Annotated in this window: 203 protein-coding genes and 4 pseudogenes (2 of these 207 only partly in view); 114 read left to right on the plus strand and 93 right to left on the minus strand. The window is 63.5% G+C overall.

Annotated features, from left to right (window positions below; genetic code table 11):
* Nucleotides 1-165, plus strand: the 3' end of a protein-coding gene (locus ACOZJV_RS03845) for a multidrug efflux RND transporter permease subunit (RefSeq protein WP_421546880.1). It extends 2,934 nt beyond the left edge of the window; 165 of the gene's 3,099 nt are visible here — the last part of the coding sequence; its start codon lies beyond the left edge, outside the window; it ends in the stop codon at nt 163-165.
* 97 nt (nt 166-262) lie between these two features.
* On the opposite strand, the gene ACOZJV_RS03850 is transcribed toward ACOZJV_RS03845, so the two are convergent.
* The 10 genes from ACOZJV_RS03850 to ACOZJV_RS03895 all read right to left on the minus strand — a co-directional run bounded on the left by ACOZJV_RS03850 (nt 263) and on the right by ACOZJV_RS03895 (nt 13,761).
* Nucleotides 263-1,966 carry an AMP-binding protein gene (locus tag ACOZJV_RS03850; RefSeq protein WP_421546881.1) on the minus strand — a complete coding sequence of 568 codons (1,704 nt, stop codon included), beginning with the start codon at nt 1,964-1,966 and terminating at the stop codon, nt 263-265.
* Between the two features lie 16 nt (nt 1,967-1,982).
* Entirely contained in the window at nt 1,983-3,281 is a 1,299-nt protein-coding gene (locus ACOZJV_RS03855) for an acetyl-CoA C-acetyltransferase (protein ID WP_201130882.1), read from the minus strand.
* Nucleotides 3,278-4,171 carry a MaoC family dehydratase gene (locus ACOZJV_RS03860; RefSeq protein ID WP_078472254.1) on the minus strand — a complete coding sequence of 298 codons (894 nt, stop codon included), beginning with the start codon at nt 4,169-4,171 and terminating at the stop codon, nt 3,278-3,280. Before ACOZJV_RS03860 ends, ACOZJV_RS03855 begins: the two co-directional genes overlap by 4 nt.
* 3 nt (nt 4,172-4,174) lie before the next feature.
* Nucleotides 4,175-5,527, minus strand: coding sequence for a 3-oxoacyl-ACP reductase (locus tag ACOZJV_RS03865; RefSeq protein ID WP_078472253.1), 1,353 nt, complete (start codon nt 5,525-5,527; stop codon nt 4,175-4,177).
* 30 nt (nt 5,528-5,557) lie between these two features.
* Nucleotides 5,558-8,107 (minus strand): acyl-CoA dehydrogenase, encoded by a 2,550-nt coding sequence (locus tag ACOZJV_RS03870; RefSeq protein WP_421546882.1) that lies wholly within the window; start codon nt 8,105-8,107, stop codon nt 5,558-5,560.
* 278 nt (nt 8,108-8,385) lie between these two features.
* Entirely contained in the window at nt 8,386-9,810 is a 1,425-nt protein-coding gene (locus tag ACOZJV_RS03875; protein WP_078472251.1) for an outer membrane protein transport protein, read from the minus strand.
* Nucleotides 9,811-9,904: 94 nt separating this feature from the next.
* Nucleotides 9,905-10,432, minus strand: a complete 528-nt coding sequence (gene praB, locus ACOZJV_RS03880; protein ID WP_020298029.1) for an alkane oxidation protein activator PraB — start codon at nt 10,430-10,432, stop codon at nt 9,905-9,907.
* Between the two features lie 129 nt (nt 10,433-10,561).
* A complete protein-coding gene (gene praA / locus ACOZJV_RS03885; RefSeq protein WP_078472250.1) occupies nt 10,562-11,053 on the minus strand; it encodes an alkane oxidation protein activator PraA in 492 nt (163 codons plus the stop codon).
* Between the two features lie 144 nt (nt 11,054-11,197).
* On the minus strand, nt 11,198-12,475 hold the full coding sequence (locus ACOZJV_RS03890) for an alkane 1-monooxygenase (RefSeq protein WP_421546883.1): 1,278 nt from the start codon (nt 12,473-12,475) through the stop codon (nt 11,198-11,200).
* A gap of 290 nt (nt 12,476-12,765) precedes the next feature.
* A complete protein-coding gene (locus tag ACOZJV_RS03895; RefSeq protein ID WP_421546884.1) occupies nt 12,766-13,761 on the minus strand; it encodes an alpha/beta fold hydrolase in 996 nt (331 codons plus the stop codon).
* 274 nt (nt 13,762-14,035) lie between these two features.
* On the opposite strand from ACOZJV_RS03895, the gene ACOZJV_RS03900 reads away from it, so the two are divergent.
* The 3 genes from ACOZJV_RS03900 to ACOZJV_RS03910 are packed head-to-tail and all read left to right on the plus strand — an operon-like array spanning nt 14,036 to nt 17,363.
* Nucleotides 14,036-15,604 (plus strand): flavin-containing monooxygenase, encoded by a 1,569-nt coding sequence (locus ACOZJV_RS03900; RefSeq protein ID WP_421546885.1) that lies wholly within the window; start codon nt 14,036-14,038, stop codon nt 15,602-15,604.
* Nucleotides 15,591-16,484, plus strand: a complete 894-nt coding sequence (locus ACOZJV_RS03905) for an SDR family NAD(P)-dependent oxidoreductase (protein WP_078472246.1) — start codon at nt 15,591-15,593, stop codon at nt 16,482-16,484. Before ACOZJV_RS03900 ends, ACOZJV_RS03905 begins: the two co-directional genes overlap by 14 nt.
* A 36-nt stretch (nt 16,485-16,520) precedes the next feature.
* Nucleotides 16,521-17,363: a metal-dependent hydrolase gene (locus ACOZJV_RS03910; RefSeq protein WP_078472245.1), complete on the plus strand. Its 843-nt coding sequence runs from the start codon at nt 16,521-16,523 to the stop codon at nt 17,361-17,363.
* A gap of 24 nt (nt 17,364-17,387) precedes the next feature.
* On the opposite strand, the gene ACOZJV_RS03915 is transcribed toward ACOZJV_RS03910, so the two are convergent.
* The 3 genes from ACOZJV_RS03915 to ACOZJV_RS03925 form a co-directional block, all read right to left on the minus strand.
* Nucleotides 17,388-18,572, minus strand: a complete 1,185-nt coding sequence (locus ACOZJV_RS03915) for an MFS transporter (protein WP_421546886.1) — start codon at nt 18,570-18,572, stop codon at nt 17,388-17,390.
* Nucleotides 18,573-18,733: 161 nt separating this feature from the next.
* The gene (locus ACOZJV_RS03920) at nt 18,734-19,315 is read right to left on the minus strand and encodes a TetR/AcrR family transcriptional regulator (protein WP_421546887.1); all 582 of its coding nucleotides are present in this window, start codon (nt 19,313-19,315) and stop codon (nt 18,734-18,736) included.
* 129 nt (nt 19,316-19,444) lie between these two features.
* Nucleotides 19,445-20,515: a sigma-54 interaction domain-containing protein gene (locus tag ACOZJV_RS03925; RefSeq protein ID WP_078472243.1), complete on the minus strand. Its 1,071-nt coding sequence runs from the start codon at nt 20,513-20,515 to the stop codon at nt 19,445-19,447.
* Between the two features lie 346 nt (nt 20,516-20,861).
* Here ACOZJV_RS03925 and ACOZJV_RS03930 point away from each other — a divergent pair, with 346 nt between their 5' ends.
* The 6 genes from ACOZJV_RS03930 (at nt 20,862) to ACOZJV_RS03955 (ending at nt 29,799) form a co-directional block, all read left to right on the plus strand.
* Nucleotides 20,862-21,941, plus strand: a complete 1,080-nt coding sequence (locus ACOZJV_RS03930) for an ABC transporter substrate-binding protein (protein ID WP_201130873.1) — start codon at nt 20,862-20,864, stop codon at nt 21,939-21,941.
* 13 nt (nt 21,942-21,954) lie between these two features.
* A complete protein-coding gene (locus ACOZJV_RS03935; RefSeq protein WP_421546888.1) occupies nt 21,955-23,178 on the plus strand; it encodes a lipase family protein in 1,224 nt (407 codons plus the stop codon).
* A gap of 15 nt (nt 23,179-23,193) precedes the next feature.
* The gene (locus ACOZJV_RS03940) at nt 23,194-24,402 is read left to right on the plus strand and encodes an LLM class flavin-dependent oxidoreductase (protein WP_421546889.1); all 1,209 of its coding nucleotides are present in this window, start codon (nt 23,194-23,196) and stop codon (nt 24,400-24,402) included.
* A gap of 4 nt (nt 24,403-24,406) precedes the next feature.
* Nucleotides 24,407-26,005 (plus strand): ABC transporter substrate-binding protein, encoded by a 1,599-nt coding sequence (locus ACOZJV_RS03945; RefSeq protein ID WP_201208195.1) that lies wholly within the window; start codon nt 24,407-24,409, stop codon nt 26,003-26,005.
* An 80-nt stretch (nt 26,006-26,085) separates the two neighbouring features.
* Nucleotides 26,086-28,647 carry a TonB-dependent receptor plug domain-containing protein gene (locus ACOZJV_RS03950; protein WP_201130871.1) on the plus strand — a complete coding sequence of 854 codons (2,562 nt, stop codon included), beginning with the start codon at nt 26,086-26,088 and terminating at the stop codon, nt 28,645-28,647.
* A 66-nt stretch (nt 28,648-28,713) separates the two neighbouring features.
* Nucleotides 28,714-29,799, plus strand: a complete 1,086-nt coding sequence (locus tag ACOZJV_RS03955; RefSeq protein WP_201130870.1) for an LLM class flavin-dependent oxidoreductase — start codon at nt 28,714-28,716, stop codon at nt 29,797-29,799.
* A gap of 13 nt (nt 29,800-29,812) precedes the next feature.
* Here the strand turns inward: ACOZJV_RS03955 and ACOZJV_RS03960 are convergent, their stop codons facing one another.
* Complete coding sequence (locus ACOZJV_RS03960; RefSeq protein ID WP_078472236.1) at nt 29,813-30,829, minus strand: AraC family transcriptional regulator; 1,017 nt, start codon at nt 30,827-30,829, stop codon at nt 29,813-29,815.
* A gap of 346 nt (nt 30,830-31,175) precedes the next feature.
* Between ACOZJV_RS03960 and ACOZJV_RS03965 the strand changes: the two genes are divergently transcribed.
* The 7 genes from ACOZJV_RS03965 to ACOZJV_RS03995 all read left to right on the plus strand — a co-directional run bounded on the left by ACOZJV_RS03965 (nt 31,176) and on the right by ACOZJV_RS03995 (nt 39,599).
* On the plus strand, nt 31,176-32,486 hold the full coding sequence (locus ACOZJV_RS03965; RefSeq protein ID WP_078472235.1) for an ABC transporter substrate-binding protein: 1,311 nt from the start codon (nt 31,176-31,178) through the stop codon (nt 32,484-32,486).
* A gap of 78 nt (nt 32,487-32,564) precedes the next feature.
* Nucleotides 32,565-33,491, plus strand: a complete 927-nt coding sequence (locus ACOZJV_RS03970; RefSeq protein ID WP_078472234.1) for a carbohydrate ABC transporter permease — start codon at nt 32,565-32,567, stop codon at nt 33,489-33,491.
* Between the two features lie 10 nt (nt 33,492-33,501).
* A complete protein-coding gene (locus ACOZJV_RS03975) occupies nt 33,502-34,332 on the plus strand; it encodes a carbohydrate ABC transporter permease (protein ID WP_078472233.1) in 831 nt (276 codons plus the stop codon).
* 43 nt (nt 34,333-34,375) lie between these two features.
* Nucleotides 34,376-35,479, plus strand: coding sequence for an ABC transporter ATP-binding protein (locus ACOZJV_RS03980; protein ID WP_078472232.1), 1,104 nt, complete (start codon nt 34,376-34,378; stop codon nt 35,477-35,479).
* Between the two features lie 16 nt (nt 35,480-35,495).
* Nucleotides 35,496-36,977: a mannitol dehydrogenase family protein gene (locus ACOZJV_RS03985; protein WP_421546890.1), complete on the plus strand. Its 1,482-nt coding sequence runs from the start codon at nt 35,496-35,498 to the stop codon at nt 36,975-36,977.
* A gap of 35 nt (nt 36,978-37,012) precedes the next feature.
* Nucleotides 37,013-38,509, plus strand: coding sequence for a xylulokinase (gene xylB / locus ACOZJV_RS03990; protein ID WP_421546891.1), 1,497 nt, complete (start codon nt 37,013-37,015; stop codon nt 38,507-38,509).
* Between the two features lie 151 nt (nt 38,510-38,660).
* A complete protein-coding gene (locus tag ACOZJV_RS03995) occupies nt 38,661-39,599 on the plus strand; it encodes a carbohydrate kinase family protein (RefSeq protein ID WP_421546892.1) in 939 nt (312 codons plus the stop codon).
* Nucleotides 39,600-39,610: 11 nt separating this feature from the next.
* Here the strand turns inward: ACOZJV_RS03995 and ACOZJV_RS04000 are convergent, their stop codons facing one another.
* Nucleotides 39,611-40,912, minus strand: coding sequence for an OprD family porin (locus ACOZJV_RS04000; RefSeq protein WP_201130863.1), 1,302 nt, complete (start codon nt 40,910-40,912; stop codon nt 39,611-39,613).
* Nucleotides 40,913-41,507: 595 nt separating this feature from the next.
* Here ACOZJV_RS04000 and ACOZJV_RS04005 point away from each other — a divergent pair.
* Both ACOZJV_RS04005 and ACOZJV_RS04010 read left to right on the plus strand, forming a co-directional pair.
* A complete protein-coding gene (locus ACOZJV_RS04005; RefSeq protein WP_421546893.1) occupies nt 41,508-42,521 on the plus strand; it encodes an NAD-dependent epimerase/dehydratase family protein in 1,014 nt (337 codons plus the stop codon).
* 165 nt (nt 42,522-42,686) lie between these two features.
* A complete protein-coding gene (locus ACOZJV_RS04010; protein ID WP_078472226.1) occupies nt 42,687-42,950 on the plus strand; it encodes a DUF2790 domain-containing protein in 264 nt (87 codons plus the stop codon).
* 300 nt (nt 42,951-43,250) lie between these two features.
* Here the strand turns inward: ACOZJV_RS04010 and ACOZJV_RS04015 are convergent, their stop codons facing one another.
* Entirely contained in the window at nt 43,251-43,520 is a 270-nt protein-coding gene (locus ACOZJV_RS04015) for a DUF1652 domain-containing protein (RefSeq protein ID WP_020298056.1), read from the minus strand.
* 519 nt (nt 43,521-44,039) lie between these two features.
* Here ACOZJV_RS04015 and eco point away from each other — a divergent pair.
* Nucleotides 44,040-44,525: a serine protease inhibitor ecotin gene (eco, locus tag ACOZJV_RS04020; protein WP_421546894.1), complete on the plus strand. Its 486-nt coding sequence runs from the start codon at nt 44,040-44,042 to the stop codon at nt 44,523-44,525.
* A gap of 69 nt (nt 44,526-44,594) precedes the next feature.
* Nucleotides 44,595-44,900, plus strand: coding sequence for an NIPSNAP family protein (locus tag ACOZJV_RS04025; protein ID WP_421546895.1), 306 nt, complete (start codon nt 44,595-44,597; stop codon nt 44,898-44,900).
* Here the strand turns inward: ACOZJV_RS04025 and ilvA are convergent, their stop codons facing one another.
* The 3 genes from ilvA to ACOZJV_RS04040 all read right to left on the minus strand — a co-directional run bounded on the left by ilvA (nt 44,901) and on the right by ACOZJV_RS04040 (nt 48,695).
* On the minus strand, nt 44,901-45,926 hold the full coding sequence (gene ilvA / locus ACOZJV_RS04030) for a threonine ammonia-lyase, biosynthetic (protein ID WP_421546896.1): 1,026 nt from the start codon (nt 45,924-45,926) through the stop codon (nt 44,901-44,903).
* 242 nt (nt 45,927-46,168) lie between these two features.
* Nucleotides 46,169-47,098 (minus strand): magnesium transporter CorA family protein, encoded by a 930-nt coding sequence (locus ACOZJV_RS04035; protein ID WP_078472223.1) that lies wholly within the window; start codon nt 47,096-47,098, stop codon nt 46,169-46,171.
* A 10-nt stretch (nt 47,099-47,108) separates the two neighbouring features.
* The gene (locus tag ACOZJV_RS04040) at nt 47,109-48,695 is read right to left on the minus strand and encodes a RimK family protein (protein ID WP_421546897.1); all 1,587 of its coding nucleotides are present in this window, start codon (nt 48,693-48,695) and stop codon (nt 47,109-47,111) included.
* A 92-nt stretch (nt 48,696-48,787) separates the two neighbouring features.
* On the opposite strand from ACOZJV_RS04040, the pseudogene ACOZJV_RS04045 reads away from it, so the two are divergent.
* A pseudogene (locus ACOZJV_RS04045) lies at nt 48,788-49,873 on the plus strand (peptidase C39 family protein); the annotation flags it as partial.
* Between the two features lie 59 nt (nt 49,874-49,932).
* On the opposite strand, the gene ACOZJV_RS04050 reads toward ACOZJV_RS04045, so the two are convergent.
* Complete coding sequence (locus tag ACOZJV_RS04050; protein WP_078472221.1) at nt 49,933-51,084, minus strand: PQQ-dependent sugar dehydrogenase; 1,152 nt, start codon at nt 51,082-51,084, stop codon at nt 49,933-49,935.
* A gap of 64 nt (nt 51,085-51,148) precedes the next feature.
* Nucleotides 51,149-51,511 carry a hypothetical protein gene (locus tag ACOZJV_RS04055; RefSeq protein ID WP_421546898.1) on the minus strand — a complete coding sequence of 121 codons (363 nt, stop codon included), beginning with the start codon at nt 51,509-51,511 and terminating at the stop codon, nt 51,149-51,151.
* Between the two features lie 216 nt (nt 51,512-51,727).
* Here ACOZJV_RS04055 and ACOZJV_RS04060 point away from each other — a divergent pair, with 216 nt between their 5' ends.
* The gene (locus ACOZJV_RS04060) at nt 51,728-52,630 is read left to right on the plus strand and encodes a Ku protein (protein WP_421546899.1); all 903 of its coding nucleotides are present in this window, start codon (nt 51,728-51,730) and stop codon (nt 52,628-52,630) included.
* Nucleotides 52,631-52,665: 35 nt separating this feature from the next.
* Nucleotides 52,666-55,257: a DNA ligase D gene (gene ligD / locus ACOZJV_RS04065; RefSeq protein WP_421546900.1), complete on the plus strand. Its 2,592-nt coding sequence runs from the start codon at nt 52,666-52,668 to the stop codon at nt 55,255-55,257.
* Here the strand turns inward: ligD and lpxO are convergent.
* On the minus strand, nt 55,244-56,143 hold the full coding sequence (gene lpxO, locus ACOZJV_RS04070) for a lipid A hydroxylase LpxO (RefSeq protein WP_078472217.1): 900 nt from the start codon (nt 56,141-56,143) through the stop codon (nt 55,244-55,246). The two genes, ligD and lpxO, sit on opposite strands and share 14 nt — an antisense overlap.
* 375 nt (nt 56,144-56,518) lie before the next feature.
* Here lpxO and ACOZJV_RS04075 point away from each other — a divergent pair, with 375 nt between their 5' ends.
* Both ACOZJV_RS04075 and ACOZJV_RS04080 read left to right on the plus strand, forming a co-directional pair.
* Nucleotides 56,519-57,223, plus strand: a complete 705-nt coding sequence (locus tag ACOZJV_RS04075) for an alpha/beta fold hydrolase (protein WP_421546901.1) — start codon at nt 56,519-56,521, stop codon at nt 57,221-57,223.
* 38 nt (nt 57,224-57,261) lie between these two features.
* On the plus strand, nt 57,262-57,681 hold the full coding sequence (locus ACOZJV_RS04080) for a hypothetical protein (RefSeq protein WP_421546902.1): 420 nt from the start codon (nt 57,262-57,264) through the stop codon (nt 57,679-57,681).
* 51 nt (nt 57,682-57,732) lie between these two features.
* On the opposite strand, the gene moeB is transcribed toward ACOZJV_RS04080, so the two are convergent.
* The 5 genes from moeB to ACOZJV_RS04105 form a co-directional block, all read right to left on the minus strand.
* Nucleotides 57,733-58,944 (minus strand): molybdopterin-synthase adenylyltransferase MoeB, encoded by a 1,212-nt coding sequence (gene moeB, locus ACOZJV_RS04085; RefSeq protein ID WP_421546903.1) that lies wholly within the window; start codon nt 58,942-58,944, stop codon nt 57,733-57,735.
* Between the two features lie 67 nt (nt 58,945-59,011).
* Entirely contained in the window at nt 59,012-59,566 is a 555-nt protein-coding gene (locus ACOZJV_RS04090) for a hypothetical protein (RefSeq protein WP_421546904.1), read from the minus strand.
* Between the two features lie 45 nt (nt 59,567-59,611).
* Complete coding sequence (locus tag ACOZJV_RS04095; RefSeq protein WP_421546905.1) at nt 59,612-59,845, minus strand: hypothetical protein; 234 nt, start codon at nt 59,843-59,845, stop codon at nt 59,612-59,614.
* 4 nt (nt 59,846-59,849) lie between these two features.
* Nucleotides 59,850-60,125, minus strand: coding sequence for a MoaD/ThiS family protein (locus tag ACOZJV_RS04100; protein ID WP_421546906.1), 276 nt, complete (start codon nt 60,123-60,125; stop codon nt 59,850-59,852).
* A gap of 1 nt (nt 60,126) precedes the next feature.
* Nucleotides 60,127-61,305: an acyl-CoA dehydrogenase family protein gene (locus ACOZJV_RS04105; RefSeq protein WP_421546907.1), complete on the minus strand. Its 1,179-nt coding sequence runs from the start codon at nt 61,303-61,305 to the stop codon at nt 60,127-60,129.
* Between the two features lie 290 nt (nt 61,306-61,595).
* On the opposite strand from ACOZJV_RS04105, the gene ACOZJV_RS04110 reads away from it, so the two are divergent.
* Nucleotides 61,596-62,150, plus strand: coding sequence for an SMI1/KNR4 family protein (locus ACOZJV_RS04110; protein WP_201130852.1), 555 nt, complete (start codon nt 61,596-61,598; stop codon nt 62,148-62,150).
* Nucleotides 62,151-62,225: 75 nt separating this feature from the next.
* Here the strand turns inward: ACOZJV_RS04110 and ACOZJV_RS04115 are convergent, their stop codons facing one another.
* The 4 genes from ACOZJV_RS04115 to ACOZJV_RS04130 all read right to left on the minus strand — a co-directional run bounded on the left by ACOZJV_RS04115 (nt 62,226) and on the right by ACOZJV_RS04130 (nt 65,236).
* Nucleotides 62,226-62,630 carry a hypothetical protein gene (locus tag ACOZJV_RS04115; RefSeq protein ID WP_078472213.1) on the minus strand — a complete coding sequence of 135 codons (405 nt, stop codon included), beginning with the start codon at nt 62,628-62,630 and terminating at the stop codon, nt 62,226-62,228.
* Between the two features lie 175 nt (nt 62,631-62,805).
* On the minus strand, nt 62,806-63,438 hold the full coding sequence (locus ACOZJV_RS04120; RefSeq protein WP_421546908.1) for a hypothetical protein: 633 nt from the start codon (nt 63,436-63,438) through the stop codon (nt 62,806-62,808).
* Between the two features lie 71 nt (nt 63,439-63,509).
* A complete protein-coding gene (locus ACOZJV_RS04125) occupies nt 63,510-64,712 on the minus strand; it encodes an FAD-dependent monooxygenase (protein WP_421547578.1) in 1,203 nt (400 codons plus the stop codon).
* Nucleotides 64,712-65,236 carry a MarR family winged helix-turn-helix transcriptional regulator gene (locus ACOZJV_RS04130; RefSeq protein ID WP_421546909.1) on the minus strand — a complete coding sequence of 175 codons (525 nt, stop codon included), beginning with the start codon at nt 65,234-65,236 and terminating at the stop codon, nt 64,712-64,714. The genes ACOZJV_RS04125 and ACOZJV_RS04130 overlap by 1 nt, the downstream gene beginning before the upstream one ends.
* 248 nt (nt 65,237-65,484) lie before the next feature.
* On the opposite strand from ACOZJV_RS04130, the gene ACOZJV_RS04135 reads away from it, so the two are divergent.
* Nucleotides 65,485-66,345, plus strand: a complete 861-nt coding sequence (locus ACOZJV_RS04135; RefSeq protein WP_421546910.1) for a hypothetical protein — start codon at nt 65,485-65,487, stop codon at nt 66,343-66,345.
* A 68-nt stretch (nt 66,346-66,413) separates the two neighbouring features.
* On the opposite strand, the gene ACOZJV_RS04140 is transcribed toward ACOZJV_RS04135, so the two are convergent.
* The gene (locus ACOZJV_RS04140) at nt 66,414-67,214 is read right to left on the minus strand and encodes a GNAT family N-acetyltransferase (RefSeq protein WP_421546911.1); all 801 of its coding nucleotides are present in this window, start codon (nt 67,212-67,214) and stop codon (nt 66,414-66,416) included.
* Between the two features lie 52 nt (nt 67,215-67,266).
* Entirely contained in the window at nt 67,267-67,809 is a 543-nt protein-coding gene (locus ACOZJV_RS04145) for a hypothetical protein (protein WP_421546912.1), read from the minus strand.
* A 92-nt stretch (nt 67,810-67,901) separates the two neighbouring features.
* Between ACOZJV_RS04145 and ACOZJV_RS04150 the strand changes: the two are divergent.
* The 3 genes and pseudogenes from ACOZJV_RS04150 to ACOZJV_RS04160 all read left to right on the plus strand — a co-directional run.
* Nucleotides 67,902-68,113, plus strand: a pseudogene (locus tag ACOZJV_RS04150) (hypothetical protein); the annotation flags it as partial.
* A 20-nt stretch (nt 68,114-68,133) separates the two neighbouring features.
* A complete protein-coding gene (locus ACOZJV_RS04155) occupies nt 68,134-69,723 on the plus strand; it encodes an ABC-F family ATPase (protein ID WP_078472206.1) in 1,590 nt (529 codons plus the stop codon).
* A gap of 176 nt (nt 69,724-69,899) precedes the next feature.
* Nucleotides 69,900-71,087, plus strand: coding sequence for an MFS transporter (locus tag ACOZJV_RS04160; RefSeq protein WP_421546913.1), 1,188 nt, complete (start codon nt 69,900-69,902; stop codon nt 71,085-71,087).
* A 1-nt stretch (nt 71,088) separates the two neighbouring features.
* Here the strand turns inward: ACOZJV_RS04160 and ACOZJV_RS04165 are convergent, their stop codons facing one another.
* Both ACOZJV_RS04165 and ACOZJV_RS04170 read right to left on the minus strand, forming a co-directional pair.
* The gene (locus tag ACOZJV_RS04165) at nt 71,089-72,126 is read right to left on the minus strand and encodes an alpha/beta hydrolase family protein (protein ID WP_020298078.1); all 1,038 of its coding nucleotides are present in this window, start codon (nt 72,124-72,126) and stop codon (nt 71,089-71,091) included.
* A gap of 256 nt (nt 72,127-72,382) precedes the next feature.
* The gene (locus tag ACOZJV_RS04170) at nt 72,383-72,991 is read right to left on the minus strand and encodes an FMN-dependent NADH-azoreductase (protein WP_421546914.1); all 609 of its coding nucleotides are present in this window, start codon (nt 72,989-72,991) and stop codon (nt 72,383-72,385) included.
* Between the two features lie 127 nt (nt 72,992-73,118).
* Here ACOZJV_RS04170 and ACOZJV_RS04175 point away from each other — a divergent pair, with 127 nt between their 5' ends.
* The gene (locus ACOZJV_RS04175) at nt 73,119-74,027 is read left to right on the plus strand and encodes a LysR substrate-binding domain-containing protein (protein WP_078472203.1); all 909 of its coding nucleotides are present in this window, start codon (nt 73,119-73,121) and stop codon (nt 74,025-74,027) included.
* A gap of 11 nt (nt 74,028-74,038) precedes the next feature.
* Nucleotides 74,039-74,383 carry an MmcQ/YjbR family DNA-binding protein gene (locus ACOZJV_RS04180; protein WP_421547579.1) on the plus strand — a complete coding sequence of 115 codons (345 nt, stop codon included), beginning with the start codon at nt 74,039-74,041 and terminating at the stop codon, nt 74,381-74,383.
* Here the strand turns inward: ACOZJV_RS04180 and ACOZJV_RS04185 are convergent.
* Nucleotides 74,380-74,808 carry a DUF1294 domain-containing protein gene (locus tag ACOZJV_RS04185; protein ID WP_421546915.1) on the minus strand — a complete coding sequence of 143 codons (429 nt, stop codon included), beginning with the start codon at nt 74,806-74,808 and terminating at the stop codon, nt 74,380-74,382. The two genes, ACOZJV_RS04180 and ACOZJV_RS04185, sit on opposite strands and share 4 nt — an antisense overlap.
* Nucleotides 74,805-75,635: an undecaprenyl-diphosphate phosphatase gene (locus tag ACOZJV_RS04190; protein WP_078472200.1), complete on the minus strand. Its 831-nt coding sequence runs from the start codon at nt 75,633-75,635 to the stop codon at nt 74,805-74,807. Before ACOZJV_RS04190 ends, ACOZJV_RS04185 begins: the two co-directional genes overlap by 4 nt.
* Nucleotides 75,636-75,923: 288 nt before the next feature.
* On the opposite strand from ACOZJV_RS04190, the gene ACOZJV_RS04195 reads away from it, so the two are divergent.
* The 8 genes from ACOZJV_RS04195 to ACOZJV_RS04230 all read left to right on the plus strand — a co-directional run bounded on the left by ACOZJV_RS04195 (nt 75,924) and on the right by ACOZJV_RS04230 (nt 83,617).
* Nucleotides 75,924-77,558, plus strand: a complete 1,635-nt coding sequence (locus tag ACOZJV_RS04195) for a methyl-accepting chemotaxis protein (RefSeq protein ID WP_043229803.1) — start codon at nt 75,924-75,926, stop codon at nt 77,556-77,558.
* Nucleotides 77,559-77,777: 219 nt separating this feature from the next.
* Complete coding sequence (locus ACOZJV_RS04200) at nt 77,778-78,302, plus strand: AAA family ATPase (RefSeq protein WP_421547580.1); 525 nt, start codon at nt 77,778-77,780, stop codon at nt 78,300-78,302.
* A 344-nt stretch (nt 78,303-78,646) separates the two neighbouring features.
* Nucleotides 78,647-79,096 carry a hypothetical protein gene (locus ACOZJV_RS04205; protein WP_078472198.1) on the plus strand — a complete coding sequence of 150 codons (450 nt, stop codon included), beginning with the start codon at nt 78,647-78,649 and terminating at the stop codon, nt 79,094-79,096.
* Between the two features lies 1 nt (nt 79,097).
* A complete protein-coding gene (locus tag ACOZJV_RS04210; RefSeq protein WP_421546916.1) occupies nt 79,098-79,676 on the plus strand; it encodes an adhesin in 579 nt (192 codons plus the stop codon).
* A gap of 64 nt (nt 79,677-79,740) precedes the next feature.
* Nucleotides 79,741-80,733, plus strand: coding sequence for a heme utilization protein (locus tag ACOZJV_RS04215; protein WP_421546917.1), 993 nt, complete (start codon nt 79,741-79,743; stop codon nt 80,731-80,733).
* A 64-nt stretch (nt 80,734-80,797) separates the two neighbouring features.
* Nucleotides 80,798-81,478 carry a C39 family peptidase gene (locus tag ACOZJV_RS04220; protein ID WP_078472195.1) on the plus strand — a complete coding sequence of 227 codons (681 nt, stop codon included), beginning with the start codon at nt 80,798-80,800 and terminating at the stop codon, nt 81,476-81,478.
* A 50-nt stretch (nt 81,479-81,528) separates the two neighbouring features.
* Nucleotides 81,529-82,263 (plus strand): hypothetical protein, encoded by a 735-nt coding sequence (locus tag ACOZJV_RS04225; protein WP_078472194.1) that lies wholly within the window; start codon nt 81,529-81,531, stop codon nt 82,261-82,263.
* A 52-nt stretch (nt 82,264-82,315) separates the two neighbouring features.
* Nucleotides 82,316-83,617: a hypothetical protein gene (locus ACOZJV_RS04230; RefSeq protein ID WP_421546918.1), complete on the plus strand. Its 1,302-nt coding sequence runs from the start codon at nt 82,316-82,318 to the stop codon at nt 83,615-83,617.
* Between the two features lie 69 nt (nt 83,618-83,686).
* On the opposite strand, the gene ACOZJV_RS04235 is transcribed toward ACOZJV_RS04230, so the two are convergent.
* Complete coding sequence (locus tag ACOZJV_RS04235) at nt 83,687-85,012, minus strand: sigma-54 dependent transcriptional regulator (protein ID WP_078472192.1); 1,326 nt, start codon at nt 85,010-85,012, stop codon at nt 83,687-83,689.
* 353 nt (nt 85,013-85,365) lie between these two features.
* On the opposite strand from ACOZJV_RS04235, the gene ACOZJV_RS04240 reads away from it, so the two are divergent.
* The 9 genes from ACOZJV_RS04240 (at nt 85,366) to ACOZJV_RS04280 (ending at nt 93,655) form a co-directional block, all read left to right on the plus strand.
* Nucleotides 85,366-85,632 (plus strand): hypothetical protein, encoded by a 267-nt coding sequence (locus ACOZJV_RS04240; protein ID WP_020298094.1) that lies wholly within the window; start codon nt 85,366-85,368, stop codon nt 85,630-85,632.
* A gap of 617 nt (nt 85,633-86,249) precedes the next feature.
* Nucleotides 86,250-86,765, plus strand: a complete 516-nt coding sequence (locus ACOZJV_RS04245; RefSeq protein ID WP_078472191.1) for a sugar dehydrogenase complex small subunit — start codon at nt 86,250-86,252, stop codon at nt 86,763-86,765.
* Between the two features lie 41 nt (nt 86,766-86,806).
* Nucleotides 86,807-88,462, plus strand: a complete 1,656-nt coding sequence (locus ACOZJV_RS04250; RefSeq protein ID WP_421546919.1) for a GMC family oxidoreductase — start codon at nt 86,807-86,809, stop codon at nt 88,460-88,462.
* 2 nt (nt 88,463-88,464) lie between these two features.
* Entirely contained in the window at nt 88,465-89,934 is a 1,470-nt protein-coding gene (locus ACOZJV_RS04255; RefSeq protein WP_421546920.1) for a c-type cytochrome, read from the plus strand.
* A gap of 321 nt (nt 89,935-90,255) precedes the next feature.
* On the plus strand, nt 90,256-91,401 hold the full coding sequence (locus tag ACOZJV_RS04260; protein WP_421546921.1) for an amine dehydrogenase large subunit: 1,146 nt from the start codon (nt 90,256-90,258) through the stop codon (nt 91,399-91,401).
* Between the two features lie 27 nt (nt 91,402-91,428).
* Nucleotides 91,429-91,968 carry a MauE/DoxX family redox-associated membrane protein gene (locus ACOZJV_RS04265; protein WP_078472187.1) on the plus strand — a complete coding sequence of 180 codons (540 nt, stop codon included), beginning with the start codon at nt 91,429-91,431 and terminating at the stop codon, nt 91,966-91,968.
* A 3-nt stretch (nt 91,969-91,971) separates the two neighbouring features.
* Nucleotides 91,972-92,583, plus strand: a complete 612-nt coding sequence (gene mauD, locus ACOZJV_RS04270; protein WP_421546922.1) for a methylamine dehydrogenase accessory protein MauD — start codon at nt 91,972-91,974, stop codon at nt 92,581-92,583.
* A 15-nt stretch (nt 92,584-92,598) separates the two neighbouring features.
* On the plus strand, nt 92,599-93,120 hold the full coding sequence (locus ACOZJV_RS04275; protein WP_020298098.1) for a methylamine dehydrogenase light chain: 522 nt from the start codon (nt 92,599-92,601) through the stop codon (nt 93,118-93,120).
* A gap of 13 nt (nt 93,121-93,133) precedes the next feature.
* The gene (locus ACOZJV_RS04280; protein ID WP_201130839.1) at nt 93,134-93,655 is read left to right on the plus strand and encodes a cytochrome c; all 522 of its coding nucleotides are present in this window, start codon (nt 93,134-93,136) and stop codon (nt 93,653-93,655) included.
* 371 nt (nt 93,656-94,026) lie between these two features.
* On the opposite strand, the gene ACOZJV_RS04285 is transcribed toward ACOZJV_RS04280, so the two are convergent.
* The 4 genes from ACOZJV_RS04285 to paaY form a co-directional block, all read right to left on the minus strand.
* Entirely contained in the window at nt 94,027-95,517 is a 1,491-nt protein-coding gene (locus tag ACOZJV_RS04285) for an aldehyde dehydrogenase family protein (protein ID WP_421546923.1), read from the minus strand.
* Nucleotides 95,518-95,840: 323 nt separating this feature from the next.
* Entirely contained in the window at nt 95,841-96,755 is a 915-nt protein-coding gene (gene feaR, locus ACOZJV_RS04290; protein ID WP_078472185.1) for a transcriptional regulator FeaR, read from the minus strand.
* A 97-nt stretch (nt 96,756-96,852) separates the two neighbouring features.
* Nucleotides 96,853-97,776: a phenylacetic acid degradation operon negative regulatory protein PaaX gene (gene paaX / locus ACOZJV_RS04295; RefSeq protein WP_201130837.1), complete on the minus strand. Its 924-nt coding sequence runs from the start codon at nt 97,774-97,776 to the stop codon at nt 96,853-96,855.
* A gap of 63 nt (nt 97,777-97,839) precedes the next feature.
* Nucleotides 97,840-98,433: a phenylacetic acid degradation protein PaaY gene (paaY, locus tag ACOZJV_RS04300; protein WP_421546924.1), complete on the minus strand. Its 594-nt coding sequence runs from the start codon at nt 98,431-98,433 to the stop codon at nt 97,840-97,842.
* A gap of 369 nt (nt 98,434-98,802) precedes the next feature.
* Between paaY and paaF the strand changes: the two genes are divergently transcribed.
* The 6 genes from paaF to paaK all read left to right on the plus strand — a co-directional run bounded on the left by paaF (nt 98,803) and on the right by paaK (nt 105,001).
* Nucleotides 98,803-99,576: a 2,3-dehydroadipyl-CoA hydratase PaaF gene (paaF, locus tag ACOZJV_RS04305; protein ID WP_421546925.1), complete on the plus strand. Its 774-nt coding sequence runs from the start codon at nt 98,803-98,805 to the stop codon at nt 99,574-99,576.
* Nucleotides 99,577-99,626: 50 nt separating this feature from the next.
* Nucleotides 99,627-100,418: a 2-(1,2-epoxy-1,2-dihydrophenyl)acetyl-CoA isomerase PaaG gene (gene paaG, locus ACOZJV_RS04310; protein WP_078472284.1), complete on the plus strand. Its 792-nt coding sequence runs from the start codon at nt 99,627-99,629 to the stop codon at nt 100,416-100,418.
* Nucleotides 100,419-100,420: 2 nt separating this feature from the next.
* Nucleotides 100,421-101,938 (plus strand): 3-hydroxyacyl-CoA dehydrogenase PaaH, encoded by a 1,518-nt coding sequence (gene paaH, locus ACOZJV_RS04315; RefSeq protein WP_421546926.1) that lies wholly within the window; start codon nt 100,421-100,423, stop codon nt 101,936-101,938.
* Nucleotides 101,931-102,380 carry a hydroxyphenylacetyl-CoA thioesterase PaaI gene (gene paaI, locus ACOZJV_RS04320; protein ID WP_421546927.1) on the plus strand — a complete coding sequence of 150 codons (450 nt, stop codon included), beginning with the start codon at nt 101,931-101,933 and terminating at the stop codon, nt 102,378-102,380. Before paaH ends, paaI begins: the two co-directional genes overlap by 8 nt.
* Nucleotides 102,373-103,578: a 3-oxoadipyl-CoA thiolase gene (gene pcaF, locus ACOZJV_RS04325; protein WP_421546928.1), complete on the plus strand. Its 1,206-nt coding sequence runs from the start codon at nt 102,373-102,375 to the stop codon at nt 103,576-103,578. Before paaI ends, pcaF begins: the two co-directional genes overlap by 8 nt.
* Nucleotides 103,579-103,681: 103 nt before the next feature.
* On the plus strand, nt 103,682-105,001 hold the full coding sequence (paaK, locus tag ACOZJV_RS04330) for a phenylacetate--CoA ligase PaaK (RefSeq protein WP_078472178.1): 1,320 nt from the start codon (nt 103,682-103,684) through the stop codon (nt 104,999-105,001).
* A gap of 89 nt (nt 105,002-105,090) precedes the next feature.
* On the opposite strand, the pseudogene ACOZJV_RS04335 reads toward paaK, so the two are convergent.
* Nucleotides 105,091-105,441: pseudogene (locus ACOZJV_RS04335) on the minus strand (hypothetical protein); the annotation flags it as partial.
* A 388-nt stretch (nt 105,442-105,829) separates the two neighbouring features.
* Here ACOZJV_RS04335 and paaA point away from each other — a divergent pair.
* The 10 genes from paaA to nhaB all read left to right on the plus strand — a co-directional run bounded on the left by paaA (nt 105,830) and on the right by nhaB (nt 116,729).
* The gene (paaA, locus tag ACOZJV_RS04340; protein ID WP_078472177.1) at nt 105,830-106,819 is read left to right on the plus strand and encodes a 1,2-phenylacetyl-CoA epoxidase subunit PaaA; all 990 of its coding nucleotides are present in this window, start codon (nt 105,830-105,832) and stop codon (nt 106,817-106,819) included.
* A gap of 38 nt (nt 106,820-106,857) precedes the next feature.
* Nucleotides 106,858-107,139 carry a 1,2-phenylacetyl-CoA epoxidase subunit PaaB gene (gene paaB / locus ACOZJV_RS04345; RefSeq protein WP_020298111.1) on the plus strand — a complete coding sequence of 94 codons (282 nt, stop codon included), beginning with the start codon at nt 106,858-106,860 and terminating at the stop codon, nt 107,137-107,139.
* Between the two features lie 8 nt (nt 107,140-107,147).
* Complete coding sequence (gene paaC / locus ACOZJV_RS04350) at nt 107,148-107,909, plus strand: 1,2-phenylacetyl-CoA epoxidase subunit PaaC (protein ID WP_421546929.1); 762 nt, start codon at nt 107,148-107,150, stop codon at nt 107,907-107,909.
* The gene (paaD, locus tag ACOZJV_RS04355) at nt 107,896-108,432 is read left to right on the plus strand and encodes a 1,2-phenylacetyl-CoA epoxidase subunit PaaD (protein WP_421546930.1); all 537 of its coding nucleotides are present in this window, start codon (nt 107,896-107,898) and stop codon (nt 108,430-108,432) included. Before paaC ends, paaD begins: the two co-directional genes overlap by 14 nt.
* A gap of 33 nt (nt 108,433-108,465) precedes the next feature.
* Nucleotides 108,466-109,542: a 1,2-phenylacetyl-CoA epoxidase subunit PaaE gene (paaE, locus tag ACOZJV_RS04360; protein ID WP_421546931.1), complete on the plus strand. Its 1,077-nt coding sequence runs from the start codon at nt 108,466-108,468 to the stop codon at nt 109,540-109,542.
* A gap of 109 nt (nt 109,543-109,651) precedes the next feature.
* The gene (locus ACOZJV_RS04365) at nt 109,652-109,960 is read left to right on the plus strand and encodes a DUF485 domain-containing protein (protein WP_043229807.1); all 309 of its coding nucleotides are present in this window, start codon (nt 109,652-109,654) and stop codon (nt 109,958-109,960) included.
* Nucleotides 109,957-111,603, plus strand: coding sequence for a cation acetate symporter (locus tag ACOZJV_RS04370; protein WP_421546932.1), 1,647 nt, complete (start codon nt 109,957-109,959; stop codon nt 111,601-111,603). The genes ACOZJV_RS04365 and ACOZJV_RS04370 overlap by 4 nt, the downstream gene beginning before the upstream one ends.
* A 38-nt stretch (nt 111,604-111,641) precedes the next feature.
* Nucleotides 111,642-112,895, plus strand: a complete 1,254-nt coding sequence (locus ACOZJV_RS04375; RefSeq protein ID WP_421546933.1) for an OprD family porin — start codon at nt 111,642-111,644, stop codon at nt 112,893-112,895.
* A 56-nt stretch (nt 112,896-112,951) separates the two neighbouring features.
* Nucleotides 112,952-115,003, plus strand: a complete 2,052-nt coding sequence (paaZ, locus tag ACOZJV_RS04380) for a phenylacetic acid degradation bifunctional protein PaaZ (protein WP_421546934.1) — start codon at nt 112,952-112,954, stop codon at nt 115,001-115,003.
* A gap of 223 nt (nt 115,004-115,226) precedes the next feature.
* Nucleotides 115,227-116,729, plus strand: a complete 1,503-nt coding sequence (nhaB, locus tag ACOZJV_RS04385; RefSeq protein ID WP_078472171.1) for a sodium/proton antiporter NhaB — start codon at nt 115,227-115,229, stop codon at nt 116,727-116,729.
* Nucleotides 116,730-116,786: 57 nt separating this feature from the next.
* On the opposite strand, the gene ACOZJV_RS04390 is transcribed toward nhaB, so the two are convergent.
* The 3 genes from ACOZJV_RS04390 to gnd are packed head-to-tail and all read right to left on the minus strand — an operon-like array spanning nt 116,787 to nt 120,123.
* A complete protein-coding gene (locus tag ACOZJV_RS04390; protein WP_421546935.1) occupies nt 116,787-117,608 on the minus strand; it encodes a Cof-type HAD-IIB family hydrolase in 822 nt (273 codons plus the stop codon).
* Nucleotides 117,605-119,122 carry a glucose-6-phosphate dehydrogenase gene (gene zwf / locus ACOZJV_RS04395; RefSeq protein WP_421546936.1) on the minus strand — a complete coding sequence of 506 codons (1,518 nt, stop codon included), beginning with the start codon at nt 119,120-119,122 and terminating at the stop codon, nt 117,605-117,607. Before zwf ends, ACOZJV_RS04390 begins: the two co-directional genes overlap by 4 nt.
* Nucleotides 119,119-120,123: a phosphogluconate dehydrogenase (NAD(+)-dependent, decarboxylating) gene (gnd, locus tag ACOZJV_RS04400; RefSeq protein ID WP_338013629.1), complete on the minus strand. Its 1,005-nt coding sequence runs from the start codon at nt 120,121-120,123 to the stop codon at nt 119,119-119,121. The genes zwf and gnd overlap by 4 nt, the downstream gene beginning before the upstream one ends.
* A 242-nt stretch (nt 120,124-120,365) precedes the next feature.
* Here gnd and ACOZJV_RS04405 point away from each other — a divergent pair, with 242 nt between their 5' ends.
* The 5 genes from ACOZJV_RS04405 (at nt 120,366) to ACOZJV_RS04425 (ending at nt 125,476) form a co-directional block, all read left to right on the plus strand.
* Entirely contained in the window at nt 120,366-120,551 is a 186-nt protein-coding gene (locus ACOZJV_RS04405) for a DUF6026 family protein (protein WP_043229767.1), read from the plus strand.
* 278 nt (nt 120,552-120,829) lie between these two features.
* Nucleotides 120,830-122,569 carry a phosphoethanolamine transferase CptA gene (locus ACOZJV_RS04410; protein ID WP_201130830.1) on the plus strand — a complete coding sequence of 580 codons (1,740 nt, stop codon included), beginning with the start codon at nt 120,830-120,832 and terminating at the stop codon, nt 122,567-122,569.
* A 186-nt stretch (nt 122,570-122,755) separates the two neighbouring features.
* Nucleotides 122,756-122,977, plus strand: a complete 222-nt coding sequence (locus ACOZJV_RS04415) for a hypothetical protein (protein WP_078472167.1) — start codon at nt 122,756-122,758, stop codon at nt 122,975-122,977.
* A 376-nt stretch (nt 122,978-123,353) separates the two neighbouring features.
* The gene (locus ACOZJV_RS04420) at nt 123,354-124,028 is read left to right on the plus strand and encodes a heavy metal response regulator transcription factor (protein ID WP_078472166.1); all 675 of its coding nucleotides are present in this window, start codon (nt 123,354-123,356) and stop codon (nt 124,026-124,028) included.
* Nucleotides 124,025-125,476 carry a heavy metal sensor histidine kinase gene (locus ACOZJV_RS04425; RefSeq protein ID WP_421546937.1) on the plus strand — a complete coding sequence of 484 codons (1,452 nt, stop codon included), beginning with the start codon at nt 124,025-124,027 and terminating at the stop codon, nt 125,474-125,476. The genes ACOZJV_RS04420 and ACOZJV_RS04425 overlap by 4 nt, the downstream gene beginning before the upstream one ends.
* A 9-nt stretch (nt 125,477-125,485) precedes the next feature.
* Here the strand turns inward: ACOZJV_RS04425 and ACOZJV_RS04430 are convergent, their stop codons facing one another.
* The 7 genes and pseudogenes from ACOZJV_RS04430 to ACOZJV_RS04460 form a co-directional block, all read right to left on the minus strand.
* Nucleotides 125,486-126,067, minus strand: a complete 582-nt coding sequence (locus ACOZJV_RS04430; protein ID WP_078472164.1) for a DinB family protein — start codon at nt 126,065-126,067, stop codon at nt 125,486-125,488.
* A 43-nt stretch (nt 126,068-126,110) separates the two neighbouring features.
* Nucleotides 126,111-127,220 carry a cell division protein ZapE gene (zapE, locus tag ACOZJV_RS04435; RefSeq protein ID WP_078472163.1) on the minus strand — a complete coding sequence of 370 codons (1,110 nt, stop codon included), beginning with the start codon at nt 127,218-127,220 and terminating at the stop codon, nt 126,111-126,113.
* Nucleotides 127,221-127,290: 70 nt separating this feature from the next.
* On the minus strand, nt 127,291-127,632 hold the full coding sequence (locus ACOZJV_RS04440; protein WP_201130827.1) for a nuclear transport factor 2 family protein: 342 nt from the start codon (nt 127,630-127,632) through the stop codon (nt 127,291-127,293).
* Between the two features lie 52 nt (nt 127,633-127,684).
* Nucleotides 127,685-128,401: a helix-turn-helix transcriptional regulator gene (locus ACOZJV_RS04445; RefSeq protein ID WP_078472161.1), complete on the minus strand. Its 717-nt coding sequence runs from the start codon at nt 128,399-128,401 to the stop codon at nt 127,685-127,687.
* Nucleotides 128,402-128,603: 202 nt separating this feature from the next.
* A complete protein-coding gene (locus ACOZJV_RS04450) occupies nt 128,604-131,042 on the minus strand; it encodes a TonB-dependent siderophore receptor (RefSeq protein ID WP_078472160.1) in 2,439 nt (812 codons plus the stop codon).
* A 121-nt stretch (nt 131,043-131,163) separates the two neighbouring features.
* Entirely contained in the window at nt 131,164-132,105 is a 942-nt protein-coding gene (locus ACOZJV_RS04455; protein WP_421546938.1) for a FecR family protein, read from the minus strand.
* 40 nt (nt 132,106-132,145) lie between these two features.
* Nucleotides 132,146-132,643 (minus strand): annotated as a pseudogene (locus ACOZJV_RS04460) (RNA polymerase sigma factor); the annotation flags it as partial.
* Between the two features lie 252 nt (nt 132,644-132,895).
* On the opposite strand from ACOZJV_RS04460, the gene ACOZJV_RS04465 reads away from it, so the two are divergent.
* Nucleotides 132,896-134,332, plus strand: coding sequence for a nucleobase:cation symporter-2 family protein (locus tag ACOZJV_RS04465; protein WP_078472157.1), 1,437 nt, complete (start codon nt 132,896-132,898; stop codon nt 134,330-134,332).
* A 66-nt stretch (nt 134,333-134,398) separates the two neighbouring features.
* The gene (locus tag ACOZJV_RS04470) at nt 134,399-134,866 is read left to right on the plus strand and encodes an LEA type 2 family protein (protein WP_201130824.1); all 468 of its coding nucleotides are present in this window, start codon (nt 134,399-134,401) and stop codon (nt 134,864-134,866) included.
* A 78-nt stretch (nt 134,867-134,944) separates the two neighbouring features.
* On the opposite strand, the gene glsB is transcribed toward ACOZJV_RS04470, so the two are convergent.
* Complete coding sequence (glsB, locus tag ACOZJV_RS04475) at nt 134,945-135,853, minus strand: glutaminase B (protein ID WP_020298136.1); 909 nt, start codon at nt 135,851-135,853, stop codon at nt 134,945-134,947.
* A gap of 273 nt (nt 135,854-136,126) precedes the next feature.
* Here glsB and ACOZJV_RS04480 point away from each other — a divergent pair, with 273 nt between their 5' ends.
* A complete protein-coding gene (locus tag ACOZJV_RS04480) occupies nt 136,127-137,380 on the plus strand; it encodes a ferric reductase-like transmembrane domain-containing protein (RefSeq protein WP_421546939.1) in 1,254 nt (417 codons plus the stop codon).
* Between the two features lie 12 nt (nt 137,381-137,392).
* Here ACOZJV_RS04480 and ACOZJV_RS04485 read toward each other — a convergent pair whose 3' ends face one another.
* Complete coding sequence (locus tag ACOZJV_RS04485; protein ID WP_201130822.1) at nt 137,393-138,913, minus strand: MFS transporter; 1,521 nt, start codon at nt 138,911-138,913, stop codon at nt 137,393-137,395.
* 127 nt (nt 138,914-139,040) lie between these two features.
* Between ACOZJV_RS04485 and ACOZJV_RS04490 the strand changes: the two genes are divergently transcribed.
* The 5 genes from ACOZJV_RS04490 to ACOZJV_RS04510 all read left to right on the plus strand — a co-directional run bounded on the left by ACOZJV_RS04490 (nt 139,041) and on the right by ACOZJV_RS04510 (nt 145,180).
* Nucleotides 139,041-139,937 carry a LysR family transcriptional regulator gene (locus ACOZJV_RS04490; protein ID WP_078472153.1) on the plus strand — a complete coding sequence of 299 codons (897 nt, stop codon included), beginning with the start codon at nt 139,041-139,043 and terminating at the stop codon, nt 139,935-139,937.
* A 79-nt stretch (nt 139,938-140,016) separates the two neighbouring features.
* Nucleotides 140,017-140,577, plus strand: coding sequence for a GNAT family N-acetyltransferase (locus ACOZJV_RS04495; RefSeq protein ID WP_201130821.1), 561 nt, complete (start codon nt 140,017-140,019; stop codon nt 140,575-140,577).
* A gap of 419 nt (nt 140,578-140,996) precedes the next feature.
* A complete protein-coding gene (locus ACOZJV_RS04500) occupies nt 140,997-142,463 on the plus strand; it encodes an APC family permease (protein ID WP_421546940.1) in 1,467 nt (488 codons plus the stop codon).
* Between the two features lie 90 nt (nt 142,464-142,553).
* Nucleotides 142,554-143,750, plus strand: a complete 1,197-nt coding sequence (locus ACOZJV_RS04505; protein ID WP_201130819.1) for an iron-containing alcohol dehydrogenase — start codon at nt 142,554-142,556, stop codon at nt 143,748-143,750.
* A complete protein-coding gene (locus ACOZJV_RS04510) occupies nt 143,747-145,180 on the plus strand; it encodes an aldehyde dehydrogenase family protein (protein ID WP_421546941.1) in 1,434 nt (477 codons plus the stop codon). The genes ACOZJV_RS04505 and ACOZJV_RS04510 overlap by 4 nt, the downstream gene beginning before the upstream one ends.
* 9 nt (nt 145,181-145,189) lie before the next feature.
* Here the strand turns inward: ACOZJV_RS04510 and ACOZJV_RS04515 are convergent, their stop codons facing one another.
* Both ACOZJV_RS04515 and ACOZJV_RS04520 read right to left on the minus strand, forming a co-directional pair.
* Nucleotides 145,190-146,086, minus strand: coding sequence for a LysR substrate-binding domain-containing protein (locus ACOZJV_RS04515; RefSeq protein WP_201130817.1), 897 nt, complete (start codon nt 146,084-146,086; stop codon nt 145,190-145,192).
* A gap of 132 nt (nt 146,087-146,218) precedes the next feature.
* Nucleotides 146,219-147,139: a carbon-nitrogen hydrolase family protein gene (locus ACOZJV_RS04520; RefSeq protein ID WP_078472147.1), complete on the minus strand. Its 921-nt coding sequence runs from the start codon at nt 147,137-147,139 to the stop codon at nt 146,219-146,221.
* A gap of 84 nt (nt 147,140-147,223) precedes the next feature.
* Here ACOZJV_RS04520 and ACOZJV_RS04525 point away from each other — a divergent pair, with 84 nt between their 5' ends.
* A complete protein-coding gene (locus tag ACOZJV_RS04525) occupies nt 147,224-148,159 on the plus strand; it encodes a LysR family transcriptional regulator (protein ID WP_421546942.1) in 936 nt (311 codons plus the stop codon).
* Here the strand turns inward: ACOZJV_RS04525 and ACOZJV_RS04530 are convergent.
* Nucleotides 148,131-148,385 carry a hypothetical protein gene (locus ACOZJV_RS04530; RefSeq protein ID WP_020298147.1) on the minus strand — a complete coding sequence of 85 codons (255 nt, stop codon included), beginning with the start codon at nt 148,383-148,385 and terminating at the stop codon, nt 148,131-148,133. The two genes, ACOZJV_RS04525 and ACOZJV_RS04530, sit on opposite strands and share 29 nt — an antisense overlap.
* A gap of 155 nt (nt 148,386-148,540) precedes the next feature.
* On the opposite strand from ACOZJV_RS04530, the gene ACOZJV_RS04535 reads away from it, so the two are divergent.
* Entirely contained in the window at nt 148,541-148,861 is a 321-nt protein-coding gene (locus tag ACOZJV_RS04535; RefSeq protein ID WP_020298148.1) for a DUF883 family protein, read from the plus strand.
* Nucleotides 148,862-148,930: 69 nt separating this feature from the next.
* On the opposite strand, the gene ACOZJV_RS04540 is transcribed toward ACOZJV_RS04535, so the two are convergent.
* Nucleotides 148,931-149,968 carry an Ldh family oxidoreductase gene (locus ACOZJV_RS04540; protein WP_421546943.1) on the minus strand — a complete coding sequence of 346 codons (1,038 nt, stop codon included), beginning with the start codon at nt 149,966-149,968 and terminating at the stop codon, nt 148,931-148,933.
* Between the two features lie 219 nt (nt 149,969-150,187).
* Complete coding sequence (locus ACOZJV_RS04545; protein ID WP_020298150.1) at nt 150,188-150,457, minus strand: PepSY domain-containing protein; 270 nt, start codon at nt 150,455-150,457, stop codon at nt 150,188-150,190.
* A gap of 152 nt (nt 150,458-150,609) precedes the next feature.
* On the opposite strand from ACOZJV_RS04545, the gene ACOZJV_RS04550 reads away from it, so the two are divergent.
* Entirely contained in the window at nt 150,610-151,623 is a 1,014-nt protein-coding gene (locus tag ACOZJV_RS04550; RefSeq protein WP_421546944.1) for a FecR family protein, read from the plus strand.
* A 34-nt stretch (nt 151,624-151,657) separates the two neighbouring features.
* Here the strand turns inward: ACOZJV_RS04550 and ACOZJV_RS04555 are convergent, their stop codons facing one another.
* Nucleotides 151,658-154,000 carry an acylase gene (locus tag ACOZJV_RS04555; protein ID WP_421546945.1) on the minus strand — a complete coding sequence of 781 codons (2,343 nt, stop codon included), beginning with the start codon at nt 153,998-154,000 and terminating at the stop codon, nt 151,658-151,660.
* Between the two features lie 300 nt (nt 154,001-154,300).
* Between ACOZJV_RS04555 and ACOZJV_RS04560 the strand changes: the two genes are divergently transcribed.
* Nucleotides 154,301-154,681 (plus strand): hypothetical protein, encoded by a 381-nt coding sequence (locus ACOZJV_RS04560; protein WP_020298153.1) that lies wholly within the window; start codon nt 154,301-154,303, stop codon nt 154,679-154,681.
* Nucleotides 154,682-154,697: 16 nt separating this feature from the next.
* Here ACOZJV_RS04560 and ACOZJV_RS04565 read toward each other — a convergent pair whose 3' ends face one another.
* Entirely contained in the window at nt 154,698-154,886 is a 189-nt protein-coding gene (locus ACOZJV_RS04565) for a hypothetical protein (protein WP_020298154.1), read from the minus strand.
* Nucleotides 154,887-155,056: 170 nt separating this feature from the next.
* Between ACOZJV_RS04565 and ACOZJV_RS04570 the strand changes: the two genes are divergently transcribed.
* Nucleotides 155,057-155,185, plus strand: a complete 129-nt coding sequence (locus ACOZJV_RS04570) for a hypothetical protein (protein ID WP_274609824.1) — start codon at nt 155,057-155,059, stop codon at nt 155,183-155,185.
* Nucleotides 155,186-155,289: 104 nt separating this feature from the next.
* Here the strand turns inward: ACOZJV_RS04570 and ACOZJV_RS04575 are convergent, their stop codons facing one another.
* Nucleotides 155,290-156,204 carry a LysR family transcriptional regulator gene (locus tag ACOZJV_RS04575; protein ID WP_421546946.1) on the minus strand — a complete coding sequence of 305 codons (915 nt, stop codon included), beginning with the start codon at nt 156,202-156,204 and terminating at the stop codon, nt 155,290-155,292.
* Between the two features lie 119 nt (nt 156,205-156,323).
* Here ACOZJV_RS04575 and ACOZJV_RS04580 point away from each other — a divergent pair, with 119 nt between their 5' ends.
* Entirely contained in the window at nt 156,324-157,319 is a 996-nt protein-coding gene (locus ACOZJV_RS04580; RefSeq protein WP_421546947.1) for an aldo/keto reductase, read from the plus strand.
* A gap of 47 nt (nt 157,320-157,366) precedes the next feature.
* Here ACOZJV_RS04580 and ACOZJV_RS04585 read toward each other — a convergent pair whose 3' ends face one another.
* Nucleotides 157,367-157,897, minus strand: a complete 531-nt coding sequence (locus tag ACOZJV_RS04585; RefSeq protein ID WP_078472283.1) for a hypothetical protein — start codon at nt 157,895-157,897, stop codon at nt 157,367-157,369.
* A gap of 403 nt (nt 157,898-158,300) precedes the next feature.
* Here ACOZJV_RS04585 and ACOZJV_RS04590 point away from each other — a divergent pair, with 403 nt between their 5' ends.
* The 17 genes from ACOZJV_RS04590 to ACOZJV_RS04670 all read left to right on the plus strand — a co-directional run bounded on the left by ACOZJV_RS04590 (nt 158,301) and on the right by ACOZJV_RS04670 (nt 179,289).
* Nucleotides 158,301-160,295 (plus strand): methyl-accepting chemotaxis protein, encoded by a 1,995-nt coding sequence (locus ACOZJV_RS04590; RefSeq protein ID WP_421546948.1) that lies wholly within the window; start codon nt 158,301-158,303, stop codon nt 160,293-160,295.
* A gap of 74 nt (nt 160,296-160,369) precedes the next feature.
* Complete coding sequence (locus tag ACOZJV_RS04595; RefSeq protein ID WP_078472139.1) at nt 160,370-160,825, plus strand: SRPBCC family protein; 456 nt, start codon at nt 160,370-160,372, stop codon at nt 160,823-160,825.
* A gap of 191 nt (nt 160,826-161,016) precedes the next feature.
* Nucleotides 161,017-161,466 (plus strand): DUF411 domain-containing protein, encoded by a 450-nt coding sequence (locus tag ACOZJV_RS04600; RefSeq protein WP_421546949.1) that lies wholly within the window; start codon nt 161,017-161,019, stop codon nt 161,464-161,466.
* Entirely contained in the window at nt 161,463-161,897 is a 435-nt protein-coding gene (locus ACOZJV_RS04605; protein WP_421546950.1) for a YqaA family protein, read from the plus strand. The genes ACOZJV_RS04600 and ACOZJV_RS04605 overlap by 4 nt, the downstream gene beginning before the upstream one ends.
* A gap of 135 nt (nt 161,898-162,032) precedes the next feature.
* Nucleotides 162,033-162,986: a D-2-hydroxyacid dehydrogenase family protein gene (locus ACOZJV_RS04610; protein WP_421546951.1), complete on the plus strand. Its 954-nt coding sequence runs from the start codon at nt 162,033-162,035 to the stop codon at nt 162,984-162,986.
* A gap of 493 nt (nt 162,987-163,479) precedes the next feature.
* Nucleotides 163,480-165,048: a glycogen synthase GlgA gene (glgA, locus tag ACOZJV_RS04615; RefSeq protein WP_078472135.1), complete on the plus strand. Its 1,569-nt coding sequence runs from the start codon at nt 163,480-163,482 to the stop codon at nt 165,046-165,048.
* Between the two features lie 12 nt (nt 165,049-165,060).
* Entirely contained in the window at nt 165,061-166,857 is a 1,797-nt protein-coding gene (gene treZ / locus ACOZJV_RS04620; protein WP_421546952.1) for a malto-oligosyltrehalose trehalohydrolase, read from the plus strand.
* Nucleotides 166,854-168,935 carry a 4-alpha-glucanotransferase gene (gene malQ, locus ACOZJV_RS04625; RefSeq protein WP_421546953.1) on the plus strand — a complete coding sequence of 694 codons (2,082 nt, stop codon included), beginning with the start codon at nt 166,854-166,856 and terminating at the stop codon, nt 168,933-168,935. Before treZ ends, malQ begins: the two co-directional genes overlap by 4 nt.
* A complete protein-coding gene (locus tag ACOZJV_RS04630) occupies nt 168,932-171,718 on the plus strand; it encodes a malto-oligosyltrehalose synthase (protein ID WP_421546954.1) in 2,787 nt (928 codons plus the stop codon). The genes malQ and ACOZJV_RS04630 overlap by 4 nt, the downstream gene beginning before the upstream one ends.
* Before the next feature lie 21 nt (nt 171,719-171,739).
* Nucleotides 171,740-172,042: a DUF2934 domain-containing protein gene (locus ACOZJV_RS04635; protein ID WP_421546955.1), complete on the plus strand. Its 303-nt coding sequence runs from the start codon at nt 171,740-171,742 to the stop codon at nt 172,040-172,042.
* Between the two features lie 145 nt (nt 172,043-172,187).
* Nucleotides 172,188-174,350, plus strand: a complete 2,163-nt coding sequence (gene glgX / locus ACOZJV_RS04640; protein ID WP_078472130.1) for a glycogen debranching protein GlgX — start codon at nt 172,188-172,190, stop codon at nt 174,348-174,350.
* A 1-nt stretch (nt 174,351) separates the two neighbouring features.
* Complete coding sequence (locus tag ACOZJV_RS04645) at nt 174,352-175,350, plus strand: acyl-CoA dehydrogenase (protein WP_421547581.1); 999 nt, start codon at nt 174,352-174,354, stop codon at nt 175,348-175,350.
* Nucleotides 175,347-176,105, plus strand: coding sequence for a PIG-L deacetylase family protein (locus tag ACOZJV_RS04650; RefSeq protein WP_421546956.1), 759 nt, complete (start codon nt 175,347-175,349; stop codon nt 176,103-176,105). The genes ACOZJV_RS04645 and ACOZJV_RS04650 overlap by 4 nt, the downstream gene beginning before the upstream one ends.
* Nucleotides 176,102-176,701: an SAM-dependent methyltransferase gene (locus tag ACOZJV_RS04655; protein ID WP_421546957.1), complete on the plus strand. Its 600-nt coding sequence runs from the start codon at nt 176,102-176,104 to the stop codon at nt 176,699-176,701. Before ACOZJV_RS04650 ends, ACOZJV_RS04655 begins: the two co-directional genes overlap by 4 nt.
* Complete coding sequence (locus ACOZJV_RS04660) at nt 176,698-177,357, plus strand: glycosyltransferase (RefSeq protein WP_078472126.1); 660 nt, start codon at nt 176,698-176,700, stop codon at nt 177,355-177,357. Before ACOZJV_RS04655 ends, ACOZJV_RS04660 begins: the two co-directional genes overlap by 4 nt.
* A gap of 283 nt (nt 177,358-177,640) precedes the next feature.
* Complete coding sequence (locus ACOZJV_RS04665; RefSeq protein WP_201130798.1) at nt 177,641-178,399, plus strand: PIG-L deacetylase family protein; 759 nt, start codon at nt 177,641-177,643, stop codon at nt 178,397-178,399.
* A gap of 89 nt (nt 178,400-178,488) precedes the next feature.
* On the plus strand, nt 178,489-179,289 hold the full coding sequence (locus ACOZJV_RS04670; RefSeq protein ID WP_421546958.1) for an endonuclease/exonuclease/phosphatase family protein: 801 nt from the start codon (nt 178,489-178,491) through the stop codon (nt 179,287-179,289).
* A 169-nt stretch (nt 179,290-179,458) separates the two neighbouring features.
* Here the strand turns inward: ACOZJV_RS04670 and glgB are convergent, their stop codons facing one another.
* The 3 genes from glgB to ACOZJV_RS04685 all read right to left on the minus strand — a co-directional run bounded on the left by glgB (nt 179,459) and on the right by ACOZJV_RS04685 (nt 187,140).
* On the minus strand, nt 179,459-181,690 hold the full coding sequence (gene glgB, locus ACOZJV_RS04675; protein WP_421546959.1) for a 1,4-alpha-glucan branching protein GlgB: 2,232 nt from the start codon (nt 181,688-181,690) through the stop codon (nt 179,459-179,461).
* Complete coding sequence (treS, locus tag ACOZJV_RS04680; RefSeq protein WP_421546960.1) at nt 181,687-185,034, minus strand: maltose alpha-D-glucosyltransferase; 3,348 nt, start codon at nt 185,032-185,034, stop codon at nt 181,687-181,689. Before treS ends, glgB begins: the two co-directional genes overlap by 4 nt.
* 111 nt (nt 185,035-185,145) lie before the next feature.
* A complete protein-coding gene (locus ACOZJV_RS04685; RefSeq protein ID WP_421546961.1) occupies nt 185,146-187,140 on the minus strand; it encodes an alpha-1,4-glucan--maltose-1-phosphate maltosyltransferase in 1,995 nt (664 codons plus the stop codon).
* A 248-nt stretch (nt 187,141-187,388) separates the two neighbouring features.
* Between ACOZJV_RS04685 and ACOZJV_RS04690 the strand changes: the two genes are divergently transcribed.
* Entirely contained in the window at nt 187,389-187,559 is a 171-nt protein-coding gene (locus tag ACOZJV_RS04690; RefSeq protein WP_020300426.1) for a hypothetical protein, read from the plus strand.
* 142 nt (nt 187,560-187,701) lie between these two features.
* On the opposite strand, the gene ACOZJV_RS04695 is transcribed toward ACOZJV_RS04690, so the two are convergent.
* Nucleotides 187,702-188,196 carry an MgtC/SapB family protein gene (locus tag ACOZJV_RS04695; protein ID WP_078472120.1) on the minus strand — a complete coding sequence of 165 codons (495 nt, stop codon included), beginning with the start codon at nt 188,194-188,196 and terminating at the stop codon, nt 187,702-187,704.
* Between the two features lie 216 nt (nt 188,197-188,412).
* Between ACOZJV_RS04695 and ACOZJV_RS04700 the strand changes: the two genes are divergently transcribed.
* The 6 genes from ACOZJV_RS04700 to ACOZJV_RS04725 all read left to right on the plus strand — a co-directional run bounded on the left by ACOZJV_RS04700 (nt 188,413) and on the right by ACOZJV_RS04725 (nt 194,288).
* Nucleotides 188,413-188,646, plus strand: coding sequence for a DUF3203 family protein (locus tag ACOZJV_RS04700; RefSeq protein WP_078472119.1), 234 nt, complete (start codon nt 188,413-188,415; stop codon nt 188,644-188,646).
* A 207-nt stretch (nt 188,647-188,853) separates the two neighbouring features.
* On the plus strand, nt 188,854-190,266 hold the full coding sequence (gene ccoG, locus ACOZJV_RS04705) for a cytochrome c oxidase accessory protein CcoG (RefSeq protein ID WP_078472118.1): 1,413 nt from the start codon (nt 188,854-188,856) through the stop codon (nt 190,264-190,266).
* A gap of 104 nt (nt 190,267-190,370) precedes the next feature.
* Nucleotides 190,371-191,780: a GntR family transcriptional regulator MpaR gene (gene mapR / locus ACOZJV_RS04710; protein ID WP_020300422.1), complete on the plus strand. Its 1,410-nt coding sequence runs from the start codon at nt 190,371-190,373 to the stop codon at nt 191,778-191,780.
* A 71-nt stretch (nt 191,781-191,851) separates the two neighbouring features.
* Nucleotides 191,852-192,895: a hypothetical protein gene (locus ACOZJV_RS04715; protein WP_421546962.1), complete on the plus strand. Its 1,044-nt coding sequence runs from the start codon at nt 191,852-191,854 to the stop codon at nt 192,893-192,895.
* 13 nt (nt 192,896-192,908) lie between these two features.
* Complete coding sequence (locus ACOZJV_RS04720) at nt 192,909-193,706, plus strand: PoNe immunity protein domain-containing protein (protein ID WP_421546963.1); 798 nt, start codon at nt 192,909-192,911, stop codon at nt 193,704-193,706.
* 33 nt (nt 193,707-193,739) lie between these two features.
* The gene (locus ACOZJV_RS04725) at nt 193,740-194,288 is read left to right on the plus strand and encodes a hypothetical protein (protein WP_242487534.1); all 549 of its coding nucleotides are present in this window, start codon (nt 193,740-193,742) and stop codon (nt 194,286-194,288) included.
* An 89-nt stretch (nt 194,289-194,377) separates the two neighbouring features.
* Here ACOZJV_RS04725 and ACOZJV_RS04730 read toward each other — a convergent pair whose 3' ends face one another.
* From ACOZJV_RS04730 to ACOZJV_RS04780, 11 genes are all read right to left on the minus strand, one after another.
* A complete protein-coding gene (locus ACOZJV_RS04730; protein ID WP_078472115.1) occupies nt 194,378-195,124 on the minus strand; it encodes an SDR family oxidoreductase in 747 nt (248 codons plus the stop codon).
* A 219-nt stretch (nt 195,125-195,343) separates the two neighbouring features.
* Nucleotides 195,344-197,425 (minus strand): putative bifunctional diguanylate cyclase/phosphodiesterase, encoded by a 2,082-nt coding sequence (locus ACOZJV_RS04735; protein ID WP_201130792.1) that lies wholly within the window; start codon nt 197,423-197,425, stop codon nt 195,344-195,346.
* A gap of 351 nt (nt 197,426-197,776) precedes the next feature.
* A complete protein-coding gene (locus ACOZJV_RS04740; RefSeq protein WP_421546964.1) occupies nt 197,777-199,279 on the minus strand; it encodes an efflux transporter outer membrane subunit in 1,503 nt (500 codons plus the stop codon).
* Nucleotides 199,276-202,383 carry an efflux RND transporter permease subunit gene (locus ACOZJV_RS04745; protein WP_421546965.1) on the minus strand — a complete coding sequence of 1,036 codons (3,108 nt, stop codon included), beginning with the start codon at nt 202,381-202,383 and terminating at the stop codon, nt 199,276-199,278. Before ACOZJV_RS04745 ends, ACOZJV_RS04740 begins: the two co-directional genes overlap by 4 nt.
* 121 nt (nt 202,384-202,504) lie before the next feature.
* Nucleotides 202,505-205,603, minus strand: coding sequence for an MdtB/MuxB family multidrug efflux RND transporter permease subunit (locus ACOZJV_RS04750; RefSeq protein WP_078472111.1), 3,099 nt, complete (start codon nt 205,601-205,603; stop codon nt 202,505-202,507).
* The gene (locus ACOZJV_RS04755) at nt 205,600-206,916 is read right to left on the minus strand and encodes an MdtA/MuxA family multidrug efflux RND transporter periplasmic adaptor subunit (RefSeq protein ID WP_421546966.1); all 1,317 of its coding nucleotides are present in this window, start codon (nt 206,914-206,916) and stop codon (nt 205,600-205,602) included. The genes ACOZJV_RS04750 and ACOZJV_RS04755 overlap by 4 nt, the downstream gene beginning before the upstream one ends.
* A gap of 313 nt (nt 206,917-207,229) precedes the next feature.
* Complete coding sequence (gene tpx / locus ACOZJV_RS04760; RefSeq protein WP_020300412.1) at nt 207,230-207,730, minus strand: thiol peroxidase; 501 nt, start codon at nt 207,728-207,730, stop codon at nt 207,230-207,232.
* Between the two features lie 275 nt (nt 207,731-208,005).
* Nucleotides 208,006-208,449, minus strand: a complete 444-nt coding sequence (locus ACOZJV_RS04765; protein WP_201130789.1) for an SRPBCC family protein — start codon at nt 208,447-208,449, stop codon at nt 208,006-208,008.
* Nucleotides 208,450-208,614: 165 nt separating this feature from the next.
* Entirely contained in the window at nt 208,615-209,286 is a 672-nt protein-coding gene (locus tag ACOZJV_RS04770) for a DUF3313 domain-containing protein (protein WP_201130788.1), read from the minus strand.
* Nucleotides 209,287-209,456: 170 nt separating this feature from the next.
* On the minus strand, nt 209,457-209,951 hold the full coding sequence (locus tag ACOZJV_RS04775; protein WP_078472090.1) for a DUF934 domain-containing protein: 495 nt from the start codon (nt 209,949-209,951) through the stop codon (nt 209,457-209,459).
* Entirely contained in the window at nt 209,948-211,621 is a 1,674-nt protein-coding gene (locus ACOZJV_RS04780) for a nitrite/sulfite reductase (protein WP_078472089.1), read from the minus strand. The genes ACOZJV_RS04775 and ACOZJV_RS04780 overlap by 4 nt, the downstream gene beginning before the upstream one ends.
* 435 nt (nt 211,622-212,056) lie before the next feature.
* Between ACOZJV_RS04780 and ccoN the strand changes: the two genes are divergently transcribed.
* The 3 genes from ccoN to ACOZJV_RS04795 all read left to right on the plus strand — a co-directional run bounded on the left by ccoN (nt 212,057) and on the right by ACOZJV_RS04795 (nt 214,253).
* Nucleotides 212,057-213,484 carry a cytochrome-c oxidase, cbb3-type subunit I gene (ccoN, locus tag ACOZJV_RS04785; protein ID WP_078472282.1) on the plus strand — a complete coding sequence of 476 codons (1,428 nt, stop codon included), beginning with the start codon at nt 212,057-212,059 and terminating at the stop codon, nt 213,482-213,484.
* Nucleotides 213,485-213,538: 54 nt separating this feature from the next.
* The gene (locus ACOZJV_RS04790) at nt 213,539-213,757 is read left to right on the plus strand and encodes a hypothetical protein (RefSeq protein WP_078472088.1); all 219 of its coding nucleotides are present in this window, start codon (nt 213,539-213,541) and stop codon (nt 213,755-213,757) included.
* 70 nt (nt 213,758-213,827) lie between these two features.
* A complete protein-coding gene (locus tag ACOZJV_RS04795; RefSeq protein WP_421546967.1) occupies nt 213,828-214,253 on the plus strand; it encodes a hypothetical protein in 426 nt (141 codons plus the stop codon).
* 20 nt (nt 214,254-214,273) lie between these two features.
* On the opposite strand, the gene ACOZJV_RS04800 is transcribed toward ACOZJV_RS04795, so the two are convergent.
* The gene (locus ACOZJV_RS04800; RefSeq protein ID WP_078472087.1) at nt 214,274-214,765 is read right to left on the minus strand and encodes a hypothetical protein; all 492 of its coding nucleotides are present in this window, start codon (nt 214,763-214,765) and stop codon (nt 214,274-214,276) included.
* 129 nt (nt 214,766-214,894) lie between these two features.
* Between ACOZJV_RS04800 and ACOZJV_RS04805 the strand changes: the two genes are divergently transcribed.
* Both ACOZJV_RS04805 and ACOZJV_RS04810 read left to right on the plus strand, forming a co-directional pair.
* Nucleotides 214,895-215,455, plus strand: coding sequence for a hypothetical protein (locus tag ACOZJV_RS04805; protein ID WP_421546968.1), 561 nt, complete (start codon nt 214,895-214,897; stop codon nt 215,453-215,455).
* A gap of 143 nt (nt 215,456-215,598) precedes the next feature.
* Nucleotides 215,599-216,294: an aspartate/glutamate racemase family protein gene (locus tag ACOZJV_RS04810; RefSeq protein ID WP_421546969.1), complete on the plus strand. Its 696-nt coding sequence runs from the start codon at nt 215,599-215,601 to the stop codon at nt 216,292-216,294.
* Between the two features lie 120 nt (nt 216,295-216,414).
* Here ACOZJV_RS04810 and ACOZJV_RS04815 read toward each other — a convergent pair whose 3' ends face one another.
* The 13 genes from ACOZJV_RS04815 to ACOZJV_RS04875 all read right to left on the minus strand — a co-directional run.
* Nucleotides 216,415-216,933, minus strand: a complete 519-nt coding sequence (locus ACOZJV_RS04815; RefSeq protein ID WP_078472084.1) for a GNAT family N-acetyltransferase — start codon at nt 216,931-216,933, stop codon at nt 216,415-216,417.
* 92 nt (nt 216,934-217,025) lie between these two features.
* The gene (locus tag ACOZJV_RS04820) at nt 217,026-218,003 is read right to left on the minus strand and encodes a LysR family transcriptional regulator (protein WP_078472083.1); all 978 of its coding nucleotides are present in this window, start codon (nt 218,001-218,003) and stop codon (nt 217,026-217,028) included.
* 43 nt (nt 218,004-218,046) lie between these two features.
* Entirely contained in the window at nt 218,047-218,997 is a 951-nt protein-coding gene (locus ACOZJV_RS04825; protein WP_421546970.1) for a peptidylprolyl isomerase, read from the minus strand.
* Nucleotides 218,994-219,488 (minus strand): YbjN domain-containing protein, encoded by a 495-nt coding sequence (locus tag ACOZJV_RS04830; protein ID WP_078472081.1) that lies wholly within the window; start codon nt 219,486-219,488, stop codon nt 218,994-218,996. The genes ACOZJV_RS04825 and ACOZJV_RS04830 overlap by 4 nt, the downstream gene beginning before the upstream one ends.
* A gap of 19 nt (nt 219,489-219,507) precedes the next feature.
* The gene (locus tag ACOZJV_RS04835) at nt 219,508-220,155 is read right to left on the minus strand and encodes a DNA repair protein (protein WP_078472080.1); all 648 of its coding nucleotides are present in this window, start codon (nt 220,153-220,155) and stop codon (nt 219,508-219,510) included.
* An 18-nt stretch (nt 220,156-220,173) separates the two neighbouring features.
* A complete protein-coding gene (locus tag ACOZJV_RS04840) occupies nt 220,174-221,874 on the minus strand; it encodes a putative porin (RefSeq protein WP_078472079.1) in 1,701 nt (566 codons plus the stop codon).
* Between the two features lie 40 nt (nt 221,875-221,914).
* Complete coding sequence (locus ACOZJV_RS04845) at nt 221,915-222,625, minus strand: energy transducer TonB family protein (protein WP_078472078.1); 711 nt, start codon at nt 222,623-222,625, stop codon at nt 221,915-221,917.
* Nucleotides 222,626-222,628: 3 nt separating this feature from the next.
* Nucleotides 222,629-223,054, minus strand: a complete 426-nt coding sequence (locus ACOZJV_RS04850; RefSeq protein ID WP_020294495.1) for an ExbD/TolR family protein — start codon at nt 223,052-223,054, stop codon at nt 222,629-222,631.
* An 11-nt stretch (nt 223,055-223,065) separates the two neighbouring features.
* Nucleotides 223,066-224,871 carry a DUF2341 domain-containing protein gene (locus ACOZJV_RS04855; protein ID WP_421546971.1) on the minus strand — a complete coding sequence of 602 codons (1,806 nt, stop codon included), beginning with the start codon at nt 224,869-224,871 and terminating at the stop codon, nt 223,066-223,068.
* 21 nt (nt 224,872-224,892) lie between these two features.
* Nucleotides 224,893-226,524: a ShlB/FhaC/HecB family hemolysin secretion/activation protein gene (locus tag ACOZJV_RS04860; protein ID WP_421547582.1), complete on the minus strand. Its 1,632-nt coding sequence runs from the start codon at nt 226,522-226,524 to the stop codon at nt 224,893-224,895.
* A gap of 74 nt (nt 226,525-226,598) precedes the next feature.
* Nucleotides 226,599-227,210 (minus strand): transposase, encoded by a 612-nt coding sequence (locus ACOZJV_RS04865; RefSeq protein ID WP_078472075.1) that lies wholly within the window; start codon nt 227,208-227,210, stop codon nt 226,599-226,601.
* Between the two features lie 360 nt (nt 227,211-227,570).
* Nucleotides 227,571-228,251 carry an alanyl-tRNA editing protein gene (locus ACOZJV_RS04870; protein WP_421546972.1) on the minus strand — a complete coding sequence of 227 codons (681 nt, stop codon included), beginning with the start codon at nt 228,249-228,251 and terminating at the stop codon, nt 227,571-227,573.
* 111 nt (nt 228,252-228,362) lie between these two features.
* Nucleotides 228,363-228,447, minus strand: the 3' end of a protein-coding gene (locus tag ACOZJV_RS04875; protein ID WP_421546973.1) for a hypothetical protein. Its footprint extends 713 nt past the window's final position; the window shows 85 of its 798 coding nt (coding positions 714-798); its start codon lies off the right edge, out of view — the gene reads right to left on this strand; its stop codon occupies nt 228,363-228,365.

The following is a 228,447-nucleotide window of genomic DNA, read 5'->3' on the forward strand; positions in this document are numbered from 1 at the left end:
GTGGTGCCCCTGGCCATTGCCACCGGCGCCAGCTCGGCAAGCCAGCAAGCCATCGGCACTGGGGTGATCGGCGGCATGATCACCGCGACCCTGGCGGTGATTTTCGTGCCAGTGTTCTTTGTGGTGGTGATGAAACTGGTGGGGCGCCGCAAAACCGACGATTGAGCGGGTCATGGGCACGCCGCAGGCACACCTGGTGCCTTGCGGCGGTCTTCAGGGCCAGCGTCCAGACGCGGCCCGAGCCTGCAACAGCGCCCCCCCCCTAGCGCAGGGCTCTACGCAGCACCTTGCCCACCGTGGTCTTGGGCAACTCTTCGGTGCGGAACTCGACGAAACGCGGCACCTTGTAGCCCGTGAGGTATTCGCGGCAGTGGGCCAGCAGCTGTTCCTGGGTCAGGTTGGGGTCTTTGCGCACCACGAAGATCTTCACCTTCTCGCCGCTAACCCCGTCCTCGACACCGATCGCCGCCACTTCGGCCACTCCCGGGTGCAGGGCAACCACGTCTTCGATCTCGTTGGGGTAGACGTTGAAACCCGAGACCAGAATCATGTCTTTCTTGCGGTCCACCAGGCGGATGAACCCCTGCTCGTTCATCACCCCGATGTCACCGGTGGACAGCCAGCCATGGCGGTCCAGGACTTTGGCGGTTTCATCCGGGCGCTGCCAGTAGCCCTTCATCACCTGGGGCCCGCGCACCTGCAATTCGCCCTCCTCGCCAAGGTCCGCCAGTTCACCGTCTTCACGCACGAACCGCACCCAGGTCGACGGCAGCGGCACGCCGATGGTGCCGGTGAAATCCCCCTCGCGCATGCGCGCAATGTCGATCGGGCTGATGCTCACCACCGGCGAACACTCGGTCAGGCCGTAACCTTCGATGATCGGCACCCCGGTCACCTCTTTCCAGCGCCGGGCCACCGCCGTATGGGTCGCCATCCCACCGGCGATTGCCAGTTTCAGCCCGGAAAAATCCCGGCCGCGAAACTCCTCGTTTTCCAGCAGACCGTTGAACAGGGTGTTGACCCCGACAATGCCGCTGAACTTCTCTTTGCGCAGGATCATCTGCACCCGCTTCACGTCCCGGGGGTTGGCGATCAGGATATTGCGCCCGCCCAGGCACATGAACATCAGGCAGTTCACCGTCAGCGACAGCACGTGGTACAGCGGCAACAGGGTGACGTTGGTTTCCTGCTGGTTCTCGTCCAACTGATTGCCGACCCAGGCCTTGGCCTGCATCAGGTTGGCCAGGATATTGCGATGGGTCAGCATCGCGCCCTTGGCATCGCCGGTGGTGCCGCCGGTGTACTGCAAAAAGGCGATGTCGTCGTGCTTGAGCGCAACCGGTTGATGGCTGAGCACGCTGGCCAGTTTCATCAGCTGCGGGAAGCGGATCGACCCCTGCAGGTTGAAGCGCGGCGCCTGTTTCTGCACGTGGCGCAGGGCAAAGTTCAGCGCCGCGCCCTTGAAGGTGCCCAGCAGGTCGCCAATGGCGGCAACCACGATGTTTTTCAGGCGGCTGCCGGGCAGCGCCTGCTCCAGGGTGTGGGCGAAGTTTTCAAAGATGACCACGGTCTCGGCGCCGCTGTCTTTGAGCAGGTGCCGGAGTTCATGGGCGGTGTACAGCGGGTTGACGTTGACCACCACCGCCCCGACCAACAGGGTGCCGAACAGGCAGATCGGGTATTGCAGGCAGTTGGGCATCATCAGCGCCACCCGGTCGCCCTTCTTCACCCCCTTCGATTGCAGCCAGGCGGCGAAGGCAAAGACCCGTTTCTCCCACTGGTCATAGCCCATCTCGGTGCCGATGCTGACGTAAGCCACGCGCTGGCGGTATTTCTCCACATGCTCCAGGAACACTTCCCGCAGCGATGGGTAGCGGTCGATCTCGGCTTCGATATCGGTCGGCACGCCCGGCAGATAAGCGTTCAACCAGATGCGTTCAGCGGGGTGCAGGCTTACGACACTCATGGCAGTCTCCTTGTTGTTATTTTTCGACGATGGCGGTAACACCCAGCCCGCCTGCTGCACAGATGGATATCAGGCCTCGGCCGCCACCGCGCTCGGCGATGGCCTTGGCCAGGGTCGCCAGTTGTCGCCCACCGGTGGCGGCAAACGGATGACCGCACCCCAGGGAGCCGCCGTTGACGTTGAGCTTGCTGCGCTCGATGCTGCCCAGGGGCGCCTCCAGCCCGAGCTGGTCACGGCAATAATCGGGGTCTTCCCAGGCCTTGAGGGTGCACAGCACCTGGGCCGCGAAGGCTTCGTGAATCTCGTAGAAATCAAAGTCCTGCAGGCTCAGGCCTTCCCGGGCCAGCATGCGCGGCACGGCATAGGCCGGGGCCATCAGCAAGCCCTCGGAGCCGTCGACAAAGTTCACCGCCGCCGTCTCCCCGGTGCGCAGGTAGGCCAGCACCGGCAGGTTGTGCGCCGCCGCCCACGCTTCGCTGGCCAGCAGCACCACCGAGGCGCCATCGGTCAGGGGCGTCGAATTGCCGGCGGTCAGGGTGCCGTTCTGGCGGTCGTAGGCCGGGCTCAGGCCGGCAAGCTTTTCCAGGCTGGCATCGGCCCGCAGGTTATTGTCCCGGGCCAGGCCACGGTAGGGGGTGATCAGGTCATTGAAGAAACCACGCTGATAGGCCGCCTCCAGCTGCCGATGGCTATTCAGGGTCAGTTCGTCCTGGGCCAGGCGCTTGATCTGCCAGCGCTTGGCCATTTCTTCGCAGTGCTCGCCCATGGACAGCCCGGTGCGCGGTTCGCCATTGCGCGGCAGCAGGGGTTTGAAAAACATCGCCGGCCGCACCTTGAGCAGGGTCCGCAGCTTGTTGCCAGCGCCCTTGGCCCGATTGGCCTGGAGCAGCGTGCGGCGCATGGATTCATTGATCCCGATCGGCGCATCGGAGGTGGTATCGGCACCGCCGGCAACCCCGACTTCGATCTGCCCCAGGGCGATCTTGTTGGCCACCAGCAACGCCGCCTCCAGCCCGGTGCCACAGGCCTGCTGCACGTCGTAGGCCGGGGTTTGCGCGGACAGGGTGGTGGACAGCAGGGTCTCGCGCGCCAGGTTGAAGTCCCGGGAATGCTTGATCACCGCCCCCGCGGCAAACTCCCCCAGGCGCTGCCCTTGCAGGCCGTAGCGATCCACCAGGCCCTGCAGGGCTGCTACCAGCAGGTCCTGGTTGCTGTCGTTGGCGTACACCGTGTTCGAGCGGGCGAATGGAATCCGATTGCCCCCCAGGATCGCCACCCGACGCACCGGCGCCGGGTTGAAACTGTATTCACTCATTGCCCCGCTCCCCAAATAAACAGCCCGCGCATATGCGGCTTGTCGCCCGCCTGGTTGCGCACTTCAAACTCATGCCGCGATCCGCTTGGCGGCGCGTTCCACAAGGTCACCGCCGCCGGCAGGAAAATCGGCAGCTTGAACTCGCACTCCAACTGCGCCGCCTCCAGCGCCTGGGGCGGTTGCTGCGCCGCCAGGGCCCGGCCCAGGGTCCACATGCCATGGGCGATGGGCCGCCGAAAACCGAACAGGCGTGCCCCCAGCCAGGAGGTGTGGATCGGGTTGAAGTCACCGCTGACCTTGGCGAAGCGCCGCCCCAGGTCCGCCGGCAATGTCCAGCGCTGAGTGCGGCGCAATGCTTCCGGCGCCAGTGCCAGGGCGCCTTGCCAGGGCTCGCCCACCGGCGCCACCACCCCGCGGCGCAGGTACAGGCTGTCGCCCTCCCAGACCAGGCTGCCGTTGCTGTAGCCACGGGTGGCGATGGACAGTGCCTGGCCCTTGGGGTGCGCCAGCCAGCGTTCGGCGAAGACTTCCAGGCGCAGGGCCTGGCCTTCTTCCAGGGGCTGGTACTGCCGAATGCGATTGGCCAGGTGCACCATGCCGCTGGCCGGGTAGGCAAAGCTCGGGCGGGTCAGCAGCAACAGGTGCAGGGGAAAGGCCAGGGTGTGGGGAAACGACAGCGGCACCCCATGCTCGCGACGAAAGCCGCAGGCCTGGGCGTAGCGCGCCACCTCTGCGGCCTGCAGCTCCACCGCCGGGCGCACCAGGCGCTCGGCGGGCAACGGCGGCGCAGCGTCCGGCTTGGGTTTGCGCAGGCTGCGCAGACCGTCGTAAAGCAATTGGCCCCGGGACGGCAGCGGCTCGATGATACGAATGGCAGAGTCGACAGTCATGGCTCAGGCTCCCAGCAGGCTTTGGCCGCAGACACGGACCACCTGCCCATTGATCCCGCCCGAGGCCGGATGGGCCAGCCAGGCGATGGTCTGTGCCACATCCACCGCTTGCCCACCCTGGGACAGTGAGTTCATGCGGCGCCCGGCCTCGCGGATCAGCAACGGGATCTTGGCGGTCATCTGGGTCTCGATAAACCCCGGCGCCACGCCATTGACCGTGACCTGCTGCCGCGCCGCCAAAGGCGCCAGGCTTTGCACCAGGCCAATCACCCCGGCCTTGGACGTGGCGTAGTTGGTCTGCCCCAGGTTGCCGGCGATCCCGGAGATCGACGACACACAGACAATCCGCCCCCCCGGGTTCAGGCCCTGGCCCTCCAGCAGCGCCTGGCTCAGCAGCAGCGGCGCCTCCAGATTGACCGCCAGCACCTGGCGCCAGGCCGCCTCGGTCATCTTGGCCAGGGTCTTGTCCTGGGTGATGCCGGCGTTGTGCACCACGATGTCGAACGCCCCATGCTCACCGACAAACCCCAGCAACTGGCTGCCAGCCTCGGCGGCGGTGATGTCCAGGGCCAGCGCGCTGCCCTCCACCGCGGTCGCCGCCTGCTGCAAGGCTGCTGCGTTCTGCGGGATATCCAGGCACACCACGTGCGCGCCCTCGCCTGCCAGCACCTGGGCGATGGCCAGGCCAATGCCGCGACTGGCTCCGGTCACCAGCGCCCGGCGTCCGGCCAGGGGCTGGTCCCAGGCGATGGGCTTGGGCACGTCCACCGGTTCGGCGATCCGCACCACCTGCCCCGAAACGTAGGCCGAACGTCGCGACAAAAAGAACCGCAGGCTGCTGTCCAGCTCGGCCTCGGCCCCCGGTTCCACATACAGCAACTGCACAGTAATCGCCCGGCGCAGCTCCTTGCCCAGGGAACGCACAAAACCTTCCAGGGCCCGTTGCACCACGGCCTGCGCCAGTTCCTTGCACTGCTCGGGCGGCGTGCCCAGCACCAGCACCCGGCCATGGGCGCCAAGGCGCCGCACATTGGCATGAAAGAAGCGATACAACTCATCCAGCTGGGCGATATCGCGCAGGCCGCTGGCATCGAATACCGCGCCCTGGACCTTGACCGTGGACGGCGCCTTGATGCTCGCCGCCTGGGCCGCCACGGTATCGGTGGCGGCGAAGATCCGTTGCAGCTCGCCCAGCAACCGGCCCTCGGACCCGCTAGCGAGAATCACCGGGTTGACCAGATTGCCGCCCTGCCCCTCGCGCTGGCGTTGCAGGGCCAAGGGTTGCGGCAGGCCCGCGGTTTGCGCGAGCCGGCGCCCCCAAGGGGAATTGACGAACGAAAGATAACCGTCAGACATGGAGAAACCCCGTTAAAAAACCGAAAAACCTCAAGAGAGCGCGTCGCTCGACACCGCCGAACCTTCACTGCTGGCCACCCGACGCCGGGACGTGGCCTTGCCGGCCTGGTCGAAGTGCGCCTGGCGCTGCTGCAAGGCTTCGAGCAGTCCGAAGTCCTGCGGGAAGTCATCGACCTGGATCGCATGGTCGCCGTACTCGACATAGCGCCCGAGCAGTTCGTCCTCGTCGCTGCTGATCAGTTGCGCCTCCAGGGCCTTGGCACGCCAGATGACAAACGCCTCACGGGAGATCGGCAGCGGTGCAAGGCTGCCCTGCTTGATCAGCGGCTTGAGCCGGGCCTCGATCAGGTCGACCTGGGGTTGCAAGCGGAACGCCAGTTCGCCGTAGGCCAGCTTGTCGATATCGGCCTGGGGAATGTAGGAGTCGGCCAGCAGGCGGTCGCGGGTTGCCCCCGGGATCTGCACCAGTTCGGCGACCTGGGCCAGCAGCCGGTCAGACGGTTTGCGCTGGGGAATCCCCAACGGAAAGCTCAAGCCCCGAATCACCCGGGCCGCAGCCTTGGACGGGTAATTGTCGAGCACCTCGGCCAGGGCTTCATGGGCCCGGAGCAAGGCATCCTGGGCCGCCCAATGCACCAGCGGCAGGTCGGCCTGGGGCCGGCCATCGTCCTCGAAGCGCTTCAAGACGCAGGACAGGATGTACAGCTGGGAAAGAATGTCTCCCAGGCGCCCGGTGATGCTTTCCTTGCGCTTGAGGGCGCCGCCCAGCACGCCCATGGAAATATCCGAGGCCAGGGCCAGCACCACCGACAGCCGATTGATCTGCCGGTAGTAAGGGGCCAGGGCCTTGTCGGTGTTGCCCGGGGCCTTGAGCAGGCGCCCGCCGGTCAAGCCGTGCACACCGGCGCGCACGCTGTTGGCGATAAAGAAGCTGATGTGGCCGAACATCGCGCTGTCAAAGGCTTCCAGCCCTTGGCGACCGGGATCCCGGGCGGCTTCCATTTCACGGAACACATAGGGATGGCAACGGATCAGGCCCTGGCCATAGATGATCAGGCAGCGGGTCATGATGTTCGCGCCTTCCACGGTGATTGCAATCGGGCTCTGCTGGTAGGCGCGGGCCAGGAAGTTATTGGGCCCCATGCAAATGCCCTTGCCGGCGACGATGTCCATACCGTCGTTGACGATGATTCGTGCGCGCTCAGTGACGTGGTACTTGGCGATGGCCGAGATCACCGAGGGTTTTTCCCCGGCATCCAGGGACGCCACCGAGACCTTGCGCACCGCATCGCAGGCATACAGATGCCCGGCCATGCGCGCCAGCGGCGCCTGCACCCCTTCGAACTTGCCGATGGGCAGGCCGAACTGCTTGCGCATCGCCGCATAGGCGGTGGTGCCGCGCACCGCGACCTTGCCCAGGCCGACGTTGGCCGACGGCAGGGAAATCGCCCGCCCGGCCGCCAGGCACTCCATCAACATGCGCCAGCCGTTGCCGACCTGCTCGGCGCCGCCGATCACCCATTCCAGGGGGATAAACACATCCTTGCCCTGGGTCGGGCCGTTCTGGAACACCGCGTTCAACGGCCAGTGCCGGCGCCCGCTCTGCACCCCGGGGTGACTGGTAGGGATCAGTGCGCAGGTAATGCCCAGGCTGCCCTTCTTGCCCAGCAGGCCGTCCGGGTCTTCGGCGCGGAAAGCCAGGCCCAGCACCGTGGCAATCGGTCCCAGGGTGATGTAGCGCTTGTCCCAGGTGACGCTGAAACCCAGGACTTCCTGGCCTTCATGCAGGCCCTTGCAGACAATCCCCAGATCGGGAATCGCCCCGGCATCGGAACCGGCGTAGGGGCTGGTCAAGGCAAAGCACGGGATGTCTTCGCCCCGGGCCAGGCGCGGCAGGTAGTGCTGGCGCTGGGCTTCGGTGCCGTAGTGCAGCAGCAATTCGGCGGGGCCCAGGGAGTTGGGCACCATCACCGAGATCGCCGCCGCCGAGCAACGGGTCGAAAGCTTCATCACCACCTGGGAATGGGCGTAATGGGAGAAGCCCTTGCCGCCGTATTGCTTGGGAATGATCATCCCCAGGAAGCCGGCGTCCTTGGTGTATTGCCAGGCCTGGGGCGACAGGTCCTGCCAGATCTGGGTGGTCTCCCAGTCGTTGGCGATGTCGCACAGCTTCTCCACTTCGGTGTCGAGGAACGCCTGCTCCTCGACACTCAGCGCCGCCGGTGCGGCCTGTAGCAGGCGCTCCCAGCGCGGCGTGCCGCTGAACAACTCGGCATCCCACCAGACACTGCCGGACTCGATGGCCGCACGCTCGGTCTCGGACATCGCCGGCATGATCTGCCGGAACAGGCCCAGGGCCCTGCGCGTCAGCAGGGTACGGCGCAGGGGTTTGAGGTTGAGGATCGCCGCCGGCACGACCACCAGCAGCGCCCCCAGGATCAGGCCCAACGAAGCCGCCAGGTCAAACAGATAACCGGCCGCCAGCCAGACCAGGCCAACACCCAGCCACATGGCCGCAGCCGCCTGCCGATAGGCCAGTGTGAGCGCCGCAGCGAGTCCCACCAATAACCAGACAATCATGGAATACCTCTCTTGGTTCGTGCAGACAACCCGTGGAAACCTGGGCGTTGTGCCGGCTTCTCGAAGATCACCCTACAAAGGATAGATAGACGTTTCAAATTTTATTTTTAAATATTTATTTAGTGTTTTGGCGAAATGATAACGGCCGAACAACGTCAGCCTCGGGCTTGCAAAGAGTTGATCAGAAATGGGTCGCCAGTGCCTTTTCAGGCTACGGCAATACAGGCAACCCTGTACCGCCGCATGCCCATGCACCGGGGTGGATCAGAGGGTGGCGATCAGAAGTTGTAGGTGGCAGACACGCTGACCACTTCACCCTTCGCGTCCACCTTGCCGTCGAGCCGCGAGCCGCCAAGGCGGTCCTGATTCACGGTTTTGATCCGGGCTTCCTTGACGAATTGCCGCGAGTACGCGCCATCGATCACCAGCCCCGGAATCGCCTTGATGTCATAACCAAACCCCAGGGACGTGAACCAGCGATCGTTGTCGGGAATACGTGGGTCGCGGGTGGAATTGCGGGTCGGGGTCTCATCGAATGCCACACCGGCACGCAAGGTCAGTTGGTCGGTGAACCGGTAGTCGCCCCCCAGGGAGTACATCATGCTGTCTTTGTAGTTGTAGGGGATCGCGATGATGGTGGCGCCGTTGGACTTGAGCGTCAGGTCCTTGAACGACGACCACTGGGTCCAGGTCGCACTGGCGCCCAGGGTCAGGCGATCGTTGAACACGTGCACCCAGTCCAGGCCGGCGGTAGCCGGTACATCCAGCTGGGTTTCGGCATTGGCACCGTCCGGATACAACTTGAGCCCCGGATAGGCCAGCTCGATCAGCGTGTTGCCGTTGTTGTCGGTATCGGTCATGAAGCTGCGGCCGATCGCATCGGCGCGGATGTTGTACTTACCCTCCATCTTGTTCTTGATCTTGGCGTGGTAATTCAGGCCAAGGGTGTCTTGCTCGGTGGGCTTCCAGGTAACGCCGGTAAACCAGCCGACCGAGGTGTTGTCCACCTTGACTCGCATCAGGTTGGCGCCCACGCCGGAAGGTGCCCCGGGCAGAATCGACATCCCCGCCGCGCCAGAGACGTTGAGGTTCTGGCTGACGAAGCCCTTGCTGTGCTGGACGATGGCGCCCAGGCCGAGGGAGAACTGATCGTTGACCTTGAATGACAAGGACCCGGTCAAACCCACCGTCTCGATTTTGGTGTCGACCGCGAAGTCGCGGCCCTTCCAGCCTTCATCCCAGGTGCTGCGCATACCCAGCGGCACAACCTGGCTGAGACCGAACGCAAAGCGATCGTTGATTGGCATCACCAGGAAGCCCGTCGGCAGCCAGGCCGTAAACCCGCCCTCGCCGCCGTCACCCGAGAGAGGCGTCGAGTTGCCAAAGTCGTCTACCGGCGCGGTGGATGCCGGGTTGCCTAGATAGTCGTAGGCATCGCCTTTGTATTTGAGATTGATCCGCGCGTAGTCCACCGTCATCTGCGCCACGTTGTGGTCGATGAACGCCATGGCCGCCGGGTTGTTGAAGGCGGCACTGGGGTCATTCTTGAACAGGGAGCCGCCGCCGAAGGCGCGACCCCATCCCGGTGCACCGTAAGTGGGGGTAGAAAAGCCGCCGGCCTGAGCCTGACTGCCGACTGCCATGCAACCCGCTACCAAGGCCAGCCCCAAAAGCGCCTGTGCCTGTTGTTTCTTATTATTCATGCCCCACTCCTTATTATTCTTGAGCACTGCTTATCCGACCTGGACAAACGCCCGGTTAGGGGCGTTTGCCTTACAACATTGATCAATCGAATGCTTACGGGTTGGTGACACTCAACTTCGGCGCAGTGGCCGACAGCGACACGATTGTGCAGTTGCCGGTCAGGCCGATATTGCTTCCGGAAAGGGTCTTGGTGCTCTCATTCCAGGTCACCGCGATGGTGTTAGGCCCGCAGTTGGTGGAAGGGAACGACGCGATGGTGTAACCCACGTTGGTCACGGTGCCGTTGGTCAGCGACGAGGCAGTCAGCACCCAGCCCGGCGACGGAATGTTTTTCAGCACAGGCAATGCACAGAGGCCGCCACCGGTCAGGCTCGCGCCGTTGATGGTGGCAATCCCGCCCGACACGTTGCCGGTAAAGGTGATGCCGCAGGTGACAGGGGCTTGCAGCGACGATGGCGACTTGACCACGATCTGCCCGGCCGAAGTCGAGAATGGACCGTCCACCGGACCGGTTGGAGCGTCTGGATCCTTGATGATGATGCTCGCGGCACTGGCCATGGATGCAGCGCCCAGGCAAACAGCGATAGCAGCAGCAGAAACGAGGGTTTTGATGCCTTTCATTGTTATTTTTCCTCACATGTATGGCGATTCATTTCGCCGGGTTAATGGCCTCGGGTGAGACAACACGGAGTACAACGACAGCGACCGAGCTTCCCTTTCAGCCAAATCTCAAATTCTGTGGGTCAGTGTTCAGGGCACGACGCGAAAGGTCGGCGGCATCTGGATCGACACGGTCTTGATGGTGCAGCCGCCGTCCAGCGCCACCTGGGACGCCTGGAGCTTGCCGCTGCTGTTGTTCCAGCTGCCTTCGGCGGTGGTCGGGCCGCAATCGCCGCCCACCAGGGGCGCATTGACGGTGACCTGGATCCCGGACATGGCGCCGCTGGTCTCATCCTTGGCCACCAGCTTCCAGGGCAGATGGGTGGCCTCGACCTGGCCGCACTTGAAGCCGCCGCTGAAGCCGACCTTCTCCACGCTGGCAAAGGCGCCGTCGGGGCTGACCTTGCCGCTGACTTCAATGGTGCAATCGGCGTTGATGATGCTTTTGGCGAAACTGATGGGGCCCTTGGCCGTGAAATCGCTGCCGGCGGGTTCGATCCGCGCGGCTTGCGCCTGGCTGTAGGCAACCAGGCCGAACGCGGCCAGTACCAGAGGGGCAGCCAATTTGGCGGTGATCAGCATGATGAGGTCCTTCCCTTTATTTATTGTTGTTGAGGGCAAGCCACTTTCTTCAAACTTCAGGGCGCTCGAAATCGACGAATCCGGGGCGATGAAAACCTGCGCGATACGTTGATCCCGAGTGTCCGTAACAACCGTTCAATTCATTTAAAAGGTGCTGCTGTTGCCGTACCTGGCGAGTATTTTCGAGCGTTTGGAGGGCTGGATATTGGCCAGCAGCACATCGCCGCCGTAGTGCTTGAGCACCCGGTGATCCATGCGCCGGCGCCACAGGTAAGGCACGTAGGCCCAGACGATCATGCTCGCGTAGCCATAGGGCAGTTGCGGCGACTCATCGAAGTGGCGCAGGGATTGGTAACTGCGGGTCGGGTTGGCGTGGTGATCGGAGTGGCGCTGGAGTTGGAACAGAAAGATGTTGGTGACAATCCGATTGCTGTTCCAGGAGTGGCGCGGCGAACAGCGCTCATAACGACCGTTGGGCAACTTCTGGCGTTGCAGGCCGTAATGCTCGACATAGTTGACCACTTCCAGCAGCGAGAAGCCGTAGATGCCCTGAATAATCAGGAATGGCAGCACCGCCCACCCCAGCCAGGCGATCATCGCGCCCCACAACACCAGGCTGTAGCACCAGGCACTGAGCACGCCGTTCTTCCAGTGCCACACCGACAGGCCCTGCTTGCTCAGACGTTCCCGTTCCAGGTGCCAGGCAGAGCGGGCACTGAACCATACCGAGCGTGGCAGGAAGGACCAGAAGCTCTCCCCCAGGCGCGAACTGGCCGGATCTTCGGGGGTGGCGACCCGCACGTGATGCCCCCGGTTATGTTCGGTATAGAAATGGCCGTAGAAGGTCGGCGCCAGGGTGATCTTGGCCAGCACCACCTCCAGCAGACGCGGCTTGTGCCCCAGCTCATGGGCCGTGTTGATGGCGATGCCGGTGGCGGCGCCGGTGGACATGGCCATGCCCAGGTAGGTGAACCAGCTGACCGCGCCATGGACCTGCACGCGCTCGGTGAGGTAACCCGCCGTGCTGGCCAGGAAGCTGTCCGGTGCCAGTGACGCCGTGGCCTGCAACAGGCCGCCGGCGATGATCCAATCGATGCCCCCCGCCGCCAGCCAGCCGGTGATCACCACTGAGGAAATCACCAACAGCACCCCGGTGTAGACGATCCAGCGATAATAGCTTTGTGCTTCCAGGCCGCCGACGGCCGACTCCGGTGGGTTACTGACGTCTTCGCCGAGCAGGCCGTCGATCAGCGGGATCAGGCCGAAGATCACCAACACGCCCACCCACCACAGTTCCTGCACGCCGCTGACAATCGCCAGGGATCCAGAAAGCAGAGGGGTTGCCAGGGGCATGATGCCGAGCCACCACAGATGGCGCTTGCTGTCAGTCCAGACGCCAGGTGCTGCTACAGTGGAATTCATGGCAGCCTCCGCAGGGTCAGGGCCGCGCGGGGCGAACGGAGGATCGACGCACAGGCGCCGTGGACAGCGGTGCAGCGAGAAATACAAGATGCGTCAAAAGGCGTTATTTTCATTATTTTAATCGCTCAATTGCACTTTCAAAAAAAACATTCAAAACATTTTTTTAAAAAAATAGCCCGGGTTCATTAGCTCGTCAACTATTTTCTTGGATCCATTTTGAATGTTGCCAACGCTGCGAATGTGCAGCGTGCCGCCAAGGCCGTCCGGGGCGTAAACCACCCCGAACCACCCTAGCCTGCCTGGTTCATGGCAAAGGGCGGATGCAGCAGCGTCGCCTTACGTTGCGGCCTGGCTTGGGCTGCGACCCGATGCACCATGGCTGCAACGCGCTCCACCGCCGTGATCGGCAACATGTGCCCGGCGCCTTCGACAATATCGATCATGATTCCCGGCACCCGGCCTGCCATGGCCTGGCCGTGCTTGCGGTAATCCAGTACCTGATCGGCGGATCCATAGACCAGCCCCACCGGCAGGTCGAGGCTCGGGTAATGCTTGAGCATGTTGGGCAACGCGCGGTTGACCAGGGCAATCTCGCTGGAGGCGGCATAGAAGTTGTCCGGGCGCATGCCCAGCAGCCCGCCGCCGCGTTCGGCGAAATCCGCCGGTGGCGCATCGGGGGCGAACACCGCCTTGACCAGGCTATGGCGCGTGAGCATCGCCAGGGGTGTGGCCAGGGTCAGCGAGACCCAGCGCCGCACAAAGCCCGGGCGTACCGCCAATGATAGAAACACCAGGGGCAGCATCCGCTGCGGATGGGTCAAGGGCGCCACCAGTACCAGCCCGGACACCGATTGCGGATGGTCCTGGGCCAGTGCCAGGGCCACCGCGCCGCCCAGGGAATGGCCGAGGATCAGCGGCTGTCCGAGGTCCAGGGCGCGAATGAATTTGGCAATCAGGCTGGCCTGGGCCGGCAGATCGGCGGCCGCACCCCGGGCGCGGCTCGAGTAGCCCGAGCCCGGGCGATCGATGGTGATCACCCGGAACTGCTCCCGCAGCCGCGGCGACAGTGAATGGGTCAGGTTGCGACCACAACCTGAAAGCCCGTGGATCATCAGCAGCGCCGGGCCCTTGCCTTCATCCACGTAATGCAGGCGCTCGCCACCGACCTCCAGAAAGCGCCCGTCGATCGGCACCGCGGTCTCGATTCGGCGGGTGATGCGAAAACTGATCACCCACAGCCCGACACTCACCACCCCCAGCAGCACAACAGCCACAAGCCATTCCATAACGTGCGCCCCCTCGGCTTCCCTGCGCCATGCCCCCGGACCGGAATTGATCCTGATGACGGCGATCCCCCTGCCCCGGGCCTGTTGTCCGATTTCAGGCCATCGCAGCCGCTGCGATGAATCCCTTGCTGGGTACAGGCCACTGGCGTCGGTGAATTTTTCAGGTACATTATTTAAATTATTTTTTAAAACATAAATTTTAATTATGCAATGCTGAGATTTCATCCACCGACGAAAGTCACCCTCAGGCGTCACCACAATCGAGGTACACACCATGAATGCGTACTCGCCGCCCCAGGATTGGGAAACCGTTGACATCGCGATCATCGGCTCCGGATTCGCCGGGCTGTGCATGGCCATCAAACTCAAGCAGGCAGGCCTTGCCGACTTCTTTATTGCCGAACAGGCCGACGCCCTCGGGGGCACCTGGCGCGACAATCACTACCCGGGCTGCGCCTGCGACGTGCAGTCCCATGTCTATTCGTTTTCCTTTGCGCCCAACCCGAACTGGAGCCGCCAGTTCGCGCCCCAGGCGGAAATCCGCGCCTACCTCGAAGACTGCGCGCAACGCTTTGGCCTGACCCCGCACCTGCGGCTGGGCATGGGTTTGCAGCGCGCCACCTTCGATGAACAGCGCCAGCGCTGGGCGCTGCACTTCAGCAACGGCCGCCGGGTCAGTGCGCGGGTGCTGGTGTCGGGCATGGGCGGCCTGTCGCGCCCGGCCATCCCGCAGATCCCGGGCCTGGAGTCATTCCAGGGCCAGCGCTTTCACTCCCAGCACTGGGACCACCAGTACCCGCTGCAGGGCAAGCGTGTGGCGGTGATCGGCACCGGGGCCAGCGCCATTCAGTTCGTGCCGCAGATTACGCCCCAGGTGGCGCAGCTCGCGTTGTTTCAGCGCACCCCGCCGTGGATCCTGCCCAAGCCTGATCGCGCGCTGTCGCCCGCCGAACGCTGGGCATTCAAGCACCTGCCGTGGACCCAGAAACTGGTGCGTTCGGCCATCTACTGGGCCCTGGAAAGCCGGGTCATTGCCTTCGCCCATCGCCCCAGGCTGATGCGCCTGGTACAGCGCATGGCCCTGCGCCATCTGCGACGCCAGGTTGCCGACCCCGCCCTGCGCCGCAGCCTGACGCCCGACTACACCATCGGTTGCAAGCGCATCCTGATCTCCAACGACTATTACCCGGCGCTGTCACGCCGCAACGTGCAGGTGGTGACCCAGGACATTGCCCGGGTCGAAGCCGATGGCGTGGTGACCACCGACGGGGTCAAACACCCGGCCGACTGCATCATCTTCGGCACCGGTTTCCAGGCCACCGAGCCCCTGCCCCGCGGCTTGCTGATCGGCCGTGGCGGGGTCGACATCATGGACAGCTGGGCCAATGGCGCCCACGCCTACCTCGGCACCTGCGTGCCGCAGTTCCCCAATCTGTTCATGATCATCGGGCCCAATACCGGGCTGGGGCACAACTCGATGATTCTGATGATCGAGGCCCAGGTCGAGTACATCCTCAAGGCCCTGGCGCAGATGCGCAGCCAGAGCCTGGCCACGCTGGAGGTCAAGGCCGGGGTCGAGAGCCTCTACAACGCGCGCTTGCAGCAGCAACTCAAGGGCGCGATCTGGTCCACCGGCGGCTGCCGCAGCTGGTACCTGGACCCGCGCACCGGCCACAACACCACGCTGTGGCCGGGGTCGACCTGGCGCTTTCGCCAGGCCACCGCCAGCTTCGAACTCAAGGACTACCTGAACGCCGGCGCCCGGCACGACGCCCACCCGGCCCCCCAGCACGCGCCCAGCCACTCCCACCTGCACGAGGCCGCCACCGATGAAAAACTTTAACGGCAAAGTCGCCGCCATCACTGGGGCCGCGTCCGGCATGGGCCGCGCATTGGCGATCAACCTGGCGCGTGAAGGCTGCCACCTGGCGCTGTCGGATAAAAATGCCCAGGGCCTGGCCCACACCGTGGAGCTGGCCCGAGCCGCCACCCTGCTGCCGCTGCGCATCACGGCCCAGGAACTGGACGTCGGCGACCGTGCGGCGATGTTCGCCTGGGCCGCCCACAGCGCCGCCGAGCATGGGCAGGTGCACCTGGTGTTCAACAACGCCGGGGTGGCGCTGTCGAGCACGGTGGAAGGATCGAGCCTGGCCGACCTGGAGTGGATCGTCGACGTCAATTTCTGGGGCGTGGTGCATGGCACCCAGGCCTTTCTGCCCTACCTCAAGCAGGCCGGCGAAGGCCACATCGTCAACACCTCCAGCGTCTTCGGGTTGTTTTCCCAGCCGGGGATGAGCGCCTACAACGCCACCAAGTTCGCAGTGCGCGGCTTCACCGAATCCCTGCGCCAGGAGCTGGACATGCAGGCCAACGGCGTGTCTGCCACCTGCGTCTACCCCGGCGGGATCCGCACCGATATCGCCCGTTCCAGCCGGATCACCGACAACCTCAAAGGTTTTCTGATCGACAGCGAGCAGCAGGCCCGGGAGGACTTCGAAAAACTCTTCATCACCTCTGCCGAGCAGGCGGCCAAGGTGATTCTGCATGGGGTGCGCAAGAACAGGCGTCGGGTGCTGATCGGCCGCGACGCGCGTTTTCTCGACCTGTTCGTGCGCCTGCTGCCCAGCGCCTATCAGGCGTTGCTGGTGTTCGCCACCCGGCGCCTGGTGGCGCACCGACGCAAGCACCAGGTCTACCAGGCCAATAACGAACGCGGCCTGTGAGCCGCCCGACCCTTACTGTCTAGAGGAGCGCCAGCCATGCTGCCCATCCGCCGCGACATCCAGCCTGAACTGCCCGCCGACCGCGCCTGCGACTGGCATGAACAAGGCAGCCACGTCACCCAATTCTTCAATGCGCTTTCATTGCTGTTTCCCGCCGGCGAGCTGTTTTTCATGGACAGCGTGCGCCATTACCGCGGGCAGATTCACGACCCGCTGTTGAAACAGCAGATCCAGGGTTTTATCGGCCAGGAAGCCATGCACAGCCGCGAGCACCTGCGCTACAACGACCTGTTGCAGGCGGCCGGGCTGCCGGCACACAAGCTCGACCGACGCCTGCGGGCGATCCTCGACTTCCAGAAAAAACACTTCCCGGCCTCGTTCAACCTGGCGGTGACCGTGGCCCTGGAGCATTACACGGCGATCCTCGCCGACCTGTTGCTGCGCGACCCGACGCGCTTCGGCAACTCGGTCGAAGGCTACCGGCAGATGTGGATGTGGCACGCGCTGGAGGAAACCGAACACAAGGCGGTGTCCTACGACGTCTGGAACACCGTGCTCAAGCCCGGGCCCAAGCGCTACCTGATCCGCACCTCGAGCATGCTGTTCACCACCCTGATGTTCTGGCTGGTGGTGTTTGATTTTCACCTGCGCATGCTGATCGCCGACCGCAAGCGTGGCGGCCATCTGCGCGGCCTGTGGCGGGTGATCAAGTACTTGTACGGCCGCCGCGGCGTGTTCCCGAATATCGCCCTGCCCTGGTTGCAGTTCTTCAAGCCGGGCTTTCACCCCTGGGACCACGACAACCGCGAGCTGCTGCAGGGCATCGATGGCCTGGTCGACGCCATCGCCCTGACCAAGGCCGGGGCCGGCAGCCAATAACCGGCGGCGGGCCTCGGCGTGGTATCAGCCGCAGCCCGCCAGGCGCTGCCCGGGCTTGAAGGCGTGGCTGCTGGCGACCCACACCGTGGCCAGGCCGACCACAGCCAGGGCGGCCATGGCCCAGGGGAAGGCCTGGGCGCCGGCACTGTTCAACAACAGGCCACCGACCACGCCACCACCGGCGATTGCCAGGTTGAAGATGGTCACCAGCATCGACTGCGCCACGTCCGCGCCGTCACCCGCAGCGTCTGCCACGGCGGTTTGCAGCAGGGTCGGGGCACCGCCGAAGGTCAGGCCCCAGGCCGCTACCCCGAGGTAGATCACCAGCGGCTGGCCAGCGCCGATGCCCAGTACCAGCGCGGCCAGGGCAAATCCCGCCAGGCTGCACAGGGTCAGGGCCCGCAGCCAGCGGTCGACCAGCAGGCCGGTCAGCCAGATGCCGACAATCGATGCCAGGCCGAACAGCAGCAACACCCGATCCAGATGCTCGCCCAGCCCCACCGTGGCCAGGAATGGCGCGATGTAGGTGTACAAAATGTTGTGGGCGAGCATCCAGACAAAGATCACCAACAGCGCCGAAGGAATGCCCCGGGTGAGGAAGATCCGCGCCACCGGCTGGCGCCGCGTCGCCGCCTGGCCGGCATAATCCGGCACTGCCACGCGCACCCAGAGCAACAGCAGCGCTGCCAGCGCCGACATGATCCAGAAAATGCTGCGCCACTCGATCATGCTGCCCAGCCAGGCCCCCAATGGCACCCCCAGGCACAGGGCCAGCGGCTGACCGACCCCAACCACCGCCAGGGCCCGGCCTTGCAACGACTCCGGCACCATGCGCCGGGCATAACCGGCCAGCAGGCCCCAGATCAGCCCCGCGGCCATCCCGGCAATAAACCGCGCGGCCAGGGTCAGCGGGTAATAGGTCGACAGTGCGGTCAGGCTGTTGAACAGCAGCAAACCGGCGATCGCCAGCAACAGCAGCGGCCTTCTGCGCCAGCTACGAGTCGCCGCCACCAGGGGGATCGCCGCCGCCACCGAACCCAGGGCATACAGGCTGATCAACTGCCCGGCCATGGCCTGGGAAATACCCAGTCCTTGGCTGATCTGGGGCAGCAGGCCGGCGGGCATGGTCTCGGTCATGATGGTGATAAAGCCGGCTACGGTGAATGCCAGCAGGCGCCAGATCGGCAACCCGGGGTTAGGGGTGGGCATCGAAGACTCTCCTTTTTTGGGTGATAAAGGACCGATCGCCAGGCTCGATGAGCCTCGGCGAAGGGCCATGCACTTTATGGAATGATCATTCCAGAACAGGGCAAAATTTTTCACGGCGAAGCTCAGGCTCCAGCCCGTATAAAGTTTTATTTACTTAATAATCAAAGGCTTTGCAGAACAACCTCAAGCACATTCGACAACCGATCACGACGTTCATCGGCTGCACTGCCCTTGCCCAACACCCGCAGGCCCTGGACGGTACAGACCACAAAACTGGCCAGGGCCCGAGGGTTTTTATCGGGATCGATATCGCCCTGTTCCTGCCCTCGGCGTAACACCCGTTCCAGCGCGGCTTCGACCCGGCGAAAGTTCTGCGCCACAAGTTCGGCCACCACCGGATCCTGCCCCGCCACCTCCAGCGCGGCATTGGCCGCCAGGCATCCCAGGCGCTGCGTGTCGTCAAGTTCATCGTCGACGATGCGCAGCAGCAACTGGCGCACCAGCTCCTTTGCCGGTGCGTCCTGGGCCAACAGGGCGATATTGGCGTTGCTCCGTTCCTGATAGCGTTTGAGGGCGCAGGTGTACAACCCGTGCTTACTGTCAAACGCGTTGTACAGGCTGCTGCGGCTCAGGCCAGTGCCTTCTACCAGATCCTGGATCGAGGTCGCGGCATAACCGCGCTGCCAGAACACCTGCATCGCGGCATCGGCAATCTGCTCGGGGTCGAACTCCTTGGGGCGCACGGTAATCACCTGTACTGGAATGAACGTTCCACAAACTAGAGCAAGCCTCCCCAGCCGTCAATCATTGCGGGTAAAAAAACCGCCCTGCCTCGGCCTGGCGTCCAGGCCGGGCATCGGGCAGGTCGTTGGTTATTCGCCCGAGGCCGGGCGACTCAGTTCGCCGATTTTCTCCAGGCGCGCACGCACGATATTGCGGCTGATGTTGAGCAGGCGCCCGGTTTGCAGTTGGTTGCCGTGGCAGTAGCGGTAGGCGGCGCGAAAGATGGTTTCTTCGATGTGCTCGTAGAGGTCCGGAATATTCTGCTCGAACAGGGCATTGAGGGCGCTTTCGAGGTCCACCGGGCCGGCGATGGCGTGCACGGCCTGGGCCGCCTGATCCTGGCGAATGCCGGATGAACGCATGTCCACCAGGTGCAGGTCGGCTGGCGCCACCCGTTGGTTGCGGCACACCAGCAAGGCATGGTGAATGGCGTTTTCCAATTCACGGATGTTGCCTGGCCAGCTGTGCTCCAGCAGCTTGCGCTCAGCCTCGATGGTCAGCGTGGCGCGGTTGTAACCCAGGCGCTGGCAGTGCTCCTCGAGGAAAAACTCCGCCAGGGGCAGAATGTCCCCCGGGCGCTCGCGCAGCGGTGGCAGGCGGATGGTGGCGACGTGCAGGCGGTAGAACAGGTCTTCGCGGAAATGCCCGGCCACCACCGCGTCCGCCAGGTTGACGTTGGTCGCCGCCACCAGTCGCACATTGATCGGGATCGGCGTGCGTGACCCCAAGCGCACCACTTCCCGCTCCTGCAACACCCGCAGCAGCTTGACCTGCATGTTCAGCGGCAAATCGCCGATCTCATCGAGAAACAGCGTGCCGCCATTGGCCGCCTCGAACCAGCCGGCCTTATGGGTGGTGGCGCCGGTAAAGGCGCCCTTTTCGTGGCCGAACAGCTCACTCTCCACCAGGCTCTCGGCGAACGCGCCGCAGTTCACGGCGACAAAGGGCTCGCGTCCGCGGCGGCTCAGGTGATGGATATGTCGGGCCACCAGCTCCTTGCCGGTACCGGTCTCGCCAATGATCAGGGTATTGGCCTCACTGGGGGCCAGGCGCTCGATGCGGCTGAGCAATTCCTGGGAGCGCGGGTCCTTGAACACCAGGACGGTGGCCCGCACCGACTTGGTCAATTCGCGAGCGTGGGGATGGGTGATCAGCGACATGGTGCATTCCTGGCAGTAAAAGCGCGGGCTCAATAGTGCACGAAGAAAGCTAGACCAAAAAATTATCAATTCGTATTTGTATATTCCATAAAGAGATATACCTGCCAACCGCACACTCATTGCTGCTGGAGCAGCAACCGGCCAGCAGCCGCACTGTTCACAGATCAGCAACGCGGCCACCGCCCGCGCACCTGGTCGCACGCCCAAAGCCTTGGCGCACAAGGCCTGCAGGGCTTTTTCCAGGCGCTGGCATGCAATCTGCTCTCTCCCTTGCGACAGCCAACCTGCGGGTTCGGCAACTTGATGACCGACGCACTGGCGTCGGCCAGCCATTAAGGGGATTGCAATGAAAGGTTTCTGGCGCAACAGCCTGGCCGCCGCGGCCGCGCTGCTGGTGAGTGTCACGGCCCTGGCCGAAACGGCGCAGGCTCCGGCGTCGGTGAAGATCGCCATCGTCGCCTTTACCCAGGGCGGCAAACCGGTATTCGGCGGCATCGCCGGGCGGGTCATCGAGGATGGCTGGCTCGAACAACAGCTCAAGCAACGTGGGGTCAAGCTGGAGTGGATCGCCCTGCCCCATGCCGGCGCCGGCCCGCAGATCAACGAAGGCTTCAGCAACAACAGCATCGACTTTGCGGTACGCGGCGACCTGCCGTCGGTGATCGCCGGTGCAGGCGGCGTGCCCGGCAAATTGATCGTGCCCGGCGGCAGTGGCAACAACATCTACCTGGTGGTCCCCGCCAGCTCCACGGCCAATACCATCGAGGACCTCAAGGGCAAGCGCCTGGCCCTGCATCGCGGCCGGCCCTGGGAATTCGCCTTCAGCAATTTTCTGGCCAGCAAGGGCCTGAAGCTCGATGACTTCAAGATCGCCAACCTCAACCCGCAGGTCGGCGCCGCAGCCGTCGCCGCCGGCAAGGTCGATGCCGCGGTACTGCTCAATGAGGCCTATGCCCTGGAAGACAAAGGTGTGGGCAAGATCATCTGGTCGACCAAGCAAGGCGACAACGATTGGCGCCTGGTCTCCGACCTCTGGGGCACCGACCGTTTTATCGAACAGCACCCGGACCTGACCCAGTTGCTGGCCACGGCCTGGGTCAAGGCTGCCTGGTGGATCTCCCAGGAACAGAACCAGGACGCCTACTACCAGTTGTCGTCCCGCGCCGGCACCGCCGAAAGCGTGCTGCGCCGCGACGACCAGAACGACCCGGTGGCCTGGAAACAACGCTGGGCGCCCAAAAGCGATGCCCAGCTCAAGGCGCACTACCAGGCGCTGACCGCTTACGCCCTGGCCAACCAACTGATTCGCGACAACTACGACATCGGCCCGGCCCTGGCCACCGGCTACACCCGCCAGGCCCTGATCGACCTCAACCTCACCGACTACTGGCCGGCCCTGCGTGGCCCGGTCACGACCCAACCTTGATAGGGAAATCCCGATGAAACTCGCCCCAAGACTGGCCTTCGGCCTGAGCATCCTGACGCTGTCCCTCAGTGCCCTGGCTGCCGAGACCCACGCCCCGAAACCTGACCCGTTGCAAGGCGACGGCCGCGTCTCGGCCTTCTACACCTGGCAGCAGGCGATCCCCGCCACCCCGGGCAAACTGCTGCGCAGCGAACCGCTGGAGAAGACCCTGAGCCTGCCCAATGCCGCCAGCGCCCAGCGGATTCTCTACAGCTCCACCGACGGCATCGACAACAAGACCCCAATCGTGGTCTCCGGCACGCTGTTCCTGCCCAAGGGCAAGGCACCGGCCGGCGGTTGGCCGGTGGCCAGCTGGGGCCATGGCACGGTAGGCGTGGCGGATGTCTGCGCGCCCTCCTGGCAAGGCCGCTCCTACCGCGACGTGCAGTACCTGAGCCGCTGGCTGGATGAGGGCTACGCGATTGTCGCCAGCGACTACCAGGGCCTCGGCGTCCCGGGCGGGCACCCGCTGCTGAATAACCGCATGGCCGCCTACGGCATCCTCGACGCCGCCAAGGCGGTGGTCGCCGGGGTTCCCGGGCTGGCCAACAAGGTGCTGATCATCGGCCAGTCCCAGGGCGGCGCCGGCGCCTTCGCCTCGGCCGCCTATGCCCCGACCTACGCCCCGACACTGGGGGTCAAGGGCAGCATCGGCACCGGAGTGATCTACACCGTGGGCGCGAAAAACGTCGGCGAACAGGACCCGAACAAGGTCGACGCCTCCCTGGCCTACGGCTTCTACACCCTGCTGGCCGCCCAGCAGTACGACCCGAGCATCGACCCCCGGGATTTCTACACCGACAAGGCCCTGCCGCTGTTCGAACAGGCCCGCACCAGTTGCCTGGCAGCGCTGGTCAGTGATGTGGTCGGCGTGGGCCTGACTCCGGCCAACGCCAAGAAGGACTACCAGGGCAATCAACTGGCCGCCTGGCAGAAGCAGGTTTCCTACCCGACCTTGAAGCTGGCGCAGCCGATCTTTATCGGCACCGGCGCCGAGGACAAAACCCCTGCCGCCTCGACCCAGGTGGCGTTGATGCAGGACGCCTGCAAGACCGGTTCGGTGGTCGAAGGCCACATGTACAAGGGCCTGGGCCATAGCGAGACGGTCAACGCCTCGCTCAAGGACTCGGTGCCCTTTGCCCACAAGGTGATCAACGACCAGCCCATCACCCCCATCTGCAACCCCAGCGTGCAGTAAGCCGGAGACCCGCCCATGAGCATTGAATTCTTTACCCGCCTGCCACTGCACGGCGAAACCCAGTTCCTCCCCGGCGACCCCCGCAACCGTGGCGATTGGCACCGCGGCGGCCCCAGCACCGGTGCAGTCTCGGGGTTCAGCGTTGGCGACCACTTCACCTACATCGACTACCTGGGGCAGATCGCCCGGGCGGCGGAAATCAACGGCTTCGGCGGCGCGCTGATGGTCAACGCGCCGACCGGCGAAGAGCCCTGGACCGTGTGCTCGCTGCTGGCCCGGGAAACCCGCAGCCTGAAGTTCGTCACCGCCTTCCAGCCCTATCACTACACGCCCTGGGTCGCGGTGCAGCAGGCGGCGACCTACCAGCGCGCCACCGGCAACCGCCTGGTGTGGAACATCATCAACGGCGGCTCGGATGCGATTCAGCGCCAGGTCGGCGACTTCAGCGACCACGACGAGCGTTATGCGCGCGCCATCGAGTTCATGGACGTGGTCAAAGGCTATTGGCACAACGAGAATTTCCACTACGAGGGCCGCTTCTACCGGGCCGAAGGCGGCGGCCTGCGCGGGCCGCTGAAAAAGGCCGAGTTGCCGCTGATCTGCACCGCCGGCTCGTCGATTCCGGCCCGGGAGTTCGCCGCCAAGCATGCGGACTTCTACCTGATGCGCGCCGAGCACCCGGACGAGATCGCCGCGCTGATTGCCGACATTCGCCAGCGCGCCCTGAAATACGGGCGCACGGATATCCGCTTCGGCCTGTCGATCGACGTCATCACCCGCGAGACCGAAGAGCTGGCACGCACGGAAGCCAAGCGTTTCTTCGACGAAGGCATTGCCCGTGGTGCGGTCAAGGCGGTGGCCGCCCACGCCGGGTTGCGCACCGCGCGCAAGCTCAGCTACGAAACCGAATTCGCGCAGAAGAACGAGACCCAGGGCTTCGACGACTTTTTTATCCACCCCAATGTCTGGACCGGCTTCGGCTACATCGGTATCCCGCCGGGCTGCGCCCTGGTCGGCAGCTATGAAAACGTGGTGGCGCGGATCCGTGAGTACAACGCCCTGGGCATTGATCTGTTCTTCCTGGCCGGCTACCCGCACCTGGAAGAGGCCTACCGTCTGGGCGAGCACATCCTGCCGCACTTTCGCGGCGAACGGGCCGAGCTGAGCCGGCCCCAGGAAGCGCCGCTGGAGCTGCGTTCCGCCAACGGCCCGGCCGGAGCCTGATGTCATGAGCCAGGATCATCGGTTGTTAATCAGTCGGCGGGACTTTATCGGCCACAGTGTCGCCCTCGGCGGCGGCCTGCTGCTGGGCGGCAGCCTGCTGGCCGGTTGCGATCAGCGCAGCGACCCGCCCGCAGCGGCCGGCGCCGGGGCCCTGAACGACGACACGCCGCGTTACGGCGGGCGCCTGCGCCTGGGCATCCTCGACGGTAACCAGAGCGGCAACCTGGATGCCCACAAGCCCATCGGCAGCGGCATCGTTCGCGGCTTTGCGCTGTACAGCAAGCTCTGGGAATGGGACGAGCAGATGCAGCCGCGCCTGGCCCTGGCCGAGTTTGCCGAACCCAATGCCGACGCCAGCAGCTGGACCCTGCGCCTGCGCCCGGACCTGGAGTTCCACCACGGCAAGACCATCGACGCCGATGACCTGATCTTCTCCATCCGCCGCCTGACCGACCCGCAATTGGCCTCGCCCTACGCCGCGCTGCTGCACTGGGTGGACCGCGACAACCTGGTCAAACTCGACGAGCGCACGGTGCGCCTGAGCTTTCGCGAGGGCCGCAGCTACATGCCCCTGGCGGAGACCTGGGTCAACTTCGGCGGCATCGTCCCGGTGGACTACCACCCGGTCACCAACCCGGTGGGTGCCGGCCCCTACAAGCTGAAGAGTTTCACCCCCGGCCAGCGCTCGCTGTTCACCCGTTTCGAGAATTACTACAAAGACGGCAAGCCCTACGCCGATGAGCTGGAGATCATCGACTTCAAGGACCAGGTGTCGCGCCTGGCGGCCCTGCGCTCCGGCCAGATCGACATGGCCAACGTCATGCCCACCGAACAACTGGAGGTGTTGCAGCGCGACCCGCGGCTCAAGGTCCTGAAGTCGGTGACCGGCAACTGGCTGTCTTTCGACATGAACCTGGACAAGCCACCCTTCAACGACCCACGGGTACGCGAGGCGTTTCGCCTCCTGGCCGACCGCGAGGAGCTGGTGCGCCGCGCCCTCAACGGCCAGGGCCGGGTGGCCAACGACCTGTATGCGCCGAGCGACCCGACCTTCAACCACAGCCTCGGGCCACGGGCTCACGACCCGCAGCGCGCAGCGCAACTGCTCAAGGAAGCCGGCCAGGAACACCTGGAGCTGGAACTGGTGACCACCCCCGGCCCGGGGCTGACCTCGGCCCTGGTGCTGGCGGAACAGGCCAAGCGCATTGGCGTGACCCTCAAGGTCAAGCAGGTGGATCTCGCGACCTTCCAGGGCCCGCTGCGTAACGACTGGACCCTGAGCACCGGTGGCAGCATCGGCGCGCCATTTCTGGCCAGCGCGATTCACACTGATGCGCCCTTTGCCGTGGCCAACAAGACTCACTTCAGCGACGCGCATTTCAGCGAGCTGTTCCTGGCGGCCATGGCCCAGCCCGACCTGGAGAAACGCAAGGCCCTGGTGCACCAGGTGCAGCAGATCCAGTACGAGCGCGGCGGCATGCTGATCTGGGGCTACGCCGATCTGCTGGACAGCGTGGCCACCCGGGTCGGCGGCGCCGAAGCGGAGCAGTCGCTGTTCAGCACCTGGCGTTTTGAAAAGCTCTGGCTCAAAGACACCGCCTGACAGGGTGGCGAGGCAGCCTGCTGTCTCGCCCCACTCGCGACTCGACATCGATCTCCCATTTTTCAAGGGGCATTTCTGCCATGCACGCTATCGCCTTGCGTTTACCTCTGCTGCTGGCTGCAAGCCTGCCGATCCAGGCGTTTGCCGCCGATACCCAGCTGCAAACCGTCACGGTCCAGGCCAGCGCCAGCGAGTCCGAGGACGACGCCCTGCCCACCCGCCCGCCGACCTCGGTCTACGGTGGCCTTGAGGGCAAAGTGCTCGACACCCCGCGCTCGGTGACCCAGGTCAACGCCGAGCAGTTGGCCAACGACTCGATCCGCAGCGCCGATGACCTGGTCAAGTACGCCCCCGGCATCACCCGCGGTGGCGGGCAGAACGCCGGCATCGCCCCGCAGTTCCGGGCCCAGGGCTCGGAAGTGTTCCAGGACGGTCAGCGCGCCTATGGCGTTCGCCACCCGGCCAACTTCAACGCCTACGAGGGTGCCGATATCGTCGCCGGGCCCTCTTCCGTGACCTACGGCTCGGTGTCCGGCAGCGGTGGCTACGTCAACTACCTGAGCAAGAAACCCAATTTCAACGAGTTCAAGACCAAGCTCAGCGGCGAGCTGGGGTCGTGGATTCCCGATGGCGAGTCCCGGGACTCGAGCAAATTCAGCATCGATAACACCGGGCCGTTGAGCGACAACCTGGCGTACCGCCTGAGCATCACCAAGCAGCGCCAGCAGGACTTCTACGACAACGTCGACAATAACTTCGACGCCTTCTACGGTGCCCTGGCCTGGCGCAACGACAGCGTGCGGGTCGACTGGAACGCCAGCTACGACAATTACTACGACTACAACATCACCCACGGCTGGAACCGCGCCACCCAGCAACTGGTGGACAGCGGCCAGTACTATGCCGGGCGCGCCACGCCGATCATCCAGAACGGCAACACCCTGTGGTCGCCGGTCCTGGCCTCGGGGGCCGCCGATGCACCGACCCTGGGCTGGGTCCAGCGCCAGCGCAACGCCCAGGGCCAGTACGCAGTGGTGGACGGCAGCTTCCAGACCGCCTCGCCCAACACCCAGGCCAGCCCCGGCAGCCTGCGCGGCTGGGTCTATGACCCGACCCTGGCGGGCAACGGCCTGACCTCGCTGTCGTCGCAGACCGGGCAGCGCAAGGAGGACGAAAACAGCTCGCGGCGTTTCACCACCCAGCTGCGGGTCGAAGCTGACCTGTCGCCAAGCATCACCCTGGCCAACAGCACCTTCTACCAGCGCTCCAGGGACCTGACCGACGCCGTGGGTTCGTTCCAGGTGCAGTCCAGGGACAACCTGTTCGACAACCGATTCGAGTTCCGCTCACGCAATGAAACCCGACTCGGCGACTGGACCCTGCGCGACGACAGCAACAGCGGGCTGATCTACCGCCGCGAGTTCAACCAGTCGATTGCCGCCAACAACAACTTCGGCAACACCATCAACGCCTACGACCTGACTCAGGACCCATCGGGCAAGAACCCCGGCGACCTGCTGGGGCTCACCGGCAGCAACCCTGCCGGCGGCAATGGCGCCTGGATCGGCCAGCCCGGGGTGCCCCAGTACTCCAGCTACTACGGCTGGCTCAACCTGGGTGCCATGTACCCCGCCGGCCACGGCCTGTACGCCGAATCCGTGGCGCCCTACACCGCCGAAAGCACCTGGACCACCCGCACCCTGTTCAGCCAGCACAACCTGCACTTCGGCGAGCGCCTGGGCCTGAACATCGGCGCCAGCCGCAGCTGGATCGATGCCGAGATCGAAAATCCCTTCGTCCTCGCCGGCGGCAACCCGCGCAAGGACAGCAACAACTACCGGCTGTTCTCGTTCCAGGTCAGCCCCTACGTCAAGCCGACCGAAAACAGCACCCTGTACTACACCTTCGACCGCTCCCTGGCGGTCAATACCGGGTTCTTCTCCAACGGCCTGGGCTGGGGCAGCGGCGCTGGCGCCAACCAGCTCAACCCCCTGGCCTTCCAGAGCCTGAGCGTGCTGCATGAAGTCGGGCTGAAGGTCGAAGCCGTGCCCGACCAGTTGTTCATGACCCTGGCCGCGTTCAAGCAGGCCCGCGACCAGGCCCCGGACAGCAATAACAACATCGCGCGGCTGGTGATCAAGGGCGTGGAATCCACCCTGCGCTACCAACCCAGCGACCACCTGCGCAGCGGCCTGAACCTGTCCAAGCTCAACGCCTACAACGAGTTCACCTCCCAGGCAGGCTTTGCCTCGGCCGGTTTCGTCGCCGACAACGGCACCGTGTTCGGCGACAACAACAGCCTCAACCAGCGGCCTTCCGGGCGCTTCGACGCGGTGCAAATCCCGGAATACACCGCCAGTGGCTATGTCGACTACCGCTTCGACTCAGGTTTTGGCGCCGAGCTTTCCGGCTGGTGGACCAGCAGCTGGTACCTGAACCTGAGCAAGACCGTGAAGATCCCCGACGAATACAACCTCGACCTGGCCCTGTACTACCGCCAGCCCCAGTGGAGCACCACCTTGCGCGTGCTCAACCTGACCAACGAACTGAACTTCGTCAGCGGCCTCGCCGGCTCCACCAACACCTTCTTGCAACCCATGCCCGGCCGCACCCTGCTGGCCCAGGTGGATTACCAGTTTTAACAGCTGTAGCGGCAGCGGCTACAGAGCCGCTACGGATTGATTAATCACACCCTCAGGAAACCCAAGATGAGCATTGAATTTGTCGGCATGATTTTCCCTCGCCAATGGTCCGAGACCCGGGGCGTGCGCAGTCCGGATTTTGATCTGGAGTTCATTCGCCACCACGCCCGCGCCCATGAGCACGCCGGCTTTGACCGGGTGCTGATCGCCAGCGGCCCGGGCAGTGCCGACAGCTTGCAGATCGCCGCCTATGCCGCCGCCCACACCGAGCGCCTGGGCTTCATGATTGCCCACCGCCCGGCCCTCACGGCGCCGACCGTCGCTGCCCGGGCCTTCGCCACCCTGGACCACACCACCGGCGGCGGGCGGATTCGGCTGCATGCCATCACCGGCATCACCGCCGAACCCCAGGAAGGCGACACCCTGCTGGACAAGACCGAGCGCTACAAACGCACCGACGAGTACCTGGAGATCGTGCGCCGTACCTGGACCGCCGAGGAACCATTCGATTTCGAGGGGCAGTACTTCAACATCAAGGGCGCGTTTTCCCCGGTCAAGCCGCTGCAACAGCCGCACATTCCGATTTCCTTCGGCGGGTCCTCGGACATCGCCTACCAGATCGCGGTCAAGCATGCAGACCTGTATGCGCTGTGGGGCGAGCCCCTGAGCGGGGTCGCCGAGCAGATCGCCAAACTCAAGGCCGCCGCCCAGGCCGCTGGAGTCGCGGCACCCCGGGTCAGCCTTTCGGTCCGGCTGATCCTGGGGGCCACCGAGGAACTGGCCTGGCAACGCGCCGAGCAGATCCTGGCGCAGATCAAGGCCAACCCGCAGTTCGCCGCCGGCAGCCCCTGGCAGAAACGGATCAAGGGCACCGGCTCGGAACGCCTGCTGGCCGCCGCCGCCCGGGGCGACCGCCATGACCGCGCGCTGTGGATGCCCACCGCCACCGCCGTCGGCGCCTATGGCGACACCACCGCCCTGGTCGGCACCCCGGAAACCGTGGCCCAGGCCCTGCTGGACTACGTCGACCTGGGGGTCACCACCTTCCTCAACCGCGGTTACGACCCGCTGTACGACACCGTCGACTACGGGCGCTGGATCCTCCCCGCCGTGCGCGAAGAGGCCGCGCGCCGCCAAGTGCGCTCGGCCTGACCGCTGCGCGGGGTCAGTGGGCTTCGTTGAGAATCAGGCTGCGGTAATGCCCGGGGTTGGAACCGGACCATTTGCGAAAGGCCTTGTAGAACGAGCTGGCATCGGCGAACCCGAGGCGGCTGGCGATTTCGGCAAAGCTGATCTGCGGCTCGGCCAGCCAGATGATCGCCAGCTCCTTGCGCACGCTGTCCTTGAGGCCCTGGTAGGTCTGGCCCTCTTCCGCCAGACGCCGGCGCAGGGTCGAGGCCGACATGCACAGGCTCAGGGCCAGGCTCTCGGTCTCCGGCCACTGCTCGGCCGCAAGCTGGCGCAAGTCGTGCTTGATGCGGCTGGCCAGGCTCTGCGGGTCGCGGTACTTGACCAGGATATTGGCCGGGGCATGGGCCAAAAAGCGCTTGAGTTCTTCGAAGCTGCGCTTGATCGGCAGGTCCAGGCAGTCGGCGGCAAAGATCATCCGCGTGCGCGGCCGGTCGAAACGCAGGTTTTCGGAAAACATCACCTTGTAGTCGTCGCAGAAGTCCGGCTCTGGGCACCGCAGCTCGATGGCCAGGATCGGGATCCGCCGCCCGGCCAGCCAGCAGGCCACGCCGTGCACGATCATCCAGTAGGTGAAGTAAGTGAAGGCGCGACCCGGCTGCGGATCGTCCTCCAGCAGCACGATTTCCGCCAGGCTCTGCTGGCGCACCAGTTGCGCCGGCAGGCGTTCGAGCATCAGTGACAGAAACCCCAGTCCCGACTCCAGCCCCGCCGCCAGGTTGAGCTGGGCCATGGACGAACGACACAGAAACGCCAGGCTGCCGGACCTGAGCTTGCGCGGGTCCATGCCAAAAAACTCATCGTCCAGGCGCCGCGCCAGCAAGCGCCACAGGCGCGCATAGGCCGTGGCCGGGACTCGGGCGGCGGGGTCATCAAGCAACTGCGGGTCGATGCCGACCTTATTCAGGGCTTCAACGCTGGCCGCACCACGGGCACAGCTCTGCAACAGCGCTTCACGCACCAGGTGAATGGAAATGGTGTCTTTTTCCGACATCGCGCTTAACAGCTTCCTGTACAGGGGGGATGGGTCGGCCATCTTAGGCAGTGGCGGCTAAAAAGCCAGTGGCCTTTTGGCTGAGAGGCCCGTGCCCACACCAAAACCAATACGCTTTTTGCGCCTTTCTTGCAGCGCCCATTGAGCCCGGGCCCGCTCAAACAGCGATCGCTGGGGATATGGCTGTTGGCACTGAGTGCAAAAAAGTATCGATTAAAGTGTCAGGGATGATTTGTCAGCGAGGGTTTTGAGGGCTGTAATCAGCGCACATCTTCCTGGTCTGCGGAAGACACAAAAACAATAACCGTCCTTCTGTCGCCCCCTGGGCCCGGAAGAGGAGTGCACGATGAAACCTTCGGTAAAAGCTCTGCTCGTCACCACCTGCATGACCCTCAGCGGCGTCACCTTCGCGGCACAGACCGTCACCATCGCCACCGTCAACAACAGCGACATGATTCGCATGCAAAAACTCTCGAAAACCTTCGAGAGCGAACACCCGGACATCAAGCTCAACTGGGTGGTGCTCGAAGAAAACGTACTGCGCCAACGCCTGACCACCGACATCGCCACCCAGGGCGGACAGTTCGACGTGCTGACCATCGGCATGTACGAAGCCGCACTCTGGGGCGCCAAGGGCTGGCTGGAGCCGATGAAAGACCTGCCGGCGAACTACGACCTGGAGGATGTCTTCCCTTCCGTACGCGACGGCCTTTCCGTCAAGGGCGCGCTGTACGCCCTGCCGTTCTACGCCGAAAGCTCGATCACCTACTACCGCACCGACCTGTTCAAGGACGCCGGGCTGACCATGCCCGAGCACCCGACCTGGACCCAGATCGGCGAGTTCGCGGCAAAACTCACCGACAAGAGCAAAGAGCAATACGGCCTGTGCCTGCGTGGCAAGGCCGGCTGGGGCGAGAACATGGCGCTGATCACCACCCTGGCCAACGGCTACGGTGCGCGCTGGTTCGATGAGAAGTGGCAACCCGAATTCAACGGTCCGGAATGGAAAGACGCGCTGAACTTCTACGTCGACAACATGAAGAAATCCGGCCCGCCGGGGGCCTCCAGCAACGGCTTCAACGAAAACCTCGCCCTGTTCAACAGCGGCAAGTGCGCGATCTGGGTCGATGCCAGCGTCGCCGGCTCGTTCGTGACCGACAAGACTCAGAGCAAGGTGGCTGACCACGTCGGCTTCACCTTTGCCCCCCACGAGAAAACCGAAAAAGGTGCTTCGTGGCTGTACTCCTGGTCCCTGGGGATTCCGACCAGTTCCAAAGCCAAGGACGCCGCCAAGGTCTTCACCACCTGGGCCACGTCCAAGGAATACAGCCAGTTGGTCGCCAAGACCGATGGGATTGCCAACGTACCGCCAGGCACCCGCACCTCGACCTACAGCGACGAGTACATGAAGGCGGCACCCTTTGCCAAGGTGACGCTCGAATCGCTGAAAGTCGCCGACCCCAAAGACCCATCGGCCAAGCCGGTGCCGTATGTGGGCATCCAGTTGGTGACCATTCCTGAATTCCAGGCCATTGGTACCCAGGTCGGCAAGTTCTTCTCCAGCGCACTGACCGGCGGCTCGACCGTGGAAAAAGCCCTGGCGGATTCACAGACCTTCACCGAGCGCGAAATGAAGCGCGCCGGTTACCCCAAATAGTCTGTAGATGCCCCCATTGCGCCGCGGGAGCCTGCCCCTCGGCGCAAGGCCCCGCCGCCTAACGAGCCTGTGATCGCCATGAATACCACCACTGCCCCCGTGCAAACCGCGACCCCGGACAAGCCGCGTAAAAGCCGCTTGATCAACCCCGGCTGGTTCCTCGTCAGCCCTTCGGTGGCCTTGTTGCTGCTGTGGATGATCGTGCCCCTGGGCATGACCCTGTACTTCTCGCTGATTCGCTACAACCTGCTCTACCCCGGCGAAAACCAATTCGTCGGCCTGGAAAACTTCACCTACTTCATCACCGATTCGGGCTTCCTGCCCGGCGCCACCAACACCCTGCTGCTGGTGGGCAGCGTGCTGCTGATCAGTGTGGTGTTCGGGGTGTTGATCAGTGCCCTGCTGGAGGCCAGCGAGTTTTTCGGCCGCGGCCTGGTGCGGGTGCTGCTGATCTCGCCGTTTTTCATCATGCCCACGGTTGGTGCGTTGATCTGGAAGAACCTGATTTTCCACCCGGTGTCGGGGATTCTCGCCGCCCTGTGGAAGCTGTTCGGCGCCGAGCCCGTGGACTGGCTGGCGCACTACCCGCTGCTGTCGATCATCATCATTGTGTCCTGGCAGTGGCTGCCCTTCGCCATCCTGATCCTGATGACCGCCATGCAGTCCCTGGACCAGGAACAGAAGGAAGCTGCGCGCCTGGACGGTGCCGGACCGATTGCGATTTTCTGGCACCTGACCCTGCCCCACCTGGCGCGCCCCATCGCCGTGGTGGTGATGATCGAAACCATCTTCCTGCTCTCGGTGTTCGCCGAAATCTTCACCACCACCAACGGCGGCCCCGGCTACGCCTCGACCAACCTCGCCTACCTGATCTACAACCAGGCGCTGGTGCAGTTCGACGTGGGAATGGCCTCTGCCGGCGGCCTGATCGCGGTGGTGATCGCCAATATCGCGGCGATCATCCTGGTCCGCATGCTCGGCAAAAACCTGACTGACAAGCCTTGAGGGCCGCGCCATGACGCTTCAACAATCCCGCCGCCTGCAAAGCCTGCTGCTCGGCACCCTGGCCTGGGCCATCGCGATCCTGATCTTCTTCCCGATCTTCTGGATGGTGCTGACCAGCTTCAAGACCGAAATCGACGCCTTTGCCACGCCGCCGCAGTTCATCTTCACGCCGACCCTGGAGAACTACCTGCACATCAACGAGCGCAGCAATTACTTCGCCTTTGCCTGGAACTCGGTGGTGATTTCCTTCAGCGCCACGGCCCTGGCGATGTTGATTGCGGTGCCGGCGGCCTACTCCATGGCCTTCTACGAAACCCAGCGCACCAAGAGCACGCTGCTGTGGATGCTGTCGACCAAGATGCTGCCGCCGGTGGGGGTGCTGATGCCGATCTACCTGCTGGCCAAGAGCTTCGGCCTGCTGGATACGCGGATCGCGCTGATCATCATCTACACCCTGATCAACCTGCCGATCGTGGTCTGGATGATTTACACCTACTTCAAGGACATCCCCCGGGACATCCTCGAGGCCGCGCGCCTGGACGGCGCCACCCTGTTGCAAGAAATGGTCCGGGTACTGTTGCCGATCGCCAAGGGCGGCCTGGCTTCAACCGTGCTGCTGTCGCTGATCCTGTGCTGGAACGAGGCTTTCTGGTCGCTGAACCTGACCTCCTCCAATGCCGCGCCGTTGACCGCGTTGATCGCCTCCTACTCCAGCCCCGAAGGCTTGTTCTGGGCCAAGTTGTCCGCGGTGTCGACCCTGGCCTGTGCGCCGATCCTGATCTTTGGCTGGATCAGCCAGAAACAACTGGTCCGGGGCCTGTCCTTCGGCGCTGTGAAGTAACCGCACCTTCAAACAACAACGAATTTAGAAGCGGAGGCCCATCATGGCCCACCTGAAAATCAACAATCTGCAAAAAGGTTTCGAAGGGTTCTCCATCATCAAGGGCATCGACCTGGAGGTGAACGACAAGGAGTTCGTGGTATTCGTCGGCCCGTCGGGCTGCGGCAAGTCGACCCTGCTGCGACTGATTGCCGGGCTGGAGGAAGTCAGCGGCGGCACCATCGAGCTCGACGGACGCGACATCACCGAGGTCAGCCCGGCCAAGCGCGACCTGGCCATGGTGTTCCAGACCTATGCCCTGTACCCGCACATGAGCGTGCGCAAGAACATGTCGTTCGCCCTGGACCTGGCCGGGGTGGCCAAGGCCGAGGTCGAGAAGAAGGTCAATGAAGCGGCGCGGATCCTCGAACTGGGGCCGATGCTCGAACGCAAGCCCAAGCAGCTGTCCGGCGGCCAGCGCCAGCGCGTGGCCATTGGCCGGGCGATTGTGCGCAACCCGAAAATATTCCTGTTCGACGAGCCTTTGTCCAACCTCGACGCCGCGCTGCGGGTACAGATGCGCCTGGAGCTGGCGCGCCTGCACAAGGAACTGCAGGCGACCATGATCTACGTGACCCACGACCAGGTCGAAGCCATGACCCTGGCGGACAAGGTGGTGGTGCTCAACAGCGGCCGCGTGGAGCAGGTCGGTTCGCCCCTGGAGCTCTACCATCAGCCGGCCAACCTGTTTGTGGCGGGGTTCCTGGGCACGCCGAAGATGGGTTTTCTCAAGGGCCAGGTGACCCGGATCGACAGCCAGGGCTGCGAAGTGCTGCTGGATGCCGGCACCCGCATCAGCCTGCCCCTGAGCGGCGCCAAGCTGAGCGTCGGCGGCGCCGTGACCCTGGGCATCCGCCCGGAACACCTGAACCTGGCCCAACCCGGCGATTGCACCCTGCAGGTCACGGCCGACGTCAGCGAACGCCTGGGCAGCGACACCTTCTGCCACGTGCTGACCGCTTCCGGCGAAGCCCTGACCATGCGCGTGCGCGGCGACCTGGCCAGCCGCTACGGCGAAACCCTGAGCCTGCACCTGGACGCCGAACACTGCCATTTATTCGATGCCGACGGCGTGGCCCTGACCCGCCCGCTGCGCGCCGCCGCCTGATAGCCGAGAACCTGCGATGAAACTCAATCACGCCAACCTGCACCGCCTCGCCTCTGAAGTGCAACTGCCCGCCTACGCTCTGGACGACACGCGCCATGGCATCGCCCATATTGGCGTTGGCGGTTTCCACCGCGCGCACCAGGCGTATTACACCGACGCCCTGATGAACACCGGCAGCGGCCTGGACTGGGCCATCTGCGGCATCGGGCTGCGCGCCGAAGACCGCCGCGCGCGGGATGACCTGAAGGAGCAGGACTACCTGTTCACCCTGTTCGAGCTGGGCGATGGCGACGACACCGAGGTCCGGGTCATCGGCGCGATCCGCGACATGCTGCTGGCCGAGGATGGCGCTCAGGCCCTGATCGAGAAACTGGCCAGCCCCGAGATCCGCATCGTGTCCCTGACCATCACCGAGGGCGGCTACTGCATCGACGACAGCAGCGGCGAGTTCATGGCCCACCTGCCGCAGATCCAGCACGACCTGGCCCACCCGACCCAGCCAAAAACCGTGTTCGGCTTTCTCTGCGCGGCCCTGGCCAGACGCCGGGCCGCCGGCACCCCGGCCTTTACCCTGATGTCGTGCGATAACCTGCCGCACAACGGCGCGGTGACCCGCAAGGCGCTGCTGGCGTTTGCCGCCCTGCGCGACGCCGACCTCCACGACTGGATTGCCGCCAACGTCAGCTTTCCCAACGCCATGGTCGATCGCATCACGCCCATGACCAGCACCGCCCACCGCTTGCAGCTGCACGACCAGCACGCGGTGGACGACGCCTGGCCGGTGGTCTGCGAACCCTTTGTGCAGTGGGTACTGGAGGACAAGTTCGTCAATGGCCGCCCGGCCTGGGAACAGGTCGGCGTGCAGTTCACCGACGACGTCACGCCCTACGAAGAGATGAAAATCAAGCTGCTCAATGGCAGCCACCTGGCCCTGACCTACCTGGGGTTCCTCAAGGGCTACCGTTTTGTCCACGAGACCATGGCCGACCCGCTGTTCGTCGCCTACATGCGCGCCTATATGGACCTGGACGTGACCCCGCAACTGGCGCCGGTGCCAGGCATCGACCTCGCCGACTACAAGGACACCCTGGTGGCGCGCTTCTCCAACCGGGCCATTGCCGACCAGTTGGAGCGGGTCTGTTCCGACGGTTCATCGAAGTTTCCCAAGTTCACCGTGCCTACCCTCAACCGCCTGCTTGCCGACGGCCGCGACACCGAGCGCGCGGCCCTGGTGGTGGCGGCCTGGGCCCTGTACCTCAAGGGCGTCGACGAGAACGGCACGCGCTACAGCATTCCCGACCCGCGCGCCGAGTTCTGCCAGGGCCTGGTGGCCGACGATGCCCTGCTGACCCGGCGCCTGCTGGGGGTCGAGGAAATCTTCGGCAGCGCCCTTGCCCGCTCGCCGGCCTTTGTTGCAGCCTTCGAACGCTGCCTGGCCAGCCTGCGCGAGCACGGCGTGAGCAAGACCCTGGAGCGGGTGCTGGCCAGCCACGGCTGAAAACGCTGGATTTCATAGTTTGCGCAGGGTGATTCATGACCACACAGCAGCTGTTTCTGGGGATCGACTGCGGCACCCAGGGCACCAAGGCGATTATTCTCGACACCCACAGCGGTCAGGTGCTGGGCCTGGGCGCGGCCCCCCACAGCCTGATCAGCGGCGACAACGGTCGGCGTGAACAAGACCCCCAGCAGTGGCTGCAAGCCTTCAGCCACGCCACCGCACAGGCCTTGCAGGCGGCCGGAGTCGATGGCCAGCAGATCCTCGGCATCGGCGTTTCAGGGCAGCAGCACGGCCTGGTGCTGCTCGACGACCAGGGCCAGGTGCTGCGTGCGGCCAAACTGTGGTGCGACACCGAATCCACCGCGGAAAACGACCGGCTACTGGAATGGCTGGGGGGCGAGTCCGGTTCGCTGGAACGCCTGGGCCTGGTGATAGCCCCGGGCTACACAGTGTCCAAGCTGCTATGGACCAAGGAGCAACATCCGCAGCTGTTCTCCCGTATCGCGCGGATCCTGCTGCCCCACGATTACCTGAACTTCTGGCTCACCGGGCGCGCCTGCAGCGAATACGGCGATGCCTCGGGCACCGGCTACTTCGATGTGCGCAGCCGCCAGTGGGACCTGGAACTGCTGGCCCATATCGACCCCAGCAGGCGCTTGCAGGCGGCACTGCCGCCGCTGATCGAATCCGCGCAGGCGGTGGGCACCATCCTCCCGGACATCGCCCGGCACCTGGGGCTCAACCCTGCCGCCCTGGTTTCCAGTGGCGGCGGCGACAACATGATGGGCGCCATTGGCACCGGCAATATCCAGCCGGGGGCGATCACCATCAGCCTCGGCTCGTCCGGCACCGTGTATGCCTATGCCGACCAGCCCCAGGTCAGCCGCGATGCCTCGGTCGCGAGCTTCTGTTCATCCAGCGGCGGCTGGCTGCCGTTGATCTGCACCATGAACCTGACCAATGCCACCGGCGCGGTGCGCGAACTGCTGGGCCTGGACCTGGAAACCTTCAACCAGCGGGTACAGCAAGCACCGATCGGCGCCCAGGGCGTGTGCATGCTGCCGTTCCTCAATGGCGAACGGGTGCCCGCCTTGCCCCACGCCACCGGCAGCCTGCTGGGGCTGACCATGGACAACCTGACCCAGGCCAATCTGTGCCGCGCCGTGGTGGAAGGCACCACCTTCGGGCTGCGCTATGGCCTGGACCTGCTGCGCAACAATGACCTGCAAAGCCGCAGCATCCGCCTGATCGGCGGCGGCTCGAAAAGCCCGGTATGGCGGCAGATAGTCGCCGACATCATGGACACCCCGGTGGTCTGCACCCAGCAGAGCGAAGCCGCAGCCCTGGGCGCGGCAATCCAGGCCGCCTGGTGCCAGGCGCGCCAGAGCGGGCTCGACACCCCCCTGGGCGAATTGTGCGAACGCTGTGTCACGCTGGACCCGGGCAGTGAAACACTGCCGATTGCGGCGAATGTGAGCGCTTATCACGAACTGTACAAACGACATCACAATTATGTTTTATCTATTTGATTTACATCGAATTTATTCAAGAAAATCAAGCTTTCTGCTTGTAGAAAACGCCTTGCCGGAGCGCCTTGGGCCATGGATTCCCTGGGATTCGGTCACAAACCCAAGAAGAAGCTTTAATAAAAACACGTAACCTATTGATGAGTAATGACTTATGTACCTTGTATGCGGCGAAGCGCTGTTCGATTTCTTCAGCAAAGACGACGCCAGCGGCCTGACCTCGAAGGTGAATTACCAGGCCATTGCCGGTGGCTCGCCGTTCAACGTGGCCGTGGGACTGCGGCGGCTCGGGGTCGATGTTGGCCTGCTGGCCGGCCTGTCCAGTGACTTCCTCGGGCGCCGGCTGCATCAGGTGTTGCAGGAGGAAGGCGTGCGCACCGATTTCCTGGTGCAGTTCGAGGCGCCGACCACCCTGGCCATGGTGGCCGTGGGGGCTGACGGCTCACCCCAGTACAGCTTTCGCGGCGAAGGCTGCGCCGACCGCCAGCTGCAACCGAGCCACCTGCCGTTGTTGGGCAATGAGGTACGCGGCTTGCATATCGGCTCGTTTTCCCTGGTGGTGCAGCCCATTGGCGACACCCTGCAAGCGCTGGTGCGACGCGAAAGCGGTCAGCGCCTGATCAGCCTCGACCCCAATGTCCGGCTCAATCCGCAGCCTGATATCGGCCTGTGGCGCCAGCGTATCGGCAGCCTGGTGCCGCATGCCGACCTGATCAAGGTCAGCGACGAGGACCTGAGCCTGCTCTACCCCGACCGGGACCCTGCCGAAGTGATCCAGGGCTGGCTGCAGCAGCGCTGCCAATTAGCCTTCCTGACCCGCGGCGGCCAGGGTGCAACGGTCTTCAGCCGGGCCCACGGCAGTTGGTCGGTGCCGGCGCGGCCAGTGGCAATTGCCGACACCGTGGGTGCCGGCGATACCTTCCAGGCCGCCCTGATTGCCTGGCTGACCGAGCAGCAGCTGGATTCACCAGCGGGCCTGGCACAACTGAGCAAAGCCCAGGTCGACGCCCTGCTCGACTTTGCGGTCGGCGCCGCCGCCCTGACCTGCACCCGCACCGGGCCGGACCTGCCTTATCGGCAGCAACTGGCCTGAAACTCGGGCGGCTACAGGATCGAGAAGTTGTAGCTCAGGATCAGCCGGGTTTCGTCGGTATCCCGGGCAAACTTCTCGTAGTTGCTGCGGTACGTGGCATTGCGCAGGCGCAGGTTCAGGCCCTTGAAATCGCCCTGCTGCACCACGTACTTGAGCTCGCTGTCGCGTTCCCACTCTCGACCCGCCTGGGCGCTGCCCGGCACGCTGATGTGGTCGCCGCTGACATAACGGGTGAGGAAGCTCAGGCCATTGAGGCCCAGCGCCTTGAAGTCGTAGTCATAACGCAACTGCCAGGAACGCTCCTGGGCGGCGGCGAAATCGTTGACCTGGACGTAGTTCACCAGGTACGGGTTGCTGCCATCCAGATACGGCATCGAGTTGGCGCCATTCATGCGCTGCCAGCCGGCACTGAAGGTATGGCCGCTGATGGCGTAGCCCAGCATGCCGCTCAGGGCGCGGTTATCGATCGAGCCCGCACGCTGGGCGCCGCTGTCGGCACTCTTGAACAGGCGCAGGTCGGCCTTGAGTACGCCGCTGCCCAGGGGCTGATTGGCCAGCAGGCCGATAAAGTGCTGGCGATAGACGTCATCCAGCTGCGCGTAGTGGTACTGGGCGCTCAGGCGCTCATTGAAGCGGTAGTCGACCCCGTAACTGTCGAAGTGATCAGCCGTGGTGTTGCAGGCATAGCGCTTGTTCTTGCAATGCACGCGGATGTCCTGGGCATCGGTGGAATCACGGGCGGTGTAGCGATCCAGGCGCGCGGCGGTAAAGGTCAGGTCCTGAAGCTCCCGGGAAGTCAGCAGGGCTCCGTTGAACAGGGTTGGCAACAGGCGACCGTCGTTGTACTTGAGCAATGGCAGGTCCGGCAGCAACGCGCCGTATCTGAGCTCGCTGCGGGAGAAGCGCACCTTGGCCGTCAGGCCCAGCTTGGCGTATTGATCCTCGGAACCCCTGGGGTCCTGGCCGTGGGACGGCAACAGCCCGCTGTTGCTGCGACCCGGGCTGGAATCGAGCTTGAGCCCGAGCATGCCCAGCGCATCGAGGCCAAAGCCAAAGGTGCCCCGGGTGTACCCCGATTGCAGATTGAGGATAAAACCCTGGGCCGACTCCTCACGCTTGGAGGCCCCTTGTGCGGCACTGGTATGGCCGTCACGAAAATCACGGTTGAAGTACACCGTGCGTGACTCCAGCCGCGCGCTGCTGTCTTCGAAAAAACCTTCAGCCCGCACCGGGCCGGCAAAACCGGCGCAGAGCAAGGCAGCGCCGAAGCCCAGGACCGGGCGCGCAGGGGACAAAGAAAATGGGCAACACATGAAAAAAACTCCAACAGCCAATCGATACAGCGATAAAAACAAGCGACCCCATCCACCCGACAAATTCGGATTCAGGGGCAAAATTGATTGAATCAATGAGGGGCGGCAATCATCGCAGATGGCTTTATGACACCAAACCCGACCTTAGTCTGACGGTGTCGCCCGGTTCAGCGGGTAGCCAGGGTCGGTACGGAGAAACAACATGAAGTTTGGATCCGAATTCATGACCGCTCGTCGGCATTCTCCTACAGGAGATGCAGCTTTCTCTTAGTCATACATCAGATTAGAAAATCACTTCAACTAATTGATAGTTAAGGTAAATATTGAATTGGTTTTTTATTTATTACACCCTCGTCATTTATACAACACGGCATCGCGTCAATTAACCGTCTTTAGCATGTGATAGCGTCAAAAATACGGAAAAGCTGTTTTTTCGGCGTGCGCCAGCTGTCTGGCCAATAACCCCCATCATGCTCATCACGGACGAGGTCGTTCCCTTGGATATCAGAGCTTTAGCCGGCAATCCTGCAGGCAAGCCGTATGCTCGCGCACCGTCCGTTCTTTCAGGGGTCGCGCAACACGGGGGCTGCCACACATGAACATACTCATCACCGGGGCAGCCGGGTTCATTGGCGCCCATACGGCACTGCGTCTGCTCAAGGATGGGCATCAGGTGACCGGGTTGGATAACTTCAATGCCCATTACGACCCGCAGCTCAAGCAGGACCGGGTGCGTTGGGTCGCCGAGCAGGTGGGCCAATTCCCCCTACGACAGCTGGACCTGAACGACGCTCCAGCCCTGGGACGGCTATTTGCCGAAGTCCGCCCGCAGGTGGTGATCCACCTTGCCACTCAGCCCGGTGGACGCTGTACCCAAGCGAACGCCCATGGGCAGTCTGATTGCAGCCAAGCGGGTTTGCAGCCGATCCTGGCCCCCTGCCAACGTCATACCGTTGAACACCTGATCTACGCCGCCCCCGAAAGCCATTGCACCTGCAAAGCAGGCAGTGCCTTGCAGGTGGACAGTGACGGCCGCCTGCAAGGTATACCGTCCACCGCGCTGCGCTTTCTGACGGTGTATGGGCCCTGGGGGCGGCCAGACATGGCGCCCCATCTGTTCGCGCGGGCGATTTGCGAGGAGTTGCCGCTGAAACTGTTCAACCATGGCCTGCATCAGCGCGACTTCAGTTACATCGACGATGTGGTCCACTCCCTGGTCCGCCTGCTGCACAAGCCGCCCTCGGGCCACACCCAACTGCAGGACGAATCGCCGGCCTGGCTCGACAGCACCCTGCCCCGGCGCCTGTTCAATATCGGTGGGCAGCGCCTGGTGCAACTCAAGGATTACGTGGCCACCCTGGAACAGTTGCTGGGCCGCAAGGCACGCTTTGAATACCTGAGCTTGCCGGGTAATGACCTGCCCCCAGGGCCGGAACCCATCAGCGCCCTGGAAAACCTCACCGGGTTCGGACCACAGACGCCGCTGGCCCAGGGGCTGGGACATTTCGTCGAGTGGTTTCACGCCTATTACCGGCCCGGCTGCGTGCCGCCAGCGCCGGCACTGGAGCTCTCGGGGCAGAGTCCGCAACCCCAAGGCCGCGAATACTGATTGGCTTTTTTCTACAACTGCTTAGCTCCCTACTTAATCATTGGTTAATCCCGCGGTCCAAAGCTGTACTGGACCGCGCTAGCTCAGATACTTCTGATGCCCTCCGCGGCAGGTTCAGCGGCCATCCGGCGCTGAGCGACCTAATGTCTGCATCGGAGATTAATTATGAACGCGCGCATCCTGTTGATCGGCGCAGCCCTGGCCCTGACTGGCGTTACCGGGCTGGCCCAGGCCGATACCACCACCACACACCCCGTGCCCTATCACTACGGCATGCCCTTGCACGTGGCCAAAGTGGTGTCGATGACCGAGCCTACAACCCTGGAATGCAAGGTGGTGACGGCTGACATGAAGTTCATCGACAACGCCGGCAAGCTTGAAGACATCAGCTACAGCAAACTGTCCGAAGCCTGCAGCGATCAGAACTGAAACAGCCCCGGGGTCAGGTGCAGCAACCCTGCCACCTGACCCCGGCCACAGCGCCTGATTCAGTCGCTGTCTCCCGGCCCCGTTCGCCGGGCGTTATCAGATGCGCCCACGAAATACCCTGAGGCGCGGCTTCACCTTGGGCGCTATCGAATCGGCTGAATGAAATAAAGGAAATGACCTGAACGCAGCGCCTGACCGGGAACCGAATCGGCGCCGCATTGCATGGCAAAAAACCAGCCCGGGCCTGGGGTTCACCCAAGCCAGGCGTATGGTGACAAACCCCGGTGCCCCACTGCTTGACTAGTAGGCACGGGCTCGTTGGGGCAGGCTCTGCTGACCTGGATTGTGGGCCAGGTCATAGCGCAATTCGGCGATCAGCTCGTTGATTTCCCGGCAACCATTGAGGCCCGAGGCATCGATGCCGGTCACGACCAGGTCCACGCGGTCGGTTTCATGGTCGCCAAAGACTTTCACCGTCATGGACAAGTCCGGGCTCAAGGTGCATTGGCAGCGTTTGGGCAGAAAACTGCTTTCAATAATGTTGCGTAGTTCCAGGGCAGATAAAAACATGGCGACTCTCTCCTTTATTTGAGACTGCCAATCAATGGACAAAACAGCAGGGCTGCAGTGACTTCCGTGTTCGAGTGCGATCCGGGCCGTGCCTTGACCTTCCATGAAGACAGGACCAACTACTAGACTAGGCCGCTTTCCCGCTCCCGCTAAATTCTATTTAGCTCTGAGCTCCAAGCTTTTTACCCAGGATTGCAGGCATCGATCCATTTGGAGGGATGGCCCCGCCACAGGCTGTTTCCGGGTGTGACACAGAGATCAGGCTTGAAGGTATGAGATGCACGGAACATGCCCATGACGACCACCGGGCATGCCTAGGACAATCAAGGGCTTGGGCCATAAATATCATTCCGACATCATGCAATCTGCAACAAAGGCCGCATTGCGCCCTGCAAATTGCCAGACCGTAGACGGACGGTTTGCATTGACCCAGCGCAGGCGGTAAGAATGCCCGACCCGGGCCCCGGCCCTGATCCACGCAAATGAGTGGGTCTTTCTTTTTATCCGCAAGGAGGCGTCATGCGCTCGACATCCATCCATTCCGCCGGCATTGCCCTGTTGCTGTGGGGTATTTCCTCAACGGCGAACGCCGCCAAACTTGAAGACGTAGCCCCCTACCCCAAGGCCGAATCCGGCTTCAACCGGCAAGTCATCCAGCTTCCGAAAAAAACCCAGGAACAGGACTACAAGGTCGAGATCCTGGCGGGCAAGACCCTGACCGTGGATTGCAACCAGCAACGCCTGGGCGGCAACCTGCAGGAGCAAACCCTCGAGGGCTGGGGCTATTCGTACTACCGCCTGGAGCAGGTGACGGGGCCCATGACCACCCTGATGGCCTGCCCCGATGGCAAGAGCCATCGCGCGTTCGTCCCGGTGATCGGTGACGGTTTCATGCTGCGCTACAACAGCAAGCTGCCCATCGTGATCTACGCCCCCAAGGACGTCGAAGTGCGCTACCGGATCTGGAGCGCCGGGAAAAAAATCGACAGCGCCCGCGTCGAGTAAGTCGGCTGCCGGCGCTGCATCACCCCCTGACCGATTCAGGTCCTCGTCGAATTCCAAGGATTGCCGAACATGATTACCTGCCATGTCAAATACGTGATCGACCCTTACCAACTCGCCGAATTCGAGGCCTACGCCAAGACCTGGATCGAGGTGGTCGAGCGCCTCGGTGGCACCCACCACGGCTATTTCCTGCCGTCCGAAGGCGCCAGCAATATCGCCTACTGCCTGTTCAGCTTCCCATCCCTGGCCGACTATGAAAGCTACCGCCATATCGCCCTCACCGACCCGCAAAGCGTGGCCCTGGTGGATTCGCTGCTGGAGAAGAAATTCATCCTCAGCTACGAACGCAGCTTCATGCGTCCGTTGCTGGACTGATCAGGCCGGCACGGCATTGCCCAGGGCCACGCGCTGGGCAATGCCGCCCAGGCTGTCGAAGTTGATATTGGCCCCCGAGTCGATGGCGACCAGGGTTTGCCCGCGCACTTGCCGCTGCGCCACGTAGCGCTTGATCCCGGCCACGGCCAGGGCGCCGGAAGGTTCGGTGATCGAGCGGGTATCGTCGTAGATGTCCTTGATTGCGGCACAGAGTTCATCATTGCTCACGGTCAAGACCTCATCCACGTAGTGGCGGCAGATCTCGAACCCATGGACGCCGACCTGGGCCACCGCGACCCCATCGGCGAAGGTGCCGACGCTGGGCAGAACCACCCGTTCCCCGGCCTTGAGCGCCATTTGCAGGCAATTGGAGTGCTCGGACTCCACGCCCACGATGCGCACCTCAGGGCGCAGGTACTTGACGTAGGCGGCAATCCCGGCGATCAACCCGCCCCCACCCACCGGTACAAAGATCGCATCCAGCGCCCCGGGCTGCTGGCGCAGGATCTCCATGCCCACGGTGCCCTGCCCGGCGATCACATACGGGTCGTCGAACGGTGAGACAAAGGTGCGCCCGGTCTGCGCCGCCAGTTCCAGGGCGTAGGCCAGGGCAAACGGAAAGCTCGGCCCGTGCAGCACCGCCTCGGCCCCACGGCTGCGCACCCCGATCACCTTCAGCTCCGGGGTGTGGGTGGGCATGACGATGGTTGCCTCGATACCCAGCTCCCGCGCCGCCAGGGCCACACCCTGGGCGTGATTGCCCGCCGAGGCGGTAATCACCCCACGCTGACGCTGCGCCTCGCTGAGCTGTGACAACTTGTTGTAGGCGCCGCGAATCTTGAAGGAAAAGGTCGGTTGCAGGTCTTCGCGCTTGAGCAGGATCTGATTGCCCAGTGCTTGGGACAGGGCCGGCGCCAATTGCAGCGGCGTGCGCACCGCCAGGTCATAGACCGGCGCCGCGAGGATTTTCTTCACATAGCCTTCAAGCAGCCCGAGTTGCGGGTCCTGGCGGTTGGCGCGGGTCATGGGAGGTCTCCTGGGTGGTGTTCGAAGCCCGGAAGACAGAGAGAAAAAACCCGCCTCCAGGGCGGGTTGGGTGCAGTCGTCAGCAAGCCCGCCAATAAGGAATGGCGGTAATAATGCTTGGCTGGGAACGGAATGCTGGGGAAGTCATGCACGGAAATTACCCGGCAAAAGGCTGACCCGTCAATGGACATTTCGCCACCAAGCCGCGCTTTATCTGAAGTAACCCCTGGATAGATCCATGCTCAAGGGCTTTTCGCCAGCCGCTTCAGCCCCAGCACCATGGCCCCCGCCCCCAGGCCCATGGCGCTGAGAAACAACGGGTACGACACCCACCAGGGCGTGCCGGCCGTCATCATGCTGAACTCCGACATGCCGCCGATGCTGGCCAGCAGGTTGAGCGGCAGAAACACCACGTTGATCAGCGTCAGCTTGCGCAACAGGCTGTTCATGTTGTTGTTCATCAGGTTGCCGCGGGCATCGATCAGCCCGGAGAACACCGTGGAGTAGATCTCCGCCTGCTTGTAGCACTGGTTGTTTTCGATGATCAGATCGTCGATCAAGCCAACCGCCTGCGGGCTGAAATGCTCCTTCTCGGCATGGTTGCGCAACCGGGTCAGGACCGCACCGTTGCTGTGAATCGCATTGATGTAATAGATCAGGCTCTCGCTGAGGTTGAACATCTGCACCAGGTGGCGGTTTTCCATGGAGGCGTTGAACTGCTGCTGCAACTCCCGGGCGACCATCTTGATCACCTTCAGGTGCCCCAGGTAGTGGTGAATATTGCCCAGCAGCAGGTCCAGCAGTACATCCAGCGGCGTGTGCAGGGCCTGGCGCTGGCCCAGGCCGTCGAGTTGGCCGTCGTCGGTGGCGATCACCAGCAGGCGATCCGGCGAAAACAGCAACCCGCAGGACGACACCTCGAACGCCAGGCTGCCGCCGCCGGAGTAGTTTTCCGGGCGCTTCCAGATCAGGAACAGGTTGTCGGGATGAAACTCGATGCGCGACACCTCATCCGGGTCGAGGGCGGAGGCCAGGGCATGCTCATCGAGCTTGAACGCGCTGTGCAGCAGGTCGCGCTCCCCCAGGTCGGGGTTGCAGAACAGCATCACTTCGGCGTCCAGCCGCTGCACCGGCAGCAGGCGCCCCTGGGCCAAGCGGTAGCTCTGGATCATCGCGACGGCCTCACCAGGCCTGGCCGCGACGCTTGAGCTCCAGGCGTCGGACAAACTCCTCAAGCACCAGGGAATACAGGTCGTCCTGCAAGTAGGCGTCTTCGATGCCGGCGTCCATGTTCGGGTTGTCGTTGACCTCGATCACCACCACCTTGTCGCCGGACTGCTTGAGGTCGACCCCATACAGGCCGTCGCCGATCAGGTTGGCGGTCTTCACCGCCAGTTCCACCACTGCTCGCGGCGCCTCGTGCACCGCCAGGGTCCGGCACTCGCCGTTGATGTCCTGGCCCTTGGCTTTGTGGTTGTAGATCTGCCAGTGGCCCTTGGACATAAAGTACTGGCAGGCAAAGATCGGTTTGCGGTTGAGCACGCCGATGCGCCAGTCGTACTCGGTGTAGAAAAACTCCTGGGCCAGCAACAGCACCGAATGCTCGAACAGCTCGGCCGTGGCCTCCAGCAGCGCCTGCTGGCTTTCGACCTTGATCACCCCACGGGAGAAACAGCCGTCGGGGATCTTCAGCACCAGCGGGAACCCCAGGCGCTCGCCCACGCGCTCGAAGTCTTGCGGTCGCTCCTTGTACAGAATCTCGGTGGCCGGCATGCCCAATTGATGGCTCTTGAGCAGGTCGGTCAGGTACACCTTGTTGGTACAGCGCAGGATCGACGCCGGATCATCCATCACCACCAATCCCTCGCTCTCGGCCTTTTTCGCGAAGCGGTAGGTGTGGTTGTCGACACTGGTGGTTTCGCGGATCAACAAGGCGTCGTATTCGGCCAGGCGTGAGTAATCCTTTTTCTCGATCAGTTCGACATCGATGCCCAGCCCCTTGCCGACCCGGATAAAACGCTCCAGCGCCAGGGCGTTGGACGGCGACAAGGCTTCCTGAGGGTCATGCAGGATCGCCAGGTCATAACGGGCCATGCGCCGCGAGCGTGGCAGGCGCCAGATCTTGCGGCTGAAACTGTCCAGGGCATTGGCGAATTGATCTTCCTGATCATCGCGCACTTTATGCAACGTGCCGGACTTGACCCCTTCAATGTGCCAGCCGTTAGTTCTCTTGAAGTCAACTAACAGTATGGGACAGGGAAACAACTCGAATAACTGACGCGCCAGATCCTGCAACGGCTCGATACTACTTTTGCCGAAGTACAAGGTCAGGGTAAAGGCTTCAGTGTCACTGTAAGCATGATTATTCAGGGCCTTTTCCAGGGTTTTATCCAGGTCATCCAAGGCCAGGCCATACAGCGACTTACGGGTCAGCTCGCTGATGGTCCGCACCGAAGGAATCACCCGATGGCCCCGCGCCTCGGCCAGCAACGAGCAGTAGTAGCCATGGCCCAGGTACTTGTAGCTGCGGCACAGGTTGATCACCTGGACCCGCTTGCCCGGCTCATTGCCACGGGATTGCTCAAGGTATTCCTGAGCCGTGACCAAGTCTTCGCTGGGGAAGTAGGACGCCCAGTCTTCCTTGCGTTCGACAATAATAACCAGCTGGCTGGAAGTTCTAGCCGCCTCGGAAAAATAAGCAGTTGTCGTTATTGTTTCCGGCAAACTTTGCTCGGATACTTCACGCCATTGACCCTGTACCGCTGACATAGTGATTGATCCGCTGAAGAACAAGACCGTTTCTATTAAGCATGAAGTTTTTTAAAAGTCCCGTTTCATTACGCAACTTTTACGGCGGTTATATGGATCTTGTCTTTCGCACTGCAACCCTCGACGACCTGCCCAGTCTGCTGGCGCTGGAACAGCAATGTTTCACCAGCGACCGGCTGACGCCGCGCAGCTTCCAATGGATGATCAGCCGGGCCCATGGGCAGTTGGTCGTCGCCGAACACCAGGGAGGCATTCAGGGCTATGCCCTGGTGCTGTTTCACCGTGGCACTTCGTTGGCGCGCTTGTATTCGATCGCCATCGCCGTGCAGGCACGGGGCCAGGGCCTGGGGCAGCGCCTGCTGCAAGAGATCGAGGCACGGGCCCTGGCGCATGACTGCGCCTACCTGCGCCTGGAGGTACGCAGCGACAACCCGTCGGCGATTGCCCTCTATGAGCGCAACGGCTATCGGCGCTTTGCCCTGATCCACGACTATTACCAGGACCACGCCGATGCCCTGCGCCTGGAAAAACGCATCCTGCAGCATCGCGAGACCCGCAGCATCCGCGTGCCCTACTACCCCCAGACCACCGACTTCACCTGCGGCCCGGCCTGCCTGTTGATGGCCATGGGCGCCCTGCAACCCGGCCGGCTACTGGAGCGCCGCGAAGAGCTGCAGATCTGGCGTGAAGCCACCACCGTGTTCATGACCGCAGGGCATGGCGGCTGCAGCCCCCAGGGTTTGGCGCTGGCGGCCTGGCAGCGAGGCTTTCGGGTGCGGTTACAGGTCAATACCGTGGGCCCGCTGTTTCTCAATGGCGTGCGGGACGAGCGTAAAAAGGACGTCATGCGCCTGGTGCACGAAGAGTTCTGCGCGCAACTGGCCCAGAGTTCGGTGCAGCAGGTGCTGGGCGGACCGCTGGACCTGCCGCGCCTGCTGCACGACGGTGGGCAGCCCCTGGTGCTGATCAGCAGTTATCGCCTGACCCGCTCCAAGGCGCCGCATTGGGTGATGGTCACCGACTGTGACCCGGATTTTGTCTACCTGCACGACCCGGACGTCGACCACAGCCAGCATCGCCAGGCCGTGGACTGCCAGCACTTGCCGGTGAGCCACGCCGAGTTCGCCAAGATGTGCAGCTTCGGCAGCAGCAAGCTGCGGGCGGCGGTGGTGCTGTATGCCCCCCAGGCACAGGTGCCGGATGCCAGCGGTGACCCTGGCCCCGGCGCCGCCGGCAATCAGTTCAGGCCTACGCGGTACAGCCCGCCCTTGTCCTCGTCGGTCAAGACATAGAGGTAACCGTCCGGCCCCTGGCGCACATCGCGGATGCGCGCCTTGAGTTCGCCGAGCAGGCGCTCTTCATGCACCACCTGCTCACCGTCGAATTGCAGGCGAATCAACTCCTGCGAGGCCAGTGCGCCGATAAACACGTTGTGCTGCCAGGCCTTGAAGCGGTCACCGTCATAGAACGCCATGCCGCTGATGCCCGGAGACTTCTCCCAGACATGGTGCGGGGCCACCGTGCCTGGTGCGCTCTGCCCCTGAGCTTCAGGGATCGGCTGGCCGGAGTAATTGATGCCGTGGGTCGCCAGGGGCCAGCCGTAGTTCTTGCCGCGCTCGATGATGTTGATTTCATCGCCGCCCTTGGGCCCGTGCTCGTTCTCCCACAAGGTGCCGCTCCAGGGATTGAGGGCCGCGCCCTGGGGATTGCGGTGGCCGTAGGACCAGATTTCCGGACGCACGCCGCTTTGGCCGACGAAGGGGTTGTCGTCCGGCACCTTGCCGTCAGCGAAGAGGCGCACGACTTTGCCTTGCAGCTTGTCCAGGTCCTGGGCCGTCGGCCGATCGTTGTTTTCGCCGAGGGTGATAAACAGGTAGCCGTCACGGTCGAACACCAGCCGCGAGCCGAAGTGATTGCCCGTGGAGAGTTTGGGCTCCTGGCGGAAGATCACCTGGAAACCTTCCAGGCTCTTCAGGTCACTGGACAGCCGGCCACGACCCACCGCCGTCCCGGCAGTGCCGCCTTCGCCACCACCCTCGGCGTACGACAGGTAGACCATGCGGTCCTGCTTGAAGTCCGGTGACAGCACCACGTCCAAAAGGCCGCCCTGGCCCTTGGCCCAGACCTGCGGCACACCGGTCAGTGGCGCCGATATCCGGCCGTCGGCGTTGACCAGCCGCAGGTGGCCGGGGCGCTCGGTCACCAGCATGCCCTGGCTGTCCGGAAGGAAGGCCAGGGCCCAGGGATGATCGAGGTTCTGGGTGATCGGGGTGACGCTCAGGGTGCCCTGCTCGCTGGCATATTGCTGCGCGGTGGCAGCCGAGGCGGCGGGTACGGTGGTCAGGAAAACACTGGCGCAGAACGTGGCCAGGAGAGTTTTACGCAACATGCACTATTCCTTCCGTTGCTTGAAAGTCCGGCGGGCCAAGGACCGTCAACGTCCTCGGCAGCGCTCAGCGTCTGTCATTCGATTGAGGGTCACGGCTACCGGGTTGGGGCTGCGGATTGGCTCTGGGCGGGCTGCCGGTGCGTGGATAGCCGTTGCCGATGCCGCCGTTTTCCAGGGTCGGCGGACGCGGCACCGGAGCGATATTCGGCCCGCGAATGGCCGGGGCGCTGGGTTGGGTGCCCTGCATGCTATTGGGGTTGGCCCGGCGCGTCGGGCTGTTGTAGGGGTTGTCGTTGCCGCTATTGGGCAGGCTCTGCGCCAGCAATAATTTCGCTTCGCCAGTACCGGCCTGTGGAGCGGCCTGCACCACGGCGCTGGCACATGCGGCCAGGGCGAGCGCGGCCAGGCGTCCCATCAGTCTGTTCATAGGGCCCTCGTTGATAGCAAGCAGATATCAGTTTCGAGTCCACGCTACGCCCGGGGTTCGCCTTTGTTAATTAAATAATCCTTAAGAACATGTAACACCGAATATCCGCAGCCGGCCTGGTCCGGGAATCGTCAGGGAATCGCCGCGCGTTAATGGGCGAAACTTTTGCCGAACGCCGCAGGTCACCTGAAGACTCACACTGCAGAGGCGACGACCATGGCACGGGCAATCTGGAAGGGCGCGATCAGTTTCGGTCTGGTGCATATCCCGGTGGCCCTGGTGTCGGCCACGGCGTCCCACGGCGTCGACTTCGACTGGTTGGATCAGCGCAGCATGGACCCGGTGGGCTACAAGCGCGTGAACAAAGTCACCGGCAAGGAAGTCACCAAGGAACACATCGTCAAAGGGGTGGAATACGAGAAAGGCCGCTATGTGGTGCTCAGCGAAGAGGAAATTCGTTCGGCGCACCCGCTGTCGACCCAGACCATCGATATCTTTGCCTTCGTCGACAGCCAGCAGATCCCCCTGCAAAACATCGACACCCCGTACTTCCTCGCTCCGGACAAACGCGGTGGCAAGGTCTACGCGCTGCTGCGCGAGACCCTGACCAGCACCGACAAGGTCGCCCTCGCCCACGTGGTGCTGCACACCCGCCAGCACCTGGCGGCACTGATGCCCCTGGAGTCGGCGCTGGTGCTGGTGATGCTGCGCTGGCCGGCCGAGGTGCGCAGCCTCGACGAACTCGAACTGGGGGCCGAAGTCACCCAGCCGCAGTTGGCCAAGGGTGAGCTGCAAATGGCCAAGCGCCTGGTGGAAGACATGAGCGCCGACTGGGAGCCCGAGCAGTACCGCGACAGCTTCGAGGACAAGATTCACGCCCTGGTGGAGAAGAAAGCCCGCGCCGGCAAGATCGAGGACGTCGAGACCCAGGCTGGCGAGGAGCAACGCAAAAGCGCCGACATTATCGACCTCACCGAAATGCTCAAGCGCAGCCTTGGCTCGCGCCCCAGCGCCAAGGCCCCGGCCAAATCCGCCAAACCGGCCACCCGACGCGCGCCTGCCAAACCCGCCAGCAAAAAAGCCCCCAGCAAGAAGTCCACGCACAAGACCCGCGCCTGAACCTCGCATGGGCGCGCAGCACAAGGTAGTCCGTCATGGCCAGACCCCTGAGTGAATACAGCCGCAAACGCAATTTCGACATCACCTCCGAGCCCTCGGACACGCCGTCGGCCAAGGACAGGCCGGGGGCCTCGGCCTTGCGTTTCGTGATCCAGAAACACGATGCACGCAACCTGCATTACGACTTTCGCCTGGAGCTGGGCGGCACCCTGAAAAGCTGGGCGGTGCCCAAGGGCCCGAGCCTGGACCCGACTCAGAAACGCCTGGCCGTGCATGTCGAAGACCACCCCCTGAGTTACCGCGATTTCGAGGGCAGCATCCCTGCCGGCCAATATGGCGCCGGCGATGTGATCGTCTGGGACCATGGCGTGTGGCAGCCCCATGGCGATCCGCAGGCCGGCTACGAGGCTGGGAAGCTCAAGTTCCGCCTGATCGGCGAAAAGCTGGCAGGTGACTGGACCCTGGTCCGCACCCATTTACGCGGCAGTGGCGACAAGCAGCAGTGGCTGTTGATCAAGGAAAACGACCCGCAAGCCCGTTCCGCCGATGAATACGACGTCCTCGAAGACCTGCCTAAAAGCGTGATCAGCCAGGCCACGGTCGGTGCCGGCCGGAGTAAGCCAAAATCCCCGCCCAAAGACAAAAAGTCCACGCGCGCCACAGCAGCCGCCACGGCCCTGCCAGAACGCCTGGCACCTCAGTTGGCGACCCTGGCCGAACAGCCGCCCAACGGTGACTGGCGCTACGAGATCAAATTCGACGGCTACCGAATCATGGCCCGGATCGAAAAAGGCCAGGTGCGCCTGCTGACCCGCAACGGCCATGACTGGACCCCGCGCCTGCCGTTGCAGGCCAAGGCCCTGGCGGCGCTGAAGTTGCGCGACAGCTGGCTGGATGGCGAGGTGGTGGTGCTCAACGACAAGGGCCTGCCAGACTTCCAGGCCTTGCAGAGCGCCTTCGACATCGGCCGCAGCCTGGACATCATTTACTACCTGTTCGACGCCCCGTTCCTGCAAGGCGCCGACCTGCGCCAGACGCCGCTGGAAGAGCGCCGAGCCCTGCTCAAGCAAGCCCTGGGGCGCAAGAACAGCAAGGTGCTGCGCTTCTCCGAGGCCTTCGCTGCCCACCATCAGGATATTTTCGAGAGCGCCTGCGCCCTGTCCCTGGAAGGCGTGATCGGCAAGCGTGCCGGCAGCCCCTATGTGTCGCGGCGCAGCCCGGACTGGATCAAGCTCAAATGCCGCCTGCACCAGGAGTTCGTGATCATCGGCTACACCCGCCCGCAAGGCTCGCGCAGCGGCTTTGGTGCGTTGCTGCTGGGGGTGTACGCCACGTCCGGGCTGGTCTACGCCGGGCGCGTGGGCACCGGGTTCAACCAGGCCATGCTGAAACAGCTGCATGGCCAGATGCAGCCACTGGAACGCCCCGCCTCGCCCCTGGCCAAGCCACTGACGACGGCCCAGGCCCGGGGCGTGCACTGGATCGAACCGCAGTTGGTGGGCGAAGTGGAGTTTGCCGAGTGGACCCGTGAAGACCTGGTGCGCCAGGCCGCCTTTATTGCCCTGCGCAGCGACAAACCGGCGACCCAGGTGGTTCGCGAGCAGGCACCAGCGCCCAGGGAGCATCGAACGCCAGCGGAGAAACACAGCCCGAGCCAGCCCCCGGACAGTGTCGCCGGGGTGCGCATCAGTCACCCGGAACGGGTCATCGATGCCCGCAGTGGCACCACCAAGCTTGAGCTGGCCCAGTTCTACCAAAGCATCGGCGACTGGATCCTGCCCCACCTGCGGCGGCGCCCGGTGTCCTTGCTGCGCGCGCCCGAAGGGGTCGAGGGCGAGCAATTCTTCCAGAAACACGCCGAACACCTGGCCATCCCCCACATCAAGCACCTGGACCCGGCCCTGGACCCCGGCCATGCGCGCCTGATGGAAATCGACAGCCTGCCGGCGCTGATCGGCGCGGCGCAGATGGGCACGGTCGAGTTGCACACCTGGGGCGCCACCACCGAGCACATCGATACCCCGGACCAGTTTGTCCTGGACCTCGACCCGGACCCGGCCCTGCCCTGGAAAACCATGCTCGAAGCGACCCAGCTGACCCTTTCAGTGCTCGACGAACTGGGGCTGCAGGCGTTTTTGAAAACCAGTGGCGGCAAGGGCATGCACCTGATCGTGCCGCTGGCACGGGTCCATGACTGGGCCACGGTCAAGGCCTTCGCCAAGGCCATCGCGCACTTTATGGCGCAGCAGTTGCCGGAGCGGATCAGCGCCACCATGGGCCCGAAGAACCGCGTCGGGAAAATATTCGTCGACTACCTGCGTAATGCCCGTGGCGCCAGCACCGTGGCGGCCTATTCGGTCAGGGCCAGGCCTGGCCTGCCGGTGTCGGTGCCCATCAGCCGCGATGAACTGCCAGGGTTGCGCAGCGCCCAGCAATGGGATATCCGCACCCTCTGGCAACGTCTGGAAACCCTCAAAGACGCCCCCTGGACCGACTATGCCCATCGGCAGCGGATCAGCGCAAAAATGTGGCAGCAACTGGGGGCCAGTCCCCCCCTGAGACGAGGGGCGGCAGCGGCGCCTGCAGCGAGGGGGCAGGCGCCCGGGGGCGGGGTCAGATCAGGATGAACAGCAACAGCAGGCCGCCGAAGATGGCCCACTTTTCCAGGTAATAACGCGTACGGTTGCGCTTCTTCAACTCTTTGCCGCGCAGGCGGATTTTGTACAGCTTGTTGAAGGCGCGATTCAGGCCACCGGTCTTGTCCCCGGCATCGTTGGGCGAACCGGCAGCGGCCATCACCGTGCGGCTGAACCAGGCATTGAAGGCCGCGACCCAGCGGTACTTCATCGGCCGCTCGACGTCACAGAACAGGATGATGCGATTGTGCGGGGTGGTGTTTTCCGCGTAGTGGATGTAGGTCTCGTCGAACACCACCGCTTCGCCGTCACGCCAGGAATAGCTCTCGCCGTCCACATTGATGTAGCAGCCATCATCGTTCGGCGTGTCCAGGCCCAAGTGGTAACGATAGGAACCGGCGTAGGGGTCGCGGTGGCGCACCAGCTTGGAGCCTGGCGGCAACTCGGCAAACATCGCCGCCTTGATCGAGCCGATGCCTTGTACCAGTTCGGTGGTGCGCGGGCAGAGTTTCATCGCCGACGGGTGACTGTCGCCATACCACTTGAGGTAGAAGCGCTTCCAGCCACTTTTGAAAAAGGAGTTGAAGCCCAGGTCGTTATAAGTGTCCGAGCGCTTGATCTCCCCTGCCCTGAGCAGGTTCTGACCTTCGGCGCGAATTTCTTCCCAGTGCTCCTGCAACGGCTGTAATTCGGGGAATTGGGCCGGGTCCAGGTAGGGACGGTTGGGGTTCTTCGAAAACAGGTAGAGGAAGCAATTGATCGGGGCCAGGAAGCTTGAGTGATCACTCAGTTGGCGGCCCAGCTTATGGCGCACACGACCGCGCAGGTGGACGTAGGCGATAGAGAGAACATAAACAGCAGCAATAATGAGTTTCACGAGAAATCGTCACACGTCAGAAAAGAATATGCCGCGCCCCTGCAAACCGATGGTTGAAGGGCAAATTGCAGCGTCTGAATTAAAAAAGCGCAGTCTGCAGGCAGGTTACTGAACCGCCTCACTCATTGGCATCTGGCCATTGGTTGGCAATTTAGCCACATTCTGTAACCAAAAGTTAACTCAAAATTGTGAAAAACTGCGCTTGCCGCCACCCCATCGGTCACCCGCTTGTGCACCGTCCCCAAGGCTCCGGGCGCGATCGTCGATGCATAGCGCGCGCCTTGCCCGAGGAGGTTTTCAGCCTGTTATGCTGCGCGCGCTCGACGCCTACCCGCGAGCGCCTGCAACGATCGCCCGCAAAGGACCGCGATACCCATGACTGACCCCCTCGCACCGGTGCTGATCCTGCTGCCCGGCATGGACGGCACCGGAGAGCTTTTTCGGCCGCTGATTGCCGCCCTGGGTGGGCGCTTCGAGCTGATCGTGCTGCGCTATCCGAGTGATCAGCCCCTGGACTATCCGGCCCTCGAATCCCTGGTGCGCCAGGCCTTGCCCCAGACGCGACCGTTTGTAGTGCTCGGTGAGTCGTTTTCCGGCCCGATCGCCGTGGCCATTGCCGCCACGAACACGCCACTGCTCAAGGGCCTGGTGCTGTGCTGCACTTTCGTGCGCAACCCAAGGCCGCGCCTGGGACGCCTGAGTTTCCTGCTCAAGCTGCTGCCGTTGGCCCGGGCACCGCTGGGGCCGATCAGCAAAGTTCTGCTCGGCAGCTACGCGACGCCGGCCCTGCATCAGGCGCTGGCCCAGGCAGTGTCCCAGGTCACGCCGCGGGTGATGCAGGCCCGGCTCAGGGCGGTGGTGGCGGTGGATGTCAGTCAGGCACTGGCTGCCAGTCGCGTCCCTGTGCTGTACCTGCGGGCCAGCCAGGACTTTCTGGTGCCGGCCAGCGCCAGCGAAACGGTGGCAAGCCTGCGGCCGGATGCGCAGATCGTGACCCTCGACGGCCCCCATTGCCTGCTGCAGGCTGCCCCGGACCCAGCGGCGCAGCACCTGACGCGCTTTCTGCAATCGGTGTCCTGAACCCGCCCATTGCGCCACCGGCTTGAAGAGATTGCTTGATGAAGCCCGGAAAAACCGCAGTCGGTGACATTGTCTTGATTCCCCTGGTCCAGGGCTTTCGGCCGGCCAAAGTCCTGTATGTGTCGCAGCGCTATAAAGACACCATCCTGCTTGGGCTTTACGCCACGACCCTCAGCGCAGCACAGATGCCCGCGGACCTGCCGGACGGCTTCGGCCTGACCCTGTACACCTCCAAAGCCCCCATCCGGGCCCAGCGTTGGCTGCAGGTCGGCAACCAGGTACTCACCGCCACCCAACGCGGCCTGGATCGCAGAATCGTCGCCACCGAGTTGTGGCTGGGGGATGAGCATCTGGGACCCGCATCAGCCCAGGACCTGCTCGATCTCCCCCAGATGCGGGTCATGGGCGCTGGCCTGGTTGAAAAGAAGGCCCAGGCCCTGCTCCCCGCTGCGGGTTAAGCAGCGCCGGTCAGCGCAAGACAAGGCGCGCTCCCCCTCCTCAGCCGACACTCACTGCGGGCGAAGCAACCCCGAGCACTGGCACAAGGTGAGTTTCGCCATCAGTTCCGGGTATAGGTCCGAGCCGAGAAAGGCACTGATCCCACCCTGCAAGCTGAAGATATCCGAGCGCCCCCACTGCCTGGACACCTGCACTGCCCCGCGCTGACTGCGCAGGCCGGACTGACAGTAGAGCACCACCGGGGCATCGCTCAAACAGCGCCCGCCCAGGTGTTCGAGCTGCGCCAGCGGGATGTGCACCCCGCCAATGGACACCTGCTCGCGCTCATGGGCTTCCCGTACGTCCACCAGATGCACCGCAGTCCCCTTGCGCGCCAGCTCCAGCAATTGGCCAAGCCCCATGTTCAGGCCACCTTCACTGGTGGGCGCGGCACAGGCCACGGGCAATTCCTGCAGGGCAAAGGGCTGTAGCGGGTCTCGCAGCGGGTTGCCTGGTGCGGCCGAGTAGCGGATTTCCTGGGTGCTCGCCGAAAGCGCGTCATACATCAACAAGCGATTGCTCAGGGGCTGGCCGATACCGGTGATCAATTTGATCGCCTCATTGGCCTGAAAGCAGCCAATGATCCCCGGCAACACGCCCAGCACCCCGGCCTCGGCGCAATTGGGCGCCAGGGCGGCCTCCGGTGGCTCGGCGTACAGATCGCGGTAATTGGCGCTGCGCTGGCCGTCGGCCTGCAACGCGTTGAATACCGCGACCTGGCCTTCGAACTGAATGATTGCGCCATACACCAGGGGTTTGCCCCCCAGGCAGCAGGCGTCATTGATCAAGTACTTGGCCGTGAAGTTGTCGGTGCCGTCGATCACGATGTCGTAGTCGGCCACCAGTGCGGCCGCGTTTTCGATGTTGAAGCGCTCAACGTAGGCCTGGATGTGAATGTAGGGGTTGAGCGCCTGCAGACGGGCCTTGGCCACATCTGCCTTGTTCTCGCCCTTGTCCGTAGTGCGAAACAGCACCTGGCGGTGGACGTTGGACACCTCGATCCGGTCGGCATCGATGATCCCCAGCCGCCCCACACCGGCGGCCGCCAGGTAGAGCAATGCCGGGCACCCCAGCCCGCCCGCGCCGACCATCAGCACCCTGGCCGCCTTCAGCGCCAGCTGGCCCTGGATGCCAATGGCAGGCATCAACAGATGCCTCGAATACAGCCTCACCTCGCCCGGTTCGAGGCTCACCGGTTGCTGCTGATCCCCTGCTCTGCTCATCGTCTTCATTCCCTGGAAATAAAGGCCGCGGCATTCCCGCCGCGGCCGAACACCCGAGCGTGCGCGCCTAGAACGTCTCGATGACCACCGCCGCCAGGCGGTTATCGCGCGTCAGGTTGATGACCCGGTGGATATAGACCGGGTTGCCGTGATGGATAAAGGTCGTGGTCCGCACTTCGCCCTCATCGAACAGGTAAAAGGGGCAACACAACTTGACCAGGACCTCCTGCAACGGCTTGCCCAAACCACTGCGCAGGGCTAGCGGGTCATCGACCAGGGCATCCACCAGGCGCTCCCGCCCTTCTGATGCCAGGCCCGGCACCTCGAGAAAACACCACTGGTCCGCCACCTCGCACAGGTGGCGATAAAGGGTGAAGCGGTACTCGGCCCCGGCAACGCGCTCCCCTTCGTCCTCGATCAACGCCACCTGCGCATCGACATACCGCGGCTCGCGCCCGGGATCGACCTCGGCCGGCAGCAGGTGTTTCAGGACGCTGCCCCGCAATTGCCCGGGAACCCCGGTCAAGGCCGCATCGCCATCGAGTTCCAGCAAGCGCCAGAGCATCCTGACCTTGGCAAACACCCCACCGTCCGCTTGAAACTGATGAAAAATCTCCAGCACCGTGTTGTCTTGCCTGAGACGGACCTGCTCCACCGAGACCTGGAACTAATCACTGTCGAACATCCCGAAAGGACGCAGGTAATCCACATCCGCCTCGACCGCCACCAGGCTCTGGTGGTGCTCACGGATCAGCCCCGGAAACGAGATATCCAGGCGTTCGGAAAACCAGGACCACATGCTGCTCTTGCACAGCGAGAGCAGCGACCGGGACTGAAACTGCAACGGGTTGAACAAGGTCGGGTCAATCGGCCGCATCACGGCTACAGGACGTTCGCCCATGGCCTCAGCCTCCCGCCACAGCGGTGAAGATATTGATGCAGCCATCGTTGCTCACGCGGTTATCCAGCTGCGTCAGGTCCACTTTCTGACCATTCAACGAGATCAGATAGCCCTTTTTGATATCACCGTTTTTGTCGTGAATAATTTCCTGCAAGTTGGGGTAGTGCTTGACCAGTTCCTGAACGGCCTGATTCACCGTGTTGGCGGCAGAAACATCAATCTCAAGTTCACGCTTGTAATCAACGAAGCGCGCCAGATTTCCGGACAGTTTGAATTTCATGTCATTCACCTTCCTGGTTAGTCAGCTGTTGGCTCAACAGGTCAAACTCGTGCAACTTCCTGATGCCCAAATCGACCACTAGTTTTTCCTGCGGATCGGCGCCGGCAAACAGTGATGTGAAATCGCGGAGTGCGCGGCCAATGCCACTTTCTTCGGTGTACCCCCAGCCGCCCGTAAGTTTGAGTGCGGACAACGCAATCTGGGTGATGTTTTCCACCGCGCAATGCTTGGCAGCGGAAGACAGGGAATCCCAATAGGGATCGGTGTCCCCGTTTACTTGCCGCAACAACGAGCGATAGACAACGGAGCGGGCCGACTCCAGGGCGATATACATCTCCCCGACCACTGCCTGCACATGTTGCATCTCGGCCAGGCGACCGTCGTAGCGAATGGTCCGTTGCAGGTAGCCGATGGTCTGCTCTATCACTCGCCGGGCATGCCCGAGGAACGGACAGGCCTGCAATGAACGCCGGCAGTTGAGAAAGTAGCGTTGCGCGACTGCCAGGCCATCCGTCCCTGCCAGCAGGCGGCTCTCGTCGAGCCGCACGTTATCCAGGGTCAGGTACACCGTGCCCAAGGCCCGTACACCGCTCATCTTCATGGGGCTGGTGCTGACTCCCGGATCGCTGCGCTGCACCAGAAAGACTTGCAGGTCCCGGGTGTCGCTGCGCACGAACACCACGAACAGATCGGCAGTGCGCCCGCCGCTGACGTAAGGTTTTCCGCCATTGAGCAGGTAGTACCCCCTGTCCGGGTCATGCCGTGCATTGGACACGAATGAAAAGGCGTCGGCGTTTTCGGTGTAGGCAAATGCACCGATGCTGGTCCCGGCCACCAGTCGATCGATATAAGGCGCTACCACTTCGCGCCGGCCGACCGCTGCCAGAAAAAGAATAAAGGACATCCTGACCGACAACAGGAATGGAAAAGACATATCACTGGACAAGTACCCGAGCTTCTCCAGCACACTGCCCCATTGCGCAACGCCTATATCGGCGCCGCCATAACGCTGTGGCAGTGCCAGTTGGAATCCGCCGCGCTCGGCAAACAACCTGAATACTTCATCCGGAATCGGAGTGGAACTGCGATCACGTTCCAGGGCATAGGGATTGACCTGTTCGTTGACCAATGAACCGAACAACGACTCGACATCGCTCGCACCTTGCCAATCGATATTCATATGCAGATCCTTCTGCCTTGGGACTGTGTGTTTTAAAGCGCGTAACTCGCCGACGATAGAGGCGTGAACTATCGGCTGGTTGTCATGTTTAAATACGTGGATTCAGTCAATCCGATGGATAGGCTAGACAGGAATATCCATATAACAAGTGTTGTTTTTCGCGGCAAAATGCCACATTCGCCGCCGGCCCCCGTGGTCCTTGAAGATGGGTGTCGAGGATCCCGACGGGCGGTGCCGCAGACGGATTCAGTGACTGGCCAATTCCCAGGCCGCCCCCAGGAGTTTTCGCGATGGACATCAATTGGCACTCGCTATTGCCCAACCTCAAGCGCGAGCCCGCAGCCACGCGGGACGAGATCGACCAGTTGCTGGCCGACTTGTCGCGACCGATCCAGGCCGACGAGCGCCGTTCAATCCTTGACGCGCAGCGTAACCCCTGGCCCGTGAGCCACGGCCTGCACTCAAGCTGGACGCCGATAGACCCCAGCGCCTGGCCCATGCCCGGCGCGTCTCCGACAACGAGTTGGCTGGCGTTTCTGGCATGGTCCAATGGCGGGCTGGTCACCCAGGGCGAAATGGAGTTCTGTTTTTTTGGAACCCGAGAGGTTCGCGAGTTCCTGCTGGCTTACCAGTTCCCCGAGTACATGCCCCAGGCGATCCCCCTGGGGCTGGATGGGGCCGGCAACTTTGCAGTGCTGGATGTGCGCGAACCCGCTCCCCACGCCGAATACCCTGTACTCGTGGCCTCTGCGGGCAATCTGGGTTTCGAGGACGCACGCTGTCTGGCCCCCAGCTTCGAACTGTTCTGCCGACGCACCGAATCGGTTGAAAGTGCGCTGGACTGAAGTATCAACCGCTGAAAATCGATGGGCGCCCCCCCTGCTCTTACGGATCGGTTAGGCACGCTTGATCAGCGGTTCTCAAAGGGTAATGGAGGTCGCCGGATAGAACAGCGTGTTAAGCACGAAAAGAATCATCCAGAAACCGATTTCCAGGGTTTCGGTAATAGGCTGGATGCGTTTCACCGCACCGTAGACATGCACCACAAACATCAAGGCGAAGACCACAAACAGAATATCGAAGGCATAACTGAAACTGGTGCCAGTGGTCGCGGAACGCAGCATGGCAACTTCCACCACCAGAATAAAAGCCCCCAGGCAGCGGCCAAAATAAATGGCCAGATGCTGGTGTTCAGGAATGGTCCAGCGCATCGCCCGGGCCCAGGCGATGGGCGCGATAAAGATCGGCAGGGCAAAAAACAGCGTAGTGACAATCATCAGGGTGGTGATGTAATGCTGACTGTATTGCGCGTAATAACCGAGCATTCCGAGATTCCTTATCGTTGAAGATCACCCCCGAAGGGCAGAATCGCAGAATTACAGCCGCAACTAACGACGTCCATTGTATTCAGGCCGAACGAGACCAAAGAGCGTGCACCCGGGCAAATAGTCGTAGTACCGAAGGTGCATTAGAGGACTGTGTTCGGCCATGTTCCACTCGCTACTTGCGCAATTGAAGCGCCGCCGCTGGAAGTAGATCTTCTTCAATCCACCGCGCCAGTGTGGGCCGATTGATAGCTCGCGCGGTTTGCGCTAAATATTCCAACTCGTCACTGCCCAGGATGAGTCCATGGCTCAGGATCAGTTCAAGGCCCGCCATTGCATCCCGCTCTTGCTCCATGCAAATAACAGCTTGTCGTGCAGGGGTCAGCCCGTTGCAGGCGGCAGATGAAAGACTGGCCCCATTGTCGATCAATCGTTTTACACGCTCGATGTGGCCGAACTTCAGAAGCATGGAGAGCACGGTTATTCCATGGTCATCCGCTTGATCGACCCTGTTGTGTTTTCTGTACCAGGCCAGTACCCATTCAAACACCGGATCGTCATGTTCCAACGCCACTCGATGCAGCAGATTGCCTCCTCCCAGATCACTTTTTTGAAACAGATCAACGTCATTCGCCGCCAGAAACTCAACGCTCTCGATAGAGTCAGCCACATAAAACAACATGGGCACATCGTTATATGATTCGCCTCTTTTAAGACGTGGTAGCAAGCGCTCCATTGCACCTGTATCGCCGTTAATCAGGGCGTCGCCGGCTTCAAAGAGATCCACTATCAACACTTCATCAATCATCGATTGCTACCTATCAGGCATAGAGGTCAATCCAGTTGCAGCACCGGCCGGCCCGAGGCTGACCAAAGGACTTATGTTTGCTGTTGCACGTCATAGTCTGGCAAGTCGATGGCGTCCGCCTTGGGTGAAAGGAACTTGCCGAGCAATGTCTTGAATCCAGGCGCGGTTGCCAACCTCAGCACGGCATGGCCGAGTCCGATGCCAAGCCGTGAATGGGGCGACGCCAACCTCGGGGCGAATTTGGGCACACTTTGCGCCTGGGCGACGTAAGGCCGCATCCGTTGTTCATAAGCGGCGAACGCCTGGGTGTGGTCGACGTGACGAGCCAACTCCCCGGCCAATACATAGGCGCCGCACAGCCCCAGGCTGGTGCCCATGCCGCTGATGGGCGAGGCGCAATAGGCCGCGTCCCCCACCAGCGCGATGCGCCCCTTGGACCAACGGGGCATCCTGACTTGGCCGACCGCTTCCAGGTAAAGGTCGGTTGTTTCATCCAGCGCCGCCAGCACGCGAGGTGTCTCCCAGCCCGCGTCGGCAAACTTTTGCTTGAGCAAGGCTATCTGCTGGTCCTGGGCAAGTTTCTCGTACCCGTTCGGGGCCTGCTGAAAGGACAGAAAAGCCCGCGTGGTGCCCAGGTTATCCGGGCGCAAACAGACACAGCGGCCACCTGGAATGTTGTGCCAGCGCATGACCTGACCGTCGCTTGGCTGCCGGGGCACGGTGAAATAGGCGGTGTACACATCCAGTGGCCGGCGCCGGACCTCATCGCCGAACACCCGATTGCGCGTCGCCGAACCAATGCCCTCGGCCACGATGACCAGATCGTAAACCTGCTCATCGCCCTGCTCGAAGCGCACATGAACCTGTCGGCCATCGTCCTCGATGCTTTGAATACTGTCGCCGAATCGGTACCTGACCCGGTCCTCGCTGCGCTGGATCAATAGCTTGGCCAGTTCGCCACGAAGAATTTCCAGCTCAGCTATCGGCCCCTCGCCGTCGAAGGCGTTCACCCCAATAAACGCCTTGGTCCGGTTGCCCTGGTCAACGAAGGCGATGCCTTGCTCATGAGTCGCGTTCGCCCGAATCAGATCCTCCAGGCCCATACGCTGGACGACCACGCGCCCGGCGCCACGCACATCGACGGTCTGCCCACCGTCGCGAAATGCCGGCGCCCTTTCGACAACGGTGACGTCCATGCCCTGCCGGGACAACCAATAGGCCAATGCCGGCCCGGCGATGCTTGCACCGGTGACAAGAATTTTTTGCGGTTTCATCACGGCTCCCGGTGCTCAAGGGTTGGCTGGGCAGTGCCCGGCAAGGTGCTGCGGTAGACCTCGATCACTCGCCCCAGAAACGCCTCGACCACTGCACGGTCCTGGCCTTCCAGCGCGCCCAGCACCGTGCCCAGGCCGTCGAGCATTGGCGCGAGATGCCGATAGGTCTGCGCCACCGAGGCCGGTACCGGACGCACCAGTACCCGGCGCTTGTCGTTGAGCTGGCGCTCACGGATCACGTGTCCGGCGCGCTCCAGCCGGTCGATGACCTGGGTGATGCCGGCAGTGGTCACTGAAAGGCGCGTTGCAAGCTCGGTCGGTGGCAAGGGGCCGTCAGTTATCAGGTGCTCCAGTGCCGCTACGTCGGTCTGGTTGATGCCCAACGACGTGCCCAAATGGCCGGCCGCCTTGCGCGTGAGGATGGCGATCTGTTGCAGCTGTTGCCCGACCGGATCACTGGCAATCCGAAGGCCGCGTGGGTCCTCGGTGGTCAATGGCGCAGAGGAGCGTGGCGAGATAGGCATGATGAAATCAACGGCCGAGGGTAACGGGCCAGCAAATTAGCATATAGCTAACTTGCTTAGCTAGTTTTCTGATAACCGCTAGAGCCCCTACCCTGTCAGCCCGCAGCAACCGCACAATTGCCATTTGCCAGCATCTTGTCGGTTATAAAACCCTGCCTATATGATCGCGCCTCACCCAATAGGCACCGGCTTTGGTCCAGGGACTGATGCTGCCCCAGGCTTTTCACAGGCTCTACAAGGATGTTGAAATGATGAAAATCAAGATGGCGCCACAGTCGCGTAAGGACGCTGGCCTGGGTCAGATAGTGGCCGGTTGGGTCTTGGCCGCAATAACCCTGGCAGCGCCTGCACTGGTCCAGGCCAAGGACGCGCCGATTCCCCCTGGTGCAGTGCTCAGCGTGATGGAAAACATCCAGTTCGACGATCAGGCCGACACCGGGGAACTGGAGGACGGTGCCGTTGCGACTTTCTGGTACGGCCATGAGCTCGACCTCGACGGCAAGCACTACTACACCGCGTTCGTCTGGCATACCCGGGACAGCGCCGCCCGCCAGGGCGAGGACTTCGCCGCACCCGAGGTCCAGGTCAGGCTGGCAGAGGCGACATTCGAGCGCACTCACCCGGGCCAGACTCAGGCCTATACCTTGCGTTACATCGAACGCAAGATCGGTTTCTTTGGAGCCCGGGAAAAGCCCGAGGACGTCGACCCCGCTCGCCCTGCCCTGGAACACCGCACAGCCGATGGCCGCCTGCTGTTGGCCGTACCGACCTCGACCTTCGACAGCGGCGTCATCTTCAACGGCTACACGCTGTTCGTGTTCAATCCGAAGAAAAACGAGGATGACAACGGCTGGATCTGGACCTTTATCGGCCAGGTGCGCACCGGCGAGGACAACTCGGCCGCATGCGACGAGGGCGCCGTGATGCCTTGCACCTTCAGCAAGGGCGAACTGAGTTTTGTCGACGGCCAGGGCCCGATGCCGCAGGTGAAGGTCACGCTCAGCGGCACCACCTTCGATGGCCCGGACAGCACCCGCCCCCTGGCTGCCGCCGACAACGTGACCTATGTCTACGACGGCCAGAAAAGGGAATACATCAGCAACCACTGAGTGGGCCCTGGGGGATGACAAGGCCTTGAATGGCGGTCGCCCCCCTCCACTTCAGCTCGCGGCCGGCCTCAGGTATCAGCCAGGCGGTACAGCGCTTGGGCATGGGACGGCATCAGACCGGCGCGTTGCAGATTGCGCCGGCTTTGCGAGTTGGCCAGCGCCGTCGCGGCGACGACACGGCAACCATGGGCCCTGGCCCGCTCTATCCGATGGGAGATCAGGGCGCCGTGATAGCCAGCGCCCCTGGCGGTTTTGCGGGTGGCGGCCGTTCCCAGGTAGGCAACCCCATGGTCGGCCAGGTACATCAAGGCACCCGCTACGACCTGGCCTTCGGCTCTGAGCACGTAGATTTTCATGCGCTCATCCGGCCCATGCCCCGCAAAAGAGGCTTGAGACAGCTCTCGCAGCTCCGGTTTGGTGCGAAAACCGCCGGCATGAACCTCGGCGAATTCGGCCAGCGTCTGCGGCGTGACCTCTTCGATCTCAAAGGGGTGACGGTTTGCGACCCCGTTGTCGATGGCGCAGGCAAATTGCAAATGCGTCCAGCCCTTCAACTTCTCCAGGGATGCGCCGGCCAGCTCGGCGTATGGCTGCATCGCGGGGGCTTTTCCGATCAGCGGGGTGACGGTCGAATAGGCTGCCGATGCCTTGAGCAAACTCAACACGGCCTGAGGCTCCCCCGGATTGTCGCCGTAGATGCGATTGAACATCGGGCTCGGCGTGGCCTGCACGTAAAAGCACGCCGCGTCGCCGTTGGAGAAAACCCTGGCCCCGTAGGGGTTGCCCTCGATCCTCAGCAGATTCTCGACCCGAGCACACAAGTACTGCCGTTCTGCGGCCTCGATCTCATGGGCCAATCCAATATCCATGTGCATCGTCCTTTATCGGGGGCGTTCCTGAGGGGCCGCACAGCCTGGTCCGTCACTTAACGCTGACCTGACCCCGGGCGTACATATAGATGGAACCGTGGTCGGGGATCTTGCAGGTGATCACACCCGGTGCGCCGGGCACCTTCTTGTCGTCCAGGGTGATCACCTCGGCGAGGTGGAAGTACTGCTTATCCTGCAGATTCTTGGCCTCGGCCGCAGCGTCGACCAGGCGCCCCAGCACTTCGGTGAAGGCTTCGTAGCACTGGTCTTCTTCACTCAGCTTCAGCTTGGCCAGCTCACGGTCGCTCTTGACGGCCATCTCGATCACCACCGGCTCCGCCGGCGTGGAGGTGGGCTGCGCCTCCACGTTCTGCATCGCGTAGCTGATTTTCAGTTGCCGAGGGTTGTAATGATAGCGCAGGAACTTCCAGTCCTTCATCGCGTAGGCCAGGCCTTTTTCCGGGTCAAGGTAAAGCGTCACGTCATAGGTGTTCTGCACCCGCTTGCCGATCAGTTCCGATGCCGCGTGGGCCGTTTGCAAGTTCGCACTCAGCAGGAGTGCAGCCAGGGTCATGGCGAGGGAGGTGATTTTCATGGCTGGCAGTCCGTTCCGTGGCGATAGGTAGTAGCTCAAAGACGGCGGATGCTTTCATGGGCCCAGGGGGTGGTCAAGAGACTGGAGGGTGCAGACCGCCATACAACTGTCGTCACACCTATGCGACAATGCGCGCCATGTCTGGCATGAACCCCCGCATTCATCTCCCAGCAGCTCGGCCATAACGTGCAGATGCTGCTCTCGACTTATGCGCGATGGATCAACTCAACGTACGGGTTGGAGCGAAATCGAATCGCTCCATATCGGTCCCAAATTGGTCCCAGCCGAAACAAGCGCACTCTAAGCTATTGATAGGTAAAGTAATTGATCTCCACAGCTAACATCACGATGCAATTCGGCGCCAAGCCGTTGTTCGAAAACGTTTCGGTCAAATTCGGCGCCGGCAACCGTTATGGCCTGATCGGTGCCAACGGTTGCGGCAAGTCGACCTTCATGAAGATCCTCGGCGGCGACCTGGATCCATCCGGCGGCCAGGTGATGCTGGAACCGAACGTGCGTCTGGGTAAGCTGCGCCAGGATCAGTTCGCCTACGAAGAATTCACCGTGATCGACACCGTGATCATGGGTCACGAAGAGCTGTGGAAGGTCAAGGCTGAGCGCGATCGCATCTACTCGCTGCCGGAAATGACCGAAGAAGACGGCATGGCCGTGGCCGAGCTGGAAACCGACTTCGCCGAAATGGACGGCTACACCGCCGAATCCCGCGCCGGCGAACTGCTGCTGGGCCTGGGTATCGGCATCGAGCAGCACAATGGCCCGATGAGCGAAGTCTCCCCAGGCTGGAAACTGCGGGTATTGCTGGCCCAGGCGTTGTTCTCCGATCCTGAAGTGCTGTTGCTCGACGAACCGACCAACCACCTGGACATCAACACCATCCGCTGGCTGGAAAACATCCTGACCCAGCGCAACAGCCTGATGATCATCATCTCCCACGACCGTCACTTCCTGAACAGCGTGTGCACCCACATGGCTGACCTGGACTACGGCGAGCTGCGTCTGTTCCCGGGCAACTACGACGAATACATGACCGTGGCGACCCAGTCCCGCGAGCAACTGCTGTCGGACAACGCCAAGAAGAAAGCGCAGATTTCCGAACTGCAATCGTTCGTCAGCCGCTTCTCGGCCAACGCCTCGAAAGCCAAGCAGGCCACTTCCCGCGCCAAGGCGATCGACAAGATCCAACTGGCCGAGGTCAAGCCTTCGAGCCGCGTGAGCCCGTTCATCCGCTTCGAACAAACCAAGAAGCTGCACCGCCAAGCAGTGATTGTCGAGCGCATGGCCAAAGGCTTCGATGGCAAAACCCTGTTCAAGGACTTCAGCTTCCAGGTCGAAGCCGGCGAGCGCGTCGCGATCATCGGCCCGAACGGTATCGGCAAGACCACCCTGCTGCGTACCCTGGTCAACGAACTGACTCCGGACGCCGGCACCGTGAAATGGACCGAAGCCGCTGAACTGGGCTACTACGCCCAGGACCACGCGTCGGACTTCGAAGACGAATCCAACCTGTTCGACTGGATGGGCCGCTGGACCAAGGAAGGCGAACAAATGGTTCGTGGCACCCTGGGCCGCATGCTGTTCTCCAACGATGAGATCCTCAAGTCGGTCAAGGTCATCTCCGGTGGCGAGCAAGGTCGCATGCTGTTCGGCAAGCTGATTCTGCAAAAGCCGAACGTGCTGATCATGGACGAACCGACCAACCACTTGGACATGGAATCCATCGAGGCGCTGAACCTGGCGCTGGAAAACTACCCGGGCACGCTGATTTTCGTCAGCCACGACCGTGAGTTCGTCTCGTCCCTGGCCACCCGCATCATCGAACTCAGCCCAAGCGGCGTGACCGACTTCAGCGGCACCTACGACGACTACCTGCGCAGCCAGGGTGTAGCGATCTAAGCCAAGAGCCTCGATAAGCGGCAAGCTGCAAGAAAAAGCCCTGTCCTGGTGACGGGGCTTTTTGTTTTTCCCGCACGGTGGTACGCCAGCTCGAAGCAATAGATAGCCTGCTTTCTTTTATTATCCAGCCACGCCATGATGCGGTTCTCCAACCGCCCGCCCGCGAACGAGCCCTCATGTCTGCGCAACAGCCGCCTGCTCCCAGCTCCATGACGATCACCCTGCAGATCGTTTCCATCGTTTTCTATACCTTTATTGCCTTCCTCTGCATCGGCCTGCCGATTGCCGTGTTGCCGGGTTATGTCCACGAACAGTTGGGTTTCAGCGCCGTGGTGGCCGGGCTGACCATTGGTTCGCAATACCTGGCGACCCTGCTCAGCCGGCCCATGGCCGGGCGCATGTCGGACAGCGTCGGCACCAAGCGCGCCATTGTGTACGGGTTGATCGGGATCCTCCTGAGCGGCGGCCTGACACTGCTCTCGACCCTGCTGCAAAGCCTGCCGCTGCTGAGCCTGACCATCCTGCTCGGCGGGCGCCTGCTGCTGGGCGTGGCCCAGGGCCTGATCGGGGTTGGCACCATCAGCTGGTGCATGGGCCAGGTAGGCGCCGAACACACCGCTCGCTCGATCTCGTGGAACGGCATTGCCTCCTATGGGGCGATTGCCATTGGGGCACCGCTGGGGGTGGTGATGGTCGACCAGTTCGGTTTCGCCAGCCTTGGCATCGCCTTGTCACTGTTGGCAGCCCTGGCTCTGGTACTGATCCGCAACAAAGCCTCGGTGCCGGTGGTGCGTGGCGAGCGCCTGCCGTTCTGGGCGGTGTTCGGACGCATCGCCCCCTATGGCGCCAGCCTGAGCCTGGCCTCCATCGGCTACGGCACCCTGACCACCTTTATTACCCTGTTTTATCTGAATCGCGGCTGGACCGGCGCCGCCTACTGTCTGACCGTATTTGGCGTGTGCTTCATCGTGTCGCGACTGTTGTTCATCTCCGCCATCAGCCGCTTCGGCGGCTTCAGGGCCGCTATCGCCTGCATGAGCATCGAGACCCTGGGCCTGGTCCTGCTGTGGCTCGCGCCCTCCACCGCCTACGCCCTGATCGGCGCCGGGCTGACCGGTTTTGGCTTGTCACTGGTGTACCCGGCGCTGGGCGTCGAGGCGATCAGGCAGGTGCCCAACAGCAGTCGCGGTGCGGGCCTGAGTGCGTATGCGGTGTTTTTCGATCTGGCGCTGGCGATTGCCGGGCCGTTGATGGGGGCGGTGGCGCTGAACCTGGGGTATTCGTGGATCTTCTTCTGCGCGGCGCTGCTGTCCGTCACCGCGCTGGGCCTGACGCTGCTGTTGCAGCGCCGGTCCAACGCCTGACTCACTGATCCGCGGTCTGCATCCCGGCGCGGCTGGATTTGCCCAGGGTGTGGGCGAAGAATTTGCCGGCCTCGGCAATCAGGTTGCGGTGAATGTCCTCGCGGTCGACGCCATCGGCATCGGTGCACAGCGCTGGCATCGCTGCCAACTGCGCTTCGCTGCACGGGGCCATGAACACGAAATGCCCGGCGCCGGCCAGCAGCTTGAAGTCCGGTGCCACCGGCAGCTTGCGTGCCAGGGCCGCGGCGTTCTTGTCCAGCGCCACCAGTTTGTCGCCGTCGCCACTGTAGAGCAGCACCGGTACATGCACGCCCGCCAGGGTATGGCGACCGAACTTGAGGCTCAGCGGCGCCATCAGCATCAAGGCATGCACCCGGGCATCCGCCACCGGCTGCAAATCATCGCGATCGACGATCAGTTCACCCTGGGTATTGCAGGCATCCCGATCATCGGGACGCTCCTGGCAATAGCGCCGCAGGCGATCCAGGTCCGGGGTGGCTCCCGAGAGAATCAGCGCGGTTTCACCACCGGCGGAATAGCCGATCACCCCCACCTGATCGGCATTGACGAAAGGTGACAGCATCGGGTCGGCCAGGGTCGCGGTAATGGCTTCGGAAATCTGGATCGGCCGCCCATAGAGGTTACTCAAGGTGCCGAGGCGGCTGTGGTCCTTGGAGTTGTCACCGGGGTGGATCACCGCCACTACCACGAACCCCTTGCGGGCCAGGGAGGTGGCCAGATCGTGCAGTGCCAGCGGGGTGCCAGTATTGCCATGGGACAGCATCAGCATCGGGAAACGACCAATGGCGACCTTGGCATCCTGGGTCGCCGCCACTTGGTATCCCTCAAGCGTGCTGTTGTGCTCGTAACCGGTGGATGGGTAAAAAGCGATGGCGCGCATGGGTTGCAGGTCGAGCGGGTCGAGAAAGGTCATCTCGTGATAACCGACGCTCCAGTGCGGGTGCGGTGCGGGCGCGGCCTGCACCGAAATCAGGCTGCTGAGCAGGCAGATCAGTAACAGTGCACTGAGACGTTTCATGGGACGCCCACCTTTGCGGCTGGATCGAGAAACCCTTTGCCCCTGCCCTCCCTTGCAGCCAAGGCCTTGCAACACATCTGGCGAACGCTGGCAGGGGAACAGGCAAAAGACCGATGAACTTTTATCTGCATAACCTGGGCCAGAAGGCGTGAAAGGCAAAAACAAAAAAACTCCGTACTCTGATCATTTTCGACACTGATCAGAATACAGAGTTTAGTGCGCGTTACCGCACCCGGATTAAGTCTTTACACAAGTATTACGCGGCGGCGAATTGCTCTTCGATCTGCGCCTGGGCGTCGCTCAAGGCCTTGCTGCGCACTTCTTCACCGTACGCCAGGCCGTGGGCGCGGACGAATTCCAGGTCGGTGATGCCGATAAAACCCAGCATGACCTTGAGGTAATCTTCATGACCGACGCCGGTTGCCTGGCCCACATGCAGGCCGCCGGAGGTGGAAACCACCACAACTTTCTTGTTGCCGCACAGGCCTTCAGGGCCGGCTTCGGTGTAACGGAACGTCTGGCCGGCCACTGCAATGCGGTCGATCCAGGCCTTGAGCTGGGTCGGAATACTGAAGTTGTACATCGGCGCAGCAATTACTACGGCGTCAGCCGCCAGGAACTCGGCCAGGGTCGAAGCGCTAAGCTCGGCTTCGTGCTGCAGCGCGGCGTCGCGCAATTCGGCCGAGGTGCCGGCGGCAAGCAACGTGGCGGCGGAAAAGTGGCTGATGGCATCGCTGGCCAGGTCGCGGTAGGTAATCTCCACCGATGGATCGGCGGCTTGCCAGGCGGCCACCACGTTGTGGCTCAACTGACGGGAGGCCGAGTGGTCGCCAAGGATGCTCGAATCGATATGCAACAGTTTCATGTGGGATCTCCAAGTGAGGATCGCCACCGGGCGATCAAGTGGGGGTGATCCTACAGATGAAACCAATAGCTGATTAGTCGGCATAAATGCGATAGTTCGTCTCATCAGTGGAACAGTCGAGCCCATCATGCAAGACCTCAACGATCTTTATTACTTTGCCAAGGTGGTGGAAGCCGGTGGTTTTGCCGCCGCCGGACGCCTGCTGGGCATCCCCAAGTCCCGCCTGTCGAGGCGCATTGCCCAGCTTGAAGAACGCCTCAACGCGCGCCTGCTGCAACGCACCACGCGGCAATTGAAGCTGACCGCGGTCGGCGAGCGCTATTTGCGCCATTGCCAGGCCATGCTGCTGGAGGCGGAAATGGCCGACGAAGCCGTGGCCAGCATGTCCAGTGAGCCCCGTGGGCGCTTGCGGGTGTCCTGCCCGGTGGGCCTGGCGCACCAGTTCCTGCCACAGGTCATCAGCACCTTCCTCGGCAAACACCCCCATGTTCAGCTGGAAATGATGCTGCTCAATCGCCGCGTCGACCTGGTGACCGAGGGCATCGACGTGGCCCTGCGTGTGCGCGAACTGGGGGATGAAGACCCACTGCTGGTTACTCGCCGCCTGCGCCAGGCACAGACGGTGATGGTCGCCAGCCCCGACTTTCTGCGCGAGCGCAGCATCAGCCACCCGCAAGACCTGCACCAGGTACCGGTGCTCGGCGCCCTGGAAGCCGATCGCCAGGTGCATTTGCGCATGTTCGACGAACAGGGCACCCAGTTTGATTTGGCGCTGGAGGCACGGCTGGGCATCGACGACTTTATCGTGCGCAAGGCCTGCACCCTGTCCGGACTGGGCTTCACCGTTTTGCCGATGATGTACTGCGAGGAAGAACTGCAAACTGGACAACTGGTGCAACTGCTGCCCCAGTGGTCGCTGCCGGGCGGCTGGCTGCAGGCAGTTTATCCCCATCGCCGCGGGTTATTGCCGGCCGTACGATCCTGGATCGATCACCTGACCGAATCCTTCAAGAGTTGCGGAGACCGAACCCTGTGAAAGCCAAACCCATGAGCGAAGACGACGTGGCGCAATTCTGCCTGGCCCTGCCCGGTGCCCGGGAAGACTACAAGTGGGGTGGCGTGCGGGTGTTTTCCATTGCCGGCAACAAGATGTTCGCCCTGCAAGGCCTGCGGGGCGACTCCCTGGCGTTCAAGGTCGACAAGGAGTTGTTCCTCGGCCATGTCGACCGCCCGGGGATCCATCCCGCACCTTACTTGGCGCGAGCCCATTGGGTGATCATGGACACGCCCTACCCGCTGGTCGCCGGCGAGCTGCAAGAGCTGCTGCGGCGCTCCCATCAATTGGTGGTGGCCAAATTGCCGAAACGGGTACAGGTAGGGCTGCTGCTCTAGAGCAGGTTCGACAGCCCGGCGTCGAGAAACAGCCGGTCGATCCAGAACACTTGGTGCACCGCCACGATCAGCCAGAACAGCGCCTGGTACGAGACCTTGCGCGTCTTGTGCCGGAACACTTGCTGCGCCAGCAACGCGCCGGGCCAGCCACCGGCCAGCTCCAGGGCGTGCAGGACCTTTTCCGGCGTGCGCTGGCCGTTGTTGCGGGCCTGGCGCTTGTCGTACCCGTAGAGCGCAAAGGTCAGGCCGCTGACGACCCCATAACCGACCAGGGGTAGCAGCGATACCCCCTGCTGCCATAGGGACAGCGAGCCGAACAACGGCAGCCCGCACAGCAAGGCGAACGCCAGCCACTTCAGGCGTGGGTGCGCGACCGTCGTCCCGCTGTTGCGCCCGGGGCGAGCACTGCTCCGTGGCTCGCTCAAGGCTTGGCCGCCGCCCAGTCCACCCAGCCAAACTGCCAGGTGGCGAGGATCAGCAGGCCGAACACGATCCGGTACCAGGCAAACGCGGCGTAGCTGTGGCTGGCAATGAACTTGAGCAGGCCCTTGACCGCGATCATGGCGAAGATAAACGCGGTCACGAAGCCGATGGCGAACACCGGCATATCATCGGGCTGGAACAGATGACGGTACTTGTAGCCGGAATACACCGCCGCTCCGACCATGGTCGGCATGGCCAGGAAGAACGAAAACTCGGTAGCGGTCTTGCGCGACAGGCCGAACAGCAGGCCGCCGATGATGGTCGAGCCGGAGCGCGACGTGCCGGGAATCATCGCCAGGCATTGGGCGAAACCGACTTTCAGAGCGTCCTGCCAGGTGATGTCATCAACGCTGTGGGCATGCACCTCATGCTCACGGCGCTCGGCCCAGAGCATGATCACCCCGCCGACCACCAGGGCCGTGGCCACCGTGATCGGGTTGAACAGGTATTGATGGATCAGGTCGGCAAAAATCACCCCCAGCACCACGGCCGGGAAAAACGCGATCAGCAGGTTGACGGTAAACCGCTGGGCGTTACGTTGCCTGGGCAGGCCCACCACCACGTCGAAGATCTTGCGCCGAAACTCCCAGACCACGGCCAGGATCGCCCCGAGCTGGATGATGATGTTGAACGCCATGGCGCGCTCGCCGCCAAAGTCGAGCAGGTCCGCCACAATAATCTGGTGGCCGGTGCTGCTGATGGGCAAAAACTCTGTCAGCCCCTCGACAACCCCAAGTATCAACGCCTGAGCGGCGGTCCAAAGATCCATCAATCCCCCATAAGGCCGTGCTGCAGCAGGCCCTGATCGTTTTTTTAGTGTTCACTGCGATGAGCGTAGCGGTGGTGCGCGCGCAATAGAATTAACAACAACCGATGAAAAATCCGTGAAAAATCAAGCCGGATTCAGGTTTTCCGCTGCGGGGCCGAAATCCTATCAGACATGCATGAATAACGCTTCGACCTTGTCTGGCCGACAGGCTCGGCGCCCCGGGCCGACAAGGTGCCTGAATACTCGCGACTATTGATGACAAGAACAACAAATCGGAGTGACGCAATGATGAATAGCTTGCGCAATGTATCGATCAGCCGCCGGCTGTGGCTGATCCTGATAGTCGCGGTGCTCATGCTATTGACCCTGGGCATGTTGATGCTCAAGCAGATCCACAACGATCTGTATCAGGCCAAGGCGCAGAAAACCCAACATGTGGTGCAGACCGCCAACGGTGTGCTGGCGTATTACCAAAGCCTCGAAACCGCCGGAACCCTGAGCCGCGAGGCTGCGCAGAAACAGGCCCTGAGCGTGATTCGCGGCTTGCGCTACGACCAGAATGACTACTTCTGGATCAACGACCTGACGCCGGTGATGGTCATGCACCCGGCCAACCCCAAGCTTGAAGGCCAGAACCTCTCGGCGATCAAGGACCCGGATGGCTTTGCCCTGTTCAACGAGATGGTCAACATCGCCAAGACCAAGGGCGCCGGCATGGTCGACTACCGCTGGCCGAAGCCCGGGGCGGACGCGCCGGTGCAGAAAACCTCCTATGTCCAGTTGTTCCAGCCCTGGGGCTGGATCATCGGCTCGGGGGTGTATATCGATGACATGCAGGCCGAGTTCTACACCCAGGTCCGTCAGGCGTCGTTTATCGGCCTGGGCATTGCGCTGCTGATGGGCCTGCTGGTGGCGCTGATCGCCCGCAGCATCGTGCGCCCCCTCCAGGAAACGGTGCATGCCATGGCCAATATCGCCAGCGGCGAAAGCGACCTGACCCGCACCCTCGATACCCACGGCCAGGATGAGGTCACGGAATTGGCGCGGCATTTCAACGGCTTTACCGCCAAGTTGCGCCTGGTGGTCAGCCAGTTGCAGGTGTCCGCCGGTGCCCTGGAGCAGTCCTCGGCAGACCTGGGCAGCAACGCCAGCCAGGCCCAGGAACGCAGCCAACAGCAATCGCAGCAGATGGAGCTGGTGGCTACCGCCATCAACGAGGTGACCTACGGCGTGCAGGATGTGGCGAAAAACGCCGAGCATGCCGCCAGTGAAATGCGCGATGCCGAGGCCCAGGCGCAACAGGGCCAGGTCAATATCGACGGCAGCCTGCAACAGATCGACCGGCTGTCGAGCACCATCGACCAGGCGGTTGAAGTGATTCGCACCCTGGCCGCGGAAAGCACTCAGATCGGCAGTGTGCTGGAGGTGATTCGCTCGATCGCCGAGCAGACCAACCTGCTGGCGTTGAATGCGGCCATCGAGGCGGCCCGCGCCGGCGAACAGGGTCGCGGCTTTGCGGTGGTGGCTGATGAGGTGCGGTTGCTGGCGCAACGCACGCAGAAATCCACGGCCGAGATCCAGTCGATGATCGAGCGCCTGCAGAACCATTCCGAAGCCGCGGTCAAGGTGATTGGCGACAGCAGCCGTGCCTCGCAGATGACCATCGAACAGGCCGGTCTGGCCGGCCAGAGTCTGAATGCCATCGGTCAGGCACTGCGCAACCTCAACGGGCTCAACGCCTCCATCGCCAGTGCCACCCTGCAGCAGGCCCATGTGGTCGAAGACATCAACCAGAACGTGACCCAGGCCGCAGGCCTGTCCCACAGCACGGCGATGGCGGCCGAGCAGTCCAGCGCCGCCAGTCGCCACCTCAAGGAGCTCAGCGAGCAGCTCAACGGTCTGTTGCGCCAGTTCCGCGTCTAGGTCCCGGCGGTGGCGGGCCCTGCCCGCCACCTTCGCCGCGCTCGCGGACTAACGCGCAGCGCCGCACTCTGGTTACAATCCGCGCCCTCCTCCATTTTCCCAAGGAATGTCCATGCCCGGGCTTGAACTGTTTGCCGTTGCGCTCGGCGCCGTTGCCGCCTGGCTCAGGGCCAACGCCAGCTGGCGGGCAGATGGGTGCGCTACTGCGGTCTGCCGAGCATGAAGGTGGTGGTGCTGACCGGCCCCGAGTCCAGCGGCAAGAGCTGGCTGGCCAACGAGCTGCAGGCGCGCCTGGGGGGCATCCAGGTCGGCGAGTACGTGCGCCATTTCATCGACCAGCAAGGCCGCGACACTTGCTTCGCGGATATTCCGCAGATCGCCAGGGGCCAACTGGAGTGGGAAGACGCCGCCCGGGCGCGCAACCCTGAACTGTTGATCCTCGACACTCATTTGCTGAGCAACATGCTCTGGAGCCAGACCCTGTTTGGCGACTGCCCGCCCTGGCTCGAACCGGAACTGCTGGCCCGACGCTACGACCTGCACCTGCTGCTGTCACCGGAGCAGGTGGGCTGGGTTGACGACGGCCAGCGCTGCCAGCCGCAGTTGGAGCAGCGGCTGGGCTTTTTCCAGGCTTCGCGGGACTGGCTGGTGCAACATCGCCAGCCGTTTACGGTGGTGGGCGGTGATTGGGAGCAACGTCGGCAACTGGCCCTGGCACAGGTCGGCCAATTGCTCGCCGGTTGAAGCCCTGACCCGCGCGTTTTCCCGCCGAACAGGGCCCAAGTGTCCATTCCTGAAACAGGTGCCCGCCCCCATATCAGCCTGCGCCAAGGCTCGCCGCGATTGCCCGCGGATCTGTTAAGCCACTGATACAGCCTCTTGCGAACCCCTGATCTAGAGCATCGGCCCGCCTATGGCCATGTGCCGGTCCTGCCACCTGTCTCAGGGTTGAAACACTTGCGATCGCCACCCTCGGCAAAAAAATCCAAGGCCTTGAATTCTCGAAAGAATTAAAAAGCGGCACAGCTCCTGCTCTCTTCCTGTCAACGCTCTGGTTAGGGCCAGCGCTCAGAAGAAGGAATGCCGCCGTGGGGAATATCAATCAAGGTTTGACCCGCCTCTTGCTGATCGGTTGTGCCGTCAGCGCGGCGTATTGCCTTCCCGTACAGGCAGCCGGCGACGGCGTGATTGTACTTGAGCGCACCGTGCACCCTCAACCCATCGGTCGCCAGTCGCTGCAACCGGACCCGTACCCCACCACCGTCAACGCCAACCCTTCGGCGCGGATCAACGGGATCATCGGTGGCAGTGAAATGACCGACGGCGATTTTGCCGGCGTCAACAGCGGCGCGCTGATTCGCAACACCATCATGCCCAGCGGTGGACACGTTCCAGGGCTGAATGTGGTGACCAACCCCAACGGCCTGCCAGGCATGTCCGCCGGCCACGGCGGCGGCTCGGGCGCCTCCATCTCCAACTCGATCAATCGCTCGATCAGCGCCGGCATGGCGCCCTTGAGCAATATCGGAGGGCAGTGAGATGAACCGGTCCCTGCTGCTTATCGCCCTGCTCACCTGCACAAGCGCCATGGCCGACTCGGCCAGCCAGGTGACCAGCACCTCGACCATCCAGAGCTCCGGCGTTGGCTACTCCGGCAATCTCAATATAAACCAGGCCGCCGGTGACCAGCAGCAACAAACCAACGTGCGGGCCATCGCCATCGGCACCAATGCCAGCGCCAGCACCAGCGTCAATCAGAAACTCACCACGCCAGCCGATCGCTCGATCAATGCCAGCAGCACCATCGGCGGCAACTCTTTCAGTAATGGCGGCGGAGCACTGGGCGTCAACCAGTCCTCCGGCGCCAATAACCAAATGGTCAACGCCATGCGGATCAGCATCAGTGCCAATCCGCAAGGCATCGACGACAGCGTCCTGTCCCAACAGAACGTGGCGCTGTTACCAAGCTCAGGAGCAACTGACGCTCATCAAGGCAGCCGCCAGGTCGTTACCAGCGACCAGGCCTTCACCGGCATCCGTGGAGTGACTCAGGTGAACCAGAGTGCCGGGGTGGGGAACCGAATGGCTAACACCCTGAGCATCCGGGTCGCTGACTGACCCAAACGCAGTGCAATTAGAAAGTACCAACACTTAACCAACTAATAAGCACCGGAGAAACACCATGAAACCTACAATGGCTCTCAAACCACTGGTTTTCGCACTGGCTGCAGTTATGGCAATGGCCGCTCAAGCAGGCGGGCAAGGCAACGGCAATGGGCATGGCAATGGCAATGGCCATGACGATCACAATCAGGGTCCGGATCTGAACACCCTGCTGCAAATCACCGCCGGGGCCGGTGCGGCAGTGATCGACGTGCAAAACAGCAACACCAACGTGGTGAAAAACCAGGGCACCCTGAACACCGGCAAGGCTGACAACTCGCTCAACAACTCCAACGGCAACATGGGCGCCAACGTTGCAGCCGGCGACGGCAACCAACAAGACAACGCTGCCGCCCTGGCCACTGCCGATGAAAACTTCATCTTCGGCAGCGCCGTGGCCGCGTCCAGCGCCACTCAGTACAACAACAATAACTACGTTAAAAACTCGTCGACTCAAAACAACGCAATCCTCAACAACTCCGGCAACAACGGCTCGGGCAACCTGGGCATCAACGTCACCGCCGGCGACTTCAACCAACAGAAAAACAACCTGGCCATCGCCGTATCCGGTGGTCGCGTAGCGACTGCGGCTGCTTCGGCCAACCAGCAGTCGACCAACCTGGTCGTGGATAACAAAGGCGTACAGGCCTACAAAAAAGACACCCTCACTGGTGGCTTCGTAGCCTCGGGCACCTACAAAGGTACCGGCAGCGGCAAAATCGAAGGCGACGACGGTCATGGCAGCGGTCATGGCTACGGCGACAACAAAGGCCATGGCAACGACGATCAAAAACTCACCTTCAAAGAACAAGGCACGATCGAACTGGCTGGCTACTGGACCCAGCAAGTGCTGACCAAAGACGGCTGGAAAAACCCAGTGGTCAACAACGCCAGCATGACCGGCTCGATGAACGGCTTCTCCGGCAACGGCGGCGCCAACGTCTCGGCAGGTGTGGGCAACCAACAAAGCAACTCGCTGTCCATCGCTGCTGGCTGCAAAGCCTGCATGTAGTCGCGATCGAAAAAGAAAGCCCCGGCAACGGGGCTTTTCCACAGTCTCACAAGGCGTAACGATCATGCGAACTGCGATCCTCACTCTCTTGCTGTGCCTTTGCGGCCCTGTGTTTGCAGCACAGATGGCGGTTCCCGGACTTCCCGGCGGCAGCCTGATTTTCAAGCAGGTACAGAGCATTCGTGAGCGCAAGTTCAGCGACATCGTCGAACAGAAGACCGACTTCAGCTGCGGCGCCGCCGCACTGGCGACGATTCTGCGCCAGGCCTACTGGATGGATGTCTCCGAAGATGAAGTCATCAAGGGCATGCTGGTCAATTCGGACCAGAAGCTGGTCCAGACCCAGGGCTTCTCGATGCTTGACATGAAACGCTACGCGGAAAGTATCGGCATGCGCGCCCGGGGCTATCGGATTCCTCCCGAAAAGCTCGAAGCGGTGACCATTCCGGTGGTGGTACTGATGGAAATTCGAGGCTACAAGCACTTCGTGGTGATGCAGCGGGCCCAGAAGGACTGGGTCTATATCGGTGACCCGGTACTGGGCCACAAACGCTACTCCCATGAAGACTTCGTCAAAGGCTGGAATGGCATCGTGTTCGCCATCATCGGCCCGGGCTACGACAAGACCAACGCCTTGCTCGATCCCCCCGCCCCCCTGACCGCGAAAAACAAACTCGATGGTTTCTACCCGGTCCGAGACGCGGAGTTGATGGATTTCGGCTTTATACAAAGCGACTTCTTCTAGAGAAGCGCACACAACGATAAAAAGGGGGCAGGACGCTCCGGGAGCAGCAGATGAAAACTTCATACTGGCTGGCAGCCGCCTGCCTGGCAGCAGCTCTTCCAGCACATGCTGGTTTCACGCCCATCGAAATTCAGGATTCGGAACTGTCGCAAATGCGCGGCCGCTATGTGATGCCGGGGCGAATCATCAGCTTCGGCGTGGTCATGAGCAGTACCTGGCGCAACGCCAGTGGCGACCTGATCGGTGCCACCAGCACCCTGCAGATCCAGCAATCCACGGTAACGCCCCAGTTCTATGTGACCACCATCAGCCAGACCGGCAACGGCAGCACCCCCACTTCAGGCACCGGCAACGTGATCGGCGGCGCTGGCCTGGGCACCGGCCAGGGCGTGACGCAGACCGTGCGCGCCGCCGGCGACGGCAACAGCGCCTACAACAACGTCAGCATCAATGTCACCGAAGCCAACCAAGCCCCGGCCCTGGTGCCCGGACAAGGCCAGGTACTGATCAGCGGGCAAACCATTACCGGCAGTAATGCCGCCGGCACAGTCTCGGTTTCCGCCGCCAATGGCGGTATTCAGATGGCCATCCTGGCCAACAGCAACCAGGGCAATACCCTGCAGCAAGTGGCTCAGGGCAACCTGCTGCAAAACACCCGGCTGCTGGGTGACAGCAACATGGTCAACAACCTGACCCAACTCAACGTCGTCCTCAGAAACAACGGCCCGAGCAGCGGCGCCCTAGACTGTAATTTGAGTACGCTCAACGGCCTACGCAACTTCTGATCTTGAACTACGCTCCTCTCGACCATTGGGGTTCACAAGGGACGGTTTTTTCATGTATCGATCAGTTTCATTGCGCGCAGTCGTTTGTCTTAGCACGCTCCTCCCTGCGGCGGCCTTGCAGGCGGCCCCAGATGCGGATGTAGCGGCCCTGAAACAAGAACTTCTGGAGTTGAAGCAACGTTACGAAGTACAACAGAAGGCCCTTGCCGTACTGGAGCAAAGGGTCCGCCAGGTCGAGGATCAGCCCGCAGCAGCACCGCCCAAGCGCCTGGCCAAGTCGCCGGCCGATCTCAAGGGCAATCAGCAGGTCGCCGGCACCGGCGCGGGCGCGGCCTCCGGAGGCGCTGCCGGCGGGGGCAGTTCCTATGGTCAGTCACTCAAGGATGATTCGGCACCGGCACAAAGCGTGAGCAACCTCTACGACGAGGCCAGCGGCTTCTTTGGCGGCGGCAAGTTCAGCGTCGAAACCGGCATCAGCTACTCGCGCTACGATGCGCGGCAATTGACCCTCAATGGCTTCCTGGCCCTGGACTCGATCCTGCTGGGTACCGTCAACCTGGACCGGATCAAATCCGATAACTGGACCCTGGACCTGACCGCCCGCTACAACCTGAACAACCGTTGGCAGTTCGATATCAACGCCCCCGTGGTCTACCGCGAGTCCACCTATCAGTCGGGTGGGGCTAATGGCGGCAACGCACAGGGCACCGCGGAACAGACGGTTACCCGAGACCCAACCCTGGGTGACGTCAACTTTGGCGTCGCGTACAAATTCCTCGACGAGTCCGACTACATGCCCGATGCGGTCGTCAGCCTGCGAATCAAGGCGCCTACCGGCAAGGACCCTTTCGGCATCAAGTTCGTCCAGTCCCCCAAGAGCAACAGCCTAGTGGTGCCTGAAAGCCTACCGACCGGTAACGGCGTATGGTCCGTCACACCGGGCATCTCCCTGGTCAAGACCTTCGACCCGGCGGTGCTTTTCGGCAGCTTGTCCTACACCCACAACCTGGAAGAGTCGTTCAGCGATATCAGTTCCAATCTTAACTCCAAGATTCCGGGCAAGGTCAGCCTGGGTGACAGCTTCCAGATCGGTGCCGGTGTCGCCTTTGCCCTCAACGAACGCATGAGTATGTCGTTCTCGGTCTCGGACCTGATCCAACGCAAGAGCAAGCTCAAGCAGGATGGCGGCGACTGGCAATCGGTGGTCTCCAGCGATGCCAACGCCGGCTACTTCAACGTCGGCATGACCATCGCCGCCACCGACAACCTGACCATCGTGCCCAACCTGTCCATCGGCATGACCGAAGACGCCCCGGACTTCACCTTCAGCCTGAAATTCCCGTACTACTTCTAACCGCCCGCCAACCACTAAAAAGGCCCGCTGCGAGATCAATCGCAGCGGGCTTTTTTAGTGCGCGGGTGATTAGCGAATCTGATGCTTGTGCAGCAGGCGGTAGAAGGTCGGGCGCGACACGCCCAGGACCCGGGCGGCGACACTGAGGTTGTCACTGTGGCGGTTGAGCACATCGCACAACGCCTGGCGCTCGGCGCGATGCTTGTAGTCTTCGAGGGTGCCCATGGGCGCGCTGATGGCTTGCTGGCTGAGCAGGCCCAGGTCCCGCGCCTCGATCTGCCGCCCCTCGGCCAACACCAGGCCACGCCGCACCCGGTTGGCCAGTTCGCGGACATTGCCCGGCCAATCATGTTTGCCCATGGCCACCAGGGCGTCCTCGCTGAAGCTGCGCGGGCGGCGCCCGGTTTCCTGGCTGTAGAAGTGGGAAAAGTGGTTGGCCAGCATGCCCAGATCGCCGTGGCGTTCGCGCAACGGCGCGGTGACCACTTGCAGGACATTGAGCCGGTAATACAGGTCCTCGCGAAAACGGCCCTTGCCAATTGCCGACTCCAGGTCGACGTGGGTTGCGGCCAACACCCGCACATCCACCGGGATCGGCTGGCTGCCACCGACCCGTTCGATGTGCTTTTCCTGGAGAAAGCGCAGCAGGTTGGCTTGCAGTTCCAGGGGCAGGTCACCGATTTCATCCAGAAACAGCGTGCCGCCGTGCGCCGCCTCGATACGCCCGACCTTGCGCTGGTGGGCCCCGGTGAAGGCGCCCTTTTCATGGCCGAACAACTCGGACTGGATCAGGTGCTCGGGAATCGCCCCGCAGTTGATCGCCACGAAGGGTTTGCTGTGCCGCTGGGATTGCCGGTGCAGGGTCCGGGCCACCAGCTCCTTGCCGGTCCCGCTTTCGCCGCGGATCAGTACCGGTGACTCGGTGGGCGCCAGCTTGCTCAAGAGTTTGCGCAGATCGCGGATCGGCCGGCTGTCGCCCAGCAGCTCATGTTCGGGCTGCTCGATATGGATGGCGCCCTGCCCGCGCAGACGCGCCATGCCGAAGGCCCGACCCAGGGTGACCTGGACCCGCGAGACATCGAACGGCAGGGTGTGAAAGTCAAAAAACCACTCGCAGACAAAGTCCCCGACCTTCTGCAACCGCAGCACATCGGGGCTCAGCACCGCGATCCACTCGGTGCCGCTGCGGCTGATCAGGTCCTTGACCGCTTCGGGGCGTTCCAGATGAAAGGGTTGCAGCCGCAGCAGGCCAACATCGCAGGAACGGTCGGCGGCCGCCTCCAGGCCACAGCTGTCGACGTTCCAGCCAACAGAGCGCAAGCCGGGCAGCAGACGATGACAATCGTCACACGGATCAACCACCAACAGTCGACGTTGCACAGGGGCTTCGAGCATGACTGATCCTTGGCGCCAAATAGAGGAAAAGTTATTAGAAACAACACTTTGGCAAACCTGGGTGTAACGTTAGCAAGAACTTGACAGCGTCTTGTACCGTTTGTTTATAGCGCTAATAGCCAAACCGACTAACCAGCTGCGCTTTTATCGGTTTGTGTGCTCGGCTTAATCCCCAACCTTTCGGTTAACTTTCAACTTTATTGACTTGGGCCCCTTGTTTGAAAGAAACACGAAATTTATCGATTAAATGTGTGACCCGTCTTCACAGTGGGGCATCAGTACAAGTACCAGCCGAACGGTAAGCCCAACCGACGGCACATCATTTGATTGGGCACCTTAAGAGAGAAGACCCCATGAACGCCCCGCTCCGTATCAACGAAGCACTCTTGATCGCCGACCGCGCATTCCAGCCATTTCAATGCGTAGCCTGGGCCCCACAAGACGGTAATGGCGAACTGAGCCTGACCGTCATCGACCGCACCAATACCCGCATTGGTCGCAAACAGATCCCCAGCAGTGCCTATTCCGATCCGGCACAACTGGAAAACCTGCTCAAACAAGCCCGCGCCGAGTTGAGCCAGGAAGGTTACACATTGCAGTCCTGGGCCATGCCCAAGTAAGCTCGGTTGACGTTGGCAGCAACCTGAATCGCAGCCAACAAACCACACCCCAAAAAACCGCGAGTTCGTCACTTCGCGGTTTTTTTATGCGCAGGTTTTAGCCCTTCCCAGCACCTCGTCTCCAGAGACGTGATTAAACCTCCTTCAGCATTGGGCAGATCGGCGACCCGCTTATTCAAACTTTAGTTGTATTGAAGAACACAGACACATACACAGGCATAGTCAGTCTGTGCGATAGCACACATAGGTTTATAAATACTTTCACAGCAACGACTGCACCTAACAACTTCCCAGTCACTCACCGACCGCATAGCGCCATCTTTTAATCCATATAAAATCACGAGCAACCAGCAAGTCGCCACTTATATGGTCACACTCAAAACATAAGCAACATCAAACTAATATTTATCCTCCTGCAAAAACTCAAAACCATAAAAATACAACAGCGCTGGCGACGATCATTAATGCAGCAAGACCACGTCAAGGTCAAAACATATAAACAAGCTCTTATTTAAACTTTTAGTAGTTTTAACAACACGCGCAGTTTATTCGTGTTAAAAACCAAGACCTATCACACCAACACTATCTTTTAACTGACATCACTCAACGGGCTCTCTATGTCCTTTACTCGACGCCGTTTTATGCTCGCAAGTTCAGCCTGCCTGTTAGTCAGCGCCCCACTCTTTTTGCCGACAGGTATCGCGCAGGCCGCCGGGCTGAGAACCACAGCAACAGCCTTGAATGGCTTTTTGGAGCTTTCACGAGCGCTGACCGGACATGCCGACCTCAACCCCATCACCAGCGCCCGGATCCTGGCTGCGCTGGAAAATCAGGACAGCCACTTCGAGCATCATGTCGGCGCGCTGAGCAACCTGCTGCGCCCGGACCAATCCGCCCAGCAATTGCTGGTGACGGCCAGCGATGCGGGTTTGCGCGTCCCAGCGCTGACGATTGTCACAGCCTGGTACACCGGGACTATCGGCCGGGACGCGCAAGCGGTCAGCGTGTCTTTTTACGACGCCTTGATGTTTCGGCCCACCCTGGATGCCTGCAACGTACCCAGTTATTGCCAGCACGGCCCCCAGGGCTGGGTTCACCCGCCACCGGCCGTTGGTGTTTCAGCACCGGTCTGATTGCCCCTTCTTTTATGCACGCGCCGTGAGCAAATAGCCTAATGAACAGTCCTATTAAAAAAACCAACGGCGATATTGAGGCCGATGTGGTTATTGTGGGCTCCGGAGTAGTGGGAGCCATGATCGCCGATCAACTGGCACGACAAGGACATTCAGTATTGATCCTGGAAGCCGGCCCCACTATTGAACGAGCTCAAGTCGTGGAGAACTTTCGCAACCTGCCCTTCGATCACCGCCTGATTGACAAACCCGACTACCAAACTATTTATCCGCAAACACCCTATGCACTCGCGCCCTTATATTTCCCGGACAACAACTACATCAGCCTGAGTGGTCCCGACAGCAATAGCTTCAAGCAATATTACTTGCGTGCCGTAGGCGGCACGACTTGGCATTGGGCCGGTTCGAACTGGCGCCATCTGCCGGTGGACTTTGTCTTGAACAGCACCTACGGCGTGGGTCGCGACTGGCCGATTTCCTACGATGAACTCGAACCCTATTACTGTCGCGCCGAAGAAGAGATGGGAATATCGGGGCCTCACGATCCTGCCCTGCAATCCCCCTCGCAGCGCAGTCGTCCCTATCTGTTCGACATGATACCCAGGGGCTACGCCGACAATTATGTGGCCAGTGTGGTGAACCCCCACGGCTATCACTTTGTTCCCGTACCCCAAGCACGCAGTGTCACGCCCTGGGAGGGGCGTCCGGCCTGTTGTGGCAGTAACAACTGCCAGCCGATTTGCCCGATCGGCGCCATGTACGCCGGTATTCAACATGTGCAGAAAGCCGAACGAAATGGCGCCCTGGTGCTGGCCGAGTCGGTGGCCTACAAAATCGATACCGATCAGAACAACAAGGTCACGGCGGTGCATTGGTACGACGCCAAGCGCCAGTCACATCGCGCCAGCGGCACGGTGTTCGTACTGGCCTGCAATGCGATAGAGACACCTCGCCTGCTGCTACAGGCAGCCAACCCGGCCAACCCCAATGGCATCGCCAACTCCTCGGACCAGGTGGGCCGCAACATGATGGACCACACCGGCTTCTACTGTTCGTTCCTGGCCGACAAACCGATCTGGGGCGGTCGCGGCCCTCAGGAAAACAGCAGCATGGTCGGCATGCGCGATAGCCCGACTCGCGCGGATCACTCCAGCTTCAGCTTTATTTTCGATAACCGCTCACGGGTGCCCAATGCCACCCAGCAAGCCCTGGACATGGGGTTGGTCGGCGTCGAGCTGGATGAAGAAATCCGCCGGCGCGTGGCATTCGGCATCTACATCACGGTGATGATGGAGCCCCTGCCTGACGCCAATAACCGCCTGACCCTGAGCAATACCCGTTTTGATGGACTGGGGCTGGCCTGCCCGGACATCCACTACGACACCGGCGACTATGTCCGCCGCGGCGCGGTGGCGGCACGTGAGCGGCTGCGGCATCTGAGCGGGTTGTTTAACGGAGTCGAATTTCACACCAGCCCCTTCAACGGCAACAACCACCTGATGGGGTCGACCATCATGGGCGACGACCCGAAAACCTCGGTGGTCGACGGTGACTGTCGTGCCCATGACCATGCCAACCTCTGGTTGCCGGGCGGCTCTGCAATGCCTTCGGGAAGCGTGGTCAACAGCACCTTGACCATGGTGGCTTTAGGACTGAAGGCTGCGGATTCGATTTCCAGCTCCTTGGCGGGTAACTGATGATGACCGGCCTTCTACGCTCATCGAATGACCTGCGGCGATTGTGCCGACGGGTAAACAGCACCGCGCTGCTCCTGCTGCTGGGGCTCATGCTCCCCGCAGCCCAGGCCAAGGATGCCTCGGCTCTCGCCTTGTCGAAAAAAATTGAAGAGGGCCACTATCTGGCCCGGGCTGCCGACTGTACGGCTTGTCATACCCGCCCCGGGTGCAACCTCGAGTTTGCCGGGGGCTACCCCATCATCTCGCCGCTGGGCGTCATCTACTCGAGCAACATCACCCCCTCCAAAATCGCCGGCATCGGCAACTACAGCGAAGCCCAGTTTGCCAATGCCTTGCGCAACGGCATCCGCGCCGATGGAGCGCATCTATACCCGGCCATGCCCTACACCTCATACAGCCAGCTAAAAGATGAGGACATCCACTCGCTGTACCTCTACTTCATGCACGGGGTGGTGGCGGTTGACAATGTGCCGCCGCAGACCGCGTTGCCCTTTCCCTTCAATATCCGCAGTTCAATGCTGGGGTGGAACCTGCTGTTTCTCAAGAAAGGGCCCTTCATCGATAACCCGGACCATAGCGAGGCGATCAATCGTGGCGCGTACCTGAGCCAGACCCTGGCGCATTGCAGCGTGTGTCACACTCCGCGCAATGTGCTGATGGCCGAACAAGACGACAAACTCTTTACCGGGGCGGCGTTGGCTGGCTGGCACGCGCCCAACATTACCTCCGACCCTGTCAGCGGCATTGGCGGTTGGAGCGATGCCGAACTGGTGAGCTATTTGCAGACGGGCGTCGCCCAAGGCAAGGCCCGCGCCGGCGGCGGCATGGCCGAGGTGGTGGAAGACAGCCTGCAATACCTCAAGACAGAGGACATCAGCGCCATCGTGTCTTACCTGCGCACCATCCCGCCCATCCGCTCGGCTCAGGACCGCAAAAGCGCCTTCAGCTTCGGCCAGCCCAGCAGCAGTGAGGCGACGTTACGCGGCCAGTCAGCCATCAATGCCAGTGACAGCCTCAACAACGGCGCCGCGTTGTTCAGCAGCAACTGCTCCAGCTGCCACCAACCCGATGGCCGTGGAAGCAACAACCAGGCCTTTCCGCCGCTGTTCAACTCCAGCACTACCGGAGGCAGTCACAACGGTGAAGCCAATAACCTGGTGGCGACCATCCTGTTTGGCGTTGATCGTAACGTGGGCGGGACCCAGGTATTCATGCCCGGGTTCGGGACGCAGTCAGCGGTCAATGCCCTGAGCGATCAACAGATCGCGTTGATCGCCAACCACGTGTCCCGGGAGTTTGGCGACCCGACCCTGCAAATCAGCGCCGAGCAAGTCGCCCTGATCCGCGCCGGTGGAGCACCACCGTTACTGGCCAGGGTCCAGCCCTATCTCGCGCTGCTGCTGATCGGGGCTCTGATGCTGCTGGGGCTGGTATCTGTCGTGCTGTATCGACGTCGCCGTCGCCCGCATTAGCGCCTGCGCTTAACAGCACACCCGGGCTGCGCTCGGCAACCAGCCTGCTCACGCCCGCGAAGCCACGGTCTCGCGGGCTTTTTTCTGTCAGCCCTTCTGATGTTCGGCGCCAAGCACGCCAAAGGCGATTCAGACCGCACAGTGTGTTTGCCGATTCCGCGACAGCCTCGCCTGTTTTCTCCCGCCATTCAGCGTGGCACTGGCACACAAGTGATTGGCAGCCACAACAACTCTCTCCCTGAATGGCTAAGGCAGACTGGGCCTGCAGACCCCTGCCCCTGCATGCACGATCCGCAGCCTAATAATTCAGGGAGCCCCCCGATGCGAATAAACAGGATCCTCTATCACTCAACCCTGGCCCTGGGCATCTGCCTGGGCGGGTTGCCCGCCTGGGCCGATTTGCCCGCCGACACCATCGGCCAGATCACCCTGGCGGTGCCACCCGAGCCGCACCGAGCCTACGTGGTGGATGTAGAGTTCGAAAACTTCGTTACCGGCCGGGTCACGGTGATCGACGCGGACGCCAAGCGCATGCTCGGCATGGTCAGCACCGGCTTTGCCGCCCCGGCCACCCTGAGCCCGGACCAGAAATACCTCTACAGCGCCGACGCCTTCTACTCACGCGGCACCCGCGGCACCCGCACCGACGTATTGACGGCCTGGAACACCTCGACCCTGTCCCCCGACTGGGAAGTGGTGATCCCCTCCAAGCGCGCGTCGATCCTGACCCAGCGCTATGCCCTTGGGGTCAGTTCCGACAGCCGCTTTGCCTACGTCTATAACTTCACCCCCGCAACCTCGGTCACCGTGGTCGACACCCAAAGCAGGAGCGTGGCCAGCGAAATCGCCATCAGCGGTTGTGTGCTCAGCTACCCGGTGGGCAAACGCAGCTTCGCCTCGTTGTGTGGCGATGGGCAATTGCAGGTGGTCAAGCTCAATGAGCAAGGCCAGGAAGCCTCCCGCAGCCAGACGCCGTTTTTCGACCCCAATAAAGAGAAGCTCAACGAACGCGGGATCGCCGTAGGCGACATCTATTACTTCACCAGCACCACCGGCACCCTGCGCGGCGTGGACTTTTCCGGCGACACGCCCAAGTTCCTTCCCGCCTGGTCCCTGGTCGACGCCAAGGAACAACAGGCCGGCTGGGCACCTGGCGGCTGGCAGCTGCTGGCAGTGGCGCCCAGGCTCAATCGTCTGTACGCGATCATGCATGCCGATCACCAGGCCATGAAGTGGGAAGACCCAAGCCCCTATATCTGGGTGTTCGACCTGAAGACCGGCAAGAAGATCGGCACCCTCGAAGCACCGAACCCGGTCTGGAGCCTGCACGCCACCCAGGATGAAAAGCCCCTGCTGATCGGCACCAACGTCAGCGGCGGCCTGGAAATCTTCGACCTCAAGAGCGGCAAGTTCAACGGGACGATGGACAAGATCGCCAAGACCCCGATCCAGGTCCTGAGCCACTAACCCGCGTTCCACTCCAGGAGGCTCCCCATGCAACCTGATCCACTTTTCACCTTGACCGGGGCCCTGTGCACGGCGGTGATTCTGGCCAGCGCCGCGACCCATAAAGTCCGTGCACCGGCCCGCTTCAGTGCCCAACTGCAAGCCTATCAACTGCTGCCCAGTGCCCTGGTGCGCCCGGTTGCCCGCGGTCTGCCATGGCTGGAACTGGCCCTGGCCTTCGCCCTGCTGCTGCCGCTCAGCCGCACTGGCGCCGCAATGGCGGCGGCGGCCTTGCTGGCGCTGTACGCCACCGCGATGGCCATCAACCTCTGGCGCGGGCGCAAGGACATCGATTGCGGCTGCGCCGGGCCGCACCAGCGCCAGCCGATCCGCCCGCTGCTGCTGATCCGCAACGGCCTGCTGGTCGCCGTGGCACTGCTTGCCGCCTGGCAGCCCGAGAGCCGTGCGCTGGGCCTGTTCGACGCCTTCGTGGTGCTCGCCGCCAGCGCGGTGGCGTTACTGATTTATGCCGCAGCCGATGGCCTTCTGGCCAACAGCCCAGGTCTTCTCAAATTGATTGGAAGGTGAATGATGCAAGCTCTGATTGTTTCCAACGTATTGCTCTGGTGCCTGCTGATTGCCCTGGCGTTCGCCGTGATGGGGCTGGTGCGGCAGATCGGTATTCTGCATGGCCGCATCGCGCCGGCCGGTGCCTTGATGCTGGACAAGGGCGTGGCGGTCAACGAACCGGCGCCGAAAGTCACCGCCGCCGACCGTGACGGGCGTCCGGTGAACTTCGGTTATGCCGGCGACAAAGGCCAACTGCTGTTTTTCCTGTCGCCGACCTGCCCGATCTGCAAGTCGCTGCTGCCGGCCATCAAATCCATTGCCAGGGAACAGGCCGAGCGCCTGGAGGTGATCTATGTCAGCGATGGCGACCTGGAAGCCCAGCGCAAGCTGATCACCGAGTTCAAGCTCGAAAGCGCGCGCTATGTGGTCGGCCCGGAAGTCGGCATGACCTACCAGATCGGCAAGTTGCCCTACGCGGCCCTGATCGACAGCAGCGGCACCTTGCGCGCCAAGGGCCTGGTCAACTCCCGCGAGCACCTGGACAGCCTGTTCGAAGTCGAGCATCTGGGCAGCGCGACACTGCAGGACTACCTGCACCGCGACCACGTCCACACGCACGCGCCACAACAATAAGCCAAGGAGTCCCCCATGAAATTACTCGACCTTCTGTTCGAGCGCTCCACCCGGCGGGTCGCCGACACCACTTCACGGCGCAAGCTGCTGTCGCGCCTGGGCTCGCTGATGGTGGTGGGCGCCGCCCTGCCCCTGCTTCTGCCGATCGACCGCACCTCCAAGGCCCTGGCCGCCGAAGCACCGAAAGCCGGCGACCCGGGCGACCCCACCAGTTGCGACTACTGGCGCTACTGCTCGATCGACGGTTTTCTCTGCAGTTGCTGCGGCGGCACCGTGACCGCCTGCCCGCCGGGGGCCGAAGTCTCGCAAATCACCTGGATCGGCACCTGCCGCAACCCGGGGGATGGCAAGGACTACATCATTTCCTACAACGATTGCTGCGGAAAACACAGCTGCGCCCAGTGCGCCTGCACCCGCAACGACAGCGAGGAACCGCTGTACCGCCCGTTCAACAACAACGACGTGAACTGGTGCCTGGGCGCCAAGTCCCACGTCTACAACTGCACCATCGCGGTCATCCGCGGCGTGGCGGTCTAAGGTGGGCGGCGCCTTGCGCACCCGGTTGCTGCTCGGACTGCTGTGCCTGATCGCCGCCCCGCTGGCCCTGGCCCGGGCCATTCCCGACCCGCAGCAACGGCCGGCGCCCGGCAACGAGCGGCCCCAGGTGCCCATCGCCGAGGCTGGCTACAGCACAGCGGTCAACTATCAGTTGCAATGCGCCGGCTGCCACCAGGCCAGCGGCCAGGGCTCCCCGGCCAATGACACGCCGCGCATGCGCGGCTTTGTCGGCAACTTTCTCAAAGTCGCCGGCGGCCGGGAGTTTCTGGTCCGGGTCCCCGGCATCTCCCAATCCGCCCTCAACAACGCGCAACTGGCAGACATGCTGAACTGGCTGCTGACCCGCGACGGCATGGCCGGTGACAGCCTGCCGCAACAGGTCCAGCCCTACACGGCCGAAGAAGTCAGCGCGATCCGCAGCGTCTCCATCCTCAACCTGCCCGACACCCGGTCCGGGTTGATCAAGGCGATGCAGGCGCAGGGGATTGTGATTGAGGACGGGATGCCGCGTTAGGCACTGGGTACGTCCGGGCTGATAAGCCGCGTCAGACAGGAGCGAAAGCGACACGGCCACTGCCCCAGTGATGCGGCAAGGGCCTGGTCAGGAAGGCAGCGCACAGACCCTGTCCATTCAGCAGCAGCCCCGGTAAACGGGGCTGCTGTTGTTCACTTAAACGACAGCATTAGCAGAAAGTCATCTGTGGCGAGGGAGCTTGCTCCCGCTAGGCCAGGCTGGCCCTTCAGCGTGGAGCATCCTCAAACATGGGACTGCTACGCAACGGAGCGCCGGCCGGTCCAGCGGGAGCAAGCTCCCTCGCCACACGTACCGTATTCGTCCTCAAGTAGATGGCATCAGGGTTACGGGGCTGACTCTTGCCTCAAGGATCAATGAGCAATGCACACCGATTTCAACTCGGTGTAGGCCTCGATCACCGCACGCCCGAATTCACGGCCCATCCCCGACTGCTTGACCCCGCCGAACGGCATGTTCGGGTCCAGCAGCACGTGGGCATTGACCCACACCGTACCGGCCTGAATCCGTGGCACCAGGTTCATGGCCTTGGTCAAGTCGTTGGTCCACAGGCTGGCCGCCAAGCCGTAAGGGCTGTCGTTGGCCAGGGCGATGGCGCTGTCTTCGTCGTCGAACGGGATCACCGACAGCACCGGGCCGAACACCTCCTCATGGGCCACGGCCATGCTGTGGTCAACGTCCGCCAGCACCGTTGGCTGCACGAAAAATCCGTCCAGGTTCAGCGCCTCGCCGCCTGCCACCAGGCGCGCGCCCTGCTCCCTTGCCAGCTCGATATGCTTGAGCACGCTCTGTTGCTGCTTGCGCGAGACCAGCGGGTTGATCGCTGCCGAAGGGTCCATGCCGGCGCCGATACTCATCCCGGCCACCGCCGCCGCCAGGCCGTCGACAAACGCCTGATAACGCGAACGCTGCACATAGAAACGCGACGCGGCGGCGCATACCTGCCCCTGGTTCAGCAGGCCACCGAGCAGCGCGCCCTGGATCGCCTTGGGAATGTCGGCGTCGGCCAGCACGATCATCGGGTTCTTGCCCCCCAGTTCCAGGGCGAAACGGGTCATGTTCTGCAACGCCGCCACGCCCACGCCTTTGCCGACTTCGGTGGAGCCGGTGAACGACACCTTGCTGATCAGCGGGTGCGACGCCAGGGCATTGCCCACCGTGCTGCCGCGCCCGGTGACCACGTTGAATACCCCGGCGGGAATCCCGGCCTCGAATGCCAGCTCAGCCAGGCGCAAGGCGGTCAGCGGCGTCTCGCTGGCGGGCTTGATCACCACCGTGCAGCCACAGGCCAGGGCCGGCATCAGCTTCCAGGCGCTGATCATCAACGGGAAATTCCACGGCACAATGCCCGCCACCACGCCTACTGGTTCACGTCGGGCAAAGGCGGTGAAGCGCGTGCCTTCGGGAATCGGGATCGACACATCCAGGGTCTGGCCTTCGATCTTGGTCGCCCAGCCGGACATGTAGCGCATGAACTCCACCGTGGCGCCGACATCGAGCATCCGCGCGATGTTGATCGACTTGCCCTGGCTGAGGGTTTCCAACTGGGCCAGCTCCTCGGCGTGCTGCTCCACCAGCGCAGTGAAGTTCAACAGAATGCGCTCGCGATCAGCTGGGCGCAGGCCGGACCAGACGCCGGAGGTGTAGGCCCGGTGAGCCGAGGTCACGGCCTGATCGAGGACCTCCAGCCCGACATCCGCTACCCGGGCAATCTCCTGGCCGGTGGCCGGGTTCAGGACCGGCGTGGTCGGGCCGTCGTCGAGGTGCCAGCGGCCGTCGATAAAACAACCATGCTGGCGCTGTAGAAACGCGGTGACCTGGGGCAGAACTTCAACCTTGCTCATGCAGACTCCTGATAAGGAACGGCCTTGCGGCCCGTGGTGAGAGAGATCGAAGTGTTGCTGCTGGGAAACCAGCGGGGTTTGCTTTGTATGCCAGACGTATTGGTGAGGCTGCCAGGCTGTATCAATAGGAGCCCTGTTGCCACTGTCGAAGGTGGCGCTGGCCGGCATGGGCATCGAGGGTGTTCCCGGCCGATCCGGGTGTTGGCAGCGGCTACAGGATTGCGCTGTAGCCGCTGCCGCCAGGCTGCGCTGGCCGGCATGAACGCCGTAGGTGCTTCAGACAGATCAAGGGGGCTCGTGAACTTCGCCAGCGGCGACGGGGCTCAGGCGTAACGCTTGCGGTATTCGCCGGGGGACACGCCGAACCGCGCCTTGAACGCGGTGGAAAAATGGCTGGAATCGCTGAAGCCCCAGGAATACCCCAGCGCCGACAGCTTCTGTTCCGCCCCGGGCTGACGCAGCGATTCGGCGCAGAAATCCAGGCGCCGGTTCTTGATGTACTGCGCCACCACCAGGCCTTTCTTGGCGAACAGCCGGTACAGCCCACGCACCGAAACCCCCACCTCGCGAGCCAGCCACTCGGGGCACAACTCCTCGCAACGAATATGCTCGTCAATAAAGGCAAAGCTCTTGCACAAGATGCGTTGGTGCGGGTCGACGCTGTCTTCGCTGGCGCTGATGGCCGGTCGCAGCAGGCTGATCATCGCGTCCAGGGTCGCTTCGCTTTCCACCTGATTGAGTTGCGGCTGGCAGGTGGTTTCTAGAATCAGCCGATGGGAGAGCATGGCGATCGGCGAGGTCGCCGGGATCCGCCGCCCGCACTGGACCTGGTTGAAGCGCAAGGCTTGCTCCACCTGTTGGTGGGGCAAGATCAGCGATAACTGGCGCGAGTTGTCGCTGTAGGTGAAATCACTGGGGCGTGACGCATCGATCAAGGTGATATCGCCCGCTGAAAGCTTGACCCGGCTATCGCCCTGGGCCATGCCGGCCGTGCCTTCCAACTGGAACACCGCGAAATACTTGTTGCCCTCATTGGCCGCCACCTCGCGCGCAGTGCGGTACAGGCGCGCCTGGCAGGCATCGACGAAACTGAGCTTGAGCGCCCCGCTTCGGAACTCGCGGATTGCACCGGAAAACGCCGGCCCCAGGGCCTGGGCATCGAAGGCACCGCAGATCTGGTTGATCTGGTTCAGCCACTGATCAAACCCTTCACGCTGTTGTGCGTTGCACGCTCTCATGTCGAACCTCACCAGGCATTATTTTTATTCTGCCCGGCCGTCTGTGGCGACCGGGATGACGGCTGTTCTCCTGAACGCTCCTGCTCCGTGGTTCTGCTTACTTCAACCCGCCAAAACGCCGATAAAAACTTTCCCCGACATCCGGCAGCGGCCCATCGGCATTTTCCAGGGCATGGTTCAGCCACTCCTCGGCCCGGGCATAGATCAGCCGATAGATGTTGCGGCACAACTGACGCGCCGCCCGGCCTTCCCAGTCGCCGGGAAGCAACTCATCCGGCAACTGCGGGTCGCGCAGCAGCAACTTGCGGTATTCATGAATAAGCAGGAGACGAGCCAGGAAACAATCCGCCGGCTGCAGTTGCTCCTGCTCGCGAAGCGCCTGCCAGAGCGGTCGGAACAGCTGGATGAACTCGCTGTAGTGCGCCGCCAGCTCGTCGATGTTCCAGCTCTCGCGCACCTGCAGGCGTAAGGCTTTGGAGGCCATCACATCCTGGGCGGTGGTTTCAAAGACGATGGTGTCTTCCTGCACCCCCAGGTCGAGCAGCGTGGCGTTGATGTCGGCGCGATCACTGCGGGGGCAAGCCAGCACCACCGGCGAGATCGCACCAAATCCTTGCCACTCCAACTCTTCGCGCACCTGCTTGCGCTTGTCCTGATTGAGCTGGGACAGCATCACCAGGCTCCAGGAGCCGTCCCAGGCCGGCACACTGGCGTTGTAGACCCGCTTGAAGGCCTTGTCGAAACGGCGGCGACCCGTGCCGGTCAGGCTGTAATAACTGCGGCGCCCGACCTTTTCTGCGGTCAGCCAACCTTCCTTGCTCAAGCGGAAGATCGAGGTGCGGATCAGCCGCTCATTGATGCCGATCGGCTCCAGCAATTGAATCAGGCTGCCCAGCCACACCGTACCGCCGTGGGGTTCGATGGCGTCGCCGTACAGGGTAATGATCAGCGAGCTGGCGCGAATCGGCGTCTGCTCCTGGAAACGAGTAATAAGTTGATTCAAAGGTGCGAGGGACGACATGGGCGTACCGAGAAAAAAGGAATAAATATACCGGGTTTCATAACGCTCGACCCGGCTGCGGCATTATTGCGCGCCTTTGGTTCGAAAGCCGCTGTCGCTGTGACGAGGACGATCGGTTTCGGGCGCGGCCAGGGGCTCGCAGACCTGCATGTTCTCCAGGCAACGCCGGGTCAGCACCTGATATTCGCGGGTTCCGGCCTGCTTCCAGGCCACTTCGTCGTCACTCAGGCGGCGCTTGACGCTGGCCGGCGTGCCCAGCACCAGCGACTGCTCCGGGCATTCGAACCCGGCCCGGACGAAGGCGGCGGCGGACACAAACGAACGCGGCCCGATGCGGGCGTTATCCATCACCACCGCATTCATCCCGACCAGCACATCGGCGCCGATCCGGCAGCCGTGCAACACCGCGCCATGACCAATGTGCCCGTTGCGCTCGACCACCGTGTCGCTGTCGGGAAAGCCATGCATCACACAGGTGTCCTGCAGGTTGGCCCCCTCTTCCAGCACGATCCGGCCGAAATCGCCGCGCAAACTGGCCAGCGGCCCGACATAACAATGAGGACCGATAATCACATCGCCGATCAGCACGGCGGACGGATGCACATAGGCGCTGGGATCGACCACCGGGGTCAGGCCATCGAGGCTGTAGCAGGTCATGAAACACTCCTGATAAGGCGCTGCAGGAAGCACTGCGCAAAGCGATGCCGCAATGGCTGCATTTTGTATCACATCGCTTTAATCGAACAAAGCGATTAAAAGCGTATCGCTTCACGATCAAGACACAAGGCAACCCTGCGCCGAACGACAAACACGCTTTAAAACCAATTAAACAGGGGTTAAAAGAATCAAAAACACCCGTTGATCTGTAGCAATTGGCCATCCAACGACAAACAATAAGACACATTAAATCAATTTTAATATTGCATTCGTGTATCACATTGGCGATATACTCGGCGAAAACCGGCGTCCCAGCCGATCCAATAATGAGCCGGCCCCAGGCCGAGCGTGCACCCGAGGGCATCCGCCATGCCTCAAACCCTTGCCGTCGAATGCTTCGAGCACGGCGTACGCCTGATTACCCTGCAACGCCCCCAGGCCTTGAACGCCCTGACCACCGAGTTGCTGGCGGAACTGGCCAGCGCCCTGGCCGAGGCTGAAGCCGACCCCGATGCCCGGGCGGTGGTCCTGACCGGCAGCGCCAGAGCGTTCGCCGCCGGCGCCGACATCAAGGAAATGGCCGAGCGCGACCTGGTGGGCATCCTCAATGACCCGCGCCAGGCGTCGTGGCACGCCATCACCCGCTTCAGCAAACCACTGATCGCCGCCGTCAACGGTTTCGCCCTGGGCGGTGGCTGCGAACTGGCGATGCACGCCGACATTATTATTGCCGGCGAAGACGCCCGCTTCGGCCAGCCGGAAATCAACCTCGGGATCATGCCCGGCGCCGGCGGCACCCAACGCCTGTTGCGCGCTGTCGGCAAGTCCATGGCCATGCAGATGGTCCTTGGCGGCGAATCAATCGACGCCCGCCACGCCCTGCGCGCCGGCCTGGTGAGCGAAGTCACTCAGCCCGAATACACCGTCGAGCGCGCCCTGCAACTGGCTACGCTGATTGCTGGCAAAGCCCCGCTGGCAGTGCGCCTGGCCAAGGAGGCGCTGCTCAAGGCCATGGACACCGACCTCGCTACGGGCCTGCGCTTCGAACGCCAGGCCTTCACCCTGCTGGCCGGCACCCGTGACCGCGACGAAGGCATACGCGCCTTCCAGGACAAGCGCCCGGCGCACTTCAGCGGGCAATGACCCGGCCCAGGCCCCCTTATTCGAACGACCTCGCAGAGAGCGCCATGACCATGAACTTCGAACACATCCTGTTTTCCATCGAGGCCGGCGTCGCCCTGCTTAGCCTCAACCGCCCCGAGCAACTCAACAGCTTCAACGCGCAGATGCACGGTGAAGTCAAACAGGCGCTGAAGCTGCTGCGCAGTGACCCGCAAGTCCGGGTGCTGTTGCTGACCGGGGAAGGCCGTGGCTTCTGCGCCGGCCAAGACCTCAGCGACCGCAACGTAGCGCCCGGCAGTGCCGTGCCGGACCTCGGCGAATCCATCGAGAAGTTCTACAACCCGCTGATCCGCCAACTGCGCGACCTGCCGCTGCCGGTGATCTGCGCGGTCAACGGTGTCGCAGCCGGGGCCGGGGCCAATATCCCGCTGGCCTGTGACCTGGTCCTGGCGGCGCGCTCGGCGAGCTTTATCCAGGCGTTCTGCAAGATCGGCCTGATTCCCGACTCCGGCGGCACCTGGACCCTGCCACGCCTGGTCGGCATGGCCCGAGCCAAGGCCCTGGCGCTGCTGGGCAATCGCCTGAGCGCCGAACAAGCCGAGCAATGGGGGCTGATCTACCGCTGCGTCGACGATGCCGATCTGCGCGACGAAGCCTTGAAGCTGGCGCGGCACCTGGCGACTCAGCCAACCTACGGCCTGGCCCTGATCAAGCGCAGCCTCAACGCCAGCCTGCACAACAGCTTCGACGAGCAACTGGAGCTGGAAAAAGACCTGCAACGCCTGGCCGGGCGCAGCGAGGATTACCGCGAAGGCGTCAGCGCCTTTATGGAAAAACGCACACCGACCTTCAAGGGCCGCTGACCATGAGCGCATTGACTACAGACGCCCGCATCGCGGTGATCGGGGCCGGCGCCATGGGGGCCGGCATTGCCCAGGTCGCGGCCCAGGCCGGGCATCGGGTGCAGTTGCTCGACAGCCGTCCCGGCGCTGCCGCCCAGGCCATCGCCGGCATCGACCGCCAGCTCGGCAAGCGAGTGCAGAACGGCAAGCTCGAGGCCCAGGCCCATCGCGCCACCCTGGACCGCCTGCAAGTAGCCGAATCCATCGACAGCCTGGCCGACAGCGACCTGATCATCGAAGCCATTGTCGAAAACCTCGAGGTCAAACAGCAGCTGTTTCGTCAGCTTGAAAACCTGTGCCAGCCCAGCTGCATCCTCGCCAGCAACACCTCGTCACTGTCGATCACCAGCATCGCCGCCGGCCTGACACGGCCCGAGCGCCTGCTGGGGCTGCACTTCTTCAACCCGGCGCCGGTAATGGCCCTGGTCGAGGTGATCTCAGGCCTCGCCAGCGACCCTGCCCTGGCCCGCTGCCTGTATGACACGGCGGCCGCCTGGGGAAAAAAACCGGTGCATGCCCGATCCACTCCGGGCTTTATCGTCAACCGCGTGGCCCGGCCGTTTTATGCCGAGAGCCTGCGCCTGCTGCAGGAAGGCGCCGCCGATTGCGCCACCCTCGATGCTTTGCTGCGCGAGGGCGGCGGCTTCGCAATGGGCGCCTTCGAGCTCACCGACCTGATCGGCCACGACGTCAACTACGCGGTGACCTGCTCGGTGTTCCACGCCTACTACGGCGACATGCGCTACCAACCGTCGCTGATCCAGAAAGAACTGGTGGACGCCGGCCATTTGGGCCGCAAGAGTGGCCAGGGCTTCTACAGCTATGCCGAAGGCGCCCCACGGCCAGCCCCTGCCCAGCTCGAAAGCCAGGCCAGCATTGACTGCTGCGAAGTCGAGGGCGACCTCGGTATCGCCCGCGAACTGCTGCCGCGCCTGCGCGAGGCCGGCATTCACCTCACTCTTCGCGACGGCAGCGGCCTGCTGCGGGTTGGCGACGCGGTGCTGGCCCTCAGCGATGGCCGCTCGGCCAGCCAACGCGCCCGTGCCAGCGGCCTGCGCAACCTGATCCTGCTGGACCTGGTGGGCGATTTTTCCAGTGCCTGGCGCATTGCCATCAGTTGCAGCGCCGACACCTCGCCCCAGGCTATGGAGCAAGCCGTGGCGTTGTTACAGCGCGCCGGGCTCAAGGTCAGCCAAGTCACTGACAGCCCGGCACTGGTGGTGCTGCGCAGCGTGGCGATGCTCGCCAACGAGGCCGCGGACGCCCTCCTGCACGGAGTGGCCAGCGCTGCCGACATCGACCTGGCGATGCGCGCCGGCGTCAACTATCCCCAGGGCCCGCTGGCCTGGGCCGACCGCATCGGCCTGGCGGCGCTGCTGCACGTCCTGGAAAACCTGCAAGCCGCCTATGGCGAAGAACGTTACCGGCCGTCCCTGCTGCTGCGGCGCAAGGTAGCCGAAGGGAGCAACTTCCATGACTAACCACCAAGCCATGAACCTGGCCAGCCAATGCGCACAAAGCCTGTTTGAACGTGACCAGGCCAGCCAGGCCATGGGCATGCGCCTGCTGTCAGTGGCGCCGGGGGCCGCCCGACTGGGCATGAGCGTCGGCGCCCATATGCTTCAGGGCCACGGCACCTGCCACGGTGGCTACCTGTTCGCCCTGGCGGATTCGGCCTTCGCCTTTGCCTGCAACAGTTACAACGAGGCCACCGTGGCCATCGGCTGCAGCATCGACTACATCGCCCAGGCACGCCTGGGCGACACCCTCACCGCCGACTGCATCGAACAAAGCCGTAGCGGTCGCACCGGTAACTACGACGTGCGCATTGAAAACCAGCAAGGGCAGTTGATTGCCCTGTTCCATGGCAAATCCTACAAAGTGCGCGGCCCGGTGCTGGCGCAGGAGACCCCCAATGAATGACGCCCTGATCATCGATGCAGTCCGCACCCCCATCGGCCGCTATGCCGGCGCCCTGAGCAGCGTGCGCGCCGACGACCTTGGCGCGATACCCCTGCGCGAACTGCTGCGCCGCCACCCGCAAGTGGACTGGAGCACGGTCGACGATGTGCTCTACGGCTGCGCCAACCAGGCCGGCGAAGACAACCGTAACGTGGCGCGCATGTCGGCCCTGCTGGCTGGACTGCCGGTCAGCGTACCCGGGACCACCCTCAACCGCCTGTGCGGCTCCGGCCTGGACGCCATTGGCAGCGCGGCGCGGGCGATTCGCTGCGGCGAGGCTTCGCTGATGCTGGTGGGTGGCGTCGAGTCGATGTCCCGTGCACCCCTGGTGATGGGCAAGGCCGAGACCGCGTTTTCTCGCCAGGCGCAGCTTTTCGATACCACCATCGGCTGGCGCTTCGTCAACCCGTTGATGGAGCAGCAATATGGCATCGACTCGATGCCGGAGACCGCCGAAAACGTCGCTGCGCAGTTCAATATCTCCCGCGCCGACCAGGACGCCTTCGCCCTGCGCAGCCAGCAACGCGCCTCTGCCGCCCAGGCCAGCGGGCGCCTGGCCCGTGAAATAGTCGCGGTGCAGATCCCTCAGCGCAAAGGTCCGGCCATCGTTGTCGAACACGACGAGCACCCACGGGGCGACACCACCCTCGAACAGCTGCAAAAGCTCGGCACGCCATTCCGCAAGGACGGCACCGTCACCGCCGGCAACGCCTCCGGGGTCAATGACGGCGCCTGTGCGCTGCTGCTGGCCAATGCCGCCACCGCCCAGCGTTACGGGCTCAAGGCCCGGGGTCGGGTGGTGGCCATGGCCACGGCCGGAGTCGAGCCGCGAATCATGGGCATCGGCCCGGTTCCGGCGACGCGCAAGGTCCTGGAACTGGCCAACCTCAGCCTGGCAGACATGGACGTGATCGAACTCAACGAAGCCTTCGCTGCCCAGGGTCTGGCCGTGCTGCGTGAACTGGGGCTGGGGGATGACGATCCACGGGTCAACCCCAATGGCGGCGCCATCGCCCTGGGCCACCCCCTGGGCATGAGCGGCGCGCGCCTGGTGACCACGGCCCTGCACGAACTGGAACAACGCCAGGGTCGCTACGCCTTGTGCACCATGTGCATCGGCGTCGGCCAGGGCATCGCCCTGATTATCGAAAGGTTCTAGTAGAAACAACGCAAGACCCAGGGTGCCGCCAGGTATCCTTGGCGCATGCACTCAAGACCCGCTTGCCGGCGGGTCGCAACACAAAAACAATTCGAGTGAAGTCATGAACATGCCAATTGCCAAAGCCGTGCTTGACCCCGTGCTGGACCCGCTGGAGACCGCCAGCATCGACCAACTGCGCCAGCATCAGCTTGACCGGCTGCGCTGGAGCCTGAACCACGCCTACAACAACGTACCGCTCTATCGCCAGCGTTTCGACGAACTGGGGGTGCACCCTGACGATGTGCGCAGCCTCGATGACCTGGCAAAATTCCCCTTCACCACCAAGTCCGACCTGCGTGACAACTACCCCTACGGCATGTTCGCCGTACCGATGCAGGACGTGGTGCGACTGCACGCCTCCAGCGGCACCACCGGCAAACCGACAGTGGTCGGGTACACCCAGAACGACATCGACACCTGGGCCAACGTGGTGGCGCGCTCGATCCGCGCCGGTGGCGGGCGGCGTGGCGACAAGGTGCATATCTCCTACGGCTACGGCCTGTTTACCGGTGGCCTGGGGGCGCACTACGGCGCCGAGCGCCTGGGCTGCACCGTGATCCCGATGTCCGGTGGGCAGACCGAAAAACAGGTGCAACTGATCAAGGATTTCCAGCCGGACATCATCATGGTCACGCCCTCCTACATGCTCAACATCGCCGATGAAATCGAGCGCCAGGGCATCGACCCGCAAAAGCTCGCGTTGCGCCTGGGCATCTTCGGCGCCGAACCCTGGACCGCCGAACTGCGCAGCGCCATCGAGCAACGACTGGGGATCACTGCCCTGGATATCTATGGCCTTTCGGAAATCATGGGCCCGGGGGTGGCCATGGAGTGCGCCGAGACCAAGGATGGCCCGACCATCTGGGAAGACCACTTCTACCCCGAGATCATCGACCCCATCACCGGCGAGGTACTGCCCGACGGGCAGATGGGTGAGCTGGTCTTCACCTCGTTGAGCAAGGAAGCCTTGCCGATGATCCGTTACCGCACCCGCGACCTGACGCGGCTCCTGCCCGGCACCGCCCGCCCCATGCGCCGTATCGACAAGATCACCGGACGCAGCGATGACATGCTGATCATTCGCGGCGTCAATGTGTTCCCGACCCAGGTCGAGGAACAGGTGCTCAAGGTCCGGCAGCTGTGCGAGAGCTATGAGATCCATCTCTATCGCAACGGCAACCTCGACAGTGTCGACGTACACGTCGAACTCAAGAGCGAGCACCAGCACCTGCCTGAAGAGCAGCAGAAAACCATCTGCAGCGAACTGAGCCGGCACATCAAAACCAACATTGGCATCAGTTCCCGTATCGTTTTGCAGCCGGCGTTCTCCATCAAGCGCTCCGAAGGCAAGGCCTGCCATGTGATCGACAATCGCAAATAACCACCCCTGCCCCTGCCACGCCCCGCATCGCCCGATGCCGGGGCGCCCCTCCGCTTCAAGCCCCTGAAACAGCGTGGTGAACGCCCTCCGTGGCGAGGGAGCTTGCTCCCGCTCGGCTGCGCAGCAGCCGCAATCACCCCGACTCCATCTCCCTGATACACCGCATCACCCGGTTTCAGGGCCGCTGCGCGCCCCAACGGGAGCAAGCTCCCTCGCCACAACGGCCCGACAGTGCTCGCCTGACAGCCTTGAGAAGCCCCCCATCGTTGCAGCCAGAAAACACCCCAACACATCCGATCCCCCCTGTGGCGAGGGAGCTTGCTCCCGCTCGGCTGCGCAGCAGCCGCAATCACCCCGACTCCATCTCCCTGATGCACCGCATCACCCGGTTTCAGGGCCGCTGCGCGCCCCAGCGGGAGCAAGCTCCCTCGCCACAACGGCCCGACAGTGCCCGCCTGACAGCCTTGAGAAACACCCCATCGTTGCAGCCAGAAAACACCCCAACACACCCGATCCCCCCCTGTGGCGAGGGAGCTTGCTCCCGCTCGGCTGCGCAGCAGCCGCAATCACCCCAACTCCATCTCCCTGAGGCACCGCAACACCCAGATTCAGGGCCGCTGCGCGCCCCAGCGGGAGCAAGCTCCCTAGCCACAGAGGCCTGACAGCACTCGCCTGACAGAATTGAGAAGCAACCCCTGATCTAGAGCCTTCATCCCCCAATGCGATACAAAAAAATATACGACACGTTATTTTGTGTTTGATATTTATTTATGTATCACATATAAAGTTCTCCATGCCCACGCACACCTTCACGGCGGGAGACACGTCATGTATGCACAGTTGGTAGAAACCGGGGTCAAGAGCATCAAAAGCCTGTCGGAGATGTCCGAGCAGGAGCGCGCTTTCCAGGAAAAAATTGATTCGGAAATCAAGATCGAAGCCAAGAACTGGATGCCCGATGCCTATCGCCAGACGCTGATCCGGCAGATTTCCCAACACGCCCACTCGGAAATCGTCGGCATGTTGCCCGAGGGCAACTGGGTGGCTCGCGCGCCGACCCTCAAGCGCAAGCTGCAACTGATGGCCAAGATCCAGGACGAAGCCGGTCACGGCCTGTACCTGTACAGCGCCATGGAGACCCTGGGCGCCGACCGCGACGAGGAGATCGCCAAGCTGCACAGCGGCCGCGCCAAGTACTCGAGCATCTTCAATTACCCAACCCTGAACTGGGCCGACATGGGCGCGGTGGGCTGGCTGGTGGACGGCGCGGCCATCGTCAATCAGGTGGTGTTGCAGCGCACCTCCTACGGCCCCTATTCCCGGGCCATGGTGCGCATCTGCAAGGAAGAGAGCTTCCACCAGCGCCAGGGCTACGAGGTGCTGCTGACCATGATGCGCGAGGGCAACCAGGCGCAGAAAGACATGGTCCAGGACGCCATCAACCGCCTGTGGTGGCCGGCCCTGATGATGTTCGGCCCCAGCGACGAACACTCGCCCAACAGCGCCCAGTCCATGGCCTGGAAAATCAAGCGCCAGAGCAACGACGAGCTGCGCCAGCGCTTTATCGACCAGACCATCCCGCAACTGGAACTGCTGGGCTGCACCTGCCCCGACCCGGACCTTGTGTGGAACGCCGAGCGCGGCCACTACGATTTCGGCGAAATCCAGTGGGACGAATTCTACGAAGTGCTCAAGGGCAATGGCCCGTGCAACCAGGAACGCGTCGCGACCCGGCGCAAGGCCATTGAAGACGGCGCCTGGGTGCGCCAGGCCGCTGTCGCCCACGCCCGCAAGAAAACCAATAAAAACGCCGCCTGATCGCCCGTCGATCAAACGCCTGATGTGGAGTCACCCCGATGTCTGAATGGACCCTCTTCGAAGTTTTCGTGCGCAGCAAGCACGGCCTCAACCACAAACACGTCGGCAGCGTGCATGCCGCCGACAGTGTCATGGCCATCGAGAACGCCCGCGAGCTGTACACCCGCCGTAGCGAGGGTGTGAGCCTGTGGGTGGTGCCATCCAATCTGATCGTCGCCTCGTCCCCGGACGAGAAAGACCCGCTGTTCGACCCGGCCGACGACAAGGTCTATCGCCACGCCAGCTTCTACGAGCTGCCGCCTGAAGTCGGACACATGTGAGGCCGACCATGACCACTCAAACCGATCTGATCCAATACCTGCTGCGCCTCGGTGACAGCGCCCTGATCCAGGGCCAGCGCCTGTGCCAATGGTGCGGTCGCGCGCCAGCGCTGGAAGAAGAGCTGGCACTGATGAACGTTGGCCTCGACCTGGTGGGCCAGGCCCGCAACTGGCTGGACTACGCCGCCGAGTTGCTCGACGACGGCCGCGACGCCGACCACCTGGCGTTCCGCCGCGACGAGCGCGCCTACCGCAACCTGTTGCTGGTGGAGCAGCCCAACGGCGACTACGCGGTGACCATGCTCAAGCAGTTTTTCTATGACGCCTGGCACCTGGAAGTGCTCCAGGGCCTGAGCCGGTCCAGCGACGAGCGCATCGCCGGGATCGCCGCCAAGGCGGTCAAGGAAGCCACCTATCACCTGCGCCGCTCCGGCGAATGGGTCGAACGTCTGGGCGACGGCACCGAAGAGAGCCATCAGCGCATGCTCGATGCCATCCCCCTGCTGTGGCGCTTCACCATCGAGCTGATCAGCGGTGACGACAGCGAAACCCGCCTGCACGCCGCCGGCCTGGTGCCGGATGCCGCGCAGATCGCCAGCGCCTGGCAGGCCCGGGTCGAGCAGGTCTTCACCCGCGCCACCCTGCCCCTGCCTGCGGCGCCGAGCTACTTCTACCTCGATGCCCGTCGCGGCCTGCACAGCGAACACCTGGGCACCCTGCTGGCGGAAATGCAGTTCCTGCCCCGAGCGTACCCCGATGCGACCTGGTGAGCTGATCACCAGCGACCAGGGCGCGCGGGCGGTACAGCCAGGCGACCTGGACGCGGCCTGGGCGACCCTGGCCCAGGTCATGGACCCGGAAGTGCCGGTGGTCAGCGTGGTCGACCTCGGGATCGTCCGCGATCTCGATTGGCGCGACGGCCACCTGCACGTGGTAGTGACCCCGACCTACTCCGGCTGCCCGGCCACCGAGGTGATCGAAAGCGACATCAGCGACGCCCTGGAACTCGCCGGTTTCCGCGCTCCGCAGCTGCAACGCAAGTTGACCCCGGCCTGGAGCAGCGACTGGATCACCGACGACGGTCGCGAACGCCTGCGGGCCTATGGCATCGCGCCGCCGCGCCCGGGCAGCACCAGCAAACGCGGTCTGCTGGGAGAGCGCCACGACATCCTCTGCCCGCAATGCGGCAGCGCCCATACCGAGCTGCTCAGCGAGTTCGGCTCGACCGCCTGCAAGGCGCTGTATCGCTGCCGTGACTGCCTGGAACCGTTCGACTACTTCAAGTGCATCTGAGCGGCCGCTTGCCGTGTCAGTGGGAGACCCACAATGAGCAAATTCCACAGCCTGGTGATCAAGGATGTGCGCACCGAAACCCGTGACGCCGTGTCCATCGCCTTCGAGATTCCGCAGCACCTGCAGGACAGCTTTCATTTCACCCAGGGCCAGCACCTGGTGATGCGCACCCAACTGGACGGTGAAGAAGTGCGCCGCTCCTATTCGATTTGCACGGGGGTCAATGACGGCGAACTGCGCATCGCCATCAAGCGTGTGGCCGGCGGACGTTTCTCGGCCTTTGCCAACGAACAGCTCAAGGCCGGGCACCGCCTGGAAGTGATGCCACCCGCCGGGCATTTTCATGTCGAACTGGACCCGGCGCGGCACGGGCGCTACCTGGCGGTGGCTGCCGGCAGCGGTATCACGCCGATCCTGTCGATCATCAAGAGCACCCTGGAAACCGAACCCCACAGCCAGGTCACCCTGCTCTACGGCAACCGTTCCAGTTCCGGTGCGTTGTTTCGCGAACAGCTCGAGGACCTGAAGAACCGTTACCTGCAGCGCCTGAACCTGATCTTCGTTTTCAGCCGCGAGCAGCAGGATGTCGACCTCTATAACGGCCGGATCAACGCTGAGAAATGCGAGCAGCTGTTTTCCCGCTGGCTCGACGTCAAGGCCCTGGACGCGGCGTTTATCTGCGGCCCCCAGGAAATGACCGAAACCGTGCGCGACAGCCTCAAGGCCAAGGGCATGCCGGCCGAGCGCATTCACTTCGAACTGTTTGCCGCCGCCGGCAGCCAGCAAAAACGCGAGGCCCGCGAAGCTGCACGCCAGATCGACGCCGCCACCAGCCAGATCACCGTGATCAGCGATGGCCGCGCCCTGGCCTTCGACCTGCCGCGCAACACTTTGAGCATCCTCGACGCCGGCAACATCCAGGGCGCCGAGCTGCCTTATTCGTGCAAGGCCGGGGTCTGCTCCACCTGCAAATGCAAGGTGATCGAAGGCGAGGTGGAAATGGACAGCAACCACGCCCTCGAGGACTACGAAGTGGCGGCCGGCTACGTGCTGTCGTGCCAGTCATTCCCGGTCAGCGCCAAGGTGGTGCTGGACTTCGACCAACTCTGACGCCAGCCGTCACCCCAGCAGCGCCTGCCACCGTGCAGGCGCGATGCCTGACGCCGTGCCCGCAACCTGCTTCACCCAAAACAAAAACAACAACCCAGAGAGCGCCGCCATGACCCCGCAAGAGATACAACAGATCAGTCAGCACCCGGATTTTATCCAGCTGGTGCGCCGCAAACAGAACCTCTACTGGTCGCTGAGCCTGGCGATGCTGGTGATCTATTACGGCTTTGTGCTGCTGGTGGCGTTTTCCCCCAGCACCCTGGGCCAATCCCTGAGCGGCGGCGTGACCACGGTCGGCATGCTGGTGGGCGTGGTGATCGTGCTGCTGGCCTTTGCCCTGACCGGTTTCTATGTGTACCGCGCCAACCACGTGATCGACCCGCTGAACGAAAAACTCAAGCAGGAGTGCGCCCAATGAAGCGCCTCCTGACCCTGCTCCTGCTGCCTTGTGCCTTCGCCACTAACGTTGCGCTGGCCGCCGAAGGCAGCGCCCGGCCGTTGAACTGGAACGCCATCGGCATGTTCCTGGTGTTCGTCCTGTTCACCCTCGGCGTCACCCGCTGGGCGGCCCTGCGCACCCGTTCGGCCAGTGATTTCTACACCGCCGGTGGCGGCATGACCGGCTTCCAGAACGGCCTGGCGATTGCCGGCGACATGATCTCCGCCGCGTCCTTCCTCGGCATCTCGGCCATGATGTTCCTCAACGGCTATGACGGACTGTTGTACGCCCTGGGGGTGCTGGCCGGCTGGCCGATCATCCTGTTCCTGATCGCCGAACGCCTGCGCAACCTGGGCAAATACACCTTTGCCGACGTGGTGTCCTATCGCCTGGAACAAACCCCGGTGCGCCTGACTTCGGCCTTCGGCACCCTGACCGTGGCCCTGATGTACCTGGTGGCGCAGATGGTCGGTGCCGGCAAGCTGATCGAGCTGCTGTTTGGCATCAGCTACCTGTACGCGGTGATGCTGGTGGGCGTGCTGATGGTGTTTTACGTGACCTTCGGCGGCATGCTCGCCACCACCTGGGTGCAGATCATCAAGGCGGTGATGCTGCTGTTCGGCACCAGCTTCATGGCCTTTATGGTGCTCAAGCATTTCGGTTTCAGTACCGAGGCGATGTTCGCGGGTGCCAGTGCGGTGCACGCCAAGGGCAGCGCGATCATGGCCCCGGGCGGTCTGCTGTCGAACCCGATCGACGCCATCTCCCTGGGCCTGGGCATGATGTTCGGCACCGCCGGCCTGCCCCATATCCTGATGCGTTTCTTCACCGTCAGTGATGCCAAGGAAGCGCGTAAAAGCGTGTTCTACGCCACCGGTTTCATCGGCTATTTCTACCTGCTGCTGATCATCGTCGGCTTCGGTGCCATCGTCATGGTCGGCACCGACCCGGCATTCCGCGATGCCAACGGCGCGATCATCGGCGGCGGCAACATGATCGCCGTGCACCTGGCCCAGGCCGTGGGCGGCAACCTGTTCCTCGGTTTCATCTCGGCGGTGGCCTTCGCCACCATTCTCGCGGTGGTGGCCGGCCTGGCGCTGTCCGGTGCCTCGGCGGTGTCCCATGACCTGTATGCCTGCGTGATCCGCAAGGGCCAGGCCACCGAGAAGCAGGAAATCCGCGTATCGCGCATCGCCACCCTGTGCATCGGCGTGCTGGCGATCATCCTTGGCCTGTTGTTCGAGTCGCAGAACATCGCCTTCCTCTCTGGCCTGGTGCTGGCGATTGCCGCCTCGGTCAACTTCCCGGTGCTGTTCCTCTCCATGTACTGGAAAGGCCTGACCACCCGTGGCGCGGTCACCGGCAGCCTGGCCGGCCTGATCTCGGCCATTGTCCTGCTGGTATTGAGCCCGGCGGTCTGGGTCAACGTCCTGCACCACGAGCAGGCGCTGTTTCCCTACTCCAACCCGGCGCTGTTCTCCATGAGCCTGGCGTTCCTCAGCGCGTGGCTGTTCTCGGTGACCGACCGCTCGCCCCGGGCCGAACTGGAGCGCGGGCGCTACCTGGCGCAGTTCATCCGCTCGATGACCGGCATCGGCGCCTCCAGCGCCAGCAACCACTGAACTCACCACGACCGATCGGATGACAGGGAATAACAACAATGAACCCCGCTCACATCGCTTCACCCAAGACTCTACTGTCGATCATGGCGGCCCTCAGCCTGCCGCTGTTCGCCCCCAGTGCCCTGGCCGACTTCATTGGGGACAGCAAGGCGCGGCTGGAGCTGCGCAACCATTACCTGAACCGTGATTTCCGCCAGGACAACGCCGCGCAGTCCAAGGCCGAGGAATGGGGCCAGGGCTTTACCGCCCGCATCGAGTCCGGTTTTACCGAGGGCACCCTGGGCTTCGGCCTGGATGCCCTGGGCGAGTTGGGACTCAAACTCGACTCCAGCCCCGACCGCCGTGGCACCGGCCTGCTGCCCTATGGCCCCAACAGCCATGAGCCGGCGGACGAGTTCAGCGAACTGGGGCTGACCGGAAAGCTGCGCCTGTCCAAAAGCGTGTTGAAGCTCGGCACCTTGCAGCCATTGCTGCCGGTGGCCACCTACAACGACACCCGACTGCTGGGCTCGACCTTCCAGGGCGGCCTGCTCACCAGCCAGGAAATCAGCGGCCTGACCATCAATACCGGGCGCCTGACCAAGACCAACCTGCGGGATTCCTCCAGCAACGACGACATTGGCTATGGCGCCGCCCGCAGCGACCACTTCGATTTCGCCGGCGGCAGCTATGCCTTCAACCCACAACTGAGCCTGAGCTATTACTACGGCAAGCTCGATCAAATCTATCGCCAGCAATTCCTCGGCCTGGTGCACAGCCAGCCCCTGGGCAACGGCTTCAGCCTGCGCAGCGACCTGCGCTATTTCGACAGTCGCGGCGACGGCGCCGAACGTGCCGGGCGTATCGACAACCGCAACTTCAACAGCATGTTCACCCTGGCCCACGGCGCGCACAAAGTCAGCGCCACCTGGCAGCAGCTGTCGGGTGACAGCGCCTTCCCGTTCCTCAACGGCGGCGATCCGTACGTGGTCAACCTGGTGACCTACAACACCTACACCCGCGCCGAAGAAGACTCCTGGCAACTGCGCTACGACTACGACTTCGCCGCCCAGGGCATTCCCGGCCTGACCTTCATGAGCCGCTACACCGATGGCCGCCACGTCAAGGCCGGTGCCGTCGACAACGGCCGCGAATGGGAACGCGACACCGACATCACCTACGTCATCCAGAGCGGCGTGTTCAAGGACGTGAGCATTCGCTGGCGCAACCTGACGTTCCGCTCCGGCAATGGCTTGAGCACCGCCATCGATGAAAACCGACTGATCCTCGGTTACACCCTGGCGCTTTGGTAAACCCCCTCCGGCGCGGTTCGCCGCGCCGGCCTCATTTTTCACCCGGAGCAATCGTGATGCCTCACGCCCCTACCCTGCAAAGCTTCATCGCCGGCCGCTGGATCGGCCAACACGGTGCCCAGGTGCTGCGCAGCGCCCTTGATGGCCATGAACTGGCACGCACCCATGAAGAACGCCCGGACTTCGCCGAAGCCGTCGAGCATGGTCGCCGCGCGGGCAACGCCGCGCTGATGGCCCTGGATTTCCAGCAACGGGCCCAGCGTCTCAAGGCCCTGGCGCTGTACCTCAGCGAGCGCAAGGAACAACTGTACGCCCTGTCCCACCACAGCGGCGCCACCCGCGCCGACAGCTGGATCGATATCGAAGGCGGCAACAGCACGCTGTTCACCTATGCCAGCCTCGGCGCCCGCGAACTGCCCTCGGGCAACATCGTGCATGAAGGCCCGGCAGTGCAACTGAGCAAGCTCGGGAGCTTTGCCGGCACTCATATCCTGGTGCCCCGTGGTGGCCTGGCGGTGCACATCAATGCCTTCAACTTTCCAATCTGGGGCATGTTGGAAAAATTCGCCCCCTGCTTCCTCGCCGGCATGCCGTGCATCGTCAAGCCGGCCAGCGCCACCAGCTACCTGACCGAGGCCGTGGTGCGCCTGATGGACGAGTCGGGCCTGCTGCCCAGCGGCAGCCTGCAACTGGTGATCGGCAGCACCGGCGACCTGCTGGACCGTCTCGAAGGTCAGGATGTGGTGACTTTCACCGGCTCCGCCGACACCGCGGCCAAGCTGCGGGTCAACCCGAACCTGATTCGCCACTCGGTGCCGTTCAACGCTGAAGCCGACTCGCTGAACTGCGCAATCCTGGCCCCGGACGTGACCCCGGACGATGAAGAGTTCGAGCTGTTCATCAAGGAAGTCGCCCGGGAAATGACCACCAAGGCCGGTCAGAAATGCACCGCCATCCGCCGTGCCATCGTCCCGGCCAAGCACATCGACGCCGTGGCCAGCCGTCTGCGCGAGCGCCTGGCCAAGGTGGTGGTCGGTGATCCATCGGTGGAAGGCGTGCGCATGGGCGCCCTGGCCTCCCACGACCAGCAACTGGATGTGGCCGAGCGCGTGGCAAGCCTGCTGCACAGCAGCGACCTGCTGTTCGGTGCCCGCGACGGCTTCGAACCCCGCGGCGAAAACGTCAGCCAGGGGGCATTCTTCGCCCCAACCCTGCTGCTGGCCCGCGACCCGCATGGGGCGGGTGCCCACGATATCGAAGCCTTCGGCCCGGTCAGCACGCTGATGGCTTATGACGACCTGGACGAAGCCCTGGCCCTGGCGGCTCGCGGCAAAGGCAGCCTGGTGGGCAGCCTGGTGACCCGCGATCCGCAGATTGCCGCCAAGGCGATCCCGGTGGCAGCTGCCTGGCACGGTCGCTTGCTGGTGCTGGACCGCGAATGCGCCGGCGAATCCACCGGCCATGGCTCACCCTTGCCCCAACTGAAACACGGCGGCCCGGGCCGCGCTGGCGGTGGCGAGGAACTCGGGGGGCTGCGAGCGGTGAAGCATTACCTGCAACGGGCCGCCGTCCAGGGCTCGCCGAGCATGTTGGCGGCGGTTACCGGCGAATACGTGCGCGGGGCCAAGGTGATCGAGACCGAGGTGCATCCGTTCCGCCGCTTCTTCCAGGACCTGCAGATCGGCGAGTCGCTGCTGACCCATCGCCGCACGGTGACCGAGGCGGATCTGGTGAACTTTGGCTGCTTGTCCGGCGACCATTTCTATATGCACTTCGATGAGATCGCCGCCAAGGAATCGCAATTCGGCAAGCGCATCGCCCATGGTTACTTCGTGCTGTCGGCGGCGGCCGGGCTGTTCGTCTCCCCGGCACCGGGCCCGGTACTGGCCAACTACGGCCTGGACACCCTGCGCTTTATCAACCCGGTGGGCATCGGCGACACGATCCAGGCGCGCCTGACCTGCAAACGCAAGATCGACCAGGGCAAACTCAGCCCCCAGGGCATCCCCCAAGGCGTCGTGGCCTGGGACGTGGAAGTGACCAACCAACTGGGCGAACTGGTGGCCAGCTACGACATCCTGACCCTCGTCGTCAAACGCGAAGGGTAAGCCCCCGCGAGCCTGTAATCGCTGCCGAGCTTGGCGAGGCTGCGCTGGCCGGGATGGGCGCTGGAGTACATCCGGGAGGAATGGGTTGTACTTCAGGGCCAGCGCCCGAACGCGGCCCGAGCCTTCGGCAGCGGCTACGGTTTGTGACAAAAGATTTCATCGATCCTTGCTCTTCAATGCGGCTTGCGGCACTTTGCGCGCTTCTCAATAAAAGGAGCCGCCGATGTCCGGTTCAATGGCCCAGGCGTTTGCCCATAACTTTCTCGGTCAATCACCACGCTGGTACAAGGCCAGTATCGTCGCGTTCCTGATTCTCAATCCGTTGCTGTTCTGGCTGGTTAGCCCGGCAGCGGCTGGCTGGCTGCTGGTGCTGGAATTCATCTTCACCCTGGCCATGGCGCTCAAGTGCTACCCGCTGATGCCCGGCGGCCTGTTGCTGGTGCAAGCTCTGCTGCTGGGCATGACCACACCCCAGGCACTGTATGAAGAGCTGCTGCACAACTTCCCAGTGATCCTGCTGCTGATGTTTATGGTGGCCGGCATCTACTTCATGAAGGAGCTGCTGCTGTTCCTGTTCTCCCGGCTGTTGCTCGGGGTGCGCTCCAAGGTGCTGCTGGGCTTGCTGTTCTGCTTCCTCTCGGCCTTTCTTTCGGCGTTCCTCGACGCTTTGACCGTGACGGCGGTGATTATCAGCGCCGCCGTGGGCTTCTACTCGGTGTATCACCGCGTGGCCTCGGGCAACGACCCACGCCAGGAAGGCGATTTCAGCGACGACCAGCGGCTGCCCAAGTTGCACCACGAGGACCTGGAGCAGTTCCGCGCCTTCCTGCGCAGCCTGCTGATGCACGGCGCGGTCGGCACTGCGCTGGGCGGTGTGTGCACCCTGGTGGGTGAGCCGCAGAACCTGCTGATCGGTCATGAAATGGGCTGGCACTTCGCCGAGTTCCTGCTGAAGATCGCCCCGGTGTCACTGCCGGTGCTGGCTGCCGGACTGCTGACGTGCGTGCTCCTGGAGAAACTGCGCTGGTTCGGCTACGGCACCCTGTTGCCGGACAATGTGCGCGCCGTGCTGGCCGATTACGCCGCCGTCGATGATGCCGAGCGTACCCCGCGCCAGCGTGCGGCACTGCTCGTACAGGGCCTGGCAGCCCTGATCCTGATTGCCGGCCTGGCCTTGCATATCGCCGAAGTGGGGCTGATCGGGCTGATGGTGATCGTGCTGATCACCGCCTTCACCGGCATTACCGAAGAGCACCGCATCGGCAATGCGTTCAAGGACGCCATGCCATTCACCGCACTGCTGGTGGTGTTTTTTGCGGTGGTGGCGGTGATTCACGATCAGCAACTGTTCACGCCACTGATCCAGTGGGTGCTGGCCCTGCCGCCGGAGCAACAGCCAGGCATGCTGTTTATCGCCAACGGCCTGCTGTCGGCCATCAGCGATAACGTGTTTGTGGCGACCATTTACATCACCGAGGTGAAGCAGGCCTTCCTCAACGGGCACATGAGCCGTGAACACTTCGAAACCCTGGCCATCGCCATCAACACCGGCACCAACCTGCCCAGCGTCGCTACGCCCAATGGCCAGGCGGCGTTCCTGTTTTTGCTGACCTCGGCGATTGCCCCGCTGGTGCGCCTGTCTTACGGGCGCATGGTGTGGATGGCCCTGCCCTACACCGTGGTGATGGGCCTGCTGGGCTGGTACGCGGTGAGTTACTGGTTGTAGCGATGGGCCGGCACCGGGCTCAAGGACCTGGCGCCGGCGATCGGCTGGCGCGAGCGATCAGCGCGCCAGGATATAACTCTCGATGGCCTGCGCCGCACCATCATCGACGTTGCTCGCCGTGACCCGGTCAGCCTGGCGCCTGACCTCCTCCTGCGCCTGGCCCATGGCAATCGACAACCCGGCCTTGTGAAACATCGCCGGATCATTGCCGCCATCGCCCAGTGCCGCCGTGTGCGCCAGGTCTACCCCGAGAAAAGCCGCCAGGGTCACCAGGGCCTGACCTTTGTTGGCCTCCATCGCCGTGACATCCAGGTACACCGGCTGCGAGCGCGACACCTGGGCCTGACCTTCGACCCGGGCTTGCAATTGCGCCTCCAGCTCCACCAGCAACGACGCGTTGTTGCTCGCGGCCACAATCTTGTCGATGCGCGGCAAGTACTCCTCAAAACCCTTGACCACCACCGGCGGGTAGCCAAGGCCATGTTGCTCGCGTGGCACCATCGGCCCGTGGGGGTCGCGCAACAACCACTCACCGTCGGCAAACACCCAGACTTCCACCTCGGGCTGCGTCGAAAACAGCTCAATGGTGGTGATCGCCGCGTCTACCGGCAGGTGATGGCGGGCGAGAAAGCGGCCATCGGGATGGACAATGGTGCCGCCATTGAAGGCCGCCGTGGGCAGGTCGACGCCCAGGGTCTTGATCTGGGCCAGCATGGCCCTGGGTGGGCGGCCGGTGGCGAGGCTGAAATAAATCCCCGCCTCACGCAGCGCCCTTACCGCGTCGATGGTGCGCGAGCTGAGGCTGTGATCGGGCAGCAACAAGGTGCCGTCCATGTCGCTGAGCAGGAAGCGGATGGGCTGTCGCGTAGCGTCATTCATCCGAGGCTGTGCCATTCGCGACCATCGCGGGCCAGCAGTTGGGTTCCAGCCTCTGGGCCATCTGCACCGGCCTGGTAGGCCTGCACGCTGGCGTCTTCCTTCCAGGCGTCGAGGAACGGCTGCACCGCACGCCAGCCATTCTCGATATTGTCGGCACGCTGAAACAGGGTCTGGTCGCCGGTCAGGCAATCGTAGATCAGGGTTTCGTACCCGGTGGACGGCTGCATTTCGAAGAAGTCCTTGTAGGCGAACCCCAGCTCGATATTGGCCATGTCCAGGGTCGGCCCGGGCTTTTTCGCCAGCAGGTCGAACCACATGCCCTCATTGGGCTGGATCTGGATCCGCAGGTAGGTCGGTTGCAGTTTGTCGACCTCGGTGTCGCGAAACTGAGCATAGGGCGCCGGCTTGAAGCAGATGACGATCTCGGTGTCGCGCACGCTCATGCGCTTGCCGGTGCGCAGGTAGAACGGCACCCCGACCCAGCGCCAGTTGTCGATCATGACCTTGAGCGCCACATAGGTTTCGGTGCTGCTGTCCGGCGCCACATTGGGCTCCTCGCGATAGCCCGGCAACGCCTTGCCGCCGGCCTCACCGGCCACGTACTGGCCACGGACCGAGTTGGCGCGAGCCTCTTCTATCGTCCAGGGCCGGATAGCGCCGACCACCTTGGCCTTTTCGCCGCGCACGGCATCGGCGCCGAAGGCCGCGGGCGGCTCCATGGCCACCATGGCCAGGAGCTGGAACAGATGGTTGGGCACCATGTCGCGCAAGGCACCGGTGTGTTCATAAAAGCTGCCACGGGTTTCCACACCAACGGTTTCTGCCGCGGTGATCTGCACGTGGTCGATGTAATGGTTGTTCCAGAAAGCTTCGAACAGGCTGTTGGAGAAACGGCTGACCAGAATGTTCTGCACCGTCTCCTTGCCCAGGTAATGGTCGATGCGGTAGATCTGCTTTTCGCTCATGACCTTGAGCAGACAACCGTTCAGGGCTTCGGCAGATTGCAGGTCGGAGCCGAAGGGTTTCTCGATCACTACACGGCGAAAGGCCTCGGGGCTCTCCTCCAGCAATCCGGCCGCACCCAGGCGCTGCACCACTTCACTGAAGAAACGCGGCGCGGTGGCCAGGTAGAACACCGCATTGCCGGTGCCGCTGGCAGCGATCTTGGCGGCCAGCGCGCTGTAGGTCGAATCGTCGAGGAAGTCGCCCTGGACGTAGCTGATGCCCTGGGCCAGCTTGGCCCAGCGCTGCGGGTCCAGGGTCGCGCCGTCGCCGACCTTGTTCGCCACTTCGGTGCGCAGGAAGTCTTCCAGCTTCTTGGCGAAGTCCACATCGCTGATAGCGTTGTGATCGACCCCGACAATCCGCAAGCCCTCGTTCAGCAAGCCATCGCGACTGAGGTTGTACAACGCCGGCATCAACAGGCGCTTGACCAGGTCGCCATGGGCGCCAAACAGAAACAGGGTGGTGGGCGGTGCGGGTTCAGCCTTGGATTTCCTGCGCACAGTGGTCATTTTTTCGAAGTCTCCACGTGGCCGCCGAAGCCGAAGCGCATGGCCGACAACAGTTTATCGCCGTAGGTGCTTTGCTGGCGTGAACGGAACCGGGCGAACAGCGAGTTGGACAGCACCGGTACCGGCACCGACTGCTCCATGGCCGCTTCGATGGTCCAGCGCCCTTCCCCACTGTCCGCGACCGAACCGGAGTAACCGTCGAGCTTGGGATCGGTGGCCAGGGCGTCGGCGGTCAGGTCCAGCAGCCACGAGGACACCACGCTGCCACGACGCCAGACTTCCGCGATATCGGCGACGTTGAGGTCGAAACGCTGATCTTCAGGCAGGTTTTCCGAAGCCTTGGTCTTGAGAATGTCGAAGCCTTCGGCAAAGGCCTGCATCATTCCGTACTCAATGCCGTTGTGGATCATCTTGACGAAATGCCCGGAGCCCGCAGGGCCGGCATGAATGTAGCCACGCTCGGCACGGTCATCTTCGGCAACCCGGTCCTTGGTCCGCGGGATGTCGCCATAACCTGGCGCCAGGGCAGCGAACAGCGGGTCCAGGCGCTTAACCTCGTCGGCATCGCCGCCGATCATCATGCAGTAGCCGCGCTCCAGGCCCCAGACGCCGCCGGAGGTGCCGACATCAATGTAGGTCAGGCCTTTTTGCGCCAGGCTGTGGGCGCGGCGAATATCGTCCTTGTAGTAGGTGTTGCCGCCATCGATGATCACATCGCCCGCTTCCAGCAGTTGGCTCAAGGTCTCGATGGTGTCTTCGGTGGGTGCGCCGGCCGGCAGCATGACCCATACCGCACGCGGTTTTTCCAGGCCTGCCACCAGGGCCGGCAGATCGGCCACGCCCTTGGCGCCTTCACCGCTCAGGGTGCTGACAAACTCGGCGTTGCGGTCATACACCACGGTTTCATGCCCGTTGAGCATCAGGCGCCGTGCAATGTTGCCGCCCATGCGGCCCAGTCCGATAATCCCCAGTTGCATGTGCTGATGCTCCTTACTACGAATAGATTTGTGTCAAAAGGTTATAGCCCAATGGGGCCAATGAGGGTTAGTCCAGAGCGCCCGGACTTAGTTTCCCATGCAGACAGTGGATAACGACGCAAATCGCCTCGAAGACACAACGACATTGAAAAATAAAAAAGTTCCCTTTGCCGGCAAAAGAAATCAAAATCGGCGCCGATAGTGTTTTGACCCTCGAAACCGAGCGGTACACACACAGTTGAGACACGCCATTTGCGAGGTGAGCAATGGGCACAGTACTACCGGCACGACCTGCACAAACCCTGTATGTCACGATCCGTCGTGATGAATTGCGTCAATTGAAAGCAGAACGCGATCAACTGCAGCAGGAACTCTCGCAACTGCGTCTATTGCTTCAAGGCCAGGGCCAGACCGCCCAGATCACCAGCCTGCACGCACCCTCGCCGAACTGAGTCCCGCCAGCGGACCCAGCATTCAACCTGACGCAGCCCTCTGCGCCACATCGCCGGCGTCATCCCTTGCGGGGATGATGCCGGCAATGACTGCAACCCCCTCATCAGCCGTTCCATCCTCACCGTTCATCGGAACGCGGCGCGCTTTCAGCTCACAAACTTTTCACACCTGAGTGGTGATACTCCGGCCATTGTGGCCGCTCGGTTCAGAGCCGCCCTGGCTCACGGACCGCTCCTGCGTGTCCGCGATAGCAGTGATTAACCGGTTGGAGCGCTCCATGGCATTGTTTAAACGCGGCGACACGTCTGCGAAAGGTTTCGATTGGGCCGGTCTGGGTTGGCTCTTCCTGTTCTTCTGGTACTTTTCCGGCATCACCCAACTGCTGATCCTGCTGACCGACACCTCCGGTTTCGCCGGCTTCCGCCAGGCTTTCATAATGAGCTCGATCTGGCTGGCGCCGGTGCTGCTGTTCCCCGCACGCACCCGCCTGCTCGCCGCCCTGATCGGTATCGTGTTGTGGGCCTGCTCCATGGCCAGCCTCGGCTACTTCTTCATCTATCAGCAGGAATTCTCGCAAAGCGTCATTTTCATCATGTTCGAGTCCAACCCGTCGGAAGCCGGCGAGTACATGACGCAATACTTTGCCTGGTGGATCGTCCTCGCCTTTATCGCCCACACCGCGTTCTCCATTTTCCTCTGGACCCGCTTGCGCCCGGTGTACATGCCCCGTGGCCGGGCCCTGGTCGCGACCACGGCGCTGCTGGTGGCGGTGGTCGGCTACCCGCTGGTCAAGCAGATCGCCCGTTCCGACAGCCTGCGCGGCGGCCTGGAGCGATTCGAAACCCGCATCGAGCCCGCCGTGCCGTGGCAGATGGTGGTTGCCTATCGCCGCTACCTGGAACAACTGGACAACATGCAAGGCATGCTGGCCAGCGCAAGCAAGATCGCGCCACTGAAAAACCTGAAGGACGCCTCGGCCGACCTGCCTGCGACCCTGGTGCTGGTCATCGGCGAATCGACCAACCGCCAACGCATGAGTCTCTACGGCTACCCGCGCCAGACCACTCCGGAGCTGGACAAGCTCAAGGATCAGCTGGCGGTGTTCGACAACGTGATCACGCCTCGGCCATACACTATTGAAGCCTTGCAACAGGTGCTGACCTTCGCCGACGAAGAGAATCCCGAGCTGTACCTGACCACGCCGTCGGTGGTCAGCGTGATGAAACAGGCTGGCTACAAGACCTACTGGATCACCAACCAGCAGACCATGACCAAGCGCAACACCATGCTCACCACGTTCTCCGAGCAGGCCGACGAGCAGGTGTACCTGAACAACAACCGCAACCAGAACGCCCGCCAGTATGACGGCGATGTGCTCGAGCCCTTCAACAAGGCCCTGGCCGACAAAGCCCCGCGCAAATTCATCGTGGTGCACCTGCTCGGCACCCACATGAGCTACCAGTACCGCTACCCGCCAACCTTCGACAAGTTCACCGACCGCCAGGGCGTGCCCGCCGGCGTGCGCGACGACCAGGTGCCGACCTATAACAGCTATGACAATGCCGTGCTGTACAACGACTTCGTGGTGTCCAGCCTGATCAAGGACTACGCCAAGACCGATCCCAACGGCTTCCTGCTGTACCTGTCCGACCATGGCGAAGACGTCTTCGACTCCGCCGGCCACAACACCCTGGGGCGCAACGAAAGCAAGCCGACCGCGCCGATGTACACCATCCCGTTCATGGCCTGGGCCTCGCCGAAATGGCGGGAAACCCACGACTGGAGCTTTGCCGGCGACCTGGGTCGCCCCTACAGCAGCTCGCAGCTGATTCACACCTGGGCCGACCTGGCCGGCCTCAGCGCCGACGAACTGGACCGCAGCAAGAGCCTGGTCAGCGACAGCTTCAAGCCGCGGCCGCTGCTGATCGGCAACCCTTTCGAGCGCCAGTCCAAGGCTTTGATCGACTTCAGCCTGATGAAACCCAAGCCGCGCACCACGCAAGTGGTCCAGCAGTAACCCTCCCCCAACAAGACGACTCCCACGAGTCGTCTTGTATCGCCCTCGGGCAAAGATTACGAATATGTAATCAACGGCTCATGCCGGCGTTAACTCCCATTTAATAAACTTCGCACACACTCCGCCCCTATCAGCACTTATCCAGAGATAAGGCGGGCAGCGAACATTGTTAATGGGAAACAACGCATGAAACGTTCAACTTTTATTCTGACCACTTTGATAACGCTTGGCTCGGCCAGTGCCTTTGCCGAAGATGGTTCGGAACGCTCGCAACAGTTCTGGGAGAACTTCCGCGTGAGCCAGCAACAGACTCACGGCACGGTTGAAACCACCGCCTCCAGCGAAACCCCAAAGAACACTATTGAATCTTCAGCCGATAAAACTTCCGCACACACCCCGGACGCTTAAGTTCACACCGTTAAAGCAATGGGCGCCTGACCGGGCGCCTTTCTTGTTGGATGTCACTCACGCCCTTCATTATTGCTATATCCACACCGTTCCCCCCGGAATTAACCATTGGCCTTCACCAACCGATTGTCGGTGCCTGCAAACAGACACGCCTTGATACAACAGCAGGCGCCCCCCCGCCTCGCCAAGCCTCACGCAAACCGTTGATTCAGAGCCATTCCTCTCTTGACCCTAAAGCAGCTACAGGCTTCATCATCCGCCCACCCAAACCCAGGCCAACCTGCCGCCCGAAGCTCCTGCGCGGAGTAATCAAGGGCTGGCCACGGCTTTTTTCTACACCGCTCATATTCAACTTGAGTCATACGAGGAACTATTGATGCGCATCCTGGTTGTCGAAGACGAACCAAAAACCGCTGACTATCTACAACAGGGCCTGACGGAAAGTGGCTATGTCGTCGATTGTGCGGCGAATGGCCAGGATGGCTTGCACTTGATTGATCAGCAGGATTATCAATTGGTGATTCTCGACGTCAACCTGCCACACAAAGATGGTTGGCAAGTGCTGGAACTTATGCGCCGTGAACACAGTACGCGGGTCATCATGTTAACCGCCCGCGGACGCCTGGCGGATAAAGTCCGAGGCCTGGACTTGGGCGCCGATGATTACCTGGTCAAACCTTTCGAGTTCCCCGAGTTGCTGGCCCGAGTTCGTACGTTGCTGCGGCGCAATGAACAATTGACGGCGGTGGACGTATTCCGAGTGGCCGATCTGGAACTTGATCCACGGCGCCACAGAGCCTACCGCGGCAACCGCAGAATCGACCTGACCACCAAGGAATTCACGCTGTTGCATGTTCTGATGCGTCAGGCCGGCGAAGTGCTGACCCGGACCCAGATCATCTCCCAGGTCTGGGACATGAACTTCGATTGCGACACCAACGTGGTCGAGGTCTCCATCAGCCGCCTGCGGGCCAAGATCGACGATGCCAGCGACATCAAGCTGATCCACACCATTCGCGGTGTCGGCTATGTGCTGGAGGTGCGCCAATGAGGCCAGGGGCCGGCAAGGCCGGACCGTTGCCGATGCCGATGCCGGCGAGGCAACCCAGCAGCCTGTCGATGCGCCTGGGGCTGACCGTGAGCCTGATGGGCGCCGGCCTGGTGCTCTTGCTGGCGACCCTGGCCTACCTCGCGCTGACCCACGAACTGGGCAAACTCGCCCGGGAAAGCCTGGACAACAAGCTGGCCCAGATCCAGCACAGCCTGACCAGCGACCTCAAGACCGCGGACATCGCCGCCCGCCCCCATTCCCTGCTCGACCTGGTCATGGGCCACGACAACCTGCACTTGCGGATTCTCGCCGTCGATCGCCAGGCGCCGCCCCTGCTCGACATCGGCAGCCAGCCCCTGGAGCCGTTGCCCGCCGCCTTGAGCGGCGCCGACAGCCCGGCATTTCTGGATTGGGCGGACAGCCGCGGCCGGCCCCTGCTCAGCGCCTCGCGCCTGCTGCCCCTGGGCAGTGGCGAACAGGTGCGAGTGGTGCTGTCGCTGGATCGGCAAAATGACCAGGCCTTGCTCAGCGCCTACCTGCGCTCGACCGTGATCATCCTGCCGTTGCTGCTGTTGCTGATCGGTATCGGCGCCTGGTGGCTGGTGCAACGCGGGCTGCTGCCGCTCCAGCAATTCAGCCGGGTGGCGGCGCAGATCACTACCCAGGACCTGACCCACCGCCTGTCCCAGGACAACCTGCCGCGGGAGTTGGCGGAACTGGCCCATAGCATCAATTTCATGCTGCACCGCCTGGACGGCGGCGTGCAGCAGCTCGCGCAATTCTCCGATGACCTGGCCCACGAACTGCGCTCGCCCATCACCAACCTGATGGGCAAGGCCCAGGTCACCTTGTCCCGCGAGCGCCCGCCGGAGCAGTACAAGCAGGTGCTGGAGTCGAGCCTTGAGGAGCTGGAACGGGTCACCCGGATCGTCAGCGACATGCTGTTCCTGGCCCAGGTCAGCCACCCGGCTTCCCAGGTCAGTTTCCAACCTGTTGCCCTGGAGGAAGAGGCGCGCCGGGTCATGGAGCTGTTCGCCCTCAGCGCCGAGGAAAAACACCAGGCTCTGAGCCTGTCCGGCAGCGGCTGGGTACACGGCGACCGGTTGATGATCCAGCGCGCCATTTCCAATCTGCTGTCCAACGCCATCCGCCATGGACCGCGGCAGGCCGCCATCTCGCTGCAGGTGGAGGAGCTGGCCGCAGGCGTAGCGCTGACGGTGAGCAACTCCGGGGCCGGGATTGCGCAAGCGCACCTGCCGCACCTGTTCGAGCGCTTCTACCGAGTCGACAGCAGCCGCTCCCGAGCCGAAGGCGGCACCGGGCTGGGCCTGGCGATTGTGCGTTCGATCATGAACCTGCATCAGGGCCAGACCGACGTCAGCAGCCAGCCCGACGGCCTGACCGAGTTCCGCCTGGTGTTCCGGCGTCGCCCGCTGACCGGGAGCTGAATCGAGCGCTTAGTCGCCCCAGATCAGTGCTTCGGTCCAGCCCAGCTCGGCAAAGTCCGCAGCACGCAACCCGGCCTCACCGGCGCAGAAAAACTCGTCCAGTTGCGGCGGCGCGACCCGGGTTTCGCTGAGCATGGCGTGCACCTGGCCGCGATGGTGGATCTGGTGCTCGAACAGATGGCTGAGCATGCGCAAGCGGCTGTCGTGCTGTGGCGTCTCCCGAGCGATGGTCACCCTGCGCCCCAGATCGGCGTCCCGCAGTTGCGCGCAGTACGCCAGCAGCCGCTGGTCGACGGTGGATTGTGCCTGGCGCAGTTCACCGGCCTCGACACAGGGCTCGTCGACGTCGAAAAACACATAGCAATCGACCCGTGGCGGCTCGCCGCGAAGCTCCCGTTCAAGGGCATCCACGTAGAACCAGTCGCAGGTCAGGATGTGATTGAGGGTGGCCCTCAAGCTGGGGAAAAAGCTGCTGCGCGGCGCGACCAGTTCGGCCGCGCTCAACTGGCCCCAGGCCTTGGCCAGGCGGTGGTTGGCCCAGGCGTTCTGGTAGGCCATGGTCGACAAGTGGTGGGACAAGGGCTGGTTCACGGCAACACCTCACGGAGCAATGGCAGATCCAGGAGCGGGATCTTCAGCAAAAACGCTGCAACTGCATTTCCTGCAAGCGGCTCAAGGTACGACGGAAGGCAAACTCCAGGTAACCCTCGGTATACAGCTGCTCCAGCGGGACCTGGGCCTCGAGGTACAGCGGCACCTTGCGGTCATAACACTCGTCCACCAGGGCGATAAAGCGCCGCACGCTGTCGTCGTGCACCGACAGCTGGGGCAACTGGCGGTCCCCGGCATCAACCCGCTGCGCGCCATCCTCGGTGCCTCGGGCGATGCGTCCCGGACGCTGCTGGGCGCTGAGGTTGGGCACTTCGCTGAGCAGAATGGCACTGAAGCGGTCGCACAGCGCCATGAAGTCCATGGCCGCGAACGGCGCCTCGCAAAGGTCGGCAAAGCGACACCAGAGCACGGTTTCACTGACCTTGAGCACCGTGACGTTGCGATGCCCCACCGCCAGCACCGCGCTGGATACCGCCTGCCCCGCGCTCAACTGCTCGAACACCGGCCCCAGGGCACTGGGCTCGCCTGCCGCCGTGACCCAGTAGCGTTGCAGGCCGGTGCCCGGGTGCAGGCGATGGTCTTCATCACCATCCACCGAAACCACCTGCATATGCTGCTCGATCGACTGGATCGCCGGCAGGAAACGCTCGCGGTTGAAGCCATCGGCATACAGCTGGGCGGGCGGTTGGTTGGAGGTGCAGACCACCACCACGCCTTCATCGAACATCACCTGGAACAGACGCCCGAGGATGATCGCATCACCGATGTCGTTGACAAACAACTCGTCAAAACACAGCACCCGCACCTCGGCGCTGAGTTCCCGGGCCAGCGCCTGCAAAGGGTCGGCGGTGCCGGTCAGCTGGAATGAGCGCTGGTGGACCCAGCCCATGAAGTGGTGAAAATGCTGACGCCGCGCCGGCACCCTGAGGCTCTGGTAGAACTGGTCCATCAGCCAGGTCTTGCCGCGCCCCACCGGCCCCCATAGGTACACCCCGGTAATCGGCGCCTGGCCCTGGTGCAGGGCCTGGTGGCACTGTTCCAGGGCCTGCACCGCGCGCAATTGCGCCGGGTCGGCGACAAATCCTTGCTCCAGGGCATGCTGATAGGCGCTGAGGGGGGAATCAAAAGGCATGGGGCGAACGATCCGGGCAAAGAGCGCGCAGTATGCCACGCCGCTGGCGCCTGCCACTGCCGGGCTGCGTCTAGAGGGAGATGTCCAGGCGGCAGATCTTGCCCTGGGGATCGAGCCGGAACACGTAGCGCAACACCAGCGGGCTGCCGGGAAACGCACCCCAGACCAGGTTGTCGAGCAGCACCTTGCCGGTGCGCTGCTGCACCGCCTGCACTTGCAGGCGCGGCTGGTAACGCTGGGCGCAGTCGGCCATCCAGTGGGCGATGTCCTGGGTGCCGACACGCTGCCGGCCTTCATCGAATACCGTCGCGTCCTCGGCGAAGAAACTGGTCACTGCCGAACTGTCGCGGGCGTTGGCGGCGGCGATGTAGGCAGCGATCGCCGGGGCGAGTACGGGGGCGGTGCTGGGCATGCGTGAAGCTCCTTGTGAGTGAAGTCAGGCGCCATGCTAATGGCCCCCTGCGTCAGTTCTTGTCAGGAGTGAAGCGCCCGTGTTCATCCAGCTGCATCAGCGTGCGCCAGGTGCGCAACAGGTCACTGCGCCGACCAGGGTAGACCTCTCCCCGAGCGCTGACCGCGAGGATGCGGTCGGTGCGAAAGGTCCGATAAGCCCCGCGCAACTCACACCAGGCGACTATCACCCGCGCCTCGTTCATAAACCCCAGGGCCAGGGGCCAGATCAGCCGCTGGCTGGAGACCTGCTTGGCGTCGGCGTAGTCCAGATGCAGTTTGGCCTGTTCGCGAATGGCCTGGCGAAACACATCCAGCGGCACCACGTTTTCCGGGTAGGCGCAGGCCGACGGCCCGGGCATGACCGTGGGGTTGCGCAAGGCCTCCTGGGCCGCCGGGGTCAAGACGGCGGCAATCTTGGCCAGGGCATTGGCGGCGGCCTTGCCCAGCACATCATCGCCGCGCTGATCGACATACCGCAGGCCCAGCACAATGGCTTCGGTCTCGTCGGCATTGAGCATCAACGGCGGCAGGAACAAGCCGCTGCGCAGCACATAACCGATGCCCGCCTCGCCATACACCGGGGCGCCCAGGGCCGTCAGCTCGGCGATATCGCGGTACAAGGTGCGCTCGGAGACTTCCAGCTCCCGCGCCAGGACTGCGGCCGTCACCGGACGGCTCTTGCCACGCAGGACTTGCAGCAGGGTAAGTAAACGACTGGTTCGCGACACCGCAGCAGCCTCCACACAAAAGAGCCGCGCAGCTTAGCAGAGGCCCCTGTCAGAAACTGTCAGGAGCCGCCGGCCTGTTGCTGGAGATGCGCGGTATCCACCCTGTAGCCGCTGCCGAGGCACGAGGCTGCGCTGGCCCTGACCGACGGGAGTTTGCGGTGTTGATGGGGGCCAGCGCAGCCTGCGGCAGCGGCGACAGGGGTTAATACGCCATTGACCACCCGAGGGTGTAGGTGCGGCCTCGGCCCTGGTAGTCATAGAGGTACGCCGGGCCGTAGGCCGGTGAGTAGAACAGTGTCGCGCGCTGGCCCCAGACCGTGCTGTATTGCTTGTCCAACAGGTTCTGGATCCCGGCGCTGAAGGTGCCGAAGCCGGTGTCATGACTGCCCAGCAGGTCGAAGGTGGTGTAGCCGTTGATGGTGTGGTCGGCGTCGTCCTTGAGGGTGAATGCGTGGTTGCCTTGCAGGCGGGCGCTGCTGCGGTCGCCCTTCCAGCCCACGAACGCCGTGGACTTGGACAACGAGGCATAGCGCGCATCTCGCTTGATCCAGTCGCCGTTCTTGTCCTCTTCTTCCGAACGCACCAGGTGCAGGGTGCTGCCAGCCTCCCAGCCGCTGGCGAAGTGGCGGGTCAAGGCGCCTTCAAACCCGTAGTCGCGGCTCTTCTGGTCGATCACATCAATGGTCAGGGTGGCGCTGTCGGTGGTGATGACCTTATCCGACCAGATGTAGTACAGCGCCGCCTGGGCATCCCAGTCGCTGTCCGAATAACGCCAGCCGGTTTCCACCTGGCGGCTCTTGATCCCGGCCAGGGGATTGTCGTCGACGCTCAAGCCCGGCTTGCCGTAGAACTTGGCCGGGTCCGGCAGATCGAAACCCTCGCCGTAGTTGATCCAGGTCTGATGCCCATTCTTGAAATCGTAGATGGCCCCGATGTTGTACAGGCTCACTTCATAGTCATTGCTGCCGCCCGGCACGTTCTTGAACTGGCCGACATCCACATCCATTTTCTGCCGCCGCGCACCGCCGGACACCGTCAGGTTGTCCGTGGCGTGCCAGTCCAGCTGGGCATAGCCGGAGAGCCCGTCAACCCGGTAGCTGGGATAGCGCGGCGCCTTGCTCAAGGTATCGAGGTCGAGGCCACCGGTGGCGGACGAGGTCTGGGAGTTGAACACGCTCTGCTCGGCGTTGAAACGCTCGCGGTCCAGGTCCACGCCATAGGTCAGCTTGAACGCGCTCCACTCCTTGACCAGCAGGGCCTTGAGGCTGCTGACCTCGAAGTTCTGCTGCGAGGCAGCAAAATACACGCCCTTGGAGCCCGTGGGGTTGGCCGCGTTGTAATAGGGGAACGGGTAGAAGTTGTCGTCTTCCTTGCGGTAGGAGCCTTGCAGGTAGAAGTCCTGACCGCCCAGCACATCGTCGTAGTGGTAGCTGGCATTGAGCAGCAGGCGCTTGGTGCGCGGCTGCAGATCGGTGGAGTAGCCGCCGCGCAATTGCGCGTCCTCCAGGTCCGAAGGCTTCTGGTAGCTGAGGTTGGGAAAGTAGATACCGGTGCCGCCATGGTTGCCGGAGTCGTAGTACTGGGCCAGCAGGTCAAGGCCCTGGGCCTCGTTGAATTGCAGCGCCAGGCTGCCCATCAGGTCGACGGTGCGGTTGTATTGCAGGTCGGTCTGGGTGTTGTCGATGAAGATCTGGTTGCCGGAACCGTCGTAGAACGCCTCGTTCTGTTCGGCGGCGACCGCCAACCGGCCGTTGATGCGCTCGTTGCCACCGCTGACCGACTGCGCGATACGGGTCGACAGGTCATCGCTGTTGTTGAAGCCGCTGCTGGCCCCGACCTGGGTTTCAAACTGCGCCGCCCCGGCCTCGCCCTTCTTGGTCACGATATTGATGATGCCGCCGGTGGCGCCGCCACCGTAGATGGCGCTGGCGCCGGAGAGCACTTCCACCCGCTCGACGTTGAACGGAGAAATGCTGTCGAACTGCCGGGACAGCCCACGGGAGCTGTTCTGGCTGACACCGTCGATCATCACCAGCACGTTGCGCCCGCGCATGTTCTGGCCGTAGTTGGTGCGTCCCTCGGGCGCCAGGTCGAGGCCCGGCACCAGCTTGCCGATGGCTTCCTTGAGGCTGACCCCGGTCTGCAATTGTTCGCGCAGTTGGGTCTGGTCGACCACCCATACGGTGCCGGGTATTTCACTGATGGCGGTGCTGGTGCGCGAGGCGACGCTGACCTGGATCGGCTTGAGGTTGAGGCTCGCTGCCGGCGCCGTGGCGCGGCGCAGGATCACCGTGCGCGGGTCGCTGAACGCCCAGCTCATGCCGCTGCCGGCCAGCAGGCGTTGCAGGGCCTGGGCCACGCTCAGTTCGCCATTCAACGCCTCGGCTTGCAGGCCCTCGACATCGGCGGTGGTGTACAAGAGGCGCAACCCGGCCTGGTCGGCAAAGCCGGTCAGGGCCTGGTCCAGGGCTTGGGCGGGCAATGCCAGGTTGACCCGGCGCTCTTCGGCGCTATGGCTGGGGGCGACGGCGTCCTGGGCCTGAACCAGCAGCGGGCTGCACAGCCCGGCAATGATGGCCTGAGCCAGGAGTGTACGGCGCACCAGGGCCTTGGCCCGGACCTGTGTCGACTGCTTGAACATACCTTTCACGACTGTTTTCCCGCCCCGTTTGAATACGTCAATGAGAATGATTTTCTTCTCGCTCTCACTACGACGATTTCGCCAACCGGAACTTGCAACGGCCCAGCGAAAAAAATTCAAATCAGTGCAGGACCGCCAGCCATGGCAGGTACGTGACCTTCAGCGGGTAGCGCTGTTCGAGGGTGCGCAGCAGCCCTTGCGGGTCGTTCAGATCAAATACCCCGCTGACCGGCAGAGCCGCCAGTTGCGCATCGGAAATCACGATCCGCCCATGCTGATAGCGCTCCAACTCGCCAATCACCTCCCCCAGCGGCCGGCCATTGAAGATCAGCTTGCCGCGCTGCCAGGCCGTGAGGCTGGCGGCATCCACCTTCTGCTGGGCCAGCAGGGGCTGGCCGGCTCGGTGCTGCAGGCGCTGATCGGCCTGCAACAGCATTGGCTGATGGTCGCCGCTGAACTGCACCTGGCCACTTCTGACCACCACCGTCAGGTCGCCACCGTCGCGGCGCACACTGAAACTGCTGTCGGTGCCTTGCAGGCGCTCGTCGCCGGCGCTCACCACAAACGGCCGCTGCCGGTCGGGTGCCGGCTCGAACAGTGCCTCGCCGGCCCGCAGGATGACCTTGCGCTCGCTGGCCGTGTAGGCCACCGACAAGGCACTGGCACTGTTGAGGGTGACTGTGGAGCCATCGTCCAGGGTCAGGGTCTGCTGCTGGCCGACACTGGTGTGGTAGTCGGCGCTCAAGGCCGGCCACTGTTGCCAGCCGGTGCCCCCGGCAACGGCGACCAGCACCGAAGCCGCCAGGGCCGGCCACCAACGCCGTGGCCGTCGTGGCACTTGAGCCTGGGCCCGCAGCTCGCTCGCCGCCGCGGTCATGCCGAGGTCGGCCCACAGTTGCTGCGCCTCGTCGGCGGCCGCGGCGTGGGCCGGGCTGATCAGGCGCCATTGCTGATAGGCCATGCGCTGGGCAGCGCTGGCCTGGCCCGAGTTGAGCAGCACCAGCCAGTCGACGGCGGCGTCTTCGAGGCTGTCGTCAGGCTCGGGAATCGGGGACTGGGTCATGGGCAGGTCGGCGGCTGAGGGAGAAGGATCATGCATGATTTTGCTTGAGCCAGTCGCGGCAATGGCGCAGGGCCTGGCCGATGTATTTTGCCACCATGCTCTCGGAAACGCCCAGCCGAACTGCGATCTGGGCCTGGGTCAGGCCCTCGATACGGTTGAGCAGCAAGGCCTGCCGGGCATTGGCCGAGAGCAATTGCAGGGCGTCGTCGAGCAGCGCCAGACGCTCCTTGGCCAGCAGCACCGCCTCGGGCGCCGGCGCCGGGTCGACGGCCTCGGCATGCTCCTGACCGTCACTGTGATTGGCCGCCAGGCGCTGCTCACGGCGCAAGGTGTCAATGGCCAGGTTGCCGGCCACGCGAAAGATAAAGCTGCGGTCGTTGTGCACCGCCACCGTCTGATCGACCTTGAGCAGCTTGAGGTAGGTTTCCTGGGCGACATCGGCCGCACGCTGGCGATCACTCATGCGCCGGGTGAGAAACTTCAGCAGGTCGTCGTAGTGCTCCTGAAAACTCAGCAGCAGGCTGGGCGTGGGCAGCATCGAGGGGCGGTCCGGGGTTCGGGGGCCGGATTATTCCATAACGGCAAATGAGAAACAGTATCTTTCGTATCCTTTCGAAGTTGCGCCTTTGCCGCTATTTACGCTTCTGACTGCGGCGCCTTTCTGGCATCCTGCGCCTCCTTTTTCTGACCGGTTCGCAGGTTTTGCCTGGCGCAATCCTTTCGCAAACCAAGTCCCGTCCACTTTCCGGCGTGTGCCCCCTGTACCGACACGCCATTGGCAGGCCTTTTCATGACCGCACCTGATCGCATCCCTCGCTACAAGTCCGACCTGATCTATGGCCTGGACGACCGCCCGCATTTCAGCGCGGCCATCTTCGCCGCGTTGCAGCATGTGCTGGCCAGTTTTGTCGGCATCATCAGCCCGACCCTGATTTTCGGCGGAGTGCTCGGCCTGCACGAAGAAACCCCCTACCTGATCAGCATGGCGCTGTTCGTCTCCGGCCTGGGTACCTTTGTCCAGGCCCGGCGCCTGGGCCCTATCGGCTCCGGGTTGCTGTGCGTGCAGGGCACCAGTTTTTCCTTTATCAGCGTGCTGCTCAGCGCCGGTTTCATGGTCAAGGGCCGTGGCGGCAGCAATGAAGAGATTCTCTCGACCATCTTCGGCATCTGCTTCTGCGCGGCCTTTATCGAGATGTTCCTCAGCCAGTTCATCGGCAAGCTGCGCAAGCTGATCACCCCGGTGGTCACCGGCACCATCATCACCCTGATGGGCCTGTCACTGATCAAGGTCGCGGTCACCGACATGGCCGGCGGCTTCGGCGCGCCGGACCTGGGCGCGGCCAGCAACCTGGGGCTGGCGGCACTGGTGCTGCTGACCATCGTCATCCTCAACCGCTTCAACCACCCGATGCTGCGCCTGGGCTCGATCGTGATCGGCCTGACCCTGGGCTTCGTCGTCGCCTGGATGCTGGGCCGGGTCGACATGGCCAGCCTGCCCGACGTGCCCCTGGTCAGCGTGCCGGTGCCGTTCAAGTACGGCTTCTCGTTCGACCTGATCGCCTTTATCCCGCTGGCAGTGATCTTCCTGATTTCGCCGCTGGAGGCGGCCGGCGACCTGACCGCCAACTCGATGATTTCCCAACAGCCGGTCAAGGGTCCGCTGTACATCAAGCGCATCAAGTCCGGGCTGCTGGCTGACGGCTTCAACTCGATGGTGGCGGCGGTGTTCAACAGCCTGCCAATGGTGACCTTTGCCCAGAACAACGGGGTGATCCAACTGACCGGTGTGGCCAGCCGCTACGTGGCCTACTTTATTGCCGGGCTGCTGGTGCTGCTCGGGCTGTTCCCGATGATCGGCGCGGTGCTGCAACTGATGCCCAAGCCGGTGCTCGGCGGCGCCACTCTGATCATGTTCGGCACCGTGGCGGTGGCCGGGATCAAGATCCTCGCGGAAGCCGGCCTGCATCGGCGCAACGTGCTGATCGTGGCGATTTCCCTGGGCATGGGCCTGGGCGTGGCGGCGGTGCCGGAAGTGTTGCGCGAGCTGCCCAAGGCGCTGCACAACATCTTTGAATCGCCGATCACCGTGGGCGCCTTCTGCGCCATTTTCCTGAATATCTTCCTGCCGGAAGAGTTCATGGAACTGGAAGAAGACGAGTTCGACCCCGAGGCGGCAACCCTCAAGGTCATGCAGGACCCGGACATGAGCGCCAAAGCGAACTCCTGAGGTCAGCGGACGTCTACAGCGGGGGGCGACCGCCCCCTGTATGTCCTCCAACCTGACGGGTACCCCATGCGCAGATTGATCGCTTTGTCCCTGGTGCTGCTCAGCCTGAGCGCCTGTGCCCTGTTCCCCAATCGCGACCCGCTGAACATCAATGTGGTGGGCATCGAGCCCCTGCCCAGCCAGGATCTGGAGATGCGTTTCGCGGTCAAGCTGCGCCTGCAGAACCCCAACGAAACCGCGATCGACTACAACGGCGTGGCCCTGGACCTGGACGTCAACGGCCGGCCCCTGGCCTCGGGGGTCAGTGACCAGCACGGCAGCATTGGGCGCTTCTCGGAAGAGGTGCTGGTGGTGCCGGTCAGCGTCTCGGCGTTTTCCGTGCTGCGCCAGACATTGGGCCTGAGCCAGAACCAGAATGTCGACAACCTGCCCTACACCCTGCGCGGCAAACTGGCCGGCGGCCTGTTCGGCACCCTGCGTTTTGTCGACCACGGCACCCTGAGCCTGCCCAATGCCGCCAATGGCACCTGGTGAGGCAACCTGTTTTCAATAGGCACTCTTCAGTGTTCACTCTGGCCAGCGCAGCCGCATGCCTCGGCAGCGGCTACGGGATCAGAACACTGACCAGCCGATGCGCTGGCTCAGCAGTTCCAGGGCCGCCATGCCGACCAGGGAGTTGCCGGCGGCGTTGAGTTCCGGGGACCACACGCACACGGTGAATTGCCCCGGCACCACGGCGACTATGCCGCCGCCCACCCCGCTCTTGCCCGGCAGGCCGACGCGATAGGCAAAGTTGCCGGCCTCGTCATACAGGCCGCTGGTGGCCATGATCGAGTTCACCTGCTGGGTCTGGCGCGCGGTGAGGATGGCCTCGCCGCTGTGCTTGCAAAAGCCGTCGTTGGCCAGGAAACAGAACGCCCGGGCCAGGTCGACGCAGCTCATGCGCAGCGCGCAATGGCTGAAGTAGCTGCGCAGCACCGCCTCGACATCGTTGTGGAAGTTGCCGAAGGACTGCATCAGGTAGGCCATGGCCGCATTGCGGGCGCGGTGCTGGTACTCGGAGTCGGCCACCTTGCCGTCGACCATCACCTGCAGGTTGCCCGACAGACGCCGCACGAAATCACGCATCGACAGGGCCGGCGCGGCAAACCGTGACTGGTTGATGTCGCAGATCACCAGTGCCCCGGCGTTGATAAACGGGTTGCGCGGGCGCCCACGCTCGAACTCCAGCTGCACCAGGGAATTGAACGGCTGCCCCGAAGGTTCATGCCCCAGCCGCTCCCAGATCGCCTCGCCGGAATGACCGATGGCCTGCACCAGGCTGAACACCTTGGAAATGCTCTGCACCGAAAACGGCGTGTCGGCATCGCCGGCGCTGAACACCTGGCCGTCGTTGCCATACACGGCAATCCCCAGCTGGTTGGCCGGCACGTCGGCCAGGGCCGGGATGTAATTGGCGACTTTCCCCTGGCCAATCAGTGGCCGAACTTGGTCGAGGATTTCGTTCAACAGCGCTTGCATCGTCAGGCTCGCAATCTCTGGCCCCGAACCGCTGCGGGGCTGTGCTTGCTAGACGCCCGACAACCGCCGCGCAGCACAGTTACGGCCCACACCTGACACAGGTCACCTCCCCCCTGGCGCGATGCGAGTAGGCTGCGTGACCGTAAAAACCGTTGCCACAACCGTGCCCTCGACCGCTTACAGCGGCTGCTCGCCGATGCTGGCCAGTCGATGAGTGCACCCGGCGCAGCGGCACCATCGCCGGAAAACCGGTGTCTACAGAGGCGAAGCGCGTTGAAACCCTGGCATTGCATCCTTGGTATTTTGCTGATCACCAGCATCACCGTCCTGATCGAAATCCCCAGCAGCACTTGGCTCACCTCCGCCAGCCTGAGCCTGATTCTCGGGGCCTCGGCGCTGGCGTACATGGCCACCTCGTGCCTGCTGGCCAGCCGCTGGCGCTGGGTCGAGTGGCTGTTCGGTGGCCTCGACCGGGTGTATGAAGCGCATAAGTGGCTGGGGATCTGGGCGCTGGTGTTTGCCAGCTACCACTTTGTGTTCAAGGCCAACCTAGACCTGTGGAACAGCGTGCCCATCATCGAGTGGCCCAAGTACTGGACGCGCCTGGTGCGCCAGCTCAGTTATGTGGCCCTGGGCCTGATTGTGCTGCTGGCGTTGAACCGCAATATTCCCTATCGCTTGTGGCGCTGGTGGCACAAGCTCTCCGGCCCGCTGTTCGTGATCGTCATCCTGCATTGGCTGAGCTTCAAATCGCCGATTGCCCTGAACAACCCATCGGGCCTGTGGCTGACATTGCTTTGCGGCCTGGGGCTGCTCGGTGCGTTGTACAAGCTGTTGCTCTACCCGGTGCTGGCCAAGGCCGGCGAATACACCGTGAGCGCCGTGTCGGCGCACAAACACTCCCTGCACCTGGAGCTGACGCCTGTGCAGCACGGCTTTGCGTTCAAGGCCGGGCAGTTCGCCTTTCTTGCGCTCAAGGAAAAGGGCCTGCGCGAGCCCCATCCGTTCACCATTGCCAGCGCCCATGCCAGCGATGGGCGTATCGAGTTCGTGATCCGCGCCCTGGGCGACTACACGCAAAAGCTGCGCGACCAGGTCAAGGTCAGCATGCTCGCGGATGTCTATGCGCCTTATGGACAGTTCAAGCGCCAGGTCGATGCACCACGGGAAATCTGGGTCGCGGGCGGGGTTGGCATCTCGCCGTTTATCTCCTGGCTGCAAGACGATGCCAGCGAACGCCTGGATAACACGACCCTGGTGTATTGCTTCAATCCCTCACGCGCGTTTCCCACTGCCGAACAGTTGCAAAGCATGGCCGAGCAACGCGGCGTGCGCTTTGTTGGTCAGGATGGCGGGGTCGATCAACTGTCCGAGACCTTCAAGCACGCCGTAGCGCAAACCGACCCACAACAGATCCAGATCAGCTTTTGCGGGCCCAAGGGCTTGCTGGAGCGCGTCCGCGAGCTGATGCGCGAACAGGCGATCCCCGAGGGCAATCTGCATTACGAGCTGTTCGAGTTCCGCTGAAACCTCCCGCGCTCAAGGACGAGCCGGCTCGCGCAGGGCCAGCCACACCGCCACGGCCGAGACCAGGGTGATGCCGATCAGCACCCGCAGCAATTGGCCGAAGGCCTCCACATACAGCTGCAACAGGGCACCGCGCCCGACCTCCGGCAGCAGCGCACTGCTGGCCTGCAGGTTGCCGTTGGCCAGTTGCTGCGCGGCCAGGGGAATCTGCGCGGCGTCCACCAGCGCCGCGCCGAGGGAGTGCTGCAGCAGCCCGGCCAGCAATGCCACCACCAGGGCCAGGGCAATGCCCTCACCCGCCACCCGGGTGGTGCTGAAGATGCCGGTGGCCATCCCGGCACGCTCCTTGGGCACCACACTGACCGACAAGCCATCCATCAGGCCCCAGGGCAAACCCGCCCCAAGGCCAATCAACAGCATCGGCAGCACGTTGGCCGTGGGCTGCCCCACGCCTACCCGGCTCAGCAGATACAGGCCGAAGGCGGCAATCAGCAGGCCGGCGCTGCACAGCACGCGACTACTGACCCAGCGCGTCAGCCACGCCGCCAGCAACGGCACCACCAGCATCGGCGCCGACAGGGCCATCATCATCAGCCCGGCCTCGATCTCGCTGTAGCCTTCAACCCCGATAAAGCGGATCGGCAGCAGAATCAGCAGCACCACAAAGCAATAGCAGGTGGCGATCGGCAACACCTGCACCCCGACAAAACGCGGGTAGCGAAACAGCGACAGATCCAGCATCGGCCGCTGAACCCGCGACTCGATCGCGACAAACCCCAGCAGCGCCAGCAACGAGCCCCACAGCAGGCTTTGCACCAGCACGCTGCCCCAGCCACTTTGCGGCGCCTGCAGCACGCCCCAGGTAAACAGCACCAGCGCTGCGGTAAAACTCAGGGTGCCGGGCCAATCGACACCGGCAGCGTCCGGGTCACGGGATTCGTGCATGCGCGGCACGCCAAACAGCAGCGACAGCCCGCCAATCAAGGTGCCGCTGATAAAGATCGCGCGCCAGCCGTAGTGCTCGATCAGCACCCCGGCCAGGAGCGGCCCGAATGCCAGGCCGACGCCAAAGGTGGTGCCCAGCAGGCTGAAGGCACGGGTGCGGGCGCGGCCTTCGAACTCCTGGGCCAGGGCCGCCGAACCGCCGGCCAGGGCTGCAGCGCCCGCCAGCCCTTGCAACGCCCGCAGGCCATCGAGCCACAGCACCGACGGGGCAAAGGCCAGCACCAGGGACGTCAGGGCAAACAGGCCGACACCCAGGCTGAACACCCGCTTGCGGCCGTACTCGTCGGCCAGGGTCCCGGCGGCCATCAGCGCACTGCCGAAGGTCAGCATAAAGGCGTTGGTCACCCAACTCAGGGCCATGGGGCTGCCACCCAGCTCGCGGGCAATGGCCGGGGTGGCCACGGCCACGCCGACAAAGGTCAGGGGCAGTATCAGCGCCGCCAGGCACACCGCCGCCAGCACGCCATAGGCACGGCTGGCAGGGGTAGCGGCCTGGAAGGCGGCGGGCAGATCGATTTCAGGGTTCATCAGGACCTCGAACAGGCAAAAGCCACAGCGGACAGGGGTGGGTTTGGATGATAGATTCGCCGCAATCAGCAAAAAACAGGGCTAAAGTCCTTGGCTTGCGGACATAAACGCTCTAATCGAGGTCCCCATGGACAATCTGAACGGCCTGCTGGCATTCGTCCGCACGGTGGAAAGCGGCAGCCTGGTGGGCGCCGCCGAACGCCTGGGAATTTCCGCCTCGGCGGTCGGCAAAAGCCTGGCGCGGCTGGAGCACAAGCTCGGTGTGCGGCTGCTCAATCGCAGCACCCGGCGCATCAGCCTGACCGACGAAGGCACGCTGTTTTTCGAGCGTTGCCAGCGCATCGTCGGCGAGGTGGAAGAAGCCGAAGCCGAACTGGCGCGGATCAGCGACACTCCGCGCGGCAAGTTGCGGGTCAGCCTGCCCGCCATCGGCTATCGCATGCTGTTGCCGATTCTTCCGGAGTTCACCCGGCGCTACCCGCAGATCGAACTCGACCTGGACTTCAACGACCGCTTGATCGATGTGATCGCCGAGGGCGTCGACGCGGTGATCCGCAGCGGCGAGCTGGCCGACTCGCAACTCAAGTCCCGCACCCTCGGGCCCTTCGGCTTTGTCCTGGTCAGCGCTCCGCAGTACTTTGCCGAACACGGCACGCCGCAGTCCCCCCGGGATCTGGAGCAGCACGCCTGCCTGCGCTACAAATTCCCCGGAACCACCCAGTTGCAGCAGTGGACCCTGCGCCTGCCCGCCGGCGAGCCGCCCCTGAGCCTGCGCAGCGCCTTGACCAGCAACAACCTGGAGTCGCTGATCTTTGCCGCCAGCCAGGGCCTGGGCATCGCCTTTGTCCCGGATTTCGTGGTCCGCGGCGCCCTGGCCGAAGGCAGCCTGGTGGCAGTGCTGGATGACTATCAGATCGACAGCGGCAAATTTTCGGTGCTCTGGCCCAGCAGCCGCCACCTGCTGCCCAAGCTGCGGGTGTTCGTCGACTTTCTCGGCGAGCACCTGCGCCTGGGGCGCGATTGATCCTCGGGAAATCCTTGCCCAGCACCGGCTCAGGCTGGAATATGGCGGCGCCATGACCGACTCAGGAGCAGCGCCCCCGATGGACACCCCACTCACTGTCGAGATCCCCACCCTGTACACCGATCGCCTGATCCTGCGGCCGCTGCAACTGGCGGACGCCGAGGCAGTGCAAGCGCAGTTTGCTCACTGGCAGGTGGTGCGGTATCTCAACGCCCTGGTGCCCTGGCCCTACCCGGCCGATGGTGCCCTGAGCTACCTGCGAGACCTGGCCCTGCCGGCCATGGCCCGGGGTGAAGAGTGGCATTGGGCAATCTGCCTGAAATCAGCGCCCGGACAGTTGATCGGCAACGTCAGCCTGATGGATGAAACCGATAACAACCGTGGCTTCTGGCTCGCTCCCGCCTGGCAGGGCCAGGGGTATATGGGCGAAGCCAGCGCCGCGGTCACCGCCTACTGGTTCGAGGTGCTGCAACGCCCCCTGCTGCGGGCGCCCAAGGCGGCTCCCAACCTGGGCTCACGGCGGATTTCCGAACGCAGCGGGATGCGCCTGATCAGCTGCGACGAGGGGGACTTCGTCGCCGGGCGACTCCCCAGGGAGCTCTGGGAAATCACCCGCGAAGAGTGGCAGCGCCTCAGGTAAACCGCACCCGGGCTTGGCTTCAAAGCGGGCGCTTGGCGCCCTTTGTCCCGGCGTTCGTCGGGCGTAACGCCCTGGCCCCACAGCCGCAATCGGCGGCCCAAGCTGCGGCGGCTTGTCGTCTCTCTCTGCGGACACTGGCGCCTTGGATGCGATTGCCCCTGCTCGCCTCACCAGCTCGGCAAACATCAACAAACTCAAATGTCAGCTTACTAATATGTGTATTCATCTTGATGTTTACCGCGCTTAAGCTCGCCCTGTCCTCATCCGAGGGCAGGCAAGGTCGGTCCGCCTACAACAAAAGCTACAGGCCACCCCAATAACAATTTGATCTGCCGATTCCAGGAACTCCCTATGTCCCAATTTCGACGCCCTACCCGTGGCCGCCGTACCCGTGCTGCGCCGTGCGCACGAGGTGCGCAATGAACACTTCCCATGATGAAACCCTGCTTCAGCGCCAGGGCTACCGCCAGGAGCTGCACCGTGGCCTGTCGCTCTGGTCGTCCTTTTCCGTAGGCTTTGCCACGGTCTCGCCGGTGGTCGGCATCTATTCGGTGATGGCCCTGGGGGCCATGAGTGCAGGCCCGTCCTGGGTCTGGATCGTGCCGCTGTGCCTGGCCCTGCAGCTTCTGGTGGCCCTGGTGTACGCCGAACTGGCTTCGCAGTACCCGCTGGCTGGTGGTTGTTACCAGTGGGTCAAGCGTCTGGCGGGCGATCGCTGGGCCTGGTTCACCGGTTTCATGTACCTCGCGTCGGCCCTGGCGTCCCTGACCACCGTGGCCTACCTCGGCGGGTTCTGGCTGTGGCTGTTCGTCACTGGTCATGCACCGGAAGCCAACGCCCAGGTGGCCAGCGGCGCAGTCCTGCTGCTGCTCGGGCTGGGGGTCAATCTGCTGGGCATCAACCCGCTGAAATATTTCGTCAACGCGGGGATCATCGCCGAAGCCATTGCCTCCATCGGTATCGGCCTGTTGTTGTTGATCTTTTTCCGCAACCACTCCTGGTCGCTGCTGTTAGAAGGCCTGAGCGCCACGGCCCCGGCCGATGGTTCGTACTTCAGTGGCTTTATCACGGCGATGGCCGTCGGCGGCTGGGCCTTTCTCGGCTTCGATGCCTGCTCCCAGGTTTCCGAAGAGACCGCCGACGCCCGCACCTCGACCCCGCGGGCCATCCTGCGCTCGATGATCCTGGTGGGGCTGACAGTGATGCTCACCGCGTTCGCCGTCACCCTGTCGTTTACCGATACCGCCGGCATGGTCGCCGGTAGCGTGGTCGACCCGGTAACCCCGGCGGTGGTCGACGCCTTTGGGGCCTGGTCCGAGCGGCCCTTCGTCGGCGTGGTGCTGGTGGCCTTTATTGCCTGCGTGGTGTCGGTGCAGACCTACATTGGCCGCGCCGTGTTCGGCATGGCCCGGGACTCGATCCTGCCGGCGTCGGCCACTCTGCGCCGGGTGGACAAGCGCAAGGTGCCGTTCGCCGCGATGGTCTTCAGCACCCTGTTCGCCAGCTTCGGTCTGGCTCTGGGCTTGAATGCCACGGCCGTCGGTACCCTGATCGCCTTTGGCAGCGGCGGCTTTTTCATGGTGTTCCTGATCGTTATCAGTTGCGCCCTGATTGCCCGCCTGCGCGGGCGCTGGAAACCCGAGGCCGGGGTGTTCAGTCTCGGACGCTGGGGCCTGCCGGTGAACCTGCTGGCGTTTGTCTGGCTGGTGTTCGAAACCATCAACGTCGCCTGGCCCCGGGAGTCCCTGGCGCCACCGGGTGCTCCGTGGTTCCAGGTCTGGGCGGTGATCCTGGTGTTCTCCAGCCTGGCGCTGCTTGGCCTGCTGTACATGCTGCTGGCCAAGCCCTACCTGCGCACACCCAGCGCCCCGCTACCCACCAACTGACTTCCCCCGCGCTGTCGCCGACAGCGCTCTGCTCCCTGCCCGGGTGGCCATGACTGGCCACCTGTGAACTCACTCGTGCTGGAGAAAACCATGTCCCCTGCTGTGCATTACTGGAACTATCCCACTGAAATCTTCTGCGGCGCCGACGCCCTGGACCTGCTCGGGCAACGTTGCCGGTTGTTGAACATGGGCCGTCCGCTGCTGGTCACCGACCCCGGCATGCTCACCCTCGAACCCTTCAACCTGCTGGTTGCGCAGTTGCACCGCGCCGGGCTGCCCGTTGCGGTGTTTTCCGAACTGGGCGCCAACCCCAGCCTGGAAGATGTGCAGCGCGGCGTTGTCGCGTTCCAGTCCGGCGAGCACGACTCGCTGATCGCTCTGGGTGGCGGCAGCGCCATGGACGCGGCCAAGGGCATCGCCCTGGCAGCCTGCGACCCTGAGGGTCTGGAGCGCTTTGAGTGGTCGCAGATCATCGAGCGCTATCCGAGCCTGAGCGACTTCCCCGCACTCGGCCTGCCACCCCTGATCGCGCTGCCCACCACCGCCGGCACCGGCTCGGAACTGGGCCGTGAGGCGGTGCTGACCGATACCCGGCTGCACGTGAAACGGGTGATCAGCCATCCACAATTGCTCCCGGCCTGTGTGATCCTTGACCCGCAACTGACACGCAGCCTGCCGCCGGCACTGACCGCCGCGACCGGCATGGATGCGTTGACCCATCACCTCGAAGCCTTCTGCTCGCCGCTGTATCACCCGATGTCCAGCGGCATCGCCGTCGAAGGCATTCGCCTGGTCAGCCAGCACCTGCGCCAGGCCTACGCCAACGGCCAGGACCTGGTGGCCCGCGAAGGCATGCTGGTGGCCTCGGCCATGGCCGCCGTGGCGTTCCAGAAAGGCCTGGGCGGCGTGCATGCCCTCGCGCACCCGCTGGGAGCGCGCTACCACAAGCACCATGGGTTGTTGAACGCGATCCTGCTGCCTTATGTGCTGGTGGCCAACCAGCCGGTGATCGACGCCGATATCGCGCGCCTGGCCCGTTACCTGGAATTGCCGCAGCCTGACTTCCGAGGCTTCCTGGACTGGGTCCTGGCGCTGCGCGCGGAGCTGGGCATCCCCCACAGCCTTGGCGAGATCGGCCTGGACACGGCCGACGCCGACTGGGTCGGGGCTCAGGCGGTGGCCGATATTTCCTCTTCCGAGACCAATGCCCAGCCCCTGAACGCCGAGCAGTACCGGACGATTTTCTGCAACGCGGTACACGGCGTGCTGCCGGGGGTGCGTCCATGAATCCGGCGCTCTATATCAACGGCCAGTGGCAGGATGGCCAAGGCGACGAGCAACTGAGCCCCTGCGACCCGTCACTGGGCCAGGTCATTGCCCGTCTCCAGGGCGCCAGCGCACAGCAGATCGACCTCGCCGTCACTGCCGCGCGCCAGGCCCTCGGTCCTTGGCGCAGCCTCAGCGGCAGCCAGCGCGGGCACTATCTGCACAGCTTCGCCCACGAACTCGAACGACGCCGCAGCACGCTGCTCGAGCTGCAAATGCGCAATAACGGCAAGCCGCGGCACGAAGCCAGTGTCGACCTGGACGATGCCATCGCCACCTTCACCTACTACGCCGGGCTGGCCCAACAACTGGACGCCACCCCGAACCGCGAAGTGCCGCTGTCGGCTCCCGGCTTCCAGGCCCATTGCCGGGCCGAGGCCCTGGGCGTGGTGGGCTTGATCGTGCCCTGGAACTTCCCCCTGGTGACCAGCGCCTGGAAGATTGCCCCGGCCCTGGCCGCCGGCTGCACCGTGGTGCTCAAGCCGTCGGAGGTCACGCCTCTGATCGAACAGGTCTACGCCGAGATCGCAGAAACGCTGGGCCTGCCGCCCGGGGTGTTGAATATCGTGGTCGGTGCCAGCACTGTCGGCGCGGCCCTCAGTGCGCACCCGGGGCTGGACAAGCTGTCGTTCACCGGCAGCAACCCGGTCGGGCAAAAAGTCATGCACAGCTGCGCCGAGCATTGCCGGCCGGTGACCCTGGAGCTGGGGGGCAAATCGCCGATCCTGGTGTTCGAGGACTGCGATCTGGATCAGGCGGTGGAGTGGATCATTGCCGGCTTCTGCTGGAACGCCGGGCAAATGTGTTCGGCGACTTCACGCCTGCTGGTCCATGAAGCCATTGCCGATTCCCTGCTGCAACGCCTGACCCAGGCCCTGGAACGGTTGCGGGTGGGCAACCCGCAGCATCAGGAAGTGGATATGGGCCCCCTGACCTGCGAGGCACAGTACCGCAAGGTGCTCGACTATTTCGCCATTGCCCGCGACGAAGGCCTGGTGTGCCTGACCGGCGGTGAAGCCCTGGCCGAACCCGGCTGGTTCGTCAGCCCGACGGTGTACGACCAGGTGCCGGGCGACAGCCGCCTGTGGCGCGAGGAGATCTTCGGACCGGTACTCTGCGCAAGGCGTTTCAGCACGGAAGCCGAAGCCTTGGCCCTGGCCAATGACAGCGCCTTCGGTCTGGTGGCGACAGTGATCAGTGCCGATCTGGCCCGGGCTGAACGGCTGGCGGCAGCCCTGGAGGTCGGTCATGTGTGGATCAACTCGATCCAGGCAGTGTTCGTCGAAACCTCATGGGGTGGGACCAAGGGCAGCGGTATCGGCCGTGAACTGGGGCCCTGGGGGTTGGCCGCCTATCAGTCGCTGAAGCACGTGACCCGTTGCCTGGGGTAAACGCGGTGCTCAATTGCGGTGTTCGCTCAGCAGGTCATCGATAAAGGCCTTTAGGGCTTCACTATGGGGGTGGCCGGCGTGGGTGATCATGCTGTGCTGCACCTCGTAACGCAGGGTCTGCGCATGCAACGCGCGCATCTGCCCGTCATGCACCCAGGGCCGGGCGTAGTGATTGGGCAAATAACCCAGGTGCGTCCCCGCCAGCACCCCATGCACCACTGCCTCCATGTGGTAGGCGGTGGCCGTGGCACGCGACGGCGCTACCGGCAGCACCTGGTTGGCCGGCAGGAACCCGTGGCGAATCCAGTCACAGGCCTTGATCTGCTCCAAAGTCGGCGCGGCTTCGGCGAACAGCGGATGCCGAGCCCCACAGAACACGCCGATCTCTTCGCTGTACAACGGCTGATAGTCCAGGGTCGGCAGGCTACGGCTGAAATAGGAAATGGCCAGGTCCAGCTGGCCGTCGATCACCGCCAGCTCCAGCTCGGTGGGCGAGTTGACGAACACGTGCAGGTGCACATCCTGGTCGCGCCGGTAAAAGCGCGCGATCGCTGCGTCGATATGAGCCGCCGGCAAGGTCGCGATGTTGTCGGCCAGGCCCAGGTACAGGTCACCCACCAGGCGCCCGGACAATTCCTGGGCCTCGTTGCGAAACACATCCACCGCACCAAACAGCGCACTGGCCGCCGCCAGGATGCGCTGGCCCTTCTCGGTCAGGCGAAAGCCTCCCTTGCCGCGCTCGCACAGGCGATAGCCGAGGCGTTTTTCCAGGCTGGAGATATGGGTGCTGATGTTCGATTGGCTCATGTTCAGCTCGGCCTGGGCCGCCGTGAAGCCACCGCATTTGACCACCACGGAGAAAATCCGCAGCAGACGCAAGTCCATATCGGTGACGTTTCTAAGCACAGTAGTTCCGCGGGCAAAGGGGCGTGAGGCTGGCTATTCAACGGCAGCCCGGGGCCAGCGTCAACTGCTGGCGGCCTTGCTTGCAGGCCCCTCGGCCCGCCCGGGCGAACACCCGCGAAGCGTGGCTGCACCTCAAGTAAAACGCACTCCGGGCCGGGCGCGCTCATCCACCGTCAACTCGAAGATATCCGGGCGCGCATAGTGCCCGACCACGTCGTAGTCGTAGCGGGCGCGCACCAGGTCCGCGGTGTCGATCTGCGCGCTGATCAGCCCCGCGCAGCCGACCAGGGGCCCGGCTAGCACATCGCCCATCGGCCCGACAATCACGCTGCCGCCGGCAATCAGCGGGCGCTCGGCGGGCCAATGGGCGATCTCCAGGCCCAGCGCCTGGGGCGAGGCCTGGACCTGGCAGGCGCTGACCACAAAGCAGCGCCCCTCATGGGCGATGTGACGCATGCTGACCTGCCACATTTCGCGCTCATCCACGGTCGGCGCGCACCACAGGTCCAGGCCCTTGGCGTACATCGCGGTGCGCAGCAGCGGCATCATGTTTTCCCAGCAGATCACCGCGCCCACGCGCCCTACCTGGGTGTCGAACACCGGCAGGGTCGAACCGTCACCCTTGCCCCAGATCAGGCGTTCGGTGCCGGTGGGCATCAACTTGCGGTGCTTGCCCAGCAGACCGTGCTGGGGGTCGAAATACAGCGCGGTGCAATACAGGGTGCTACCGCTGCGCTCGATCACTCCCAGCACCAGATTGGCCCCGGTGCGCGCCGAGAGTTCGGCCAGGGCTTGGGTTTCCACCCCCGGCACGTCGATGGCATTGGCGAAATAGCGGGCGAAGGCTTCGCGGCCTTCCGGCAGACGGTAACCCAGCTGAGTGCCGAACCCTTCGCCCTTGGGGTAGCCGCCAAGCAGCGCTTCGGGCATCACCACCAGTTGCGCACCGGCTGCGATGATCGCGTTTTCATAAGACAGGATCTGTTCCAGGGTGGCGGCCTTGCCTTCGGGCAGGGAGCCGATTTGTAGCGCGGCGACGATGGATACTGGCATCGGAAAGCTCCGTCAGCGGTGAAGTGTTGCCCATTCTCCGCCGCGCACCGATCATGCATAAACCCCATCTCAGTGCTTAATGATATGAACCAGATGAATATCGCCAGCGTCGATCTCAACCTGCTCAAGGCCTTCGAAGCCCTGCACGACGAGTCCAGCGCCAGCCGCGCGGCGTTGCGCCTGGGCGTCACCCAATCGGCCATGAGCGCGGCCTTGCGTCGCTTGCGCGAATTGTATGGCGACCCGTTGTTCGTGCGCACCGGACGCGGCCTGGCACCGACCCTGCGGGCCAACCAGCTCAAGCCGGTGATCAGCGAGGCCCTGAACAAATGCCGGCAGAGCCTGGCCATGGTCGACCCCAGCGCCAACGACTATCAGGGCCGCTCGGTGACGCTGGGGCTGTCGGATGATTTCGAGATCGCCTATGGCCGGCGTTTGATCGAGGCCGTGGCCCGGCGGGCGCCGAAGTTGCGCCTGATTTTCCGCCAGAGCCACAGCCAGATCGTCGGTGAAGCCCTGCTGCAACGCAGCATCGACCTGGCGATCAGCGCCGGCGGTTTTGCCGAACGCCTGCTCAGCCGCCAGGTGCTGGGCGAAGGCAGCTACCTGTGCCTGGCAGACCCGGCCAGCCTGGAACCCGGGCAGCAGGCACTGAGCCTGGCGCAGTTTGTCGCGCGCGAACATGTTCTGGTGTCGTCACAGGGGTTTATCGGGATCACCGACGAGGGGCTCGCCGCCCTGGGCCTGAGCCGCCATGTGTGCGCCTCCACCAGCCATTTTGCGGCCTTGCCCTATCTGCTCAAGGGCAGCCAGGCGGTGGCGACCATCCCGGCCCACGCCGCCCGGGGGATTGCCGCCTTGAGCGGGCTGGCGCTGCTGCCCTGCCCGCTGGACCTGCCGCGTTACCCGATTGAGTTGGGGTGGCGTACCAGCGCCCAGGTCGACCCGGTGTTGCTCAAGGTGCGTGAGGCGATTATCGAAAGCTTCGCGGTTACTTGCTCGCCGCCATCAGCCGGTTGACTTCACTGCGGACCATGTTCGCGTATTCCGGCGGCGACATGCCGTCGAGTTCGGCGCGAACCCACTCGGACCAGCGCCCCTTGCGCTTGCTGCGCTCGCCGAACAGCCGCGCGGCATCGCCCTTGGCCTTGCCCAGGTTGCTCTGCCAGAGGTCGAACAGGCGGGACTTTTCATCTTCGAGGGCGGCGCGTTCGGCCAGGGTTTTGTCGGCCAGGTTGAAGCTCATGGGAAATTCCTGCTGCGTAAAATAGGCGACATCTTACACCTTAGGCGGCTACGGGTTTACCCTCGGGTTTTCACGGAAGCGGAAAATAGCTGCAACTTTTCCGCTCCCGCCCGACTCCATTGTTCACCGCATCACTTAACTCAAGGAGTAACTCAATGGCTCGCAAAACTGTCGCGCAAGCAGCCGAAGAACAAATCAAGGACCAGGCGTTCAGCGAGTTGCAGGCGCTGATCGAAGAATCGGAAAAACTGCTCAAGGGCAGCGCCGCGCTGGTCGGCGAAGAAGGTGAAACCTTGCGTCAGCAGGTTGCGCTCAAGCTCAAGCAGGCACTGGATTCGGTGGCCAATGTGCGTGAACGCAGCAAACCGGTGGTGGACGCCACCGAGAACTACATCGGTGGCCACCCGTGGCAGACCGTGGCCATTTCCGCAGGTTTCGGCCTGGTGGTTGGCCTGTTGCTCGGGCGCCGTTCCTGATATCGGTTCCTGAGCAAGGGTTTCAGGCGAGCCTTGCGCTCGCCTGAGCCTTGTTTATCGCGTCAACCGCTACAACCCCGCCAATTCCCGCAACTGCGCCAGCTCGGTGCGTGCCAGGGTTATCCCATGCTCCTGTGATTTCTCCCGCTGCCAATGCCGCCGATCGCCCGGCAAACGCTTGAGCCCGACCCCATGCATCTGCCTGACCAGTTCCTGACTGCGTTCGGCGAAGTTCTGCCCGGCCGCTTTGCTCGGGTCGATGACAATCAGCAACTGCCCGGTCCAGGGCGTCTTGGCCCCAGGGTGGTTGGACCAGTCGAACTCGAATGAAAAATTGCCACCGGTCAAGGCCGCTGCAAGCAGCTCGACCATCATCGACAACGCCGACCCCTTGTGCCCGCCAAAGGGCAGCAAGGCGCCGCCTTCCAGAATCGCCTTCGGGTCCTGGGTCGCCTGCCCCAGGCTGTCCACGCCCATGCCCGGCGGCAGGCGCTCGCCTTTGCGTGCGGCAATCTGCACATCGCCGTGGGCAATGGCGCTGGTGGCCAGGTCGAAGACGATCGGCTCGCCCCCGGCGCGGGGCGCGGCAAAGGCAATCGGGTTGGTGCCGAACAACGGCCGGTCGGCGCCATGGGGCACCACGCAGGTCATGCTATTGACTACGCTCAAGGCCACCAGGCCTTCATAGGCGAAGGGTTCGACATCCGGCCACAGCGCGGCGAAGTGATGGGAATTGCGGATCGCCAGCACCGCGATCCCGGCGCTGCGGGCTTTTTCCACCAACAACGCCCTGGCAGCGGCCAGCGCCGGTTGGGCAAAGCCATTGGCAGCGTCGACCCGGACAAAGCCCGACGCCACGTCCTCGACCACCGGCACCGCCTGGCCATCGACCCAGCCGCTTTTCAGGGTCGAGACATAACCGGGAATACGGAACACGCCATGGCTGTGGGCGCCGTCGCGCTCGGCGCCAGCACAGTTGGCAGCAAGGCTGCGGGCCACCTCGAGGGAAGTGCCGTGACGCAGGAAGATGGTTTCCAGGAGCTGTGTAAGTTGGTCCAGCGACAGGGCTTCGCCAGGCGTTTCATCAACCAGGGGCAATGCGGACATCTGAAGCTCCAGTTTAATTATTGGAGGGGGCAACAGCGTAGAAGCGGATTAAACAACCTTCGACGCGCCTGCTGTCAACCACCGCGCAGGCGTGCACAGCCAATGCCAACACAGGTCGTTCAGAGGAAATCGGAGGCCGGAGGGGACGTTTGCAGCGGGGAGTCGAGACAGAGGGCAGGAGCGCCAGGGCTACAGAACGTGCCCTGGCGCGAGGGACTATCAGTCTTTCTGGTCGCGCAGGACGTTGCCCGAAGCGCCGTCGATACGAAACTCATAGACAATCCCGTCAGCCTTGCGGCCTTTGCCTTCCCAGTAGCCGTCGTTATCGGCTTCGATCTCGTAGATCTCTACATAGCCGGCCTTGGTCTTCGCGGTTTCGACGGCTTTTTCAATGCTGATCCAGCCTGCGCCCGGACGATCGGCCAGCGCGGCACCGGCGCTGAGCAGGGAGGCAGTGGCGACGAAAGCGGCGAGGGTTTTCTTGATCATTTTTTCACTCCATTTGTGGATACTGATTACGTAAGTCCTGTTTTTAGGGCATTACCGTAAAAAATAAGTTCCACTTTGATGCGCATTCGCCATGACGGCTGTTCTCCAAGGGTTGGCGTGGAGGGTAGAATGTCGGAAATCAGGAAGAGTCAATGAGCGAACACACCCTCTCAGAAGCCGAATACGACGCCATCACGGATGCGGCAGCCCACTGGTGCATGCGTCTGCATGCATCCGATTGCACGGCGCAAGAACGCCAGGCCTTCCAGCAATGGCATGACGCCGATCCTCTGCACGCCTTTGAATATGAAGCGATGCGCGAAATCTGGGACGTCGCCGACCATCTGCCCCGCCCATTGCCCGAACAGCTCACGCCTCCCCCGACAGTCCAGCCCCGGGCACGCAGGCACTGGCGCAGTTACGGCGTGGCAGCGGCCATCAGCGCCCTGGCCTTGCCCCTGGCCGGTTATGCCGGGTGGAACCTGGGCTGGATCCCCTCCTCCTACGAGCACTTCACCAGCGACAACACGGTGCGCAAGGTGACCCTGGGGGATGGCAGCCAGGTTGAATTGAACCTGGGCAGCGAACTGACTTACAGCAACTACAAGGATCAGCGCCAGGTCACCCTGCGCAAGGGCGAAGCTTTCTTTGAAGTGCGCCATGACAGCAGCCACCCGTTCGTGGTCAAGGCCGCCCAGGGCCAGGTGAAAGTCACCGGCACCCAGTTCAATGTGTGGATGTATGAGGATCAGGTGCGCGTGACCCTGATCGAAGGCTCGGTGCTGGTCACCAGCAACAATGCCTTGCCCGGCGATGGCTTTCGCCTCGAACCCGGGACCCAGGCCCGCTACAAAAATGGCGATTACGCACCGCAGATTAGCCAGACCTACGCCAACGACAGTTCCCTGGCCTGGCGCAGCGGCAAGCTGGTACTCGACAACCTGGCCCTGAGCGATGCCCTGCCCCTGATCAACCGCTACCTGAGCGCGCCGCTGATGCTGGCCGACCAGGCCACCGGGGCGATCCGTGTTGGCGGCATCTACAACATCAAGGAGGTCAAGGGCCTGCCGGCTTCGCTGCCCAAGGTGCTGCCGGTGTACCTGACGCGTAACAAAGACGGCAACCCGGTGATCAACTCGCTGCCGCAAAGCCCGCCGAAAATCTGAAGGCTGCGCCCTGACAGGCGCAGCCCGATTACCCCTAGCGCTTGGCCGGGGCACCCTCACCCACTACTTGCACCTGATAGCTCGGATCGGCCTTGATCTGCGCTTCGGTGAACGGCAGTGCGTGCCACTGCTTGTTGGAGAACGCCTCGGTCTGGTCCCGCGAATATTTCGACGCCGGATCGCTGGACAGGGAAAACGCCAGCAGCCCCTGGGCGTGAGGCCCCTGATCGTCAAAGCTGACCACTTGCAGGTAGCTGGTGCCGCTGACCACCTCACGCTTGCCCTTGGCCCCCGGCACGCTCTGCATCGCGTTGTACACCCCCAGGCTTTCCGGGCCGCCATGAATCGGCGTCTGCCGCTCACCGCTGCTGGCCACCTGGATATCACCCCAGCGCGTCTGCGCGCCCAGCCCGGCTTCGGCGACCTTGGTCACCGAGCCCAGCATCGCTTCACGCAGGGCCTGAGCCACCGCCGGCTGGTCGATGTTCAAGCCGCGCGGCGTGTGCTGCGGATCTTTACGATCAAAGGCCACGCGCCAGAAGTCGTTGTGCTTGAGCAATGGCTGCATCACATTCTGAAAGTGCACAAAGCCCAGGCCGGCCTGCAGGTTGGCGCTGCGATCCCAGGTCTTCAGGCTGGCACACACAGCCTCAAGCCGCCCGGCATCGGCCCCCAGGTCCCCGGCGCAGAACTGCAACACGTCCGGCAGCACCTGCCCGGCCAGGTACACCTGGTTATCCATCACCATCTGCTGCAAATCGGCGACACCAATCTGGCCCGGGCCGCTCATCCGGCCCAGGCGCTCCAGGGCAAACCGCGAGCGTTGCTTGAGCGGCAGGTCCTGCTGGCTGATCAGCGGCGAGAAACCCTCCTGCGGCGCAGCCGGGTTGACCATCCAGGCCGAATCGTTGGAGTTCTGCACAAAGTCGCCGCGCAGCAGTTGCGGCAATTGTTGCGCGGCGAAGATGCCCGGCTGCGCAGCCCCCGGGGCGTTGTCCCAGGCGCAGGCACTGCGTGAGCCGTCGAGCACGATCATCTGCGTACCCGCCCGTGGATCGCTGCACAGTGCCAGCTTGGCCGCGCTGACGTTGGGCACCACCGACTGGTTCATGTACAGCGCCTGGCCCTGGTCATCCACCGCCAGGGTATTGACCCAGGGGATGCCCTGGATCTTGTGCACCGAGCCCTGCAGTTGCTTGAGGTCCGACGCCTGATTCATGGCGTACCACTGTTGCAGCACCCGGTCGTTTTCCAGGTTGGCGTCACGCAGGCTGTAGGCGTACTGGCGATCCCAGTCGAGCTTGCCCGGCCATTGCACCACCGGGCCGAACTGCGAACTGTAGACCGTGCGCGTGACAAGCTGGAACTCGCCGTCCGCCCCCCGCACCTGGACATTCAGGGTCTGCGGAGTCAGCGGCAGCGACTTGCCGTCCAGCAGGTAGCGAGTCGGGTCCTTGGGGTCCAGTTGCAGGCGATACAGGGTGAAGTGCTTGGACGTGTCGACCGTGTGAGTCCATGCCAGGTGCCGATTGAAGCCGATATTGATCATCGGCAGCCCCGGCAACGCGGCGCCCATGACATCGAGCTTGCCGGGGATGGTCAGGTGCATCTGATAGAAACGCATGCCGCCAATCCACGGGAAATGCGGGTTGGCCAGCAACAGGCCGCGACCGTTGAACGAGCGCTCGCCCCCGACGGCCACCGCGTTGCTGCCGCGGTCCAGGGCAAAGCGCTGCTGACGCGCCTCCGCCAGTTGCAGGCTGGCACGACTGATGCTGGCCTGGGCCGTAGCACCGGGCGGAGTGGCACCGACCAGGGGCTCGGCGAATTGCCCGACGCCGCCTTCCACCAGCAGGCGCCGGGTCAATTTCACCAGGTCCAGGGTGGTCAGCGGCCGTACCCATTCACCGTCGCACTGCGCTGGCAGCCCCTGGGCCCGGCGTTCGGCCAGTTGCCGGTTGTAGCCGTCGACATAGCCCCCCATCAACTGGCGCACCTCGGAGGTTTGCGCCTGCAGGAAGCCGAACACCGCGTCGGGTGTGTTCAGCCACTTGAAAAACACATCGCTGGTGAGGTTGTCGCGCTGCTCGAGGGTCTGCCCTTCGGCCCCCAGGTACCTGGAGCGCTCGCCATTGACCGTCAGCACCTCGTTGGCCAGCAGGCACAGGTTGTCCTGGGCATAGGCGTAACCGATGCCATATCCCAGGCCACGTTCGTCGGTGGCACGGATATGGGGGACGCCGAAAGCGGTTCGCCGGATCTCGGCGCTGGCCTCGCGCGGTTGCGCGGGGGCCGGGGTGCGGGCGTGGGCCGCAAGGCTCAGCCCCAGACACAAGGCTGCGAGGCACACACTGGGTAACTGCCTGGAAATAATCACGCCGACTCCTGCTCGAAAAAAAAGACACCAGGCCGGCAAGGGGGGACGACGCACACACGTCGAGCCAGCCTGGAGAACACGGTGCAGTCCGGCCGAAGCCGAAAAGTGCCTGCCCATAAAGACGAAAACCGACCGGGAAATTTAGCGCGCGAGGGGCGACAGAAAGCTGTCTGACGTGTCAGCGACAAGATACTGACGAAATTTATACATCTGGGGCTTCATGATTTGGCGTGCTCATACGTCTTAGTTAATGAGAGCACCCATCATTTTCCTGATCAGGCTCTGAAAAGGAGTTTTTGCATGTACAACCCGCAATTGCCAACGGACGGCAACACCGCGCAGTCCTCGCCTTCTCTGAATGCCGGCGCCGGTGTGTTCGGCAAGAACGCCGACCGCAACAGTAACGAGCGTATCCGCCAGCTGCTCAAGGGCTTCGGCCTGCGCACCAGCCTGATTCGCCTCAAAGTCATAGACGCCCTGCTGGTGGCCACCGAGAACGACCGTTCACTGGGTGTACGCGGTATTCACAGCCATTTGCTGGAACTGGATATCCCGCTGTCGTTCCTCAGTGTGCGTGAAGTGCTCAAGCGCCTGTGCAGCGAAGGGGTGATCACCCTCAACGCCGACAAAAGCTACAGCCTGCACCAGCAGGCCGCAGCCTTGCTCGACGGCAGCGCCTGAGCCCGCCGGGCTCAGCTCAAGGCTTGACCTTGCGGCGCATCACGCCGTTGATGACCACTACCGCCACGGCCACGCCGATGGCGATGTACTGGAACATCTTCTCGCTGATGACGCCGTTGTTCTGCAGGTAGGACAGGCCAAGCATGATCCCCAGTACCAGGAGGGAGATCAGAATCGAGTATTTCAAGCGTTGTGACTGGGTCATTACGGGTTCCTGGGCCTTGGAATGTATCGGCTTTGTATCAAGACGAATGCCAAGCACCTACCGAGATTCGGGGATGGGACAGGGCAAACGGGGTCGTATGTTACAGGCGCGCAAAAGTTTTCGCTGCACGGGCGCCGAAGTTGTCCCCCAGAGCCCATGAGGATTGAAACATGTTCCGTCGAATCACAGTGCTGATTCCCCTGCTGCTGATGCTGGCCCTGTCCGGCTGCATCTTTCTTCCAGGCGGGCACGGAGGCCATCGCTACTACGACGGCGGGCCTGGTTACTACCACCGTTGAAGACCCGGCACTCCAGCACTGACCGATCCAGGCCAGCCTGAAGCGCCGACCCGCAGCACACCGTCCCGACGCCCGCTCCCCAGCGGGCGTTTTGCTGTGGCCGCTCAGCGCCGGTACTGGTGCACGCCCGGCCCGTCGAACAGCTCCACCAGCCAATCTACGAACACCCGCACCCGCGTCGATAAATGCCGCTGCGGCGGGTACAGCGCGGTCAGCGGCAACCTCGGCGGTGGTACATCCCGCAGTACCTGCCGCAGGCGCCCGTCGGCCAACTGCTGGGCAACGTGGTAGTACGGCGTCTGCACCAGCCCGTAGCCAGCCTCACAGGCCGCCAGGTAGCCATCGGCGCTGTTGACCGCTACCTGTTTGGGCAGGTCCACCAGGCGCACTTCCTCCCCCACCTCGAACTCCAGGCCGTAGCGCTTGCCGGAGACGCTGGAAAAGTACTCCACCACCTGATGCCCGCCCAGTTCGTCCAGGGACTGCGGCGTGCCATGGTGCTCCAGGTAACCGGGGCTGGCGCAGGTCACCTGTTCCATCAGCACCAGTGGCCGGGCCACCAGGGAGTCATCCAGGCACAGGCCGCCGCGCAACACGCAATCCACACCCTCGCGGATCAAGTCCACCGGCCGGTCGTTGAGGCCGATCTCCAGCTCGATCGCCGGATAACGCGCGGAAAACGCCGGCAATGCCGGGATCACGATCAAGCGCCCGACGCCGGCCGGCATATCGATGCGCAAGGTGCCACGCGGGTTGCGCCGGGTCGCCGAAAACGCCGCCTCGGTCTCTTCCAGGTCCGCCAGTAATTGCACGCAACGCTGGTAATAGGCGGCCCCATCCAGGGTCGGGCTGACCTGGCGCGTGGTGCGGTGCAGCAACTGCACACCCAGGTGGGCCTCCAGTTGCTTGATCAGGATGGTCACCGACGCCCTTGGCATTTGCAGGCTGTCAGCGGCCTTGGCAAAGCCGCCAAGTTCGACGATACGGGTGAAAACACGCATGGCGTTGAAACGGTCCATGGGGCGCAGACTCGTGGATTATTTAGATATTACGAACAGTGATAGCGTTTTTAGCCGGTTTATCTTGGTTTTGTCGAGGAGAACAATGGCGACACTTAACCAACCGGAGTCATACCCCGATGCAAACCCGTCAACTTGGTAAAAACGGCCCTCACGTCAGCGCCATCGGCCTCGGCTGCATGGGCATGACCGACTTCTACACCACCGGCACCGATACCCGCGAAGCCATCGCCACCCTGCATCGCGCCCTGGAATTGGGTATCAACCTGCTGGACACCGCCGACATGTACGGCCCCCACAGCAACGAAGAACTGATCGGCCAGGCCATTCGCGGCAAGCGCGAACAGGTGTTCCTGGCCAGCAAGTTCGGGATCGTGCGCGACCCGGCCAACCCGGCGGCCCGCGGGGTCAACGGCAGTCCCGAATACATCCGCGCGTCCATCGACGGCACCCTCCAGCGCCTGGGGATTGAAACCCTGGACCTGTACTACCAGCACCGCATCGACCCGCAGGTGGCGATCGAGGAAACCGTCGGCGCCATGGCCGAGCTGGTCAAGGCCGGCAAGGTGCGTTACCTGGGGCTCAGCGAAGCCTCGGCGGCGACCCTGGAGCGGGCGCACAAGGTGCATCCGATCAGTGCCCTGCAAAGTGAATATTCGTTGTGGAGCCGCGATCAGGAAGACAACGGCTGCCTCGCCGCCTGCCAGCGCCTGGGCGTCGCCTTTGTGCCCTACAGCCCATTGGGCCGAGGGTTTCTCACCGGTGCGCTGAAAAGCCCAGACGACTTCGCCGCCGATGACTACCGGCGCTTCAGCCCACGCTTTCAGGGGGAGAACTTCGCGAAAAACCTGCTGCTGGTGGATCAGGTGCAGCGCCTGGCGGCGGAAAAAGGCGTGACCGCTGGGCAGTTGGCCCTGACCTGGGTACTGGCGCAGGGCGACTACCTGATCCCGATTCCCGGAACCAAGCAACGCAAATACCTGGAAGAAAACGTCGCGGCGCTGGAGGTGCGCCTGGAGGCCGCCGAGCTGCAAGCTCTGGAGCGGATTTTCAGCCCCGAGGCCACGTCCGGCCAGCGCTACCCCGAGGCAGTGATGGCCCTGCTCGACAAGTAAGCGGCGTGCGTCGCGGGCTCGGCCAGAGCCCCGACGCACTCAAGGCGTCAGGCCTTGGCGGAGATGTTCTTGTCGACCACCGTCGTACCGTTGCCCTTGCCATAGGTCTGCAGGTTTTGCAGGACGTAGATGGCCTTCTTGTACTCGGGGATCAAGTAGTTGGCGTACTTGTTGCCCTTGAGGTTGTTGTTCTGGATGGTCTCAAGCTTGGTGGCGAAGAATTCCAGGGCATTGAACGCCTGGTCCGGGTTCTTCGGCGCACCGAAACGGTCGAAATCATCGCCGGCACTGAGCAGGTTCAACGCCGTGATATCAGTGATCAGGCCGTTGTTCTTGAGGAAGGTGCTCATGTTGCCCAGTTGAGTGGCGGTGACGTTGGTCGGATCAAAGCCCTTGATCTGCCGGTGCAGCTTGAGCTCGTCCATCTTCTTGGTGTTGAGCGCCGTCGGGTCGTTGCCGACCAGGGCCAGCATCTGTCGCACCTTGGTGCTCTGGGAAACCGGCTTGGCGGTCTCCGAGCCCTCACGTACCAACAAACCGGCCTTACTGGTCCAGGCACCGACATATCCGATTGTCACGAGCATGCTTCCTTTTTCATATGTACACAGTGCCCGGGCGGCGAAGCCTCAGCCGAGCGGCGAATAGGCGCAAGTATCAACGTGCCATCGCCCTCCAACAACGCTTTATTTCGGCAATTTACAATTCTTGTACATTTTCGATACAAACCAGCCAAGCCCCGTCCTGCAAGGCTTGTACTCATCAGCACGAAGTGTTCCAGGTCCTTTTCAAGCGTATTTTAAGGCCTGCAGCCTGCGCAATTGAACGGTCTCGGATACATCGCAGCGATATCAGGCGACGACGGCCATAACTTTCTTGCACGGGCGTACTAAAGCTGGGCAAAACCACGCCGACAACCTGACGAAGCCCTGATAGGGGGCGCTCGCTTCGAATAATAAGAAACGCTTCGAAAGGACAGGTCCAATGCCCGCACTGCGCACGATCCAAGCTCGCTACACGTTGTTTCTGGTCCTGTTCATCCTGCTGATGTTCGTGCTGACGGTCGTCGGCATCAGCCAGCTGGTGGCGCCCAAGCTGCGCCACACCGAAGAACAGGTGGTCCTCAACCGCATCGCCGAAGTGGCCCAGCAGATCCAGGGCGAACTGAACAAGGTCCAGGCCCAGCAACGCACCATCACCCAGACCATTCCCCTGCTCGACAGCGACACCATCGACAAGGTCCTGCCGGGCCTGGTGGACCAATACGGCGAGCTGAAAGTGTTTGGCGGCGGCATCTGGCCCCTGCCCGGCCAGCGCACCCCGGGGCGCAACAAGCACAGCACCTTCTGGCACCGCGATGCCTCAGGCAAGCTCACGATCAATACCTTCTGGAACAGCGACCCGGCGCCCAACTATTACGACCAGTCCTGGTACAAGGGCGGCATGCAGACCCCACGTGGACAATGTGCCTGGGCCGCCGCCTACAAGGATGATGCCAGCGCCGAGCCGCGCACCAACTGCGCCATGGCCATTTCCCGGGACGGTGTGCCGTACGGCGTGGCGACCATCGACGTGACCCTGGGCTTTTTCAACGACCTGGTGGCGCGCAAGGAACAGGACCTCAAGGCCGAGATGCTGATCGTCGAGGCCGACGGCAAGATCATCAGCAACAGCTCGCGCATCAACGGCCAGATCGTGCTCAAGAACATCAGCGAGCTGGTCGCCAGCTCGCCGTTCGCTGCCCAGGTCAAGGCCGGGCTGGAGCGACGCGACGCCTCGTTGCAGCGGGTCGAGTTTGACAACGCCGGGGTCGCCAGCACCTTCTTCATGCGCCCGATCGAGGGCTCCCCATGGTTCCTGGCCAGCGCCCTGCCGACCGAGTTGATCACCGCCCAGCGTGACGACGTGCTGAGCACCCTGAGCCTGTTGCAGATCCCGATGATCGTGCTGCTGGTGCTGTTGCAGGTGTACGCGATCCGCCAGCTGGTGCAGCGGATGAAGGCGCTCAAGGCCAATATCGACGCGCTGTCCACTGGCGATGCCGACCTGACGCGGCGCATCACCATTCGCGCCGAAGACGAACTGGGGGCCATCGGCCATTCGGTCAATCGCTTTATCGTCTACCTGCAGAACATGATCGGTGAGGTGACCGAGGCCACCGGGGCCATGGCCAACAGCCTGGAGCAACTGCAACAGACCTCGACCCAGACCACGCAGATCCTCGCGCGGCATGCCTCGGAAACCGACCAGACCGTCACCGCCATTACCGAAATGAGCGCCACCGCGGACAGCGTCGCGGCCAATGCCGCCCAAACCGCGGCCTTTACCCAGCGCGCCAACGAACACGCTGAACGCTCGCGGGTGGTGGTCGGCGAAGCGTCGAGCAGCGTGGTGGCGCTGATTGACGAAGTGGCCAGCGCTACCCACAAGGTCGAGGCCATGCAGCAGGATGCCCAGCGCATCACCGAAATTCTCGGGGTGATCGGCGCCATTGCCGGGCAGACCAACTTGCTGGCGCTGAACGCCGCCATCGAAGCCGCCCGGGCCGGCGAGCAAGGCCGCGGTTTTGCCGTGGTGGCCGACGAAGTGCGCGCCCTCGCCGCCCGCACTCAGGCCAGCACCTCGGAGATCAACGAAATGCTCAACCGCCTGACCCTGGGCGTCAGCTCTTCGGTCAGCGCCATGGAAAACACCCAGACCAGCTGCCAGTCGGCGGCGGACGCCACGGCCAGGGTCAACTCCGGACTGGATGAAATGGCCGGCTCGGTCAACCAGATCAACAGCCTCAGCACCCAGATCGCCACCGCGGCCGAACAACAGAGCGCAGTGACCGAAGAGATCAATCGCAGCATGGTCAGCATCCGGCACATGGTCGAGCAACTGGTAGACAGCGGCCAGGCCAGCGCCAGCAACACCCAGAACCTGCTGCAGGCCAACAACCGGGTCAGCGCCCTGATGGCGCGCTTCAAAGTCCGCTGAACGGTCGGTTGCACTGGCGTGCGTGGCGCGCCAGTGCAGCTATATTTGCAGCTCCGGTCACAAGGAGGTGCAGCATGGGACAGCGCCAATCGCATCTGCTGGACGAGCACATCATCAATGAGCTCTATATAAAGGCAGGCATCGACCAGGTTTATGACTACGTGACCCAGCCCGAGCGCTGGCACGAATGGCACCCCACGGCCCTCAGCGCCAGTACCGGTCACCCGGGTTCCCTGCCCCTGGGCCAGCGCTTTACCGGGGTCATCGACCTCCTCGGGCTGCAAGTGCACCTCAATTGCCGGGTGATCACCGCCCTCCCGCCCCGGGAATTCAAGGCGGTTTTCAGCTCCATCGCCGTCGACGGCACCCTGCATTACCAACTGCAGACTCGGGGCAACGCCACCCTGTTCAAGCGCACCCTGCACTACACCTCCGACCTCAACCTGGGTGGCATCCACTCGCGCCTGGTGGAGCAATCGAACCGGGCCCTGGATAACCTCAAGCACAAGCTGGAAATCCCGCCTCGCTGACAAATCTGTAATGTCGCCCTCAGTGAGCTGTCAGCAACCACGGTTCAATCTCCCCCCAAGCAACACCTGCGGCAGCGGCTACAGGGCGGGCTGTAGTTTGTATAACCTTGAAACACAAGTGCCCGGCGACGGGTCGAAAAAAGCTCAAAATGCACCGCCCCCCGGACCTCCTTTTGATCACGAGACCTTTCATGAAAAACACCCTGCGCCTGGCCGCCCTGTCGGCCCTGTTCGTCACTTCCCTGGCCCAGGCCGCCGCGCCCATCCCGATTGAAGTGCACCGCGACGCCAACTGCGGTTGCTGCAAGGAGTGGATCAAGCACCTGGAAGCCAACGGCTTCAAGGTCGAAGACCACGTTGAAAGCAACATGAGCGCGGTCAAGCAGCACCTCGGCGTGGCGCCACGCCTGGCCTCCTGCCACACCGCGGTGATTGACGGCAAATTCGTCGAAGGCCATGTCCCGGCCGAGCAGGTGCTGGCCCTGCGCAACCGCAGCGACCTGCGGGGCATCGCCGCCCCGGGCATGCCCATGGGTTCGCCCGGCATGGAGATGGACGGCATGCCCGCCGACGCCTACCAGGTCATCGGCCTGACCAAAGACGGCCAGGACGTCGTGGTCGCGGACTACCCGGCCCATTGATCCTCGGCTACCTCGGGCTGCTTCTCGCGGCGTTCGGCGCCGCCACCCTGCTGCCCCTGCAGTCGGAAGCGCTGCTGGTCGGCCTGCTGCTCAACCCCCACTACGCGCCGTGGCTGCTATTGCTCAGCGCGACCTTGGGCAATGTCCTCGGCTCGCTGCTCAACTGGTGGCTGGGGCGGCGCCTCGAACGCTTCAAGAACCGGCGCTGGTTCCCGGTCAGCCCCCGGCACCTGGAGCGCGCCCGGGTGCATTACCAACGCTACGGGCACTGGTCGCTGCTGCTGAGCTGGGTGCCCATCATCGGTGACCCGCTGACCCTGGTGGCCGGGGTCATGGGTGAGCCGCTCAAGCGTTTCCTGCTGATCGTGACCCTGGCCAAAGGCGCACGCTATGGCGTGCTGGCCCTGCTGACCCTGGGCATCACCGCCTGAATCCATGCCAATCGGGGGCGTGGAATTCGCAACGGATTTGCGCCAAGATCGTCTGCCACCCGCTACGCCCTCCCTGTCCAGACGTGCAGGAACCGGGTTGAGCGTGCAGATTCTCCCCGCCCCAGGAGCCGTCCCATGACGCTGAAGATTGCGGTAATCGATGACTGGCAACAGGTCGCCCGTGACGTGGTGGACTGGTCGCCAGTGCAAGGCATTGGCGAGGTCACCTTTGTCCATGACTACCCCGCCGACACCGCGACCTTGAGCCAGCGCCTGACGGATTTCGAGGTGATCTGCGTGATGCGCGAGCGCACCCGCTTCGACGCGGCCCTGCTGCGCAGCCTGCCGCGCCTCAAGCTGCTGCTGACCGGCGGCATGCGCAATGCCGCCATCGACCTCGCGGCGGCCAGCAGCCTGGGGATCCAGGTGTGCGGCACCGACAGCTACAAGCACGCCGCCCCCGAACTGACCTGGGCCCTGATCATGGCCCACACCCGCAACCTGCTGGCCGAAGCCACCTCCCTGCGCAACGGCGGCTGGCAGCAAGGCCTGGGCGGCGACCTGCATGGCAAGACCCTGGGTATTCTCGGCCTGGGCAGTATCGGCCAGCGGGTGGCGCAATTCGGCCAGGTGTTCGGCATGCGCGTGATCGCCTGGAGCCAGAACCTGACCCCGGAGCGCGCCGCCGAGGTCGGGGTGACCGCTGTCAGCAAGCAGCAACTGTTTGAACAGGCCGACGTGCTCTCGGTGCACCTGGTGCTCAGCGAGCGCAGCCGTGGCCTGGTGGACGCCCAGGCCCTGGGCTGGATGAAACCTGCAGCGCTGCTGGTGAACACCGCGCGCGGGCCGATCGTCGACGAAGCGGCGTTGATCGCTGCCCTGCAACAGGGCCGATTGGGTGGCGCGGCGCTGGATGTGTTCGATCCGGAGCCACTGCCCGCCGATCATCCCCTGCGGCAACTGCCCACGGTGCTGGCCACGCCCCATCTTGGCTACGTCAGCCGCAACAACTACCGCCAGTTTTATGGGCAGATGATCGAAGACTTGCTGGCCTGGCACGCCGGCCAAGCGTTGCGCCCACTCAACTAGAGCGCCCGGCGCCGCGTCAGAGCCACGCACCGCTTTCGTGCGCGGGGAATGACGCCCGCACCGCGACCTCGCTCCTGGCGGTGCTTTTTCGCGCCACTGGCCGTACCTGTCCGCCCTCCCGCAGTGCAGCCCCTACCTTTCGTCGGGTTATTTGCGCCCGCTGTCGCCGCCGGTCGAACTTATTCCCCGATCACGCCTGCCAGGCTCTAGGTTCTGTCCTAGACTGGTTTTCACAAAGTGACCGGACAGTCACCTTTACTGAAAAATAGTCGAAACTTTTGCTGTAGCCCTTGGGTCAGCTTAAAGGTGGGGCCATAGCGACTGGTGCAATCCTTGCAATGCCCCTTTCACCCTTTTTGCTTCGACGCAATGGGCTGCCTTGGCTCTTCATTGCGTAGCGCTTGTGCGCCCGGATCCAGGCCCAATTCAGGCAGCGAACCGGCGCCAGTGCAGGTGTGAGACCAGGACCAGATCAATAAAATGGGAGAGACACATGATCAGTGCCGTATTGGAAACCCAGGGAGAACAACCTCAGCCACAGGCCAGTGAAGCGGCCAACAAGTCCATGCTCGCTCCGGGTGGCAAAACGGTTTCGCCGATTCATCGGATCAATCCCAACCGCAAGAAAGTCCTGTTCGTGACCTCGGAAATCGCCGACCTGGTGAAAACCGGCGGCCTGGGCGACGTCTCGGCGGCACTGCCCCGGGCCATGTCCCATCTGCACGATGTACGGGTCCTGATTCCCGGCTACCCGCAGGTGCTGCACAGCGAAAACCCGATCCATATCATCGGTGAGCTGGGCGGCCACGCGGCCTTGCCGGCCTGCAAGATCGGGCGCATGGACATGCCCGACGGCCTGGTCATCTACGTTCTGATCTGCCCCGAGCTCTATGAGCGCGAAGGCACGCCTTATGGCGCCAACAACGGCCGCGACTGGCCGGACAACCACATCCGCTTCGCGCGCCTGGGGCTGGCCGCCGCCGATATCGCCGCCAACCTGGCGCAGATCCACTGGTGCCCCGACCTGGTGCATGCCCACGACTGGCCCGCCGGCCTGGCCCCGGCCTATATGCACTGGCGCGGCCAACGCACCCCGACCCTGTTCACCATCCATAACCTGGCGTATCAGGGCGTGGTCAGCCTGGCCTGCTGCCCGGAGCTGGGCATCCCCGAACATGCCCTGCAACAGGAAGGCATGGAGTTCTACGGCAAGCTGTCGTTCCTCAAGGCCGGCATGGCCTACTCCAGCCACATCACCACGGTCAGCGCCACCTACGCCCAGGAAATCACCACCCCGGCCTTCGGCTGCGGGCTTGACGGCTTTTTGGCCAGCAAGACCCAGCAGGGCCTGCTCAGCGGTATCCCCAACGGCATTGACGAAAGCTGGGATTCCACCAGCGATCCGCACCTGTTCCGCCCATTCGGCATTGGCGACTGGGACGGCAAGGCAGTCAACGCCGACCATGTACGGCAGATGTTCGGCCTCGACGATTCGTCGGGCCCGCTGTTCGCCGTGGTCTCGCGCCTGGTCTACCAGAAGGGCCTGGACCTCACCGAAGGCGTGGCCGAGTTTATCGTCAAGTCAGGTGGCCAGATCGCCATCATCGGCCGTGGCGAGCCGGAAGAAGAACAGGCCATGCGCGCCCTGGCCCAGCGTTTTCCAGGGCAGATCGGGGTGCATATCGGCTTTAACGAAACCGACGCCCGACGCATGTTTGCCGGCAGCGACTTTCTGCTGATGCCATCGCGCTACGAGCCTTGCGGCCTGAGCCAGATGTACGCCCAGCGCTTCGGCTCGTTGCCGGTGGCACGCAACACCGGGGGCCTGGCCGACACCATCGAAAACGGCGTGACCGGGTTCCTGTTCGACGAGTCCACCGTGCCCAGCTACGAAGAAGCCCTGCAACGGGCATTCAAGGTATTCGCCTACCCCGAACTGCTCAATGCCATGCGCTGCCGGGCCATGGCCGCACCCTTCAACTGGTGCAAGGCGGTCGAACCCTACGCCGAACTCTATGAACAACTGGTTGCCAAGGCGCTGGGTAAATCGATGCACAAATAAGAGGCCACATGGATGCCGTCAAGGACTCTGGAAACCTGGCCCCACGGCGCGATCATGCTGGATGCGGAACATACCCGCTTCGCCTTGTGGGCGCCTGATGCACATGAAGTAAAGGTTGAATTGCAAGATGGGCGTTCCCTGCCCATGCAGCCTCAGGCCGAGGGCTGGCATGTGCTGCAGGCCCGCTGCCCGGCCGGCAGTCACTATCGGTTCAAGATCGATGGCGAACTGGAGGTGCCTGACCCGGCCTCCCGCTTCCAGGCCGGCGACATCGGCTCGCCGAGCGTGGTGGTCGACCCCCTCGCCTACGAGTGGCAACACCCACTCTGGCAGGGCCGGCCCTGGCACCAGGCGGTGATTTACGAGCTGCACGTGGGGGTGCTCGGTGGGTATCGCGCGGTGGCAGAACGGCTGCCTGAGTTGGCGCGGCTGGGCATCACCGCCATCGAACTGATGCCGCTGGCGCAGTTCCCGGGGAGCCGCAACTGGGGCTACGACGGGGTCCTGCCCTATGCGCCGCAAGCCTCCTATGGTTCGCCAGAGGACCTCAAGTTCCTGATCGACAGCGCCCACGGCCTGGGCCTGGCGGTGATCCTCGACGTGGTCTACAACCACTTCGGCCCCGACGGCAACTACCTGCACCATTACGCCAAACGCTTCTTTCGCGAAGACCGACACACCCCCTGGGGCGCGGCCATCGACTTCCGCCGCCGCGAGGTTCGCGACTTCTTTATCGACAATGCCCTGATGTGGCTGCTCGAATACCGCTTTGACGGCCTGCGCCTGGACGCGGTGCACGCCATCGACAACCCGGACTTCCTCCAGGAGCTGGCGCGTCGCGTGCGCAGCCAGGTCGCCCCGGGACGGCAGGTGTGGCTCAACCTGGAAAACGAATTCAACCAGGCCAGCCTCCTCGAACAGGGTTTCGATGCGCAGTGGAACGACGACGGGCACAACGCCCTGCACGTGCTGCTGACCGGTGAAACCGACGCCTATTACGCCGACTTTGCCGAACAACCCACGGCCAAGCTGGCGCGCTGCCTGAGCCAGGGGTTTGTCTACCAGGGCCACCGCACCCGCCACGGCAACGCTCGCGGCGAGCCCAGCGGCCATCTGCCGCCCAGTGCCTTTGTGCTGTTTCTGCAAAACCACGATCAGGTCGGCAACCGCGCCTTTGGCGAACGCCTGAACCGCCTGGCGCCGCCCCAGGCCCTGGAGGCGGCCACGGTGTTGCTGCTGCTGTCGCCGATGATCCCGCTGTTGTTCATGGGCGACGAAAACGCGGCGACCGAGCCATTCCTGTTTTTCACCAGTCACCACGGTGAATTGGCCGACGCCGTGCGTGAAGGCCGACGCAATGAATTCGCCGACTTCAGCGTGTTCGCCGATCCGCAGCAACGGGAACGGATCCCCGACCCCAACGCGGCGTCCACCTTCCACGCTTCAAGGCCCGAGGCCAGCCCGGAACAGGGAGCGGCAACCCGCGCCCTGTACCAGCACCTGCTGGGCCTGCGCCACCAGTACATCATCCCGCGGCTGCCGGGGGCCCTGGCCCTGGGCGCGGAAGTCCTGGCCGAAGGCGCGGTCAGTGCCCGCTGGCGCTTGGGCGACGGCAGCCTGCTGCGCATCGACCTCAACCTCGGCGCCGACAGCGTGGCCCTGCCCCCGCTCGACGATGCCCGGCCACTGTTCCAATACCCGGCCCAGGATCCGGCCTGCATGCACCCCGGCCGCCTCGGCGGCTACAGCGCGCGGGTCAGCCTGACCGCCGTACCCCCTTCCGCACCCCTTGATGGAGAGCGTCCATGAGCGATGCGCACCTGGAAATACTGGCCAGCCGAGCTGGCCTGGCCGTCGACTGGATCGACGCCAACGGCCGTCCGCAGCGGGTCGAACCGCGCGTACTGCGCGCCGTCCTCAAAGGCCTCGGCCACCCCGCCGACACCGATGAGGAAATCGAACAAAGCCTGCTGCAACTGCAAGCGGTGCAACAGACCCGGCACCTGCCGCCGCTGTTGACCGCGGATGCCGGCCAGGGCCTGGACCTGGCGCACTATTTTGCGCCCCACAGCCCCTGTGAAATTCACCTCGAAGACGGTTCGATCCTCAACCTCAAACTCGACGCCGACGCCGTGTTGCCCGGACTGGTGCCGGTGGGTTACCAGGCCGTGAGCATCGATGACCAGCACTTCACCCTGGCCGTGGCGCCCGAGCACTGCCACAGCGTGGCCGATGCCGTGGACCAGCCGACGCCCCGGGCTTGGGGCCTGAGTGTCCAGCTGTACTCGTTGCGCCGCACCGGAGATGGCGGTTTCGGCGATACCCAGACCCTGGAAGAGCTGGCGCGGGTCGCCGGCGAGCGCGGCGCCGATGCCCTGGCCATCAGCCCGCTGCACGCCATGTTCAGCAGCGACAGCAGCCGTTACAGCCCCTATTCACCCTCCAGCCGCCTGTTTCTCAACAGCCTGTATTGTGCGCCGGAGAGCATTCTCGGCGAGCACGCCTGGCAGAGCGCGATCGACGCCTGCGGTCTTAGCGAGACCCTGCACCAGCTGGAACAACAACCCCTGATCGACTGGCCCCTGGCAGCGCAAACCAAACAGACCCTGCTGCGCGAGCTGTACCGGAGCTTTGGCAGCGGGCAGCACCCGTTGCACGAAGACTTTGCCAGTTTCCGCCACGCCAGCGGCGAAGCCCTGGAAAACCACTGCCGCTTCGAAGCCCTGCAAGCGGAGCGCAGCGCCCGTGGCGAAAGCCTCGATTGGCGCCACTGGCCCGAGGCCTGGCGCAACCCGCGCAGCCCTGAACTGGCACGCTTTGCCGAAGAAAACGCCGGGGAAATCGGCTTCTACGCCTTCTGCCAATGGCTCATCGACCGTGGCCTGGCCCGCGCCCAGAGTGCGGCCCGCAGCAGCGGCATGGGCATCGGCCTGATCGCCGACCTGGCGGTGGGTGCCGACGGTGGCGGCAGCCAGGCCTGGAGTCGCCAGGACGAGTTGCTGGCAGAACTGACCGTGGGCGCGCCCCCCGACATTCTCAACCGCCAGGGCCAGGGCTGGGGCATCTCGGCGTTCTCCCCCGAGGGCCTGGTGCGCAACGGCTACCACGCCTTTATCGAAATGCTCCGGGCCAACTTCGCCCATGCCGGCGGCTTGCGCATCGACCATGTGATGGGCCTGCAACGGCTGTGGGTGATCCCCCTGGGCTCGCCGCCAAGCGACGGTGCCTACCTGTATTACCCGGTGGACGACCTGCTGCGCCTGTTGACCCTGGAATCCCATCGGCACCAGGCAATCGTCCTCGGCGAAGACCTGGGCACGGTGGCCGACGGCCTGCGGGAAAAACTCGCGGCGCGCTCGATTCTCGGCATGCGGGTACTGTTGTTCGAGCAGGACCACGGCTGCCATTTCAAACCCATCCTCGACTGGCCCGACAACGCCCTGGCCACCACCAGCACCCATGACCTGCCCACCCTCAATGGCTGGTGGCATGGCCGCGACATCGACTGGAACCTGCGCCTGGGCCTGGTGGATGAAAACGGCGCCACCCACTGGCGCGAGCATCGCCAGCACGAGCGCAACGGCCTGCGTCAGGCCCTGGACCAGGACCCGCAGAGTTTTCGCGAGCACGCCCACGAAGCCGATGAAGTGGTGGATGCCAGCGTGCGTTTTCTGGGCCATACCCGCGCGCCCCTGGTGCTGTTGCCGCTGGAGGATGCCCTGGGTGTCGACGAGCAGCCCAACCTGCCCGGCACCACCGACAGCCACCCCAATTGGCGCCGGCGCCTGGCGCGTCCGGCCCGTGAGCTGTTGGACGACCCGGATGCCGCGCGGCGCCTGGAACTGCTGGCCTGCGCCCGGCAACAGGCTGTCGAGCGTGACCAATGAGCCCAGCGTTCGAACCCCTGCTGCGGGCCAGCCTGCGCCTGCAGTTTCATAAAGGCTTCACCCTGGACGACGCAGTGCCGCTGGTGCCCTATTTCGCCGAACTGGGCATCAGCCACGTCTATGCCTCGCCGCTGCTGTGCGCCCGGGCCGGCTCGATGCACGGCTATGACGTGGTCGATCCGACCCGGGTCAACCCCGAACTGGGCGGCGAAGCGGCCCTCAAGCGCCTGGTGGCCAGCCTGCGGCAACACGGCATGGGCCTGATTCTGGACATCGTGTCCAACCACATGGCCGTCGGCGGCGCCGATAACCCCTGGTGGCTGGACCTGTTGCAATGGGGGCGCCTGAGTCCCTACGGCGAGTTCTTCGATATTCAGTGGCACTCCCCCGACCCCTTGATGGAGGGGCAACTGCTGCTGCCGTTCCTGGGCAATGACTACGGCACGGTCCTGCAGGAAGGCAGCCTGGTGCTGCAACTGGACGCCGAGCAGGGTGAGTTCCACGCCCAGCACTACGATCATCGCTTCCCGATCTGCCCCAGCGACTACGGCGAACTGCTCAAACCCGACGCCCAGTTGAGCACCCAGCAGGCCGAGACGCTCAAGGCCCTGGCCGATCAATTCAGCACCCTGCGCTACCGGCCCGACGCCCATGCCCAGGCGCGCCCCTTGCAACAGGCGCTGCGCGAACTGCTGGCGGACCCGGCCATCCATCAGGCCGTCGAGCGCACCCTGGCCCTGTACGACGCCCGTCAGACCGAAGGCTTTGCCCGCCTGCACGCGCTGCTGGAACAGCAAAGCTACCGCCTGGCCAGCTGGCGCACGGCGGCCGACGACATCAACTGGCGGCGCTTCTTCGACGTCAACGAATTGGGGGGCTTGCGGGTCGAGCGCCCCGCCGTGTTCGAAGCCACCCACGCCAAGATCTTCGAGCTGATCAGCCAGGGCCTGGTGGACGGCCTGCGCATCGACCATATCGATGGCCTGGCCGACCCGCGCGGCTACTGCCGCAAGCTGCGGCGCCGGGTCGATGCCCTGAGCCCGGGCCGGCACTTGCCGATCTACGTGGAGAAGATCCTTGGCGAAGGCGAAACCCTGCACCGCGACTGGAAGGTCGACGGCAGCACCGGTTACGAGTTCATGAACCAGGTCTCGCTGCTGCAACACGACCCTCGGGGCCAGGCGCCACTGGCCGAGCTCTGGAGCCGGCACAGCGAGCGCCCGGCGGCTTTTATCGACGAGGCACGGCTGGCGCGCCAGCAGATCCTCAACGGCTCACTGGCCGGTGACTTTGAAAGCGTGGCCCAGGCCCTGCTGCAAGTGGCGCGGCAGGATGTGATGAGCCGCGACCTGACCCTGGGTGCAATTCGCCGGGCGTTGCAGGAGCTGATCGTGCACTTCCCGGTGTACCGCACCTATATCAGTGCCTGCGGGCGCTCGACGCAGGACCAGGTTTTTTTCCAGCAGGCCCTGGACGGTGCCAGAAGCTCCCTGGGCGAAGCCGACTGGCCAGTACTTGACTACCTGGAACGCTGGCTCGGTGGCCAGGGCTGGCGCCAGCTGCCGCCCGGGCGCTCGCGCAAACTGCTCAAGCATGCCTGCGTGCGCTTCCAGCAATTGACCTCGCCGGCAGCAGCCAAGGCCGTGGAAGACACCGCGTTCTATCGCTCGGCGGTGCTGCTGTCGCGCAATGACGTGGGGTTCAGCACCGAACAGTTCAGCGCCCCCCCGGCCGACTTCCATCGCCAATGCGCAGAGCGCCTGCGGGACTTCCCCGACAACCTCCTGGCCACTGCCACCCACGACCACAAACGCGGTGAAGACAGCCGCGCCCGCCTGGCGGTGCTCAGCGAGCGCGCGCCGTGGTACGTCGAACAGGTCGAGCAGTGGCGCAGCCTGGCCCAGGCCCTGCGCCGCGACCCGGTGGCGCCCTCGGCCGGCGACGAGTTGATTCTGTACCAGGCCCTGCTCGGCAGTTGGCCGCTGGAGTTGCGCGCAGACGATCAGGCCGGGCTCGAACGCTACGCCGAGCGCCTGTGGCAATGGCAGGAAAAAGCCCTGCGCGAAGCCAAGCTGCAAAGCAGCTGGGCCGCCGCCAACGACGGTTACGAACAGGCCATGGGCGAGTTTCTGCGGGCGCTGCTGCTGGCGCCCGAAGGCCTGGCGCTGCGCACGGCGATCTGCCACGCGGCCCATGCCATCGCCCCGGCCGGTGCCCTCAACAGCCTGGCTCAATCCTTGCTGCGCATGAGCGTACCGGGAGTGCCCGATCTGTATCAGGGTGATGAGTTCTGGGACTTCAGCCTGGTGGATCCGGATAACCGCCGGCCCGTGGATTTCAGTGCCCGGCAACAGGCGCTGCAGGCCGCCGCCGACCCGGAACATCTGCTGCAGGAATGGCGCAACGGGCAGATCAAACAGGCATTGATCGCCCAGGTCCTGCAACGTCGTGCGCAGTACCCGGAGCTGTTTCGCCGGGGTCGTTACCAGCCGCTGCAGGTCAGCGGCGAGCATGCCGACCAGGTGCTGGCCTTTGCCCGGGAACTGCACGGGCAATGGGCGGTGATCCTGGTGCCAAGGCTGGCCGCCACGCTGCTGGATAGCAGCGCAACACCCAGAATCCACGCGCTGGATTGGGGCGATACGAAGGTGCATCTACCGTTCGCCGCTCCACAACAAAACCTGAAGGGACTTTTTTCAACGGGTGCAGTCACACACCACAAGGACCTGCTAATCAGTTCCGCACTGCGGGATTTCCCGGTCAACCTCTTCATCCAAACTTGAGTCAGTTTCAGGAGCATTGCGATGAGCACAGACGATAAACGCATTCGCGAGTTTGCCTATCAAATCTGGGAATCCGAAGGCCAGCCCGAGGGCCAGGAAGCCCGTCACTGGGAGATGGCACGCAAGCTGGCCGAAGCCGAGGCCCTGGCCCCGAGCAAGCCACCCAAGGCCAGCAAAGCCAAGCCGGCGGCCAAGCCCGCACAAAAGCCCGCCGCCAAACCCAAGGCCAAGCCGGCAGCTGCCAGCACGCTGGTGGTCCCGCCCGGAGAAAAATCCGAGGCGCCGAAGAAGCCCCGCGCAACCCGCAAACCACCGGCCAGCTGACGTCCGGTTCCCGCGCCCGGATCCGAGTCCGGGCCCGGCCTTTTTTTTAATGTCTTGAACGCGTGGCGTGCCTGAGCGCCACAGGGGAATCGCTTGCCCGGAAAAAACCCTCAGCCCGTTTTGTAACCCCTTTGCAGGAGCACCTATGAGCACGCCAAAAAAATCCGCCGCGCCCCAGCCAGAACCCGAAGCCTCGCGCATTCGCGAAGGTTTGCCCTTTCCGCTGGGCGCGACCTGGGATGGCCTGGGTGTCAACTTCGCGCTGTTTTCCGCGAACGCCACCAAGGTTGAACTGTGCTTGTTCGATGCCACCGGTGAAGTCGAACTCGAACGCATCGAGCTGCCGGAATACACCGACGAGATCTACCACGGCTACCTGCCCGACGCCCATCCGGGGCTGATCTACGGCTACCGGGTCTACGGCCCCTACGACCCGGCCAACGGCCACCGCTTCAACCACAACAAGCTGCTGATCGACCCCTACGCCAAGCAACTGGTGGGCGAGTTGAAGTGGTCCGAAGCGCTGTTCGGCTACACCATCGGCCACCCTGACGCCGACCTCAGCTTCGATGAACGGGACAGCGCGCCCTTCGTGCCCAAGAGCAAGGTCATCGACCCGGCTCACACCTGGGGCAACGACCAGCGGGTCAGCGTGCCCTGGGACAAGACCATCATCTACGAGACCCACGTGCGCGGCTTCACCATGCGCCACCCTGCCGTCCCCGAGAATGTGCGTGGCACCTTCGCCGGGTTGATGGTGGATGACGTCCTGGAGCACATCCGCAAGCTCGGGGTGTCGTCGGTGGAGTTGCTGCCGATCCACGCCTTCGTCAATGACCAGCACCTGCTGCACAAGGGCATGACCAACTACTGGGGCTACAACAGCATCGCCTTCTTCGCTCCCGACCCGCGCTACCTGGCCAGCGGCAAGATCGCCGAGTTCAAGGAGATGGTCGCGCACCTGCACGAGGCCAATCTGGAAGTGATCCTGGACGTGGTCTACAACCACACCGCCGAGGGCAACGAACAAGGCCCGACCCTGTCCATGCGCGGCATCGACAACGCCTCCTACTATCGCCTGATGCCCGACGACAAGCGCTTCTACATCAACGATTCCGGGACCGGCAACACCCTGGACCTGAGCCACCCCTGCGTATTGCAGATGGTCACCGACTCGCTGCGCTACTGGGCCACGGAAATGCACGTCGATGGCTTCCGCTTCGACCTGGCAACCATCCTCGGCCGCTACCACGATGGCTTCGACGAACGCCACAGCTTCCTCGTCGCCTGCCGCCAGGACCCGGTGCTGCGCCAGGTGAAAATGATCGCCGAGCCCTGGGACTGCGGGCCTGGCGGCTATCAGGTCGGCGGCTTCCCACCGGGCTGGGTCGAATGGAATGACAAGTTCCGCGACACCGTGCGCGCCTTCTGGAAAGGCGACGACGGTCAACTGGCAGACTTTGCCGGGCGCATGACCGCCTCCGGCGAAATGTTCAACCAGCGCGGGCGCCGGCCGTACGCCTCGGTCAACTTCATCACCGCTCACGACGGTTTCACCCTGCATGACCTGGTGTCCTATAACGACAAGCACAACGAGGCCAACGACGAAAACAACCAGGACGGCAGCAACAACAACCTGTCCTGGAACCACGGCGTCGAAGGCCCCAGTGACGACCCGGAAATCAATGCCCTGCGCCTGCGCCAGATGCGCAACTTCTTCGCCACCCTGCTGCTGGCCCAGGGCACGCCGATGCTGGTGGCCGGCGACGAGTTCGCCCGCACCCAGCACGGCAACAACAATGCCTACTGCCAAGACAGCGAGATCGGCTGGATCAACTGGGAGCTGGATGATGACGGCAAGTCGCTGCTCAAGTTCGTCAAGCGCCTGATCAAGCTGCGCATGGCCTACCCGATCCTGCGCCGCGGGCGATTCCTGGTGGGCGAATACAACGAAGACATCGGGGTCAAGGACGTGACCTGGCTGGCGCCGGATGGCAATGAAATGAGTACCGAGCAATGGCAGGACGCCAATGGCCGCTGTCTGGGCATGCTGCTCGACGGTCGTGCCCAGGAAACCGGGATCCTGCGTCCGGGGGCCGATGCCACGGTGCTGCTGGTGGTCAATTCGCACCACGACATCGTCAACTTCAGGCTGCCGGAAGTGCCCCAGGGCGAGTTCTGGACGTGCATGATCGACACCAACCAGCCGGCGGTACGCGGCCAGGAACGCTTCCAGTTCGGCCACGAGTATTCGGTGACCGGCCGCTCGCTGCTGTTTTTCGAACTGCAACGCGAGGATGACGACTGATATGGACCTGGAGCGTTACCTGCAAGGCTTGCCTATAGGCGCCCCCAGCGCCGAGGACCATGGCCGCCAGTTGCGGCGGATGGTCGAACTCGGTCTGGACCGCCTGCCCCTGCCCGGCCAGGGCGCCACCCTGCGACGCTGGCGCCAGTTGGCGGCGGTCGGTGGCCACGACCTGGGGCTGTGCAAATTGTACGAAGGCCATACCGATGCCCTGGCCATCTTCGCCGAACTCGGCGCCAGCCCGCCGCCGGGCGCCACCCTCGGCACCTGGGCCGCCGAGCCGCCCCAGGCGCGGGTCGAGGTGCGGCGCCATGGCGACGGCTGGCGGCTCCAGGGCAGCAAGGCCTGGTGCTCCGGGGCGGCGGTCCTCAGTCATGGCCTGCTGACCGCCTGGGATGCGGACGGCCAGCAGCAGTTGATGTGTGTCGAGCTCCAACAACCCGGGGTCACCCTGGACGCCGAGGGCTGGCACGCAGTGGGCATGGCCAGCAGCGCCAGCCTGGTGGTCAACCTGGACCAGGCCGAGGCGCAACAGGTCGGCGGCCCCGGCGACTACCTGCGGCGCCCCGGCTTCTGGCAGGGCGGCATCGGTATCGCCGCCTGCTGGCATGGCGCGGCGCGCGCCATCGCCCAACGCCTGCTTGAGCTCTGCGCCACGCGCCAGGAACCCCATGCCCTGGCCCATCTCGGCGCCGTCGACAGCGCCTTGCAGGCCAGCGCCAGCGTCCTGCGGGAAAGCGCCCAGGCCATTGACCACGGGCCAAAAGCCGATGCCGCGCTGCTGGCACGTCGCGCCCGGGCAGTGACCGAGGCCAGCGTCGAGTGCGTGCTGCAGCACGTCGGCCGGGCCCTGGGCGCCGGCCCCTACTGCCAGGACGGGCGCTTCGCCCAATTGCTGGCCGACCTGCCGGTGTACCTGCGCCAAAGTCATGCCGAGCGTGACCTGGCCGCCTTGGGCGAACAGGTCGCCAACCAGCCAGAAGGAGCATGGCAACTATGAAACCCAACCCTATCGTCGGCCACGGCACGCCGTTGCAGCAGTGGCAGAACTCCACGCACCTGGCGCAACTGGCATCGATCAGCTGCGACGAACTGGTGCCCCCGGGGCACCGTGCAGTGATCATCGCGCCGCACCCGGATGATGAAATCCTCGGTTGCGGCGGCCTGCTGCAACTCTTGGCCAACAGTGGTCGACCGCTGCTGCTGATTTCGGTCACCGACGGCAGCGCCAGCCACCCCGGTTCGGCGCGCTGGCCGGTGGAGCGGCTGAGCGCGGTACGCCCTCAGGAATCGGCCGAGGCCCTGCGCCGCTTGGACTTGCCCCTGCACCGCCTGCAATGGCTGCGAGGCGGTTTCAGCGACAGCCAGGTGGCCGCCGATGAGCCGCGCCTGACGGCGTTTATCCAGCGCTACCTGCGGCCCACCGACGTGCTGTTCAGCACCTGGCGCGAAGACGGCCACTGCGACCATGAAGCGGTGGGCCGTGCCAGTGCGGCAGCGGCGCGGGCGGTGGGCGCGGCGTTCCATGAACTGCCGGTGTGGACCTGGCACTGGGCCGGTCCCGAAGACCAGCAGATACCCTGGCAGCGTGCGCGCAAACTGCAGCTCGAGCCCTCGCTGGTGGCCCGCAAGCGCCACGCGATCCATGCCTTTGCCAGCCAGTTGGAAGGCGACCCGCAGATCGGCCTGCCGCCAGTCCTGGCGCCCCATATCATCGAGCGCCTGCTGCAATCCTTTGAAGTGGTGTTCGTATGAGCGTCGGCAACCGCTACTTCGATGAGCTGTTCGCCCAGAGCGCCGATCCCTGGTCGTTTCGCGAACGCTGGTACGAACAGCGCAAGCGGGCCCTGACCCTGGCCTGTCTGCCGCGCCGACGCTACCGCAGTGTCTTCGAGCCGGGCTGCGCCAATGGCGAACTCAGCGCCGAGCTGGCGACCCGCTGCGAGCGTCTGCTGTGCTGCGACACCGCGGCGGCGGCGGTGAGCCTGGCCGAACAGCGCCTGCAGCCCTTTGCCCATGCCCAGGTGTTCCAGGGGCGGCTGCCCAGGGACTGGCCGGACCAGCGCTTCGACCTGATCGTGCTCAGCGAAATCGGCTACTACCTGGACGCCGCCGACCTCTCGCACTTGATCCGTCAGGCCCTGCGCTCCCTGACCCCGGACGGCCAGTTGCTGGCCTGCCACTGGCGCCCGCCCATCGCCGGCTGCCCACTGGATGCCGGCCAGGTTCACGACCAGTTGCACCGCCAGCTGCAACTGCCGCGCCTGCTGGAGCATCAGGAGGCCGATTTCATGCTCGACCTCTGGAGCCGCGAGGCGGATTCGGTGGCCATCCTGGAGGGGCTGCGATGATCGGCATCCTGATTCCGGCCCACAACGAAGAGCAGTACCTGGAGCACTGCCTGCAAGCCGCACTGCATGCCGGCAGCCACCCGAGCCTGGGCGGCGAAACGGTGCAGATCCTGGTGGTCCTCGACAGTTGCAGCGACAACTCGGCGCAGATCGTCGGCGAGCACCCGGTGCAGAGCCTGGCGCTCAGTGCCCGAAACGTCGGCCAGGCCCGGGCGGCGGGTGCCCATCGCCTGCTGGAACAGGGTGCGCGCTGGATCTCCTGCACCGACGCCGACAGCCGGGTCGCCCCCGACTGGCTGGTGGCGCAACTGGCCCTGGGTACCGACGCGGTGTGCGGCACCGTGACTGTCGACGTCTGGAGCCAGGGCTTCGACTCCCAGGCGCAGATCCGTTATCACCAGGCCTATCAGGCCCGTGACGATCATCGGCATATCCACGGCGCCAACCTGGGCATCAGTGCCGAGGCCTACCGCCGCGCCGGGGGCTTCGAACCCCTGGCCTGCGATGAAGACGTGCAACTGGTGCGCCAGCTGGAGCGCTGCGGTGCCAGCATCGCCTGGAGCCATCGACCGCAGGTCATCACCAGCGCCCGCCTCGACAGCCGCGCCCGTGGCGGCTTCGGCGATTACCTGAAAAGCCTGGTGGCACCGGCCTGACCCAGGCCGGTGGCGGTCGCCCGTCAGGCCGGCCTGCACACCGCGGATTTACCGACTATGGTGAAAACCGCATGCCGTGCCGGAGAAAAAACCGCCACGGCGCTGCGTAGGCGCGAGCGGGCTGTGTATGATTGCCCCCGCGCAAATACGGCAATCCAAGGTCTGGAGCGCCGGTACTTCACGCCAAACTGTCGTCGACACATTGGCGTGCGTGCGAACCCAAGGCTGCCGGCCAGCGCCAGATGTGCTGCCGCAGACTGCCAGGAACAGGGATGTGACACCGATGAAATCCATACCCGTTATAGAAAACCACTGGCCGAACCAGATCTGGAACGGTACGCGGCAACTGGTCGACGTGCCGCCGATTCACCTCGCCAGCCTGGTGCCCGCCGGCGCCCGGGCCGTGGTCGTCGCCCCGCACCCGGGGGATGAAGTCATCGCCAGCGGCGGCCTGCTGCAAGTGCTGGCGCACCACGGGCACCCTTTGCAGTTGATTTCCGTCACCGATGGCAGCGCCAGCCACCCGGGCTCGGAACTGTGGTCGGAGCGCCGCCTGAGCGTGTTCCGTCCCCAGGAAAGCGCCGAGGCCCTGAGGCGCCTGGGCCTGCCCCTGCACAGCCTGAAGTGGATCCGCGGCGGCTTTACCGATAACGCCCTCGCCGCCCGCGAGCATCAGCTCAGCCAGTTCATCAGCCGCTACCTGCGCCACGACGACGTGGTGTTCAGCACCTGGTGCGAAGACGGCCCGCCCGATCACGAAGCCGTCGGCCGTGCCACCGCCAAGGCCGCAGCCCAGGTCGGGGCACGTCACTTTGAATTGCCGGTCGGGGTCTGGCACCGGGCCCTGCGCGATGAGTACCAGATCCCCTGGCCGCGCGCGCGCAAGCTGCGCCTGGACACCTGGACCGTGGCCCGCAAGCGGCATGCCGCCCACGCCTATGCCAGCCAGTTGCAGGGCGACCCGAAGATCGGCCTGGCTCCGGCACTGTCGGCGGTGCTGCTGGAGCGCCTGCGCCAGCCCTACGAGATCATTCTGATGTAGCCACGGGGCCAGGCAACCCATGAAAAACCTGAACTGACGGGCGCGCTATCAGTCGCATAAGTAACTGGCACTGATCAAAAGGAGTGAGCGTGAGCAGTCATCCCCCCGGGCGCCCCATTGAGTCCGCCCCCCAGGACCGGGCCCCTGCGATCCACCGGTTGCGGATCCTGACGGTCAACACCCACAAAGGCTTCACCGCCTTCAACCGCCGCTTCATCCTGCCGGAACTGCGCGAGGCGGTACGCAGCACCGGTGCCGACCTGGTGTTTCTGCAAGAAGTGCTGGGCGAACATGACCGGCACGCGTCGCGCCATGAAAACTGGCCGCAGCAATCGCAGTACGAGTTTCTTGCCGACAGCATGTGGAGCGACTTCGCCTACGGGCGCAATGCGGTCTACCCCGATGGCCATCACGGCAATGCGTTACTGTCCAAGTACCCGATCCGGCAGTTTCGCAACCTCGATGTGTCGATCACCGGCCCCGAGCGCCGTGGCCTGCTGCACTGTGTGCTGGAGGTGCCGGGGCACGCCGAGGTGCATGCCATCTGTGTGCACCTGAGCCTGCTGGAGAGCCACAGGCAACTGCAACTGGCCCTGCTCTGCCAATTGCTCGAATCCCTGCCGGAAGATGCACCGGTGATCATCGCCGGCGACTTCAACGACTGGCAGTTGCACGGCAACGCCACCCTGGCCAAACGCGCCGACCTGCACGAAGCCTTCGAACGCCACAACGGCCGCCCGGCCAAGACCTACCCGGCGCGCTTTCCCCTGCTGCGCCTGGACCGGGTCTACCTGCGCAACGCCAGCAGCCATGAACCGAAAATCCTCGGCAACCGACCCTGGACTCACCTCTCGGACCACCTGCCCCTGTCCGTCGAAATCCACCTCTGAACGCCATGACGGCCAGCGGGTAGCCGCTGCAACCCTGTAGCCGCTGCCTAGCTCCGCGAGGCTGCGCTGGCCCTGATGGACGCCGAGGCAGGTCTGGACTATCTCCGTATCCATGACGGCCGGCGCAGCCTGCGGCAGCGGCTACCGCTGCGCGAGGCTGCGACGACGGTCAGGCTTCGGGGCGCAGGATGAGGACGGCCAACGGCGGCAGGTTGAGCACCAGGGACAGCGCCTGGCCATGGCTGGCGACGTCTTCGGTGAAGGCGCCGCCGGAGTTGCCGTAGTTGGAGCCGGCGTAGGTCTCGGCATCGCTGTTGAGCACTTCGCTCCAACGCCCGGCGAACGGCACGCCGATGCGGTAGGCCTGACGCGGCACCGGGGTAAAGTTGGCCACCACCAGCAACGGCTTGCCGTCCTTGCTCCAGCGCAACCAGGCATACACGCTGTTGATCGCGTCATCACCAATCAGCCACTGGAAGCCCTGGGGTGCATCGTCCTGGTCGTGCAGCGCCGGCTCCTGGCAGTACAGGCGGTTGAGGTCGCCCACCAGCTTCTGCACCCCACGGTGCTCCGGATATTGCAGCAGGTACCAGTCCAGTTGCTGATCGTGGTTCCACTCGCGCCACTGGCCGAACTCGCAGCCCATGAACAGCAGCTTCTTGCCCGGATGGGCCCACATGAAACTCAGGTAAGCCCGCAGGTTGGCGAATTTCTGCCAGCGGTCGCCCGGCATCTTGTCGATCAGCGAATGCTTGCCGTGCACCACTTCATCGTGGGAGATCGGCAGGATAAACCGCTCGGACCAGGCATACACCAGGCCAAAACTCAGCTCGTTGTGGTGGTGGGCGCGGTACACCGGGTCCTGCTGGATGTAATGCAGGGAGTCGTGCATCCAGCCCATGTTCCACTTGTAGGCAAACCCCAGGCCGCCCTGCTGGGTACTCTGGCTGACCCCGGGCCAGGCGGTGGACTCTTCGGCAATCACCAAAGCGCCCGGCGCTTCCAGGGCCACCACGTCATTGAGGTGGCGCAGGAAGTCGATCGCCTCCAGGTTTTCCCGGCCGCCGTGACGGTTCGGCACCCACTCGCCGGCCTTGCGCGAATAGTCGCGGTAGAGCATCGAGGCCACGGCATCGACCCGCAGGCCGTCGATGTGGAAATGCTTGAGCCAGTGCAACGCCGAAGCCAGCATGAAGCCGTGGACTTCGGTGCGCCCCAGGTTGTAGATCAGGGTGTCCCAATCCTGGTGAAAGCCTTCCAGGGGGTTGCCGTATTCGTACAGCGCGGTGCCGTCGAATTGCGCCAGGCCATGGGCATCGGTCGGGAAATGCGCCGGCACCCAGTCGAGGATGACCCCGATATTGGCCTGGTGGCAGGCGTTGACGAAGGCCGCGAAATCATCCGGCGAACCGTAGCGTGCGCTGGGGGCGAACTGCGACAGCGGCTGATAACCCCAGGAGCCGCCAAAGGGGTGCTCCATGATCGGCATCAGCTCGATATGGGTAAAGCCCAGGTCCTGGACATAGGGGATCACCCGCTCAGCCAGTTCATGCCAGTTGTATTGGCGGGCGACTTCCCCCAGGTCGTTGACCTCGCATTGCCAGGAGCCGATGTGCAGCTCATAGATCGACAAGGGCGCGTCAGGCCGCTGGCGCTCGCCACGGGCCTGCATCCACTCGCCGTCCTGCCAATCGATGCTCAGCGGCGCGGCGACCCGGGACGCGGTGTCCGGCGGCAGCTGGGTGGCCAGGGCCATGGGGTCGGCCTTGAGCGGCAGGATCGCGTCGGCGCCGAGGATCTCGTACTTGTAGGCCTCGCCCGGCTGCAGGCGCGGGATAAACAACTCCCAGACCCCGGACGGATGGCGCAGGCGCATGGGATGCCGGCGCCCGTCCCAGATATTGAAATCACCCACCACCGACACCCGCCGCGCATTCGGCGCCCAGACCGAGAAGCGCACGCCATCGATGCCGTCCACGGTTTTCAACTGCGCGCCCAGGCACGAACTGAGGTCGCGGTGGTTGCCTTCGGCGAACAGGTACAGGTCCATTTCCCCCAATAGCGGACCGAAGCTGTAGGGGTCTTCGCTGACCTGCTCGCCACCGGCCCACTGGATACGCAGCAGGTAATCCCGGGCCTGGGCGAAGTGCCCGAGAAACAGCCCCGGCACCGGGCCGGTCTCCAGGCTGCCGAGGACTTCGCCGCCGTCCCGGGCCAGCACCTGCACACTCAGGGCATCCGGCAGGAACGCGCGGATAAACTGCCCACCGGCCCCGTCATCGTGGGGGCCGAGAATGGAAAATGGATCATGGTGTTCGGCGCGCACCAGCGCTTCGATGTCTTTCGCACTGGGGAGCAACACCGCTTCGGTCCGACCCTGTTCCTTGTTCGAGAAACTCATGACTGCTCTCCACTACTCGCTGTATCGGAAAAGGGTTGCACTGCACTCAACAGCCCGACCAGGCCGCGTAACGGCACGGCCAACCAGCCGGGACGATTCTCGGCCTCATAGGCCACTTCATAGGCGGCTTTCTCCAGCCCGAACAACAACAGCGAGGCCTCTTCACCGGCGCTGTCCTGCCAGGCATGAGCAAGATTAGCCGTTGCCAGCCGATAGGCCTCGACAAACGCTTCGCGCGCCTGGGCCAGGTAGCGTTCGGTCACCCGTTGCCGGCTGGCCAGGGCTTGCTCCGAGCTATCCACCCCTTGCACATTCAGCGCCATCGCCGCCGCGTAGTCGAGCGAACGCAGGACGCCGCTCACATCCTTGTACGGGCTGTGCTTGCCGCGGCGTTCTTCCAGCGGCCGCGCCGGCTCGCCTTCGAAGTCGATCAGGTAGGCATCGCCCTTGATCACCAGCACCTGTCCCAGGTGCAGGTCGCCATGAACCCGGATGCGCAAACCGCCGATGGCCTGCTTGGCCAGGGTTTGCACATAGGCCAGGATCGCCTTCTTACCTTGCAGCAATTGACTGACCCGCTGCCGATCGGCAGGTTCCAGGTTATTTTCATGCTGCTTGAGCAATTGCAGGGCCCGCTCGAGCTGGGCGCTGATCTGCTTGCCCCAGGCCTGGGCGTCCTTGGCCGTGCTCTTGAGCGGGGCAAAGTCCGGGTTGTCGCTGGGCGCCGCGAGCACCTGGTGCATTTCGCCCAGGCGCTGGCCGAGCATGCCGGCAAAGTCCTGCAGTTCACCGAGGGCGTTGTAGTGCTGTTGCTGCTCGGAAATCACCTCGGCCATCTCATCGCGGATCGCCCGCTCCAGGTTGTTCTGCGTCCACTCCCAGGCATCGCCCTGATTGCTCAGGTAGCCCTGGGCAATCATCAGCAGATTGTCCTGGCCCTGCTCGTCCCGGCGGATCACCGAACCCAGCAAGGGTGAAATATGGGCGAAGCCGGCGGCCGTCAGGTAGGCGCCCATTTCCAGTTCCGGGTGCACCCCCGCGGCGACCTTGCGGATCAGCTTGAGCACCAGGCTGCCTCCGACCGCGACCGAGCTGTTGGACTGCTCCGCCGACAGGTAGCGCACCTCGGACTCGGCATTCAGGCCCAGGCCCGCCAGCAGCTCGGTGGCCTCGAAGCGAATCTCGCCCTGGGTCGAAATCAGCACCGTATTGGCTTGCAGTGCCAGCAGCACGTTGCGCACAAAACTGTCGAGGGCGAAGGCATCGGTGATCAGGCCGACCTGGCGCCCCCGGCGCACACGGGCCAGGGCCAGTTGCTGGGGCAAGGCCGCGCCGAACTGGTCTTCGCCCAGCAGGCCGAAAGGCAGCAGATAACGCCCGACCTGGCCGCCACTGGTGACCTCCAGCTCGCTGAACAGCACCGGATGCTGCGGATCGCCAAAGCGCACGCCATAGGCGATACGCACTCCTTCGATCGCACTGTCCTTGCCGGCGAACCAGCGCCGCTTGGGCAGCCAGGTCGGCAGCGCCGTGTGCTCCAGGGTGGTGCGTGCCGGTTCTTCGAGCAATTCTTCGAGGCGTTTTTTCAGGACCAGGGTGTTGAAGTCAGGCAGGCTTTGCGCCGGCTCCACGTGCCAGCTCGGCATCTGGTTTTCCGCCGCCAGCACGAACCAGTAGAAACCGTACGGCGGCAGGGTCAGCAGGAAATTCAGCTGGCCGATGGGTGGGAAGGCGTTACCCCCCAGCATCTCCACCGGAACCATGCCGGCGAACGCCGAGAGGTCCAGCTCCGCGGCCTGGGCACTGCGCGAGACGTTGGCCACGCAGAGGATGATTTCGTGCTTGCCATCGACCCCGGTGTATTCACGGGTGTAGGCCAGAATCCGCCGGTTGCTCGGCGACAGCATCTTCAAGCTGCCCCGGCCAAAGGCCTTGGACTGCTTGCGCACCGCCAGCATGCGCCGGGTCCAGTTGAGCAGCGAGTGTGGATCGCCGGCCTGGGTCTCGACGTTGACCGACTGATAGCCATACAGCGGATCCTGGATCGCCGGCAGCACCAGGCTGGCCGGGTCGGCGCGGGAGAAGCCGCCGTTGCGGTCGATGGACCATTGCATGGGCGTGCGCACGCCATCGCGGTCGCCGAGGTAAATGTTGTCGCCCATGCCGATCTCATCGCCGTAATACAGGGTCGGTGTGCCCGGCATCGACAGCAGGAGGCTGTTGAGCAGTTCGATGCGCCGACGATCGCGCTCCATCAGCGGCGCCAGGCGCCGGCGGATACCCAGGTTGATCCGCGCACGCCGGTCGGCGGCGTAGTAGTTCCACAGGTAGTCGCGTTCCTTGTCGGTGACCATCTCCAGGGTCAGCTCATCGTGGTTGCGCAGGAAGATCGCCCACTGGCAGTTGGCGGGAATCTCCGGGGTCTGGCGCAGGATGTCGGTGATCGGGAAGCGATCTTCCTGGGCCAGGGCCATGTACATGCGCGGCATCAGCGGGAAGTGAAAAGCCATGTGGCACTCATCGCCGTTGTCACCCTTCACATCGCCGAAATACAGCTGGGTGTCTTCGGGCCATTGGTTGGCTTCGGCGAGGAGCATGCGGTCCGGGTAATTGGCGTCGATCTCGGCGCGGATCTGCTTGAGGACCACGTGGGTCTCCGGCAGGTTTTCGTTATTGGTGCCGTCGCGCTCGATCAGATAGGGGATGGCGTCCAGGCGCAGGCCGTCGATGCCCATGTCCAGCCAATAGCGCATCACCGACAGCACCGCCTTCATCACCTGCGGGTTGTCGAAGTTGAGGTCCGGCTGGTGGGAATAGAAGCGGTGCCAGAAGTACTGGCCGGCGACCGGGTCCCAGGTCCAGTTGGATTTTTCGGTGTCGAGGAAGATGATCCGCGTGCCGTCGTACTTCTGATCGTCATCGGACCAGACGTAGAAGTCCCGGGCCTTGGAGCCCTTCTTGGCCTTGCGTGCACGCTGGAACCAGGGGTGCTGGTCCGAAGTGTGGTTGATCACCAGCTCGGTAATCACCCGCAGCCCGCGCTTGTGGGCCTCAGCGATAAAACGCTTGGCGTCGGCCATGGTCCCGTAGTCGGCGCTGACCCCACGGTATTCGGCGATGTCATAGCCGTCGTCGCGGCGCGGCGACGGGTAGAACGGCAGCAGCCAGATGGTGTTGACCCCCAGCTCCTTGATGTAGTCGAGCTTGGCGATCAGGCCCGGGAAGTCACCGACGCCATCGTTGTTGGAGTCGAAATAGGACTTCACGTGCACTTGGTAAATCACCGCGTCCTTGTACCAGAGCGGGTCATTGATAAAGGTGGCTGGTCTGGGCTTCTTCGCCATTGGAAACTCCTGAAAATGTGATGGGTCCGGATACTGCGCGAAGGTCGGCAACCTCCCCCTGGCACTGCTCTCGGTGCTCGCGCGGGTTGCGCCAGCACCGGGCAGGCGGGATCAAGGGCTGCTGATGCGCCAGATGCCGAACGGCTGGTGCGGTTCGATGCGCATCCACTGGGTCTTGCCGTACCAGGTCCAGCGGTGGCCGTTCATCAGGTCCTCACCCTGGGTCTGGGCGTCGTCGGGCAGGCCCAACTCCCAGAGTGGCAATTCGAAATGAGCTTCCTGGGCGTTGAACGGATCGAGGCTGACCGCCACCAGGATGAAGTTGCTGCCATCGGCGCTGCGCTTGCCGAAGTACAGGATGTTGTCGTTCCAGGCGTTGTAGATCGTCAGCCCGAGGTGGCTGTGCAACGCCGGGTTCTGGCGGCGGATGCGGTTGAGTTGGGCGATCTCGGCAATGATGTTGCCCGGCGCGGTGAAGTCCCGGGGGCGGATCTCGTATTTCTCCGAATCCAGGTACTCCTCCTTGCCCGGCACCGGCGAGGCTTCGCACAGCTCGAACCCCGAGTACATGCCCCACAGCCCCGAACCCATGGTTGCCAGCACGGCACGGATGAGGAACCCCGGGCGCCCTGACTCATGGAGGAAGGCCGGGTTGATGTCCGGGGTGTTGACGAAGAAATTGGGCCGAAAGCACTCGCGCCACGGCGCCTGGTTGAGCTCGGTGAAATAGGTCGCCAGCTCGCTCTTGGTGTTGCGCCAGGTGAAATAGGTGTAGCTCTGGGAGTAACCGACCTTGCCCAGGCGCGCCATCATCGCCGGGGTGGTGAAGGCTTCCGCGAGGAACATCACTTCCGGGTACTGCGCCCGCACATCGGCGATCAACCACTGCCAGAACGGCAGCGGCTTGGTGTGCGGGTTGTCGACACGGAAGATCTTCACCCCCTCCTCGACCCACCCGACCACGATGTCCCGCAGCTCCAGCCACAGGCTGGGGATCGCTTCGGCGGCATAGAAGTCGACGTTGACGATGTCCTGGTATTTCTTCGGCGGGTTTTCGGCGTATTTGATGGTGCCGTCCGGGCGCCAGTTGAACCACCCCGGGTGCTGCTTGAGCCAAGGGTGATCCTGGGAACACTGGATGGCGAAATCCAGGGCGATTTCCAGGCCGTGCTCGGCGGCCGCGGCCACCAGGCGCCGGAAGTCTTCGCGCGTGCCGAGCTGGGAGTGGATGGCGTCATGCCCGCCCTCCTCGCTGCCAATGGCATAGGGGCTGCCCGGATCATCCGGGCCGGCGTTCAGGGAATTGTTGCGCCCCTTGCGAAAACTGCGGCCGATGGGGTGGATCGGCGGGAAGTACAGCACGTCAAAACCCATGTCGTGGATCATCGACAAGCGCGAGTGCACATCATTAAAGGTGCCATGGCGGTGGGGATCGTCGGTGATCGAGCGCGGAAACAGCTCGTACCAACTGGCGAACTGGGCCAGGGAGCGTTCGACGTCCAGCGGGTACTCGGGGCTCAGGCTGAGGTAGGGCCGATGGTCGGCCTCGGCCATCAGCGCCGCACTGTCCGCGGCCAGGAACAACTGCACCTGTTCGGTTTCCAGCAATCCGGACAACCGGTGATGCAACGCGATCAACTGCTCGCGCAACTCGCCCTCGCTGCGTTCGAACGCCAGTTGCACCTGGTTGCGGCCTTCCTGCAACTCAAGGCTGACGGGAATCCCGGCGAGGAATTTTTTCTCCAGCTCGTAGGTGAAGCTGGCGAACTGATCGACCCAGGCTTCAATGCAAAATCGATACAGGCCCTGGGTCGGCACGCTGAACTGGCCGCCCCAGCCGTTGTTGCCCAGGTCGTCCAAGGCCCGGCTGTTCCAGACCTCATCGCCCTCGGCACGCCAACGCACGCGCACCGCCAGCTTGTCGTGACCGTCAGCGAACACTTTGCTGCGCACGTTGATGGTCTCGCCCTCGACCGCCTTGACCGCAAACTGCCCGCCATCGATCACCGGCTCGGTGTTTTCGATGGCGATACGTGGCAGCAGCAAGGCCTGTGACAGCGGTAAATGCGGGTTGTAGTGCAGCTCAGTCGGTTTATCAGCAGTCATCGAGCATCACCCCTTAACGCCCCGTGGACGCTCTTGTACCTGATGTATTCACACGTGGCCCAGACGGGCGCACTTAAGTTCAGAGACTTAAGTTCCGAACCGAGCAGCGCGCTAAAAGTTCAGCCGAATGTGGCGTCGCCGGATGAACTCGGCCGGACGGACGCCGCCAACGGCAGGGAATCAATTCGCCTCACGCAGGGTCCACCCCATGAGCCTGTGCAAAGCCAAGCACAAAGGAGGCCAGTACGATGAATATCCCGATTCCGGCAGAAACCCCCGATCCGAACATCGACCAACCGACCCTGCCCCCCAGCGAACCGCAACCGGTGCCGGAACAGGAGCCGCCCGAAAGCACCCCGCCCCCCAAGGGCGATCCGCCCAGCACCATGCCGCCGGTGATTGTCGAGCCCAGGGGATGAAGCTTAGACACCTAGGCTGAAGATGCTGAGCGGCTGAGTTCGCAGGCCAGTGTCGGACCTGTAGCCGCCGCTGCCTCGGGCCGCGTTCGGACGCTGGCCTTGAGGCCCAGCGCAGCCTCGTGCCTCGACAGCGGCTACAGGTTTAGGGTTTGTCCAGCAGGCGCACGATGCGCGGCATCAGGCTGAACACGCCCAGGGCGAGCAAGGTGCTGAGCACGGCGGTGGCCTCGCGCCCCAGCCCCGCAGCGACCCCGATGGCTGCGGTCATCCATAGCCCGGCGGCGGTGGTCAGGCCCTTGACGTGCTGTTCGTCGCCGTCTTCCCGGCCTTTGAGAATGGTCCCGGCACCGAGAAAACCGATGCCGGCGATCACCCCCTGTACCACCCGGCTCATGGCATCGGCCTGGGACCCGGACATCTGCGGCACCAGCACAAACAACGCAGCGCCCAGGGCCACCAGCATATGGGTGCGTACCCCGGCGGCCTTGCCCTTGTGCTCGCGCTCAAAACCGAGAATCCCACCCAGGGTCGCCGCAATCAGCAGGCGCACGGTGATTTGTGTCAGCTGCCTGGCATCGCCGATATCGGCGAACTCGGCCTGCAAGGTTACCCATACTTCATGCCACCAGGCGTTCATGGTTCCGATCCTTGTGTGGGGATTTGTGTGGAGAGCGGCGGCGTGCGGCACCTGAACGCGAGCAGCCCTCGACCAAGGATGGACAGCGGCCCAGGGCAAAAAGTGCGGTGCAGTTGCAACGGCACCCGCACCCACCATGACCATTAATCGGTTGCACCGAACCATGCCCGGCTGCGGCGCCCTAACCTGTATCACCCCTGAAAAAGGACTCGCGCCATGAGCCTGCGTATCGAAAACCAGATCTGTTACATCGACACCGACGAAGTCCGCGGCCAGTGGCCCGCCAACGAAGTGACCATCATCACCGACAGTGAAAAATCCATGTCCGCCGTCGAGCTGCAAGGCCAGCGGGTGTACATCACCGAAGCAGAAGCCGACGCATTGACCGTAGCAGGCGCTACCGACGGCCGTAAGCACCTGAAGGCCACCGACAGTGAGTCGGTGATTTGACTGACCTGGATCACAGACAAGCGCCGACGCGTGCGTTAGGGCTCGGCGCCACGCGCCAGCGGGAGTTTGCCAGGGTGCAGCAAGTTGTCGCAGGCAGCCCCTGAAGGCGTATCTGATCCGCTTTTTAATGCAATAGCTGAGTCTGTTATGCAAACAGATCGATGGTCATAGTGCACCGGCCTGATGGAGGCTGATGAGCGAAAGACCATGAGCGATAGAATCCCCGTCCGATTAGTAGAAACATTCGAGCCTTCACGCCCAAAGATGAAGGCCAAATCCAGCGACAACCAAATCCACACCCGCAGCTTCAGCGGGTTGTTCCGTACCTTGCGCGTGACCGGCGCCGGCTTTCTGTTCCTGGCGTTTTTCGGCACGGTCTGGCTCAACTGGGGCGGCCGCCAGGCGGTGCTCTGGGACCTTTCCGAAAGCAAGTTCCACATCTTCGGCGCGACCTTCTGGCCCCAGGATTTCATCCTGTTGTCGGCGTTGCTGATCATCTGCGCCTTCGGCCTGTTCGCGATCACCGTGTTCGCCGGCCGGGTCTGGTGCGGCTACACCTGCCCCCAGAGCTCCTTTACCTGGCTGTTCATGTGGTGCGAGAAAGTCACCGAAGGCGAGCGCAACCAGCGGATCAAGCTGCAAGCGGCGCCCTGGGGGCCGAACAAACTGGCACGGCGCGCGGCCAAGCACACGCTGTGGCTAGGCATCAGCGTGATGACCGGGCTGACCTTCGTCGGCTATTTCACCCCGATCCGGCCCCTGGCCCAAGAGCTGCTGACCTTGCAGATCGGCGGCGTCAGCCTGTTCTGGGTGCTGTTCTTCACCGGCGCCACCTACATCAACGCCGGCTGGCTGCGTGAAGCGGTGTGCATGCACATGTGCCCGTATGCACGCTTCCAGAGCGTGATGTTCGACAAGGACACCCTGACCATTTCCTACGACGTGGCCCGTGGCGAAAACCGTGGTCCGCGCAAGCGTGACGTCAAGCCGGCGGACGTTGGCCTCGGCGACTGCATCGACTGCCACTTGTGCGTGCAGGTCTGCCCGACCGGCATCGACATCCGCGACGGCCTGCAAATGGAATGCATCGGCTGCGCGGCCTGTATCGACGCCTGCGACTCGATCATGGACAAGATGAATTACCCCCGCGGCCTGATCAAATACACCTCGGAGCATCAGTTGCAGGGCGGCAAGACGCACCTGTTGCGACCGCGCCTGATCGGTTACTGCGCGGTGCTGGTGATCATGATCGGCGCCCTGGCCCTGGCCCTGGTGGAACGGCCGATGGTGTCCCTGGACGTGAGCAAGGACCGTGGGCTGTTCCGCGAGAACAGCGAAGGCCAGATCGAGAACATCTACAGCCTCAAGGTCATCAACAAGACCCAGCAGCGCCAGGACTATCGCGTCGAACTGGTGGACGGCGATGGCTTCAAGCTGCAAGGCAAGACCGAGTTCAGCCTGGCGCCCGGGGAAATCACCGACTTCCCGGTGTCCGTGGCCATGATCACCGACAAGCCTCAAAGCAGCTCGCAGACCATCGGTTTCAAAGTCACCGACACTGACCAGCCCGAAGTCTACAGCGTGGCCAAAAGCCGTTTTGTGGCGCCATTGAATCGCTGAGCCTTAAGATGCGCTGCTTTTGTTGAGCAAGCGATCCTCTGTGGCGAGGGAGTCCGCTCCCTCGCCACACCAGCAATCCGAATTCAGTCCATCGCGGGATACCGATGAAACGCTACGAAAAATTTGCCGAGGACATCGCCGAACTGATCCGTTCCGGAGTCCTGGGCCCCGGCCAGCGCGTGCCGTCGGTGCGCTACGCCAGCCAGACCTACGGGGTCAGCCCGTCCACGGTATTCCAGGCCTATTACCTGCTTGAACGCCGCGGGCTGATTCGCGCCAGGCCGCGTTCCGGCTACTTCGTCAACACCCATGCGCCAAGCCCGTTCTCGGAGCCGGTGATCAGCAGCCAGGTCAGCGAGTCCACCGAAGTCGACGTCAGTGAACTGGTGTTCTCGGTGCTGGACTCGATCAAGGACCCGACCACCGTGCCCTTCGGCTCAGCCTTCCCCAGCCCGACCCTGTTCCCCCTGCAACGCCTGGCCCGCTCCCTGGCCAGCGCCAGCCGCGAGATGGACCCGCGCATGGTGGTCACCGACATGTCCCCGGGCAACCCGCAACTGCGGCGCCAGATCGCCCTGCGCTACATGGTCGGCGGGCTGATGCTGCCCATGGAAGAACTGTTGATCACCAACGGCGCCCTGGAAGCCCTGAACCTGTGCCTGCAGGCCGTGACCGAACCCGGCGACCTGGTGGCGATCGAGGCCCCGGCCTTCTATGCCAGCCTGCAGGTGCTGGAGCGGCTCAAGCTCAAGGCCGTGGAGATCCCCGTACACCCACGGGACGGGATCGACCTCGGGGTGCTGGCGCAGACCCTGGAGCGTCATCCGATCAAGGCCTGCTGGTGCATGACCAGCTTCCAGAACCCCATGGGCGCGACCATGCCCGAAGCCAAGAAACAGGAACTGGTGGAATTGCTGCGGGTGCACCAGGTGCCGCTGATCGAAGACGATGTCTACGCCGAACTGTATTACGGCCAGCAGGCGCCGAAACCGGCCAAGGCCTTCGACACCGAAGGCCTGGTGATGCACTGCGGCTCCTTCGCCAAAAGCCTGGCCCCCGGCTACCGCATCGGCTGGGTCGCCGCCGGGCGCTACGCGCAGAAGATCGAACGCCTGAAACTCATGACCTCGCTGTGCGCCTCGATGCCGGCCCAGGCTGCCATCGCCGACTACCTGCAGCACGGTGGTTATGACCGACACCTGCGCAAACTGCGCTACGCCCTGGAAGAACAGCAAAGCGCCATGCTCGCGGCGATTGCCCGCTACTTCCCGGCCCAGACCCGGGTCAGCCAGCCGGCCGGAGGCTACTTCCTGTGGCTGGAACTGCCGCCGCAAATGGACTCGCTGAAACTGTTCCAGATGGCCCTGGCCCAGGGCATCAGCATCGCCCCGGGGCCGATCTTCTCGCCGACCCAGCGCTTCAGGAACTGCATCCGCCTGAACTACGGCAGCCCATGGGACGAAGCCATGGAACGGGCCATGGAAACCCTGGGGCGGATTGTCCGTTCTTTCTGAACCTGGCCTTGCAGCCCGGGGGCAATTGCGGCAGCATCCGCCCTCGAATTTTTCCAGGGATGGAGCGCGCCATGGGCGAAGACCTCTACGATGAGTCGCTGATCGACTATCAGGACGCCAAGGAGCAGTTGATCAAGGCCATCTACCGTGGACGGTTGCCGCTGCTGACCCAGGAGCTCAACGCCTACGACACGGTGCAGGCGATCCTCGAGCTGGAAGCGGTGCGTTTTGCCGACGACGAGGAAGACGCTTTCTTCGACCTGGCCTTGTCCCTGGTGGGCTGGATCCCCGGCCCGGGCCAGGACCTCAAACTGATCCTGCGCGCCATCAACCGTGCGCCCCAACGCCATGCCCGCAGCCTGTTCGATCTGATCCGCTATAGCCTCGAAGCCTGCCGGATCAAGACCAGCCCGGAGCAGTTGCTGGAGAAGACCCTCGACGCGCAACGCCTGAGGGATGACATGCTGCTGGTGCAGCAGGTGGTGGAACAGTCCCGGCACTTCCTCGGGCTGCCCCCCCAGCAACAGACCATGGTCCGCCATAACCTCAACGAAGCCACGGGGCACAGCGGGTTCCTGATCCAGACCCTGCAGGAACGCATCGACCCCTGGGTGGCTGTGCAGCGCAACAGTTCGGGAGCTGATACCGGCAGCCAGGAGCCGGCGCGATTCCTCAAGCCCCAGTCCCAACAACGTCCCGGCGCCCTGCCGGGAGCCGGGGCCAGCGATGGCGCCAAGACCACCCAGAGCCTCAATCAAGGCAGCGAGGGCAGCGGCCACTGGCTGGAACTGAACCTGCACTACAGCAACCTGGAACCGGTGTCCGGCGCGGCGTACCGGGTGATCTTCAGCGATGGCTCGGAACGCCAGGGCAGCCTCGACGACGAAGGCTTCGCCCGCCTCGAAGACGTGCCCTTCGGCCCGGCCAAGGTGTATTACGGCGAAGACCCGCGGCCCTATCACCGCCTGCCGTTGCAGATCGTTGAGGGCGATGTCGAACAGTTGCGAGAGGAGCTTGACGAGCTGGGCCTGGACCTCGATGAAACGGACCTGGCGCAGTTGTTCGAAGAAACCTCAGGCCGCCGGGCCCCCTTTACTCCGCTGATCTTTGAATAAGCCTGGAGCACCCATGAACAGACGACAGGTTTTTCTCAGCCAACAGCAGTACCACGACCTGCGCCACAGCCTGGCAGGCACCGAACAGATGTTGCTGGCACACCCAATGCCGCCTGATACGGGCAAACAGGGCCCACAACTGGAAGCCCTGGAAATTCAGACTGCGACCCTGAGCGCGCTGATTCTCGAGTACACCGCCGGGGCCGACATCGCCTCCCTGGCCGGGCGCCTGGACCGCTTGATCCTTGATTACGAGCGCCATCAGCAGGCCCTCGGCGACTGGCTCGAGGCACCAGACATTGCGCCCCTCGACATCCAGTCCGCGGTGCATGAGTTCGAGGAATATGTGCAAGTCATCAGCCTGTGCATCCTGCTCCAGCGCAGCGACCTGCTACCGCGTTTCGTCGCGCTGTTCGACCGCGCCGGCTATCACGGCGAAGACACCCTGGTGGAAGACCTGCTCAAGCCGTTCCTGGCCGAGCGGCTGGACCTGGACGAGTGGTACCACGAACTGTATACGCCGCTGATCAACGCCATCTATGCCGAGGACCGCGCCGAAGCCGCCGAATTGCTGGAGGAATACTGCAACCAGTGGTACCCGGCCTTCACCCAGGCACCCTGGTTCGACAGCCATCAGCAGGTCGATGACAGCGAGTATGTCGGCTACTGGGCCTTCGAGGCGGCCGCCATCGCCTACCTCTATGACCTGGATGACAGCCGGGTCAAACACCTGATTTACCCACGGGACCTGGTGCAATACGCGCGGCGTTTCAGCCCGCCGCCGATCCCCTCGCCCGCCGACCACGACTGACCCCCATCTTCCTCATCAGGTTATGAATTGCCCATGAAATCCTTGATCAAACCCTTGCTGGTCGCCGTATTGGCGGCTGCCCTGTGCAAACTGCTGATGAGCCTGGTCGTGCCCTACGCATTGATGCTGCTGATCCCCGACAGTTGGAACGACAGTTTGCCAATCTGGACCAACCTTCTGGTCTCGGGCTTTATTACAGGGCTGGTGGTGGTGCGCGTGTTGCCTGCGCAGCGCTACTACGTGATACCGATGCTGATCCTGATATTCGCGCTGCTGATCATCGGCGGTTATGCACTCCACCGCTGCAACGGCGCGCAACTGGCGGCAATCGACCAGTTGGCGAGCCAGACCTGGACCGATATCGGCAACCCTGATCCAGTGTCGCCACCCCAGGTGGCGGTAGACCTGAGTGCCGCGCCGGGCGTGACCCAGGATGGCCAGGGTTTCAGCTACAGCTGCGTGCGCCCTGGTGAAACCCTGGACTACTTCCTGAGCCTGCACATGATGTACGGCATCAGCCTGCTGGGGCTGCTACTGGCCTTGCTGCTGAGCCACCGCAGCCGCAGGCCGCGCCTGGGCTGAAGCGGCCTGCCCGCGGCGAGGGAGTTGGCTCCCGCTGCGCTGTGCAGCGGTCCCAGGCTCGCCCGTCGCCACCCAGGCTCAAGCGCGAATCAACGGCCGCCAGCCAGGTCGATGATGCTGCCGGTGGAATACGAGGCCTTGTCCGACAGCAGCCAGATAATCGCCTCGGCCACTTCATCGGGGCGTCCGCCGCGGCCCATGGGGATCGCGCTTTCGAGCTTGCTGACACGGTCGGCGTCGCCGCTCAGGGCATGGAAGTCGGTGAAGATATAACCCGGACGCACCGCGTTGACCCGGATCCCCTCCCCGGCCACTTCCTTGGACAGGCCCAGGGTGAAGGTGTCCAGCGCGCCCTTGGACGAGGCGTAGTCGATGTACTCGTTGGGCGAACCCAGGCGCGCCGCGGCTGACGACACATTGACGATACTGCCGCCCTGCCCGCCATGGCGTGGCGACATGCGCAGCACCGCCTGCTTGGCGCACAGCATGGGCGCCAGGACATTGGTCTTGAGTACTTTGAGAATGCGGAACTCGGACATCTCGTCGAGACGGGATTTGTGCCCCACGGTCCCGGCATTGTTGACCAGGGCGGTCACCCGTCCCAGTTCGGCGTCGACCCGGTTGAACAGGCTGATCACCTCGTCCTCGATGCTCACATCGGCGCGGACCGCAATGGCCTGGGCCCCCAGCGCGCGCACTTGCTCCAACACCGCGAGCGCCGATTGTTCGTCGGCCTGGTAATTGATGCAGATCCGATAGCCCTGCTGCGCGGCGAGCACCGCCGTGGCAGCGCCAATCCCCCGTCCGCCGCCAGTGATGACGATGACTTTATCCATACGGCCAATCCCCTTGCTGATCCTTTAAACCCGGGCAATTAAACACCCTGCGCGCAGCGATGAAAACTGCTTTGCCCAGTGGATGCCTGGTCCTCTCCAACACTGCAATCGTTCCCGACATAGCTGCGGCGCCTGGCCGTCCGCTACACCGCATTCCTTCCAGATATACTCCGGCGCCCGACCCGGTCAGCCCAGCGCAGCCTCATACCCCGACAACAGCTAAGGGTTCTGTGTTTGCTCGGCGAGTTGGATGTCTTGCATAAAACGTTCGGCGGGCAGTGGGTGGCCAAGGAAATACCCTTGCAGCGAATCACAGCCCAATTGGGTCAGGAAGTTCTGCTGGACACCGGTTTCCACGCCCTCGGCGACGATGCGCAAACCCAGGGCCTGGCCCAGGGCGACGATGGCCGAGACAATCGCCGCGTCATCGCTGTCGTGCTCCAGATCGCGAACGAAACCGCGGTCGATTTTAAGCTCGTTGGCCGGCAACCGCTTGAGGTACATCAGGCTGGAATAACCGGTGCCGAAATCATCGATGGACAGGTCCACCCCCATGTCCGACAGCTGCTGCAGCACCGTCATGCTCGCATCGGCATCGCTCATGGCCGTGGTTTCGGTGATTTCCAGGGTCAGGCTGTTGGCCGGCAGCTCATAGCGGGCCAAGGCACCGGCGACACTCTTGACCAACCCGGCATGACAGAACTGCAACGCCGACAGGTTTACCGCGATACGCCAGCCGGTGTAGCCCTGCACATACCACTCGCGCATCTGCCGGCACGCTTCGTTGAGCACCCATTCGCCAATCGGAATGATCAGCCCGGTCTTTTCCGCCAGCTCGATGAACTTGTCCGGCAACAGCAGCCCCTGTTGCGGGTGGTTCCAGCGCAACAGCGCCTCGGCACCGACCGGCAAGCCGTTCACCGCATCGAATTTGGGCTGGTAGTGCAGGCTGAACTGCTGCTGATCCAGAGCGTTGCGCAAGTCCTGCAACAGTTGCAGTTGTCGGCGCGCGTTGGTGTTCATCGATGCATCGAAGAAGCTGTAGCCATTTTTGCCGGCGCCTTTGGCGTGATACATCGCGGCGTCGGCGTTCATCAGCAGTTCCTGGGCGTTCTGGCCATTGCCCGGGTATACGGCAATGCCGATGCTGGCGGAGATCTGCAGGTCATGGTCGGCCACCCGGAACACCCGGGAAATCAGCCCGACCTGGCGTGCAGCCACGCGCATGGCGTCATCGGGCTCGGCCAACTGCACCAGCAGCACGAACTCATCGCCACCGATCCGCGCCAGGGTGTCTTCGTTGCGCAAATCCTCGCGCAAACGCTGGGCCACCTCCCGCAACAGTTGGTCGCCCATATGGTGGCCGAAGGCATCGTTGACCGGCTTGAACCCGTCCAGGTCGATAAACATCAGGGCGAAGCAGCCACCCTGGCGCGTCACCCGGTGCATGGCCTGGTCGATCCGGTCGGCCAGCAGGATCCGGTTCGGCAGGCTGGTCAGGGTGTCGTGCAAGGCCAGCTGGGTCAGCTCGCGATTGGCCTCGGTCAGCGACTCGGCCAGGATCGCCGTGCGCGCTTCCAGGCGCGCATCGAGCACCGAGGTCAGCAAGGCGATGATCAGCACCGCCAGGGTGGTGATCAGCACCAGGTTATCCAGGCCCTTGCCATTCAGGCCGTTGCCCAGGGCGCCGCAGAAACTGCCATCGGCAAACCGCGCGGCGGCCATGCCGGTGTAATGCATGCCGACAATCGCGATGCCCATGATCACCGCTGCACCGGCCCGGACCAGGCGCACATGGGGGGTATTGCGGCGCAGGCGGAAGGCGATCCACAACGCCGCGGCCGATGCGCCCACGGCAATCAGCAGCGATGCGCTGAACAGCGTCGGATCGTAGTCGATGCCCGGTTGCATGCGCATCGCCGCCATCCCGGTGTAATGCATGCCGCTGATCCCGGCCCCCATCACCAGGGCGCCAAAACCCAACTGCCAGAACGGCAGGCGCGTCTGGCTCACCAGCCACAGGGCAAAACCGCAGGACAGGATGGAAATCAGCAGCGACAAAGCGGTGATCGACAGGTCGTAGCCCAGCTCGATCGGCAACTCAAAGGCCAACATGCCGATAAAGTGCATCGACCATACGCCCACCCCCATGGCCAGCGCGCCGCCGACCATCCACAGCTGCGCCGCCAGGCCACGGGTAGTGGCAATACGCCCTGTGAGATCCAGGGCGGTATAGGACGCAAGAATCGCCACAAACAGCGAAATGACGACCAGCGCGGGAGAGTAGGAACCAATGAGCATCAAGGGTCTCGCAGCCGTTAAGCCTGGATCCAGGCTCGGTGGGCAAAGCGGCAGATTGTACTGATTGCACGGCAGAACGCACTCACAAAGTGAGCAGAACGCCATTAGTCAGACGGAAGACTTTATTCCGGCCCGGCATGCCCTTACGGGCCCTGTGGGCATGCCTCGAAATCAGCCGCTTCGCCCCCCAAAACAACAAGCCTCGCTGTAGCCGCTGCCGCCAGGCGGCGCTGGGCCGGACAGTCGCCGGAGGGGTGTCAGGTGCAGGGTTGTCGGGTTTTAGGAACGGCGCAGCCTGCGGCAGCGGCTACAGGGGCTCGGTGGGACAAATCTGTAGCCGCCGTGGCGGTTTCAAGGGTTGGGCTTTTGCTCGCTGGCTTGCAACTGGCCGTCCCAGCCACCGCCCAGGGCGGCGATCAGTTGGACGCTGGCCACCAGGCGGCTTTGCAGCAGGTTCAGCACGTTGCGTTCGTTGCTCAGGGCCGTGGCCTGGACCGCGACCACATCGAGGTAGGCGATCAGCCCGGCCTTGTATTGGTTCTCGGTCAGGCGCTGGGATTCCCGGGCCGCGTCGAGGGCTTGCTGGCGCACGGCGCTCTCGTCTTCCAGGACCTTGAGCTGCACCAGGTAGTTTTCCACCTCGCGAAACCCGTCGAGCACGGTTTGCCGGTACTTGGCCACAGTCTGGTCGTACACCGCCTCGGTACGGTCGACTTCCGCCGAGCGCTGACCACCGTCGAACAGGGTCATCGCCAGCTTGGGTCCCACCGACCAGAAGCGGTTGGGCAGGCTGATCCAGTCGGCATAGGTGCTGCTGCTGTAGCCGCCCGCCAGGCTCAGGGTCAGGTCCGGGTAGTAGGCCGCCTTGGCCACGCCGATATTGGCGTTGGCCTCGATCACCGAGCGCTCGGCCGAGGCGATGTCCGGGCGCCGCTCCAGCAACTGCGACGGCAGGCTCAGGGGCACCTGGGGCAAGGTAGGGATGCTCTGGGTCTCGGCCAGGCTGAACCCGGCCGGAGGTTGGCCGATCAGCACCGCAATCGCGTTTTCCAGCTGGGCGCGCTGCCAGATCAGGTCGATCAGGTCGGCCTGGGTGCTCTTGAGCTGGGTCTGGGCCTGGGCCACCGCATCCTTGCCGGACACCCCGGCGCGGTACTGGTTCTCGGTCATGGTCAGGGAACGCTGATACGCCGCCACCGTGGCTTCGAGCAAACGCTTCTGCTCGTCGATCACCCGCAGTTGCAGGTAGTTCTGCACCAGTTCCGACTGCTGGCTCAAGCGCATGGCCGCCAGATCGGCAAAGCTGGCCTCGGCGCTGGCTTCGTTGGCTTCCAGGCCACGGCGCAGTTTGCCCCACACGTCCGCCTCCCAACTCACACCCAACTGGCTGTTGTAGGTGTCGCGGATGCCGCTGGAGGAACTGCTCAGCCCCGAACTGCTGCTGCCGGTGCCCTGGCTGGCGCGGGTCTTGCCGGCGCTCAGGTCCACCGAAGGGAACAACGAACCCCGTGCGCTGCGCACCAGGGCCTGGGCCTGGCGGTACTGGGCTTCGGACTGGGCCAAGGTCTGGTTGGCGCTGTTCAGCGACTCCACCAGCCCATTGAGTTGCGCATCGCCATACAGCTCCCACCAGGCGCCACGGGCCAGGGCATCGCTGGGATTGGCCTGGCGCCAGCCCTCGGCCTGCTTGTACTGCGCCGGCTCAGCCACTTGCGGGCGCTGATAATCCGGGCCGATGGCGCAGGCACTGAGCAGCGCCAGACTCAGGCTCAGGCTCAACAGGCGCGAGCCACGAGCCAGGGCCAGGCGCTGGGCGGAGCGCACAAGAGAGTTGCGAGGCGAACAGTCAGTCATAGCGGCGTTTCCAGAGCGGCATCGGTACGTATTCCACGCCAGTGGTTGAATTTATGGCGCAGTTTATCGAGATACAGGTAAACCACCGGGGTGGTGTAAAGGGTCAGCACCTGGCTGAAGATCAGCCCGCCAATAATGGTCAGGCCCAGGGGTTGGCGCATTTCCGCGCCTTCGGCGGTGCTCAGCAGCAACGGCACGGCGCCGAGGATCGCGGCCAGGGTGGTCATCAGGATCGGCCGCAGCCGCAGCAGGCAGGCACTGCGGATCGACTCCAGCGGCGCCAGGCCCTGGTGGCGCTCCAGTTGCAGCGCCAGGTCGATCATCAGGATCGCGTTCTTTTTCACCACCCCAATCAGCAGGAACAGGCCCAGCAGCGAGATCAGGCTGAACTCGCCCCCCAGCAGGTAGATCGAGAGCAAGGCCCCGACCCCGGCCGAGGGCAAGGTCGAGAGGATGGTCAGCGGGTGGATGTAGCTTTCGTACAACACGCCCAACACCAGGTACACCGCCAGCAGCGCGCCGAGGATCATGAACGGCTGGCTCTTCTGGGTCGCGGCGAAGGCGTCGGCGGTGCCGGCCATCTTGACGATCACGTCTTCCGGCATGCCGAGCTTGGCGATGGCCCGCTCAATGGCCGCCGTGCCCTGCTCCACCGTCACCCCTTCGGCCATGTCGAAGGAAATGCTTTCCGAGGCGAACTGGCCCTCGTGGCTGACGCGGTCGTCTTCCAGGCTGTTTTCATAATGGGCGATGGTCGACAGCGGAATCCGCGCGCCGGCGCTGGTGATGACCTGCACCTGGTTCAGGGTGATCGGGTCCTGGGCGTATTTCGGGTTGACCTCCATCACCACCTGGTACTGGTTCAGGCTGTCATAGATGGTGGAAATCTGGCGCTGGCTGTAGGCGTTGTTCAGCACCGCGGTGACCATGTCCATGTCCACCCCCAGGCGCTTGGCCTGGTCGCGGTCGACCACCAGGGTCACCTGTTGCGCGCCACGGCCTTCGCGGGCGTCGATGGCGGTCAGCTCCGGCAGGGCCTTGAGCGCGGTCACCACCTTCGGGTACCACTCGCGCAGCGATCCGAGGTCGCCGCTTTGCAGGATGTAAGAATACTGCGAGGTGGTCTGCTCGCGGCCACCGCCGAACTGCAGGTCCTGGTCGGCCATCAGCATCAGCTGGGCGCCGGCGACCTTGGGCATTTCCTTGCGCATGCGCTCGATGACCTTCTGCGCGGAAATATTGCGTTCCTTGATCGGTTTCAGGCGCACCAGCATAAAGGCGTTGTTGGTGCCGTTGCTGCCGCCGATAAAGCCGGCCACGCTTTCCACCGCCGGGTCCTTGAGCACGGCGCGGCGGAAGATTTCCATCTTCGGCTGCATCACGCTGAACGACAGGCCGTCGTCGCCGCGCACGAAACCGATCAGTTGCCCGGTGTCCTGTTGCGGCAGGAAGGTCTTGGGCACCACCACATACAGCGCCACGTTGACGCCGATGGTCAGCAGCAGGCTGAGCAGGGTCAGGCGCCGATGGCGCAGCACCCAGTCCAGGCTGCTGGCGTACTTTTCGGTCATCCACTCGTTGCTGCGCTGGCTCCAGCGTTGCAGGCGGTTTTCCTGGCCCGGGACGTGGGGTTTGAGCCAGCGCGCGCAAAGCATCGGGGTCAGGGTCAGGGACACCACCAGCGAGACCACAATCGAGGCCGCCAGGGTGATGGAGAATTCGCGGAACAGGCTCTCGATGATCCCGCCCATAAACAGGATCGAGAGGAACACCGCCACCAACGACACGTTCATCGAGAGCAAGGTAAAGCCCACTTCCTTGGCCCCCAGGTACGCCGCCTTCATCGGCGCGATGCCCTCGTCGATATGCCGGGAAATGTTCTCCAGGACCACGATGGCATCGTCCACCACCAGCCCGGTGGCGAGGATCAGCGCCATCAGCGACAGGTTGTTCAGGGAAAACCCGTACAGGTACATGATGGCGAAAGTGCCCACCAGCGACACCGGCACCGCCAGGGTCGGGATCAGCGAGGCACGGAAGTTGCCGAGGAACAGGAACACCACCAGGATCACCAGGGCCACGGCGATCAGCAGGGTCATTTCGGCCTCGTGCAAGGTGGCCTTGATCACCGGCGAGCGGTCCATGGCCAGGTTGAGCTTGACGCTGGCCGGCAGCACCGCCTGCAACGCCGGCAACTGGGCCTTGATCTCGTTCACCGTCTCGATGATGTTGGCCCCGGCCTGGCGGTTGATCACCAGCAGCACCGCCGCGTCGTCATTGAAGAAGCCGCTGTTGTAGCGGTCCTCGACGCCATCGCTGACCTTGGCCACGTCCTTGAGGCGCAGGGCTGCGCCGTCCTTGTAGTGGATGATCAGCGGTTCGTAGTCCTTGGCCTTTTCCAGCTGGTCGTTGGCCTGGATCTGCCACAGCCGCTGATCGTCTTCCACCGAACCCTTGGGCCGGCGCTGGTTGGCATTGGCGATGGCGTTGCGCACATCGTCCAGGGCCACGCCGTACTGGTTGAGCAATTGCGGTTCGAGTTCGATGCGCACCGCCGGCAGCGAGCTGCCGCCGATCTGCACCTCACCCACACCCGGCACCTGGGACAGGCTTTGCGAAAGGATGGTCGAGGCCAGGTCGTAGAGCTGGCCCTTCTGCAATACGTCGGAGGTCAGCGACAGCACCATGATCGGCGCCTGGGACGGGTTGACCTTCTTATAGGTGGGCATGCTGCGCATGCCGCTGGGCAGCAGGTTGCGCGAGGCGTTGATCGCCGCCTGCACTTCCCGCGCGGCGCCGTTGATGTCGCGGTCCAGGTCGAACTGCAAAATCACCCGGGTCGAACCCTGGCTCGAACGGCTGCTCATGGTGTTGACCCCGGCAATCGCCCCGAACGAGCGCTCCAGGGGTGTGGCCACGGTGGACGCCATCACCTCGGGGCTGGCCCCGGGCAGACTGGCCTGGACCACAATCACCGGGAAATCCATCTGCGGCAGCGGCGCCACCGGCAGCAGGCCGAAGCTGACGCCGCCCAGCAGCATGATCGCCAAGGAAAGCAGCATCGTCGCCACCGGGCGCTTGATGAACGGTCCGGACAGGTTCATCGGGAGCTGCTCCAAGCTTCAAGCCTCAAACTGCAAGAGAAAAGCGCGATCGGCGCACGCTCTTGCTGCTGCTCTTGATTCAGCTTGCGGCTTGCGGCTTGCAACTGGCCGCTGCGCCGCTTCATACGCCCTGCTCCTGGCCGACTTCGCGCTTGCCGAAGCGGCGCCCCAGGCGATCGAAGTACAGGTAGATAACCGGCGTGGTGAACAGCGTGAGGATCTGGCTCACCAACAGGCCGCCGACCATCACCAGGCCCAGGGGCTGGCGCAGTTCGGCGCCGGAACCCGTAGCCAGCATCAGCGGCACGGCACCGAACAATGCCGCCAGGGTGGTCATCAGGATCGGCCGGAAACGCAGGAGCGCCGCCTGGTAGATGGCTTTCTCCGGCGCCATGCCCTGGTTGCGTTCGGCGTCGAGGGCGAAGTCGATCATCATGATCGCGTTCTTCTTGACGATACCGATCAGCAGGATGATGCCGATGATCGCGATCATCCCCAGGTCATTGCCGCTGAGGATCAGCGCGAGCAAGGCACCGACCGCCGCCGAAGGCAGGGTCGAGAGGATGGTGATCGGGTGGATGTAGCTCTCGTAGAGCACGCCGAGCACGATGTACATGGTCACCACCGCCGCCAGGATCAGCAGCAAGGTGCTCGACAACGAGGCCTGGAACGCTTCGGCCGCGCCCTGGAACTGGGTCTGCACCCCCACTGGCATGCCGATCTGCTGCTGCACCTGCTCGATGATGTCGACCGCCTGCCCCAGGGCCACGCCCGGTGCCAGGTTGAACGACATCATCACCGCCGGGAACTGGCCGATGTGGGCAATCGCCAACTGCGCCTGGCGCTCTTCAACATGGGCCAGGCTCGACAGCCGGACCTGGCCGCCGTCGGTGGTCTTGACGTGGATCTGCTCCAGGGCCTGGGGCCCGATACTCTCCCCGGCCTGGGCCTGAAGCACCACGCGGTACTGGCTGGCCTGGGTGTAGATGGTGGAGATCTGGCGCTGGCCGAAGGCGTCATACAGCGCGTCGGTGATGTTCGACACCGAGACCCCGACCCGCGAGGCGGCGTCGCGATCGATCACCAGGAACACCTGCAAACCCTTGTCCTGCAGGTCGCTGGCGACATCGGTGAGTTCCGGGCGCTGGGCCAGGGCTTCCACCAGGCGCTGGCTCCAGAGGCTGAGCAGTTCCGCGTCCGGCGACGACATGCTGAATTGATACTGGGTGCGGCTGACCCGGTCTTCGATGGTCAGGTCCTGCACCGGCTGCATGAACAGACGGATGCCGATCAGCTTGTCGACCTGGGGCTGGATCCGCGCGATCACTTGACTGGCGCTCAGGTCCCGCTCGCTGTGGGGCTTGAGGTTGATCAGCAGGCGGCCGCTGTTGAGGGTGGCGTTGTCGCCATCGACCCCGATGTAGGACGACAGGCTCTGCACCGCCGGGTCTTCGAGGATGATCTTGGCCAGCTCCTGCTGGCGCTGGCTCATGGCCGCGAAGGAGACCGACTGCGGCGCCTCGGAAATACCCTGAATGACCCCAGTGTCCTGCACCGGGAAGAAGCCCTTGGGCACCACCAGGTACAACAGCACCGTCAGGCCCAGGGTGCCGATGGCCACCAGCAGGGTCAGGAACTGGTGCTTGAGCACCCACTGCAATTTGCGGCCGTAGCTTTCGATCAGCCAGTCGATCCAGGCGCCGCTGGCGCGGTAGAAGCGGCCCTGTTCTTCAGGCTTGGGTTCGCGCTTGAGCAGGCGCGCGCACATCATCGGGGTCAGGGTCAGGGACACCACCAGGGAAATCAGGATCGCCACCGCCAGGGTGATGGCGAACTCACGGAACAGGCGCCCCACCACATCGGCCATGAACAACAGCGGAATCAACACCGCGATCAGCGACAGGGTCAGGGAGATCAGGGTGAAGCCAATCTGCTTGGCGCCCTTGAGCGCCGCCTGCATCGGACTGTCGCCTTCCTCGATATAACGCGAGATGTTTTCCAGCATCACGATCGCATCGTCCACCACGAACCCGGTGGCGATGGTCAGGGCCATCAGGGTCAGGTTGTTCACCGAGAACCCGGCCAGGTACATCACGCCGAAGGTGCCGACCAGCGACAGCGGCACGGCGATCGACGGAATGAGGGTGGCACTGGCGCGACGCAGAAAGAGAAAGGTGACCATCACCACCAGCGCCACGGCGATCAGCAACTCGTGCATCACGTCGGTGACCGAGGCGCGGATGGTCTGGGTGCGGTCGGTCAGCACCATGACGTCCAGGCCGGCTGGCAGGTTATCGGTGATGCTCGGCAGCAAGGCTTTGATCCGGTCCACCACCTCGATCACGTTGGCCCCGGGCTGGCGCTGGATATTCAGCAGCACGGCCTGGTTCTCGTTGGCCCAGGCTGCCAGGCGCTCGTTTTCCGCGCCATCGACGATCTGCGCCACATCCTTGAGCCGCAACGGCGCGCCATTGTTGTAGGCCAGGATCAGTTCGGCGTAGTCCTTGGGCGACGTCAGCTGGTCGTTGGCGTCGAGCATCGAGACCCGGGTCGGGCCGTCGAAGTTGCCCTTGGGCTGGTTGACGTTGGACGCGGCGATCAGGGTGCGCACGTCCGACAGGTTCAGGCCGTTGGCCGCCAGGGCCTCGGGGTTGACCTTGATCCGCACCGCCTGGCGCTGGCCGCCGGCAATGCTGACCATGCCCACGCCGCTGATCTGGGCGATTTTCTGCGCCATGCGCGTGTCGACCAGGTCATTGAGCTTGGGCAGCAACATGGTCTTGGAAGTGATGGCCAGGGTCAGCACCGGGGTGTCCGCCGGGTTGACCTTGTTGTACACCGGCGGCGCCGGCAGATCCTTGGGCAGCAGGTTGGTGGCGGCATTGATCGCGGCCTGCACCTGTTGCTCGGCGACATCCATATTGATGTCGAGGTTGAAGCGCAGGGTCAGCACCGAGGCGCCGCCGGAGCTGGTGGACGCCATCTGGGTCAGGCCGGGCATCTGCCCGAACTGGCGTTCCAGGGGCGCGGTAACCGCGCTGGTCATCACGTCCGGGCTGGCCCCTGGGTACAGGGTCATGACGCGGATGGTCGGGTAATCGACCTGGGGCAAGGCCGACACCGGCAACAGCCGATAGGCGATCAGGCCGGCCAGGACAATGGCCAGCATGCTCAGGGTGGTGGCTACCGGACGAAGGATGAACAGCCGCGAGAGATTCATGCGCCGCCCTTTTGCGCCTTGGTCCCGGCGGCCGGGGTTCCGGTGGAGGTGGTCGGCTTGCCTTGCAGGTGTTCAGTCGGGGTGGTCGGCACGTCGACGCTGTCGTTGACCACCTCCACTGCGCTGCCGTCCTTCAGGCGGTCGGTGCCTTCGAGCACGACGCGGTCGCCGGCGGCCAGGCCTTCCTTGATCACCGTCGATTCGCCGTTGCTGTCGCCCACCTTGAGCTGACGGATCTGCACCTTGTTGTCGCCATCCAGGGCGTAGACGAAGGTGCCATTGGTGCCGAACTGGATCGCCGCCGACGGGGCCAGGATCACCTTTTTCAGGGTGTCGGCCAGCAGCCGCACATTGACGAACTGGTTGGGGAACAGGCTTTGGTCGCGGTTATCGAAGCGCGCTTTGAACTTCAGGGTGCCGGTGGTGGTGTCGATCTGGTTGTCCAGGCTTTGCAGCACGCCGGTGGCCTGCAACTGGGTGTCGCCGCGATTCCAGGCTTCGACCGGCAGCTTGGCACCGCTGTGGTAACGGGCGAGCACGGTGTCGAGGCTGTTTTCCGGCAAGGTGAAGGCGACGCTGATGGGCTGGGTCTGGGTAATGATCACCAGCGCCGTGGTGTCGTTGGCCGCCACCAGGTTGCCGACGTCCAGCTGGCGCAGGCCGAGGCGACCGGCGATCGGCGCGCGAATCTTGGTGAATTCCAGGTTGAGCTTGGCGTCGTTGACCGCTGCCTGGTTGGTCTTGACCGTGCCCTGGTACTGGCCCACCAGTGCGGCGGCGGTGTCTAGGGTCTGCTTGGCAATACTGTCCTGGGCATACAGGCCACGGTAGCGCTCCAGGTCGACCTGGGCATTCTTCAACTGGGCCTGGTTCTGCAACAGCGTGCCTTCGGCCTGGAGCAAGGCATTCTGGTAAGGTCGCGGGTCGATTTCCGCCAGCAGGTCGCCGGCCTTGACCATCTGCCCTTCCTCGAACGCCACCTTGACCAGCTCACCGGCGACCCGGCTGCGCACATTGATGGTGTTCAGTGCCGTAACGGTGCCCAGCGCCTTGTAATACACGGGGAAGTCGCCCTCGGTCGCCGGCGCCACGCGCACCGGGATCGGCCCGGTCGCCCCGCCGAACCCCGGACGCATCGCCCCGCTTCTGCCCGCATGCCCGGCGGCGGCCTTGGGTGCTGCTTCGTCCTTCGAGGTGCTCGACGCGGGCCAGAATTTCCAGCACAGGACGGCAATGACCAGCAGGACGAGCAGGCCGAACAGCCAGCGACGGGAGTTGCGGGGAGCGGAGGATTGCATGGAATGATCAACCATTGGGCGCGAGGAGGTCTTCTTGAGAAGGCTGAAAGATAAGCACTGGCGGGGGATTAGCAAAGCGCCTTTACCGGCAATTTACCTTTGGCTTACGTTTTACAACGCCCGCTAAGCCACTGAAGCACAAATAAAAACGGCCTGGACAGGGCCAGGCCGTTAATAATTGTAAAACCTGTTGCAGCCGGTTCGCGATCTAACGACGCCCAGGCCAGGCAAAAATGGCTGAGAACCTGCAGTTCAGGGTTCTAAATCCGCATTTCAAAGCCATTTTCAACGCCGCCTGAGCCCAGCGCCGCAGAACGGGAACAGAGGCTTACTTGAGAACGGCCAACGCAGCGTCGTAGTTCGGCTCTTCGGCGATTTCCTTGACCAGCTCGCTGTGCAGCACGTTGTCGTTCTCATCCAGCACCACCACTGCGCGTGCGGTCAGGCCGGCCAGCGGGCCGTCGGCAATGGCCACGCCGTAGTTTTCGATGAACTCGCGGCCACGCAGGGTGGACAGGTTCTGTACGTTTTCCAGGCCTTCGGCGCCGCAGAAACGAGCCTGGGCGAACGGCAGGTCAGCCGAGATGCACAGCACCACGGTGTTGGCCAGTTCGTTGGCCTGGGCGTTGAACTTGCGCACCGAGGTGGCGCAGGTCGGGGTGTCGACACTTGGGAAAATATTCAGCACTTTGCGCTTGCCGGCAAAGCTGCTCAGGGTGACGTCGGCCAGGCCTGCACCCACCAGGGAAAACGCAGGGGCCTTGGAACCGGCTTGCGGCAGTTGACCGTTGACTTGCACCGGGTTGCCTTTAAGAGTGACTTGAGCCATGAACGGAGTCCTTTTGCACGAAGGTGATTGAACAGCGATAAGGTTTTTTCGAAAGGCCGAAGTTAACCACGAAACGCGCCAACGACCTATGCCCAGCCCACAATTTATCCCCCAAATCCCGCCACACTCCCTGCGCCCCTGTAGCCGCTGCGAGGCATGAGGCTGCGCTGACCCTCAACACCGCCACACCTATTCCAGACACTCCCCCAGCGCCAGTCAGGCCCAGCGTCCGAACGCTGGCCCGAGCCTGGGGCAGCGGCTACGGGGTTTGGGGGTCAGGCCAGCAGTTCAAGCATGTTGCGATGGCGGGCCTGGAAAATGCGCCGCATATAGGCATTCACCAGCAGCCACTCCAGCGGGGCACCGCCCAGCGCCTGGTAGGTCACACGGTCGGTGTAGAGGGTCCCACCTTCGGCCGCCTCCACCCGATGCTCATGGCGAAAGGCACGCATCGGCCCCTTGAGCATCTCGTCGACAAAATGGCTGGGGCCCACCTCACGGATCACCACCTTCCAGTTCGCCGGGATGACACCGAACATCCAGTGGCGAAACCTGAACTCGCGCCCCTCGGCGATCCGCAAGTCGTTGATATCGATCTCCCCCAGGGGCGTCACCGGCTCCGGAAAAATCTTCGGAAAGTTGCTGCCCTCCAGGCAGAAGTCGAGGACTTGCGCCGGGCTGCGCCCGGGAATGAAGGTGCTGCGTAACAAGACCGCCATCAATGAACAACTCCCTGTGTTGAAAAAAACCGCCACCGCAGGCCAAGAAAGAGTCTCAGCCAAGTATTAACGAGTCGATTTGACAACCTTCAGGTCATTCTTTCAGTTTCGTGATGCGGTATACACAACCGCCAGAGGCAGCACAGCCTATCTACCGCCGCCAGATCAGCGACCCTTGAGTTTGAGGTAGGACTGGTGCAGGTCCGAAGCCCAGCCGTCGATCACGCCTTTGACGTCGTTGGCCTGCATCACTTGGGTATCGTTTTCCAAGGGTTTGCCGGTGCCTTTGCGCACCACCTGGGCCAACACCGCGTCACTGCTGCCGTCGAGGAATACTGCTTCGGTGGCGAGGGTGGTTTCCTGGTCGCGGATGCCACTGGCGGTGCTGACTGCCGCAGCCACCAGGGCCACCGGGATGATTTCATAAGGCTTGAGGCCCTCGGTCTTGCTGCTGACCGCAGTGATCGCCGCCCGCACCACAATCACACCCGGGCCGGGACCGTTGGCCAGCGGCAGGGACTTACTCATCTCGCGCTGCAACGCCTGGTCGTAATAACGGGTCAGGCCGGACAAAGTGCTCTGGGGGATTTTTGCGGTGGGCTGGGGCTGAGGGTAGAACTGGGTAGGTTCGATGTACACGCTGCGGTATTGCTTCACGTCGAGCTTGGGATCGATCCAGCGCATCACCTCCACCCCCGAGGGCGACTTGGCTTCCTTGAGCCGGCTGTAATCCTTGAGGAAGCCGGAATATTCGTCGGGTTGGGTGACGCTGCTGGAGCAGCCGGTAATCCCGAGTGAGGCGATGCAAAGCATGCTTATCATCAGTGAACGTTTCATGGGTAACTCCTATCAGGGGCCAAGCGATGCTGGTTTGGAGGAGTTATAGGTATAGCCAAAACACGGCACTTTGCTGGCGCTGCGGAGTTGTTTCTACCCCCGTTACCAGTCACTTCACACGCCCGCACGCAACCGAAACTCGCCCCGATCGCTGCGGACGCACTAAAAACCTAGCGCCGGCGAAACAGCGGCCGTGGCTCGATCACCGAGCGCCCATATTGCACGCTCATGCCGACCAGACCCTTGAGGGCGTCGGTGGCGGATTTGTCTTCGCGCACGGCAAAGCTGTCGAAGCCGCACTGGCGCATATGGCTGAGCTGATCGCGCAGCACATCGCCGATGGCGCGCAACTCGCCGAGCCAGCCCAGGCGGGTGCGCAGCAGATAGGCCTGGCTGTAGGCACGGCCGTCGCGAAAGCTCGGGAAGTCCAGGGCAATCATCGGCAGCAGCTTGAGCCAGGGCTTGAGGCTTTCCACCTCGTCGTCCGGGCCCAGCCACACCGCGTCCCGCGCCGGGTGGTGCTCGATGCGCCGGATCAGCCAGCGCGCCAGGGGCAAGACCAGGGGCCCGTCGGGCAACGGGCCGTCGACCTCGCGGACCAGGGTCCAGGCATCGTCCTCCACCAGCCGCGCTTCGCCTTCCTGCAGTTGCAACAGGTTATTCATGCCAGTGCCTCCTGGGCCTTGGGGTAGACCCGCTCCTTGAACGGCTCCAGGCCGATGCGGTTGAGGGTGTCGATAAACAGCTCTTCGCTTTCGCGGTAGCGCACGAAGGTAGCGATGATCCACTCGATCACCTGGGGGATTTCAGCGGCGCTGAACGACGGACCGATCACCTTGCCCAGGGTGCTGTCGCGGCCCTGGGCGCCGCCGAGGGTGACCTGGTACCACTCGCTGCCGTTTTTATCGACCCCGAGAATGCCGATGTTGCCGATGTGGTGGTGGCCGCAGGCATTGATGCAGCCGGAGATATTGAGGCTGATATCCCCCAGGTCGTGCAGGTAATCCAGGTCTTCGAAACGCTGCTGGATACCCTGGGCAATGGGGATCGACTTGGCATTGGCCAGGGCGCAGAAATCACCGCCGGGGCAGGCAATGATGTCGGTCAGCAGGCCAACGTTGGCGCAGCCCAGGCCCTGCTCGCAGGCTTGCTGCCAGAGGTCGAACAACAGCGACTTGGGCACGTCCGGCAGGACGATGTTCTGCTCGTGGGCCATGCGGATCTCACCAAAGCCGAACTGTTCGGACCAGTCGGCCACCGCACTCATCTGCTCGGCGCGGACATCCCCCGGCGGCGACGCCATGCCTGGTTTGGTCGAGAGCACCACGCAGGTGTAGCCCGGCACTTTGTGCGGCTGCACGTTGCGCGCAACCCAGCGGGCAAACCCCGGATTCTCGGCCAGGCGCACGCCGTGGTCGAGGTCGATCTCGCTGCGCGGCGGGTAATCGGGGGCGACAAAGGCGCTGGCGACCCGCTGGTACTCGGCTTCGGTCAATTGCGCCGGGCCGTCCTTGAGGTGCTGCCATTCCTCTTCCACTTCCTTGGCGAAGGCTTCGATCCCCAGGGCCTTGACCAGGATCTTGATCCGCGCCTTGTACTTGTTGTCGCGCCGCCCGTGACGGTTGTAGACCCGCAGCACGGCCTCGACGTAGGACAGCAGGTGCTGCCAGGGCAAGCCTTCGCGAATCTGCAAGCCAAGGATCGGCGTGCGTCCCAGGCCGCCACCGACGATCACCCGCAGCAGCATTTCCCCGGACCGGGTGCGGTACAGGTACAGACCGATGTCGTGCATCATGATCGCCGCCCGATCCTCCCTGGCCGAGCAGATGGCGATCTTGAACTTGCGCGGCAGGTACAAGAATTCCGGGTTGATGGTCGACCACTGGCGCAGGATTTCCGCCAGCGGCCTGGGGTCGAGGATCTCGTCGGCGGCCACCCCGGCAAAGGCTTCGGTGGTGATGTTGCGCACACAGTTGCCGGAGGTCTGGATCGCATGCATCTCGACCTCGGCCAGGCGTTCGAGGATGTCCGGCACCTCGGCCAGCTCGATCCAGTTGAACTGCATGTTCTGCCGGGTGGTGATGTGGCCGTAGCCGCGGTCGTAGTCCCGGGCGATGCTGGCCAGGGTGCGCATCTGCCGCGCACTGAGGGTGCCGTAGGGAATCGCCACCCGCAGCATGTAGGCATGCTTTTGCATGTACAGGCCGTTCTGCAGGCGCAGCGGCAGGAACTCTTCCTCGCTCAGCTCACCGGCCAGGAATCGCTCGACCTGATCGCGAAACTGCGCCACCCGCTCAAAGACCAGGGCCCGGTCGTAATCGTCATACAGATACATGTCATTGCCTCATCAGTACTGCGCCGCTCCCTCCCGCCCCCTCCAACCTGTAGCCACTGCCGCAGGCTCGGGCCGCCCTCGGACGCTGGCCTGCCCGGACAATCGGCGAGTGCCGGAGCGATCCTGGCCCAGCAACGGGCCAGCGCAGCCTCGTGCCACGGCAGCGGCTACAGGGTTGGGGTTCGCACGCTGGAGGGGGCGGACAGGGTTCTTGTGTGATGAAGACTATGGCGCAACAGCTCAGCGCGTTACAGATTCAGGTAAATACTAAAAAACCATATCAGGGCGCGGCCGATGGCCGCAGGCAGGCGAAAAATCTGATCCGTATTAATGCAGTTTTTCTGAGCCTGTTTTGTTTCGCCCATGCTTTCTACAGTTTGCGGCATGCCAGACCGGGTGGCCTGGCAAGACTTTGCAACCGTGGAAGAATTGACCATGAGCACAGCAACAATCGAACCGGCCTACAACTACAAGGTCGTTCGCCAATTCGTCGTGGCGACCGTGGTATGGGGCGTCATCGGCATGGCCATGGGGGTGTGGATCGCCTCGCAACTGGTATGGCCGGAAATGAACCTCGACCTGCCCTGGACCACCTTCGGTCGCCTGCGTCCGCTGCACACCAGCCTGGTGATTTTCGGCTTTGCCGGCAGCGCCCAGTTTGCCGCCAGCTACTACGCGGTACAGCGTACCTGCCAGGTGCGGCTGTACTCCGACACCCTGGCCGCCTTCACCTTCTGGGGCTGGCAATCGGTGATCGTGATCATGCTGATCAGCCTGCCCCTGGGCTACACCACCACCAAGGAATACGCCGAGATCGAGTTCAGCGGCGCGGTGTGGATGACGGTGGTCTGGGTCGCCTACGCCATCGTGTTCTTCACCACCGTGGTGCAGCGCAAGACCAAGCATATCTACGTCGGCAACTGGTTCTTCGGCGCCTTTATCCTGGTGATCGCCATGCTCCACGTGGTCAACCACCTGTCGATCCCGGTGGACTGGTTCAAGTCCTACCCGGTGTATTCCGGGGCCACGGACGCCATGGTCCAGTGGTGGTACGGCCACAACGCCGTAGGTTTCTTCCTGACCACCGGTTTCCTGGGGATGATGTATTACTTCGTGCCCAAGCAGGTCGGGCGCCCGGTGTACTCCTATCGCCTGTCGATCGTGCATTTCTGGGCCCTGATCACCCTGTACATCTGGGCCGGCCCGCACCACCTGCACTACACCGCCCTGCCGGATTGGGCGCAGTCCCTGGGCATGGCCATGTCCCTGATCCTCCTGGCCCCGAGCTGGGGCGGCATGATCAACGGCATGATGACGCTCTCGGGCGCCTGGCATAAATTGCGCACCGACCCGATCCTGCGTTTTCTGGTGCTGTCCCTGGCGTTCTACGGCATGTCGACCTTCGAGGGGCCGATGATGGCGATCAAGACGGTCAACGCCCTGTCCCACTACACCGACTGGACCATCGGCCACGTGCACGCCGGGGCCCTGGGCTGGGTGGCGATGATCACCTTCGGCTCGCTGTACCACATGATCCCCAAGGTCTTCGGCCGCGAGCAGATGTACAGCACACCGCTGATCAACCTGCACTTCTGGCTGGCGACCATCGGCACCGTGCTCTACATCGCCTCGATGTGGGTCAACGGCATCACCCAGGGCCTGATGTGGCGCGCGATCAACGACGACGGCACCCTCACCTACTCCTTTGTCGAAGCCTTGCAGGCCAGCCATCCGGGGTTCGTAGTGCGCTTTGCCGGCGGCGTGTTCTTCCTCAGCGGCATGCTGCTGATGGCCTACAACACCTGGCGCACCGTACGCGTGGCCGACCTTGGCCTGGCCGAGCGCGAAGCGCAGATTGCCTGACCACCCCGGGCGCCCTCTAGCGGGGGCGCCCGCCTTGCCCGGGAGCATTCACCCATGGAAATCCTCTTCAACCTGCTGGGCGTGGCCGGCCTGTACCTGTGCATCGAGTACTGCCTGCGCCACCACAACAGCCAAAGCCTGGACGATGCCAGCCTGATTCCCTTTGCCGACGACCCGGAAGTGGCGCGCCGGGTCGAGCTGGCCACCGGCAAGAAAGTCAAGGCCGTGGCCCCCGAAGAAGCCAGGCCGGGTTGGGGCAATATCGATATTTGAGGCCTGGACCACGGTCCGGCACCGGCCCTTTGGTTTAAGCTGCACGCCTGGTTTCACAAGGACGTCTGCCATGCACACTGACCACGACACACCCGGCAAGGCCGGCCGGAACACCCTGAAAACCCTGGCGCTGCTCGGCCTGAGCCTGACGCTGGGGGGCTGCGAGTCGCTGTTCATGCTCGGCTGCATGGGCCGCACGGCGTTGCAGATCGAACCCGGACAACTGCCCGCCGCCATCGTCGGCCAGCCCTACCAGGTCAGGTTGACGGTGCCGGGGTCCCATACGCCCCTGAGCGGGTTCTACCTGGACCCGGCCACACGCTTGCCCGAGGGCATCGAGCTGCGGCAACTGGCTAATAGCGACTTCGCAGAGCTGTCGGGCACCGCGCACACCCCAGGGGTCTATCCGGTGCTGATCTACACCGCCAGCTACGGCACCCAATGCGCCGGGCAAAGCGCCGAGCGCAGCTATCAGTTGCAGGTCGTGGGGCCGTAGGCACGGCGCCGACGGCGGGATCAACCGCGTTCGCGGGGGATCAGGCTTTGCAGTTGCGCGGCGAGAAAGTTGCCGTCGAAGGCAAAGGTATCCGGGTCTTTCAGGCCGTTGGTCTTGCGCCATTGCCACGTGCCAGACGCCAGCCCCACCAGGGACACGCTGCCATAACGCGCCGCGGTCAGGCCCATCACCGCCAGTGAAATCAGACCACCGGCGCCCATCACATCCGGCACGAATTCCACCGGCTTGCCGGCGATCACGATGGTCAGTTTCTCGGTCTTGAAGGTCGAGGTTTCCACCGCCACGCTGGGGCCGAACGCGACATAGGGTTCGCGCGCGACTTCCAGCAGGTTGGGGCTCTTGACCGGGTCCAGCCATTGCTCGATCTGGTCGAACAGCTCGCCGATACGGGTGGCCCAGACCGCCGACTGGCTTTCGAACAGCTGTTTCTTGTGCGCTTCGCTCTGGGCGAATTGCTTGAGCATCTCGCCCAGTTGCTGTACGTCGTCCATTGTCTTGATCCTTGAGTAAACCGGTGTTGCGGGTCTGGATCATGGCAGATGCCAGCCACGGCCGTATGACTAAAGTGCCCGTCGGTACGGCCGACACAGAAGCACATACCCCAGCACCAGGATGGCCCCGTGCGCACCACCTCCCTCTCGTTATGGCTCGGCCTCTGCCCGGCACTGCTGCTTGGCGGCTGCTCTCAGCGGCCGCCGGCCCCCGGCGCAGCGCTCGATGGGCAACACGCCAGGCTGGTGTACATGGCCAAGGGCAGCGCGATACCGGTGATGTTCTCCAGCGGCCCGGCCAGCACCCCAACCCCTCAGCTCAAGCAAGTGGGCAAGGTGTTCGACAACACCGAACTCAAGGAAATGGGCAGTCTGGTCACCGGCTTCTCCCAGTTCGTCGACTCCTTCGGTCGCGAGCGCATGCGCTCATTGCCCAGCCGTGAGCAGATTGTCGAGGTCGGTCAGGCGTACAAGGTCAGTACCAACGTCAAGGCCCTGTACCAGACCTACAACGCCCAATACAGCCTGACCTGCCGCCCGCCCACCGTATTCCTCACCCCCAAGGGCAACAGCAGCTACCTGTTCGAATTCCTGATCCAGGTGCAGGACCAGAATCACGGCGGCTGCGACATCAAGACCTACGAACTGGGGGCCAACGGCGAACGGCGGCTAATCGAACACCCGAGCTGACAGCGCCCCCAGGCACCGCCCAAGCAGGCATGGCAACGGCCCGGGGTCGGCAGTTACGGCGAATGATATTTCCTGATAGATCGACGGGGCGTTCTCGGGGCACACTCTGCGGCCTCACAGGAGGTCATCAACAGGAGTCTTGCATGCGAACCATCGGCCTTATCGGCGGCATGAGCTGGGAGTCCAGCGCCGAGTATTACCGGCTTATCAACCAGCAGGTGCGCGAGCAGCTCGGGCCCTTGCGCTCGGCAAAACTGCTGATGTACAGCGTCGACTTCGGGCCTGTCGAGCAGGCGCAACATGCCGGACGCTGGGAGGATGCGGCGCTGATTCTGGTGGACGCGGCGCAGCGCCTGCAAGCTGGCGGCGCCGAGTGCATCGTGCTCTGCACCAACACCATGCACCGGGTCGCCGAGCAGATTCAGAACGCGGTCGAGGTGCCCTTTCTGCATATCGCCGACCCCGTGGCCCTGGCAGCGCAGGAAGCCGGCACACTCAAGGTCGGGCTGCTGGGCACGGCCTTCAGCATGGAGCAACCCTTCCTCAAGGAGCGCCTCGGCGCCCAGGGCCTGGAAGTGCTGGTGCCGGACGCCGAGGAGCGCCAGGCGCTGCACCGGATCATCTACGAGGAGTTGTGCGTGGGCATCATCAGCGCCGAATCGCGCCGGGTGTATCAGCAGGTCATCGCCTCATTGATGGCCCGCGGCGCCCAGGCGGTGATCCTGGGCTGCACGGAAATCGGCCTGCTGATCAAGCCCGAGCACAGCCCCCTGCCCCTGTTCGACACCACCGAGCTGCATGCGCGGGCGGCAGTTGCCTTTGCCTTGCAGCAGCCCTGAACCCCTCAGGGTTGGGCGCGGGATTGGCGCTTGGCCGAGGTTGTTTCAAGTAGGGCGTCGGCGCTGGTGAGGGCCAGCGCAGCCTTCGGCAGCGGCTACAGGGTAGCCGCTGACGGTGGGTCAGGCCGTGGGTGCTGGCCGCAGGCGCGCCATGCTCAGGGTGTCGACGTAACGCCCATCCCGCACGGCGTATTCGCGCAGCAGGCCTTCGCTGTCGAAACCGAATTTGTGGTACAGGGCGATGGCGGCTTCGTTGTCGGCGTACACCGTCAATTCCACGCGGCGCAGGTTCATCCAGTTGTCGGCCACATCCAATACCGCCGCCAGCAGACAGGTGCCAATGCCCTTGCCCTGCCAGGGCACCGCGACGCCCATGCCGATACTGCCGCAGTGAGCGCGGCGGATCCGCGAATACTGCTCGATGCTGCAACTGCCGATCACCGAGCCTTGATGCAGCGCCACCAGCGCCACGCGGCGCTCGTTGTCCGGGTCCAGGCGCTTGCGCCAGACCTCGCGCGACTGATACGGCATCTGCAACACCTGGCGCGCCACGGCCGGGTCGTTATAGAGGGCGGTGATGCCATCGAGGTGCGCCTCGCTGAAGCGTTCGATGACGATGGTCGGGTCACGGTGAGACATGGCAGGCTCGTCCTTGAAATCGGTGTGGCCGCCGAGTGTAAGCGGCCCGCCTCCGACTTGGCGAGCACCTCGCCCGCCTGCCGTCCCACCCGCTACTCGAACCAGTCGCGCCGCTCGTTGAAGGTGTTGAGGATCAGCTCCACCATCAACTCCACCGCCTGCGGGTGCTCGACCTGGGCATTGACCGCCATCCACGCCTGGCGCTGCATGCCCTCGGCGAACAACCCGGGCAAGGCCGTCAGCCCACGATCGAAGCAGCTCATGTAGCGCGGCAGCAGTCCGATGCAGGCGCTGCAGCGGATCATCTCCAGCATCAGTTCGTAGGCATGCACCTGCACCACCCCGGCCAGACGCTGTTCCACCAGGCTGTTCCAGGGACGCAAGGCCTCGATCTGGCGATCATGCTGCCACTGCACCAGCATGTAGTCGGCCAGGTCATCCAGGCTGTCGGGGCGCGCCGCCACCCGCGAATAGCGCTTGGCGATATGCGGCAGGTAGTCCAGACGCGCCAGGGCTCGCGGCGTATCGGTGGCGAAGCTCGGCCCGGGCGCTGGCGAGTCCACCCCGGCCAGCCACAGCACCACATCGGCGCTCAGGGCTTGCAGCGACAGCTCGCTGTCGATCGAGATGATCTCCAGGCGCACGCTGGCGTTGCGCCGCAGCAGGGCAATCAGGTCGCGGCCGAGGATGTCGTGCAGGATCGACTCGGCCACCGCCAGGCGGATCAACGGCTGCTCGATCACCGGCAACCGCCGTTCATGGGCCAGGGCGATCAACTGCGCCTGTAACTGATGGCCTTCGCGACTCAAGGTCAAGGCACTCCCGTGGTAGCTGAACAATGAGCGCTGCACCTGTTCTTCGAGCAAGGCCAGCTGCTTGCGCAACAGCGTGGCCTTGATATTGAGGCTGCGCGCCGCCTGCATGAAACAGCCACAGCGGGCGCTGGCCAGAAAGTAGCGGGCCACCTCGGGGTCGATGGCGGCCGCCAGGGCCAGCCAGGCTTCCCGAGGTTCGCCGGACGAGCGATAAGGCGCGATGCCCTGGGGTGCAGCGGGTTCTAAAAAGGCCATTGTTGACTCCCTGTCTTATGGTTATTGCATCCATTGCCGGTGGCTAAAGCGGCTCCTCCAGCACTTTGTTCAATTGCGCGCCATCGATGCTCAGGGTCGCGGTGTTGAGCATGCCTTCGAGGTAGGCCTTGGCGATCTGCTCCTGGCGTTGCGCACGCAGGGCCTGGGTCAGCCGTTCGCGCAGCTCATCGAGGCTGGCCAGGCGCGCCGGCTGTTGCTCGACGAGCTTGAGCACATGGAACCCGGCCGCGCTCTGCACCGCGTCCGAAACCGACCCGGGCTTGAGCCGCGCCACCACGCCACGCACCTCCGGCACCAGTTGCTGCAAGGGCTGCAGGCCACTGTCGCCACCGCGCCGGGCACTCTCGCGGTCCTGGGAATACTGCGCGGCCAGGGCGCCGAACTCGGCGGGCGCGGCTTGGGCCCGGCGACTCAACTCCTGGGCCTGACGCCGCACCGAATCCAGGCTTTGCGGGTCATCGAGCGCCAGGAAGATCTGGCTGACCCGGTACAGCGCCGGGGTCATCCACCCCGCCTTGCCGCTGTCGTAGGCCTGTTGCAGTTCCGCCTCGCTGGGGTAGCCCGGCGGCACCTGGCTGACCGAAAGCATGTAGTCGCGAAACACAATCTGCTCGGTGGCGGCGCGCATCTGCTGCTCGACCTCCGGGCGCTGGCGCCAGCCCTGGGCATCGGCCTGCTCCAGCACGGCCTTTTGCGCCAGGCGCGAACGAATCCAGGTTTCCAGGGCCGGACGATTGCCCCGCAGTTGCTGCCGCGACTCTTCGGGCAGCGCCGCGAGCAACGCCGTGAGCTCCGGCAGTGCCACCTGCTGATTGCCCAGGCGCGCCACCGCCGGCCCGCTTGGCTCGAGGTCGATGGCGGGCGCCGCCTGCTGGGCGGCCACCGGATCGACGCCAGGACGCAAGGCCAGGCCCACGCCCACCACCAGCAGCGCCAGGGCCCCGGCGCCGATCACCAGGCTGGGCTTTTTCACAGGGCGTGCGCCTCTTCAGTGGGGGCCGGCGCGGGGGCAGCGGCGGCGGATTCCTGGGCCTGGAGCTGCGCCGCGTGCTGGCTATATTCGCGCAGGTAGACGATGAATTCCTGCAACAGGCGGTCCCAGAGTTCCAGCTGGCTGCGCAGGTGGCTTTCGCCAACACCGGCCACCACCACGTCCATTTCCATCACCAGAAACTCGCCCTGCAACGCCAGGCGGGCAAAGCGCCGTGAGGCATTCCACAGCTGCGCCAGGCCGTCCGGCAAATCACCCTGGACCCGCAGCGCGCAGCTGTAGGTGAAATCCACGTAGCTGCCCGGCTCCGCCGCCGGGTTGCCGAAGCGCACGGCAAAACCGATGCCCTGGCTGGCGCTGAGCAGTTGCACGATGGCGTTCTGTTCGCTCTGGTTGACCCGGTAGCCGGCCTCTTGCAGCAGCTCGGTAAGGCTTGGCACGGTGACGCTGGTAATCAGTTGTGGGCTGTTCATGCAGGTTCTTCCTTGTCAGTCAGTGGTTGATCGCAGCCTGGGGGGCATCGAAGCGGTTCTGGTACAGCCCGTCGCCAAAGCCCTGGGCCAGTTCCTCGAACTTGACCCGGGCGCCGCTGGCAAACGGCTGGCGGATTTTCATCACATCGGCCACGTCGATTTTTTCGTAGGCCGCCAGTACCTCTTTGGCGACCTCGTACATCTGCTGATTCTTGACCGAACATTGCTGCACTTGTGTGTCACGTTCGGCCAATTGCCCTTGCAACCGCGCACGCTCGGTCTCTTTGCCCCGGGCCATGACCAGCAACTCGTCGTAGGCCTTCTTGAACTTGCCGGCCTGCTCGCTGCTGGCCGCCACCTGGGCCTGGGCCTGGCTGTGCAGGCTTTGCTGCTGGCCGGCCAGTTGTTCCGCCAGGGCCCGGGTCTTGTCCAGCTCGGCGGTCAGTTGCCTGATTTGCGCCTGGGCCTGCTTTGCCTGGTTTTCCGCGGCGCTGCGTGCAGCAGTGGCCTGGGCCTGTTCGCTTTGCAGGGCCTGCAATTGCGCGGTGGTGCTGCGCAGTTGGGTACGCAGGCGCTCCTCCATGCCTTCGGCCGAGGCACCGCTGGCGGCCAGGCCGCCCAAGGCCAGTAACAGGCAGCAAGCGCCTGCCCGGGTTCGCGTGTTCATGTGGCGTCTCCCTGCGCGTCAGAAGCGCGTGTTGATTTCCAGCTGCATGACGTCGACTTCAAACGGCGCGCCATACACCTCTGAAGCGCTCAGCCAACGGGCGCTGGCGTAGATGTTCTTGTCGATGCCGTAGTTGCCGCCAATGAAATAACCCTTGGCGTTGGTGCCGCCCAGGTGAAACGACGAGTCGTTGAAGCCGTCCGGCAAGGCGTCGGGCTGGATGTACTTGTAGCCAGCCAGCAGGTTCCAGTCGCCGGCCTTTTTCATCTCCAGCGCGCTGCCCAGGGTGAACTGCACCATCAGCGCGTTGGCGCCGCTTTCAAACTGGCCATTGCGGTTGATGTTGTTGACGATTTCGCCCTCGCTGCGCTTGAGCATCTCGCCCTTGTCGTAGGCCAGGTTGTGAATGAAGTTGGTCTGGCTGCGCAGCTTGAGGTCGTCCGGCAACTCGGCATCCCACACCAGGTTCAGGTCGAGCACGTCGAACTTGGACGCCAGGCCGACGTACTGCGGCTGCGGGGTCAGGCCGGGCGTGGCCGGGTTGGGGCTGATGTCGCGCAGCAGGAACACGCTGTTGCCCTTCTGCATGAAGGCCACCCGCGAACCGTCACTGTCACACGCCGGCTGCCCGGCCCAGGGTGCGCAAGGGCTGGAGCGCTGGCCTTCGATGTCGTCGAAGCGGTAGTAGGCCAATGCGCCTTTGAGGCTGTTGCCACGATTGATCCGCCAGTTGGCGCCGATCTGCCCGCCGAACAGCCATTTGTTGTCGCTGTCTTCCTTGTCCAGGCCGTTGCTGCTGGCGGTGTCGGAGCTGTACTCGACCGGGAACGCGCCCAGGGTGCCGAACAGCCCCCAATCGCTGTTGAGCGTGTGATTGAAGATCGCCGCCACGCCGTCGAAGTTGAGGTCGTTGGAATACATCATGTCGGTGGAGAAAAACGGGTTGGCGATCCGCCCGCCGGTCAGGGTCAGGTCCTGGGTAGCCTTCCAGGTCAGGTAGCCCTGGTCGAGCCAGATGTCCTTCTTGCCAAAGCCGCCGCCCAGGGTCTGGGTGGTGGATACCGGGTTGTTGTCGGAACCGGTGCCGATCCGCACGCCGGCGGTCCACTCCGGTGAAATCAGCGCTTTCATGCCCAACCGTGCACGCAGGCGGAACAGGTTTTCCCGATCTTCGCGGGTGTTGAGCAAGGGTGGCAGCTTGGTGTTGGTGTCTTTGTTGACGTCGTAGGGGCCCGTGTCGTTGAGCTTGGCGTAGTCGACGATTTCATTGCTGTTGTTGCCCGAGTAGTAGCGCGACTCGTCCCGCAGGCGAATGTCGCCGTCGAAGCTGATGCGCGACACCCAGTCGGGGAAGGTGTTGGGCTGGGCCCAGTTTTCCTGCTTGGCGGTGGCCATGACCTCGGCCTTGACCTGATCGCGGATCTGGTCGCGCACCGCCGCCGGTACGTACTGCACCCGCACATCCCCCGGGGCGGTGGCGGGGCCGGCCGCCACCGCCGTCGCATTGCTCGCCTGACGGGCCTGGCGGGCTTCGCTTTCAGCCTGGGCAATCAGCCCGTCGGCCTGTTCCTGCTTGAGCACGCCCTGCTGCACCAGCAGACGGATCAGGTTGATCGTGGCGTTTTCCGAAGGCGCAGCCGGAGCGGCCGTCGCCTGGCCGACCAGGGTCGCAATGACCATGCCGACCGCCAGGGTCAATCGATTCACGTGGGAAATCATCTGCACACAACTCCTGTAGAAAACTGCAAATAGGGTTCGATCAATCCGGACGCCGGCCCTTGAGGGACAGGCGCACCGGCAGGGTCAGCGAGGCCGGCGTGCGTTCCTTGAGCCGCGGCGTGGCGCGCAACGCCGCCAGCACCTGGGCATCGGTCTGCGGGTCGCCACTGGACTGCACCAGCTCGGCCCGGGTGACCTGGCCATCGGCGCTCAACCACAGGTCCGCCTGTACCGCGTAGGCCTTCTTGCGCAGCTCCGGGTCTTCGCGCAGCAGGCGCTGGAAGGTCGCCGCCAGGTACTGCTTGAACGTCCCGGTGCCCAGGCCGCCCCCACCGGAACCGGCCATGCCGCCGCCCTTGCCGGCGCCGATGTTGAAACCGTCGTTGCCGGACTGGGCATCGCCGTCGATCTGCATCGGGTTGGCCAGGTCCTGGGCCGGGTTGGGCGGTGCCTCTTCCTCGGGCTTGACCTGTTCCGGCTCTGGTGTCGGCTCGGGTTCGGGGACTTTTTCCTCGACCTGGGGCTCAGGCTCCTTCGGCTTTTCCGGAGGCGGTGGGGGTGGCGGCGGCAAGGGAATGATGGTCGGCACCTTGGGCGCTTCACGGCGCACGCCGCTCATGTCATTGGCCCATTGCCAGAGCAGCCAGGCCGCCACCGCGCCCAGCAGCAGGCCGGCGCCCCACTTCAACAGGCGCGCGGCGCGCGGCGTGTGCCGCACCGGTGGCAGCTGGATAGGTTGTTGTGCGGTCATGGCTCAGCCCTGGCTCGGTTTGCCGGTGACCAGCCCGACCTGGGACAGCTCCAGGCGCCGCAGCAGGTCGAGCACCTCGATCACCTTCTGGTACTGCACCGTGGCATCGCCGCGGACAATCACCGGAAAGTCCGGGCTCTGGGCCTTCTCGATGCGCAGGCGCTCTTCCAGCTCGGCCAGGGTCACCGGGTAGGCGTCGAGGAACACCTGGCCGCCGTCGTTCACCGAAATCGCCTTGGTCTTGGCCTCGGACAACGACACCGAGGCGCTGGCCTTGGGCAGGTGGATCTGGATCCCCGAGACCTGGGCGGTGGCGGTGAGGATAAACATCACCAGCACCACCATCAGCACGTCCACCAGGGGCGTGATGTTGATGCTGTCGACGGCGGCATCTTCTTCGTCGTCATGGGAGGCGTTCACGGAAGCCATGGCGGTTCTCCTCAGGCCGGTACGGAAGCGTTGGGATGGCTGACCCGCCAATGGGCGTTTTCGCTGTGCTGGCTCTCGCCGTGCATCTCCGCCAGGCGGGTGATGAACTCGTCGACGAACACCCGCATGTCGGCGCTGACCTCGCGGTTGCGGGTGATCAGGCGGTTGTAGCCAAACAGCGCCGGGATCGCGACGAACAGGCCCATGGCGGTGGCCAGCAGGGCCGCGGCCATGCCCGGGGCGATGGCGTTGATGTTGACGTCACCGGCCATGGCCGTGCCGAGGAACACCACCATGATCCCCAGCACCGTGCCCAAGAGGCCGATATAGGGTCCGCCGGCGATGGCGTTGGACAGGGTCGACAGCTTGGCGCTGAGCTGCTGGTTTTCCCGGGTGCGCACCCCGTCCATGGAGCAGCGGATGGCCTCGATGGTGGCCGCCGAGACCGACGACGTGTCGGCGCCCTGGGCCCGCCGGGTGCGGATCTCCTTGACCGCCACCAGGTACAGGCGCCACAGCGAGGAATGGGTCAGGCGCTCGGCCAGTTGCGGGTCGTCGGCGAACATTTCCAGGCGCGTGCCGATCTGCGCGAACTGCTCGCGAAAGACTTCATTGGCACTGCTGACCCGGCTGACCATGCGGTTCTTGCGCAGCATGATTATCCAGGACTGGATCATCATCCCCACCAGCACCAGGATGATCACCCAGGCGTCCACCGGCACCGCGTTGAGCAGAAAGCCCAGGCTGCCGAAACCGAAACCCGACTGCTCTTCATCGACGCCATAGGCCACCAGCTTCGACTCGGCGCCTTGGGCGCTGGCGTCGGCCAGGAGCAAGGCGGCCGGGCGCGAGACCTTGGACAGGCGCAGTTCGTCCAGGGCCCCGGTGAATGGCAGGTGGGTGCTGGCGGCGTCCGGCAGGTCGGCGCCGATGGCCAGGGGCGAATTGAACGCCGGCAGCGCCAGGGCCAGGCTCACGGTTTCGCGGCCGTTGAGGTAAAGCGCAACCCGCTCGCCCTGGGCAGTAAAGGCCAGGTGTTGCCATTGACCGGGGTTCAGCGGCTGGGTCGAAACTGCGCGCTGGCCGTCGACCTCCACGAACGGCGTGCCCTGGTTCAAGCCCAGCAACAGGCTGTGGGCGCCGTCGCGACGGGCCAGCAGCACTTGCTCGCCGCTGGCCTGGTCCAGGCGCAGCCAGCTGCTGAAGGTAAAGGCGCCACCGGCGCTGTGTTGCAGCGACGGGCTGGCCGGCAACAACAGCGGCTGGCCGCTGAACTGCAAGGCGCGGCCGATCACCCCGTCGATGCTGGCGCCCGTGGCGTTCTGCGCCGTGTTGCCGTAGGCGGTGGTGTCCTTGGCCGGCGTGCCGTTGGCGCCGTCGAAGTGGTAGATCGCGCTGTAGTTTGGATCGAAGGTCAGTTGGCCATTGGCGGTGGCCGGGGCCTTCTGGTTGCCGTAGTACATCCAGATGTCCTGGCGCTGGCCGCCTTCGACCTTGGGCACATCGACCCAGATCAGGGCCATGCCCATCAGCGGGTCGAAGCTTTCGATCTGGTGGTTGAGCACGGTCTTGTCATCGGCCGCGACAAAGCGCAGGTCGGCGCCGTCTTCCTTGACCCCGTCAAAGGTGAAGTTGCCGGTGTGCAGGCGTACCAGCAGCGCGGTACGGCCCAGGGCCTCGTTGATCGCCGCGCCCTGGGGCGTGGTGTCGACCGAAATCTGCTTGCGGTAATGCCAGTCATCCTGCCACCAGGCATGGGCCGTGGCCGGGAGCACGAAGCCCAGGCAGATCAACAGGCTCAGAAATAAGCGTTGCATGTGATGGGTTCTCCGTAAAAGTCAGAACGTCGCCTGCACACTGAAGTGCAGGCGCGGGTCGTATTTCTGGGTGTTGGGGCCGTCTTTGAGCGGGTAGCCCCAGTCCAGGCTGCCGGACAGCCACTTGCTCAAACTGGCGCGGGTGCCGAGGCCGACACTGGCCAGGCTGTACTCGTCTTCCTGTTCGGGCAGCGGGTCATGCAGGGACAGGTGTGCGCCTTCGGCGAAGGCGTAGAAGCGCCACTCCTGCACATAGCTGCCGAGAAACCTGGCCAGGGACGGCGTACGCAGCTCCTGGGACAGCAGGTAGCCCTCATCCCCCGTGCGCTCGGCGGCCAGGTAGCCGCGCACCGAGGTGGCGCCACCGGCGGAATACTGCTCGTTGGACACCAGCGGCCCGGAGGCCAGTTGGAAGCCGGCCTTGGACGCCGACTGCCAGTCGCTGGCGAAGGTGTAGGTGAAGTTCAGGTCGCCCTTGAGCACGGCAAAGCTCGGGCTCGCGGCGTCACGCTTGTACTGGAACTCCTCCGCATCGCTGCCGTAGCCGAAAAAGCTGCGGGTGCCGACGATCAGGTTCAGGCCCAGCCCCAGCTGCGATGTTTCGCTGTAGCGGTAGCCGTTGTAGCCAAAGGTCAGCGGCGCGTACTTGAGCGGGATCTGGTCGCTGCTGGAGCCGAAACGCATCTGCTCGTCGAAGTCCTTGAAATCCACCCCCACGGACAACGAGTTGGCCCAGTTGCCGGCGGCCGGCAGGCTGTAGATCGCCGACACGCCGTAGGAATGGCCCTTGCCCAGCACGTTGCTGCCGCCGATGGTGGCGATGTTGCTGTCGGACTGATAGCCGGAGAACTGCAGGCTCCAGCGCTCGCTCAAGGGCGCGCTGTAGGAGCCCGACCAGACCTTGGCGTTGGCGCTGTCCTGGGGCGCGGTGAAGTAGGTCAGGGAAATGCTGTGCCCCAGTTGCCAGAGGTTGTCGTAGCCCAGGGTGGCGACGCTGCGCAGCTTCTCGGTGTCGGCGCTGTAGTCGTTGTTCAGGCCAAGGCTGGCGTGCCACGGATTCTGGTCCTCCACCTGCAGGTCGACGTCCATGGTTCCCGGGCGCTGGCCTTCACGCACCAGCGGCGTGACCTGGCGCCCGGCGCTGCGGTTGAGGCCGGCGAGCTGGGTCTGCACCCGGGCGAAATCCGGCACCTGGCCTTCCTGCAGCGCCGGCACCTCGTCGCGGATCTCCACCGGCGAATAGTGCTTGGCGCCGACCACACGCACCCGGCCGACCTTGGTCTCGCTGACTTGCAGGTAGACGATACCGTCATCGACCTTCTGCTCCGGCAGCTCGACAAACACCGACTGATAGCCTTGGGCCTGGTAGACCTTCTGCAAGGCATCGCGCGCGCCTTCGATATCGCTCAAGGCCTTTTGCGGGCCGAGAAACGGGTACACCGCCTCCTCGATGGCCCGGGCGTCGAGCACCGTGTTGCCGCGCACAAAGTACTCGTTGACGTCCACCAGCCGTGGCGCCGGCTCCGCGCCCTGCCCCACAGGTGCCTCGTCGGCCTGGGCCGTCGGCACCAGCGCCCCCAGCGCCAGCCAGCCGCACAGCGCCAGGCCGCGCCCGCCCGCCGCCGGCCGCTTTGACTTGAACAGATGCTCCACACCGCCCCCTAGATTGCCGAAATTGCCCGGTCGCCCGGAACCGGCCGTCGCTGTCTGCACAGCGTTTGGCCCCTTCAATTGTTCGATGTCGATGTGTGGGCGTGGCGCGACAGCCAGGTGTGCAGCAAGGCGAAATTCAGGGAGAACTCCGGCATTTGCAGCAAGGCGCCGCAGAACACTTCACCGATGATTTTCTGGATCAGTTGCACCGCTCGCGGGTTATTGAGCAAGGTGGCGATGTCGCGGCTGAGGGCGTTGAAACTCCAGACCTTCTGATTCAGGTCCAGGCCGACAAACCAGCGAAACAGCAGGTTGTAATTGAGCTGCTCGTACAACTGCTGCTCGCTGGGCACCGAATACAGCAGTTGCAGCAACAAAATCTGCAACACCGTCTGCGGCGCGATCAGCATGCCCGGCTCGGCGTTCAGGCTTTGCAGCAGGTCACGGTGCTCGGCCAGCAAGTCATCGATCTGCGGGCGCAGCAGCACCAGCGAATGCCCCGGCGGGATGTAGCTGGACACCTCCTTCAAGGCGCCCTGCCAGTCATCCTGGGACACAATCCAGACCCACGGCGCGCCGTAGCGATACACCGACACCGGCTTCTTGCGCGCGGCCTCGACAATCTTCGACAGCCGCTGATCCAGCTCCTGCATGCCCACTTTCGAGTAACGTTCCATAGTCCCCATCGCCTCACTCCTGGCATCCCGCCTCGCCCCGAAAAAAGCCCTCTGGGCCCCCTCAAGCGCGTTACATAGCCAAGACCTGTGCGACCCGGTGCTACCGAACTTTTGTCATAAAAGCTTCATTCACAAAAAAGCGCCGCCCAACCGCCCACGGCAAAAGCCCGGGCAGGCGCTGAAAAAAATCAAGAAAAAGAGCAAGAGAGCCTGTAGCCGCCGCAGGCTCAGGCCGCGTTCAGATGCTGGCCAGAATAGGCGCGAGAGATACAGGCGGGGGAAGTGTGGGGTTCTTATGGCCCGCATCCATAGGCAAGCCGAGCCTGGCACCCGCGGCTAGCGGACCGAGGTGCCAAGCCCCCACCCGGATTAACCAGAAGGCTCACCCGCAAGGGTTTCAACAGACAGATCGTCCAGCAACAGGATCTCAATCCGCTCCTTGCCCCGGCCGGTATTCTTGCGCTTGAGTTTCACCTGGCCAATCTCGCGGGTTGAACGGGGGTGGGTGCCGCCACAGGCCATCCGGGCAAACCCCTCCACCTGCCAATACCTGCGCTGGGCCTGGACATCGCTGAAGTCGGTGACGATGGGCAGGTCACGGGCGATCAGCTCGTTCGCCGCCTGTTCGATCTCGGGGAACCAGCCGGCAAGGCTGACGTCGCTGGCGAAATCGATACGGGCCTTGTCCTGGGCGATATGCGCGCCGATCCGCTCAATGCCCGGGCGCAGTTGATAGACCAGTTGCAGGACCATTTCCGCGGCGAAGTGCAGGCGCATCAACCGATAGCGCCTGGCCCAGTCAATGCGCCATGCGACCGGATCCCCGACCTTGAGCGAATGGTCGTGCGCCAAGGTGTAGACGATCTCCAGGCCGAGCTTTTCGGCCTTGATCACCGGGTAACCGGCCAATGAGCCGTGATCGCTTTCCTGGCCGCCGGAGAAGGCGAAAAATATCGTCGCCTCGACCTGCACCTGCTCGCCGTTCACTTGGGTGACGACGGTGTCCAGCATCGTCCGGTAAGGCTCGTCCCAGAATATTTTGCGCGTCATGTTCCTGATCTTCCTTTTTTGAACATGAACAGACAGTAGTTAATCCGGACCGGGATGGCTTGTACGATCTTGCTCTATGCGCGCCCTGCTCCTGGCGCCTTGCCCGCGAGGTCAGGCCTGGGCAAACAGCGCCTGGATATCCCGCAACAGCCGGAAGTGATCGCTGACCGCGAACAGGCCGACCGAGGGTTGCAAA

Origin of the sequence: Pseudomonas sp. QD4 (assembly GCF_049199125.1) — a bacterium.
GTDB lineage: Bacteria > Pseudomonadota > Gammaproteobacteria > Pseudomonadales > Pseudomonadaceae > Aquipseudomonas.

Bases quoted from the DNA above. Each gene is read 5' to 3' on its own strand.
- ACOZJV_RS04735 (WP_201130792.1), bottom strand. From the start codon at position 197,425: ATGCTCATTGGTTCCTACTCTCCCGCGCTGGTCGTCATTTCGCTGTTT.
- ACOZJV_RS03915 (WP_421546886.1), bottom strand. From the start codon at position 18,572: ATGCCCACCCCTAACCCCGGGTTGCCGATCTGGCGCCTGCTGGCATTC.
- ACOZJV_RS04250 (WP_421546919.1), top strand. From the start codon at position 86,807: ATGAACAGTCCTATTAAAAAAACCAACGGCGATATTGAGGCCGATGTG.
- paaY (WP_421546924.1), bottom strand. From the start codon at position 98,433: ATGACCTGCTACAGCCTCGATGGCCTGACCCCGGTGGTCGATCCCAGC.
- ACOZJV_RS04025 (WP_421546895.1), top strand. From the start codon at position 44,595: ATGATTACCTGCCATGTCAAATACGTGATCGACCCTTACCAACTCGCC.
- ACOZJV_RS03970 (WP_078472234.1), top strand. From the start codon at position 32,565: ATGAATACCACCACTGCCCCCGTGCAAACCGCGACCCCGGACAAGCCG.
- ACOZJV_RS04840 (WP_078472079.1), bottom strand. From the start codon at position 221,874: ATGATTTCCCACGTGAATCGATTGACCCTGGCGGTCGGCATGGTCATT.
- ACOZJV_RS04140 (WP_421546911.1), bottom strand. From the start codon at position 67,214: ATGGATATTGGATTGGCCCATGAGATCGAGGCCGCAGAACGGCAGTAC.
- ACOZJV_RS04415 (WP_078472167.1), top strand. From the start codon at position 122,756: ATGAAACGTTCAACTTTTATTCTGACCACTTTGATAACGCTTGGCTCG.
- treS (WP_421546960.1), bottom strand. From the start codon at position 185,034: ATGGCGAAGAAGCCCAGACCAGCCACCTTTATCAATGACCCGCTCTGG.
- paaE (WP_421546931.1), top strand. From the start codon at position 108,466: ATGAGCAAATTCCACAGCCTGGTGATCAAGGATGTGCGCACCGAAACC.
- ACOZJV_RS04740 (WP_421546964.1), bottom strand. From the start codon at position 199,279: ATGACTGACTGTTCGCCTCGCAACTCTCTTGTGCGCTCCGCCCAGCGC.
- ACOZJV_RS04550 (WP_421546944.1), top strand. From the start codon at position 150,610: ATGAGCGAACACACCCTCTCAGAAGCCGAATACGACGCCATCACGGAT.
- glgA (WP_078472135.1), top strand. From the start codon at position 163,480: ATGATCAGTGCCGTATTGGAAACCCAGGGAGAACAACCTCAGCCACAG.
- ACOZJV_RS04235 (WP_078472192.1), bottom strand. From the start codon at position 85,012: ATGCTCGAAGCCCCTGTGCAACGTCGACTGTTGGTGGTTGATCCGTGT.
- ACOZJV_RS03975 (WP_078472233.1), top strand. From the start codon at position 33,502: ATGACGCTTCAACAATCCCGCCGCCTGCAAAGCCTGCTGCTCGGCACC.
- ACOZJV_RS04715 (WP_421546962.1), top strand. From the start codon at position 191,852: ATGGGCGAAGACCTCTACGATGAGTCGCTGATCGACTATCAGGACGCC.
- ACOZJV_RS04565 (WP_020298154.1), bottom strand. From the start codon at position 154,886: ATGACCCAGTCACAACGCTTGAAATACTCGATTCTGATCTCCCTCCTG.
- ACOZJV_RS04485 (WP_201130822.1), bottom strand. From the start codon at position 138,913: ATGAACCCTGAAATCGATCTGCCCGCCGCCTTCCAGGCCGCTACCCCT.
- nhaB (WP_078472171.1), top strand. From the start codon at position 115,227: ATGTCCGGTTCAATGGCCCAGGCGTTTGCCCATAACTTTCTCGGTCAA.
- ACOZJV_RS04465 (WP_078472157.1), top strand. From the start codon at position 132,896: ATGACCGCACCTGATCGCATCCCTCGCTACAAGTCCGACCTGATCTAT.
- glgX (WP_078472130.1), top strand. From the start codon at position 172,188: ATGAGCACGCCAAAAAAATCCGCCGCGCCCCAGCCAGAACCCGAAGCC.
- paaB (WP_020298111.1), top strand. From the start codon at position 106,858: ATGTCTGAATGGACCCTCTTCGAAGTTTTCGTGCGCAGCAAGCACGGC.
- praA (WP_078472250.1), bottom strand. From the start codon at position 11,053: ATGCTGATCACCGCCAAATTGGCTGCCCCTCTGGTACTGGCCGCGTTC.
- ACOZJV_RS04765 (WP_201130789.1), bottom strand. From the start codon at position 208,449: ATGGCGGTCTTGTTACGCAGCACCTTCATTCCCGGGCGCAGCCCGGCG.
- paaK (WP_078472178.1), top strand. From the start codon at position 103,682: ATGAACATGCCAATTGCCAAAGCCGTGCTTGACCCCGTGCTGGACCCG.
- ACOZJV_RS04125 (WP_421547578.1), bottom strand. From the start codon at position 64,712: ATGAAACCGCAAAAAATTCTTGTCACCGGTGCAAGCATCGCCGGGCCG.
- ACOZJV_RS04780 (WP_078472089.1), bottom strand. From the start codon at position 211,621: ATGTATCTGTATGACGATTACGACCGGGCCCTGGTCTTTGAGCGGGTG.
- ACOZJV_RS04685 (WP_421546961.1), bottom strand. From the start codon at position 187,140: ATGACTGCTGATAAACCGACTGAGCTGCACTACAACCCGCATTTACCG.
- ACOZJV_RS04830 (WP_078472081.1), bottom strand. From the start codon at position 219,488: ATGAACAGCCCACAACTGATTACCAGCGTCACCGTGCCAAGCCTTACC.
- ACOZJV_RS03905 (WP_078472246.1), top strand. From the start codon at position 15,591: ATGAAAAACTTTAACGGCAAAGTCGCCGCCATCACTGGGGCCGCGTCC.
- ligD (WP_421546900.1), top strand. From the start codon at position 52,666: ATGGCCAGACCCCTGAGTGAATACAGCCGCAAACGCAATTTCGACATC.
- pcaF (WP_421546928.1), top strand. From the start codon at position 102,373: ATGAATGACGCCCTGATCATCGATGCAGTCCGCACCCCCATCGGCCGC.
- ACOZJV_RS04575 (WP_421546946.1), bottom strand. From the start codon at position 156,204: ATGGACCGTTTCAACGCCATGCGTGTTTTCACCCGTATCGTCGAACTT.
- ACOZJV_RS04815 (WP_078472084.1), bottom strand. From the start codon at position 216,933: ATGTCTCACCGTGACCCGACCATCGTCATCGAACGCTTCAGCGAGGCG.
- ACOZJV_RS04855 (WP_421546971.1), bottom strand. From the start codon at position 224,871: ATGCAACGCTTATTTCTGAGCCTGTTGATCTGCCTGGGCTTCGTGCTC.
- ACOZJV_RS04225 (WP_078472194.1), top strand. From the start codon at position 81,529: ATGAAAACTTCATACTGGCTGGCAGCCGCCTGCCTGGCAGCAGCTCTT.
- ACOZJV_RS04165 (WP_020298078.1), bottom strand. From the start codon at position 72,126: ATGAAACGTCTCAGTGCACTGTTACTGATCTGCCTGCTCAGCAGCCTG.
- ACOZJV_RS04865 (WP_078472075.1), bottom strand. From the start codon at position 227,210: ATGGGGACTATGGAACGTTACTCGAAAGTGGGCATGCAGGAGCTGGAT.
- ccoN (WP_078472282.1), top strand. From the start codon at position 212,057: ATGAGCACAGCAACAATCGAACCGGCCTACAACTACAAGGTCGTTCGC.
- ACOZJV_RS04535 (WP_020298148.1), top strand. From the start codon at position 148,541: ATGGCTCGCAAAACTGTCGCGCAAGCAGCCGAAGAACAAATCAAGGAC.
- tpx (WP_020300412.1), bottom strand. From the start codon at position 207,730: ATGGCTCAAGTCACTCTTAAAGGCAACCCGGTGCAAGTCAACGGTCAA.
- ACOZJV_RS04510 (WP_421546941.1), top strand. From the start codon at position 143,747: ATGAATCCGGCGCTCTATATCAACGGCCAGTGGCAGGATGGCCAAGGC.
- ACOZJV_RS04835 (WP_078472080.1), bottom strand. From the start codon at position 220,155: ATGAACACGCGAACCCGGGCAGGCGCTTGCTGCCTGTTACTGGCCTTG.
- ACOZJV_RS04175 (WP_078472203.1), top strand. From the start codon at position 73,119: ATGCAAGACCTCAACGATCTTTATTACTTTGCCAAGGTGGTGGAAGCC.
- ACOZJV_RS04630 (WP_421546954.1), top strand. From the start codon at position 168,932: ATGAGCCCAGCGTTCGAACCCCTGCTGCGGGCCAGCCTGCGCCTGCAG.
- ACOZJV_RS04850 (WP_020294495.1), bottom strand. From the start codon at position 223,054: ATGGCTTCCGTGAACGCCTCCCATGACGACGAAGAAGATGCCGCCGTC.
- paaA (WP_078472177.1), top strand. From the start codon at position 105,830: ATGTATGCACAGTTGGTAGAAACCGGGGTCAAGAGCATCAAAAGCCTG.
- ACOZJV_RS04725 (WP_242487534.1), top strand. From the start codon at position 193,740: ATGAAATCCTTGATCAAACCCTTGCTGGTCGCCGTATTGGCGGCTGCC.
- ACOZJV_RS04745 (WP_421546965.1), bottom strand. From the start codon at position 202,383: ATGAACCTGTCCGGACCGTTCATCAAGCGCCCGGTGGCGACGATGCTG.
- ACOZJV_RS04600 (WP_421546949.1), top strand. From the start codon at position 161,017: ATGAAAAACACCCTGCGCCTGGCCGCCCTGTCGGCCCTGTTCGTCACT.
- ACOZJV_RS03865 (WP_078472253.1), bottom strand. From the start codon at position 5,527: ATGTCTGACGGTTATCTTTCGTTCGTCAATTCCCCTTGGGGGCGCCGG.
- ACOZJV_RS04255 (WP_421546920.1), top strand. From the start codon at position 88,465: ATGACCGGCCTTCTACGCTCATCGAATGACCTGCGGCGATTGTGCCGA.
- ACOZJV_RS04650 (WP_421546956.1), top strand. From the start codon at position 175,347: ATGAAACCCAACCCTATCGTCGGCCACGGCACGCCGTTGCAGCAGTGG.
- ACOZJV_RS04190 (WP_078472200.1), bottom strand. From the start codon at position 75,635: ATGGATCTTTGGACCGCCGCTCAGGCGTTGATACTTGGGGTTGTCGAG.
- ACOZJV_RS04245 (WP_078472191.1), top strand. From the start codon at position 86,250: ATGTCCTTTACTCGACGCCGTTTTATGCTCGCAAGTTCAGCCTGCCTG.
- ACOZJV_RS04730 (WP_078472115.1), bottom strand. From the start codon at position 195,124: ATGGATAAAGTCATCGTCATCACTGGCGGCGGACGGGGGATTGGCGCT.
- ACOZJV_RS04610 (WP_421546951.1), top strand. From the start codon at position 162,033: ATGACGCTGAAGATTGCGGTAATCGATGACTGGCAACAGGTCGCCCGT.
- ACOZJV_RS04530 (WP_020298147.1), bottom strand. From the start codon at position 148,385: ATGAGCTTCAACCTGGCCGACAAAACCCTGGCCGAACGCGCCGCCCTC.
- ACOZJV_RS04135 (WP_421546910.1), top strand. From the start codon at position 65,485: ATGATGAAAATCAAGATGGCGCCACAGTCGCGTAAGGACGCTGGCCTG.
- ACOZJV_RS03955 (WP_201130870.1), top strand. From the start codon at position 28,714: ATGAGCATTGAATTTGTCGGCATGATTTTCCCTCGCCAATGGTCCGAG.
- ACOZJV_RS04015 (WP_020298056.1), bottom strand. From the start codon at position 43,520: ATGTTTTTATCTGCCCTGGAACTACGCAACATTATTGAAAGCAGTTTT.
- ACOZJV_RS04450 (WP_078472160.1), bottom strand. From the start codon at position 131,042: ATGTTCAAGCAGTCGACACAGGTCCGGGCCAAGGCCCTGGTGCGCCGT.
- ACOZJV_RS03875 (WP_078472251.1), bottom strand. From the start codon at position 9,810: ATGAATAATAAGAAACAACAGGCACAGGCGCTTTTGGGGCTGGCCTTG.
- ACOZJV_RS04540 (WP_421546943.1), bottom strand. From the start codon at position 149,968: ATGTCCGCATTGCCCCTGGTTGATGAAACGCCTGGCGAAGCCCTGTCG.
- ACOZJV_RS04750 (WP_078472111.1), bottom strand. From the start codon at position 205,603: ATGAATCTCTCGCGGCTGTTCATCCTTCGTCCGGTAGCCACCACCCTG.
- ACOZJV_RS04800 (WP_078472087.1), bottom strand. From the start codon at position 214,765: ATGGACGACGTACAGCAACTGGGCGAGATGCTCAAGCAATTCGCCCAG.
- ACOZJV_RS04200 (WP_421547580.1), top strand. From the start codon at position 77,778: ATGAAGGTGGTGGTGCTGACCGGCCCCGAGTCCAGCGGCAAGAGCTGG.
- ACOZJV_RS03850 (WP_421546881.1), bottom strand. From the start codon at position 1,966: ATGAGTGTCGTAAGCCTGCACCCCGCTGAACGCATCTGGTTGAACGCT.
- ACOZJV_RS03980 (WP_078472232.1), top strand. From the start codon at position 34,376: ATGGCCCACCTGAAAATCAACAATCTGCAAAAAGGTTTCGAAGGGTTC.
- ACOZJV_RS04260 (WP_421546921.1), top strand. From the start codon at position 90,256: ATGCGAATAAACAGGATCCTCTATCACTCAACCCTGGCCCTGGGCATC.
- ACOZJV_RS04010 (WP_078472226.1), top strand. From the start codon at position 42,687: ATGAACGCGCGCATCCTGTTGATCGGCGCAGCCCTGGCCCTGACTGGC.
- ACOZJV_RS04770 (WP_201130788.1), bottom strand. From the start codon at position 209,286: ATGAAACGTTCACTGATGATAAGCATGCTTTGCATCGCCTCACTCGGG.
- ACOZJV_RS04570 (WP_274609824.1), top strand. From the start codon at position 155,057: ATGTTCCGTCGAATCACAGTGCTGATTCCCCTGCTGCTGATGCTGGCC.
- ACOZJV_RS04050 (WP_078472221.1), bottom strand. From the start codon at position 51,084: ATGTTGCGTAAAACTCTCCTGGCCACGTTCTGCGCCAGTGTTTTCCTG.
- zwf (WP_421546936.1), bottom strand. From the start codon at position 119,122: ATGACCACTGTGCGCAGGAAATCCAAGGCTGAACCCGCACCGCCCACC.
- ACOZJV_RS04580 (WP_421546947.1), top strand. From the start codon at position 156,324: ATGCAAACCCGTCAACTTGGTAAAAACGGCCCTCACGTCAGCGCCATC.
- ACOZJV_RS04775 (WP_078472090.1), bottom strand. From the start codon at position 209,951: ATGAATAACCTGTTGCAACTGCAGGAAGGCGAAGCGCGGCTGGTGGAG.
- ACOZJV_RS04095 (WP_421546905.1), bottom strand. From the start codon at position 59,845: ATGGGCGAACGTCCTGTAGCCGTGATGCGGCCGATTGACCCGACCTTG.
- ACOZJV_RS04425 (WP_421546937.1), top strand. From the start codon at position 124,025: ATGAGGCCAGGGGCCGGCAAGGCCGGACCGTTGCCGATGCCGATGCCG.
- eco (WP_421546894.1), top strand. From the start codon at position 44,040: ATGCGCTCGACATCCATCCATTCCGCCGGCATTGCCCTGTTGCTGTGG.
- ACOZJV_RS04700 (WP_078472119.1), top strand. From the start codon at position 188,413: ATGAGCCTGCGTATCGAAAACCAGATCTGTTACATCGACACCGACGAA.
- praB (WP_020298029.1), bottom strand. From the start codon at position 10,432: ATGAAAGGCATCAAAACCCTCGTTTCTGCTGCTGCTATCGCTGTTTGC.
- xylB (WP_421546891.1), top strand. From the start codon at position 37,013: ATGACCACACAGCAGCTGTTTCTGGGGATCGACTGCGGCACCCAGGGC.
- ACOZJV_RS03900 (WP_421546885.1), top strand. From the start codon at position 14,036: ATGAATGCGTACTCGCCGCCCCAGGATTGGGAAACCGTTGACATCGCG.
- paaZ (WP_421546934.1), top strand. From the start codon at position 112,952: ATGCCTCACGCCCCTACCCTGCAAAGCTTCATCGCCGGCCGCTGGATC.
- ACOZJV_RS03965 (WP_078472235.1), top strand. From the start codon at position 31,176: ATGAAACCTTCGGTAAAAGCTCTGCTCGTCACCACCTGCATGACCCTC.
- paaI (WP_421546927.1), top strand. From the start codon at position 101,931: ATGACTAACCACCAAGCCATGAACCTGGCCAGCCAATGCGCACAAAGC.
- glgB (WP_421546959.1), bottom strand. From the start codon at position 181,690: ATGAGTTTCTCGAACAAGGAACAGGGTCGGACCGAAGCGGTGTTGCTC.
- paaF (WP_421546925.1), top strand. From the start codon at position 98,803: ATGCCTCAAACCCTTGCCGTCGAATGCTTCGAGCACGGCGTACGCCTG.
- ilvA (WP_421546896.1), bottom strand. From the start codon at position 45,926: ATGACCCGCGCCAACCGCCAGGACCCGCAACTCGGGCTGCTTGAAGGC.
- ACOZJV_RS04525 (WP_421546942.1), top strand. From the start codon at position 147,224: ATGAACCAGATGAATATCGCCAGCGTCGATCTCAACCTGCTCAAGGCC.
- ACOZJV_RS04035 (WP_078472223.1), bottom strand. From the start codon at position 47,098: ATGATCCAGAGCTACCGCTTGGCCCAGGGGCGCCTGCTGCCGGTGCAG.
- ACOZJV_RS04440 (WP_201130827.1), bottom strand. From the start codon at position 127,632: ATGCCCAGCACCGCCCCCGTACTCGCCCCGGCGATCGCTGCCTACATC.
- ACOZJV_RS04105 (WP_421546907.1), bottom strand. From the start codon at position 61,305: ATGAATATCGATTGGCAAGGTGCGAGCGATGTCGAGTCGTTGTTCGGT.
- moeB (WP_421546903.1), bottom strand. From the start codon at position 58,944: ATGAGCAGAGCAGGGGATCAGCAGCAACCGGTGAGCCTCGAACCGGGC.
- ACOZJV_RS04110 (WP_201130852.1), top strand. From the start codon at position 61,596: ATGGACATCAATTGGCACTCGCTATTGCCCAACCTCAAGCGCGAGCCC.
- ACOZJV_RS04145 (WP_421546912.1), bottom strand. From the start codon at position 67,809: ATGAAAATCACCTCCCTCGCCATGACCCTGGCTGCACTCCTGCTGAGT.
- ACOZJV_RS04120 (WP_421546908.1), bottom strand. From the start codon at position 63,438: ATGATTGATGAAGTGTTGATAGTGGATCTCTTTGAAGCCGGCGACGCC.
- ACOZJV_RS04790 (WP_078472088.1), top strand. From the start codon at position 213,539: ATGGAAATCCTCTTCAACCTGCTGGGCGTGGCCGGCCTGTACCTGTGC.
- ACOZJV_RS04665 (WP_201130798.1), top strand. From the start codon at position 177,641: ATGAAATCCATACCCGTTATAGAAAACCACTGGCCGAACCAGATCTGG.
- ACOZJV_RS03910 (WP_078472245.1), top strand. From the start codon at position 16,521: ATGCTGCCCATCCGCCGCGACATCCAGCCTGAACTGCCCGCCGACCGC.
- ACOZJV_RS04230 (WP_421546918.1), top strand. From the start codon at position 82,316: ATGTATCGATCAGTTTCATTGCGCGCAGTCGTTTGTCTTAGCACGCTC.
- ACOZJV_RS04635 (WP_421546955.1), top strand. From the start codon at position 171,740: ATGAGCACAGACGATAAACGCATTCGCGAGTTTGCCTATCAAATCTGG.
- ACOZJV_RS04060 (WP_421546899.1), top strand. From the start codon at position 51,728: ATGGCACGGGCAATCTGGAAGGGCGCGATCAGTTTCGGTCTGGTGCAT.
- ACOZJV_RS04000 (WP_201130863.1), bottom strand. From the start codon at position 40,912: ATGTGTTGCCCATTTTCTTTGTCCCCTGCGCGCCCGGTCCTGGGCTTC.
- ACOZJV_RS04210 (WP_421546916.1), top strand. From the start codon at position 79,098: ATGAACCGGTCCCTGCTGCTTATCGCCCTGCTCACCTGCACAAGCGCC.
- malQ (WP_421546953.1), top strand. From the start codon at position 166,854: ATGAGCGATGCGCACCTGGAAATACTGGCCAGCCGAGCTGGCCTGGCC.
- ACOZJV_RS04420 (WP_078472166.1), top strand. From the start codon at position 123,354: ATGCGCATCCTGGTTGTCGAAGACGAACCAAAAACCGCTGACTATCTA.
- ACOZJV_RS04180 (WP_421547579.1), top strand. From the start codon at position 74,039: ATGAGCGAAGACGACGTGGCGCAATTCTGCCTGGCCCTGCCCGGTGCC.
- ACOZJV_RS04500 (WP_421546940.1), top strand. From the start codon at position 140,997: ATGAACACTTCCCATGATGAAACCCTGCTTCAGCGCCAGGGCTACCGC.
- ACOZJV_RS04810 (WP_421546969.1), top strand. From the start codon at position 215,599: ATGCGAACCATCGGCCTTATCGGCGGCATGAGCTGGGAGTCCAGCGCC.
- ACOZJV_RS04365 (WP_043229807.1), top strand. From the start codon at position 109,652: ATGACCCCGCAAGAGATACAACAGATCAGTCAGCACCCGGATTTTATC.
- ACOZJV_RS04390 (WP_421546935.1), bottom strand. From the start codon at position 117,608: ATGAATGACGCTACGCGACAGCCCATCCGCTTCCTGCTCAGCGACATG.
- ACOZJV_RS03930 (WP_201130873.1), top strand. From the start codon at position 20,862: ATGAAAGGTTTCTGGCGCAACAGCCTGGCCGCCGCGGCCGCGCTGCTG.
- ACOZJV_RS04405 (WP_043229767.1), top strand. From the start codon at position 120,366: ATGGGCACAGTACTACCGGCACGACCTGCACAAACCCTGTATGTCACG.
- ACOZJV_RS04370 (WP_421546932.1), top strand. From the start codon at position 109,957: ATGAAGCGCCTCCTGACCCTGCTCCTGCTGCCTTGTGCCTTCGCCACT.
- ACOZJV_RS04590 (WP_421546948.1), top strand. From the start codon at position 158,301: ATGCCCGCACTGCGCACGATCCAAGCTCGCTACACGTTGTTTCTGGTC.
- ACOZJV_RS04655 (WP_421546957.1), top strand. From the start codon at position 176,102: ATGAGCGTCGGCAACCGCTACTTCGATGAGCTGTTCGCCCAGAGCGCC.
- ACOZJV_RS04240 (WP_020298094.1), top strand. From the start codon at position 85,366: ATGAACGCCCCGCTCCGTATCAACGAAGCACTCTTGATCGCCGACCGC.
- ACOZJV_RS03945 (WP_201208195.1), top strand. From the start codon at position 24,407: ATGAGCCAGGATCATCGGTTGTTAATCAGTCGGCGGGACTTTATCGGC.
- paaD (WP_421546930.1), top strand. From the start codon at position 107,896: ATGCGACCTGGTGAGCTGATCACCAGCGACCAGGGCGCGCGGGCGGTA.
- ACOZJV_RS04690 (WP_020300426.1), top strand. From the start codon at position 187,389: ATGAATATCCCGATTCCGGCAGAAACCCCCGATCCGAACATCGACCAA.
- ACOZJV_RS04545 (WP_020298150.1), bottom strand. From the start codon at position 150,457: ATGATCAAGAAAACCCTCGCCGCTTTCGTCGCCACTGCCTCCCTGCTC.
- treZ (WP_421546952.1), top strand. From the start codon at position 165,061: ATGCCGTCAAGGACTCTGGAAACCTGGCCCCACGGCGCGATCATGCTG.
- ACOZJV_RS04795 (WP_421546967.1), top strand. From the start codon at position 213,828: ATGCACACTGACCACGACACACCCGGCAAGGCCGGCCGGAACACCCTG.
- ACOZJV_RS04055 (WP_421546898.1), bottom strand. From the start codon at position 51,511: ATGAACAGACTGATGGGACGCCTGGCCGCGCTCGCCCTGGCCGCATGT.
- ACOZJV_RS03895 (WP_421546884.1), bottom strand. From the start codon at position 13,761: ATGGAATGGCTTGTGGCTGTTGTGCTGCTGGGGGTGGTGAGTGTCGGG.
- paaH (WP_421546926.1), top strand. From the start codon at position 100,421: ATGAGCGCATTGACTACAGACGCCCGCATCGCGGTGATCGGGGCCGGC.
- ACOZJV_RS03935 (WP_421546888.1), top strand. From the start codon at position 21,955: ATGAAACTCGCCCCAAGACTGGCCTTCGGCCTGAGCATCCTGACGCTG.
- zapE (WP_078472163.1), bottom strand. From the start codon at position 127,220: ATGCCTTTTGATTCCCCCCTCAGCGCCTATCAGCATGCCCTGGAGCAA.
- glsB (WP_020298136.1), bottom strand. From the start codon at position 135,853: ATGCAAGCGCTGTTGAACGAAATCCTCGACCAAGTTCGGCCACTGATT.
- ACOZJV_RS03860 (WP_078472254.1), bottom strand. From the start codon at position 4,171: ATGACTGTCGACTCTGCCATTCGTATCATCGAGCCGCTGCCGTCCCGG.
- ACOZJV_RS03855 (WP_201130882.1), bottom strand. From the start codon at position 3,281: ATGAGTGAATACAGTTTCAACCCGGCGCCGGTGCGTCGGGTGGCGATC.
- ACOZJV_RS04720 (WP_421546963.1), top strand. From the start codon at position 192,909: ATGAACAGACGACAGGTTTTTCTCAGCCAACAGCAGTACCACGACCTG.
- ACOZJV_RS04115 (WP_078472213.1), bottom strand. From the start codon at position 62,630: ATGCTCGGTTATTACGCGCAATACAGTCAGCATTACATCACCACCCTG.
- ACOZJV_RS04645 (WP_421547581.1), top strand. From the start codon at position 174,352: ATGGACCTGGAGCGTTACCTGCAAGGCTTGCCTATAGGCGCCCCCAGC.
- ACOZJV_RS04215 (WP_421546917.1), top strand. From the start codon at position 79,741: ATGAAACCTACAATGGCTCTCAAACCACTGGTTTTCGCACTGGCTGCA.
- ACOZJV_RS04520 (WP_078472147.1), bottom strand. From the start codon at position 147,139: ATGCCAGTATCCATCGTCGCCGCGCTACAAATCGGCTCCCTGCCCGAA.
- ACOZJV_RS03925 (WP_078472243.1), bottom strand. From the start codon at position 20,515: ATGTCGCTGATCACCCATCCCCACGCTCGCGAATTGACCAAGTCGGTG.
- ACOZJV_RS04285 (WP_421546923.1), bottom strand. From the start codon at position 95,517: ATGAGCAAGGTTGAAGTTCTGCCCCAGGTCACCGCGTTTCTACAGCGC.
- ACOZJV_RS04130 (WP_421546909.1), bottom strand. From the start codon at position 65,236: ATGCCTATCTCGCCACGCTCCTCTGCGCCATTGACCACCGAGGACCCA.
- ACOZJV_RS03995 (WP_421546892.1), top strand. From the start codon at position 38,661: ATGTACCTTGTATGCGGCGAAGCGCTGTTCGATTTCTTCAGCAAAGAC.
- ACOZJV_RS04755 (WP_421546966.1), bottom strand. From the start codon at position 206,916: ATGGTTGATCATTCCATGCAATCCTCCGCTCCCCGCAACTCCCGTCGC.
- ACOZJV_RS04495 (WP_201130821.1), top strand. From the start codon at position 140,017: ATGGACACCCCACTCACTGTCGAGATCCCCACCCTGTACACCGATCGC.
- ACOZJV_RS04660 (WP_078472126.1), top strand. From the start codon at position 176,698: ATGATCGGCATCCTGATTCCGGCCCACAACGAAGAGCAGTACCTGGAG.
- ACOZJV_RS04265 (WP_078472187.1), top strand. From the start codon at position 91,429: ATGCAACCTGATCCACTTTTCACCTTGACCGGGGCCCTGTGCACGGCG.
- ccoG (WP_078472118.1), top strand. From the start codon at position 188,854: ATGAGCGATAGAATCCCCGTCCGATTAGTAGAAACATTCGAGCCTTCA.
- mauD (WP_421546922.1), top strand. From the start codon at position 91,972: ATGCAAGCTCTGATTGTTTCCAACGTATTGCTCTGGTGCCTGCTGATT.
- ACOZJV_RS04170 (WP_421546914.1), bottom strand. From the start codon at position 72,991: ATGAAACTGTTGCATATCGATTCGAGCATCCTTGGCGACCACTCGGCC.
- ACOZJV_RS04040 (WP_421546897.1), bottom strand. From the start codon at position 48,695: ATGTCAGCGGTACAGGGTCAATGGCGTGAAGTATCCGAGCAAAGTTTG.
- ACOZJV_RS03960 (WP_078472236.1), bottom strand. From the start codon at position 30,829: ATGTCGGAAAAAGACACCATTTCCATTCACCTGGTGCGTGAAGCGCTG.
- ACOZJV_RS04490 (WP_078472153.1), top strand. From the start codon at position 139,041: ATGGACAATCTGAACGGCCTGCTGGCATTCGTCCGCACGGTGGAAAGC.
- ACOZJV_RS04845 (WP_078472078.1), bottom strand. From the start codon at position 222,625: ATGACCGCACAACAACCTATCCAGCTGCCACCGGTGCGGCACACGCCG.
- paaG (WP_078472284.1), top strand. From the start codon at position 99,627: ATGAACTTCGAACACATCCTGTTTTCCATCGAGGCCGGCGTCGCCCTG.
- feaR (WP_078472185.1), bottom strand. From the start codon at position 96,755: ATGAGAGCGTGCAACGCACAACAGCGTGAAGGGTTTGATCAGTGGCTG.
- ACOZJV_RS04455 (WP_421546938.1), bottom strand. From the start codon at position 132,105: ATGACCCAGTCCCCGATTCCCGAGCCTGACGACAGCCTCGAAGACGCC.
- ACOZJV_RS04275 (WP_020298098.1), top strand. From the start codon at position 92,599: ATGAAATTACTCGACCTTCTGTTCGAGCGCTCCACCCGGCGGGTCGCC.
- mapR (WP_020300422.1), top strand. From the start codon at position 190,371: ATGAAACGCTACGAAAAATTTGCCGAGGACATCGCCGAACTGATCCGT.
- ACOZJV_RS03940 (WP_421546889.1), top strand. From the start codon at position 23,194: ATGAGCATTGAATTCTTTACCCGCCTGCCACTGCACGGCGAAACCCAG.
- ACOZJV_RS04870 (WP_421546972.1), bottom strand. From the start codon at position 228,251: ATGACGCGCAAAATATTCTGGGACGAGCCTTACCGGACGATGCTGGAC.
- ACOZJV_RS04410 (WP_201130830.1), top strand. From the start codon at position 120,830: ATGGCATTGTTTAAACGCGGCGACACGTCTGCGAAAGGTTTCGATTGG.
- ACOZJV_RS04595 (WP_078472139.1), top strand. From the start codon at position 160,370: ATGGGACAGCGCCAATCGCATCTGCTGGACGAGCACATCATCAATGAG.
- ACOZJV_RS04195 (WP_043229803.1), top strand. From the start codon at position 75,924: ATGAATAGCTTGCGCAATGTATCGATCAGCCGCCGGCTGTGGCTGATC.
- ACOZJV_RS04160 (WP_421546913.1), top strand. From the start codon at position 69,900: ATGTCTGCGCAACAGCCGCCTGCTCCCAGCTCCATGACGATCACCCTG.
- ACOZJV_RS04470 (WP_201130824.1), top strand. From the start codon at position 134,399: ATGCGCAGATTGATCGCTTTGTCCCTGGTGCTGCTCAGCCTGAGCGCC.
- ACOZJV_RS04075 (WP_421546901.1), top strand. From the start codon at position 56,519: ATGACTGACCCCCTCGCACCGGTGCTGATCCTGCTGCCCGGCATGGAC.
- ACOZJV_RS03985 (WP_421546890.1), top strand. From the start codon at position 35,496: ATGAAACTCAATCACGCCAACCTGCACCGCCTCGCCTCTGAAGTGCAA.
- ACOZJV_RS04220 (WP_078472195.1), top strand. From the start codon at position 80,798: ATGCGAACTGCGATCCTCACTCTCTTGCTGTGCCTTTGCGGCCCTGTG.
- ACOZJV_RS04505 (WP_201130819.1), top strand. From the start codon at position 142,554: ATGTCCCCTGCTGTGCATTACTGGAACTATCCCACTGAAATCTTCTGC.
- paaX (WP_201130837.1), bottom strand. From the start codon at position 97,776: ATGTCGTCCCTCGCACCTTTGAATCAACTTATTACTCGTTTCCAGGAG.
- ACOZJV_RS04080 (WP_421546902.1), top strand. From the start codon at position 57,262: ATGAAGCCCGGAAAAACCGCAGTCGGTGACATTGTCTTGATTCCCCTG.
- ACOZJV_RS03950 (WP_201130871.1), top strand. From the start codon at position 26,086: ATGCACGCTATCGCCTTGCGTTTACCTCTGCTGCTGGCTGCAAGCCTG.
- ACOZJV_RS04100 (WP_421546906.1), bottom strand. From the start codon at position 60,125: ATGAAATTCAAACTGTCCGGAAATCTGGCGCGCTTCGTTGATTACAAG.
- ACOZJV_RS04005 (WP_421546893.1), top strand. From the start codon at position 41,508: ATGAACATACTCATCACCGGGGCAGCCGGGTTCATTGGCGCCCATACG.
- ACOZJV_RS04560 (WP_020298153.1), top strand. From the start codon at position 154,301: ATGTACAACCCGCAATTGCCAACGGACGGCAACACCGCGCAGTCCTCG.
- ACOZJV_RS04695 (WP_078472120.1), bottom strand. From the start codon at position 188,196: ATGAACGCCTGGTGGCATGAAGTATGGGTAACCTTGCAGGCCGAGTTC.
- ACOZJV_RS03890 (WP_421546883.1), bottom strand. From the start codon at position 12,475: ATGAATTCCACTGTAGCAGCACCTGGCGTCTGGACTGACAGCAAGCGC.
- paaC (WP_421546929.1), top strand. From the start codon at position 107,148: ATGACCACTCAAACCGATCTGATCCAATACCTGCTGCGCCTCGGTGAC.
- ACOZJV_RS03870 (WP_421546882.1), bottom strand. From the start codon at position 8,107: ATGATTGTCTGGTTATTGGTGGGACTCGCTGCGGCGCTCACACTGGCC.
- ACOZJV_RS04820 (WP_078472083.1), bottom strand. From the start codon at position 218,003: ATGGCCTTTTTAGAACCCGCTGCACCCCAGGGCATCGCGCCTTATCGC.
- ACOZJV_RS04375 (WP_421546933.1), top strand. From the start codon at position 111,642: ATGAACCCCGCTCACATCGCTTCACCCAAGACTCTACTGTCGATCATG.